Source organism: Thalassospiraceae bacterium LMO-JJ14 (genome assembly GCA_021555105.2).
In the GTDB taxonomy this organism is placed as follows: Bacteria; Pseudomonadota; Alphaproteobacteria; order Rhodospirillales; family Casp-alpha2; genus UBA4479.
The window spans coordinates 115136-345821 of sequence record CP134604.1; the positions used below are offsets into that span (position 1 = coordinate 115136).

Sequence of the window (230686 nt, forward strand, 5' to 3'; positions counted from 1 at the left end):
GAGACTGCGCTACCCTCGTCGCTTACGTCACGCGTTCGAGCTTGGAATTCTTGATACTCATCGAACTGCTCGAGGTAGGACCTGTCTATTGTGGTGCTTTCATCAGCCAGTGCGGCGCGCCCACGGTCCGTGATTATAAAGTACCCACGCCTTGTGGTCCGGACGAGACCAGCTTGCTTTAAGTAACTCTTGGCCCAGTGAACTCGGTTAGCGAACTGAGTCTGCTTCCCGCTGGGGAGTAATTTGTCTCGATCTTCTTCCGACAATGACAACTTGTCTGCCAGCGTATCGACAACGTCCCCAATCTTGACCTCGCCATGTTGAGCGCTTTCGAGTACCGGGCGCATCAGTTCTTGGAAATTGGGCACCATACACTTAACCCTAAATGTTCGATATTCGTAGCGACCTAATAAATTGATAGCCGCTTCTTTCTACCCTGAGTTATATACACCAAACATAAAGCACTATGTAGGTAGATGGCCATTCCCAAAAATCGATTCAGAGTTGTCGCGCTTGGGTCCCCTTGATGCACACGACATCGCAACTGGCTAAGAGCCCATCCCCACCCTGATATCATGCATACTCTGGCCACGTAGGGGCCGGCACTTCAAATGCCCCGTCTATCGCGGGCTTTGGTTGGCAATCCAAATTTTGAAGTGCGCAGGAAGTGCGGAACCGCCCTTCGAGCGAACAAAGAACACCCATATGCGAGGTCGTCGAGCTATCGCCCAGATGTCTATCGCAAGGCAAGGGGCAGTTCGCGGAACACCTCAGAGGGCCGTGGAGAGGCCGACTCGATGTCCCGGGCCCCGCGATAGCAGGCCACCCCGACTCGCGCATCCTCGGCCATACAAGATGCAACCGGTATCGGGAGGTCGGGATGCGATCGGAGAACGCCACGAATTGCTAAGCGTCACGTCACATGACGCGAAGCACAGCCGACGACGATGCCTGAGGGGGAGATCATCCCCCTCCCCCTGATCCGGACCACCACTACATTAAAATGTGACGTGACGTGACGATAAGCGGTTAAAAATTGTAATCACGGCCTATTGGGTCGATGCCGTCCAATATTTCCTTAGGCAGCCATATCCCCCGACTACGCGGCCCGTTAAAACGTAAAGGTTCTTGAGGTCGCGCACCATCGATACGAGCCAACGCATCGCGCCAACTACCGTTCTCCCACCGTGTATTTCGATAAATCTCCGCGAGCCCCGGATGGCGATTAGCAACCACAAATCCGTCGTCGACCACTTTCACCCCTCGATTTAGCAAGTCCGTGACACTCGGCGGCGAATTATGCCCAGCACCCGTTGCTAGTACTGTCGCCAAGATTGACCCAACCGTATATTCGTCGATTAGAGTACCAAGCAGATGATTAAGGCAGTCATCCGCATCATCGATACGGTGTGCTTCAGCATGAATTTGTATGAGGTCAAAGTATCTCTCGATCCAGAGGGCGGCTTCCGCCTGACTGGGGACACGACCTTCCAATGCCAAGAATGCCCCCGCGAACATCGTCGACATGTTGTTTAGGTGACGGCTATCTTCGGGCGGCATCTCCCCAAGAAATGTACTGACAGCCTCTGGAACCAATCCCGCCAACCGGATTGCATTCTGGCACCATGCCGGACCGAGGGCCTCGAATTCATCCATTGCCTGGTTAAACATTCGGCCGGTATTAGGATCGTTGTCGTGCCGGTCCAATTCGAACCTGATAATCCGTGACGCGTCCGCAGACGTGAGGATTGTTGGATGGATCGCAGCAAACAAAAAGGATGCGCGGATATTAAATTGTAGCGCTTTTCCTTCTGGTGTTCCTCTCGCAACCTGGCTCTCTGATGAGTAAGCGCTGCGCGCAAGTTTCATCACGCTGCTAAGGCGACCCCGACTACCGTCACTTTCAAACTCATCGAGAATTACCGGCAGGCTATCCGCTTGTAGTCGCTGCCTAATACCGGCCTCGGTGCTTTGGCCATCCAAACTGACGACCAGCGGCGACAGGAGCCTCGTTATACCGTTCAGCAGGGTCGTTTTGCCGGTGTTGCGTGCGCCGATCAGAAAACCGTGTGGTCGCGATTTAAGGACGCCACAGATCGGAGCAAGAAACATCCAACCAAGTAAAAGCAGGGGATCGTCTGTGTTCTTCCAATTCGGCAAAGAGATCGCTTCGAGAATTCTATTTGCATCGACCTCATAGTCGCCACCGTCGAAGTCTACAGGATCAAAACAAACATAAACGTTCTTCGACTCCTCCGGCACCCTTCCCGTCAAGTTGACGATGATATCACTGCCATCTCTCCAGACACCTCTCCCCCTAACCCGGTCCATGTTAAATGGCCCTCTATCGCGACACGCCTGCATTAATACATCTGCGGCCCATTGTGGCGCGAACCCGGCGGGCTCCCCTTTGGGACCAAGCTTTGGGAACCTCTCTTCCCAGAAGTCCTTATTTGCTAACCCGAGTAATCCGGCGGGTGTCGTAAGTTGTTGTGCTGACATCGCCATCACCAACCTCGACCTTGGCATAAAGAACACAAAAGTATTCTGGGGCGTGTACCCTAAGGGCTGAGGGCCAATGTCTCCCGGGTCGTATGACTGAGATAGTACCGGACTGTCGAAGTCCTTGCGCCGAGCGTCTTCGATCATACCGGGGAGTTCATCCAGAGTGTTCCCTGGATAACCGCTTGGGAACAGCGACGAGATTACTCTCAGAATTTCAGCATTATCGCCAAAGCGGACACACTGTGCCGCGAGCCTCAGGGTCGCATCGTGGGTTCCGGTCCCGCCCAAGATGGTCGGAGTATGTTCCGATTGAACTATCACCTTTAGAAGGCCCAATTGCCGCGCTGTGAATGCTGGCAGTTCTGTCCGTTCTACTTCGAGCAGAGAGCGGTCGCCCCATGTATAGCTCTCTCCTGTTGTTGGATGGATTGAGGGCGGGATCACAACTTGGCTCTTGTTGCAGAGAATATCGCCGACATGGCCGATGTGGGTAGATGCTAGTTTGCAAGTTTCGACCCCTTCTTCCGCGCGGACAAAAGCGCTAGCGCCCTTTGCCCCGTATTTGACAATCAAACCCTTGCCAAGAATTGCTTCTAGCACACCTGTAAATCGATCATCATCGATATCAACTACTGCGAGACGGTGGTCCTCTCCGATTTTGCCCCCCAATACTAGGCCGATGTTCATGCCGCCGAACTCTCGCGCCCATTCACCCATCCTCTCTTTGCTGGGACGGCTGTTTGGCGCGGAGTAACTTGGCCAGTTCGTCACACGAGGCTGTTTGCCCTCGACGGGAATTGGGGAATATCCCTGGTGCCAATAGTCAAATGCCGCATCGGCAAATGGTGTCGGGACATTGCGCAATGACCTACCCAACCCAACTTCGTTCTTCCTATCCTTGGACATACCGAGCTCCTAACTCATCATTGGCCGGTGCAGTTACGTGATTTCATGCGTGCCGCGATAACGGCGGCGATCCAGCCATGCGTTCAGGTCGTGGATGTCGTACCTGACGGTCCGACGACCTATGCGAATGAAGGGGGGCCCATCGAGTTCCGGGCGAAATCGTGATGTCTTCAGCCAATGCACGGACATCCCGAGCCATTCAGCGGCCTCAGATGTCGTCAACAGACGACGCTTTTCATTATCTCTATCGGAAGTCATCTTGGGCTCCTCTTCGGCGGAGCCCTGATATTGTCGAGGACGATCTTTGGATTCGTCCTTCTTTTATTCGGACCAAGAGTTAGGCTTTGTGTGTCCAGTATATCCGATACTTACTCTTTTTGTAGTAATGGAGAAGCTGCCCAAACGGGACGCCTGTGCGATTGGATACGTGCTCGACAACATCATTTAGGTGACGAGTAGCCCAAATCCGGATCTCTGTGTGATTGAGTTTCTTCGTCCGACTATTGTAGAGGAATGACCAAGCGAATGCGTCCCAGTCTTCTTTCAATTGGTCCGTGTCAATATTTTGGTTCCGGGCGGCAACGTCATTGATCGCATCTGCAATAGACATCTTTTGGCGAAAAATACGCGAACAGATTCTTTGGCATCGCGTCAGCCATCCAACATCCCAACACGCATCGAGGTAAGGCTTATCCAATGCCTTCTGCGTCGATACAAACTTGAGATCGGTTGAGCGACCTCGATCTCGCGGTCGCGTCAAATACTCTTCAACGATCTTCGGCATGAAGCCGTTGACGCGGGCAGCACGATCAATGTCCTGCTGTCGAGGCTTGCCGTCATCTTTGATGATCTCCTCGATCCAATACCAATCGAATGGGCTCGGTTTCTCCGCACCAACTCGGGACATCTTCCCTACCTCCGTCATAAGGGGACGTACTATATGCACAAGATATCGAAGTTTAGAACTACTGTGAGACGATATCTTGCAAACCGCACTTCACACGCACTTCAGCCCATTTTAGGCCACCGATCAAATTGACATCTAAAAAAGAAAAAAGCCCGGTTTCCCGGGCTTTTGGAATGGTGGGCGCGACAGGGATTGAACCTGTGACCCCTGCCGTGTGAAGGCAGTGCTCTCCCGCTGAGCTACGCGCCCGCCGTATGCGGCCCGGACATCCCCAGGAGGCGTGATATAATGCCCGTCCGGTGAGCCTGTCAATGCCCGCCGCGCCGGTATACACTTGCGCCTCTGCCCGTCACCCCGCCCGTCACCCCGTCCGCCGGCGCTGCCCTGAAACCTCCGGAAACAATCTTTGACTTGGCGCTACCCGTTCGATGTGGCACACGAAATGCTGTAAAACGACCATATCGGGATAAAATCTGAGCATCATGACTCCGCGTCGCACCGCCGCCATCGTCCTTGCCGCCGGCCACGGCACCCGGATGGAATCGACCCTGCCGAAGGTCCTGCATCCGCTCGGCGGGCAACCGATGATACATCACATCCTGTCGACGCTGGCCGTCGCCGGAATCGACGATATCTGCGTCGTCATCGGCCCCGACATGGATAACGTCCGTGACGCCGCCCAGCCTTTCCGCACAGCCGTGCAATCGGAACGCCTGGGCACCGCGCATGCCGCGCTGGCCGCCAGGGACAGTATTACCGAAGCGAACCCCGACGGGGTCGACGATCTGCTTATCCTCAACGCGGATAATCCGTTGATCCCGGAAAGCGCTATCAAGGCGTTACTGGAAAAGCGCGCCGGTCCTGATAATCCGGCGGTTTCCGTGCTCGGGTTTCACACCGAAAACCCCGGCCCCTATGGGCGCATGGTCACGACCGACGACGGCATCCTGCACCGGATCGTCGAGGCCAAGGATGCCGATCCCGAGGAATTCGCCATCGATTTCTGCAGTTCCGGCATGATGGCCCTGGACGGCGCCACAGCCTTCGACATGCTGTCCGCGATCGGCAACGACAATGCCCAGGGCGAGTATTACCTGCCCGATGTCATTCATGTCGCACAGCACAGCGGCCGGACGTGCACCTTTGCCGAAGGTTGTGAAGCGGATCTGCACGGCATCAATTCACGCGCCGAACTGGCCATCGCCGAAGCGCATGTTCAAAACCGGCTGCGCTCGGAAGCGATGGCCGGCGGGGCGACACTGATCGCACCGGAAACCGTCTTCTTCTGTTTCGACACCCGCGTCGGACGCGACGTGGTGATCGAACCCAACGTGGTGTTCGGCCCCGGTGTCGAGATCGCCGATAATGTCACCATCCGGGCGTTCTCACATATTGAAGGCGCGCGCATTGCCGCAGGCGCCGTCATCGGTCCTTTTGCCCGGCTTCGCCCCGGCGCCAACATTGCAGAGAACGTGCACATCGGCAATTTCGTCGAAATCAAAAATGCCAACCTGGGTGTGGGCGCCAAGGCCAATCATCTGGCCTACGTCGGCGACAGCGATGTCGGCGCGGGCGCCAACATCGGCGCCGGCACCATCACGTGCAATTACGATGGCGTCTTCAAATGGCGCACGACCATCGGCGCGGGAGCGTTCATCGGCTCCAACACCTCGCTGGTGGCGCCGGTCAATGTCGGCGCGGGCGCCGTCACCGGGGCCGGCAGCACCATCGCCAAGGATATCAGCGCCGATGCGCTGGCCGTCACCCGCGCGCCGCAACGCGAGATCAAGGATTGGGGCCGCCAGACCCGCGCGCGCAAACAGGCACTCAAGGATAAGGGGGAGAAAGGCTGATGTGCGGCATCATCGGCATCGTCGGCAACAATCCCGCCACCCCCCGCCTGCTCGAAGCGCTGAAACGGCTTGAATACCGAGGCTACGATTCCGCCGGGATCGCGACACTGGTGAACGGCGGCATCGAGCGCCGCCGCGCCGAGGGCAAGCTGGCCAATCTCGGCAAGCGCCTGCAGGAGAGCCCGCTTGAGGGCACCACCGGCATCGGCCACACCCGCTGGGCAACGCACGGCGTGCCGAACGTACAGAACGCGCATCCGCATGCCACGGATCGCGTTGCCGTCGTGCACAACGGAATCATCGAGAATTTTCGCGAGCTTCGCCAGGAAGTCGCCGCGGCCGGATGCACCCTGGCCTCCGAAACCGATACCGAGATTATCGCCCACCTGGTCACGCTTGGCCTCAAAGCCGGTCTTTCGCCGAAGGACGCGGTCTTCGAGACGCTTAAAAAACTGCAGGGCGCGTATGCGCTGGGCTTCATCTTTTCGGGTGAACACAATCTGATGGCCGCCGCCCGGCACGGCAGCCCCCTGGCGCTGGGGTTCGGCGAACATGAAATGTATCTTGGCTCGGACGCACTCGCCCTGGCGCCGCTGACCAACCGCATCCTGTATATGGAAGACGGCGATTGGGCGATGATGACGGCGTCGAGCGCCGAGATCTTCGACAGCGACGGCCATCCCGTCGAGCGGCCGATCCGCCTGACCGAGCTTTCCGGCGCCGCCATCGGCAAGGGCGGTTACCGGCACTTCATGCTCAAGGAAATTTACGAACAGCCGCAGGTCATCGGCGACACGCTGCATTCCCTCGTCAACCCGGCGGAACGGCGCATCATCATGCCCGAAGGCGATGTCGACCTGGCAAAAGCCGAAAAGATCACGCTGATCGCCTGCGGCACATCGTATTATGCCTGCATGACGGCAAAGTACTGGTTCGAGAGCCTGGCCCGGATTCCGGTCGAGGTCGATATCGCGTCGGAATACAGATACCGAGATCCGGTGCCGCCGCAAAACGGCGTCGCCATCTTCATCTCGCAGTCCGGCGAAACCATCGACACCCTGGCCGCGCTGCGCCACGCCAAGCAAGGCGGGCAGAAAATCCTGTCCATCGTCAATGCGCTGGAAAGCGCCATCGCGCGGGAATCGGATGCCGTCCTGCAGACCCTTGCCGGACCTGAAATCGGTGTCGCCTCGACCAAGGCGTTCACCACCCAGTTGACGGTGCTGGCCTGCCTCGCCATCGCCACCGCCGAAGCACGCGGCACCATCTCCGGACAGGCGGTATCCGACCTGGTCGGTGCACTGACCGAGGTCCCGGCCCGCGCTGCCGAGGTGCTCAACCACGACGACGCTATTCGCACCCTCGCCGCCACCGTCGCCGAGGCCCGCGACGTGCTGTATCTCGGCCGCGGCACCAATTATCCGATTGCCCTCGAAGGCGCGCTCAAACTGAAAGAGATTTCATATATTCATGCCGAGGGCTATGCCGCCGGCGAGATGAAGCACGGCCCGATCGCGCTGATCGACGAGGCGGTACCGATAATCTGCATCGCCCCCGAGGACAAACTGTTCGAAAAGACCGCGTCGAACATTCAGGAAGTCAAGGCGCGCGGCGGCAAGGTCATCGTGTTCACCGACCATGCCGGCGCGCGGCAACTGCAGGACTGCGCCGAGTTCATTATCGCCCTGCCCGCCGTGAATGCCTTTGTTTCGCCTATTTTGTATGCCATTCCTGTGCAATTGCTGGCGTATCACGTCGCCGTCATCAAGGGGACGGATGTCGACCAGCCACGCAATCTGGCCAAAAGTGTGACTGTGGAGTAAGCCGATGAAACTGTTAACCGCAACCGCCCTTGTTTGCATTGCCGTACTGAGCGCGCCTGCGTTCGCCGACGGCAAAAACCAAAAGCAATGCGCGGACGAATTCGACAGCTGCGTCAGGCATTGCGAAACCACCTACAAGGACGATGCCGGTGGCCGTGCGGCGTGCATGCCGCAATGCTCGGGCCGGTACGCCGCCTGCGACGCGGGGGTTGCTTATGAAAAAGCAAAGCCCTGGCTTGAAGAACAGGCCAACAAGACGAAGAAGTTCTTCGACGACATGATGAAGAGCATCGAGAAGGACACGCCCGACAGCGCGCCCAAAAAAGACCAGAGTATCTGAACGGAGCCCCTGCCGGCCCGGTCTACATCGTGAAGTTGAACGATATGCTGATGCGTTCGCCATTCGATTTGTTGGCCTGCACGCTGTGCTCGGTGAAGCTCTGGAACAGGACCAATAGACCGGCGCTTCCCTTGACGGGGAAAGTCCTTGCCGTATAAGGCGTTGTTTCCAGTGCCGGGGCCTGCAGCATCTGCAGCTTGAACGGCGAGTGCAGCAGAAAGTCGCCGCTGTTTTCCGGCTTCGCCACGTAATATACGCCGCTGATGAAGTTGTTCGGGTGCACGTGCGGTTCCTGCGAATGGCCGTGCCCGTGAATGTTGACCCAGCTGTCCGTCAGCTTCAGCGGGTGCGTCTTGGTATCGAAACGCAGAAAGTCGGCATACAGGTTGGCTTCTTGAACGATGAACGCCCTGAGATCCTCGAACCCCGGCTGATCGAGCAGACTGAATCCCGACCACAGCGTCGAGTAATGATCGTTGCTTGAGGCTTCGGGCAGACTGTTCGGCGTCTTGTCCCGGATCGCGTGGCAGGCCTGGGTCAGCTTTTCGTTGAACTTTTCCGGATTCTTGTACTGCGCGAAGTGTATCGGCAGCGGGAAGAATGCCTCGATCGATCGTTCTACATTGTCCATGGAAGTCTCTCTGTCCTTGCGCATCCCCCGGTCACAGGAAACGGCGCGGATTTGCCGGCGCCATCCCGGGCTGTCCTGGCGGCATAGCATAAAAAAGGGGAGGCATAAATGCCTCCCCTTCTTAAACGAGTCTGTTTCTAATTACAGAATTAGAAAACGACTTTGGTACCGGCGAAGACGGTGGTAACTGCGTCGTAGGAGACGCCAGCTGCCTGATCGACTTCGTCATGCTGGTAACCGACGTAAGCAGCAACGCCTTCGGCGACAGACTGCTCAGCACCAACCATGAAACCGACGATTTCATCGTTGGCTGCGGTCGCGTCTTCCGACTTCGAGTAAGCAACACGGAACGTCGTGGTGCCCATCGAGGTCAGGTCGGCGGCGTAGTTAACACCAACGCTCCAACCAACCGGCGTACGGGTAGAGCCAGCCACCAAGTCGAGCTTGGAGTAGCTGAAGTCAACAGCCAGACCGCTGTCGTGGCTCAGCTGAGCGCTACCGCCCCACTGTGAGTCCTGCGTAGTCGAGCTGGCGCCCGTGGATTTGTAACCGACACCGGCTTTAACACCGATACCACCGAACTTGCCGGAGAACTTAACGTCTGCAGCGGAGTTCTGTTCGTTGGTGTGCGAAACACCGACAACGATACCGCCCATGGACGGCGTGTTGTAGCGGATGACGCTGGAACGCGTACCGTCAGCGGAAACGCGGAAAGCGCCGAGGTCGGTACCGGCAGCACGTGCTTTGGTTGACGAGTTGACCAGCGTCACGGAACCACCGAACAGCATGTTCGAGCCGTACTGCAGGTTGCCGACGCCACCGTTTTCAGTGATGCCGTCAGTTGCTTCGGAAGTGTGACCGATGGCGACCGAACCGAACTGCTTGTGAGCGAAAGACACATAGTTGTGGCGCAGCGTGAAGAAGCTGTCCGTACCGGCTTCGGTACCGTTGGTGCCGTTGCCGTTGACGTTCGCATCAGCCGGATCCAGCGTGGATTCGTTCGAAGCCGTCATGGCCCACTCGGAGGTGCCTGAAACGCTCATGGCTTCGTTGATCTTGCCTTTGGCGACGATGCGGGCACGCGTCTGCGAACCGCCGTTGTCACCCTGGTACACGCCGGCGTCTTCGCCGTTGTTGTAGTACCACATGCCTTTGTTGAAGTGACCGGACACGGACATTTCCATGTTGGCCGCTTCGGCAACCGGAACGGCAACCACGAACAGAGCGGCAGCAGCAACGGATGCTTTGAGAGTTGTTTTGATGTTCACTTTGGTTTCTCCTTCACCAAACGAGATGGGGTATCCCCAGTTTAAAGGGAAGCCGCAATACGGCGGGCGTCCCAGCCGCGAACGGCGGCTTCCGATACGCATCTTATGCATTTCCGCCGAACGGCAAAGCGAATTCACATGCTTGTGAGGATTTTAGGCGTCACTGTGGTATAAAGAACACACCTGCTCCAACGCCCTGCGGGGCCTCGTTTTTTAACCATATCATCCGCCGCCGTGACAAAAAGGACTCAATTTGTGCGCACAGGCGGCTTTCCGGCGATATCTTGTGGCTCTTTGGTTAACGCGTTCGCGCAGAATCACGAGAAACTGTATATCCACGCAACAATTTAAAGCTTCACCGGGACACCCGCTGCAACGACAGTCCCTTTTAAAATCACGGACGATGCATTACATCATGATCCATGAAGTCCGCTTAGGGATGATGACTTCACGAATCGTATTTACCAGGCCATGCAACGTGGACACGCAGATGGACCGGCATGGCAAACCCGAGGAGACTTATTTCCTATGCAACTTTCCGATCCGAAACTTTTCCGCCAGCAATGCTATATAGACGGCGCCTGGGTTGACGCAGACAGTGGCGAAACCATTGATGTAAACAACCCTGCAACCGGCGAAAAGCTGGGCACGGTCCCGAAAGCCGGAGCCACCGAGACGAAGCGCGCCATCGACGCCGCCAACGCCGCGTGGCCCGCCTGGCGCGCCAAAACCGCCAAGGAACGCTCACAGATCCTGCGCCGCTGGTTCGAGCTGATGATGGCCAACCAGGAAGATCTCGGCATCCTGATGACCGCCGAACAAGGCAAGCCGCTGGCCGAAGCCAAGGGCGAGGTCGGTTATGCCGCGTCGTTCATCGAGTGGTTCGCCGAGGAAGGCAAGCGCATCTATGGCGACACCATCCCGCAACACGGTGCCGACAAACGGATTGTCGTGATCAAGGAACCGGTCGGCGTCGTCTGCGCCATCACGCCGTGGAATTTCCCGGCCGCCATGATCACCCGCAAGGCCGGCCCGGCACTGGCCGCCGGTTGTCCGATCGTCATCAAGCCGGCCACGGAAACCCCTTACTCGGCGTTCGCCATGGCCGAATTGGCCGAGCGCGCCGGCGTACCGAAAGGCATCATCAACGTCATCACCGGCAAATCGGGCGAGATCGGCGGCGAAATGACGTCGAACCCGATCGTCCGCAAACTGACCTTCACCGGGTCCACCGAAGTCGGCAAAATCCTGCTCGGGCAGTGCGCCGGCACGGTCAAGAAAGTGTCGATGGAACTGGGCGGCAACGCACCGTTCATCGTCTTCGATGACGCCGATCTGGATGCGGCGGTTCAGGGGGCCATGGCGTCCAAATACCGCAACACCGGCCAGACCTGCGTCTGCGCCAACCGCATCTACGTGCAGGACGGCGTCTATGACGAGTTCCTGTCGCGCTTCAGTCAGGCGATCTCGGCGATGAAAGTCGGTGATGGTCTCAAGGGTGAAACCCAGCAGGGCCCGCTGATCAACATGTCCGCCGTGGAAAAGGTCGAAGAACACCTGCAGGACGCCGTCGACAAGGGGGCGCGCGTCGTCACCGGCGGCAAGCGCCATGCACTGGGCGGTACTTTCTATGAGCCGACCTTGATCGCCGACGTGACGCAGAAGATGAAAGTCGCCAAGGAAGAAACCTTCGGGCCGCTGGCGCCGGTCTTCCGCTTCAAGTCCGACGAAGAAGTCGTGCAGTGGGCCAACGATACCGAGTTCGGTCTCGCCGCCTACTTCTATTCGCGCGATATCGGCCGCATCTGGAAAACCGCCGAGCAACTGGAATACGGCATCGTCGGCATCAACGAAGGCATTATCTCGACCGAAGTGGCGCCGTTCGGCGGCATGAAGGAATCCGGCATGGGCCGCGAAGGCTCCAAGTACGGAATCGATGACTATGTCGAAACGAAATATCTGTGTATGGGCGGTATTCAGTAGAAGCTGCACCGATCACGGTGATTTGAAAGAACGATCATCCAAAGGGGTGGCCGGATTGCCGGTCACCCCTTATTTATGGGGTCCGAACGGATAAGGACGAGACATGGCTGAGTACGATTACGACCTGATTACCATTGGCGGCGGTTCCGGCGGGGTCCGGGCATCGCGCTTTTCCGCACAGCGTTACGCAAAGAAAGTCGCCGTCATCGAAAATCTGCGCATCGGCGGCACCTGCGTCATGCGCGGCTGCGTGCCGAAGAAGCTGCTGGTTTACGGCGCACACTTCGCCGGTGACTTCGAGGACGCCGCCGGGTTCGGCTGGAACGTCGGCGAGCGGTCGCACGACTGGCCGAAGCTGATGCGCGCCAAGACCGAAGAACTGAACCGACTCGAAGATGTCTATCACCGCCTGCTGCGCGAGGCCGGCGTCGAGGAAATTACCGGCACCGGCAAGCTTGTCGATGCGCATACCGTCGAGGTCGCGGGCAAGACCTATACCGCCGAACATATCCTGATCGCCACCGGCGGCTGGCCTAAGCTGCCGGACGTGCCGGGCATCGAACACGCCATCACGTCCAATGAGGCGCTCGATCTCGAAGACCTGCCGAAACGCATCGTCATCGTCGGCGGCGGCTACATCGCCGTCGAGTTCGCCGGCATCTTCAAGGCGCTGGGCGCCGACGTGACGGTGATTATCCGCGCCGAGAACATTCTCCGCGGCTTCGATCAGACGATGCGCGATGCGCTGCGCGACGAAATGACCAAGAAGGGCATCGAGGTGCTGTCCGAATGCCAGGTCAAATCCATCGAAAAAACAGACACCGGCTATTCGCTGCGTCTCGATCATGTGGATTTCCTGGAGACCGATCTGGTCATGTACGCCACCGGGCGCGGGCCGAACACCAAGGGCATCGGCCTCGAGGATGTCGGCGTCGAGATGGACAGGAACGGCGCCATCGTCGTCGATGAATACTCGAAAACCAGTGTCGACAACATCTATGCCATCGGCGACGTCACCGACCGCATTCAATTGACGCCGGTGGCGCTGGCCGAGGGCATGGCCTTCGCGCGGACCATCTATGACGGCAAGCCGACGTCGGTCAGCTACGACAACGTGCCGTCAGCCGTCTTTTCACATCCGCCGATCGGCACGGTCGGCCTGACCGAAGAAGACGCCCGCAAGGATCACAATGTCGCCATCTATCAGTCCCGCTTCCGGCCCATGAAACACACCCTTTCGGGCCGTGACGAGCATTCCGTGATGAAGCTGATCGTCGACAGGGACACCGACAAAATCCTCGGCGCCCACATGATCGGCGACGATGCGCCGGAAATCATTCAGGGCATCGGCATTGCCGTCAAAGCGGGTGCGACCAAGGCCGACTTCGACGCCACCATCGGCATCCATCCGACGGCGGCGGAGGAGTTTGTGACCATGCGCGAGCCGCTCAGGGACGAGGACGAAGACTAATATTCGTTAGTCCCGGGCGTAGACGGCGAGGACGTTGGCCGTCCAGATTTCCGGGTGATAGCTGAGCATTTTTGCCAGCAAACCGTTCACGATACGCTCACGCCAGCGGCGGAGAACCGGGACCGGCTCCTGCGGCATCACGGAAACGCAGTTCCAGCCGGTCATCGCCGCAAGCTCGCGCAGGCGCCCGGGCCCGAGCTGCGTCACATGATCGAACGTGCCGAAGAACATTCTGAGCCCCCACGGACTCTCGATGTTCGGCACGCGGAGCAACAGCCGCCCGTCGTCCGCAAGATGCGTACGCAGCATCTTCAGCAAAGTGACGAGGTCCGGCAAGTCGATATGCTCGGCGACGTCGAACATGACGATCCGGTCGAACGACCGGCCGGCGAAATGCTCGGCCAGGACCGCCGGCGCATCGCCGATGTGAATCTCGCTCCCGGCCAGGCCGGACAACGTCTCGAGAAGGTTTTCATCCGAATCGATGCCCGCGACCTGCCGGTAACCGCCGGCTTCGAGATACCGCAGGAACAATCCCGTGCCGCAGCCGATCTCCAGAACGGACATCGAAGGATCCGCCCCGGTCAGATCGCGGAATTCCCGGTCGAACTGGCGTCGGTGCTTCTTTTTATAGGTGGTTGCCGAACGCTCGCGGTGCGATTTGTAGAATTCTGCACGATGCGTATCTGGCAGCTTGGAGTCGTCGGTCACGGTAGCGGCCTCCCGGCACGGAATTGCGTCGAACGGCCGCCATTCAGTTTCGGCGGATGACCCGGCGATGATAGGACATAATTCCTGACGGTGAAACAGCGCCATCCCGTCCGGGTCGGTTCCGCCGTCGCCATAACCCGGTTTTCGCTGGAAAACCCTGCCGGATACGACTATATCGTGAGGCTGATTTTGGGCAGAGACATTTGAGGTTCACCATGGCCAAGAACTGGACGCCGACGAGCTGGCGCGAAAAACCGATCTTACAGGTGCCGGAATATCCGGACGCCGCGAAGCTGGCCGAGGTCGAAGCCGCACTTTCGCGCGTGCCGCCGCTGGTGTTCGCCGGCGAGGCGCGGAGCCTGAAGAAATCGCTGGGCGCCGTCTCCGACGGCAAGGCGTTCGCGCTGATGGGCGGCGATTGTGCCGAGAGCTTCGCCGAGTTCCATCCCGACAACATCCGCGACACCTTCCGCGTGATCCTGCAGATGGCATTCGTTCTCACGTTCGGCGCCGCCATGCCGGTGGTCAAGATCGGCCGCATGGCCGGTCAGTTCGCCAAACCGCGCTCGGCCCCGACGGAAACGATCGATGATGTGACGCTCGACAGCTACCGCGGCGACATGGTCAACGCCATGCCGTTCACGCCGGAAGACCGGGCGCCCGACCCGGACCGGCTGATGCGCGTCTACAACCAGTCGGCAGCGACGCTGAACCTGCTGCGGGCCTTCGCCCAGGGCGGCTATGCCGACCTGCACAAGGTGCATCAGTGGACGCTCGGCTTCATTGCCGACAGCCCGGAAGCGGAGCGCTACAAGGACCTCGCCGACCGACTGGATGAGACGCTGGCGTTCATGGCGGCCTGCGGACTTACCGCCGAGAACACGCCGCAGCTTCGCGAGACGGATTTCTACACCGCGCACGAAGCCCTGCTTTTGAATTACGAGCAGGCCCTGACCCGCGTCGATTCGACGACCGGCGACTGGTACGACACGTCGGCGCATTTCGTCTGGATCGGCGATCGCACGCGTCAGCCCGACCACGCGCACGTCGAATTCATGCGCGGTATCGGCAACCCGATCGGCATGAAGTGCGGCCCAAGCACCGACCCCGACGAGCTGATCCGCCTGATCGATATGCTGAACCCGGAAAACGAGGCGGGCCGGTTGACCCTGATCGCACGGATGAGTTCGGATAAGGTCCTCGACCTGCTGCCGCCTTTGCTGCGCCGCGTGAAACAGGAAGGGCGCAACGTCGCCTGGGTCTGCGATCCGATGCACGGCAACGTCATCAAGGCAACGAGCGGTTACAAAACCCGCCCGTTCGAGCGCATCGTCGGCGAGGTCAAAGGCTTCTTCGAGGCGCACGAAGCCGAAGGCACTTATGCCGGCGGCGTGCATCTGGAAATGACCGGCCAGAACGTCACCGAATGCACGGGCGGCGCCATGGCGATTACGGATGCCGACCTTTCGGACCGTTACCACACGCATTGCGATCCGCGCCTGAATGCGCAGCAATCGCTGGAACTGGCTTTCCTGCTGGCCGAGGAACTGAAATCGGCGCGTACCGCCGTGCAGTCCGCCCGGGCCGCGGGATAAGCAACGGTCCGGACAACCCAGGGCCAACGACTGAAGGAGGGGCCGATGGCCTCCGATCAGGACAACACATCGAAGGAAACCGCGTCACGGCACGTCGTGCATGCGACGCAGAACCCTTCCGCGGCCGATGTCTCGCGCTGGAGCGATCACTATTTCACGCGCACCAAGGAAATCGTCGGGCGCTTCGGCGACCAGCGGGTGACCTATGCGGTGTTCATGCGCCGCCCGGTCATTTTCGCACCGAAGCTGATGCTGGACTGGCTGCAAAAAATCGCCGACGAGCGTGGCGTCAGTTTCGACATCAAGCTGAATTACGACGAAGGCCACTGGGTCGGCGCCGGTGAACCGCTGCTCTATATCACCGGCTCGATGTATCATCTTGTCGATCTGGAAACCCTGTATCTGCAGAAACTGGGCGCGGCCTGCGTTGCCGCCAACAACGCCTTCACCATGTGCGTCGAGTTGCCGGAAGTGGCCTTTCTCGCCATGGACGCACGCCATTCGACAGGCATCGAGATGGCCGAGACCATGGCCTATGCCGCGTCCGTCGGGTCCAGGGCGGCGCGCGATCAGGTCGGCGCCAAGGGCTTTGTCGGCAACGCCACCGAAGCGACCGCGCATTATTTCGGCGAAACGCACGGCAAGGGCACCATGCCGCATGCCCTGATCGGCTATGCCGGCTCAACGCTCAAGGCCGCCGAAATGTTCGTCGACACCTTCCCCGATCAGCCGCTGACGGCACTGGTCGACTATTTCGGGCAGGAAATCACCGACGCCCTGACCGTCTGCCGCCGCTTTCCGGCGATGGCGACGGAAGGCCGCATCGCGATCCGGCTCGACACCCACGGCGGCCGCTTTGTCGAGGGTCTGGATCCGCAGGAATCCTACAGCGTGCTCGAACGTCATGCCCCGCAGGCGATCCGCCGCTATCGCAACGATGCGGAACTGCGCTACCTGACCGGCACCGGCGTCTCGGCGGCGGCGATCTTCCATCTGCGCGAACAACTCGACAAAGGCGGCTTCGATGCCGTGAAAATCGTCGTATCCAGCGGCTTCGACGTTGAGAAATGCAAGGTCATGGCCGATGCGAAAGCGCCGATCGACATGATCGGCACCGGTTCGTTCCTGCCGAACAAATGGACGGAAACCTATGCCACGGCGGATATCGTCGATTACGGCGGGCGGCCGTCGGTCAAGGTCGGCCGGGAATTCCTGATCCGAAAATAAGAGCGGGCGTCAGCCCATCAACAGACGCTTCAGCGCCGTGTTGGCATTGTCGACGATCTCGGCGCCGTGCCGTTTGACCAGCCGTTCGCGGCCCTTCTCCGAAGACAACACTTTTCTGAGATCGGACAGCATCGCATCCATCATGCGCCGGAACCCCGGCTCGTCGAGCGACCAGCGCTGTTCGGCTTCGCCGGCGCTGTCGGGCAGGGCGCCCAGATGCGAATTCACCAGATTGATGAACCAGCCCGAGCGCTTGTCATAGTCGCTGAACTGTGCCGCCACGATGACCTGCGCATCGAGCCTGACCGTCAGCGCGTCGCGTTCGCCATAGAACGACTCCCAGTCGAAATGCTCTTCGCCGGCCTCGCTTTTCAGGCGCGCGACGATGCCGCGGCAGCGCTCGTGATAATTCGAAACGATATCGGGTCCCAACAGCATGCCGATAGCCATGAAATAGCCGGGCAGAATCCGCCGCGTCACGCCCTTGCGGCTCGGTTTCTCTGCGAACATATGCGCGAAAGGCTTCACCATCAGGCGGAAAAACGGATCGACCCGTTCCTTGCTCCATTTCTGCTGATCGCGGGCCTCGGCATAATTATCGAGCGTGGCCTCGATCTGGGCCTGCATTTCCCGGGCTTTTTGCTCGAAGCTCGACTGCATCGCGTCAATATCGTGCAAGGACAGCACGCCGCCGTTGGCCTGTGCCGCCTGCTTCATCTGATCGACGAACGAGCCGACCGCACTGCTGGCCAGCGCCTTGCTCTGTTCCTTGGCGGACGCCGGGTTTTTGATCTTCGAGGCCGGTTTTTTGGCCGGTGCCGCTGCGGGTGCCGGTGCTTTTGCGGCCACCTGGGGCTTTTGCGCGGCAGGGGCCGGTGCCGGTTTGGGTTGCGCCTGCTGCGGGGCCGGCTGCTGAGCAGATTTTGGGGACGGCTTCGGCTTTTGTTGCTGTTGGGGCGTGCTCACAATCCCGCCCTTTTCAACGATCGGCTTGCCGTCCTTCCCGACTGAAATGATCTCGGCGTGCTGCGCCGACGGCGGCGCCTTCTCGCCATACATAAGAACTTCGGAACTTTTCGGCGTTTTGACCATGATTCCAGAAGCATACTTTGTCGAAGCGAATTATGACAACGCCTGTTTCACCGTGCGCGGGGACACCTAACGGCTTGATCTTGTTGCACTCGGGTGCCAATTGACATAAGGCGTATGGCACGCCTAGGGTCCGCCTTTCCAAACGACTGCCCATGAACGGCCGCACAACAGAATGATCCGATGACCGACCGACTTTTAATTGCCGTAGCCCAGATCAACCCGACCGTCGGCGATATCGCCGGCAACACCGAACTGATCGAACAATACGCCGCCGATGCGCATGCCATGGGCGCGGATCTGGTGGTCGTGCCGGAACTGGCGATGTCCGGTTATCCGCCCGAGGATCTGGTCCTCAAGGAAGCTTTTCAGGATCGGATCGAAAGCGCCGTCACCGCCCTTGCCGGGCGCATGGGGGACAAGAATTTCCCGGCGATGCTGGTCGGTGCGCCGTGGCGGGTCGACGGCAAACTCTACAATGCCGCGCTGTTGCTCGACGCCGGCGCGGTCAAACACATCCGGCTCAAGCACGAACTGCCGAATTACGGCGTGTTCGACGAAAAACGCGTCTTTGCGCAAGGCCCGCTGCCGGGGCCGATCCCGTTCCGGGACGTGCGCCTCGGCGTCATGGTGTGCGAGGACCTGTGGTTCCCCGACGTTGCCGAATGCCTGCAGGAAAGCGGCGCCGAAATCCTGATTTCGCTGAACGGCTCGCCATTCGACGTCAACAAGGTCGATGTGCGCCTGAATACCGCTATTGAGCGGGTCACCGAAACCGGGCTTGCCTCGCTTTATGTCAATCAGGTCGGCGGTCAGGACGAACTGGCCTTCGACGGCGGTTCGTTCGTCGTCAATGCCGACTACAAGATGGTGATGCGCGCACCGTTCTGGCGCGAGGCCCTGGTGATGACGGAATGGGTACGCGGCGAAGACGGCTGGGCATGCAGCGAAACCGATACGCAGCCGAGCCTGGGCATGGAAGAGAACGTCTATCAGGCGATGACGCTGGGTTTGCGCGATTATGTCACCAAGAACGGCTTTCCGGGTGTCGTCATCGGTCTGTCGGGCGGCATCGACAGCGCGCTCAGCGCGGCCGTCGCCGTCGATGCGCTGGGCGCGGACAAGGTGCTGTCCGTGATGATGCCATCGCCCTATACGTCCGAAGAAAGCCTGGAAGATGCCACCCAATGCGCCGACTTGCTCGGCATCCGGCTCGAAAGCATCAACATCGGCCCGGCCATGCAGGCCTTCGATCAGATGCTGGCGCCGGTCTTCGAGGGCCGAGAGCCCGACATCACCGAGGAAAACATCCAGGCGCGGGCGCGCGGTCTGCTTTTGATGGGCATGTCCAACAAGCTCGGCCACATGGTGCTGACGACCGGCAACAAATCGGAAATGTCGGTCGGCTATGCGACGCTGTACGGCGACATGTGCGGCGGCTATTCGGTGCTCAAGGATGTCTACAAGACGACCGTGTTCCAGCTGTCGTACTGGCGTAACGCACACCGTCCGCCGGGCGCGATGGGGCCCGAGGGTATGGTCATCCCCGAACGCATCATCACCAAGCCGCCGTCGGCGGAGCTGCGCCCGGACCAGAAGGACGAGGATTCGCTGCCGCCCTATGACGCGCTCGACGGCATTCTCCGTGCCCTGATCGAAGAGGAAAAATCGGTCGACGAGGCCGTGCAGCGGGGCTACGACATCGACACCGTGAAGCGCATATGGAAGCTTCTCGACCGGGCCGAATACAAGCGCCGTCAGGCCCCGCCCGGCGTCAAGATCACCGAACGCGCCTTCGGCCGGGACCGCCGCTATCCGATCACCAACGGGTTTACGAAGCAGATCTGATGAACAAAGACCCCATCCAGATTCACGACACCCTGACGCGTAACAAACGTCCGTTCGTCCCCATCGACGCCGACAATGTGCGGATGTACGTGTGCGGGCCGACGGTCTACGACCTGGCGCACGTCGGCAATGCGCGGCCGATCGTCGTCTTCGACGTGATGGCGCGGCTTTTGCGTCACGTCTATGGCGCGGAACACGTGACGTACGTGCGCAACATCACGGACATCGACGACAAGATCAACGCGCGCGCGCATGAACGCGGCATCCCGATCCGCGAACTGACGGAAGAAACCGTCAAGGTCTTCCATGACGATATCGCCCTGCTCGGCGCTTTACCGCCGGACCATGAGCCGCGGGCCACCGAAACCATCGATGAGATGCAATCGATGATCGCGGACCTGATCGCGTCAGGCCACGCCTATGAGGCGGCAGGCCATGTGCTGTTCCGGGTACAATCCATGCCCGAATACGGCCGGCTTTCCAGACGCAATCAGGATGAACTGATCGCCGGTGCGCGGGTCGAGGTCGCCCCTTACAAGGAAGACCCGCGCGACTTCGTTCTGTGGAAACCGTCCGACCCGGAAAAGGGAGAGCCCGGCTGGGACAGCGACTGGGGCTTCGGGCGGCCCGGCTGGCACATCGAATGCTCGGCGATGAGCGAGAAGCATCTGGGCAAGGTGTTCGACATTCACGGCGGCGGGCTGGACCTGATCTTTCCGCACCACGAAAACGAAATCGCCCAGTCGCGCTGCGCGCACGGCACCGACGTCATGGCGAATTACTGGATGCACAACGGCTATCTGATGGCCGAAGGCGAGAAGATGTCGAAGTCGCTCGGCAACTTCTACACCGTCAACGAGCTGCTGCAGGAATTCCCCGGCGAGGCGATCCGGCTGTTATTGCTGAAAACCCACTACCGCCAGCCGCTCGACTTCACCAAGGAAGGTCTCGCCGATGCGAAACGGGAACTGGACGGCTGGTATCGGCTCAAGGCGGACGGCGGCGAAGTGCCGGCGGGCCTGATTGATGCGCTATGCGACGACTTGAATACGCCGGGCGCCATCACCGTGCTCAGAGGGGCGAGCAACGACCCGTCAACCCTGACGGCCGGCGCGAATTTCCTCGGCCTTCTGCAACAAGACCCCGAAGACTGGTTCAAGTGGCAGCCGAAATCCGCCGAGGGTGGGCTGACGGACGCCGAGATCGACGCCAAAATCGACGCCCGCACCGAAGCCCGCAAGAACAAGGACTTCGCGACCTCGGACGCGATCCGCGACGAGTTGCAGGCGGCGGGGGTCATCCTCGAAGACGGCGCCGGCGGCACCACCTGGCGGCGCGGCTGATCTGACGCCCCTCTCCCTCGGGAGAGGGTGGCGCGAAGCGCCGGGAGAGGGGTGTCCGGTTACCCGAACGCCCGGTAGCGCCGGACGATCTCTTCCTCGCTCAGATCGGCCTCGATCTCCTGTAGCCGCTCGGCTTCGGCCCGCGTGCGGGCAACGCCGGTCCACGGCTCGACGCCGCTCGGCAAGGGCTCGTCATTCGTCGCCATGTGCGGCGCATAGTCCGCAAACAGCTGCAGGACCTGCTTGAAAGCCTCGATCTCCAGTTCCTGGAATTTCGCGCCGTCCGGCACGGGAAAGCGCCGGACCTCGACGATCGGACCGGTATCCACCTTGTCCGCCATCTCATGCAGCGTGACGCCGAAAGTCCTGGCGCCGTCGTAAACCGCAAACCCGGCCACGTAGCTGCCGGGGTATTCGGGCGGGCCGGGATGAAAATTGTAAGCCGGTCCTTCGAGTGCCGCCAAAACCGCTTTGGGAACGATAACGGACGTCAGGAAGGCGATCAGGCGAACCCCGTGAAGACCGGCGTTCACGGCTGAAAGCAGGGCATCCTTATCAAACGCCGGGACCACATCGAGGGATGGGTTGTGCTGACGCAGCATCCCGCTCAAGTGCGGGGCTTCGACCTCTCCGGTCAATAAAATGATTCGTTCAGGCATGGCACAAAGCTAGCATGCACCGGGCAAACCGAGTAGAGTATTCATGTGTGAACGTCCGAAGCGGAATTAATCCGTAGTGGATGCGATAGAATTGCCCGCCTATAAGGGTTCATTGTGCCAGAGGGTGACGGAACTGTAATAACAGCACCTTAAACGCTGTCCAGTTACGTTCGTAGTCTGAATTCTGTTCAGTGAAACCGGGCCAAGAGCAACAATAGAACATAATGGCGAACGAAGCAGATATCGACGGCGGAAACGCTCCCAAGGCCTACCTGGACCTCGTACGAACCCTCACCCACGAGGTTCGGACACCCCTCAGCACCATCATCGGCTTTGCCGACATGATCGAGAACGAGATGCTGGGTCCGCTCGGCAATCACCGCTATCGCGATTATGCCGAGGACATTCACAAAGCGGCCCGGGTAATCCTCGAAACCCTGGATGACATCTCGCAGCCGGCCCACTTTGCACACTACAAGGAAGCCGAAGAAGACTTCCGCCACCTGATCGAGCTTGCCCCGGATCTGATCTGTATCTGCCGCGACGGACGCATTGAACTGATCAATCCCGCCGGTGCCGGCATGCTCGGCGTCTGGCCCATCGAAACCCTGAAAGACCGGTTGCTGTACGATTTCATCCATCCGGATTTTCAAAGCACGATCAGCCCGGACCTGAAAGACCTGGCAAAGGAAAAGCTCAGGGTGCCGATAAAACTGCGCAGGAGCGATGAGCTTTCCGTTGATGTCGAAATCGCCGCCCTGCCCTATAAAGCGACCGGCACGAACGACAGCGACGCGGTCATGGTCATTGCCCGCGATGTCACGGAACGAAACCGCGCCCTGTCCGCCGTCCAGCAACGCGAGGAAAACCTTCAGCTGGTCCTGGATGCCGTTGCCGACGGCATCGTAACCGTCGATCAAACCGGCCGCATCGAACTGGCCAACGCGGCCATCGAACGGATGTTCGGCAGCAATGCCGAGACCCTGATAGACCAGCACATCGGCGTACTTATCCCGGCGTTTGAGAACGCGACATCGCAGACATTCCTGATAAAAAGGGAACCTCACGATGACGATTTCGGTCTTGAACAAGAAAATGAAATGACCGGCCGTCATGTTGACGGTCATGACATTCCTGTCGAGGTCGTTTTCACGGAGTCGTCCAGTGCCGGCAGGCAGCGCTATATCGGCGCCATTCGCGATATTACGGCGCGCAAGAATTACGAGAACCGGCTCAGGACCATGGCGACCCGGGATGAACTGACGGGGCTAGCCAACCGCAACCTGCTGGGCGAGCGCCTGTCCGACGCCATGAAGCGAACCGATGCGAACGGCGGCAACCTGGCCTTGATCTATGTCGACCTGGATCAGTTTCAAAACATCAACGACGCCTTCGGCCACGAGGTCGGCGACCAGGTCATTCAGATGGCCAGTCACCGGCTGCAATCGTGCGCCCGTGACGGCGACACCATCGCCCGTGTCGGCGGGGACGAATTCCATATTCTGATGCCGGGTGTTTCCGGCGAAGAGGAAGCCGCCTCCCTGGCCGGTGACCTGCTGGTGGCATTATCGATCCCCTATGACATCGATGGCCGGGAAATCTTTTCATCCGCCAGTATCGGCGTCGGTACGTATCCGGCACACGCTGCGACACTGTCGGAATTGATGCGCAACGTCGATACCGCCGCCAACAATGCGAAAAGGGACGGCCGCGCGAATTACAAGATATACACGCCGCGCATGTCGGAAGAAGTGCACCGCCGCGTCGATCTTGGCCACCAGCTCAGACGCGCGCTGGAGAACGACGAGCTGACCCTGAATTATCAGGCCAAGGTCGATCTGTCGTCGCAACGGATTGTCGGCGCCGAAGCACTGCTGCGCTGGTCGAACGAGAACCTGGGCTTCGTATCGCCGGCGGAATTCATCCCCATCGCCGAGGAAACGGGGCTGATCGTGCCGATCGGCGAATGGGTCTTGCATACCGCCTGCCGGGAAGCGGCGGAGTGGAAAACCACGGACGGCTTGCGCCCGCAGGTCGCGGTTAACCTGTCGGCCTTGCAGTTTCTGCATGGCGACCTGATCTCGCGCGTCACCAGCAGTCTCGCCGATTCCGGTCTCGACCCTGAAAACCTGGACCTCGAACTGACGGAAAGTCTTCTCGTCGAACGCCCGGACGAAACCATTCACACGCTGAAAATTTTAAAGAACAAGGGGATTACGATCTCCATGGACGACTTCGGGACCGGCTACTCGTCGCTCAGTTACCTGACGCGATTCCCGCTGGATTCCCTCAAGGTTGACCGTGCCTTCGTGACAGACCTGCCTGACGACCGCGATGCCGTCGTCGTGGTCCGCGCCATCGTCGGCATGGCCAAGCAGCTGGATTTGCATATTGTCGCCGAAGGGATCGAAACCGAACGGCAGATGGAATTTTTGCACGGGCTGGGCTGTCATACCGGGCAGGGGTATTTGTTTTCGAAGCCTGTCAGCAATGCCCAGTTCAAGGAACTGTTGCTGGCCCGTGCCGCCGAATAAATCGCGCATGCCCCTAAGTGCTTGAGCATTCGGGCCATTTTGGGCATTCTCGGCGCGTTTTTCCGCTTCGCCATAAATAAAGACCGAAAATCATGACCGAGAACCGCGTCTACCTGTTCGATACCACGCTGCGCGACGGTGCGCAGACCCAGGGTGTTGATTTCAATCCCGCCGACAAGGAACTGATTGCGCGCGAACTTGATAACATCGGCCTCGATTACATCGAAGGCGGCTGGCCCGGCGCCAACCCGACCGACAACAGTTTTTTCGGCAATCCGCCGAAGCTGAAACGTGCCAAGCTGACGGCCTTCGGCATGACGCGCCGCGCCGGGCGCAGTGCCGACAATGATCCGGGTCTGACGGCGATCCTCGAGCCCGATGTGCCGTGTGTCTGCATGGTCGGGAAATCGTGGGATTTTCATGTCGACGTGGCACTCGAAATCGAGCACGCGGAAAATATCCGCATGATTGCCGATAGCGTCGCGCTTGCGAAAACCCGCAAGGATGAGGTCATGTACGACGCCGAGCACTTCTTCGACGGCTACAAGTCGAACCCGGATTTTGCCCTGGCATGCCTGAAAGCGGCATACGATAACGGCGCGCGCTGGGTCGTGCTGTGCGACACCAACGGCGGCACCTTGCCGCATGAAATATCCCGCATCGTCGGCGAAGTCACCGAGCACATTCCCGGCAGCCATGTCGGCATCCACGCACATAACGATACCGGCAACGCCATCGCCAATTCCCTGGCCGCCGTTGTCGCCGGTGCCCGTCAGGTTCAAGGCACGCTGAACGGCCTCGGCGAACGCTGCGGCAATGCCGATCTGATTGCGATCATTCCGTCGCTGACCGTGAAAATGGGGTTCGAGACCAACGTCCGCCCGGAAGACATGAAACAGCTGACGCACATTTCCCGGCTGCTCGACGAGCGGCTGAACCGCGCCCCCGCCAAGGGCGCGCCGTATGTCGGCGAGTCCGCCTTCGCGCACAAGGGCGGCCTGCACGTCTCGGCCGTCGAAAAAGACCCCAGAACGTACGAACATATCGACCCCGAACTTGTCGGCAATCATCGGCATATCGTGGTTTCGGATCAGTCGGGACGGTCCAATATCCTGGCGCGGTTCCGCGAAGTCGGCATCGAGGTCGACCCCAAGGACAAGCGCATCGGCCGCCTCGTCGAGGAGGTCAAGGAGAACGAGTTCAACGGTTATGCCTATGACGGCGCCGAGGCGAGCTTCGAGCTTCTGGCCAGGCGCGCGTTGGGTAGTGTACCGGAATATTTCAAATGTTCGAATTTCCGCGTCATCGACGAGCGCCGCTGGGATTCCAACGGCAATCTGGTGACGTTGTCGGAAGCGACCGTCAAGCTCACCGTCGGCGGCGAGGATCACATGACCGTGGCCGAGGGGAACGGCCCCGTGAACGCACTGGATGCGGCCATGCGCAAGGTGCTGACGCCGATCTATCCGACCCTCGAAGGGTTGCGCCTCGTCGACTACAAGGTGCGCATCCTGACCCCGGGTGACGGCACGCGCGCCATTACCCGCGTCATGATCGAAAGCGCGGACAGCGACGGCGAACACTGGTCGACCGTCGGCGTTTCCGCCAACATCATCGATGCCTCCTATAACGCACTCCGCGACTCGCTGGTCTATCTGCTGTACCGGGATGGCGCGGAAGAACCTTCCGCCGACTGACCCGCCCCATGAGCGGAAAAACCTTCGCGGTGGTGCTGGTCGAGCCGCAACTCGGCGAAAACATCGGCATGTGCGCACGCGCCATGTGGAACTGCGGCCTCGACGATCTGCGTCTCGTTCAGCCGCGTGACGGCTGGCCGTCCGAAAGTGCGCGCGCCGCCGCATCCGGCGCCGATACGGTCATCGACAATGCCCGCGTCTTCGAAACCACCGCGGACGCCATCGCCGATCTCGACTTCGTCCTGGCGACAACCGCCAGACCGCGCGACATGACCAAGCCGGTCTTCACACCCGAAGCCGCCGCCCGGGACATGCGGACACGCCTGGACGGCGGACAACATACCGGTGTGCTGTTCGGCAAGGAAGCCTGGGGCCTCAACAACGATGACGTGGTTCTCGCCAACGCCATCCTGACGGTGCCGCTGAACCCGGCGTTCACCTCGCTCAATCTGGCCCAGGCGGTGCTTTTGATGAGTTACGAGTTCTACAAGCTGGACGACGAGACGCCGGCACACGAGCTGCGGATGCCGTCCGACACCCGCCCGGCCAACAAGGACGAGTTGAACCATCTGTACGAACATCTTGAAAAAGAACTCGAAGGCGCCGGTTTTTTCACCTCCGCCGAGAAACGGCCGACGATGGTCCGAAGGCTGCGCAACATGCTCGGCCGTGCCGGCATGACGGAACAGGAAGTACGCATGTTCAGGGGCATCATCTCGGCGCTGACCCGGCGCAACCGGATCAAGCCGGACTGACAAGATTTTTCGCATTAACCGCAGAGGCACAGAAAAGCCTTGGCTTCCTGCCTCTCCACCGTCATTCCCGCGCAAGCGGGGATGACGTACAGGTTTCGAATGAATATCTCTGTGGTCCAGCCGCCGCTATTTCCCAATCGCAGCGTTGAGGCGCGCCAGAGACTCTTCGGGCCAGTACGCCGGGCGATCATACGCTTCAGGCACCTGCGGCTTGCCGTCGCCGAGCACGACCCACGGCTGCTTGGTCGATGTATAGATATGAATATCCGGCGGCATGGCATCCGGATTCAGCAGCGCACCGACGCGGATGAAATTCACGGCGGGCCCGAGGCGGTTGTAATTGCTCCACACCGTGACGCGGCATTCCGGGCATCGCCAGTGGGTCTGTCCATGGCCGCTCGGCGACGGCACGGTGACCGCCACCGGTTGCCCTTCGATCAGTTCGACCCGGTCCGCCTCGATGAACGCGTTGAGCGCAAAGGCCGAACCGGTTTCGCGCTGACACCAGCGGCAATGGCAGCAATGCACGAACATCGGTGCGCCGTGCACCCGGTAGCGCACATGCCCGCAGGTGCATTTGCCTTCGTGTTCGGTGTCCGCGGTCATTGTGACTAAATCCTTTTCGAGAGCCAGATCGCGATCCGCGAGCCCGTCTTGACGGCGGCTTTCAGCACCTCGTAACCGGGGGCTTCCTCGGCGCCTTTTTCAAGCGCTGTCGCGCGGTGTTCGAGTTCTTCGAGGCGGAATTTCTCGCAGGTGTCGCGCAGGTCCTGCTGATCGCCCTCGGCATCCAGCGCCGCGACCTGCTCGGCGTAATGTTCGTCGATCACTTCCTCGACGGCGACGGTGCAGGCGTGCGCCGCTTTCTCGCCCAGCAGTGCCGTGCCCGCGCCCAGCGCGAACCCGGCGGCATGCCACAGCGGCATCAGCGCCGTCGGCCGCACCTTGTTGGCGCGGATCAGCTGATTGAACTTGTCGAGATGAGCGCGTTCCTGATCGGCCATGTGTTCGATATCGGCCCGGTCGGCGCTCTTACCGAGCACCGCGAGTTGGCCCTCGTAAATCCTGACAGCACCGTATTCACCCGCATGATCGACGCGGATCATGCTTTCCAGCATGTCTTTCCTGGAAAGGTCGCCCGGCATGCGGTGCGGTTTTCGGCGCGTGCTCATCTAGACCTCGTCGGTGTTAGCCAGTCTGCGCCATGCACAAAACGATGCCACGGCAAAAGCCAGCGATGCGGCGACATTGTAGGTCGCCATGGAGACGCCGAAAAGTGTCCAGTCGATATCGCCGCACGACTTCACGGGTTTTTTCTGCAGCGCGGCGAGGAAATCCTGCGTCGTCGTGATGGTTTCGCCGCTCGAGCCGCAGGGCGCCGCCGAGGCCCACCACAGTTGCTCGACGCCGACATGATAGAAAGCGATCCCGGCCCCTGTCAGGAACGTCAGCGACGCCAGCAGAACGATCCGCCGCCTGGCACCGGCGTCATGCATGAAGAACGCGGCGATGCCCAGCACGAGGATCGCGCCATAAGGGACGCGCTGATAAAGGCACAGCACGCAGGGTTCGTAATCGAAACCGAATTCGGCGATATAGGCGGTGGCGAGCGGGCCGATGGCGGCCGCCAACAGCGCCCAGGGCAGATAACGGTTGAGGGTCTCGGCGTTCGGCATGTTCAAGATATAGGCGCGAACGCCCCTCCGGTTAAGTCAAAAACTTGAGAACGACAATACCGACGACCAGCAGGGCGCAGAAGGCAAGGGTCAGCAGCCCCAGGCGTTTTTCGATAAACGCCTGTATCGGCTTGCCGAATTTCCACAACAGCAGCGCGACGAGGAAGAACCGCGCGCCGCGCCCGACCGCGGACGCGATCACGAAGGGTGCGATGTCCATCCCCGTGACGCCGCTGGCGATGGTGAAGATTTTGTACGGGATCGGGCTGAACCCGGCGGTAAAGACGATCCATACGCCGTTTTCGTTGTAGGCCGCGCGCACCGCCTCGAACTTCGCCGAGGCATGGTACATATCGAGGATCGGCCGCCCGATCTCGTCGAACAGAAAGGCGCCGATGAAATACCCGAACAGCCCGCCCAGAACCGACGCAACGGTGCAGACAAGTGCAATCCGGAACCATTTCGTGCGCGCCGACAAGACCATCGGGATCAGTAAAACATCCGGCGGAATCAGGAAGAACGAGCTTTCGGCGAACGAAACCAGCGCCAGAATCCAGATCGCGTGCCGGTGAGCCGACCATTCAAGAGCCTTGTCATAAAGCGCGCGCAACATCAGATATAGGGTATCCTTGCAAGCCGGTGGTTGGCAGCGGTGAGACGTCTTTAGCAGCCCTGCCCGGGGCTGGCAACGGGGGCGGAAATTGCCGCCCGAAAGCACCCTCGCCGCAGTGGACAGAGACGCCCCGATACCCTATGTTCCCACCGCTCCACCGTGTGCGGGTGTGGCGGAATTGGTAGACGCGCCGGATTCAAAATCCGGTTTCTTCGGAAGTGTCGGTTCGAGTCCGACCACCCGCACCACCTCAACCAGGAGAATCCACTTTGGCATATGAAGTCGTTGAAAGGATCGGAAATGGAGGATTTGGCGTAGTCGATGAGGTAAAGGATGACGAAGGTGAATATTGGGCAAAAAAAACGTTAGACGTCGCCCTTCAGCCTCACATTGACCCGGACGAGCTTCGCGCAAGATTCGAGAGAGAAGTAAGATATCAAAGCGAAGTAGCACATCCAAATGTCGTGAAAATTCATGATTATGACTTAGATGCCGATCCGCCATGGTTCATAATGGAGCTTGCGGAAAACAGCTTAGCGGATGAGCTTGAAGATGATCACACACTTAGTGGCGATCCAAGACAACCATTGTTTGACATATTGGCAGGTTTACAGGCACTGCATGAGCGTGGGTTCAAACATCGCGACCTAACTCCCGCAAACGTGCTGAAATTTGTCGAAGAAGATGGTGGCATCAGATATGCAATCTCTGATTTTGGGCTTATTGCGCCTGAGGCTGGGCAAACGACCACGTTGACTGGCAGTAATATGGGAGGCGGCACCCCGATGTATCGCGCGCCGGAATGCGCGATAAACTTCAAGCGGGCAACCGCACAGTCAGACATATATTCTGTTGGAGCGATCCTGCATGACATATTTGGCGGGAAACAAACTCGCATACCCCACATTGAACTGACTGTTCCTGGCCCATTGGGAGAAATTGTACAACATTGTACAAAAACAAATCCACGCAGACGTTATTCAAACGTCGGGGCGTTGCGGGAACGTTTGTATGAAGTTCTCAGCGTTGAAGAGATTAGTTTTACCTCTGTTGAAGAAGAAGAAATCGTAACGTTGCTCAAAGGGTCCGATCATTTATCCGACGACGAATGGGATCGGGTTTTTAACCAAATCGATGAAAACGATGCTGGAAATCAGTCGAACCACGCAATTTTTCGTGTATTGAGTATTACTCATATAGAGCAATTGGCTGACGAGGCACCTGAGTTATTAGCTTCTCTCGGAGACGATTATGCAAAATATGCACAACTTTCTGGGTTTGATTTCGATTATTGCGATGTGATTGGGACTAGAGCGCGTGCAATCTTCGAAAGGGCCGAACTCGACCTGCAGGCAAGGATAGCTGTCTCAATGTTTATGCTCGGCACCCGTCACAATAGATGGTTTGTTGAACGCATTTTCTTGCGTATGGCAGGAAAAGAGATATCTGACACGCTCGCCGAAAGAATAAAGATTGAGCTAGAAGTCCAAAATATCAATTTTTCAAGAGGAATAGAGCACTTAGAATGGTCTATCTCGGCTTCACGTGAGGATCTTCATTCTATTTTGCAAGACTTCTTAAATGATGCAGAAAATGGAAATTGATATTGGTCATTTTTCCTGCCCAGGAAGAAATGGGGGCAATCAAGATGTCGTATTACCGCCACTATTTGAGGGCGGATACGTTTGGGCGGCGATTGCGGACGGAGTCGGGGGCCATGTCGGCGGAGAAGTCGCTGCGCGAACCGCAATTGAGACCGTAAAACAAGAAGCCACCCAAGGCTCTAAGGCTAAATTAAAGTCTATAATTAACTCTGCTCATAAAGCGTTAGTGTCAAAAGCTGAGACTGCCGCCTCATTGACCGAAATGTCGACAACACTCTCCATTGTTCGCGCATCACGCAAGCAGGCAGAAGTTGCTCACATTGGTGACTCTAGGATTTATCATCTCCGCGACAATGGCCTCATGACAAGGACTAAAGATCAAACAGAAGTAAATGAACTTATTGAAAACAGAGTTCTCACAAAAAAAGAAGCGCGAAGATACCCAAGACGTCATGTTCTTCTAAATTCACTATCGGTCAGAGAGCATTCCAACGTTTTTGAAACATCCTTTAGTGTGTGTCCTGGGGATAGAATTATTTTGCTTACCGACGGGGTATATGAAGTCCTACTTCGATCCGAGATACGAGACCTATCGTTGAAAAGTGCAACATGTAACGAACTGTGCGCACATATAAAGTCTGAAATAGAAGACCGTGGGATCGTTGATGATTATTCTGTTTGTGCATTTTCAATCAACTAAAGTTTTTTCTCCCCCGAGGCTTCTTTCAAAAAATTCATAGCCACCTCAAACGAGGACAATCCTTGAGCCAGAATCCACAGCACGCCGAACCGGAATACGCCGTCGAGATCGAAGGCCTGAGCAAGGTCTACGAAAGCTCCAACAAGCAGGCGCCGAAGCACGCCTTGAAGGACGTTTCGCTGAAGATTAAGCGCGGCTCGTTCTTCGGCCTTTTGGGGCCGAACGGGGCCGGTAAATCGACGCTGATCAACATTCTCGCGGGCCTCGTCAACCGCACGTCGGGTAGCGCGAAAATCTGGGGCCACGACATCGAAACCGACATGCGCGCGGCGCGCCGCTCGATCGGCGTGGTGCCGCAGGAGCTCAACATCGATCCGTTCTTCACGCCCAGGGAGCTGCTCGATCTGCAAGCCGGCCTCTATGGCGTGCCGGCGGCCGAGCGCCAGACCGACGACGTGCTTGCCGCCGTCGGTCTTTCCGACAAGGCCGACGCCTATACCCGTTCGCTGTCGGGCGGCATGCGGAGACGGCTACTTGTCGGCAAGGCGATGGTGCACCGCCCACCGGTTTTGGTCCTCGACGAGCCGTCGGCGGGCGTCGATGTCGATCTGCGCCGCCAGCTCTGGACCCATGTCCGCGAAATGAACGAGCAGGGAATCACCGTCCTTTTGACGACCCATTACCTGGAAGAGGCCGAGGCGATGTGCGACGAGATCGCCATCATCAACCACGGCCGCATCATCGCCTGCGAGCCGACCGAGACCATGCTGCGCCGGATCGACGCCAAGCAGATGAAGGTCGTGCTCAGCAAGCCGCTGACCAGGATCCCCGATGCGCTCAAGCCCTACAACCCGACGCTGGGCGAGGCGGATTGCCTGTCGGTCAGCTTTGCGCCGTCGGAGACCCCGGCCCGCAAGGTTCTTCAGGACATCGAGGACGCGGGGCTTGTTGTCCGGGATTTCTCGACCACGGATTCCGATCTCGAAGACATCTTCATCCGTCTGACGCACGGTGACGACGATGAAGGTTGTTGAGCGCCGCCTGCTTGCCTTTCTTTTCCTGCCACTCCTTCTTTTAGCGGTCGCCTGCACGCCCCGGCTCGTCGATACCGGCCCGGCGGCGTGGACCCCCGCGCTTTACGAGACGCACTTCTGGACCCGCGACGGCATCGCGCTTTCCTACCGGCGCTGGCTGCCGGAAACAGCGCCGAAAGCGGTGATCGTCGCACTGCACGGTTTCAACGATTACTCGGCGTTTTTCGAACAGCCGGCGGCTTATCTGATGCGGCAGGGCATCGCCAGCTATGCCTACGACCAACGCGGCTTCGGCGCCAACGGCTTTCGCGGCCGCTGGTTCGCGAACGACCGCCTGCGTATGGACGCTCTTGATTTCACCCGCGCCGTGGCCGCGAAGCACCCGGGCGTGCCCGTTTACCTGCTCGGCGAAAGCATGGGCGGCGCCGTCGCCATGACGCTGGGGGCGGAACACGCAACGCCGTGGATCGCCGGCACCATCCTGTCGGCGCCCGCCGTCTGGTCCCGCGACACCATGCCCTGGTATCAGCGCGCCTCGCTTTGGCTTGCCGCGCATACCCTGCCGGCGCTGCCGTTGAGCGGCCGGGGCTTCAAGATCAAACCGTCCGATAACATCGAAATGCTGATCCAGCTCGGCCGCGACCCGCTGGTGATCAAGGGCACCCGCGTCGATGCCATCAACGGCCTTGTCGACCTGATGGACGAAGCCATGGCGGCGGCCCCCGGCTTGCGCGGCCAGGCGCTGATCCTGTACGGCGGCAAGGATGAAATCATCCGCCGGGGACCGACACAGCAGATGCTGGAACGGCTGCCGCCGTCACCCGAAGAGACCCGGAAGCTGGCCGTCTATCCAGGCGGCTATCACATGCTGCTGCGCGATCTGGCGGCGGAAACGGTGTGGGCGGATATCGCGCACTGGCTCGATAACCCGGCCTCGGCGTTGCCGTCCGGTGCCGACAAGGACGCCCGCCGGCAGCTCAACCCGTAGCCTGTATAATTATTTTTCCTGGCCGCTTAAATCGTCTTGCACGGCGAAAAATTATATCCAATTGATATATCGTTCCGGCGAACCGCCGGTTCTTATGGAGAAACCGAAGATGTTCTCGCGTCAGCTGAGTTTAACCTTGGCAGGAGCGTTTCTGCTCGTCTCGACCGCAGCCCACGCCGTCGATGTCCGCAACGAAAATGAAAAACCGCAAGAGGTTCTGCTGAGCGTCTGGAAAGACGCCAACGGGACCGACACCGTGGACACCCTGATCACCCTCGCACCGGGCGAAAGCCGTTCGGGCGTTTGCGCAGCCTGCATCGTGTCGCTCGGGAAAAGCGAAGAAGCGGAATCCGTGTCCGCTGAACAGACCGATGTGGTGGTGATTGAAAAATCCGGCCTTTTGCGTCTGAACTGATCACGATAACAAAAGGGCGGCACCGCGTGATGCCGCCCTCTTTTGTGTCTTGATCGCGCCGGAATTCAGCTTTTCCCGGCAACGGCCAGTTTGCCGGTGACGCCGTGTTTGTCGATCAGTTCGGCGACGAACCCGCCGGCAATGGCGTCGGCGACGAATTCATTCACGAATGCCGCCAGGTTCTTGTTTTCGTGCTTGGTGCCGATGGCCTGCTGCACGGCGGTGTATTGACCCGGCATCAGCCGCGAACCCGGCAGCTCTTCCGCGTTTTCCCGGAGCGCGGGGACAAGCCCGGCCAGGGCATCGAGCTTTTCCGTCTTGAACAGCTCGAACGCGCCGGGCAGGCCGACGCCGCGGTGCAGGGTCGCGTGTTTCAGGGTCCGGCTCAGATACAGGTCATAGGCCGCGCGTTCGGAAACGGCGATCCGGATGCCCGGCTGGTCCACATCCTCGATCGTCTGCAACGGCGATCCTTCGGGGACAAGATAGGTGGCTTCGATCTCGACATACGGATCGCTGAAAAAGATCGTCTCGGCGCGCTTCGGCTCGATGGCGATCAGCGCGATGTCCCAGGCGTCTTCTTCCAGGGCGTCGGCCAGATCGCCCGGACGCGGGCGCGTGACGTAGCGGACATCGACGCCGAGCTTTTCAGCGATCGCCGCCGACATGTCCGGCGAAATCCCTTCCGGGTCGCCGTTGGCGCTTTCGCCGGTCACCAGCAGGATGTTGCCGAGATTAACGCCGACACGCAGCACGCCGGGTTCGCTCAATTCCGAAAGAATGTCTTCATACACCTGTCTTGTCTCCCCTAAGTGAATTCATTGTCCGTTGAATACCGCCGGATGGCGCCCCGTAACTGTGCGGCGGGCAGCATGCCCTTCTTTATGCAGATCGGCAATCGCGGCCCGAAATCAAGACCCAGTTGGAAGGCGCAGGGGGAAAGCTATGGGGATAATGCTCAAGGGTAAAGCTCAAGGAAGACCTTCAATCTGCACACGTCCGCATCCCCGGTTTGCGGCGCTGACGACATTCTTTGGCAATTGGCGGATATCCGCGAGTGTCAGTCCCTTGATCTTAGTCCCGCCGGGCCGGTTGTTGATATCCGCATTCACCTTGGCCGCGACACTCGCGATCATCGCATTGTCCGCATTGCGGCCGGCTTTCGTGGCCGCCCCCATATGCAACAGTACACCTTCGATGATCCACGGAGACAGCGAACATATTTTGCCGATCTTGTCTTTTTCGCCGATCTCGATCAGGGGAATGATCGAGAGCCGACGCCGCGTACCGTCGATAAGCACGTCGCTCAGAATCGGCTTCAGCACGATCCTTTCCTTCGCAGGCGTTTTACGCGTTACCTTGGGCGGCGCCTTGGCTGCTGACGGCTCGGTTTCCTGTTCCGTCTGCCTTGCTGCTTCCGTGGTTGCCGCGTCATTTCCATCCGGGGTGTCTGCGGGGAGGATTATCAAGCCCACCACGACGGCAATCAGGCCCAACACCACGGCAACGGCGCTGCCAAGAAACAACGGATTGCCGATGAAGGCCTCGAACGCACTTTCGTCGGCGCTGCTTCGGCGTTTTTCGATACTTTGCGTGGTCGCCTTGTTCTTGACATGCAAGGCCGCTTTTTCGGTCCGGAGCTGCTTTTCGGCGTTCAGGATACCGAGAATCCGGGCCTGAACGGCCTCAAATCCCTCCGTCGCTTCACTGTCCAGAGCGTTCTCGATTCTCGCGGTAAATTCCGCGCGCGGCCCGGCATCGCGTTTCCGCTTGAACAGCAGCAAGGCCACATTCTCCATCACGGCACGCAGTTGCCGTGCGGAACTTGTCGCGCTGACGGCGGCCAGAATACCTTGCTCGGTGTCCTCGAATACGACGGTCCAGTTTGTCGTACCGTCCGGATTCAGCACGCGCTGACCAACAGCGTCGCCCTGCATCGGGTTTTGCTCCTCGTTCATACACACTCCATGCCTGCGCCTATTCGTGGCGCTTTGAACGCATCCCTAGCATGTTTTATGCCGTCATACTGCGATGGCCGTCACATCATTGAAAAAAAGAGGTAATTAGTCGTTAACGCCATGCCCGAGGCTTCTCACAAAACCCACGCCTGCATCCGATGCCCGGGCATCCGCGAAACGGGTGCCCGGGCCCGATGAGCCGATCACCCCGCTTGCAGAAAGAGAAAATGCATCTCAATATATACACTATAATGAATATAATGAGCTTTATGGGAGACTCACCATGTTAAGACGCCTATTTACATCTGCTGTATTGATTCTTGTGGCAGCCTTCATGGCAATGCCCGTTTCCATCGCCAACGCCCATGACGGATCCGATCACCACCTGATCATTCATGTCGACGAAAACGATCCTTCAAAAATGAACCTCGCCATGAACAATGCGGCGAACGTCACATCCTATTACGCAGGCAAAGGCCAGAAGGTCAAAATCGAGATCGTCGCCTACGGCCCGGGCCTGATGATGCTTCGCCCTGACAAGTCACCGGTCGCTGACCGCATCAAGCATTTCGCCGGCAGTTTCGACAACATCACCTTCGACGCCTGTGGCAACACCATGCAAAAAATGTCGAAGAAAGAAGGTACGCCGGTCAAAGTCTACGATTTCGCGCAAGTCGTGCCGTCCGGGGTTATCCAGATCATGACCCGCCAGGACGAGGGCTGGCATTATCTGCGCCCCTGAGGCTGAGGCTTGAATCAACGTCGCGGCGCCGGGGATCATCTCCGGTGCCGTTTTTTTTAAGCCGGTGGAAAGACCGGCTCTTCCATACCGGTTTCCCAGGCAGGATACTTTTCCATCACGCCGAGGAAACGGTCCGATTCCAAGATAACCTGCAACCAGCGTTGCACGCCGGTGAGCGCGAGGGCATCGAACCAGGCGCGATCCGTATTGGCGAACTGGCGGACGAACGGCGCAATCGCCGCATCGGCGAGCGAGAAATCATCGCCGCACAGATACGCCGTTTTATTCAGGCGTGCGTCCAGTTTCTCGAGAAATATCAACCCCCCGGCACGATGCGCGGCGGGATCGGCGTTCTGATAACGGGTCGGATATTTGTAGCGATCCAGATCGTCCTTGAACGGGCCGTCGTTTTCTGCGATCAGCGCCTCGACCCCGGCGCGGTCATCATGTAGCGGGGTCAGCCAGCCTTCGGGATCGTTGCGGCCGAGCGCCCAATACATGATCTCCAGGCTTTCCTCGATCACCTGGCGGTCGCCCAGCGCCAGTACGGGGACCGTGCCCTTGGGCGACGCCGCGATCATTTCCGGCGGTTTGTTTGCAAGCACGACTTCGCGCAAGGCGCACCTTTGCCCGGCGGCGGCAATCGCCATGCGCGCCCGCATTGCATAGGGGCAGCGGCGGAACGAGTACAGGACGGGCATCTCGTCAATGCTGCTGTCCGTCATGCGGCTGCCTCAACCGCTCTCGGCGGATGATTTATTGAGGGGTCTATAAATTGCGCCCAGATGCGCCTCGCCGCGTTCTTCCGCCCGCTCGACCTGGGCCTGCCGCGCCGCATAGCGCGCGCGCTGTTCGTCCGTGCGTTCGTCGATGCAGTGGTCGCACGACACGCCCGGCACATAGTTCGGCGACGCGCGCCCGGCCGGATCGACGGGGCGGCGGCAGGCGTGACACAGTTCGTGCTCGCCGAGTTCAAGGCCGTGTTTCACCGACACCCGGTAATCGAAGACGAAGCATTCGCCCTGCCAGCGGCTCTCGGTTTCGGGAACCTCCTCCAGGTATTTCAGGATGCCGCCCTTGAGGTGGAACACGTCATCGATGCCCTGTGCCTTCAGATACGACGTCGCCTTTTCGCAGCGGATGCCGCCGGTGCAGAACATCGCGACCTTTTTGTTTTCCAGCTCTGCGCGGTGTTCCTGCAGCCACCCGGGAAAGTCGCGGAAGCTGGCCGTCTGCGGATTGATCGCCCCTTCGAAGCTGCCGATCCCGACTTCGTAATCGTTGCGGGTGTCGATCACGACCGTGTCCGGGTCGCAGATCAGGTCGTTCCAGTCGGCCGGCGCGACATAGGTGCCGACGCTCGACGACGGATCGATATCCGCCACGCCCATGGTGACGATTTCCTTCTTCAGGCGCACCTTGAGGCGATAGAACGGCATCTCCTCGGCGTAGGATTCCTTGTGCTCGAGCGCGCAGCACCCGGGCAAGGCCCGCAGCGCCGCCAGAGCCGCATCGATACCCGCCCGCGTGCCGGCGAGCGTGCCGTTGACGCCCTCCGGCGCGATCAGCACCGTCCCCTTCAGGCCGTGATCCGACAGCCGCGCCCGTAACGGCACGCACAATCCCGCCGGATCGTCGAAGCGGGTGAAATGGTAAAATGCGGCAACAACGATATCCGTCATGGGGGGCAATATACGCCGCCAGCAGGGGAGATCAAATCCTCACACCCGCACGCCGCCTAGGCGGTCACGACCAGAACGCATACCCTCGAACAACCCGGCGTTATATCCCAGGCGTAGCGGATCAAACGGCCGGTCTCTGTGCCGGGCCCATTCACGTCATGCTCAGGATTTCTTTTTGCCCGTCAGGGTCACCGCCGGCTTTCTGGCGCCGGAGTCCGCCGTTGCGGACACTTTCTCCTTAACTTTCTTGGGTTTCTTGGCTTCTCTGTTCCCGCGCTGATTATTACCTTTAGCCATTCTGATACCCTCGGGTTTGCAGCAGGTTCGGCGCTGAGGATCAAGGACGCTCCGCCAACTGCGTGCTGTCCGCGACGCGCATCGATGATGCGGTGCCGACCGCTTACACTAGGCGCAATTCAGCGAATAGCAACGTGAACCGCTCTCAGCATGCCCGCATCCAATCCTTGCACCGCGGCACCTTGAAAGGGTATGTTCCGCGCGTCCTTACATAAGGCACGGCACCCGTAGCTCAGCTGGATAGAGCGCTGCCCTCCGAAGGCAGAGGTCACAGGTTCGAATCCTGTCGGGTGCGCCATTTTCCATGTTAAATCAATTAGTTGCAAAGTTTACTCTCCCAACGAAGTCTTGGGTGTGACCATAGTGTGTCCATAATCGTCCAATACACTTACCGCTCGCCGAAGGTGATCGGGCGCGAGGTGAGCGTATCGCTGGACCATATCGAGCGATTTGTGCCCCATTAAGTGCATGGCGTCATAGAGAGGGATGCCGTTCTGAACGAGGCGTGATGCATAGGTATGACGAAGGTCGTGAAAACGGACATCCGGCATACCAGCGTCGTTACGAGCGCGATTGAACGCGCTTTTAATATCCGACAGCCCCCTACCTCGATACGTGAACACGCGCCCATGGTCTTGAGGATGAAGGCTCGCCAAAACAGCGAGCGCCGGGCGCGGCAAGGGTATATGTCGATCCTCCCCGTTCTTCGTTTCGCGGAACGTCACAAGCCCACGCTCCATATCAACATCTCGCCAATCGAGATTGAGTATTTCGCCCTTCCTTCCGCCCGTACTTAGCGCAAATCTGATGATGGGAACCAAGTGGGCCGGTGAGCACATGACCAGCCGTTGCTCTTCTTCCTCACTGAGGAAGCGATCTCTCCGATGATCTTTCGGCAATCTGGGGAACCGAGGCTGAACCTCCAGAAGATCGTTTCGCCAAGCTTTGTTGAGTATCGCGCGAAGGATTGATACCTCGCGCCGTACAGTCGCCGGTGCAACGCGTTGCAATCTTTCTTCCATATAGTTCGAGATCACTGAGGGCGTTATATCGCCAGCATTGTATGCCCCAAACCAAGCCGCCAAATCTCGCAAACGATACCGCGCGCTACTCATGAATGTTTTAAGGTGGTCTCTTTTTTGCTCTTGCGCGTAGCGGTTTACCGCTTCAATGAAGGGCAAAGGTGGTTTTTTATCAAAGTTCTCGGAGAGAAATTTCTGACGCGTCAGGTCTGCTAAGAGGGCCTTCGCTTCTTCAAGGTCGGAAGTTCCAGTACTTCTGCGAATTCGCTCGCCTGTCTTCTTGACCCGATAGTCAATGTAGAACTTTGACGAATTTGGCCGCTGGTAAAGGCCGTCCGGCAGACGTGACTGTTTTCTTGGCATTGCGCCTTCCCCTCTCGAAACTCCTTTGAAGAGACAAATTCATTGATGGTTTTGACATCCCAAACGTGCAGGCGGGTCGACAGCGGGCAAGATGGGATGCCGATGGCATTGAAGGTATCAATACCGATGCCAAGATATGCTGCCGCCTCACTTCGCCTCAAAAAACGGCGTGTTGGGACCCCATTAGCTGAAGTTGGAGAAACTTCCGGGTTAGAACTCTCGCGAAGCTTCTCAGGGCCTGGCTCGCGTCGATAATTGTCCGCTGGCTTTTCACGGTGTCTGAAGCCAGCGGTAATTATTTTTGAACCCCGCCGATATCTGAGGCGAACGGTCATTTGTCCAACCTTGCTTGGACCAATTCCTCCGCCTTTTCACGGCTCAACTCGACATTACCTAATTCAAGCCTTCGACCTTTCTTCTCCCGAACCTGACATCGCTCATGCCACTCGGAGATCAACTTAATGGCTTCGTTGATTTGATTTTTTTCACCACCTCTGAACACAGCCCTGAACATGACAAAGATTGAGAAATCTAAATTCAGCGCAACGAGAAAATCTGGTGCGCGCCGTCTTGCGCGAGAGCCGATTTCTTCCCAAACGCCGACAGAATGAACTTCCGAAAAATCTGAATACAGGAACGGGGCGCTGCCTTGACGCCAAATCTTGAGAATTTGGTCAGGGAACTGCTCACCACCGATTAGTTCCAACAACATAGATTGCTCAGAGAACGGGAAGCCCGAACGGCCTTTCAATTCTCTCAGCACAGCAAGGCGCATTACATCGATTGGCGAGAAGAGACGCCACTTCCCAGATTCACGGCTTTTGGGCTTTATCCCTGTGATCTCGCACCAGACATGGAGTTGCCTACCAGACAACTCAATCTCCGGGAAATGGCGCGGCTGAAGGGTCGCAAGCGCAAGCGGGGGCAAATTACTATCCATAAAAAAATGATACCAAGGTATTGATTTTTGTCAAGTGTTATTGATATGTAGGTATCAATTATTGAGGCATTCGGATTTCAACCATTTGGCTTCCGAAAACCCGAACACAGAGTATGGAGCACTTGATATGAAGAAGTTTTCGTATTGGACCCACGGCGACGGTCATTACTATCGTGTACGCAAAAGGCCAGCCAGTTTTCAGTATCAACGTTGCAATCGCGCCACCTACCGCCATCGCCAGAGGCCTATACAGCCTCTCAAGATGCCATATTCAGGACCCTTTAAAAGCGGACCAGAACATCCCCGCTGGGTTAACCGAGACGCGCTCTTGATCGAGCTAAAATCCCGAATTTATGGGTCTTGGGTCGTAATCGGCACTGAGATAGTAACGGTAGGGCGTTCGCGAAAAGTACTTTGTCGGTGCTACAAAACGGGCCAAGAGCATTTAGTAAATGTCGACAATTTACTAGCCGGCAAAACTAAGGGGCCACGTGGCGTTAAACATCAGATATCAAAAAACTCAAAGGTTCTTGGGGAGAGATACGACGCAATGATGCAGCGGTGTAAGAACCCTCGCGACCGTAACTATCCGAATTATGGCGGCCGGGGAATCGAGGTCCGTTTCGAGTCGCGCCCTGAATTCATCCTTTGGATGGAGGAGAATCTTCCTCATGAAAATTACAGAGGCGTTGAGATAGATCGCACCGACAACAATGGTCATTACGAGCCAGGAAATTTGAGACTCGTTACTCCACGAGAAAACCTCTGCAACACGCGACGAAATCGTCACGTTATTTATCGAGGGCAATCTGTCTTACAGACTCATTTTTGGCACGTGGTTAAACATGACATTCCCAATTTCAGTTACAGCAGAGAATGGACGACAAAGCTACTTGCAATGGATCTGTCGCCAGATGAAGTGATAAGACGTAGTCGAAATTGGCAGACAAAAGTAATTGAGTTTCCTTCCCCTGAGATTGTTAGAATTTACAGGGAGTGATGGCTTTGGCCCGGAACCTGAGCAGCTTCACAAAGTCCTTGAACGTGGCTGTTCGTCTGGCGTCTCCAGACAGGTTGCGGAGCCACTGGCCGATCCCCTCGAAGCGGTTGGCCTCTTCTGGATGCTCAAGAACAATGCGCTCGTCGTTCTTGTAGGATGCCAGTTGTTCTTCGGTCATACCAATGGTCGCTGCTGCCGTCGCAATGTGGATGTCACCACCGCGTCGGTAGATGTCGATCATCGTGGTTTCGTTGGCCATCCATGCAGCGATACGAAGCTCTGCCTGAGACAAGTCGGCCCCGACCATGACGAACCCGGGCGACGGAATGAATGAGGACTGGTATTGTTTCGCCCATCTGTTCCGCTTAGGGAAGTTTTGGCCGTTGGGGTCCATGCTGGCCGTACGGCCGGTGACGGCTACGTGCAGCATGTAGGACGGGTGGATGTAGCCGTTTCGGTCCGTGTAGTTGTCGTAGAAGCCCCGCAGATAAACTATCGTTCGTCCACTCAAACTCGTATTGGTCGTTTGAAACCTTGCGTACAAAAGCTTGCTTGTTCTTCCTAAGCAACCGACTAGGATATAGTCTAAGATTTTCTATCTTTTGGCGAAAGCGTGGGTGCTTGGTTTTTTAATTCTCAAATACAAACTGATGGGAAAGACGCCTCATATATTTGGGACTCTCTTAAAAGAAAGTGAAATAATCAATATTAATTTTCAATTTAAAGATGTTGGATGCTTTATTAGATTGTTCGAGACTGGTGTACTAATTTTCTGGGCATTTTTTAAATCTAATTCTAATGCTCAGCAGACACCTTAGTGACGTCACTTAAAAGAATCAGAGGGATAGAATGGGGCTTTTTGGGAAAATTTTTGGGGGTGACAAGAAGCCTTCCTCTGACCTCCCGCCAGAGGTCAGAAAGATATTCGACAAGATGGCGCGGGTTATGGAGGACGAAAAACTTCAAAACTCGATGTATCCAGACCAGATAAAAAGTCAGATTGAAAATGGTCAAGATACCGATGAAATTTCATATGCCGTTGGCGAATTCGGCCGTACTGAAGACAATCCTATCCCAGTTAATGGTCCCATCGGGGAGCTGGTTTATCTTTCTTGCCTAAAAACAAAAAGTAACGCGCGGTTACTATTCCATCGACTCGGTTCAATGGACGGGATCGATTTTTATGAGACCGTGACCATCGACGGCCGAGACTGGGATGTCCTTTTCTTTTCTATGTATCATCCACGCAAATCCAAAAAGGCTCCATCTGGCTACGTTTTAACGAGCACAAATGAGCAACCATTGCTGTTTGGGACAAACCGGCGTGTCGAAAATTTTCCGTACAGTCTGCAACAAGCCATCCGAAGTACTACATCAGAGATATTTGGTTTTCCATTGCCGCCGCCCCAGGTTCGACAAGCCGAAGAAAGCGTGAAATTTCAGAGGCCCAAGGACCACCTTCAGCGAGTTAAAAGCCTCGTCGCCCAGTCCCAAGGTTACAGGAGAGACTCATGAGCGAAGAGCCATCCAATGAGCCGACGACGGAAGCGTTAACGCAGTCACTGTTGGACATATCGGTAGAGTCTTGGCGATTTGGTAAGTTGTTTGATCGTCTTCTGGGAAAACTAGATGCTGGAGAACAGAGCCGGTACCGAGGCCAATTCAGATGGTTCCAAAAGAAAGTAGAAGAGTCACTGGTCTCGGCGCAGCTTCGAGTGGTCAATGTTGAGGGACAACAATACGACACCGGCATGGCAGCGACTCCCTTGAATATTGACGAGTTTGACCCGAATGACATCCTCGTTGTCGATCAAATGCTCGAACCCATCCTTATGGGACCAAATGGGATTATTAAGACTGGAACCGTTACGCTCAGGAAGAAGCAGCTATGAGTCATTTCGTTGGTATTGACCTCGGCACAACAAACAGCGCCATTTCATCGTTTGACGGTGAAGAAGTTCGAATTTGGAAGAGTCCCGAGCAAAACGATGTAACTCCCTCGGTGATCTACATTGATCGAAGGGGTAATAAGTACGTTGGAAAGCGAGCCTACGACTCTGCGCCAAACAGTCCTGACAACGCCGCCAGTCTTTTTAAACGGCTTATGGGAACTAGCACTCCCATTCAACTATCAGCAGTGAACGAGACAAAAACGCCTGAAGAATGCTCAGCAGAAGTTTTGAGAGTGCTTTTTGGATACCTACCCGAAGAAATCCGCAATTCCGATGAAACCGGAACCGTTATCACAGTGCCTGCGGCGTTCAACCAAATGCAAAAGGATGCAACGATGCAGGCTGCCGAATTGGCCGGCATCGGCAAGGTTGCACTCATGCAGGAGCCGGTTGCCGCAGTTATGAGCGTCATGCGCGGACGAAAAACGGACGGCATTTTTCTAATCTACGATCTTGGCGGTGGCACTCTAGACATAGCAATTGCAGAAAGTTTGGGTGGGCGAGTAAATCTACTCGCGCACGGCGGCATTGCAATGTGTGGCGGTCGTGACTGGGATCGCACACTCGTCGATAACATTATTAAGCCATGGCTTTTCGAGAACTTTGATTTACCAGAGGATCTCGCAAGCAATGCCGATTACAAAGCCCTAATGCGTTTGGCCGCTTGGTCTACAGAACGAGCAAAAATTGAACTTTCTGCCCGAGAAGATGCGGTAATTAGCCTTTCCGAAACAGAAGCGCGGGTTCGCGATAAATCAGGTGCTGAGGTTTACCTCGATATTCCAATTGATCGAGATACGCTGGACCGCCTGATTGAAGAACGCATCAACGACACAATTGAGTCTGCACGTGACACTTTGACGAAGGCCGGATTGACGGCAAGCGATGTCGAGCGCGTTGTCTTCGTGGGGGGACCAACAAATTATAAACCGCTGCGCGACAAGGTCTCTTTCGAATTAGGGATTCCTGGCAGTTCGGAAGTCAATCCAATGACAGCCGTATCTGAAGGTGCGGCATTATTTGCGGAATCAATTGACTGGAGTTCCCAAAGCCGTGGAAGGAAAAGCAACCGAGGCAAATTGTCTTCGAGCGGCCAACTCGACGTAAGCTTTAACTACATTGCACGAACGCCTGACTCACGGGCGAAGATTGCAACTCAAGTGAATGGAGAAGTGCTTGAAGGTGCTGAGTTTCAGATTGATAGCTTGGATACAGGTTGGACCTCGGGTCGTCTACCCTTGACGAATGGCGCGACTATCGATGTGACACTTGGCAAGAATGGCGACAACGCTTTTAAGGTGTTTGTATTTGATGCCTCTGGTGGTCCGCTCTCCCTTGAGCAAGATAAGATCGTCATTACGCGAACGGCAGCCACAGTCGATGCAATTCCGGCTTCATATTCGATAGGAATAGAAGTCTTGGACAAACTCGGCGGACGGCCAACGCTAGAATGGTTGGTAAGGGCGGGCGACCAACTCCCTAAAAAGGGAAATCGTGTTTTTAAGACAAGCGAGTCCATTAAGGCAGGAAGCTCAAGCGCTATTAACTTCAAACTTTGGGAAGGCGAAATTGACGACCCGGTAACGGATAATCGCTTTGTCGGAATGCTCAGGGTTTCAGGCTCTGACTTTGACGATGGTGTCATACCTGCAGGCGCTGATCTGAACTGTGATTATGAAGTCTTAGACTCTGGCAACATCGTCTTAGAAGTATCCGTCCCTAGCATTGGCGGAACTTTTCATTCAGGCCACAACTTCTATTCTCGAGTTGATGGCCAACTCGACTACTCAAATGTGGCGGCAAGGGTGGCGGAAGACTCAAGCCATACAATGGGCCGCCTTGATGAAATTAGCGATGTAGTTGACGACCCTAAATTAGAACAAGCACGAAAAAAATTGTCTCGTGCGTCTGACGTCGATCTAGAACAGCCCGACACAGAGCAGGCTCAAGAAGCGATGGAGAGCGTTCTTGAAGCGAAAAAATTGCTCGCTCAGGTTCGCAAGGATCACCTTAAGGAAATTCGACAGCTCGACCTCGACCAAGTGAAAAGCTTCTTTGACAATCATATCCGGGAGCATGCCCGCCCCAGCGAAGAAACTGCTTTCGACAACCTTGTTCGCACGGCGCAGCGTGAGATTGACAGAAACGGTAGAGGCTTTGAGAGCCACCTTGACGAATTGCAGACCAAAAATTTTGAAATTCTATGGCGGCAAGATTGGTTTGTTGTGGAGAAATTCAAGCACATGGTTCAATCGCCATTCAATTTCTCAGACAAGCAAAGATTTGAAGAGTTGGCATCTCAAGGTCTGGAGCACCTCCGATCAGACGATATAGATGCGCTCCGTCAAGTGGTCGCCTTAATGGGAATGATGCAGATTGGTTCCACGTCCGAGACGGATATGTTGGATATCGTCAATATTGTTAGGGGCTAATCAATGCCGGGCGACAGATGGCTTCCAATAAATTACGAAACCTCTGAGGGTATAGTATTCCGTAAGCTCGTCAGCTTTGGCGATCATTGGCAAATATATGATTCAGGACGCGGCGCCCGCGTTCTCGTCTGCGAAAAAATGATAGGCGAACGATGGATTTCAGAGGGCTTCCTGGATGAATCAGCGCTAACCAGCTTTTCCTTTGGGCAGAATAATTTTTTCGCAATCGAGTCGGGCCAGAATCAGCAACTGGCGGCTGTGACTGAGTTCATAACTCCCGAGACTAAAGCAGATGCCGCCGCCTTTGCCGTCAGCTTGCGTCACACTCGTCAAATTGATCATGAAGTCTCATTGCATGACGCAATATTCGTCGAACGCTTTTCCCGGTTACTTCCAACCTGGACAGTTTCAGAAAAGATTAGTGATGATCACGTTCTGGGACGTTGGCTAACAGGTGGCGTATCAGTATCAACTTCCTCGTTTCGCCGGATTTCCAATCTTCTTGGATGGCTGAAAAAAGACGAAGTTCTAGATGTTATTGCATTGGGCGGCCTCCCTTTGCCGGATGGTGGTGTTCGCACCGAGGGCAACACTAGATCGAAAGAAGCGCAACAAAATAAGGACGCTGAAACCAGAAAATCTAAAACAGACAGTGCAACGATTCTGAAAGAACCTTCTAGCAATAGTCCATCGGAGTTCAAGCTCAGTGGCCGACCATTCCTTGAAGATTTTTTCAACGAACATGTCGTAGATATCATTCTCCACGAGGACCGTTATCGAGCTCTAGGCGTGGACTTTCCCTCGGCAGTCGTTTTGCATGGTCCGCCAGGGTGCGGAAAAACATTCGCTGTTGATCGTCTCGTCGAATATTTGGATTGGCCTGTTTATCATGTGGACTCTAACAGTGTAGGCAGCCCTTATATTCACGAGACCAGTCGCAAAGTTGCAGAAATCTTTGAAACAGCGATAGAGAACGCTCCAGCGGTCATAGTTATTGACGAGATGGAATCTTTTCTGTCTGACCGCCAATTACATCAGTCCACTGGCTTGCATCACGTTGAGGAAGTAGCGGAATTCCTGCGCCGAATTCCAGAGGCCATTTCTCGCCGAGTATTAATCATCGGCATGACGAATAGACTGGAAATGATTGATCCCGCGATTCTCCGAAGAGGACGTTTCGATCATGTAATTGAAGTCGGCATGCCTACCAGATCTGAAGTTGCCGATTTGGTCTCTTCCTTGCTCGAAAAAATGCCTGTCGCAGGGGAAGTTTCTGTCGAGAAGGCAATCTCAGCACTTACCGGGCGCCCCCTATCAGACGTTGCATTCTCAATTCGTGAGGCTGGGCGCTTAGCTGCAAGATCGGGTAAGGACAAGTTGAGCCAAGACGCCTTAGACCAGGCGATTGCCAGACTTCCGAATGTCTCTGACGAAGAGAAAAGCCGCCCCATAGGGTTTATCTGGGATTGATATGGAACTTTTTGAAAATCCATTTTGGCTACTCGGCGCATCATCGCGAGATGATCGGCGGAAGATAATGGAGCTAGCAGAGGAAAAAAGCTTACTCGCAGATGATGACTCGATTTCAAATGCAAGCGGCGCTCTGACAAATCCACGCAAAAGATTGGAAGTTGAGACAGCCTGGCTTCCTGGACTAGCTCCGAAACGAGCGAGCGAAGTTATCGATCAACTAAAAACCAATCCAAGGGATATCTTGGAACAGAAGAATGTTCCAGGCTTAGCGAGGGCAAACCTTTTAGCCACTGGCCTAAAGCACGTGACTGGGAATCTGAATGAAGCAGAACTATGTGAATGGATTATCGAAATCGCCGACGTTTTCGACGACGTTGATACCGAAGAAATAATTACCATCATCAACGAGGACAGGGGCATAGCTGGTTTTCCAATTGTTTCCGATCACCATGCGCTGGAACTCGAAATTGATAACCGTAGGCAGTTTATTCGTTCCTCTATTAGAGCGGCACTCAACGAACTTCCGCCAATGAGTCTGGTGAAAGTGATCACAGACGCAGTGGAGAAAACTACCGATGTCGGTGAACGACCTGCACCTCTTCTAATTGATGAAATCGTCGACATGTACGAGGTTGAGGCGCAAGATTTTCTTGATAAGGAAGAAGCCAATATCGATGCGCTCTTGGAGCGTATCCGCGATATTGCAGATAAGAAAAAGTCGGACAAAATCCTCTCGCCGATAATCGATGAACTGATTTCTGTTGTCCAAAATTGGGATGTTGTTGCCCAGCCAATTCAAGTCAGCACAAAAAGCCGAGGGTTAGGACACGAAGCAAGTGCTCGCGTCGCTCACAATGTTCGGGACTTAGCCGTATATCTGTTTAACGAGCACGACAAATTAGAGATTTCTCAGAAGATTGCGGCAATGCTTCGTGAAGTTTTTGCAGAAGTCGTATCCGTTGCAGACAAGACTGACGAGGATATAGGTGCGCTCGACGATATCGCCGAGCAAAGAAAGCTAAGTGGGCACCTAGAACCGATAACAGAGCTTTGCTCACAAGCGTTAGAGAGGATTGAATCCCACCCATCATCTGCACATGGCGAGGCCCAAAAAATCACGAGGGTCGCGCAACGTCTTATAGCCGGGCTGGAGTCAGCAAAGTTACCGCAGAACCTAGTCGAACAAGGCAAAGATGAAATTGCGTTGACTTTGATGCAGTGCGCGATCGCATACGCAAACGAAACGAGCAAATGGAACGAATGTGTCGAAATGCTCGAAGACGCTATGAAATATGCCTCTAGCGCTGAGGCGCGAAAACATATTCGAGGGAACTTGCTGACTGCCAACCAAAACAAGGCAATGTATGGAAATTTATCTCCGATCTCTTCTGCTCCGACTCTATGGACGCTAAATGGTTTCGGATTCACTCTATACGGCAGCACAGATGTTGACCCTGTTAGCCGGTCACATATCGCTACATATTATTTCACCGCCCTGTTCATTCCAATTTTTCCAATATCTCGTTACCGGGTAATACAGGATGGGAATAACTACAGATTCCTCGGCAAAGCGCCACTTAGGCAATTTGACAAGATTCACTTATTAATTTCGGTGGTTGCAATCGTAGCTGTCTTTATTGGCGCACAATGAGATGTGTGGATTCTAAGGATAGGACTAGGATTTGAATGGGTGACGAGAACGAAAAAAAGGGGTTCGGAGCTCTCTCATCACTAACGTCTAAAGTTGGTGATCCACCTGCTGCGCCTGAGCACGAGAAAACACCCAATAACCAAGACAATCAAACTTCTAACAAGACTTCAAAACAAGGAGAGGAAAAGCGTAGCAGCGCACCACCCCCCTCTTCACCTCCTCCCAATCCTCCTCCTCCGCCATCTCCACCACCGCCATCGTCGCCGAAACCAACCAACCAGGGCAGCTCTTCAAATCTCAAATGGTTTCTGGGGCTCATAGGCGTTGTTATCGCCATAGCAATTTATAACTCTCAAGAAAGCAAAAAGCCTTCTGCGCCGACATATACTTCCTCTCCCAGCAAAAGCATCGACACTGGATCAAGCAATAGGATACTAAGTCCGCCAACAACTACACCGAAGAAATCTCCGCTATCATACCCTCAGCCTAATGAGATCACTTATGAACGGCCTCCAATTGGGAGGAATAACGTTCTCTCTGTCGCCCAAATTCGATGGTGTGTACGTGCAGGAATCCAAATAGAGGCGAAAAGACCGCTTATAAGTAGCGATGCTCAGTCACGGTCCTTTAATGAGAGCGTTGACGACTATAACTCAAGGTGTGGAAGCTACAGGTACAGAAGAAGCAATCTTGAGTTGGCAACGCAGCAGGTCAATAAGCAGCGTTCTCAAATCGAGAGGGATGCAAGACAAGAGTTGTCGTCCATACCAAAACAAAATTTATTTTCGCCAGATATAAATCAGCCAAGAATTCAGCCAGCGCCTGCCCCTCTGACAGAGTCCAAACCAAGCCCATCTAAAGGAACTGTCCGTGAGGTTCAAAAACTACTCAAGGAATTAGGGTACGATCCAGGCCCAATTGACGGGCAGATGGGGCCCAAGACCAGGACAGCTATAAAATCTTTTCAGCGCGAGGCGCTTTTACCTCCCGACGCAGAGATTGATCAGGACTTTTTGCGGGCTCTTAGAGATGCTCATTCGGAAAGGCAAAAATTCAAAAGCCAGCAAGAAAGTCGAACCGGCACCAAAAAATTTACAGTATCGGAGAAGCAATTCTTGACCATTTTTCAAGATCAAAATGGTGAGATGAAGCTCTTTGACTCGACCCGCGTCCCATTTAATACGGAAAACTCCTGCTACGGCTGGCGCATGCGAATCAACGGCATTAGCGGAAGCATCAAGATGCGTGAAATATTGAGGTTGCCGTCAAAACCACTGGGCGGATGGCCTGTTATCACTGACGGCTCAAAAAAGGTCACGCCGTCCTCTGATGGAAAAAGCGCCGTTACAGATATGATGCTCGAAATAAAGGATGACATGGTGAGCCATGTCTGGTGCATAGCGGAAGGTGATCCGATTGGCGACTACTCGATTGATGTATTTTTAGATGACGTTTTTGTTGAGACCTTCGACTTTGAAGTGGTTAAGGCGTCACAACAGGCACCTAGTAAAACTCAAGCAGAAGCGGGGAACAGCCCATCTAGCAAACAGGTTTACATCCCAGAGAACGCTAGTGTGGATTACACGGGGAAGGGTTGGACATGCGATAGAGGTTATAGGCCTGACGGTGATAGGTGTGTCAAATTCGTCGTCCCAGCACATGCCAGCGTAGATTATACAGGCCGGGATTGGACTTGTGATAGAGGTTATAACCAGCAAGGCAATCAGTGCGTCAAATTTGTTGTGCCTGATCACGCCAGCGTAGATTACACAGGCCGAGATTGGACTTGTGATAGAGGTTATAACCAGCAAGGTGACAGATGTATCAAATTCGCAGTGCCTGCAAATGCTAGCATTGATTATACAGGTCGGGATTGGACTTGTGACAGAGGCTACAAGCAGCAAGGCAACCGATGCATCAAATTCGCAGTGCCTGCAAATGCTAGAATTGATTATACAGGTCGGGATTGGACTTGTGACAGAGGCTACAAGCAGCAAGGCGAAAATTGCATTAAGTTTGCCGTTCCTAAAAATGCTAGCGTCGATTACACAGGACGCAATTGGGTCTGTAATTCCGGTTTTATGGAAGTGGGAGACCAATGCGTTAGATAGCGGAAACTCACCAAGCTAACGTTTCTTTTTTCTCCGTATTCCTCTCATCGCCATTTTTGAAACTCCTTCGCCCTCTGAATGGTGATGCTCAATCCGAGACATAACCAATCTGCAAAGTTTCCTTGTGTCGACCGAACCTGCGTATCGGCTAATGCCCTCGAGATATTCTCAACCATACCCCGATCAATTTTTGCTATTTCGCGAGTAGATTGGCTTTTTGAGCTTTAAATTCTTCCTCGGTGATCAAACCTTTTTCAAGCAGGGTCGCTAGTTTCTCAATCTCGTCAGCAATCGATTTTCCTGAAACATTTTGCAATTTGGGCATTTGACTCTCGTCATTTTCGGAAAGTCTTTTGAGGATAGTAGATAGTCGGGAATGCCACGCAGCAGCCTCCTCTATAGCTTGTTTGTAAATGATACTTTCCTTTTCAACCCCCTTGGTAGAGTCCGAAAAATCCAACATAACTATATCAAAATTTGGTTTCTGGAAATCATCCGTCACGATACGCAAAGTTATTTTTTTAGCGCGATTGCTCGTAGTCGACGAACCGCTAAGGCCTCCGATAACGGCTCCAACTCCACCTAATAAAACTCCTCCAACAGCCGCACCCACAATCTGGCTGCCTCTGTTCGTGCTAGAGATTGATACACCATCTTCTAATACCTCAGTCGCTATTAAGCTCCTGAAAGGAAATACTGATTGATGACCATGGTCCGAAAAAAGAATTTGATTATTTGTTTTGTCTATCGCCAATCCTTTTTGATTATATGGGCTCACATAATGTACGTCTGATTGGAAACCGTCTCGCTTAACAATTGCTTGTCCTGCTGCTTTCGCTTTGCTGGACTTTTCGAGACCCACCAAAACAGGAATGAAAATTGCTGCTACTATTCCAAGACCCACTAGCCAAAATATTGCTTCCATGATGTTTTGCCCCCGCTACTCATTAGATTAATAATAACATTTATATTTACCAATGATAGATTGCATTCTGTCGTTCGAAACACAGTTTCTGGCGTCAGATTATTCACCGAAGTTGCTGCAGGACTCGTTTCAAAACCCACTGTAAGCTGGGAAGCCAACGTATGACCGTTCATGACGCGGCTTGTGATTGGCCATTCCAGGCTTCGTCAGGCACCCCTTTGGCGAGATATAGCTATCTATCCTGCGAACCGGATTTTCACTCCAAGTGATGTTAAAGGCAGCTAGCTTGGGAAAGAAGAACAGGCGGCTATAGGGAAGATGGTCATGTATCCACCAAGCCAGTGAACGCCAATCAGCACCTTCTTCGTAGCGATCAGCGAACCACGGGACAACGATACAGGCTGTTGCCCCCATATATCCGAAATTATCGAGACGGTCCCAGATATGCTTGCCAGAGTTATAGTGGTTCGATCCGCAATTTAGTCTCTGTTGATGGCCAAAACCATTTACTGAACTGGAACGATAGGCCGACCTAATAGCGATACCACCAAAGGATTTTGAAATTGGCTCCAATAGCTCGTTACACAGGCGCTTTCCCGCCGCGATGGCCAGTTCGGGGTCATTTGGAATATTCGGAATACCGTAGAAGCTAGAGATTTCACTGTATAAAAAATCTCTCATATAGAAGGATTCTGACAAACGGGTACGCCCGAACTGTTCAAGCGCCGCGATATCCGACACCGGTCTCATAAGAGCCCTGACGCCTTCAACTTGATATTCGTCTCAACGGGAGAATGAGCTAATTCGTTCTTGGAGATCATAAGATTTGCAACCCGTTGCACGGCGGGCTGCCTTCACAACCTACTGTGACCGAACTGTGTCCACCTCGATCCAGATTTATCCGCGTCAATCTGTGGAAATCGGCATTGCTGGATTTTTGACACACATAACTATCTGATATTATTAGGTTTCTATTGCATAGCTGCACTCCGAAGGCAGAGGTCACAGGTTCGAATCCTGTCGGGTGCGCCAATTTCGCCAGCCAATTCAAACAGCCAATTTTAGCCAGACAATTTCAGCCAGCCAGCCCTTTACAGCCAGCCCTTGCCGAGCGCGCCGTCGTAGATCAGCTTGATTCCGGCGACGAACAGCAGCACATAGCAGACCTTGTAGAAGGTCTCTGCATCGATGATCCGGATCAGCTTCCAGCCCATCCACACCCCCAGCGGCACCGCCGGCATCAGCACCAGGCTGGTGCTCAGGTTGTCGCTCGAGAACTGCCCCAGCCACAGATACGGCCAGATCTTCACCTGATTGACGATAAAGAAGAAATACACGTTGGTGCCGACGAACACCCGCTTGTCGAGCCGCTGCGGCAGCAAAAACATCTTCACCGGGCCGCCGCCGGCATGGGCGACGAAACTGGTGAACCCGCCCAGCGCACCGCACAGCGCACCGAACCAGCGGCCCCAGCGCGTTTCCGCACTGACCGGCGCCTGCTGCACGAAATAGGTCAATGAAAAGATCAGCGAAAGCCCGCCCAGCATGAGGCGGATCGCGTCGTCATCGAGATGTCGGAAGGTCAGCGCGCCGATGCCGATGCCGACAACCGCGCCCGGCACCATCGCCACGAGGTTGCCGCGATGGAAATCCCGCCGGTAGCCCCAGATGTTGAACAGGTCGATGGTGCACAGGATCGGCAGCATGATCGCCGCCGCCGCCACGGGCGAAATGAAAACCGCCATGATCGGCACCGAAAGCTGCCCCAGCCCGCCGCCGAGACCGCTTTTCGAGATGCCGGTGATGAGCACGGCGAAAAGCGCGGCGGCAATGAATACCGGATCAAAAGTCGCTTCGAACACGGGACGGCGCTTTCAGGTTCAAGGGCTGCAAGGCGGGGTACTACCCTAATAAATGCATCCACCCGGCAAGTTACAAGTCATCCCCCGTCCGGGTCCGGTCAGATACCCGCCTAGACGTCCAGGTTGGCGACCTTGAGGGCGTTTTCCTGGATGAATTCACGGCGCGGTTCGACGACGTCGCCCATCAGCGTCGAGAACACCTCCTCGGCCTCGTCGACGTGGTTGACGCGGACCTGCAACAGGGAGCGCGCCTCGATATCGAGCGTGGTTTCCCAAAGCTGATCCGGGTTCATTTCGCCCAGCCCCTTGTAGCGCTGGATCGAGATGCCCTTGCGGCCCAGTTCGGTCACCTTGTCGACCAGCGCCACCGGACCGGTGATCGGGTAGCTCTTATCCTTGTTTTCAAGGGTGCCGTGCTTGGCATAGTTTTTCTGCAGCTTGCCGGCCATTTCGTCGAGTTGCCGGGCGTCCTTGGAGCGCATGATCGCGCCGTCGATGACGTGGGTTTCGGCAACGCCCCGAAGCATGCGCTTGAATTCGAGCCCGCCGTCATCCAGCGCCACACCTGCCCAGCCGCGTTCGTGTTCCGGCGCCAGCGCGTCCAGGCGCTTGGCGATGTATTCGGCGACCTGCGCGCCCTGTTCCGGATTGCCGAGAATTTCCGGGTTGAGCGCGCCCAGAATCGCCGCCTGCTCAAGGATCGAAACCGGCACGTGGTTCGACAGCCTTTCCAGCAGCGTCTTCACATAGCGCGCTTCCTCGGCCAGCGTGCGCAGGTCGGAACCGGCGATCTGATGGCCTTCGAAGTTGATGAACACGCCGCCTTCGTCGATGGCGGTATCGAACAGATAGTTCTCCATCTCGCGGTCGCCCTTCAGGTAGACCTGCGAATTGCCGCGCTTGGCGCGATACAGCGGCGGCTGCGCGATATACAGATAGCCGCGTTCGATCAGTTCCGGCATCTGACGGAAGAAGAACGTCAGCAACAGCGTGCGGATGTGGCTGCCGTCGACGTCGGCGTCGGTCATGATGATGATTTTATGATAGCGGCATTTGTCGACGTTGAAATCCTCGCGCCCGATCCCGGTGCCGAGCGCGGCGATCAGCGTGCCGATTTCGGCCGAGCTCAGCATCTTGTCGAAGCGCGCACGCTCGACGTTGAGGATCTTGCCGCGTAGCGGAAGAATGGCCTGGAAGGCACGCTCGCGGCCCTGCTTGGCCGACCCGCCGGCACTGTCACCCTCGACGATGAACAGTTCGGACTTGGCCGGATCCTTCTCCTGGCAATCGGCGAGCTTGCCCGGCAAGGACGAGATATCGAGCGCCCCCTTGCGCCGCGTCAGTTCACGCGCCTTGCGCGCCGCTTCGCGCGCCGTTGCGGCATCGATGATCTTGGTCAGGACTTTCTTGGCTTCCGCCGGGTTTTCCTCGAACCAGCGGTCGAGCCCCTCGGAAACCAGATTCTCGACGATCGGCCGGACTTCGCTCGAGACCAGCTTGTCCTTGGTCTGCGACGAGAACTTCGGGTCGGGGACCTTGACCGAGAGAATGCAGGTCAGGCCTTCGCGCGCATCGTCGCCGCTGACCGTCACCTTTTCCTTTTTCGGCACCAGCCCGGACGCCATGTAATTGTTGATGGTTCGCGTCAGCGCGCCCCGGAAACCCGCCAGGTGCGTACCGCCGTCGCGCTGCGGAATGTTGTTGGTGAAGCACAGCATCGTCTCGTGATAGCTGTCGTTCCACTGCATCGCGACTTCGACGGTGATGCCTTCTTTTTCCCCGGTCACGGCAACGGGGTCGGTGATAATCGAGGTCTTCGAGCGGTCGATATACTTGGCGAAGGCGATCAGCCCGCCCTCGTAATGCATGTCGATGACGACCGGGTCCGGATTGCGGTTATCGACCAGTTGCAGGGCGACGCCGGAATTCAGGAACGCCAGTTCGCGCAAGCGGTGCTCGAGCGTCGCCAGATCGTAATCGGTCTTGGTGAACGTCTCTGATGACGCATGGAACGTAATTACCGACCCGCTGAGCTTTTTACCGCTCTCGGTCAGCGGCGCATCGCCGACAACCTTCAGCGGCGCGACGGTTTCACCGTTTTCAAAACGGACATGATGCTCCTTGCCGTCGCGATAAATCTGCAACTCCAGCCAGTCCGAAAGCGCGTTGACGACGGATACGCCGACACCGTGCAGACCGCCCGAAACCTTGTACGAGTTCTGATCGAACTTACCGCCGGCATGCAGCTGCGTCATGATGACCTCGGCCGCCGAAACGCCTTCTTCGGCGTGAATGTCGACGGGAATGCCGCGGCCGTTATCGGACACGCTGACCGAGTTGTCGCCGTTGAGCGTGACCTTGACGAGATCGCAGTGCCCGGCCAGCGCCTCGTCGATCGCGTTATCGACGACCTCGTAGACCATATGATGCAGGCCCGAGCCGTCATCGGTATCGCCGATGTACATGCCGGGGCGTTTACGCACCGCGTCCAGCCCCCGCAGAACCTTGATCTGGTCGGCGCCATAGGCTGCCGGGTCGACACCCGGCGGCACCTCGATCTCAGCTTCGGGGCCTGTTTCGTTTTCGGTTTCTTCGCTCATGGTCTTTTTGCTCTCGTTTTGCCGTCTTGTCGCTCAGGCATCGAAGGCGCAAAGCGCGCCGTCTGCCACTTGAAAAAATTCGGACCGATCCCGCATGCCGTCAAACAGGCCGGGGTCGGTACCGGTCATCCATGCCTGGGTGTTCAGGCCGTCGATCAGGTCGAACAATGCCGTGCGCCGCGCCTGATCGAGATGCGCCGCAACCTCGTCCAGAAGCAGGATCGGCGATGCGCCGCGCTCAACGCCCTGCATCCGGGCATGCGCCAGAACAAGGCCGATCAGCAGCGCCTTCTGCTCGCCCGTCGAACACAGTGCCGCTTCGCGCTGCTTCGCGGCGTGGCGGACCTCCAGATCGGTCCGGTGCGGTCCGCTGCGCGTGCGCCCGTCATGCGCATCGCGGTGGCGATCTTCGGACAATTGCCGGCGCAGCCGTTCCTCGGCGGCCAATGCCGGCATTTCGTCGAGCCAGCCTTCGGGGCCGCCGGCAAGTGCCAGTTCGGCACCGGGAAACGGCCCCATGCGATGCGCCGAGCCGGTATCGATAAACGCCGCCAGCCGGCCCACCATGTCGCGCCGCGCCGCGGCCACGGCCATGCCCTTTTCCGCCATGGTCGCTTCCAGCGCATCGAGCCAGGTGGCGTCCGCCCCCGACCCGTGTTCCGACAACAGCCGCGCGCGCTCACGCATGGCCTGTTCATAGGCGCTGACGCGCCCCGCATGCGCCGGATCGGCGGCATAGACGAGGCGGTCGAGAAAACGTCTTCGCGCACCCGGCCCTTCGATAAACAAACCGTCCATCTGCGGCGTCAGCCAGACCACGGCGACATGTTCGGCCAATGCGCTTTGCGCACGTTCCGTCTGCCCGTCGACCCGGACCACCCGGCGTTCGCGGACGTTGCCCGGTTCCGGATCAAGGCCGGTGCCGATCGTTACAGGCCCGTCGGGCCCCGTGATATCCGCGGCGACGGCCCAGTAGCGGCCTTCGGCAGCGCTTTCGGCGCCTGCGTCGGTGCGGGTCACCTCGCCCAGCCTGGCACGGCGCAACCCGCGCCCGGGCGCAAGGAAGGAAACGGCTTCGAGAATATTCGTTTTTCCGGCGCCGTTGACGCCCGTCAGGATAACGCTCTGTCCGTTCGACGTCAGACGGGTCTGGGCGTGGTTCCTGAAATCCGTCAGCGTCAGCCGTGTCACGGCGACGCGCTGTCCATGGACATTTTCCTGAGCCGACAAGGGTTCGGCGCTCAAGCTTCGGGAAATCGCCGCTATACCTGTCAAAATCTTCCGTCCACGTCGTTTACCATCAAACCCGCATCGGCATCAGCACGTAGATCGTTCCGGTGTCGTCGGAACCGCGGATAATCGTCGGCGAGGCGGCATCCGCCAGCATGAAGATGGCGGTGTCGCTGTCGATCTGGCGCGCGATATCCAGCAGATAGGCAGAGTTGAAACCGATCTCGATGTTATCGAGACCGTAGCCGATTTCGATCTCTTCCTGGGCCGTGCCGTTTTCCGGGCTCGACGCCGACAGCGACAGCGTATCGCCGCCGATGGCCAGCTTCACGGCGCGGGATTTCTCCGACGAAATCGCCGACACGCGGTCGACCGCATCCGACAGCGCCTTGCGGCTTACCGTCATTTCCTTGTCGTTGCCCGTGGGGATGACGCGCTGATAATCCGGGAAGGTCCCGTCGATCAGCTTCGACGTCAGGATCGCATCGTCGAACGAGAAACGGATTTTCGCTTCGGAGAGTGAAATTTCGATGTCGTCGCCGGTTTCGTCGATCAGCTTGCGGATTTCACCGACCGTCTTGCGCGGCACGATCACGCCCGGCATGCCCTCGGCGCCAGCCGGCAGCGGCAGCTCGACGCTGGCAAGGCGATGCCCGTCCGTGGAAACGGCGCGCAGCACCTGGGTGCCGTCACGATCGAAGACATGCAGATAGATGCCGTTCAGATAATAACGGGTTTCCTCCGTCGAGATCGCAAACCGGGTACGGTCGATCAGTTCCCTGAGATCGCCGGCGGGCAGCGAAAACGTATGCCCGTATTCGCCGCCGGCCATGACCGGAAAATCCTCGGTCGGCAGGCATGAAAGGGTGAAACGCGAGCGGCCGGCACGGATCGTCAGCTTGCCGTCCCCGGGCGCTTCCAGTTCGATCTGCGCGCCGTCGGGCAGCTTGCGGACGATCTCGAAGAACGTCAGCGCCGGCGCCGTCGTTGCACCCGGCGTTGAAATATCGGCGGGAACGCTCTCGACGATATCCAGATCCATATCCGTCGCGTTGAGCGAAAGCTGTTCGCCGTCCGCTTCAATCTTCACATTCGACAAAATCGGAATTGTATTTCTGCGTTCGACAACGCTTTGCACGTGTCCGAGGGAGCGTAAAAGATTCGTCCGTTCGATCGTCAGTTTCATTACCTAAAGCCCACATTTCTATCCGGTGCGGCGCACGGCAGCGCCCATCGCAGTTCAAATTCAACGCCTTGAAATATCCGATGAAAAATCGGCAAAATGTCGCCTGAAACGCTGAAAATCAGCAAATTTTCCAGGTGCCGAAAGGCGTTCGCAAGTATAGCAGACGTTAACCATGACCCAAGCCTTTTAACGGCCGGTTAAGCCGCGAAAAGCGCCTGAATTAATGGTTTACAATCAAGGGCTTGGGCAGGCCCCGCATCTTCGGGGCCCGGGCCTGGGCCTCAGCCTTCCAGCATGCGGCGCAAAAGCTCGACATCTTCCGCGAATCCGGGATCCATCGACTTCAGCTCTTCGACCTTTTTAACGGCATGCATCACGGTCGTATGATCCCTGCCGCCGAACTTGCGGCCGATTTCCGGCAGCGAACGCGCCGTCAGCTGCTTGGCCAAATACATGGCCACCTGACGCGGACGGGCCACCGAGCGCGCACGCCGGGCGGAATGCATATCCGAAATCCGGATGTTGAAGTGGTTCGCCACCTGCTTCTGGATTTCTTCGATGGTGACGCGGCGGTCGTTGGCGCGCAGCAGATCGTGCAGCACCTCCTGTGTCGCCTCGATGGTGATGTCACGGCCGATCAGTTGCGCATGGGCAACGACCCGGTTCAGCCCGCCTTCGAGCTCGCGCACGTTGGACGTGATCTTGTGTGCCAGGAACTCCATGACCTTGGGCGGAATGTCGGCGCGGATTTGCGCCGCCTTGGACTGCAGAATGCCGAGCCGAAGCTCATACGTGGTCGCATGAATATCGGCGACAAGCCCGCAGTTGAGGCGTGAAATCAGGCGCTCTTCCATGCCGACGAGATCGGACGGGGACTTGTCCGCCGAAATGACGATCTGCCGCCCCTGATCCACCAGCGCATTGAAAGTGTGGAAGAATTCCTCTTGCGTTGATTCCTTGCCGGCAATGAACTGGACGTCGTCGATCATCAGCACGTCGACCGAGCGGAACTGATTCTTGAAGTCCATGGTCGTGCTTTCGCGGATCGCCTGCACGAAACGGTGCATGAACTTTTCCGCCGACAGGTAGAGCACGGTCCGGTCCGGATCGGTCTGGCGGATATGCCAGGCGATGGCGTGCATCAGGTGCGTCTTGCCAAGGCCGACGCCGCCGTAAAGGAACAGCGGATTGAACGGCACCCTGTCGGCTTCGGCGACACGCCGGGCGGCGGCGTAAGCGAACTCGTTGGGCTTGCCGACGACAAAATTCTCGAACACGAAACGCGGATCGATGGCGGCGCTCAGCCCCTGCCGTGCGCCGGACATGTCTGCGTGGCCGTCACCGGCGGGCGGGGTTTGGCGGCGGATCGACCCTTCGCGGGGTTGCGCCGGGGAACGGTCGCTGCGCACGGAAACCTCGAGCGAAGCCACTTCCGGCGCTTCCGATTGCCAAAGTGTCGCAATACGCTCGGCATAATGGGCAACGACCCAATCACGCATGAAACGGGTCGGCACGGTGACATGCACCACACCGTCTTCGACGGTGCGGATCTTCATCGGCTTGATCCAGCTCTGGAATGCAGCCTCACCGATCTCGTCGCGAAGTTGCGCGTTTACAGTATTCCACTGCGCAAGGACCACATCCTTATCCGCATCGTGATGCGGACCGTCCTCGGTGTTCGATGTGGCGTCGAATGACGTCGCGTCGATCATGCGTCGGCTGCCCCCCTTAAATAGGCGATTCTTTCATGACTCCGGCCGAAACCGGCGTCTTTATTTTTAATCCGGATAAATGACGAAAAGAGGATTATTTGAGCATCGCCCAAACAAGCTAATGAGACTTCACGCTTAAGTTCTTATCGAAACCTGCCGGCGCTCCCCCATAAAAGAACCGAACGGCTTCATTTTGAACACGCCACCCCTTGCCCGCCTTAACGGCCACCGGCAAAAGACCGCCCCCCTTGCAAATCCTTCCCTCATATATCCAGACAAAGTAATAAAATAAAATCTTTATATAGAACTAAATGACAAAACAAATGCACATAAAATACTTAAACAATAGAATAAAGCTTAATGCTTACTGTGATTTATCGAGTTTTCATATTGATATAATGATCTTCGGATATTACGACCACACCTCCGAGGCAGCGACGTCGCGGCGGACGTCCGCCTGCTTGTCTTGACGGCTTGGATATTACGAACCTCGGTCACGGCTGACAACATGATCGAAAGGAGAACAGGGCAAATAAACTTAAATAAAAAACTTGACTCTCGTTACCTGCTTGAAAGCGCGGCGTTTTTGTTCAAGCCCATGGTGAGCAAGGGTTTGCGCCGCTCATAGCGGGCTACTACCTACATATAAACCGTCCCCATGCGCGCACGAAAAAGCCGCAAGTCTGAAAGACTGCGGCTTATCAATACCTTGTTGGAAAAAGCGAAGAGATGGCTTAAGCGGCCATCCCTTTGATGCGGCGTGACAAGCGCGACAGCTTGCGCGATACGGCATTTCCAGCAAGTACATTTTTTTGTGCGCCACGTGCCATCAGCGGCTGGGCATTCTTGAAAGCGGCCTGGGCGGCGGCAACATCGCCACTGCCGATCGCTTCTTCGACTTTGCGGACAGCCGAACGGATCTCGCTGACACGCGTGCGGTTGATCTGGGTACGCCGAGTGTTCTGGCGGATACGTTTTTTCGCGGATGCGCTGTTAGCCATCTCTAAAACCTCTTAAATTCAAACCCTTTGCTCATGGGACCGCGAGCTTATATAGACACTACCGCCGTCCGTCAAGCGGCTCTGGTGCGTTTCCGGCCCGCCTTCATTTTCCGCTGAACGGACTCACGGAAAAACCGACCACGGCGCCCCCCGCACCGTCCGCCTCGATCGCGATCTTCAAGCGCTCGCGCTCGCGCTGATACAGCCCCTCATCGAGACGCGCCCAGCCGAGTTGCGGCAAGACATCAGCATAAAACCGGGCCGCTTCAAGCGGGCCGACATTGCCCCTGGCCTCGGCTTCGGCAATGCGCCCGCCGGCGGTATCGAACGCCACGGCGGCATTCTCGTTCTCGACCAGACCATCCATCAGCGGCAGATCCTCGATCACGGAAACGAAGCGGTCGCTGGCGGCGGCGGGTGCTGCGCCGGCGGCAAATGCCATCAGGCAAAGGATAAATGTCCGTATCACGAATGCGCGTATCATAGGTGTGCTTCTAACATCAGCGCTGGCGTTTGGCACAGAAAAATGTCGAACGCCCGCCCTGGACGATCTGCTGAATGGCATTTTCACAATCGCAATCCGGGCATTTCTCACCGCCCCGGCCATAGACCTTGAAGCGGTGCTGGAAGTATCCCAGTTCGCCGGACGTCTGGCGGTGATCGCGCAACGACGACCCCCCGGCGTCGATGGCTTCGTTCAACACATCGCGGATCGACTGCGCCAATCGGTCGGCGCGCCCGCCCTTCACCGTCCGCGCCATGCGCCTGGGCGAGATACCGGCCCGGTACAGGGCTTCCGAGGCATAGATGTTGCCGACCCCGGCCACCACACGCTGATCCAGCAACGCAACCTTGATTGCCGTCCGGCGTTCGCCCAATCCCGCCGCCAGCGCAGCGCCGTCGAACGCGTTCGACAGCGGCTCCGGGCCTAGACCGCAAAGCAGCTTGTGCGTCGCCATTTGATCCGCCGCGAACAGGTCCATGAAGCCGAAGCGGCGCGGATCGTTATACCGGATCGTCACCCCGTCAGCGGTGATCAGCTCGACATGGTCATGCTTTTCCAGTGCCGGCGGCGCGTCCTTGTAGATCCGAAACCGCCCGGACATCCCCAGATGCGCCAATAAAACGAGATCGCCACTGAGGCGGATCAACAGGTACTTTGCGCGGCGCTCGACACTGATCACCTTGCGGCCGGTCAACTGCGCGGCAAACCCGGGCGGCAGCGGAAACCGCAGATCCGGCCGGAACGCGCGGGCCCCGGCGATCACGGCACCTTCCAGAACGGGGGCAAGGCCGCGTCTGACGGTCTCGACTTCGGGCAATTCGGGCATAAACGGCTTCCCTATAAAAAGCGTCCAACAATGCGTGCAGAGCGTAGCGTCTTCGCTCCCGTTCGGCTATTGTCGCGTCCATGGAAGAGCAAAAACAATCGCCCGACGCGGCAAAAGCCAAAACCGAGAAGGTCTCGTTCGGTTTCAGGGATGTCCTGCCCGGCGAAAAAACCGAGATGGTGCACGGCGTGTTCGCCTCGGTCGCCGGCAAATACGACCTGATGAACGACCTGATGAGCCTCGGCATCCACCGTCTGTGGAAAAGCGCGATGCTGGACTGGCTCAACCCGCAACCGGGCCAGACGCTGGTCGACGTCGGCGGCGGTACCGGGGATATCACCTTCCGCTGGCTGGAGCGCGGCGGCGGCCCGGCCCAGGTCATCGACTATTCGCCGGAAATGATCGGTGTCGGCCGCGACCGTGCCATCGACAAGGGCATTCTCGACGGTATCACGTGGACCGTCGGCAACGCCGAGGAACTGCCGCTCGAGAGCGCCTCCGTCGACGTCTATACCAGTGCCTTCTGCCTCCGCAATGTGGCCCGGCTCGACCGTGCCCTGGCCGAGGCCAGGCGCGTTTTGAAGCCGGGCGGGCGGTTCCTGTGCCTCGAATTCTCGCACCTGATCGTCCCGGCGCTCGAAGAAGCTTACGATGCGTGGTCGTTCAAGGTGCTGCCGGCACTGGGCGAGCGCGTTGCCGCCGACCGGGAGTCCTATATCTATCTGGCCGAAAGCATCCGCAAGTTCCCCGATCAGGACACCTTTGCCGGCATGATCCGCGACGCCGGCCTGGAACAGGTCAAGGTCCGCAACCTGTCGGCGGGCATTGCCGCGCTGCATTCCGCCTGGCGGCTCTGAGGCCCTTCATATGTTCCGCTCGCTCAAGCATATTCGGCGTCTCCATGCGCTTGCGCGCCTGCTGGCCCGCCACGACGCGCTGTTCGCGCTCGAGCTGGCCGGTGTTTCGCCGGTTCTTTTGAAGCTCTGCGCCGTCGGTGTCAGCAAGGACCCGTCGGGCAGGCCCGGCGAGCGGCTGGCGCGCGCGCTGAACGAGGCCGGTCCCAGTTTCATCAAGCTCGGTCAGGCGATGTCGACCCGCTCCGACCTGCTCGGCGAAGAGCTGACCGAAGACCTGTCCAAGCTGCAGGACGACCTGCCGCCGTTTCCCGCCGTCGAGGCGCACGCCGCGATCGAGGAAGAACTGGGCGCACCCGTCGACGAACTGTTCAAGTCGTTCGATGACGTCCCCGTCGCCGCCGCGTCCATCGCCCAGGTGCACTTCGCCGAAACCCACGACGGGCGCGAGGTCGCCGTCAAGGTCCTGCGGCCCGGCATCGAAGCCGCCTTTGAGCGCGATGTCGATCTGTTCCGCTGGATCGCCGAAATCGCCCAGCGCACGCAGCCGCAGCTGCGCCGCCTGAAGCCGGTGGAAACCATCGAAACCCTGGCCGATACGGTCGAACTGGAAATGGATCTGCGTTTCGAGGCCGCGGCCGCCGCCGAACTGCGCGAGAATTTCGCCGGCGACCCGGACTTGAAGGTGCCGGAAGTCGACTGGCAACTGACTGCGCGCCGTGTGCTGACGACGGAACGTCTGATCGACGGCATCCCGCTCGATGACCGCGACGCCATCGTCGAAGCCGGGATGGACCCGGTCGAAATTCTCACCAAGGCGGCGTCGGCGTCGTTCCGCCAGGTTTTCCGTGACGGCTTTTTCCATGCCGACACCCATCCCGGTAACATGTTCGCACTCCCCGACGGTAAAATCGGCGTCGTCGATTTCGGCATCATGGGCCGGCTCGATCTGAAGTCACGGCGCGCCATCGCGGAAATGCTGGTTGCCTTTTTGAACCGGGATTACCGCCGCGCCGCCGAGGTCCATTTCGAGGCCGGCTGGGTGCCGCGCGACCGCTCGGTCGACAGCTTCACGCAGGCCTGCCGGTCCATCGCCGAGCCTATCCTGGACAGGCCGCAGAACGAAATATCGATTGCCCGGTTGCTGGCGCAGCTGTTCCGCATCACCGAAACCTTCCGTATGGAAACCCAGCCGCAGCTTCTGTTATTGCAGAAAACCATGCTGGTTGCCGAAGGCACCGCGCGCCGTCTGGCGCCCGACGCCAACATGTGGTTCCTGATCCGCCCGCTGATCGAAGACTGGATGTATGAAAACCTCGGCCCCGAAGCCAAGGTCCGCGATGCCATCCACAACCTGCAATCGGCGCTGGAACGGCTGCCGGAAATGGTCGAAAGCGTCGAGCACGGCTCGCGCATGCTGGCCGACGGGCAGTTGAAGCTGCACCCGGACACGATCCGCGCACTCCGGGGCGAGGACACCGGCCCGCGCCGACCGGCACGCGGGCTGTGGCTGATCGTGCTGGCGCTGCTGGTGGTGTTCGTGGCGATTATTTTCGACTAGCCGACGGTGCCTGAAACCGGGCCACGTTGAAAAATCAGGAAGTCCGACCACCAGGTCGACACACATCGGCAAGCACAACTGGAAATTCGCGAATTTCTGAAAATCTGTTGCAATGCAACTGCTATACGGGCGCTAATGTTCGGTTCCCGCTGCACTTTGAATTGCGTCTCTAAACGCCACGACAAAACTTAACTGCCATAAAATTTCGAATCGAGGCTGGCCATGACGACCTCCGTACTGAAATATTTTTTCGCATTGGTTCTGTTTTTTACCATCAACATCGTGAGTTCCGTTTCTCATGCAGGGATGATCGATGGCAAAACCGCCATGACCGTGCTGATCGGCAAGACATGGGCCGGAAAAAACGAAAGTGGCGATGATTATTGGTTCTGGCACGAGCCGGGATCTCGCTCAGGAACGTTTGGCGCGAAGTTCAAAAGCACACGCAAAGGCACGAGCGAACACCACGGCACTTGGGAAATAAAAGATGCACAAGTGTGTTGGTATTGGCCCGATTGGAAGGCAACGCACTGCTACACCAAATTTGAACATGAGGGCGACAAGCTGAGCATGACTCGTTCAGATGGCCAGGTTCATTCCGGCATGCTGATTGCTGGTAACGTCGAGGGTTTATAGTCTCCATTTTTCGACCGCGTCCGGCTGCAAACATCCCCCTTCTCACTTGCCGCCGAGCATCTGTTTTGCGCAGCACGCCGGGGTGACGAAATCTCCGAGAACGCTTCTAGAACCCGTACAGCACCGGGAGCAGCCACGCCAGAACGGCCCAGACGATGACCGTCAGCGGCACCCCGACACGAACGAAATCCGAGAACGTATAGCCGCCGGCATTCATGACCAGGAGGTTGGTCTTGTAAGCCATGGGGGTGGCGTAGCTCATGTTCGCGCCGAACAGCACCGCCAGCACGAACGGCTCCACGGGCAGGCCGAGCTGCTGCGCCATGCCGACGGCAATCGGCGTGCCGATGACCGCCGCCGCATTGTTGGAGACGATGTTCGTCAGGACCGCCATGGTGGCCATCAGAACAGCGATCAGCACCGACGGCGGCGCGCCGTCGGCGACGGCCAGGATCAACTGCGCCAGATAATCCGCACCGCCGGTCTTCAGCAAGGCGGTGCCGAGCGCCAGGCTGGCGACAACGATCATGATCACCGGAATGCTGAGGGCCTGTGCAACGTCGCTCCAGCGCAGGCAGCGGGTGACAAGCATCGCCAGAATGCCGCACGTCGCGCTTGCCGCAATCGGCATCCAGCCGACCGCCGCAAAGACGATGATCGCACCCATGATCGCCAGCGCGACCGGCGCCCGGCTGGTCTTCGGCAGGTCGGTGGTGGCGTCGAGCACCAACACCTCGCCGCCCAGCTTCAGTTCGTGAATGCGTTCGCGCGGCCCCTGTACGAGCAACACATCGCCGACGCTCAGACGCACGTCCCCGACCTCCTCGCGCCGGGTTTGCACGCTCGCGCCGGCGCGGTGCAAGGCGAGGGAAACCAGTTGATAAGCGTCCGCGAACCGCGTGCTGGACAGCGAGCGTCCGTCCAGCGGCGAGCCCTGGGTGACGACAATCTCGGCGATCTGCTGATCGGCGTCCGACAGCGGATGTTCGTCGTCGACCGGATCGTCGCCTGCGTACAGGCGGACCCCGAGCACGGTTTCATATTCCTTCAGGTTTTCCGGCGTGTCGCGCACGCTCAACCGGTCCCCGGCGCGCAGAACCGCGTCGGGCAAAGGCAACATCACCCGGCCGCTGCCCCTGAAGATATTCAGGACCCGAAGCTGTCCGCCGGCCTTTTCCATCACTTCGCCGAGCGTACGCCCGTCGCAGAAGCTTTCTTCCTCGACGTTCAGATGCCCGTCGAAAAGCCGCGGCGAGGTGTCGTTCAGCCGAGCGTCGCGCTTCGGCAGGATCCTTGGCGCCACCAGCCACAGATAGACGATCCCGATCCCCCCGGCGATCGCCGCCGGCACCAGGAAATCGAACATCGCGAAGCGCGGCACCCCCATGTCGGCGGCGACCGAGACGACCAGCAGGTTTGTCGAGGTGCCGATCGTCGTGCTCATACCGCCGACCAGCGTCGCCATGCCCATCGGCATGAGGATGCCGGACGCGGACTCGCCCGTGCGCACGGCGATACCGACCAGTATCGGCAACAAAAGCACGACGATGGGCACGTTGTTGACGAACGCGCTGAGCACCGCGCCGACCAGCAACGTGAGCAGCAGGGAGAGCGACGGGCTTATCGACCACAACTGGGCCAGCGCGCGCCCCACCGGCTCGAGCGCGCCGGTCCTGACAAGTCCCTGCCCCGCCACCATCAGGGCGCATACCGCGATCAGCGCCTCGTGGCCAAATCCATGGAAGAAATTGACGGCGTGCAGCGACGTGCCGTCGGCGGCGGCGTACGGAAACAGCTCGAAACCGGCAACCAGCAGCACCAGCACCCCGAGAGAGGAGGTTTCGAGGGGGATTTTCTCACGCGTGAACAGGAAAAGGGCGACGGCGATCAGAAGCAGAACGGCCTGGGCGTGCGGATCGGGTAAAGGCGGCAGCATGGACCCATGATTGCATCCCGGCGACCCGCGCGTCATCAAGTTTCACATGGTCAACGGCGAAGCGGGGCATGTTAAGCGATCTCGATCACCGCCTCGACGTCGATCTCCATCAGCATCTCAGGACCTGAAGCGACGTTGCAAAGTATCCAGCGAACGTCCGGGAGCGTCCCGTCAGTATAAAGATCGAATTATGCGGGAAAGAAGCGCCGGGTCCGGTTTGCCAGTGCGACAAGCGTCAGCATCACCGGGACCTCCACGAGAACACCCACAACCGTTGCAAGCGCGGCACCGGAGTGCAGACCGAAGAGGCTAACCGCGACGGCGACCGCCAATTCGAAGAAGTTTGAGGTGCCGATCAATGCGCACGGTGCTGCAATCCTGAACGGAATGCGCCACATAAAAGCGGCACCATATGCGATCACGAAGATACCGTATGTCTGGATCAGAAGCGGGACCGCAATCATGGCGATGACCATTGGCCGGTCGAGTATGACCTGACCCTGAAAAGCGAACAGCAGGACAACGGTCGCCAGCAGACCGACAATGGACCATGGCTTGGCGCGTGACATAAAAGTATGCACGCTCGCCTCGCCACCCGCAGCCATCAACTTATGGCGCGTGACAAGCCCGGCAATCAAAGGCGTCGCCACATACAATCCAACTGAAAGAAGCAGGGTCCCCCAGGGTACCGAGATATCGGTCACACCCAGAAGGAATGCGACAATGGGTGCAAAGGCGAAGATCATGACAACATCGTTCACACTGACCTGTACCAGCGTGTATGTCGGATCGCCCTTGGTCAGTTGCGACCAGACGAAAACCATCGCCGTACATGGTGCTGCACCCAGCAGGATCACACCGGCCAGGTAGGCTTGTGCGTCGGCTTTCGGAATATATGCAGCAAATACGTGCTCAAAGAACAGGACACCAAGCGCCGCCATCGTGAAGGGTTTAATCAACCAGTTGACCGCGAGGGTCACAATCAGGCCTTTGGGCCGTTCGCCGATCTTGGAAAGCGCGGAAAAATCGACCCCCACCATCATCGGATAGATCATCGCCCAGATTAGTACGGCGATCAGAAAATTGACGTTCGCATATTCCAGTTTGGCAAGGGAGGCGACCATGTCGGGCGCAATGCGGCCCAGCCCGACGCCGGCCAACATAGCGGCGGCGACCCAGAGGCTGAGCCACTTCTCGAATATACCCATCGCCGCAGCTTCATCTTTCTGGGGAACCGAATTATTCATGTCAGGTGCTATCGATCATTGATTAAAGGACGTGTCATTGCGACCCGTCACGTCAGATAAATTGCCGAGTTAACGGGCGATGTAAAGATCGGACTCGATCCGGAGAAATATCTCTCGTCATGGGCATTGCGACATTTCATGACAGTTACGACACGTCGATCACCGCCTCGACGTCGATCTCCATCAGCATCTCCGGGCGGGCCAGGCCGTTGACGATCAGCCCGGTCTGGCAGGGCCGGACCCCCTTCAGCCATTTCGCCAGCACGGAAAAGACAGGGACGCGGTATTCGCGGTCCGTCAGATAAACCGTGAGCTTGACGATATCGCTCAGCGAGGCGCCCGCTTCGCGCAACAGCGTGTCGGTGCAGCGCATGGCGGTTTCCGCCTGCGCCGCCGGGTCGCCTTCGCCGATGAAGTTGCCGTCAAGGTCGAGGCCGGTCTGGCCGCGCACCCAGACCCGGTTGCCGGCCCGCACAGCCATCGCCAGCTCATAATCGAAATCCTCGCCGTTGTGAGTGAGGCTATGCTCGTAGGGGCGGTAACGCTGATGCGGCATGTGGGTCTCCGTTGTCTGTTAAGGGTGATCGTTCACTGCGTGATCTGTTCGCAACATTGCCTGAGTGCACCGCCTACTCTTCTTGATTATCCCGGCCGTCTTTTTTATCCCGGCCATCCGGCGCTTTCACGTTCACCGCGAACGGCTTCAGGCGCAGCTTGGTGCGGTGCTCTTCGGGGGCTTTTTCGCCGTCCGGATGATAGCCCCGGTAATAGTCCTTCTGCCATTTCTGGTCGCGGGCGGCGGTGTCGGGTTTCAGCAGATCGGCGTTGAAGGTGTTGCGGCTTTCCGACCATGCCATGTGGCGGTCGTGGGTCTGCTTGTCGCTTTCGAACGCGGCGATGGACGGCTCTGCGGATTCCAGAAAACCGGGGGCGGTGGGAAAGACATGGCAGAACGGCTCGTCACGTTCGAAGCGGACCGGCGTATGCGCCCGCGTGAACATCCAGTTCATGGTGAAGGTATAGCTCGACCAGTCGGTTTCAACCATGCCCGACAGGGCGTAAATGCCGTCTTTCGGGCGGTTCACCGGGCCTTGCGCCATCAGGCCGATGCCGGGCTCGGTACGAAACAGATAGCCGACATGAAACGTCAGGATGCCGGAGCCGAAGTGCGTCGCAGGCATCAGCCCCGTGTCCTCGCTGCTGATGGTGATGTCCGATTTCGAGGCGCCGCCGTTCCAAACCGCCTCGAACGCCACCGGTGCGCAGATTTCCCAGCCGTGCGCGTTGGCCATCGTCAGCGGCAGGCAGCGATAGGCATACGCTTCGGGCAAATCGTCCATCCAGCCCCGCCCGGACGGGGCCGGACGCAGTTTCGGCGGATTGGCGACGGTCGGATAGGCGACGATCTTCACGCGGGGTCCCCTTGTTACTCGCGACGATGGTAGCCCAAGCGCGCCGGGGCTTAAACATTGCTTTCACGTTGTTTTGATTGCGAAACGGGGATTTATACATTATTTACAGTTCGGTTTCGTGATTTAACTTGCTTATACATCAACGCGGTCGAAAGCGGCTCTGAACATGCATGGCAAACGGGTTTTATTGATCGTCTCGGGCGGCATCGCCGCCATCAAGATACCGGAAACGATCCGCCGCATCCGCGAGCGGGGCGGGGCGGTCCGCTGCGTGCTGACAAAAGGCGGCGAGCAATTCGTCACGCCGCTCAGCCTTTCGGCGCTTTCCGAAGACAAGGTCTACGGCGATCTTTTCTCGCTCACCGACGAACACGAGATGGGCCACATCAACCTGTCGCGCGACGCCGACGTCATCATGGTTGCGCCCGCCAGCGCCGATCTGCTGGCGAAAATGGCCGCGGGGCTGGCCTCGGATCTGGCCTCGACGGTGCTTTTAGCGACCGACAAGCCGGTGATCTGCGCCCCGGCCATGAATGTCCGGATGTGGGAACACGCCGCGACGCAGGCCAATATCGAAACCCTCAAGGCCCGCGGCATCATCTTTGTCGGCCCGACCGAAGGCGACATGGCGTGCGGCGAATACGGCATGGGCCGGATGTCGGAACCGGCGGAGCTTGTCGGCGCGCTTGAAAATTTTTTCGAAGGCGCGCCGCGCCCCCTTGAAGGCCGGCACGCCATCGTCACCAGCGGCCCGACCTTTGAGCCGATCGACCCGGTGCGCTATATCGCCAACCGCTCGAGCGGCAAGCAGGGCCATGCCATCGCCGCCGCGCTGGCCGCACTCGGCTGCCGCACCACGCTGGTCAGCGGGCCGACGCACCTCGCCGACCCTGCGGGCTGCGCCGTCATCCATATCGAAAGCGCGCGCGACATGCTGGCCGCCGCCCTTGCCGCACTGCCCGCCGACATCGCCGTCTGCGCCGCCGCCGTCGCCGACTGGCGCACGGCCGAAGCCCCCGATCAAAAAATCAAGAAGCAGGCCGGCAGCGCACCGCCGGCGCTGAGCATGGTCGAAAATCCGGACATCCTGGCGCAGCTCGCATCGGCGGGGAACAAGCGCCCGGCACTGGTCGTCGGCTTCGCCGCGGAAACCGACGATGTCATCGCCAATGCCCATGCCAAGCGCACGCGCAAGGGCTGCGACTGGATCGTCGCCAACGATGTTTCACCCGCGACCGGCACCTTTGCCGGCGACCACAACACCGTGCACCTGATTACCGGCACTGGCGAGGAAAGCTGGCCGCGGATGAGCAAATCCGCTGTCGCCGATCAGCTCGCCTTGCGGATCGCCGGACATTTCGAGGCCGCCGAATGAACGAAATCCGCGTCGATGTCGTCCGCCTTGCACACGGCAAGGATTTGCCGCTACCGGCCTATGCCACGGCGGAAAGCGCCGGTATGGACCTGCTCTGCGCCGAGACCGGCAGCGTTACCCTTGAGCCCGGATCGCGCGCGATGATCGCCACCGGCATCGCCATCCAGTTGCCGCACGGGTTCGAGGCGCAGGTCCGCCCGCGTTCGGGTCTCGCCGCCAAGCACGGCGTCACGGTCCTCAACAGTCCCGGCACCATCGATGCCGATTACCGGGGCGAAATAAAAGTAATCCTGATCAATCTGGGCGATCAGCCGGTCATGCTGTCGCGGGCCGAACGCATTGCGCAAATGGTGATCGCGCCGGTAACGCGGACCCGTTTGCACGAAGTCGAGACGCTGGAAAACAGCGCACGGGGAAGCGGCGGGTTCGGCTCGACCGGAATTAAAAGCTAAGCAGGGGGAATGCGCGGCGATGTTACGTATCACCAAGAAAATGCTGTTCGCCATCGAGGCGGTCCTCGATATCGCCTACCACGCCGGGTCCGAACCGGTGCAGAGCCGCGAGATCACGCGCCGCCAGGGCATTCCGCAACGCTACCTTGAACAGGCGCTGCAGCATCTCGTGCGCGACGACATCCTGGTCGGCGTCAGGGGGCCGCGCGGCGGCTACCGGCTGGCCCGCGAACGCAGGCGTATCTGCCTCGGCGACATCGTCCGCTCGGTGCGCAAGATGGAAACCGCCGAAGACCCCCTGCTGAACGAAGACGGTTCCGATCTCGGCCAGAAAGTGGTGCGCCCGCTTTGGTCGCTTATACAGGACGACGTCATGAAACGCCTCGATTCGACAACCATCGACGATCTTTGTAACAGCGCGATAGACGCAGGCATTGAAAGTGAAGGCCGTAAGAACCTAGATTTCATCATATGACAAGAAAGCTCAGAGGAACGCCGAACCATGAATGACAGTACAGCGCATCCACACGAAAGCCGCGGCAAGATTTACGACAGCATCGTCGATACCATCGGCGCCACGCCGCTGGTCCGCCTGAGCCGTCTGATGAAGGACAGCAATGTCGAAGGCGTCATTCTCGGCAAATGCGAATATTTCAATCCGCTGGCCTCGGTGAAGGACCGGATCGGCCTGGCGATGATCGAGGCCGCCGAACGCGACGGCCGCATCAAGGAAGGTGCGACCCTGATCGAACCGACATCGGGCAACACCGGCATTGCGCTGGCGTTCGTCTGTGCGGCCAAGGGCTACCGCCTGATCCTGACGATGCCGGAAAGCATGTCCGTCGAACGCCGCAAGATGCTCTTGCTGTTCGGGGCCGAACTGGTGCTGACACCGGCGCCGCTCGGCATGCGGGGCGCCATCGAAAAGGCCGAGGAACTGGTTTCGGAAATTCCCGGCGCGCTGATGCTGCAGCAGTTCGAAAACCCCGCCAACCCTGAAATCCACCGCCGCACCACGGCCGAGGAAATCTGGGCCGATACCGCCGGCAAGGTCGACTGTATCGTTTCCGGCGTCGGCACCGGCGGCACCATCACCGGCTGCGCCGAAGTATTGAAAAAGCGCAATCCCGACCTGAAGGTGGTCGCGGTCGAACCGGAAGACAGCCCGATCCTGTCGGGCGGCGCGCCTGGGCCGCACAAGATCCAGGGCATCGGCGCCGGTTTTGTGCCGGGGATTCTGGATCGCGGGCTGATCGACGAGGTTCTGCAGATCGGCAATGAAACCGCCTTCACCATGGCCCGCAAAGCGGCCAAGCTGGAAGGTCTGGCCGTCGGCATTTCATCGGGCGCCGCCCTCGCCGCCGCCGTCGAGGTTGCCGAGCGGGCGGACATGGCCGGCAAGAACATTGTCGTGATCCTGCCGTCGTTTGCGGAACGTTACCTGTCCACGGCCCTGTTCGAGGGCCTTGAGTAAACATGACCGACTTCACCGACGCCCAGGTCGAGCGCTATGCGCGGCACATCCTTTTGAAGGAAGTCGGCGGCATAGGGCAGGCCAAACTGATGGATGCAAAAGTCCTGGTCGTCGGTGCCGGGGGACTTGGTTCGCCTGCCATTCTTTATCTGGCGGCGGCGGGCGTCGGGACCATTGGCATCATCGACGCCGATACGGTCGATCTGTCCAACCTGCAGCGCCAGGTCGCGCACACCACGGACCGCATCGGCATGGCCAAGGTGGAAAGCGCCGCCATGACCGCCAACGCCATCAACCCGGACGTTAGAATCGTCCCGATCGAAGCCCGCCTCGACGCAACGAACGCGCTGGATATCATTTCCGACTACGACATCGTCGCCGACGGCTCGGACAATTTCGAAACCCGCTTCCTGATCAACGATGCCTGTTATCTCGCGGGCAAGACGCTGGTGTCCGCCGCGATCCTGCGCTTCGACGGACAGATCGCCACCTACAAGGCGCACATTCATGACGAAGACGGCACACACGGCCCCTGTTATCGGTGCATTTTCCGCGAAGCCCCGCCACCGGGCCAGGTCGCGAGTTGCGCCGAAGCAGGCGTGCTGGGCGCCATGTGCGGCATGATGGGCTCGCTGCAATCGACCGAAGTGCTGAAGGAGATCATGGGGATCGGCGACAGCCTGTCGGGCTCGTTGATCGTTGTCGACGGCCTGACCTCCGATTTCCGCAAGATCAAGGTAAAGGCCGATCCGGGGTGCCCGCTATGCGGCGACAACCCGGAAATCACCGATCTTTCGGCGCACCTGGATACGGCGCCTGCCGGATGTGCCGCCCATGGTTGAGGAAAAACCGCAAATCTCGAAATTATCCCTGGTCGTCGCATCCAACACCTATGAAAAGGTGCACTATGCGTTCGTCATGGCCGCCGGCGCGGCGGCAACCGGCATTCCCGTCACCATGTTCTTCACCATGGGCGCGTGCATTGCCGTTCTCGACGGTGCCGGCTGGCACGAGCTGGTTTCGGAAGTCACCGGCATGAGCGCCAAGCACCGCGACGAGGATTTCGCCGAAAAAGGCGTCGCCACCATGGATGAACTGATCGACGCCTGCGTCGAGCTGGGCGTTAGCTTCATGGTCTGTGAAATGGGCCTGCGCGCCGAGGGTCAGGATCAGCGCGGCGCGCGCAAGGGCCTCGACCTCGGACACAACGGCGTCGTCACGTTCCTGAACGACGCAGAACCGACCGGCTCGATCGTTTATATCTGAGCTGCGTACGTCATTCCGGCGCAGGCCGGAATCCAGAGCACGGGCAAAGCCTCAATCGGCAAGTCATCATCGCGCATCCCTGGTCCCCGGCCTTCGCCGGGGTGACGGTGACAGGAACCCTACCCCTGCACCCAGGGCAGGCCGCGCACCTTCCAGCCGTTGACGGTGCCGCGATGGTTATCGGCGTTCTTGTCGCCCTCGAAACCTTCAGCGATGTTGTAGCACTGCGTATAGCCGAGCGCGGTCATCGCCTTTGCCGCCGAGGCCGAGCGGACGCCTGAGCGGCACAGGAACAGGATCGGCGTTTCCTTGCCCGGCGCGGCATCGCGGACCGCGTCCTCGAAATGCGGATTGCGTTTCATGTCCGGAAACAAAACCCACGACACCTTGTGAAACGGGTTTTTGACCGCTTTCGGATCGGGTCCGCCGACATAGGCGAACTCGGCATCGGTGCGGACATCGACCAGAACGGCGGACGGGTCGCGTTGCAAAAGCTCCCATGCATCTTCCGGTGCAAGATCGCCCGCGTATTCGCTATCGCTCATGAATCCCGCCCTTCCAGATGGTCGATCATATCGTCAATCGCCGTAAATTTGCGACGCGGCTGCGGCTGTTCGGCGCGCGCGATCTCTTCTTGCTCGATTCGCTGCCAGTCTTCGAAATGAACCACGCGCACTTTGCGTTCCTTCAGCAAAGCTTCGAGTTTTACCCGCCCCGGCTTCAGCCCGCCATCGGGAAAGTCGGCGGCAATATGCTCGGCAACCTCGACGCCGTCGGGACGGCTTGAGGATATCACCCCGCTCGGTCCCCGCTTGATCCAGCCGACGGCATACAGCCCGTCGCCGATCTTGCCCCGGTCGTTGGGAATAATACCGAGCGCGTCGTCATACGGCAGCCCCGGGATCGGATCGGCGCGATAGCCGATCGCGGCGACAACCAGCCCGCAGGGAATGTCGTACGTCTCGCCCGTGCCGCTCGCCCTGCCGTTCTCGACACGGGTTCGTTCCATCCGGATGCCGGTCACATGCGAATCACCTAGGATCTCAACGGGCTGCGCATAAAAGCCGAAATGCGCGCGCTTCGGCATCGATTGCGGATCACGTTCGGAAAACGCGCGAAGCGTTTCGAGATTCTTTTCCGCCAGTCGCCGCGCGCGGTTTTCCATGTCATCGGGCACGCTCGCGGGCAGGTCGGCGGCGTCGACGACTGGCGCGCATTCGCTCAAATCCAGCATCTCACGCAATTCGACATTGGTGAACTTGGCCTCCAGCGGGCCGCGCCGCCCCAACACGTATACATCCTTGATCGGCGATGCGTCGATCGCCGCGCGGGCATAGAGTGGCAGATCGGTTTTCGCGCGGCCCGATTTCGAACGCACGAGTACCCGCGCAATATCCAGGGCGACGTTGCCGTTGCCGATGACGACCGCCGTCTCGACGTTCAGGTCCAACTCCAGTTCAACGAAATCCGGGTGGCCGTTGTACCAGCCGACGAACGCCGCAGAGCCGTGTACGCCGATCTTGTCGGCGCCCGGGACCGTCAGCACCCGGTCCGCCGGCGCGCCGATTGCCAGAATGACGACGTCGTACATGTCGCGAAGTTCGCCGAGTGTGACGTCGCGGCCGACCTCGACATTGCCGAAATAGCGCATGCCGCCCAGAAGCGCGGTTTTTTCGAACTTCTTGGTGACTTTCTTGGTCGTCTGGTGATCCGGGGCGACGCCGCCACGGATCAGCCCATACGGCGTCGGCAGACGTTCGATGATGTCGATTTCAGCGTCATCGTTGCTTTTCTGGATGGCGTCCGCCGCATAAAAGCCAGCCGGGCCCGAGCCGATGATTGCGACTGTTATTGCCATCCTGCTCCCCTGCTTTTCATTGGCGTCGGCAATGTCATTTTAGCGGCAATTTTTCAGTCTGAAACCGTCCAGGTATGTCCGCCATGCATGATGGATTTCAAATCCGCGTCCTTTGCCCTTTTTCTGGCTTCTTCCTTCATGTGCGCCACCCCTTCGCCATAGCTGAGGCCCGGCTCACAGTAGATCACGCCGACGGCGACCGGCAAAGCATGGTCATCCATGGCGGCCAGCATACCGGCCAGGGTGCGGTTGGTTTCATCGTGCACCAGAACACCGGCGGCTTCCGGTCCGTCCTCGCCGACCGCGACGACGTCGAGCGACAATGTCGCCGGGTTCAGCTTCAGGCCCTTGTCCGCGTCCTTGCCGAAGACAAGCGGTTCGCCATGCCGGCACACCACCTGACGGTCGGCGGCAACGGCTTTTTCGGTGATGTCGGCAAACACACCGTCATTGTAGACGATGCAGTTCTGCAGGATCTCGACGAAGCTGGCACCCTTGTGTTCGTGCGCACGCTTGAGGATTCCCGGCAGGTCTTTCTGCTGCGCATCGATGCCGCGCGCGACGAATTTCGCACCGGCGCCCAGAACGAACACGCATGCCGAAACCGGATTATCGACCGATCCCAGCGGTGTCGACGGCGAGCGTGTTCCGGCGCGCGATGTCGGCGACGCCTGGCCTTTGGTCAGGCCGTAGATTTCGTTGTTGAACAGCAAGACCTGTACGTCGACGTTGCGCCGGATCACGTGCATCAGATGATTGCCGCCGATCGACAGCATGTCGCCGTCGCCGCCGATGACCCAGACGTCCAGTTCCGGATTGGCCAGCTTGATGCCGGTCGCAAACGCCGGTGCGCGACCGTGGATCGTATGGAAACCGTACGTTTCGACATAATACGGGAAGCGCGCCGCGCAGCCGATGCCGGACACGAAAACCGTGTTCGCCGGATCGGCCTCGATATCGGCAAGCGTGTTGAGGACGGCGCGCAGGATCGCATAATCGCCGCAACCGGGGCACCAGCGAACTTCCTGATCGGTTGCGAAGTCCTTGGCGGTACGTTTCGCGGGTGGGGTCAGTTCGTTCATCTCTCAACCCTCCAGAATGTCGAGGATCGCGTCCTCGATTTCGCTGATCCGGAACGGCTGGCCGGAAATCTTGTTCAATGGTTTGGCGTCGAGCAAATACTCGGCCTTCAGAAGCGTGATCAGCTGGCCATTGTTCATCTCCGGCACCAGGACCGTGTCGTAGCCCGCAAGCAGGTCGCCGAGATTCGCCGGCAGCGGCCAGATATGCGTCAGATGCACGTGCGCGACATCCTTGCCGCGGCGGATCAAGTTGTCGACGGCGCGGTTGATCGGGCCGTATGTCGACCCCCAGCCGACGACGCAAAGCTTGCCGGATGTGTTGCCGAGTTCGACATCCTGCGCCGGAATGTCCCCCGCGATGCCGTCGATCTTGGCGGCGCGGACCTTGGTCATCCGGTGGTGGTTGTCCGGGTCGTAGGAAATATGCCCGGTGTCGTAGCTGCGCTCGATGCCGCCGATGCGATGCATCATGTCGGGCGTGCCGGGCTTGGCCCAGACCCGGGCCAGCGTTTCCTCGTCGCGCAGGAACGGATGGAAGCCTTCCGGCTCGGTGTGGAACGTCACCGGGAACGCTTCGTACGCATCCAGGTCCGGCAGCTTCCACGGTTCGGCGGCGTTGGCGATATAGCCGTCGGTCAACAGCATCACCGGGGTCATGTATTTGGTCGCGAGGCGGACCGCCTCGATCCCGACCTCGAAGCAATCGGACGCCGAGCGTGTCGAAAGGACGACCAGCGGCGAATCGCCGTTGCGCCCGTAGACCGCCTGATACAGATCCGACTGTTCGGTCTTGGTCGGCAGCCCCGTCGACGGGCCGCCCCGCTGCGAATTGACGATGATCATGGGAAGCTCGGCGGACAACGCCAGACCGATGGCTTCGCCCTTCAGCGCGATGCCAGGCCCGGAACTGGATGTGATGCCGAGCGCACCGGCGTAGCTGCCGCCGATAGCGGCGCAGGCGGCGGCGATTTCGTCCTCGGCCTGAAACGTCGTCACGCCGAGATGTTGCATCTTCGCCAGCGAATGCAGAAGCGGCGACGCCGGGGTGATCGGATAGGACGCAAAGAGGATTTCCAGCGCCGCCAGCTCGGCCCCCTTGACCAGCCCCCAGGCCAGCGCCTCGGTGCCGGTGACGGTCCGGTAAAGGCCCGGCGCGATATCGGCGGGGGCAATGTGGAAACCGTGAATGCCGTCCGGCAGTTCCGCGGTTTCGCCCATGGCGTGGCCGGCGTTCATCGCCGCGATGTTGGCATTGGCGATTTCCGGACGCGCGGCGAACTTGCCGGTGAGCCAGTCCTGCGTCGTCTGACGCGAGCGCCCGAACAGCCAGTAAACGAAGCCGAGCGCCCACATGTTCTTGCAGCGTAGCGCGTCTTTCTTGGAAAGCCCGAATTCCTTCACCGCTTCCAGCGTCATGGCGGAAACGTCGATGGCGACGACCCGGTACGGATCGAGCGTGCCGTCGTCGAGCGGCGATGCATCGTATCCGGCCTTGGTCAGGTTTCGCTCGTTGAAGGTGCCGGTATCTAGGATCACCAGACCGCCCTTGCGCAACCGTGACAGTTCGACCTTGAGCGCCGCCGGGTTCATGGCAACCAGCACATCGAAATCGTCGCCCGATGTCATGATCCTGCGCGCGCCGAAATTGATCTGGAACGAACTGACGCCGAACGTGGTGCCGACCGGGGCCCTGATTTCCGCCGGGAAGTCCGGGAACGTCGCAAGATCGTTGCCGGCAAGCGCCGTCGCTTCGGTGAACTGCCCGCCCGTCAACTGCATGCCGTCGCCGCTGTCGCCGGCGAAACGGACAACGGCGGCTTCCAGCTCGTCTCTGCTTGAGGCATCGGCTGGGGCGTTCATAACCTGATCTATTTTTGTCATGTGTACTTCTATCAATGGCGTCCGCACGGGGACATTCTGACGACACGTAATTTTGCGCTGCAAAACGCAAGATCGTGAAAAACAGGGGAAATATAAGCCGGAGTTGCGATGCCGACAACCCAAGGCATCTTAGGGTTTTTCGGCATGCGGGTCTGGCAAATTTCTTCGCCAACGCCGATATTAGGCGAAGCGTTTCAAAAAGGAGTCCTCGATGTCATCCCTGCCCGCCGATCCCGCCGGAATTCTTGACGATTTACTTGCCCGCGCCAAGGCCAAGGGTGCCGATGCCGCGGACGCCTTACTGGTGGAAGGCACGTCTTCGAGCCTGTCGTGCCGGCTGGGCGAGCCCGAGGATCTGGAACGTTCGGAAGGCTTCGATCTCGGGCTCCGCGTGCTGATCGGCAAGCGCCAGGCCGTCGTCTCGTCGTCGGATCTGTCGCACCAGGCCCTGGATGAATTGCTTGAGCGCGCCGTCACCATGGCCCGCGCCGTGCCCGAAGATGCCTACGCCGGACTCGCCGACCCCGATCAGCTGGCTACCGAGATCCCCGACCTCGACGAGTTCGACCCCGCCGAGCCGAGCGCCGAACAGATGATCGACATGGCCCGCGCCTGCGAGGATGCGGCGCGCGCCGTCAAAGGTATCACCAATTCCGAAGGCGCCGGCGTCAGCTTCGGCAAATCGACGGTGTACCTCGCCGCGACCAACGGCTTCAATGGCACGCGCCAGGGCTCCAGGTTTTCCGTCAGCGTCAGCGTCGTCGCCGGCGAAGGCACGAAGATGGAACGCGATTACGAATATTCCTCGGCGGTGTGGCTCAGCGATCTCGAAGACCCGGCCCAGGTCGGCACGAAAGCGGGCGAGAACACCATCCGCCGGCTGAACCCGAAAAAGGCCGAAAGCGCGCAAGTGCCGATCGTTTACGATCCGCGCGTCGCCTCATCGCTGGTCGGTCACTTCTGCGGCGCTATTAACGGCCAGTCGGTGGCGCGCGGCACCACGTTTCTCGCCGGCAAGATGGGCGAGAAGATTTTCGCCGACGGCATCGTCATCGTCGACGATCCGCTCAGGAAACGCGGACTGCGCTCCAAGCCCTTCGACGGCGAAGGCGTGCAGACGAAAACCCGCAACGTCATCGACGACGGCGTGCTGACGACCTGGATTCTCGATCTCGCCACATCGCGGCAACTGGGGCTCGAAACCACCGGCCACGCGTCTCGCGGCACCGGCGGCCCGCCCAGCCCGTCCGTCACCAACGTGCATCTGGCGCCAGGCAGCGTCAGCAAAAAGGACCTGATCGGCGCCATCGACAACGGTTTCTACGTGACCGAGCTGATCGGCATGGGCGTCAATAACGTGACCGGCGATTACTCGCGGGGTGCCGGCGGCTTCTGGATCGAGAACGGCGAGATCGCCTATCCGGTCAACGAGATCACCATCGCCGGAAATCTCAAGGACATGTTCCTCAACATGAGCGCGGCGGATGACCTGGAATTCAAGCGCGCGACGAACGCGCCGACCGTGCGCGTCGATGGCATGACCATCGCGGGACGATAAACGCTCCCCTCTCCCGGCGCGCAGGCGCGCCACCCTCTCCCCGGGGAGAGGGGTTTGCCGGTCACCGGGCGGAAGTTCCACCCCTCTCCCTAGGGAGAGGGGACTCACCCCGGCATCAAAAGCGCCAGCGCGGCGGGGGCCAGCGTGATGCGGGCCGGCAGACTGGCGAGGATATCGCCGTCGCCCTGTACCGGTTCCGCGTCGACGCGTTCGACGACGATGTCGGTCGCCGGGACGATTTTCACGTCCGGCAATTCGTGCAGCCGCCCGAGCGCCATCCATACGGCGTAGCGCATGGTCCGGAGCGCACCCGGTTTCATGAACAGCACGACGTGCAGCGTCGGGTCCTGCAGCCGCGCATCGGGTGCGCAGACGAACGTGCCGCCGTAAAAATGACCGTTCGCAATCACCGCCGAGGCGACGTCGAAACGCGCGCCGTCGACGATGACCCGGTATTTCGGAAACTTGAAACAGACCAGCGCCTTCAGGGTCGAGATCACGTAAGCCACCTTGCCGAACAGCTTCTTGATCATCGGTTTGACCTCGGCAACGACATGCGCATCGAAGCCGAAACCGGCCATCATCACGAAGCGCCGCCCGTTGACGATGCCGACCGATATCGGCTGCGCGACGCCGTGGGCGATCGTCTCGGCGATCTCGCGGGGGGAACCGCCGAGGCCGATTTCATGGGCCAGCACATTGGCGGTGCCGAGCGGAATGATCGCCAGCGGCAGTTTCTTGTCACCGAGCCCGTTGACCGCCTCGTTGATCGTGCCGTCGCCGCCGGCCACCGCGATCACGTCGTGCTGCGTGGGATCGGCGGCGCGCGCGAAAGCTTCGGCGTCGCCGCGCCTTGTCGTCGGGCGCACGTCGACGTCGACACCCTCGGCGATCAGGGCGCTGAGGATCCGCTCGAAGCGGCGGCGCCGACGCCAGCCGGCGGTCGGGTTATGAATAACAAGGACGCGCCGGTGCGGGCGCCCAGCCAGCTCGCTTTCCGGCAGCTCGTCGGGACTGGTCACAGGAAAATCTCCGAATTACCCGGGGGCTAATACCTAACTCATAACCAACATCAAAAATATATGTAAGTCATGTGACAAAACGGTGAAGGTTTTTAATCGTCACAAAAGTAAAATATGCATCCGTTATTGTCCAACCACTAAATAACGTGGTTCTGGACAATAATACTGGGCAGAGATCTGAGACTGTGAACGAGCTCTCCAAAAAGCAACATCGTTACCGCAGCATATGGATCTCGGATGTCCATCTCGGCACGCCGGGCTGTCAGGCGGAAATGCTGCTGGACTTCCTGAAGAACACCGAAAGCAAGTACCTGTACCTGGTCGGCGACATCATCGACGGCTGGCGCATGAAGCGGTCCTGGTACTGGCGCCAGGCGCATAACGACGTGATCCAGAAAATCCTCAGAAAGGCGCGCAAGGGCACGCGGGTCATCTACATCCCCGGCAACCATGACGAAAGCTTCCGCGACTTCACCAACCATCGCTTCGGCCGCGTCGCCGTGCTGTACGAGACCGTGCACACCATGGCCGGCGGCAAGCGGTATCTGGTGCTGCACGGCGACCGCTTCGACGGCGTCATCAAGTACGCCAAATGGCTGGCATTCCTGGGTGACCATGCCTACGCCGCGGCGATCGCCGTGAACCTGTGGTTCAATCTTGTTCGCCGCAAGTTCGGCCTGCCGTACTGGTCGCTGTCGGCGTTTCTCAAGCACAAGGTCAAGAACGCCGTCGAATACATTTCCAAGTTCGAGGACGCCGTCGTCGAGGAAGCGCACCGGCGCGGCACCGACGGGGTCATCTGCGGGCACATCCATTCCGCCGAAATCCGCGACATCGACGGCATCAGATACTGCAACGACGGCGACTGGGTCGAAAGCTGCACGGCGCTGGTCGAGCACGAAGACGGCCGGCTTGAAATTCTCCACTGGGCCGAGATGCAAGGGCTCTCGCTGTTAGGGAAAGACACATGCGACTCCTCATCGTCAGCGACGCCTGGCTTCCTCAGGTCAATGGCGTTGTCCGTTCGCTCGATACTGTAAGGCAGGGCCTGTGCGAGCGCGGCCATACGCTTGAGATGGTCACGCCGGATCGCTTCAACACCATTCCGTGTCCGACCTATCCGGAAATCCGCCTCGCCGTTCTGCCGGGCGCCAAGACCGCGTCCCTGATCGAAAACTTCCGCCCCGACGCCATCCACATCGCCACCGAAGGCCCGCTCGGCCAGGCCGCACGCAAGCACTGCCTGGCGCGCGGTTATCCGTTCACCACCGCGTATCACACGCGCTTTCCGGAATACATTCATGCCCGCTGCCGGTTTCCGCTGAGCTGGAGCTATGCGCATCTCAGGAAATTTCACAATGCCGGCAAGCGGATCATGGTGGCGACGCAGACCATCGAGGACGATCTGGCGGCGCGCGGCTTCAACAACATCGTGCGCTGGACACGCGGCGTCGACACCGAGCTGTTTCACCCCCGCAGCGAACCGTTTCTGGATTTTCCACGCCCGATCAGTGTCTACGTCGGCCGTGTCGCCGTCGAAAAGAACATCGAGGCGTTTCTGAAGCTCGACATCCCCGGCACCAAGATGATCGTCGGCGACGGCCCGGCCCGCCGCGAACTCGAAACCCGATACCCCGACGCCAAATTCGTCGGTGCGCGCGAAGGTACGGATCTGGCGCGGCATTTCGCGGCCAGCGATGTGTTCGTGTTCCCGAGCCGCACCGATACCTTCGGCCTTGTGCTTCTGGAGGCACTGGCGTCGGGCCTGCCGGTCGCGGCCTATCCCGTCCCCGGGCCGCTCGACGTCATCGGCACGGCCCCGGTCGGCGTGCTCAGCGAAAACCTCGAAGCTGCCGTCAAAAAGGCGCTGGTCATCGATCCCGTGCTGTGCCGCCAACATGCGGAAGGGTTTTCATGGGATAAGTCCATCGACCAGTTTTTCACCAATCTCTATCCGTTCCGGGGTGAAGGCGCGTTCGGCAACGCCGCCGCCTGATCTCCGCAAACCCCCTCTCCCGGCGCTTCGCGCCACCCTCTCCCAAGGGAGAGGGGTTTGTCTATCACCGGGCGGTCGTTCCACCCCTCTCCCTTGGGAGAGGGTGGCGAACGAAGTGAGCCGGGAGAGGGGGCTCAGCAGGAACATAATCCTCATTCAGAAAGGCCCATTCGCATTGGCCACCGCGTTTCCGCGTGGTAATGTCCGGGCGTTCGCAACAACGGTCGCCAAGCCTTGGAAAATACAGACAAAAATAAACCCGGTGCGCATCTGTCGACGAGTGTTCTCGTGCGCCGTCTGGCACGCGAGAACCTGCGCCATTACATCAAGCAGCTGATCCTGGCGGTTCTGTGCATGGCGGTTTTCGCCGCCATGACGACGTTGTCTGCATATCTTATGAAGCCCATCGTCAACGAGGTTTTCATCGATAAAAACGAGGCCAGGCTGTGGTGGGTGGCGGGCGCGGTGGTTACGGCGTTCCTCGTCAAGGGGTTGGCCAACTACGGGCAGTCGATGCTGATGTCCTTCATCGGTTTGCGCATCATCGCCGACAACCAGACCCGGCTGTACCGCCATCTGATCGGCATGGATATCGGCTTCTTCAATTCCATGCCGACCGGGCGTCTGGTCTCGCGCTTCCTGATCGATATCAACCACATGCGGGTCGCCGTCTCGAACGCGATCACCGGCTTCGGCAAGGATCTGCTGTCCCTGATCGGGCTGGTCGGGCTGATGTTCTATAACGACTGGCAGCTCGCCTCGCTTGCCTTTTTCGTGTTCCCGGCCGCCGTTTATCCGATTTCCCGGCTTGGCCGGCGCATGCGCAAGGTCACCGCCAACACCCAGAACGAAATGGGACTGTTCACCGCCATCCTGGACCAGAGCTTCGCCGGCATCCGCGTCGTCAAGGCCTATGGGATGGAGAAGTACGAGACCTCGCGCGTTTCGGGGCTGGTCGAACGAATCTTCAAGCTGAACCTGAAATCGGCGAGTACCCGCGCCCTGTCGAGCCCGATCATGGAAACCCTCGGCGGCTTCGCCGTCGCCATCGTGATTGTTTACGGGGGCTACCGGGTGATCCATCAGAATCTCGATCCGGGCTCGTTCTTTTCGTTCATCACGGCGCTGATCATGGCCTATGAGCCGATGAAGCGGCTCGCCAACCTGAATGCCAGCCTTCAGGAAGGCCTGGCCGGCGCGCAACGCCTGTTCGATCTTCTCGACACCGCACCCGGTATCACCGACCGCGCGGACGCCAAACCGCTCGGCATGCCGGTCATCGGCGAGATCGCACTTTCGGATGTCAATTTTTCGTACGGCAGCAACCAGCCCGCGCTGAAAGACGTCAACATGTCGATCCCGGCCGGCAAGACGGTGGCGCTGGTCGGCCCGTCGGGCGCCGGCAAATCGACGATCCTCAATCTCATTCCGCGTTTCTATGACATCAACGAAGGCACCATCACCATCGACGGCATGGACGTGCGCGACGCCACGCTGGAAAGCCTGTACGCCAACATCTCGCTGGTCAGCCAGGAAGTGACCCTGTTCGACGACACGGTCCGCGCCAACATCGCTTACGGGCGGCCCGGTGCCACGGAAGCGGAAATCGAGGACGCGGCCCGGCATGCCGCGGCGCTCGAGTTTATCCGCGAACTCCCCGAAGGCTTCGAGACCCAGGTCGGCGAACGCGGCGTGAAGCTTTCCGGCGGGCAGCGTCAGCGCCTCGCCATTGCCCGCGCCATTTTGAAGAACGCGCCGATCCTGTTGCTCGACGAAGCGACGTCGTCGCTGGATACGGAAAGCGAACGGCACGTGCAAAAAGCCCTCGACCATCTGATGCAGGGCCGCACCACGCTGGTCATCGCACACCGGCTGTCGACCATCGTCGACGCCGACCTGATCTATGTGATCCAGAACGGCCGCATCGTCGAGACCGGCGCGCACAATGAGCTGGTCGCCAAGGGCGGTGCTTACGAAAAGCTCTATGCCCTGCAATTTGCCTCGGAAGCGGAACAGCTCGCCCGCGCCGGGCAAAGCTGAGTTGGCATTGTCGTGCTGAAGACGCTTTCCAAGAAAATCGTCAAGAGCACGCCGGTGCGCATGGCCGTGTGCTGGCTTACCGCGCAATACATCCGAATAGTCTGGATGACGAGCCGGTGGGAGCGGATCGGCACCGAGCATTTCGACGCGCTGTATGACAGCGGCCAGCCGGCGATCCTGTGTTTCTGGCACGGCCGTCTGCTGATGGCGCCCTATACCTGGCGGAAACCGCACCCTTTCAAGATGCTGATCAGTGCGCACCGCGACGGAGAACTGATCGCCAACACGGTGGCGCATTTCGGCATCGACTGGGTCAAGGGGTCGTCGTCAAAGGGCGGCGCCGGGGCCTTGCGCGCCATGGTCAAGGCGCTCAGGGCCGGCGAGTGGGTCGGCATCACGCCGGACGGGCCGCGCGGGCCGCGGATGCGGGTGTCCGACGGCATCATCAATCTGGCCAAGCTGTCCGGTGTGCCGATCCTGCCCGTGACCTACGGCATCAAGCGCGGCATAAACCTCGGCTCGTGGGACCGCTTTCTGGCCGCGCTGCCGTTTTCAAGCGGGGTCCTGATCTGGGGCGAGGCGCTTTCGGTGCCGCGTGATGCCGATGATGCGGCCCTCGCCGGGTTGCGCCGGGAACTTGAACAGCGGCTGAATACAATCACCGAGCAGGCCGACCGGCTGACACACAGAACGCCCGTTGAACCGGCCCAGGCGACGGACGGACTCGCGGCATGATTCTGACCCTTTACCGTGTAGTGACATCCATCGGCGCACCGTTGATTTCCGCTTATCTGAAGAAACGCCTGCGCCGCGGCAAGGAAGACCCGCAGCGTTTCAACGAGCGTCTGGGCCGACCCGACGTCCCGCGCCCGCAAGGACAGCTGATCTGGATGCATGGCGCCAGCGTCGGTGAATCCCTGTCGATGCTGCCGGTGATCGAGGAAATCGTGGCGCGCGCCAATGCGCCGACGGTCCTGATCACGACCGGCACCGTGACCTCGGCGCGGCTGATGAGCGAACGCCTGCCGGAAGGGGCGATCCATCAGTTCGTCCCGGTCGACAGGCTGCCGTACGTCAACGGCTTCCTGGATCACTGGAAACCCGATATCGCGTTGTGGTGGGAATCCGAACTGTGGCCGAACCTGATCGCGGAAACGCATTACCGCCGCATCCCGATGGTCCTCGTCAACGCCCGCATGTCGCCGCCGTCGTTCCTGCGCTGGCAGCGCTGGAAAAGCCTCGCCCGCTCGCTGCTCGGCTGCTTCGATCTGGTGCTCGCACAATCCGGGACCGACGCCGAGAGATTCCGCACACTGGGCGCGAAAAAGGTTCTGCGCATGGGCAACATGAAGTTTGCCGTCCCTGCGCTGCCGTGTGACGAAGGTACACTGGCGGAAATCCGCGCCCGTACGGGCCTGCGCCCGATGTGGCTGGCGGCGAGCACGCATGACGGCGAGGAAGAAGCCGCCTGGCACGTGCACCAAAAAGTCCGCGCCAAACACCCTGACCTGCTGACGATCATCGTTCCCCGCCATCCCGAACGCGGCGGCGACATCGCCCGCATGCTGCGCGACAGCGGCGCCGTTGTCGCCGTCCGCTCGAACAGCGAACCGGTCACGGCGGAAACCGATATCTATCTCGCCGACACGCTCGGTGAACTGGGACTGATTTTCCGTCTCGCGCCGATCGTCTTCATGGGCAAATCGCTGGTGCCGGCCGGCGGGCAGAACAGCATCGAGCCGGCACGCCTCGGCGCGGCGGTCATCACCGGTCCGCATTATTGGAACTTCGATGAAATCACCCGGGCGATGAATGCGGCCGGCGGGCTGAAGATCGTACAGGATGCCGACGAACTTGCGGCCGTCGTCGAACGGGACCTGAGCGAACCGGCCCAGGCACAGGCCCGCGCCAAGGCGGCGTACGACTATGTCGAACGTGAATCCCGGGTGCTCGAAGTTTTCATGGATCATGTGTCGCCGTTGCTGGACAGCACCGCGGAGAAAAGCCGTGCGCGCGCCTGATTTCTGGGCCGCCGCACCGGACGCCGCGCTGGATAAGTTTCTGGCCGCCGCCCTTTCTCCGCTCGGCAACATATATGGCGCCGTCACCACCGCCAGAGCAAACCGCAAGCCGTTGTGGCAGGCGCCGGTACCGGTCATCTGCGTCGGCAACGCGGTCATGGGCGGCGCCGGCAAGACCCAGGTCTGTCTCGATCTGGCCCGCCGACTATCAGACGGCAACCGCGCCGTTCATGTCCTGTCGCGGGGATACGGCGGGCGGCTCGCCGGTCCGGTTCGTGTCGATGCGGCATTTCACCGCGCCGGGGATGTCGGCGACGAAGCCCTTGTCCTGGCCCGCCATGCACCGACCTGGGTCGGCGCCGAGCGGACCCAAACCGCCCGCGCGGCAACGGATGCCGGCGCCGGTCTGCTGATCATGGATGACGGGTTTCAGAATCCGGCACTGCACAAGGACCTGAACCTTCTGGTCATCGACGGCGGATACGGCTTCGGCAACGGCCGTGTATGCCCGGCCGGGCCGCTCCGCGAACGCGCCGAAAGCGCCTTTGCGCGCAGCGACGCGGTCTGCATCATCGGCACCCCCGGTCCCGCCGTGCCGGCAATCCCCGAAGACCTGCCGGTGTTTCAGGCCCGCATCATGCCCGATCCCCGCATGGCGTCCGTGAAGGGCAAAAAGGTCATCGCTTTCGCCGGGATCGGCCGGCCGGAAAAATTCTTCGATACCCTGCTCGAGGCCGGTGCCGAGATCCGAAAGACGCTCGGCTATCCCGATCACTATCAGTTTCTTGACCGCGAACTGGATTTCCTGTTGCAGAGCGCCGAAGACAGCGGGGCTGAGGTCGTTACCACGGAAAAGGACCATGCGCGGCTCAGCGATGCCTACAAGTCCCGCATCGTCCCGTTTCCGGTGCAGCTTGAATGGGAAGACGCGCCCGCGCTGGAAAACTTTCTTCTCGAGCGCATCGGCCTAAACTGACGCCATGCTCAGGCCAGAGACCCCGTTCGAAAAATACCTCCGCCATCCGCTGGAAGCCCTGGCGGCAACCGTCGTCTGGGGCATCTTCCGCATCCTCCCCGTCGACGCGGCATCGGCCGTGGGCGGCTGGCTGGCAAGAACCATCGGCCCGTCATTGAAGCTGTCGCAGCGCGCCCGCGCCAATATCCGGCGCGCCTTTCCGGACATCGAGGACGCCGCCTGCGAACGTATCGTCATCGACATGTGGGACAATCTGGGCCGCACCGTCGCAGAGTTTCCGCACATCGGTGCGTTTCGCTTCGACGGCGACAACCCCCGCGTGCGCATCAACGGCCTGCAGCATCTGATCGATTTCCGCGACGACGGGCAGCCAGGCTTTTATCTCAGCGCGCATCTCGGCAACTGGGAACTGGCGCCGATGACCGCGCACGTGCACGGCGTGCCGTCGGCCTTCGTTTACCGCGAAGCGAATAACCGGCTGGTCGAGGGGCTCTATATGAGCGGGCGCCGGCAATACCGCGACATGATGATCCCGAAGGGTGCCGAAGGGGCGAAGCAGATGATCAAGGCGCTTCGTGAAGGCAGGCATGTCGGCATCATGGCCGATCAGAAAATGAACGACGGCATTCCGGTCGCGTTCTTCGGCACCGACGCCATGACCGCGCCGGCGCTGGCGCAACTGGCGCTCAGGTTCAACTGTCCGGTGATCCCGGCCCGGGTGATCCGCGACAAGGTCAGCAATAACCGGGGCTGCCGCTTCACCGTCGAGATATCGGCGCCGATTTATGCCGAAGACACCGGCGACAAGACACAAGATGTCGCCGCGTTCATGGCGCGGGCAAATGCGATCATCGAGGACTGGGTGAAAGAAAACCCCGGCCAGTGGTTATGGCTACACAACCGATGGCCGGGGGATTCCTGAGCGTCACGGTAACAGACGGATATCAGCTACCGGACGGTTTGGATTGTTTAAGCGTGCCGTCGGCAATTTTCGTCTGCGACGGGACCGAAGCCGTTTTTGCGTGACCGGCACATTCGGCGAGTACGGGCGACGCCGCAAACGCAACAAACGCCGTCAGGGCAAGAGCCAAAAGTCCATATTTCATGGTGGTCTCCTTTTTCAAACTGCGGAGATAATAGCACGCTTTGATATTCGGATGTATCACATTTTCACGATCGCCCGGTATGCCGCGTCTCGAAGGATGCGGCCCGGCGAGATCATTCCGGCATTTGGCCCAGAACCAGCTCCGGGTCGATGGGTGTGCGGTCCAGTGTCAGACCGAAATGCAGGTGCGGTCCCGTCGCCCGGCCGGTCGCGCCGATGGCGCCGATCTTCTGTCCGGCCGCGACCGTATCGCCGGGCTTAACCGATGTCGCCGACAAATGGATATAGACGGAGCGCAATCCCAGTCCGTGATCGACCAGCACGGTCTTGCCGTTAAAGAACATCCCCGAATGCACGAACGCAACCTTGCCCGCCGCCATCGCCGCGACGGGGGTGCCTTCGGGCGCCGCGATGTCGGTACCGTAATGCGGCCTGCGCGGTTTGCCGTTGAGGATACGCTGCGCGCCGTAAACGCCGGAGATGCGCCCCCTCGCCGGCCAGTGAAATCCCGAAAGAAAATACGCTAACGGGTCGCTTTGCCGCTTTGCCTTTTCCATCTCGGCCTTCTCGCGGGTGATTCTTTGCAGCGACTTCGGGTCCGGCGTCACCTTCTTGCCGGGCAGCCCGTTGATCTTTTCGATCTTGAAATCGCGGTCGGTGACGGCGATGTCGCGGGTGGTTTTCTCCGTCCCCCGCGAAACCGTCAGGCGTTTCGTCCCGGCATCGTCGCGGCCGAACCCGAGCAGGAAATCGCCGTCCGCTGACGTTTTTACGGGATTGCCGTCGAGCGTCACCACCGCCCCCGGCACCGTCTTGCCGATCAGCAAGCCGCCTTCGGCCGCCTGACCGCTAAGCTGCAGCGCGATATCGGCGCGCGCCGCGCATGGCAGCACCGCCAGCAACGCACAAAGCAATAGCCCCCTCTCCCAACCTCTCCCCCACAAATGGGGGAGAGGGGTACGGGTGTCATCCGAACCGAGAGTCCCTCTCCCCCCCTCAGGGGGAGAGGACAGGTGAGGGGGTGAAAGCGCGTATTTCAAAGCAAGGACCCCTGCGGATCGTCTTCACCGGGCGCCGGTTTGCGGGGCTTCGGTTTTTTCTGCGCCGCGCCGCCGCCTGCGACCCGGGCCGCCGCGACCCCGTCCTTGAGGCGGATATTCACGTCATCGCCCGGCGAAAGCGCGCCGACGGATGTGATCGCCTTGCCCGCCGGCGTGGTTATCAGAGAGAACCCCCGCTCGAGCACGCGTTCGTAGGAATAGCTTTCCAGCAGTTGCCCGAGATGCGCCAGCGAGCGGCCATGCCCGGAAAGCGCGTCGGTGTAGGCGCGCCGCAGGTTGCGCGCCGATCCGTCGAAGCGTTGCGTCGCCTGTGCGAGCGCGCGCCTTGGCGGTGTCAGGCGTACCGGCAGACGCTGGCGGCGGTGCCTGATCCCGGCCTTCAAGGCATTGCCCAGTCGTTCCGACCAGTCATCCAGCCGTTGCGCCGCCGTCTCAACCGTTCTGCGCAAATTGGGCAGGCCGCGCGCCAGTGCCGCGACCTCGCGCGCCTTGGCGTCGGTCTTGCGGCGCACGGCGCGAATCAGACGGCCCTCGCAATCGGCGACCTGCGCCATCACGTCATAGCGCACGGGGACCGCCATTTCCGCCGCCGCCGTCGGTGTCGGGGCGCGCTGATCGGACGCCAGATCGATCAATGTCCAGTCGGTTTCATGCCCGACGGCGGAAATCAGCGGAATGTCGCTTTCGGCGGCGGCCCGGACCACCGCTTCCTCGTTGAACGCCCACAGGTCTTCCAGCGATCCGCCGCCGCGCGCAACGATCAGCAAATCCGGCCTCGGCACGGTGCCTGCGCCGCCGAGCGCATTAAAGCCCCGGATCGCGGCGGCCACCTGTTCGGCCGCGCCCTCGCCCTGCACCAGCACCGGCCAGACCAGCACGTGCCGCGGAAAGCGGTCGGCCAGCCGGTGCAGGATGTCTCGGATGACGGCGCCGGTCGGCGAGGTGACGACACCGATAACGTCGGGCAAAAACGGCAGGGCCTGTTTGCGGTCTTCGTCGAAAAGCCCTTCGGCGGCGAGCTTGCGCTTGCGATCCTCGAGCAACTTGAGCAGCGCGCCCTCGCCGGCCAGTTCCATGTGTTCGATGACGATCTGGTATTTCGAGCGCCCGGGATACGTCGTGATCCGTCCGGTCGCGATAATCTCCATCCCGTCTTCCGGATTGAGGCCGAGCCGGCCCGCCGTGGTGCGCCAGCAAACGCCGTCGATAACGGCGCTTTCGTCTTTCAGGGTCAAATACATGTGCCCCGACGCGGCCCGCTTGAATCCGGAGATCTCGCCACGGATGCGGACATGACTGAAGGCGCCTTCGACCGTCGATTTCACCAGACCGGACACTTCGGTCACGGAAAAGACGGGGACGTTATCTCCGCTATCGTGGCCATTATTTTGACCACGATTATGGCTAGACGGCGCGTCGCTCATAACTAGACTGTATGTCTCAAGCAGGCGGGGATGACAACCGCCGATTGCCGGGCCATGTCCCGGCGGCGATCAGGGGAGTGACTTGATGAAGGTTTTACTTGTTGGTGGCGGCGGACGCGAACACGCCCTTGCATGGGCCATGTCGAAATCGCCCAAACTGACGAAGCTATATGCCGCACCCGGCAATGCCGGCATCGCCGATTGTGCCGAGTGTCTGGCGATCGGCGCCGAAGACCTGAACGCCATATGCGCCGCTGTTCAAGAGCTTGAAATCGAATTCGTCGTGGTCGGCCCGGAAGCCCCCCTGGTTGCAGGCCTTGCCGACAGGATCGAAGCGATGGGCGTCCCCGTGTTCGGGCCGTCCGCGGCGGCGGCCGAGATCGAAGGCTCGAAGGGGATGATGAAGGACCTGCTCGCCAAGTACGGCATCCCGACCGCCGATTACCAGCGTTTCGACGAACCGGACGCCGCCAAGGAATATATCCGCATCAAGAATCATCCGGTCGTCGTCAAAGCCGACGGACTGGCCGCCGGCAAGGGCGTGATCCTCAGCCACACGATTAACGAGGCCTATGCCGCCGTCGATCAGATCATGATCGAGGAAGCGTTCGGCGATGCCGGGACCGAAATCGTCATCGAGGAATTCCTGGTCGGCGAGGAAGCGAGTTTCTTCGCGCTTTGCGACGGCACCCGCGCCATTGCGCTCGCCGGCGCACAGGACCACAAACAGGTCCACGACGGCGACCACGGCCCCAACACCGGGGGCATGGGCGCCTATACCCCGGCGCCGGTTCTCGACGACGCCATGCAAAAGCGCATCATGGACGAAATTATCACGCCGACCGTCGAAGCCATGGCCAAGGAAGGCAAACCCTACAAGGGCGTATTGTTCGCCGGGCTGATGATCGGCGCCGACGGACCCAAGGTCATCGAGTTCAACGCCCGCTTCGGCGACCCGGAATGCCAGCCGATCATGGCGCGGCTCAAATCCGATGCGCTGGAGATGCTGCTCGCCGCCGCCAGGGGGGAGCTGGATAAAATTAAACTCGACTGGGACCCGCGCGCGGCGCTGACCGTGGTGATGGCGGCGGAGGGATATCCCGGCCAATACACCAAGGGGAGCGAAATCAAGGGCGTCGCGGATGCCGATGCGCTTGACGGCGTCACCGTGTTTCATGCCGGCACGGTGCTGGGCGACGACGGTGCCCTGCTGGCCAACGGCGGGCGCGTGCTCGGTGTCACGGCGCTCGGCAAGACGGTCGAGGACGCGCAGAAACTTGCCTATCGGGCGGTCGACGCCATCGACTGGCCGAAGGGGTTCTGCAGGCGGGATATCGGCTGGCGGGCCGTGGGACGATAAGGCTGGCGGGCCGTGGGACGATAACTTTCGGAAGCTGGCAAACAACCGGCCCGGTCCCCATATCGATATCAAGACAAACAAACTTTCGAGGAAATGGTCATGGACGAAAAGACGCTTACTGAAATTCAGGCGGATGCGTTTCGCGGGCTGATCAAGCACCTACAGAAACGCACCGACGCACAGAACATCGACATCATGAACACGGCCGGGTTCTGCCGGAACTGCCTGTCGAAATGGCTGGTCGCCGCCGCCGAAGCGCGCGGTGTGGACATGTCATCGGACGAAGCGCGTGAAATGGTCTATGGCATGCCCTACGACGTCTATAAGGACAAATATCAAGAGCCCGCAACCGACGAACAGAAAGCCAGGTTCGAAGAAACCAGGCCGCTGCACGCCGAAATTTCCGGCCACAACTGAGTCTGTGCCGGGTATGCAAAACCTTCCCCCGCCGATGGCGGCGCGCCAGCCGAACTTCTGGCAGAACAGCGGTTTTTCGCTTTTGAAGCGCGATGCGCACGGCCACCTGACGGTCACCGACGATTTCCTGCGCGCCTATCTGGCGCGTCCCGAAATCGCCCCGGTCGAGGAATCCTGCGACAAGGAACGCGCACTTCACGCCGAACTTCTGGACAACCCGAAACGCCCGGTCAGCGAAGGCGACATTGCCGCGCTCGAAGACCCGGACGGGCGCGACAATTACCGTGTGCTGATCGATTTCCGCGACCGGCTGATCGATGCGGGGACCGTCGAAGGCTGCTATCTCAATTTGTTCAGGGACGGCGATGTGCGGACCGCGCCGCTGTTTCTCGATCAGATGGCGCAGGTCATCACCCGCGCCGTCCTGCAGGGCACCGACGATCCGTTCCGCGCGCGCGCCGGGGAGCTTCTGTTCCGCGAGCAGACCGTCACCGTCCACGACGGTGCGATCCTTGCCGGCGATCTTCAGACCGTCGAAATGCTGGCGCAGACCGGCGGCATGGGCGCCATCGGCGAACTTCTGGTCGAAGGCGGCATCAAGACCCGCCAGGTCGAGCTTGACGTGATGGTGGAAGAAAACGCCCACAAATACTGGCAGCGCGACGAACGCCACGACATGGTCATTGATCTTTCCTTCACGCGCCCGGGCCTGGACGCGCTTTGCCGCGTGATGGAAGGGTGGATTTCGCACTTCACCGGCGCCGAAGTGTCGATCCAGCCGGTGCAGAAAATCACCGACGAGAAATGGGTTTGGCATATCGGCCTGGATACGGATTCCAGCGCCATCCTCAACGATCTTTATGACGGCAACGATGTCGACGAGGAGCGCATGGAGCGGCTGCTGACCCTGTTCCGCATGGACTTCAAGGACCCGAGCCTGATGGCCCCGGACATCGCCGGGCGGCCCGTCTACATGGGCCTCGCCATGAACGAGAAGAAACGCCTGCGCCTGAAACCGCAGAACCTGCTGGTCAATCTTCCTTTAGCGCCGGAATCCTGAGATAAGCGCCCCCTCACCTGTCCTCTCCCCCGTTCCGGGGGAGAGGGACCCTGTCGCGACAGATCCCGTTCTCATCCCTCTCCCCCACCTGTGGGGGAGAGGTTAGGTGAGGGGGCTAAAAAAGTTGAGGGGGCTTACCGCCGTTCCCTGAAAAAATCCTTCAGCATCGCCGACGCATCGCTTTCCATCAGGCCGCCGACAACCTCCGGGCTGTGATGGCAGGTCGGATGCGAAAAGACGCGCGCGCCGTGCTCGACGCCGCCGCCTTTCGGATCGTACGCCGCGAACACGAGCCGGCGGATACGCGCCAGCGACATCGCCTGCGCGCACATGGCGCAGGGCTCAAGCGTGACGAACAGATCGCAATCGCCGAGGCGCGGCGAGCCTGTGGCGCGGGCGGCTTCGCGGATCACCAGCATTTCCGCGTGCGCGGTCGGGTCCGCGTCCGCCTCGACCCGGTTCCCGGCCTGTGCCAGGACCCGGCCGTCGGCCGACACCAGCACGGCGCCGACCGGCACCTCGCCCCGCCCGGCGGCCTTGTTCGCCTCGTCCATGGCGATGGCCATCATTTCGCTGTCCGTTCCACTCATGCCTCATTGGTGACGCCCGATCCCGCCCTGGTCAAGCACGCTTGACTTTCCGCCCGCAGCACAGCACGACAGGCATTATGGCAAAGAAACAACAAACCGCTTCCACCGGCGAACGCATCGCCAAGGTCATGGCCCGTGCCGGGTTGTGTTCCAGGCGCGAGGCCGAACGCTGGATCGAGGAAGGCCGGGTCGAGGTCAACGGTCAGAAACTGACGACCCCGGCCTGCGTCGTCGGCGAAACCGATACCATCGTCGTCGACGGCAAGACGCTGCCCACCAAGGAACCGACGCGGCTGTGGCGCTACAACAAGCCCGCCGGTCTCGTCACCTCGCACAAGGACCCGCAGGGCCGCCCCACCGTCTTCGCCGCGCTGCCTGCGCATCTGCCCAGGGTGATTTCCGTCGGCCGGCTCGATTTCAACTCGGAAGGGCTTTTGCTTTTGACCAACGACGGCGAGCTGGCGCGCAAGCTCGAGCTGCCGGAAACCGGCTGGACGCGGCGTTATCGCATTCGCGTGCACGGCAATGCCGACACCAAGCAACTGCTGTCGCTGGGTCACGGGGTCACCGTCGACGGCGTCAAGTACGGGCCGGTAACCGCCAATTTCGATTCCCGCACCGGCGCCAACGCATGGATGACGGTGACGCTCAAGGAAGGCAAGAACCGTGAAGTGCGCAAGGTCATGGAGCACATCGGGCTGACCGTGAACCGGCTGATCCGCACCGCCTATGGTCCGTTCCAGATCGGCCATCTGCCACAGGGCGAGGTCGAGGAAATCCGGCCCAAGGCGCTGCGTGAACAGGTCGGCATGCTGCTGAAATGAGGATCGCCCGGTGAGGACCGCCAAATGAGAATAGTCGGGGGAAAGTTCAAGGGCCGCCGTCTGCTCGCGCCGGAAGGCCGCGATATCCGCCCGACGTCCGACCGGGCGCGCGAAAGCATCTTCAACATCATCGAACACGCCGCGTTCGCGCCGGACATCGAAGGCGGCTCGGCGATCGACGTCTTCGCCGGCACCGGTGCCATGGGCCTTGAAGCCATGAGCCGGGGCGCCGAGCCGGTCACCTTCGTCGACATCGACGACATGGCCAGGGCATGCGTGCTGAAGAACGCCGGCACCATGGGACAGGGCCGCAACGTCACCGTGCTGCGCCTCGATGCCACGAAAATGCCGCCGCCGCCCCGCATCGCGGCGTGCCCGGCGCGTTTCGCGTTTCTGGATGCGCCGTACGATCAGGATATTTCGGGGCCGACGCTGCTGTCGTTGCTGGCGCGCGGTTGGGTCGGCGCAGGCAGCCTGTGCGTCGTCGAAACGCCGTCCGACACCGCATTCGAAGCGCCGCGCGGCTACGCTCTGGAAGATCAGCGCAAATACGGCCGCGCCATGGTCAGTTTTCTGTCCGTCGACTAGCCCCCTCACCTGTCCTCTCCCCAGGGAGAGCGGCTTAGCGCCTGCCGAACAGTTTTTCGATGTCGGCGAGCTTCAGCTCGACATAGGTCGGGCGGCCGTGGCTGCACTGGCCGGAATGGGGCGTCGCTTCCATCTCGCGGAGCAACGCATTCATTTCTTCCGCCGTCAGCCGCCGGCCGGCGCGGATCGAGCCGTGGCAGGCCATCGTGGCGCAGACCTCGTCGATGCTTTTTTCGAGCGCGATGGCGCCGTCGAATTCGGCCAGATCGTCGGCGAGATCGCGGATCAGCCCCTGCACGTTGGTTTCGCCAAGAATGGCCGGCACTTCACGGACGGCAACGGCGCCGGTGCCGAACGGCTCGATGGCGAGCCCCATCTCGGCCAGCTCATCGGCCCTGGCCAGCACCCGTTCGCAGGCACTTTCGTCCATTTCCACCACTTCCGGGATCAACAGCATCTGCCGCGGCACCTCGCCCCCGGCCATGGCCGTCTTGATCTTTTCCTGGGTCAGGCGTTCGTGCGCCGCGTGCTGATCGACGACGACGATGCCGTCCGCCGTCTGCGCGACGATGTAGGTCTGGTGAAGCTGCGCGCGCGCGACCCCAAGCGGGTGATCGCCCGGCACGTCTTGAGCGCTATCCGTTTCCGCTTCCATGCGCGCCGACGGGGCGGCATCCAGACCGTCGAGCGGGCGATAAAAATCCCGGGTCCTGTCCGCAAGCCCGGCGGACGGGGTGTCGGGCCGGTAGGCATAGCTGCCACCGCTGCCGCCAGGGCTTCCCCGGCCCGGCGGCAATCCGCCCGGCTTGAACGCGCCCAGCGCACTGTCCGCGACCGTCGTCGACGCGCGGTGACCGGCTTCCGCCAGACCGTGACGAAGTGCACCGACGATCAGGCCCCGGACCATACCGGCATCGCGAAACCGGACCTCGGTCTTCGCCGGGTGCACGTTGACGTCGACGTGCCTGGGCGGGATTTCCAGAAACAGCGCCAGCAACGGATGCCGGTCGGACGCCAGAAATTCCCGGTACGCCCCCCTGACCGCGCCGAGCAGAAGCTTGTCGCGGACCGGGCGGCCGTTGACGAACAGAAACTGCATCTGCGCATTGCCCCGGTTCAGCGTCGGCACGCCGGCATACCCGGTGAGCCGGTAGCCTTCCCGTTCGGCATCGATGGCGAAGGCGTTCTCGCGGAAATCCCGGCCCATGATCGCGCCCAGCCGCTCAAGGCGGGCATCGAACAGATCGCCGGTTTCCGGCAGCAGCTTCATCACGTCGCGGTTGCCGTCGTTCAGCGTAAAGCCGATTTCCGGATGCGCCATGGCAAGGCGCTGCATGACCTCATTGATACGCGACTGTTCGGTACGCGGTGTTTTCAGGAACTTGAGCCGCGCCGGGGTCGCATAAAACAGATCGCGGACATCGATCCGCGTGCCCTGCGACAGCGCCGCGGGTTCCGGCGGGCGGATGCGGCCGCCTTCGATGGCCAGCGACCACGCCCCGTCCGCGTCCGCGGTGCGGCTGGTAATCGTCAAGCGGCTGACGGCGCCGATCGACGGCAGCGCTTCGCCGCGAAAACCCAGCGTCGAGATCATCGTCAGATCTTCATCGGGCAGCTTCGAGGTGGCATGCCGTTCGACCGCCAACAGCAGTTCATCCGATGTCATGCCGCGCCCGTCGTCGCTCACCGTAATCGACGTCTGCCCCCCGTCGCGGGCCGCAACGTCGATGCGCGTGGCCCCGGCATCGATGGCGTTTTCCACCAGTTCCTTGACCGCCGAGGCCGGCCGTTCCACCACCTCGCCGGCGGCGATCTGGTTGACCAGCGTCTCGGGCAGCCGGCGGATCGTCATGGCAGGCGCATCCTGCGCAAAACACCCAACAGCGGGACCAGCGACGAGGGCGCGCTGTCGATCTCGTCCAGCACATGCAGGATGCTGTCGCTCAGCGCCTTGCCGAGCTCGACGCCCCACTGATCGAACGGATTGATGCCCCAGAGCGCCCCGGCGCACACGGTCTTGTGCTCATAAAGCGCAATCAGCTTGCCGAGAATACGCGGTGTCAGGTCGTTATAGACGATCAGCGTCGACGGCCGGTTGCCCGGATAATGGCGGTGCGGCTCGGCCACGTTTTCACGCCCGAACGCCAGGGCATTGGCCTGCGCAAGGGCGCCGGAAATCAGCAGATCGTGCAGCGGCTCGTCGCCCGCCGCGGATCGCGCCGGCAACAGAATATCCACCGGCGTCGGCGTCATGCCCTGGTGCAGCTGTTGAAAAAATGCGTGCTGCGCATTGACCCCGATGCTGCCGAAGACAACCGGCTGCGTGTTGTAATCGACCGCAACGCCGCCCTGGGTCACACGCTTGCCGTTACTTTCCATCTCAAGCTGCTGCAGGTGTCCGACGAGGCGCTGCAAGCGCGTATCGTACGGCACACAGGCCTCTGCCGCGAACCCCATGAAGCTGGCATTCCAGACCGTCAGCAGGGCCATCATCAAAGGCGCGTTTTCGGACACCGGCGCGCTCAGCACGTGGCGGTCCATTTCAGCGGCGCCGGCGCGGATCTCCTGAAACGCCTCCCAACCGAAGGCCAGGGCGACCGGCAGGCCGACGGCGGAACACAGCGAATAGCGCCCGCCGACCCAGTCCCACATGGGGAAGGTGCGCGCTTTTGAAATACCGAATTTTTCCACTTCGGCGAGATTGGCGCTGACGGCGGCAAAGTTTTCCGCCCAGCGCTCGCCGACCCCCTTTTGCATCCAGGCCTGCGCGCGCTCGGCGTTGGCCTGCGTTTCCATGGTCGTGAAGGATTTGGAGATCACCAGGACCAGTGTCTCGGCCGGATCGAACGCCTCGAACGCGCGCTTGAAAGCCGTGCCGTCGATGTTGCCGCAGACCCGGACATCCAGCTTCATACCAAGACTGTCGCGAAGCGCATCGAGGGCCAGTACCGGCCCCAGTTCGGAACCGCCGATGCCGATGGCGACAACGGACCGGTAAGGCGCCCCCGACGCGGAAACAATGGTGCCGTCGTGAACGCCCTGAACGAACGTCTGCAACTGCGCATCGATTTCCCGGCATGCATCGCGCACGGACGCTTCGCCGCCGGTCCCGCGCACCGCGGTATGCAGCGCGGCGCGGCCTTCGCTGATATTGACGATCCCCCCGGCCGCCATGCGTTCGAGAAAGTCACCGACGCAGGCGCTTTCGGCCAGCCCCTTGAGCCCGACAAGCGCCTCGTCCGATACCAGCTGGCGCGAGAAATCGACATACAAATCGCCCAGATCCAGGGCATGCGTTTCCGCGCGGCGGGCATCGGCCGCGAACAGATCCACGAGCGACGTTCCCCGCATCTGCTCGCGTGCGTGCAGGAGGGTTTGCCAGACGGCGGTTTCGGAAATCAGTGACATGGGCACTTGTATCAAAAGCCTGCGCCGGGTGCCACCTTGGAAATGCGCATCGGGGCCGGAGACAATCACCCACCTCCATCCTTCGAGACGCGCGTTTCACGCGCTCCTCAGGATGCGGGCGGTACGCCCAGGATGAAATGAACGCAGTTCAGTTGACGGAGGAAATACCTTCCGGTTTCCCGGCGATCGCGAAGGTCAGTTTATCCGGCTGATACAGGCGCTGTGCCACCCGCCTGGCGTCTTCCAGCGTCACCGCTTCGATATAGCCGTTGCGCTTGTCGATATAATCGATGCCGAGGCCCTCTTCCTGCATCCCCACAAGCATCCCGGCAATCGCCGACGACGAGGTAAAGCGCATCGGGAAGGCCCCGGTGAGATACGTTTTGGCGTCTTTCAGCTCTGCCGCCGTCGGCCCTTCGGCGGCAAACCGTTTCCAGACCTCGCGCACCGTCGCGACCGTCTCGGCAACGCGGGCATTGGCGGTCCCGGCCCCGCCCATGACGGCGCCGGCCGCATCGAGCGGCATCAGATAGGTATAAACGGAGTAGGCAAGACCGCGCTTTTCACGGACTTCCTCGTATAACCGCGACACGAACCCGCCACCGCCAATGACGTAGTTCAGCACATAGGCGGTGTAAAAATCCGGATCGTTCCTGAGAATGCCGGGCTGCGCGAACTGGATCGAGCTTTGCGGCACATCGACATCGATCACCTTGACGCTGCCGCTCAGCTTGGGGGTTATTTTTTCAACCTGCCAGGGCGATGCTTTTTCCGGCAGCGATCCGAATGCACGGTCCAGATAGCCCTTCAGCGTCTCCGCATCGATGTCGCCGACGACGCCGATCAAAAGATTGTTTTTTGCCAGACGCTGGCGAACGAAGCGGCGCATGTCTTCGGGCGTAATGGCGCTGACGCTTTCGGCGGTGCCGTCATTGTCGCGCGCATAGGGATGGCCCTCGAAGGCGGTCTCGAAAATCGCCCGGCTCGCCAGATTTCCGGGATCTTCATTCTGCTGCTTGATGCCGGACAGGATCTGCGCACGCATCCGCGTCAGCGGCTCGGCATCGAAACGCGGCTCGTTGAGGGCCAGGCGCAGATATTCGAACGCATCGTCGCGGTATTTGTTCAAGGTCTTGAGCGAGCCGCGAAAGGTATCGCGCCCGGCACTGAAGCGGAGCGAGATCGACCGTTCGTCGAGCGCCTCTTGAAAGGCTGCGCTGTCCATATCGCCCGCGCCCTCGTCCAGCGTCGATGCGACGAAATTGGCAAGCCCGCCCTTGCCGTCCGGATCAAGCGCGGTGCCGCCCCTGAACGACAGTTTCATGGTCGTGATCGGGTTGGAGGGATCGCGGATCAGCCAGGCCTCGATGCCGCCCGCGGAGACCACCCGCTCGACCTCGACCGCCCGGGCCGGTGCAGACGCCAGCAGAACAACAACGCAGGCGGTGGCGATCAGGGCGGAGAAGCGGGTGAATATCCGTTTCATCGGTTCAGCTTTGCGGTTTCGAAAGCAGTTCCGCGGTCACGGAATGCTTGCCCTGCAGGACATAGCGGGCCGCCGCCGCGACATCCTCGGCCGTGACGTTGCCGATGCGCTGCAACCAGTCTTCGACTTCCTCGACACTGCCACCGCTGGTCAGCGCCGCGCCGAAGATCCGCGCCGCGGTGCCGAAATCGTCTTTCGCGAAAACGGCATTGTTGCGCATCCGCTCGAGCGCGCCGTCGACTTCGGGCTTGGTGACGCCGGTTTGTAAAACCCGCTCGACTTCCATCATCACGGCGCTGTCGATCTTTGCCATGTCGACGCCCGGTTTCGGCTGGGCATAGAACCCGAACGCAGCCGGCCCCAGGTCGTCCGCGTCATAAAACGCCCCGGCGGAAAGCGCGATGGCGTCTTCCATGACCAGTTTCCTGTGCAGCCGGCTCGACGGGCCGCCGCCGATAATTTCCGCCAGCACCTGCAGGGCATAGGCGTGCTCGGACGCGCCATAGCGGTAGCTCGGCGCCAGATAACGCCTGGACCAGCTTGGCTGCGTGACCCGTTCGCTGGCCAGGGTGACCTGACGGTCGGCACGCGCCGGCGGTTCCGTGGTCCGCTCGCGGACGATGTCCGGGCCGCGCGGAATGGCGCCGTAATACTTTTCCGCCAAGGGTTTCAGTTCCTGGGCGGTGACATCGCCCTCGACGACGAGGACGGCGTTATTGGGTGCGTAGTAACGTTTATAGAAAGCGAGGATGCGATCGACATCCAGGGCGCGGATTTCGTGTTCCCAACCGATGATCGGCCGGCGGTACGGATAATTCAGATACAGCGCCGCGCTGACCTGTTCGCGCAACTGCGCGCTCGGGTTGTTGTCGGTTCTGGAGCGGCGCTCTTCGAGCACCACGTTCCGTTCCGGCGCGACCTGCGCCTCGCTGATCAACAGATTGGTCATGCGGTCGGCTTCCATGCGCATCACCATCTCCAGCCGGTCGCGGGCGATGGTCTGGAAATAGGCCGTGTAGTCATAGGATGTGAAGGCGTTTTCCTGGCCGCCGTTGCGGGCCACCTGCGCCGAGAACACACCCGGGCCGAAGTTCTTGGTTCCCTTGAACATCAGGTGTTCCAGCAAGTGTGCGATGCCGGTTTCACCCGGGGCTTCGTCGGCGGCGCCGACCTTGTACCAGACCATGTGGCGGACAACGGGCGCGCGGTGATTGGAGATCACCACGACCTGCATGCCGTTCTTGAGGGTGAATGTGTCGGGATCGAAAATCTGCGACCAGCCGCGCGTCGGCAGGAAAACGCAGAGAACCGCCACTGCGACGAAAACGCCCGTATATGACCGTAAAATCCGCATAGCACGGATATGGACGGGTTCCGCGATCAGATCAATGGAAATCGGGCCTGATCACCGAAAGGTTACAAAGATTTAAAGAAGCGGGGGTGTGACGAACTTGCGTGTTGATCCGAAATCGTCACCCCGGCGCAGGCCGGGGTCCAGGGATACGCGCCCGATTTTTCGTGACAAGACGCCACACCGCTCTGGATTCCGGCCTGCGCCGGAATGACGGGCGGGGCAGCCGTCACTGAACAACCAAGACCGTCATCCCAAACTTGATTTGGGATCCATAGCTTGTGGGTCCTGAACCAAGTTCAGGACAATGGTGATGAAATTCGAGTGAACGGGCGGGACGCCTCGGATGAGTAATGTTAGAACTCCAGCAGGCCCTTGGTGCCGCGCGCTTTCTTCACCTGCGGCGTTACGCCTTCGGTGATCGGTTTGCCGAGCGCCTGATTTTCACGGATGCGCTGCTGTTCCTTTTCGGCATCGACGACGGTCCCCTGATAGGGCTTGTCATCGACCCAGAAGATCATCTTGTCGGCGAGGCGCTTGTCTTCCTTGGCCAGCAGCGTGGTTTCCGCATTGACGACCTCGCGGATCGCCGGATCGGCATTGCTGGCGCCGGTCTTGGCCATGATCGCATTCAGACCGTCGGACAGGTTCGGGTCTTTTTGCTGCTGGCCCCGGATCTGCGGCTTTTGCTGCAACAGCGCGGCGCGCGCCTGATCGCTCGGCGTGATCGCCTGCGGACCGTTCTCGCCGCTGCCGGGCGGGCGCAGGGAAAATTCAGGCGGCAGGCTGAGCGGCGGGCGCTGATAGACGACGAATTCGTCCGGCGCATCCTTGGGATTGCTCAGCACTTTCTTCGCCGACTCGCACGCGCTGAGCGTGATTGCCAGGGAAGCCATCATTGCGATGCCAAGCGTGCGTCGAAACATGCCGAACTGTCCGTTTCCAGTCATTGATCACCGATCTTGCGAGTCTATGACGTTTCGCCTCGGGTAAACAAGGATTCCAATACTAAAATCACCGCGCCGACGCAAACCGCACTGTCGGCAATGTTGAAAGCCGGCCAGTGATAGCCGGCGACATGAAAATCGAGAAAATCAATGACCGCGCCGTACTGAACGCGGTCGACGACATTGCCGATGGCGCCGCCGATAATCAGGCCGAGCGCGAGGACGGACGAACGTGTCGTCGCGCGCCACAGCCAGACCGCGAGCCCGATGATGATCGCCACCGCCAGGCCGGTCAGCAGATAAGGGCCATAGTCGCTCTGCTGGTTGAACATGCCGAAGCTGACGCCGCGGTTCCAGGCCAGAACGATGTTGAAGAACGGCGTGATCTCGATCACGCGCGGCGGCTGCATCACGCTTTCGAGTATCCACAGTTTCGACGCCTGGTCGAAAACCAGCGCCAGGACGGCAACCGCCGCACCGGACTTTCGGCTGAGCGCGGCGCCGCTTTTGCTCACGCCGCCGCCGGTTTGAAGTTGCGCACCGCATCGGCGCAGCGGCCGCACACGGTCGGGTGCTCGGGATCGCTGCCGACCTCTTCCAGCACCTTCCAGCAACGCTCGCACTTTTCACCGTCGGCCTTTTCAACGACGACGGCGATGTCGGCGATATCCTCGAGCCGGTGCGCATCGGCCGGCGCGTCGCCGTCTGCGAACGTAAAGCCGGACGTGATGCAGAGTTCCGCCGGATCGAGACCGTCACAGGCGGCGCGGTATGCGTCGGCGGCATAGACCCTGGGATGCGCCTGCAGGCTGGCGCCGATGATCTTGTTCGCACGCGCCACTTCAAGCGCACCGGTGACGGCCCGGCGCAGCGTGCGCAGCCGGCCCCATTTCTCGGCCAGCGCCGGATCGGACCAGCTTGCCGGGACGTCCGGGAAGGTGCGCAGGTGCACGGAATTGCCCGCGGTCTGATCGGGGTTGCGGGTCAGCCAGGCTTCTTCCGCCGTGAAACACAGCACCGGGGCCAGCCATGCCGTCAGATGATCGAACAGGGTATCGAGCACGGTGCGCACGGCACGGCGCAGGTCGCCGTCCGGCCGGTCGCAGTAAAGCGCATCCTTGCGGATGTCGAAATAGAACGCCGAAAGATCGACGGCGCAGAACGTGTGCAGCTCGGCAAAGAACGGCTGGAAATCGAAATCATGGCAGGCCTTTCTGAGCGCCGCATCCATCTCATGGATACGGTGCAGCACCCAGCGTTCCAGTTCCGGCAGCTCGGCGGTGTTTTCGATGCGCTCGGACTCAGAGAAATCCGCCAGGTTGCCGAGCATGAAGCGGAGCGTGTTCCTGAGCCGGCGATAGATATCGGCCTGCTGCTTGATGATTTCCGGGCCGATGCGCAGGTCTTCGGAGTAATCCGAGTTGACGACCCAGATGCGCAGAATGTCGGCGCCGTACTGGTCCATCACGTCCTGCGGCGCGACGATGTTACCCAGCGACTTCGACATCTTCTGGCCGTCCTCGGCCATCACGAAGCCATGCGTCAGCACCGCTTCATAAGGGGCACGGCCGCGTGTGCCGCAGCTTTCCAGAAGCGACGAATGGAACCAGCCGCGATGCTGATCGGAGCCTTCGAGGTACAGTGATGCCGGCCACTTGAGCCCTTCCCACGGCCCGTCTTCGAGCACGAAGGCATGGGTCGAGCCGCTATCGAACCAGACATCGAGAATATCGGTGACTTGTTCAAAGTCGTCGGCGTTATAGTCGTTGCCGAGGAAGCGCGACGGATCGGATGCAAACCAGGCGTCCGCGCCCTCTTCCCTGAAGGCCGCGGTGATGCGGTCGAGCACAGCCTGATCGCGGAGCGGCTCGCCGGTCTCTTTATTCACGAACACCGTGATCGGCACGCCCCACGCGCGCTGGCGCGACACCACCCAGTCCGGGCGTTCGGCGATCATGCCGCGCAAGCGGTTCTGTCCCGATGCCGGGACGAAGCGGGTCTCGTCGATGGCCTTGAGGGCCTTGTCGCGGAGCCCGGTGGTCTCCATCGAGATGAACCACTGCGGCGTGTTGCGGAAGATCAGCGGTTTCTTGGAGCGCCACGAATGCGGATAGCGGTGTTGGAGCTTGCCCTTGCCCAACAGTCCGCCGGCGTCCTTCAGAACCTCGGCGACGTGATCGTTGCATTTATAGACATGCTCGCCGGCAAAAATCGGCACATGGTCGAAGTACGTGCCGCCCTCGCCGACCGTCTGCGGCACTTCGATGCCGTTCGACATGCCGAGCACCCAGTCGTCGGCGCCGTGACCGGGCGCGATATGGACGATGCCGGTGCCTTCCTCGGTGGTGGCGAAGTCGGCGGCCAGCGCCGGGACGTCGAATTCGTAGCCCTGCCCCCTGAGCGGGTGCGCGCAGACGGTGCCTTTCAGATCGGCGCCCTTGAACTCGGCCTGAATAACGCTCTCGGTGATGCCGCACTGTTCGGAGAACGCATCGAGCCGCGCCTTGGCGACGATCAGACGTTCGCCGACGCGCGCCAGGCTTTCGTCCGCGACCGCCTTAACCTCGATCACCACGTAATCGATCTTGTCGCCGTACGCCACGGCGCGGTTGCCGGGCATGGTCCACGGCGTCGTCGTCCAGATGACGATGGCGGCACCCTCGATGTCGGGCACCGACGCGGTAACGACCGGGAACTTGACGAAGATCGTCGTCGAGGTGTGGTCGTAATATTCGACCTCGGCCTCGGCCAGCGCGGTCTTTTCGACCGGCGACCACATCACGGGTTTCGAGCCCCGGTACAGCGATCCGTCCATCAGGAACTTGCCGATCTCGCCGGCGATGGTGGCTTCGGCGGCGAAACTCATGGTGGTGTAGGGATGATCCCAGTCGCCCATCACGCCCAGGCGCTTGAACTCTTCGCGCTGCACGTCGATCCAGTGCGTCGCGAACTCGCGGCATTCCTTGCGGAACTCGACGATCGGCACGGCGTCCTTGTCGAGCTTCTGTTCGCGGTACTTTTCCTCGATCTTCCATTCGATCGGCAGGCCGTGGCAGTCCCAGCCCGGCACGTAATAGGCATCCTTGCCGAGCATCTGCTGGGTGCGGTTGATGACGTCCTTGAGGATCTTGTTCAGCGCGTGGCCGATATGCAGGTGACCGTTGGCGTACGGCGGGCCGTCATGCAGGATGAACTTCTCGCGGCCTTTGGAAATCTCGGCGCGCTTGGCTTCGAAACCGGTCTCGGCCCAGTGCTGGAGGAGTTGCGGCTCACGCGCCGGCAAACCGGCTTTCATCGGAAAATCGGTTTTCGGCAGGAAAATCGTGGATTTGTAATCAACAGTCATCGGCTCAGGCTTCACTTTATTTGAGAATGTCGCGCGCTTTAACGCAATCGCGGGCGATTTGTGCCTTTAAAGCATCCAATCCGTCAAATTTCTTTTCCGGGCGGATCATTTCAAGCAACGCCACATCGATACGCGTATCGTATATATCTGCATCGAAATCGAATAAATGCACTTCCAGTCTCGGTGCGGTGCCGTCGAAGGTCGGGCGCATCCCGAGATTGGCGACTCCGTCGACGACATCGCCGCCGGGCAATGTCGCGCGCACCGCATAAACCCCGAATGCCGGGCGTATATAGTCGCCCAGCAACAGGTTCGCCGTCGGAAATCCGATGGTGCGACCCCGTTTGTCACCACCGCTGACCCGCCCGCAGATGCTGAAGGGCCGGCCCAGCACCGCCGCCGCGGCCGGCATGTCTCCGGCGCCGACCAGGTCGCGGGTGCGGCTGGATGAATACAGCCCGCCGCCGTCGTCCGATGCCGCGGCGACGACCGTGAAACCGAAGCCGAGCTTCTGGCCTTCGGCCAAAAGCGTTTCGCAGCTGCCCTGGCGTTTGTGGCCGAATTTGAAATCATACCCGGCAACCACGTGATGCACGTTCAGCGTCCCGACCAGATAGGTCTCGACGAAATCGGCGGCGGGCTGTTTCGAGAAATCCAGATCGAATTTCTGCGCGATCAGGAAATCCACGCCCAACTCGGCGATCCGCTCGGCCTTGGCGCGAAACGGCGTCAGGCGGAACGGCTCTACGCCGGGCTGAAAAACCTTGCGCGGATGCGGTTCCAGCGTCAGCACGCCCCACGGCAGCGATGCGGACGCGGCGATGCGCCCGGCCTCGGCAATGACCGTGCGGTGGCCCTGATGCACACCGTCGAAATTACCGACGGCAATGACCGCGCCCCGATGCTGCCGCTGCAGCGATTTCGCTTGTCTGTATATATGCATTGCGTTGGAAAGTGTCGTAAGGCTCACCGAGGGTCAAGACTGTTGCTGTGTAGCCCGCTACTGTCACCCCGGCGCAGGCCGGGGTCCAGGGCGACGGCCACCTGCTTCGATGAAGCTATCGCTAATACACTGGATTCCGGCTTTCGCCGGAATGACGTTGAATAGCCCTAAAAAGAAAAAGGGCGCAGGTCATGCCCACGCCCTTCTCCGGAATTATCGGCGCGGCGTTCAGGCCAGGCGGGACGGCACCATGATCGTCGCTTCGCCATCGACGACAACGTTGCCGGCGACCTTGCACTGGGTCAGAAGCGTGATGAATTTCTTTTCCGGGACCAGCTCGGTAATCGTGCAGTGCGCCTTGACCGTGTCACCGGCCTTGACCGGCGCCTTGAATTTCAGGCTCTGCTTGACGTAGATGCACCCCGGACCGGGCAGCTTGGTGCCGATCACGGTGGAAATAAAGCTGGACGTCAACATGCCGTGCGCGATACGACCCTTGAACATGGTGCCCATGGCGAATTCCTCGTTCAGGTGCACCGGGTTGGTGTCGCCCGACAAACCGGCGAAAATGACGATGTCCGACTCGGTGATGGTTTTCGAAAAGACGTCGGTCATGCCGACTTCAAGATCCTCGAAATAATAACCATGAAGATCGTCGGAGTGATTGGTCACTTGGTCCATAAGGAATTTCCTTTTACCATTCTTGGGCGTTTCGCGTCTGCAAAATCTATTGCAACGCAATATATAGTTCTTTGAGAGCTACAGCAAGCAAGGCTTTAGGTCCATATGCAAAGCAGCAATTCCCTCCATACAGGTATGAAAAAGCGGGCTTTTTCGCCACTGCAAAAAAATCTGTTGGCGCTCATACTCGGCCTTTTCATGCATTTTCCGGCCTGGGCGGGCGCCGAGGCACCGGTGTTTTCGCTGCCGGCGGACTGTGTGCCGGGCACGTCGTGCTGGGTGGTCAATTTCGTCGATCACGATCCCGGCCCCGGTGCGCGGGATTACCGTTGCGGCAGGCTCAGCTATGACACCCACAAGGGGACCGATATCGCCATCGCCAACGATGCCGTCATGCAAAAGGGCGTCGATGTCCTGGCCGCGGCGCCGGGCCGCGTGCTCAGGGTGCGCGACGGCGTTGCCAATTCAACGAAAGCCGATCTTGAGAGCGCCACGGCGCTGCGCGGGCGGGAATGCGGCAATGGTCTGATCATCGACCATGGCGATGATTGGTCGACGCAGTATTGCCATATGAAAGCAGGGTCTATCCGCGTGCAGCCGGGCGAGCGGGTCGAACGCGGCGCCGTCCTGGGCCGGATCGGCCGTTCCGGGCGTTCGGAATTTCCGCATATCCATCTTGCCGTCCGGCAGGGAACGCGCATCATCGATCCGTTTACCGGGGAAAGCAATATCAGCGCCTGCGCCGCCGGCGCCGCGCCGGCCGGCCTATGGGCCGCGGAAATCCACGATGCGCTCGCCTATCCGGGGCCGCAGCCGTTTCACCTTGGGTTTGCCACCGAAGCACCGAACAAAGCCGATATCGAGGCCGGACGGCTTTCAGAGACACGGTTTGCGGCCCAGGTCCCGGCGCTGGTGTTCTGGAGCGAAATCTTCAGCCTTGAAAAAGGCGACCGGATCACCCTGACGCTCACCGCACCCGACGGAAAACCCGTGGCCCATAACCGGGTGACGATCGACCGACCGCTGGCCAAATGGCACGGCTTCGCCGGGCGCAAGAAGCGCGGCGCGGCATGGGACAGCGGCACCTATACGGGCCACGTGATGATTGAACGCGGCGCGGTGCGTGTCGGAAAATCGACGGTGGCGGTGGTCGAGTAAGACCCAAGTCCGCTCTCAACCCACAAACGCCGAGGATAGATACGCGGCAAAGTTTCTGAAAATAGCCAAAACCGGACTTAAGCGGCTTATCAATCAATTGGCTATTCATCGTGATTGCCGCCATGAATTATGCGAGTATTACGCTAGGCGTGCTTGACCGCATACATCATGTCATCGGCATTAGTCGGAAACGGAATGAAAATATCCGCTTCTATTAACAGTGAAAACCAGGAACTGCTTTAGGGCAGAGTTTTCGGCAGCCTCAGCCATAACCGGACTTCCAGTTCGATTATCGCCGGGAATGCATGGTTCCCCCGTGAATAAATGGGCGCATAGTCTCACAAGGGGCATTTGATAAATTAAACTTTTGATGAAGTGTAATAATGAATTTACACGCGACCGATAAAATCAAAATTCCGGTTTATTTGCTTGAAAGTTGGCAAGTAACACTTGATCTGTTGGCCGAAACTTGTGCGGTCCCGGCCGCCCTGCTCAAGCAGGTCCACGCCAATGAAATTGAAGTCCTCGTCACAAGCCAATCTCCCGGCAATGTATATGAACAAGGCGAAAGGACAGAGCTAAATACCGGGCTCTATTGCGAAACCGTCATGGCGGCCGGCAAAGAACTTCTCGTTACGAATGCCCTGACTTCCCCCGGGTGGGAGCAAAACCCCGATATTGAATTTGGCATGATTTCTTATTGCGGATTGCCGATCCGTTGGCCCAACGGGAAAATCTTCGGAACAATCTGCGTTCTCGACAAAAAAGAGAACCACTATTCAGAACTACACAGGAAGCTCTTGAAAGAGTTTCGCAATTCGATCCAGTCCGGATTGCAAATTGCCCACGACAATCATGCCTTAAAACAAACTCAGGCAGAACTGCGTCCACTCAACAAGCATATGGACCAAAAGGTTGCGGAACGCACCGCCGGTCTGGAACGTGAAATTATCGAGCAAAAAAAGGCAAACGATACCCTTAGGGAAAGCGTCGAGCAATTCCACGCACTTTACCAATCGACAAACATGTCAGCGATTATTTCCGTCGACGACAAGGGATGCCTCACTTCGTGGAACCTTGGTGCGGAAAAGACGTTCGGCTACAGTGCAGATGACATCGTCGGTCAGCCTATAATTACTTTGATCCCGGAACGCTACCGCAAAGCCCATCAAGCCGGGTTCAAGCGCGCCTTGAAGACGAAGGCCTACCGGATAATCGGTAAGTCCGTCGAATTGCACGGGCTGCACAAGGATGGCCACGAATTCCCTGTCGAACTCTCACTCGGTGTGTGGCGTTCCGAGAATCGAACATACTTCTCGGCCATCATGAACGACATTTCCGAGCGCGATCAGGCCAAAGCGGCATCGCAGAGGAACCAGGCTTTTCTGCAAGCCGTGCTCAACACCGTGCCGGGCATGATCAGCGCCAAAGACCTGACCTCGCGTTATGTATTCATGAACAACTATCAGGCAACTCTCTACGGCACCCGCCCTGAACTGGTCTCGGGCAAGAAGGCAGGGCAACTGCTTAACCTGGAATACGGCGGAAAAACCGAAGGGTTTGACAAAGAGGTTATCAGGACGGGGGAAACCCTGGGGCCATATGAAGAAACCTATGCCGATACTAAGGGGGTCGAACATACCTGGTTAACAACCAAGTCACCTGTAAAAAATGAACATGGTCAGGTTACATATATTGTGTCTTCCGCCATCGACATCACGAGTCTCAAACAGGCGGAGGAGGCACTTAAATCTGCGCTGGAGGATGCCGAGAAAGCCAGTCGGTCCAAGTCGGCCTTTTTGGCCTCAATGAGCCATGATCTGAGGACCCCGCTCAATTCAATCCTTGGGTTCATACAGCTAATGGAGGAAGAAATTCACGGCCCGGTCGGGAACGAGAAGTACCGCGAATATCATGAAATAATTCATGGCAGCGCCACGCATTTGTTGTGGCTGGTTAATGAAATTCTCGATCTGAGCCAGCTTGAGGCAAACAAGTTCGAAGTGAACCTGGAAATCTATGATCCACTTGAGCATACGGCGAGTTTGATCAAGACGTTCGATCCGATCGTTCGGGAAAACGACATTTCAATTGAATTTTCTTATTCTGAAAACATGCCCTCGGTTATTCGAGCGGATAAGAAAGTGGCAATGCAAATCCAAAGCAATCTGATTTCCAACGCAATACGCTTTTCCCCCGAAGGAACTGTCATAAAGGTCCGGTGGTCGCTTACAGATGAGGATCGTTTTGTTTTTGAGGTGAGGGATTGTGGCGAAGGTTTTTCCGATTCCATTCTCGAAAATTATGGACAACCCTTTCTCGTTTCAGACCCTGTGCATTCATCAGGCGCCAAGAAAAGCTTTGGTCTCGGGTTATACATTTGCAAGCGCTACATCGAGGCCAGAGGCGGCACCTTAACCCTGACGAACATTCCGGGGGGCGGGGCTTCGGTTGTTGCTTCATGGCCGGCAGATCTCTTGAGAGCACCGGCCGTCGATCTCTGATTTCACCGGCATGCCGGCTTGCGTCAAACGGAGACGAATTTCCAACACGTCAAACACGGCTGCTGTCAGCCAAAGTGGACGCGGCAGTATCCAAAAAGTGAAGTACGACACATAACATTTGGCGGTTAGTTTTCTAAGCTAAGGTATTTGGAGGCTAATAAACATGAAGCGGCAACTTGTGTTGAACGGCAACCCTATGGAAGAAATTGTCGGATTTGCGAGAGCTGTTCGGGTTGGTCCCTATATTACAATTGGTGGAACGGCACCTGTTGATCACGAGGGCAAAACAGTCGGTATCGGTGATGCCGGACGCCAGGCGGAGCGAATATTCGAAATCATCGGGGATGCTTTGGAACGCGCTGGGTCAAGTTGGAAGGATGTTGTACGGACACGCATTATCCTTACGGATATTGACGACTGGAAATCCGTGATTGATGTTCGAGCAAAGTTTTGCCGTGAACCAAAACCAGTCGATACAATCATGCAAATAACCCGGTTCGTGAACCCGGAATGGCTGGTGGAAGTTGAAGCCGACGCCGTCGTAGCGGACGATTGAGTGGTCTCAGTTAGCCCCGATGAAATCGATTTCCTCTCGTCACCGATTGAGCAACTCAGTTTTAAACCAGATGTGCCGATGTATGAATTATCGGTTCAATCGGGGTTCCGTCGTTCTCGGCAGCATGGCGATTGAAGGTCTTAAAATCAGGAGGAAGGATCGTTCCAGGACGCGCTTCGGAGACAAAGATGTGTTTACTGTTTTCGGGCGTAGCCGAAATTGATGTCGGATCATTAAGAGTGCCGATATAAATGCCAAGGCGATCCGGCCAACGTTCGAAAGTCAAAGCGAGCTTGGTTCCACATCTAGAACAAAAATGAACGTGTACGTCTTTTCCACTTCCTTCCGAGGGCGTTGTGAACTTAGCTGGATCGCCCTGGGTGAACGTAAAGGTCTCGCTTTCGAATATGGGCTCTATCATTCGATCCGAACCGGTAGCTCGCTGGCAGAACCGGCAGTAACACACCGTCACCCAAAGTGGTTCGCTCCCAGTATCGTACTCGACGTCTCCGCATAGACAGCGGCCTTTATGCCCAACTGACATAAACTATTTCCCATCTTAATTGTTACGAGAAGCCTAGCATGGTCCAACTTAACTTTTGGATCAATGAGAATGGCGACAACGACGAAGAGATGATTTACGCCTGTCTTGTGTCATATGCGGACGGCCGCAGGGCCCGAAGCGGACGTCTGCTTCCGGTTGAATGGCAATCCTCATGCTGAGGAGGCCGCAAGGCCGTCTCGAAGCATCGGACCGGATAAACCTAAACCCGTTTCCGCCTGACCAGTTTCGGCGTCACCCGCAACGCGCGGCTTTTCGCTTTGGTTTTGCCGGTCGCCCGGGTGCGGGGTTTTTTCGGCGGTTTGTCGTCGAGGAAATCTTCCGCCTGGAACAGCGGCGGCACGGGCGGCTTTTTCTTAGCCTTTTCCTGGGCGCGTTTTTTCGCCTCGGCGCGGCGGCGAACGGCATCGAGCATGCGCTGTACCGAGGGTTCGCGGTCGGGCCGCGTGCGGCGCTTTTCGAAATGCATCTGGCCGATCTGATCGATGTGACGCTTGAGCGCGTCGAACCGCATCGAGCCTTCGAGCACGCGGATGTAAGCGGCCAGCGTCCACGGGTTGGCGGGCGCGGATGTCAGGCCGCGGTCGTCACACCACGCGCTGAAGGCTTCCCAGCTTCGGATTTTGCCCAGTGCGGCCACGTAATCCACCCTTTCAAAGCGGCGCCCGGCCCCATATTAAAGAGGTCCGTATTTGCACAACCGCCGTCACGACAAGGAACGAGAATACCATGAGCAAGCGCGTCATCAACATCGCCGCCATTCCGGGTGACGGCATCGGCCCCGAAGTCATCGATGCCGGGATGGAAGTCCTGCATGCCGTCGCCAAGCGTGACGGCGGTTTCGAGATCAAATCCGAACGCTTTGACTGGGGGTCCGAACGCTACCTGAAAAAAGGCGATTTCATGCCCGACAACGGGCTTGAGACGCTGCGCGCCTTCGACGCCATTCTGTTCGGCTCGGCCGGCGACCCGCGCGTGCCCGACCACATCACGCTGTGGGGGCTGCGCCTGAAAATCTGCCAGACGCTGGACCAGTACGCCAACGTGCGGCCGTCCAGGCTTTTGCCCGGCATCGAAGGGCCGCTCAAGGGCGTCACCGCCAAGGAGCTGGACTGGGTCATCGTCCGCGAAAATTCCGAGGGCGAGTACGCCGGGGTCGGCGGCCGCGTGCACCAGAGCCTGGCGGAAGAAGTCGGCATGGACGTTGCCGTGTTCACCCGCACCGGCGTCGAGCGCATCCAGCGCTTCGCCTTCGAGTTGGCCCGCTCGCGCCCGCGCAAGCTGTTGACGCTGGTCACGAAATCGAATGCGCAACGTCACGGCATGGTGTTCTGGGATGCGGTGTTCGAAGAGATCAAGGGCGATTATCCCGACGTTACCACCGACAAGATGCTGGTCGATGCCATGACGACGCGCATGGTCCTGAAACCTGAAACCATCGACACCGTGGTCGCCACCAACCTGCACGCCGACGTGCTGTCCGATCTGGCGGCCGCGCTTTCCGGTTCGCTCGGCATCGCACCGACCGGCAACCTGCGCCCCGAAGGCGATGCGCCGTCGATGTTCGAGCCGATCCACGGCTCGGCCTTCGACATCATGGGCAAGGGCATCGCCAACCCGCTCGGCACGTTCTGGTCCGGCGCCATGTTGCTTGAACAGCAGGGCGAGGTCGCCGCCGCACAGCGTCTGATGAAAGCCATCGAACGGGTCACCGGCGAAGGCACCCACCTGCCCCGCGATCTCGGCGGCACGGCAACGTCGCGCGAGGTCACCGATGCGATCCTTGAAGCGATCAAACAGGACAACGCGTGATCCTCACCGGCGTGTGATTTGCGCCGGCAACGAAAACCGATCTCACAAAACCGACGGCGACGACCGTACCCTGTCGATCTACGTCGCCTTCCCGGACGGCTCTATGGCGTCGCACCTCAAGGCCATGGTGTCGACGCTGGCCGCCGATTGCCGCCGCGCCTTCGGCACCGCGCCGCCGGGCGTGGCCTATATCGGCCTGTCCGGTGACTCGGATGATCTGGGGATGACGTCCAGAGGATTGATCCGGAACATCGTTCTGCGGTAACGGCCGGCGTCATTTATGCGCGACGCCGTTCAGCGACCAGTCGTAATCGTAATCATCAATGTACGTCGCCGATTCCAGCGCCGCTTTTCTGTCCCCCGTCACGTACTGCATCAGATGTGCGATGACGCCTTCTTCGCTGCCGCCGAAGTCTTCTTGAAACCAGTCATAGATTTTCGAAACCGTGATGCCGCCGTCGGCGATCTTCACGCCGCGCGGACTGTTCACATAGGTGACGGCGTTCGCGCTCAAAAGCCTGTCCATGTCGGCCGCCGTATAGGCGCGCGCGATCAGATCGGGACACCCGACCGAGGCGCAGTTGACGGCATAGTGCAGACGCGGGTCGTTCCAGATCGGTCGCAGGATGCGGTGTTCGATGTCATCCAGACTGACCTCTTCGCCCTCGATCTTTATCAGCTTCTTCGCCCATGGCCCGTCGCTGAACAGCCCCGGCGAGATGTCGATGTCGCGGATCGATTTGACCGGATAATGATCGACGATCACCTGCACCGTCAGCGCATTGTAGAGGTTGATCCAGTAGGCCTGCTGCTCGCCCCGGTTCAGGGTGGAGACCGGCGTCGCAGCCAGCCCGTCCAGATACGATGACAGGGCCCGTTTGTCCTCAGCCGTCACCCCCGCATAGTCGACCCTGTTCAGTCCCGCCGGATCGTCTTTGACGTACGTCTTTAAAAACCGCTGCCAGATGCCGTGATCCAGCGAAATCGCGGAATCGGGGTTGTTTTGCCTCCATTTCGGCCAAAGTTCCTTAACGGGCGCGGCGGAAACCGGAAATGCTGCACACAGAAACAGAAAAATGCAGACCCGGACGTATAGACGATTCAAGCGGGCAATCCTTCACAAGGGCTTCACCGGGCCGGCGATCGGCAACGCGGTACGATACACGACCTGCTTCAGCGCAAAGCTCGACTTGATGGAACTGACCCCCGGAAACTTGGTCAGCTGATGCATCAGAAACCGCTCATACGCTTGCAGGTCGCGGGTTACGACGCGCAGTAAATAGTCGCTGTCGCCGGTCATCAAATAACACTCCATCACTTCCGGGAGAGCGCGCACCCGCTCTTCGAATATCTCCAGCGCTTGTTCCACCTGACGCTCCAGACTGACCATGACGAAGACACTGACCGGCAAGCCCACCGCCTCCTGATCGACCAGCGCCGCGTATCCCTTGATGACGCCCTCGTCTTCCAGCGCCCTTACCCGGCGGAGGCATGGCGATGGCGACAATCCGGCACTGTTCGCCAGCTCGACATTACTCAGCCGGGCGTTTGCCTGCAGTGCGGCGAGTATTTTCTGATCAATCTCATCCAAGGCATTTTGTGGCATATTCTGTCCTGTTATGGTGGTTATATTCCCGAATATTGCTAAAAATACCGTAAAACAGCTACACATCGCAATGACCTGTTTTCACGTTTGAGCTATATTGCCGTCATAGGAGAACATCAATGGCACCCTTTGACGAACCGGCAATAGACGACCCTGCACACAAATTGCAGTGCATGGAGGATCTGGCGCAGAAAATCCTCTGGCTTTCGACATGGACCATTCACCATGCGAATGCCATCCGCGAGAAAAAGGACGGCTTGAAGGTCGGTGGTCATCAGGCATCGTGCGCCTCGTCGGTGGCGATTTTGAGTGCGCTGTATCTGTCGGCGTTGCGGCCCGAGGACAGGGTTGCCGTCAAGCCGCATGCCAGCCCGGTATTCCATGCCATCCAGTATCTGCTGGGGCATCAGACGCGCGAGAATCTGGAAAATTTCCGCGCCTACGGCGGCGCGCAGAGCTATCCGTCGCGCACCAAGGACGCCGACGATGTCGATATCTCGACCGGGTCCGTCGGCATGGGTCCCGCCATGACGTCATTTCTGTCGATGACGCAGGACTATGTGCGGCGCCATTTCGACAGCGTCGCCGAGAAAGAGCCCGGCCGCATGGTGGCGCTGGTCGGCGACGCCGAAATGGACGAAGGCAACATGTACGAGGCGCTGTGGGAGGGCTGGAAACACGGCCTTCGCAATTGCTGGTGGGTTGTCGATTACAATCGTCAAAGCCTTGACGGCGTCGTCCCCGATCAGATGTTCCGCCTGATCGACCGCGTTTTCCGCACCACGGGCTGGAACGTCATCACCATCAAATACGGAAAACGCATGATGGAAGCGTTCGAGCGCCCGGGCGGCAAAACGCTCAGGCGCTGGATCAACGACTGTCCCAACGATCTTTATGCGGCCCTCACCTTCCGGGGCGGCGCCGCGTGGCGCGTTCAGCTGAATAAGGACTTCAACGGCAATAACGATGCGCTCAGGCTGATCGAAAGCTATGACGACGACGCGCTGCAGAACCTGATGACCAACCTGGGCGGTCATTGCCTGGAAACCCTGATGGAAGCATTTGACGAAGCCTCCAAAGATGAGACGCCGACCTGCTTCATCGCCTATACCATCAAGGGCTGGGGACTGCCGCTGGCGGGCCACAAGGATAACCATGCCGGAATCCTGAACGCCGAACAGGTCGAGGGATTCCGTGCCAAGCTTGGCATCAAAGAAGGCGATGAGTGGGAACCGTTCGCCGGTATCGAGGACCGCGCCGATGATTTACAGGATTTCCTGGGCCAGGTGCCGTTCAACCGTGACGGACGCCGGCGCTTCGAGGCCGACAGGATCGCGGTGCCGAAAACCCTCGCCTGCCCGGTAAAGGATACCGCTTCGACCCAGGAAGCCTTCGGCAAGATCCTCTACGAACTGGCCGGCGACAAGAACTCGAAGCTGGCGTCCAGGATCGTCACCACCTCGCCCGATGTCACGCAATCCACCAACCTCGGCGGCTGGGTTAACCGGCGCGGTTTGTTTGCACGTGAGGACCGGGCCGATACCTTCCGCGCCCAGCAGGTGCCTTCGGCGCAAAAATGGGAATTCAATTCGGCGGGCCAGCATATCGAACTCGGCATCGCCGAAAACAACCTGTTCGTGATGCTGGCCGCCCTCGGTCTGTCGCATTCGATTTTCGGCGAGCGGCTTCTGCCCATCGGCACGCTCTATGATCCGTTCATCGCACGCGGTCTCGATGCGCTGAATTACGCCTGCTATCAGGATGCCCGCTTCATGGTCGTGGCAACCCCGGCCGGGATCACGCTGGCCCCCGAGGGCGGCGCGCACCAGAGCATCTCAACACCGCTGATCGGCATGGGCCAGCCGGGCCTGACATCGTTCGAGCCGGCCTATGCCGACGAGTTGGCCGAGATCATGGCCTGGGGTTTCGAGCACATGCAGGCCGACGATGGCGGATCGGTGTATCTGCGGCTATCGACCCGGCCTTTGGGCCAGCCGAAACGCAAGATGACACCGGATCTGAGCGCAGCGATCCGCAAAGGCGCCTATTGGCGGCAAAAACCGGCGGGCAAAAACGCCCCCGTGATCGTCTATGCCGGCGCCATCGCCCCCGAAGCGGAAACCGCGGCTGCGGCCATCAAGGGCGCCGGGCTGCTTGCCATCACGTCGGCCGATCGCCTGTTCGCTGACTGGCGCACGCACGGGGACAAGGCGTGGATTGCCGAGCTTCTGGCCGATGCGCCGAAGGGCGAGCCGTTGGTCACGGTGCTGGACGGACACCCCGCCACGCTGGCTTGGCTGGGCTCGGTCGACGGCCGCCGTGTCGAGCCGCTCGGTGTCGACGCGTTCGGGCAATGCGGCGATCTGCCGGCACTTTACGAACGCTATGGCATCGATGCGAAAACCATTTCACAAGCGGCAAAATAACCTACGGCGGCGGTACGGCGGTCACTTCGATCCGCTCTTTACCGCCGCCGATGTTCTTGCGCTTCAGTGATATCGTGCCGATCTCGCCGGTGCGCTTCAGGTGTGTGCCGCCGCACGGCACCTCGCCAAAACCTGGAATTTTCCAGTACCGGCGTCCGGAATCCTTATCGCTGAAGGCGCTTTCAATGGGCAAGTCTGCGCAAACAATCGCATTGGCTTCGCGGGTAAGAACATCGAAGTGCGTCGAGATATTCTCATCGAGGGCAAAATCGATGCGGGCTTTGTCCTCGGCGATGTGCGCACCGATCCGCTCGATTTGACCCAAATTTTTGTAGACCAGCTCGAGCACGACTTCGGCCGCAAAGTGCAGCCGCATCAAACGGTAGCGGCGAGGCCAGTCAATTTCGACATGCACACCTTGCCCCGCTTGAAGGCCATGTCCATGCGCCAAGGTATAGACGATATCGGCGTCACGGACCGATGCATCGACAACCGCGCACCCGCCGATACGCCCGGTGTCGCTTTCCTGACCGCCGGAGAATGCGAAAAAAATTGTTTCTGAAAGGGTGACGCAATCACCATCAACGCCGGCAATGTGCGTATCCAGTTCCGTCAGATATGGGTCGTCCCAGAAAACCTTACGGAGCATCGCACCTCCGATGCGCTCAGCCGTCCCAGTCGAGCGACGTTTCGAGCCGTGCGTGCAGCGTCTGCCAGATTTCGACTTCGTCAGGATCGGCGTCAGGGTCGTTGTCTTCGATCAGCCCCTGTTCGTGGGCGATATGATCGCTGACGAGGACGAGAACTTCCTGAATGTGTTCTTTCGGCACATCCTCGATCTTTACCTTGCCGTCAAAAAGCATGTCGGCGCGGTCCATCATGTCGAGCTTTTCCAGTTCCTTATCCAGGTCCTGGTAACGCTTCTTCCACTTGTGCCAGACCGAGGTATCGGGCACGCCGTCACCGTCGCGGACGCGCTCGTTCAAAATCCCCATCAGGGTGACGAATTCGTGGACGGTAAACTGAATGGTATCCATGATCGCGCTCGCTCTCGGTTCGAATTGCCGCCCTTATAAAAGAATAGTCCGGCCGGATCAAACGCTGGCGCGGTCACGGACATAAGCGGCAATGACGTCATCCAGATCCGCGACAACCGCCGCTGTTTCCGGATAAAGACCATTTTTGGTGATCGCCTTTTCATCCATATATAGACGCCGGTTGATTTCGATCTGCAAACTGTGCCGGTTTTCCGCAGGGCGGCCGTGCTTGCGTACCAGTTCAACCCCCTTCATGGGCCAGTTGACGGCAACACTATAACCGCGCCCGGCCAGGAAATCGCGAACGATCTCGGTATAGGCAGCTTCGCAAGTCGTACCGTCACGATCCCCCAGCACGAAATCCGCACGGACTTCTGGGCCGTCTTCGGTATGCACGTTGCCGCGCTCGGGCATGGAATGGCAGTTGATATGCCAGACGCCGCCGAAGTCGCCATGCAACCGGTCCAGTTCGATCCGCAGCGTATCGTGATACGGCCGCCAATAGTCCTCAATGCGCGTGCGTACTTCGGCAACAGTCAGCTTGCGGTCATAGATGCTCTCTTCACCGTGGACCTTGGTGTAAATCAGGCCCGCGCCACGTTTGGTCTTGATCGAATTGTTGACCGGGTCAGGCCACTCGCCGTCGATCGCTGCGGTTTCGACATCCTCGGTCGAGCGGTTCGGGTCGATGTATGTACGCGGGAATGTCGCCTTGATCAGGACTGCGCCCAACACCGTCACATGCCCGAACAGGGCATCGACGAATGCATCTTCGTTCTGGCGCAGGATATCGAGCGAGATCGCCGGCTTCATGTCGGCGGGGAATTCATACCCGCTGTGCGGGCTGTCGAAGACCAGCGGCAGGGGCGTCGTGCCGACTGCAGGCCGGGCGACGATAACAGGTTCGCTCATTCTCAGGTTCCGTCGTTAAGGTGGCAGGCCGACCAGCGTTTCGGCGCAATCTCGCGCAGCACGGGCCGTTCCTGCATGCAACGATCCGTCGCATGCGGACAACGCGGATGAAAATGACATCCGCCGGGCGGATCGAGCGGCGAGGGAATCTCACCCTCGACCGGTTTGTAATCCAGTCCGCGCTGATCGACGCGCGGGACTTCGTTCAACAGCGCAAATGTATAGGGGTGGTTCGGCGCATCGAACAATTCGTCGGTTTCGGCAATTTCGACGATCCGGCCCAGATACATGATCACGACGCGATCAGAAATATGCTCAACCACCGACAAGTCGTGACTGATGAACAGATACGTCAGGTCCAGATCTTCACGCAGGTCCATGAACAGATTGATCACCTGCGCCTGAATGGAAACATCGAGCGCGGCAATCGCCTCGTCGCATACAAGAAACTCCGGCTTTACAGCGAGCGCGCGGGCGATGCCGATACGTTGCCGCTGACCGCCGGAAAACTGATGCGGGAAGCGGCGGCGGTATTCCGGGTCCAGCCCGACCCGCTGCATCACGTCCGAGACGTATTCTTGGATTTCGGAAGCCTTGCAGAACCCGTGCGCGACCGGCGCCTCGCCGATGATGTCGACAACGCGCATGCGCGGGTTGAGGCTGGCGAACGGATCCTGAAAGATCATCTGGATTTCCAGCGCCGCGCGCTTCGCTTCGGCGATGTTCATATCGGTGAGCGCTACATCCTTGTAAACGATCCGCCCCGACGTCGGCGGCAGGATACCGGCAATCATCCGGCCCAGCGTCGACTTCCCGCATCCCGACTCGCCGACGAGACCGACCACACCGCCCTTTTCGATGGAGAACGTCACCCCGTCAACGGCATGCACGACTTCCTCGCGAATATCTGCGCCGAGCTTTTGCGCCAACCGTCCGGCGAGATCGAGCTTCTTGACGAAGTTCCGCGTCAGGTTGTCGATTTGAAGCATGCTGCCGCTCATGCGCCGATTTCCTCGCCCTGTTGGAGATGCGGATGGAAACAACGTACGGCACGATTTGGCACCGGCGCCGTTATTTCGGGCTCAACATGGCAGGCTTCATCGGCGCGCGGACAACGGCTCTGGAAAGCACAGCCTTTGGGCAGACTGAGCAGCGACGGCGCCATACCAGGAATCTGATACAATCGGTGGCCGCGCGTGTTATGCCCGGGCACGGACCCCAGAAGCCCGCGAGTGTAAGGGTGCACGGGATGATCAAGAACATCGTCGATAGTCCCCTGCTCGACGATGCGCCCGCCGTACATGACGCAGATTTTATCGGCCAGTCCGGCAACAACCGCCAGATCGTGGGTGATCCAGATCATCGACGTGCCGGTTTCACGGCAGAGCTTTTGTGCTTCATAGAGGATCTGTCCCTGGATCGTCACGTCCAACGCCGTCGTCGGCTCGTCGGCGATAATCAGGTCCGGCTTGTTCAAAAGCGCGATGGCAATCGCGACGCGCTGGCGCATCCCCCCGGAAAACTGGTGCGGATAGGACCGCAGCCGTTCGTCCGGCGCCGGGATACCGACCTGACCCAAGGCATCGCGCGCACGGGCCAGGGCATCACGTTTGCTGACCGATGCGTCATGCGCCCGGATGGTCTCAACCATTTGCGTATCGACGCGCAACACGGGATTGAGCGTCATCATCGGGTCCTGGAAGATCATCGCGATGCGGTTTCCGCGCAATTTACGCATTTCCTCCGCATCAAGGCCGATCAGGTTCTGCCCCTTGAACATCACCTCGCCCGACACCACCCGGCCCGGCGGATCGACCAGACCGATAATTGAAAATCCGGTCACCGACTTGCCCGATCCGGATTCCCCGACTAGGCCCACGACCTCGCCCTTGCCGACGGTGAAATCGACGCCATCCACCGCGCGCGCCACACCGGCCTTGGTGAAGAAGTGCGTCTTCAGCCCACGCACATCGAGCGTTGGTGTGCCGCCGGTCATTTCTGCAACCTCGGATTCAGGACATCGCGAAGCTGATCGCCGACAAGGTTGATCGAGACAATGGTGATCAGCAGCGCAATCCCGGGGAAGAAACTGACCCAGTACAAACCGCTCAGCATGACCTCGAATCCGTTGGCAATCAGGAGCCCCAGGGACGGCTCGGTGATCGGCAGCCCGACACCGAGAAAGCTCAGGGTCGCTTCAAGTGAAATCGCGTGCGCCGTCTGCACGGTGCCGACGACGATCAGCGGCGGCAGACAGTTCGGCAAAAGATGGCGGAAGACGATCCGGTTGTTGCTCAAGGCAAGGCAACTTGCGGCTTCGATGTATTCCTTGTTGCGCTCGACAAGGGCCGAGCCGCGCACGGTGCGTGCGTAATACGCCCACTGCACGAGAACCAGGGCGATGATGACCTTGTCGACGCCCTTGCCCAGAACCGAAATCAAGATCAAGGCCACCAGGATCGCCGGAAAGGAGAGTTGGATGTCGACGATCCTCATGATCAGCGTGTCGACCTTGCCCCCGTAGAAAGCCGCGGTCAGACCAATGGCGCTACCGATGCACAGCGCGATGACGCCGGACATGACGCCGACACCGAGACTGATGCGCAGCCCATAGAAGATCGAGCTGAGCAGATCGCGGCCGGCGCTGTCCGTGCCGAGCCAAAAGGTCACGCCGTCCAGGCTTTTGGTGCCGGGTTCGAGGCGGCTGTCGAAAATACTGACCTTGGCGAGATCGTAGGGATTCGTCGGTGAGATCCAGTGCGCGAAAACCGCGATGAAAATGATGGCGACCAGCATCACGAAGGCGCCGACAGCGATCTTGTTCTCGCAATAATCGGAGATAAAGCGCTGTAGCGGCGTTTCGACCTTCAGCGGCGCATCTGTGATTTGTTCCATGGCTTCGCTCATTGTCCGGCATCCTTGAGACGCACCCGGGGATCGAGCACGGAATAGAGAACATCGACGAGAAGATTGATGATCACGAAGACCAGCACGATGATCATCAGGTAGGCGACGATAATCGGCCGGTCGAGATTATGCAGCGAGTCGATCAAAAGCTTGCCCATGCCGGGCCAGGCAAAAACCGTCTCGGTGACCACCGAAAACGCGATCAGGCTGCCGAACTCCAGACCGAGAACCGTGACCACCGGAATCATGATATTCTTCAAAACATGCACCATGATCACGCGCGTTTCGGTCAAGCCTTTGGCGCGGGCGAATTTGACATAATCCTGATGCATGGCTTCGCGCGTGCCGGCGCGCGCCAAACGGATGACCAGTGAAATTTTAAGCAGCGCCAGATTGAGTGCCGGCATCAGCAGGTGCGACAGGCCGTCGGCGGTCAGGAAACTGAGTTCGACACCGAAGACCGCAACCGTATCGCCTCGCCCGGTGGACGGCAGCCAGCCGAGCATCACGGCGAAGACCATGATCATCATCAAGCCGACCCAGAACGTCGGCAGCGAGAAGCCGAGGATCGACCCGGCCATGATGGTTCTGGACGAAAGCGCGTTCGGCCGCATACCGGCATACACACCAAAAGGCACACCGATAAAAACCGCCATAACAAGCGCTGTCAATGCCAGCTCGAAGGTCGCCGGAATGCGCTGGACAATCAGTTTCAGCGCCGATTCCCCGAAAATAAACGACTTTCCGAGGTCGCCCTGAAAGGCATTTTTGACAAAAAACAGATATTGCTCGTGCAACGGACGATCGAGACCCAGATCGCGGATGACACGGGCGATTTCCGCCTGGTCCGCTTCCGGGTTGATCAGCATGTCAACGGGATCGCCGACCACGTTGACACCGACGAAAACAATCAACGACATGACCGCAACCACGATCACGCTCTGAAGCAAGCGCCGAATGATGAATACGGACACTGCGGTCCTCCTACACGTCAGAGATACTGCCGGGACGGTGTTGCCGCCCCGGCAGCTTCATGAACAGACGTTATCTGGAGACAATGCCCATTGCGTAGGTGCGTTCATCCGTACGGGCGTTGTACTTAAGCCCTTTTTTCGCCGCCCAGGTGTTGACCTGGTAATGCAGCGGGATGATGCCCTGGTCCTGGCCGATGCCGATATCGGTCGCTTTGGCGAGCAAAGCGGCACGCTTTTCGTCATCGACGGTCGCCAGCGCTTCATCCAAGACCTTGTCCATTTCCGGGTTGGAATGGCGGCCACGGTTGGATGCGCCCATACCCCTGTCCTTGTTGTAGGTTGCAAGCAGGGATTTGAGCGGCGAAGACGCTTCACCGGTCCCCGAGCCCCAACCGACCAGCACGAAGCTGAATTCCGGGGACTTGTCCGGACCGCCGCGCGATGCGCGTTTGAAGAACACGGACTTGGTCATGGTCTCAACGGAGGTTTCGATCCCGATACGCGAGAACATCTGCGCCACGGCTTCGAGGATCTTGGCGTCGTTGATGTAGCGGTCGTTCGGGCCGTGAACCTTCATCTTGAAGCCATCCGGATAGCCGGCGTCGGCGAGCATCTTCTTGGCGCCTTCGGGGTCGTATGCTTCCGGCTTCAGGTTCGGGCTGACGCCGAAGAAACCTTCGGGCAGCAACTGACCGGCGGGGATCGCAACGCCTTCCATCACACGTTCGACGATCAGATCGCGGCTGATCGCTTTCGACAACGCCTTGCGGACGTTCGCATCAAGAAGCGGGTTTTTGATTTTCGAGCCATCCTTTGCGGTGATGTCCGGGCTGTCTTCGCGGAACTGATCCATGTGCAGATAAATCACGCGGTTGGAAATACCCTGGCTGAGCGACAGGTTGGGTTCTTTCTCAAGACGCTTGATGTCGATCGTCGGCACGTTATCGATAAAGTCGACGTCACCCGCCAACAGCGCCGCGACGCGAGACGGACCGGACTTGATCGGCTTGTAGATCACTTTGTCCCATTCCGGCTTGGCACCGTAAAATGCTTCGTTCCGTTCCAACACCAGGCGGTCGCCCGGCACCCACTCAACGAACTTGTACGGCCCCGTACCGGCCGTTGCCTTGCCGGAATTGAACTCTTCGGTCGTCGCGTCGACGGCTTTGTCCGAGATGATGTGAATGGTCGACACGTCAACCGGCATCAGCGGATAGGGATTCTCGGTTTTGATGTGAATTGTGTAGTCGTCGATTTTTTCGAACGTCTTGCCCTTGATATAGAGTGCGAAGCTCGACGGTGAGTTCGGCACGTTCGGCGCCCGCTTGACACTGGCCATGACATCATCGGCGTTGAAATCGGAACCGTCATGGAACTTCACGCCCTTGCGGAGCTTGAATTCCCACGTCAGATCGTCGATCGCTTTCCAGGACGTCGCCAGCCCCGGAGTCAGGCGCTGCTTTTCATCCTGTTCGATCAGACGTGAAAAGATGTGCGCAGCCAGCGAGTTGTTCGGCGTCAAATTGTGATAGTGCGGGTCAATGGCCGACGGCTCCGAACCGGAACCGATGGTCAACGATTCAGCATGCGCCGCCAAGGGCATGCTGAGCAGGGCAGAAACCGCGCCTGCGACAAGTGCTTTTCTAAAATGCATAATTTGTAGCTCCCTGAATTGATGTCGTGAGGGCATGCGGACCTATCCAGCGCACCCCCGGTATCCCGTCTCGGCTTGTTGCCGATTTCACCGGGGATGATGACACGTTCATCAAAGATGACAAATAGTGATCCGCATGCACAATTAGTATAATAGTATACGTATTATAAATATTGAGACCAGCATGCTTGAACTACCATCTTTACGAGAGCTTGAAGTTTTCCGCGCAACGATATCCGCCGGGTCCGCGACGTCGGCCGCGCAAAGGCTCGGTATCTCGCAGCCCTCCGTCAGCCGTGCCCTGGCACAAATCGAGCAGCGCATGGGCATGATATTGTTTTTGCGCCAGAACGGGCGTCTGGTCCCGACCGCGGAAGCGCTCGCCCTCAATAACGAGTTGGAGGACGTCTTTGAAAGCCTGGACCGGGTCCGGCATTTTGCCGACGAGGCCGATGCCTTGCGTGGCGGCCGGCTGCGTGTGCTGGCGCCGCCGAGCTTCTGCAGTTATTTCGTCACACCGACAATCGTTGAATTCAAGCGCGCGCATCCGCAGGTCCTGATTGAGTTCCGCGTCGTCTCCAGTCAGGAAGCGGTGAACAAAATCACCTCGTTCGAAGCCGACATTGCCGTAACGACCAACCGCATCGCACAACCCGGTGTGCGTATGGAGGCCATCCTTCAAACCCAATCCGTATGCGTCATGCCCGTCGGTCACCGTCTGGCGTCGCAGCAAACCGTCTATGCAAAGGACCTGGAAGGTGAGGCGTTCATCGCCTTGACGAGCAATCTCAAGGCCCGGCGCGGTGTCGACCGTATTTTCGAAAAGGGCGGCATTTCCAGAGATATTATAGTCGAGACCACGACCAATCACGCCGCCTGTGAATGCGTCGCTTCCGGCCTTGGGGTCACGGTTATCAATCCGTTCCCGGTGATATCGAACTTCAAGGGACAGGTCGTTGTACGCCCGTTCCTGCCGAAGTTCGAGCATAGTGTATATGCGGTTTTCCCGTCAGAAACTGCACCCAACTGGCTTGGCCGTGCCTTTATGTCTTATCTGAAACGAAATGCCGCCACATGGCGCGCCGAATGAGCGTCGAGGCGTCGTCATATGTAACGGGAGGAAGTGACGTGCTTGACTTGCCGCAATGCAGAGTCAAATTTCCCTGTCATTATTTTTTAGGAGTGCGCCGTGACCGAACGCGTTGAGAACGAATATCCGATCGAGCTATCTGCCCCCGATATTTCTGCCTACAAGGCAGGAAACACGGGACTCGACTACGTTACGACTTTCGATTCCGGCGCGCCCGGGCCGCATGCGATGGTCACAGCCGTTGTGCACGGCAACGAAATCTGCGGCGCCCTGGCGCTGGATTACTTTTTCAAGACCGACCTGCGCCCCAGAGCCGGCAAGCTGACGCTGGCATTCTGCAACGTCGAAGCCTATCTGAGCTTCGATCCGGCCGATCCGACCGTGTCCAGGTTTATCGACGAGGATTTCAACCGCGTATGGTCCGAGGACGTTCTGGACGGCCCGCGTCAGTCACGGGAATTGACGCGTGCACGCGCTTTCCGTCCGTTCGTCGCCGCCGCCGACTTCCTGCTCGACATTCACTCGATGCAAAAGAAAACCGAAGCCCTCGTCCTGTCCGGGCCACTCGCCAAAGGCCGCGTTCTCGCCCGCGGCACCGGCGTTCCCAAGATCGTGGTTTCGGATCACGGTCACGCGGCGGGGAAACGCATGCGCGACTATGGCGATTTCATCAACCCGGACAGTCCGAAAAACTCATTGCTGGTGGAATGCGGCCAGCACTGGGAAAAGGCTAGCGAAACCGTCGCCCGGGAATCGCTTTTCCGGTTCCTGCTGCATACCGGCACACTCAGCGCCGACGATGTCGCTGCGCACATCGGCCCGGACCCCGAACCGCAACAGTTTATCGAAGTCTCCGGACCGGTCACCATCAAGACCGACAATTTCCGCTTCGTTGAGGAATTTCAGGGCTTTGAGGTCATCGAGAAAGCCGGCTCCGTGCTTGGCTATGACGGCGACGAAGCGGTCGTCACGCCTTATGACAACTGTGTTCTGATCATGCCGTCGAAACGCCTCGGCCCCGGCGGCTCGGCGGTCCGGCTGGGACGCTTCATCGATGGCTGATCGGGTCCCGCCGGCCCGCAAAAGACCGCTTATTGGCATTGGCATCGATTGGCGCGGCCCTGTATGATGCCCGGCAAATCGCAGGGCATCGCAGACGGAGTACACGATGGACGACGAAACAATCGAAGTTGAGGCCATGACGGTGGCATGTGACGGCGGCAACGGACCGCTCGGACATCCGAACGTCTATCTCCATCTCGACGAGGATACGCTCGATGTGGTCTGCCCGTATTGCTCGAAGCGTTTCGTTCTGAAAGAAGGCGCCGATGTCGCCGCCGGCCATTGATCGGTAACGGCTGACGTGGCGGAACCTGATCGCGAGCACGTATTCCTGATCGATGGATCCGGCTTTATCTTCCGCGCCTATTTTGCCGGGATGGCGAACCGCCGCGGACAGATGACCCGTTCCGACGGCACCCCGACCAATGCCGTCTACATCTACACCCGCATGATGCTGAAACTCATCGACGATACCGAGGCTGATTACGTCGCGGTCATTTTCGACAAGGCCCGCAAGACGTTCCGCAACGATATCTATCCCGAATACAAGGCGCACCGCCCCGACCCGCCGGAGGACCTGATCCCGCAATTCGCGCTGGTCCGCGAAGCCACGGAAGCGATGAACGTGCCCGCCGTGCAGATGGAAAACTACGAAGCCGACGACCTGATCGCGACCTATGCCGAACAGGCCGCCGAACAGGGCATGGACGTTACCATCGTTTCTTCCGACAAAGACCTGATGCAGTTGGTCAATGACCGGGTCACGCTGTGGGACGGCATGAAGGACAAGTCCATCGGCGCCGCCGAGGTGGTCGAGAAATTCGGCGTCGGGCCAGACAAGGTGATCGAGGTTCAGGCGCTGGCCGGCGACAGCACCGACAACGTGCCCGGCGTGCAGGGCATCGGCATCAAGACCGCAGCCGAACTGATCAACCAGTACGGCGATCTGGAAACGCTGCTGGCGAAAGCCGACGAAATCAAACAGCCGAAACGCCGCGAAAAACTGATCGAACAGGCCGATCTGGCACGCATTTCGAAACAGCTTGTGACGCTTAAAACCGATGTCCCCATCGACATTACCCTTGCCGACTTCAGAAAGCGCCAGCCCGATCCGGAAAAGCTGCTGGCGTTCCTGAAGGAACAGGAATTCAAGACCCTTGTCTCCTCGATCTCCGCCAAGCACGGAATCTCCGCCGACGACCCGGGGGTGCTGGAAGAGGAAAAACAGGCGCAGGACACCGAATACACGCTGGTCCAGAAGATCGATGACCTGAAGCCGTGGATAACCGCCGCCATGAAGGCCGGGATCGTCGCCGTCGACACTGAAACGGACGCGCTATCCAGCATGCAGGCGGGGCTGGTCGGTGTCTCGCTCAGTATCGAGCCGGGCAAGGCCTGTTATATCCCGCTGGCACATGTCGGTGCCGGCGCGCAGGGCGCTTTCGATCTTGGCGACAGCGACGGCACGCACGAGGCCGATGCGCCGGAACAGATTCCCATGCGCGAAGCTCTCGACGCGCTGAAACCGCTCCTCGAAGACCCGTCTATCCTGAAAGTCGGCCAGAACATCAAGTACGACATGCAGGTGCTGGCGCGATACGGCATCGATGTCGGCCCGGTCGACGACACGATGCTGCTGTCCTATGTGCTCGAAGGCGGCCTGCACGGTCACGGCATGGACGAACTTGCACTGCGGTTCCTGGAGATCGAAACCATCAAGTTCAAGGACGTGGCGGGCTCGGGCAAAAGCGCCATCAGCTTCGATAAGGTGCCACTGGATACCGCCGGCCCCTATGCCGCCGAGGATGCCGACGTGACGCTCAGGCTGCACCGGATGATGAAGCCGCGCCTGACCCGCGAACACATGGTCGGCGTCTATGAGCGCCTTGAGCGTCCGTTGATATACATTCTCGAGCGCATGGAGCGGACCGGCATCAAGGTCGATGCCCAGAAACTCAAGGCATTCTCCGCCGACTTCGAGAAACGCATGGGCGAGCTTGAAATCCATGCGCACAAGCTGGCAGGGCGCGAATTCAACGTCGGCTCGCCGAAGCAGGTCGGCGAAATCCTGTTCGATGAAATGTCGCTGGAAGGCGGCAAGAAGGGCAAGACCGGCGCCTATTCGACCAGCGCCGATGTCCTTGAGGACCTCGTCATTCAGGGTCATGAACTGCCCAGGACGATCCTCGACTGGCGGCAACTGCAGAAGCTGAAAAGCACCTACACCGACGCACTTGTCGAAACCATCAACCCCGATACGGGGCGCGTGCATACCTCGTTCAGCCAGGCCGTGACATCGACCGGGCGGTTGTCGTCGAACGATCCGAACCTGCAGAACATTCCGATCCGGTCCGATGAAGGCCGGAAAATCCGCCAGGCCTTCATCGCCGACAAGGGCCATGTGCTGATGTCGGCCGACTATTCGCAGATCGAACTCAGGCTGCTGGCCCACGTCGCCGATATCGATGTCCTGAAACAGGCCTTCGCGGACGGGCAGGATATCCATGCCATTACCGCGTCCCAGGTCTTCGGCGTGCCGATCGACGGCATGGACCCGATGGTCCGCCGCCAGGCCAAGGCCATCAACTTCGGCATCATCTACGGCATTTCCGGGTTCGGCCTGGCGCGCCAGCTCGGCATTCCCAGGGGCGAGGCGCAGCGCTACATCGATGCCTATTTCGAGCGTTATCCGGGCATCAAGGACTACATGGATAAGACCAAGCAACTGGCGCACGATCAGGGTTATGTCGAAACGCCGTTCGGGCGCAAATGCCATATGCGGGGCATCAATGAAAAGAACCAGGCACTCAGGGGCAACGCTGAACGCGCCGCCATCAACGCCCCGATTCAGGGCGGGGCGGCCGATATCATCAAGCTCGCCATGACCCGCGTACCGGCCGCTCTTGAAGACGCAAAGCTAAGCGCGCGCATGCTTTTGCAGGTGCACGATGAACTGATCTTCGAAGTGCCGGAAGGCGAAGTCGAAAAAACCCGCGCGCTGGTCAAGGACGTGATGGAAAGCGCCGCGCAACTCAACGTGCCGCTGGAAGTCGACATCGGCACCGGCGACAACTGGGACGAGGCGCACTAGGCCGCGCGGAGCTTCCGCTTCAACGGCTCTACGGCGCGCATCATCATCAGCGAAGCGAAGATCGCACCATAGACCAGCGGTTCATACTGCAAGCCCTTGCGCATCATGAAGAAATGCAGGCACGCCGCCGCACCGGCGACATAGACGGCCTTGTGCAGTTTGTTCCAGTTCCTGCCGCCGATCCGCTTGATCCAGCCCTTGGTCGAGGTAACGGCAAGCGGGATCAGGCACACAAGCGCCAGCATGCCGACCGTGATGTACCAGCGCTTGACGATATCTTCCCAGATCGCCGTCCAATTGAAGAACTGGTCAAGCACGACATAGTTGGATACATGCAGCACCACATAAAAGAACGCGAACAGACCTAGAAGCCGGCGCAGACGCACGACCTGCTTCCAGCCGCTGAGAATGCGCAGCGGCGTCACCGCAAGCCCGATCAGCAAGAAGCGGAGCGCCCAGTCACCGAGATAGCGGTTGATGAATTCGACCGGGTTCGCCGTCAGGCCACGGCCGCCGAGAAGGACCGCGTCGGCGACCAGCCAGCCGAGCCACGCCAGCGGTGCCAGACACAAAACCCAGACCGCAGGCTTGATGACCCAGACCATCGGATCGCGGCGCTTTGCATGTGCGCGATGGACTGTTTCAGCGGAAGCACCGGCATTCATCATTGTGTCGGATGTCGTCATGCGCCAGGGCGGTACTTTGGGGCGGCTCTTAATGCCATTTGCGCAAATCCATGTCCGTGTACAGACCGGCGACCTCTTCTTCATAGCCGTTGAACATCAGCGTCTTGCGTTTGAAGATTTCACCGATCCTGCGTTCCGAAGCCTGTGACCAGCGCGGGTGACTGACGGCCGGATTGACGTTGGAGTAAAATCCGTATTCCCGCGCCGCCGCTTCGTTCCAGCTGGTCGGCGGCATGGCGCTCTGGAACTTGATTTTAACGATCGACTTGATCGATTTGTAGCCGTACTTCCACGGCACAACGAGCCGCACCGGCGCCCCGTTCTGGTTCGGCAGAACTTCGCCGTACAGACCGACCGACAGAAAAGACAACGGGTTCATCGCCTCGTCGATCCTGAGCCCTTCCTTATAAGGCCATTTCAGAACCGGATAGCGCTGCCCCGGCATTTGTTCCGGATCGAGCAGTGTTTCGAAGTAAACATACTTGGCGTCGGACGTCGGCTCGAAGCGCTTGAGGACATCCGCGAGCGGAATACCGACCCACGGCACCACCATCGACCACGCTTCGACGCAACGGAAACGATAAACCCGCTCTTCCAGCGTATGCGGTTTGATCAGGTCTTCGAACGAGATTTTGCCGGGCTTGGCGCATGCCCCTTCGACGGCGATGGACCAGGGCTCCGGCTTGAAGTCCTGGGCGTTCGCCTTGGGGTCGCGCTTGCCTGTGCCGAATTCATAAAAATTGTTGTAGCCCGTGATGTCTTCGTAATCGTTAACCGGATCGTTTTCCGGCAGGCTATCCGCCGACCATCTGGTTTTCTTCACGCCCGAAAGCGGCGTGCGTGCCGCCAATGCCGGCAAGGACGGCAGCGCACCCGCCGCCAGTCCGACACCCGCCAGTGCCGCCGTTTTGAGAAAGGCGCGGCGGTTGTCGAAGACGGATTTCGGCGTTATTTCCGAGCCGAGTACGTCCGAGGCCTTGCGGTTTTTGATTAGCATTGAACTCTCCTGTTCACGCGAATTTCCAGTATTGTCATGCCCGCCGGTATAAACGGCAAGCAGCGGACGGTTGCCATCTGTCCCTTAGATAGCGTATTCGATGGTTTGGGCGCCACTAACGACCGTTCACAATTTCGCCAGCAGGCGTTATCAGTAACACGTTCCCCGGGCGCCGGTCGTCGGAAGTATCATATGCGCGTTCTTTATCACCTCTGGCTTTCGCCCTTTTCCAGAAAAGTCCGTATCGTTCTGGGCGAGAAGCGGATCGACTTCGAGATGAAAGCCGAGAATGTCTGGCGCCGACGCGAGGAGTTCCTGGCGATCAATCCGATGGGCGAAGTCCCGGTCCTGGTCGAACCGGACGGCACAGCGCTTTCCGGCTCGCAGGTGATTTCTGAATTCCTCGACGAAATGCATCCCGACCCGCCGCTGCTGGGCCGCCAGCCTTTTCAGCGTGCCGAGGTGCGGCGCCTCGTCGACTGGTTCGACCGTAAATTCAATACCGAGGTCACCGAGAAACTCGTCGGTGAAAAATTCATGAAACGGTTTCTCGGCCTGGGTGAGCCGGACTCGGCACAGGTCCGCGCCGGTCACAGCAACGTCCACACGCACATGGAATACATTTCCTATCTGGTCGAGCGCCGTAAATGGCTGGCCGGTGATGAACTGTCACTGGCCGACATCACCGCCGCCGCGCATCTCTCGACCCTGGATTACATCGGCGACGTGCCGTGGAGCGCGCATGAAAGCGCCAAGGACTGGTATGCGCGGATCAAGTCACGGCCGAGCTTCCGGCCGTTGCTGTCGGACCGCATTCCGAGCGCCCCGCCGCCCAAGCATTACGCCGATCTGGATTTCTGAGATCGTCCACGCATGCTTCGAGACGGCGTCTCGAAGGATGGGGCAGTTCAGTCGGTCTTAACGTCCATCTTTTCGATGTTGATGCGGGCCAGTCGCCCGGCCTCGCCGTCGGGATCAAGTTCAAGCACCCTGAGCCAGTCGGCGCGCGCGGCCTCATCGTTACCGCCAAGCCGGAACAGGATACCGCGTTCCAGCAACGCCGGCGGATCGTCCGGCGTCAAAAGCAGGGCCGTCTCTATATCCGCTTTGGCCTTCCCGAGTTCATCCAGATACCTGTAGGCGCTGGCGCGGAAGGTATAGGCCTCGGCGAATTTCGGATCCGCGGAAATTGCGTTGGTCAGATCCTCGACCGCGCCTTTGTAGTCCGCCATGGCGGCACGGGCCTGGGCCCGGTCAGCCAATACCTCCGGGCGGCCCCGAAGCAGCTTGACCGCTTCGCTGAGCGCCGCTTCGGCACGCGGCGCATCGCCCTCTAAAAGCCAGGCCTGCCCGGCCTGGGCAAGAATCTGCCCCTTGAATTCAGGCTCGGCGACAATGGTTTCAGCCAGCACTTCGAGCCTGCGGGCGGCATACTCCGGCTGCCCCGAATACAACAACGCGACCGCGGCGCAGTGCTCGGCGGCAGCCCCACCCCCCAGGGCTTTCCAAGCCGTCGCCATCTCGAACGCGCCATTCGGCTTGGACGGTGCAAGCGCCATGCACTTGGCGTATTCCCGGGCATGATCGATTTCGTCCGCACGGGCGGATAGCGGCACACACAAGGCCGCCATGCAAATAATCACCTGCAGACGAAGACTGGTCATCGCCCTGCCCTGCCTTTGAGGTTATAATTCCGATAAAGCATATCCAGGCTTCTACGGCGCTCCGCCGGCTCCGGCAAGTCCGCAGAAGAAACCCTGAGAAATATGTGCAAGGAGTGTATCGGTGACAAGACGCGGCGGCCCCCGGCTATTCTGTTTCGGCATCGGCTATTCCGCCGAGGCCCTGATCCGGCAGCTTTCGGTTGCCGACTGGACCGTGTGCGGGACCGCCCGCGACCCGGACAAGGTGCGGCGCCTGATCGCCAGCGGCGTTGATACGCATCTTTGGAGTGGGGAAGTTCTCAGCAGCACCATCCGGGACAGGTTGAATGCATCGAGCCATGTTCTTGTTTCCGTCCCGCCGGATGAAAAAGGCGACCCGGTCCTGAACGCCGCCCAGGAAGCCATTCAGGCCATGCCATCGCTGAATTGGCTCGGCTATCTTTCAACGACAGGGGTTTACGGCGACACGGGCGGTGCCTGGGTCAAGGAAGACGCCGCGGTGAATCCGTCCAGTGCGCGTTCGATACGGCGGGTCGATGCGGAACAGGGCTGGCTTGCCCTGCAGCGCGATCATGGTGTCCCTGTGCATGTTTTCCGTCTGGCGGGGATTTACGGGCCGGGCCGCTCCGTCTTCGACCAGATCCGTGCCGGACGCGCCAAAAGAATAAACAAACCCGGCCATGCTTTTTCACGTATTCACGTCGATGATATTGCCCGTGTCCTGGCCGCATCCATCGCCAAGCCCAATCCGGGCGCAATCTACAATGTCTGCGACAACGAACCGGCCCCACCCGCCGAGGTAACGGCATATGCCGCGCACCTGCTCGGAAAAGACCCGCCGCCGCTGGAGGAATTCGACACCGTCAAGGAACGCATGAGCCCGATGGCGCTCAGTTTCTGGAACGACAACCGGCGTGTCGACAACGCCCGTATCCGCAAAGAACTGGGCGTGCGGCTTAAATATCCCGATTACCGCTCAGGTCTGCAGCATATCCTGATTGAGGAAGGCTGATCAGTGAACCGGCTCGAAACCGCCGCTTTTTGAATCGTAGATTTCCAGCTGTGCGGTTTCGATGTCGAAGAACCAGCCATGCAGTTTTAACGATTTTTCCGCGATGCGCTCGCGTATCCAGGGGAAAGTGGTCAGGTTTTCAAGCGACACCAGAACCGAATTTCGTTCGCACGCACGCTGCGTTTCCTCAGGCGTCGCATCCGGCATGGTCGCCAGCACGCGGCGATGTGCAGATGACAGCATGGAAACCCATGCCGGGACGAAATGATAACCGTCCTTGACGATTTCCTTACCCCGGATCATGGCTTCGATGCCGCCGCAATGTGCATGGCCGAGAACGATGATGTTCGGCACGTCGAGACCCAGAACGGCGAATTCCAGGGCCGCGCTGGTGCCGTGAAAAGTGCCTTCCTCTTCCATCGGGGGTACCAGATTGGCGACGTTGCGGATCATGAAGATGTCGCCGGGCTCGGCACGGAACACCAAGGCCGGGTCGACCCGGGAATCCGAGCATGCAATGACGGCGGCCTGCGGCTTCTGACCGGCCTCGACCAACTGGCGCAGGCGGATTTCGTGATCTTCGGGCATGCCGTTGCGAAATGCGCGATACCCGCTCAGCATCCGTTCGATTGCATCCATAGTTATGCTTTCTCCAACAGTGTCGCGACCGTCCGTGTCAGGCGATCCAGATCCTGCGGTTCTGATAGTCTGTGATCACCGGCTTTGACAAACTGAATTTCCACATCCGCGCTTTTGATCTGCTGCATGATCTTCAAAGCCGTCTGCCAGGGGACATCGGCATCTTCGATCCCGTGGATCAGGCGCACGGGCATGTCGAGGTCGATTTCACGGTTGAGCAGCAGATGGTTATCCCCCTCATCCAGCAAGGATTTGCGGATTCTGTAAGGTTCCTGATCGTCATAGCAGTTGGGAATATCGCAATACCCCTGACGATCCATTTGTGACAGTTGATCCGGGGTCAGCGCCGGCGGGATCAGATCTCGGGTAAAATCCGGCGCCGCGGCGATCCCGACAAGACCGGCGACCCGATCCGGCCGTTCAAGCGCACACAGCAGCATGATCCAGCCGCCCATCGACGAGCCGACAAGGATCTGCGGCCCTTCGGCAACGTTATCAAGGACATGCACCGCATCGTCGGCCCAACGGCCGATGGTCCCGTCCTCGAACGCGCCGGAAGATTCACCGTGACCGAAATAGTCGAAGCGTGTAAAGGCATGCCCCCGGGATATACAGAATTTCTCTAGAGCAATTGCCTTACCGCCCTGCATATCGGATTTGAACCCGGTCAGGAACATCACACCCGGCGACTTGCCAGCGGTGTGGCGGTAGGCAATCATCGAACCATCCTCACGGGTAAGGATTTCTGGGGCTTTTGTTTGATCGGACATGCAGGCTCCCGTATTAAACTGTAATGGTCATGAAAGACAGCGCACACCTTAACATCGACGACGACGAGATGGCACGTCCTGAAGGCCGGCCGCCGACGGTTCTGCAGATTCTGCCCGCCCTGGGCGGTAGCGGCGGCGTCGAGCGCGGCACCGTCGAAATCGCCGGCGCAATCAACGCCGCGGGCGGGCGGGCGATTGTCGCATCGGAGGGCGGATTGCTGGTGCACGACCTGTCGCGCGTCAACGCCGAACACGTTATCCTGCCGGTTGCCTCAAAAAATCCCGTTGTCATGTACCGCAACGTCCAGCGCCTCATCGACCTGATCCGCCAAGAGCACGTCGACGTGGTACATGTGCGATCGCGCGCCCCGGCATGGAGTGCGTATTTCGCCTGCCAACGGACGAAAGTGCCGCTGGTGACCACGTTTCACGGCACCTATTCGATCGGCAACTGGATCAAACGCAAATATAACGCGGTGATGACGTTCGGCGACCGGGTCATTGCCATTTCCTCATTTATCGGCGGCCATGTGCGCCGCCACTATGGCGTGCCTGTAGATAAAATCCGCGTCATTCACCGCGGCGTCGATCTGGAACGATTCGATCCGGAAAAAATATCCGCCGAACGGGTCATCAAGCTGTCGACGGACTGGCGGCTGCCGGACGGTGTGCCCATCATCATGCTGCCGGGCCGACTGACACGCTGGAAAGGCCAGTTGGTCGTCATCGACGCCATCGCCAGGATGGCGCGCAAGGATATCCGCTGCCTTTTGGTCGGCAGCGATCAGGGGCGCGAGGAATACCGCCGTGAACTGGAAAACCGCATCGTGCAGCACGGCCTTGAGGAAGTGGTACGGATCGTCGATCACTGCGATGACATGCCGGCAGCCTATAAACTGACCGATCTCGTTATTTCTGCCTCGACCGATCCGGAAGCCTTCGGGCGCATCGTCTGCGAGGCCCAGGCCATGGGCCGGCCCGTCATCGCCACGGATCATGGCGGCGCCAGGGAAACCGTTATACCCGAGGTCACGGGCTGGCTGACGCCGCCCGGCGATTCCGACGCCCTGGCCAAGGCCATCGAAACCGGTCTGTCGCTGGACAGCGCCGCGCGCAACAAGCTCGCCGACACGGCCATTGCTCACGTCCGCAAAAACTTCTCGAAAACCCAGATGTGCGACAAAACGCTCGATGTCTATAACGAGGTGCTGGCGGACCGGGGCCGCGCCTGATCGCGATGACGGACAACGGATCAGCGCGCAAAAACATCCTCGTCATTAAATTGGGCGCGCTCGGCGACGTTATTCAGGCATTGGGGCCTATGGCGGCGATTCGCCGCCGGCATGGCGCCGATCATATTACAGTGCTGACGACCGAGCCCTATGGCGAGCTCATCAAGGCCGCCGGTGTCTGCGATGAGGTGATCATCGATACGCGGCCGAAGTTCGCGGACATCTGCAAATGGCTGTCGCTCAGGAAAACCCTGCGTTCAGGGGATTTTTCGCGGGTCTACGATCTGCAGACCTCGGATCGCTCCAGCAGTTATTTCAGGTTGTTCTGGCCCGGACCGCGCCCGGCGTGGTCCGGCATCGCCGCCGGATGCGCGTTCCGCCACGACAATCCAAAGCGCGATTTCATGCATACCGTCGAACGCCAGGCCGAGCAGCTTGCCAAGGCAGGTATAGAAGACGTTGCGCTCACCGATCTGGGGCCTGTCGTCAGTGATATATCGCACCTCAAACTGCCGGAAAAATATTGCCTGATCGTGCCCGGCGGGGCCGAACACCGCCCCGCCAAACGCTGGCCCCGGGAGAGTTATCGTGCCCTTATCCAAAAGCTGGACGGCGCAGACATCACCCCCGTGCTCTGCGGCACGGCATCCGAACGGCCGCTCTGCGCTGCCGTGATCGAAGGCTCGATCACGGCCCGGAACATTGCCGGAGAGACATCGCTGGTCGACCTTGTCACGGTTGCCAAGCGCGCCGCCTTTGCCGTCGGCAATGACAACGGCACGATGCACATTACAGCGTTTGCCGGCATCCCGTCGGTCGTTCTTTATTCGCATGCCTCCGACCCGGCGCTCTGTGCGCAGCGGGGCGCCAATGTGACGATCCTGCGCCGTCAGCCGCTCAGCGCAATCGGTGTCGAAGAAGTTTACGCGGCACTGCCTGTTGAAGGCGGTTCTTGACGCCTTGCGCGGCGCGCTTTAACTACGCCCTGAAACTTGTTGCTACGTTTGAATTTTAAGGCATTCGATCCATGGTTGCGATCACCCTCCCGGACGGTTCCGTCCGCAATTACGACAACCCGGTCTCCGGTGCGGAAGTTGCCGCGTCGATCGGCCCCGGCCTTGCCAAGGCGGCGATGGTCGTCAAGGTCGACGGTGAATTGTGGGATCTCGACCGCACCATCGAACGCGATGCCAACGTCGCCATCATCACCGACAAGCAGGAAGACGACGCCCTTGAAGTGCTGCGCCACGACTGCGCGCACCTGTTGGCCATGGCCGTGCAGGAGCTTTACCCGGGAACGCAGATCACCTTCGGTCCGGCGACCGATGAAGGCTTCTATTACGATTTCTTTCGTGACGAGCCGTTCTCGACCGAGGACTTCGAGGCCATCGAAGAGCGTATGGGCGAGATCGTCGACCGCGACATTCCGATTGTCCGCGAGGTCTGGGACCGCGATGCTGTCGCCGCCTTCTTCAAGGAAAAGGGCGAAACGTTCAAAGCAGAGTGGGTCATGGAACTGCCCGAGGGCGAAGACATCACCATGTACCGCCAGGGTGAGTGGGTCGATCTCTGCCGCGGACCGCATCTGGCAACGACGGGACGGATCGGCAAGGCCTTCAAGCTGATGAAGCTGGCCGGCGCATACTGGCGCGGCGACGCCAGAAACCCGCAGTTACAGCGTATCTACGGCACCTGCTGGCGCAACGACAAGGAACTGAAGGCGTACCTGACGCGGATCGAGGAAGCCGAAAAGCGCGACCACCGCAGGCTCGGCAAGGAAATGGACCTGTTCCATATCCAGGAAGAAGCGCGCGGTTCCGTATTCTGGCATCCGAAGGGCTGGTCACTTTACCGGACCTGCGAAAAATACATGCGCCAGCGTCTCGATGAAGCCGGCTATGTCGAGGTGAAAACGCCGCAACTGGTGGACCGCGCACTCTGGGAGCGTTCCGGCCACTGGGAGAAATTCCGCGAACATATGTTCATCGCCGAGGTGGACGAAGGCGCTGATCATGCGCACGACCATGATCACGAAGCACCGCTTTCAGACGATGCCGCCGCTTCGGTGCATCATCTGGCGCTGAAACCGATGAACTGCCCGTGTCACGTGCAGATTTTTCGCCAGGGCATCAAAAGCTACCGCGATCTGCCGCTGCGCATGGCCGAGTTCGGTTCGTGTCACCGCTATGAGCCGTCCGGCGCCTTGCACGGGCTGATGCGGGTACGTGCCTTTACCCAGGACGATGCGCATATTTTCTGCACCGAGGACCAGATCGAAAGTGAAACGAAAATTTTCATCGATCTGCTGGCCTCAATCTACAAGGACTTCGGATTCGATGAATTCGTCGTCAAGTTTTCCGACCGCCCGGATGTCCGCGCCGGTTCCGACGAAACATGGGACAAGGCCGAGGCGGCGCTGCTCGACGCCACGAAAGCCGCCGGCACCGATCTGATCATGAACCCCGGCGAAGGGGCGTTCTATGGTCCCAAACTCGAGTTCGTGCTCAGGGACGCCATCGGCCGCGACTGGCAGTGCGGCACCCTGCAGGTCGATTTCGTGCTCCCCGAACGCCTTGATGCGGAATATGTCGGGGAAGACGGCAACAAGCACCGTCCGGTTATGCTGCATCGGGCTATTCTGGGCTCATTCGAGCGTTTCATCGGCATCCTGATCGAAAACTTCGCCGGTCGTCTGCCGATGTGGCTGTCGCCGGTACAAGCCGTGGTCGCGCCGATCACCAATGATGTCGACGGCTACGCCGAAGAGGTCGTCGCCACGCTCAGGGCCGCCGGTGTCAGGGTTGAAGCCGACCTCAGGAATGAAAAAATCAATTACAAGATTCGCGAACATTCCCATGCCAAGGTCCCGGCCATCATCGTCGTTGGCGCCCGCGAGGCGGAAAGCCGCGCCGTGGCGCTGCGTACCCTCGGCGGCAAGGATCAAGAAATTCTTGCGCTGCAAGAGGCAGTCGATAGACTTAGCCTGGAAGCGCTTGGTCCACTTGGTGGATAAGCCTTTTACGTTTCATTTTGAAATCATGCCCGCCCATGCGGGTCTTTGGTGTAACTGATACAGGAGATATTTCCATAGCTCGTAGACCCGGCCTACCGGCGCCGCCGTCCAAGGATGGACCCCGCGCCAACGAAGAAATTCAAGCTGACCCCGTTCGTCTCGTAGACGCTGACGGAGAAATGGTCGGCGTTATTGGTCTCCAGGAAGCAATCGACATGGCGGTTGAGGTCGGATTGGACCTCGTCGAAGTTTCGCCGAATGCCGATCCGCCCGTCTGTAAAATTCTCGATTACGGGAAATACAAGTACGAGGCGCAGAAAAAGGCCAACGAAGCCCGTAAAAAACAGAAAATCATCGAAGTTAAGGAAATCAAGATGCGCCCCGGCATCGACGACCACGATTACGAGGTCAAGATGAAGGCTGTGCGCCGGTTCCTCGATGACGGCGACAAGGTCAAGATGACGATCCGTTTCCGCGGCCGTGAAATGGCGCACCAGGAACTGGGTCTGAAGGTCCTGGAGCGCGTTCGCGAGGAAGTCGGCGAGATCGCCAAGGTCGAACAGCATCCGCGCCCCGAAGGCCGGCTCATGACCATGGTCATCGCACCGCGCTGAGAAATTCTCATTTCGCACGGCAAAAGCCATTCCCGGTCCCCCGGGAGTGGCTTTTTTCCTATATGGGCCGTCACCCGGCAGCGGATCACCCCCCTTGCAAAGCAGAACCGGGAAGGCTATAACCCGCGCGCCGTCACACGTTGACGGACGAGCGGTATGGCTAAAAGGGCATGCCTCGCCGCTTGAACCCCCAAGCCTGCAGCGCCGGATCGTTCAAGGCGCTCAGCGTTTGAGAGAGCAATAACTTGGCGCACCGCGCCACAGAGATGAAGGAAGAGGGAAATGCCCAAACTGAAGACCAAGTCGAGCGCCAAAAAGCGCTTCAAGCTGACGGGTACCGGCAAGGTGCGCGCGGCCGCCGCATTCAAGCGGCACAATCTCCGCAAACGATCCAATAAGATGAAGCGTAACTCCCGCGGGTTAATGACCCTGTCGGCGCCAGACGCACGGATCGTTAAATCCTACATGCCGAACGCCTGAGCGGAGGAGATTAGTCATGGCACGTGTATCACGCGGCAAAACGTCGCACGCCCGTCACAAAAAGGTCCTGAAACTCGCCAAGGGTTATCGGGGTCGTAACAGCACCAATTTCCGCATCGCCATTGAACGCGTCGAGAAGGGCCTGCAGTACGCCTATCGCGACCGCCGCCAGAAGAAACGGCAGTTCCGTCGCCTCTGGATCCAGCGTATCAATGCCGGTGCACGCGAAAACGGCGTCACCTATTCGGTGTTCATGAACGGCCTGATGAAGGCCGGGGTCGAGCTTGACCGCAAGGTCCTCGCCGATCTCGCCATGAACGAGCCGGAAACGTTTAAAGCGTTGGTGGAACAGGCCCAGGCCGCTCTCAGCCAGAACGCTTAATTCCCGAGTATCGGGAGCATCCGAGTTTTGGAACGGGAGTAGCGCCCAGGGCTTATACTGGGCCGTTGCTCCCGTTCTTTTGTTTAGAAGGCAGTGCAACGATGGAAAATCCGGACCAGCTTCGCGACGCCATCATGAAGGACGTCGACGCCGCAAACAGTGTCGATGCGCTGGAAGATATCCGTGTTTCGGTTCTCGGCAAGAAGGGCCGTATCACCGACATGATGAAGGGCCTCGGGCAGATGGCGCCGGAAGAGCGGAAAGCCGCAGGTCAGGCGCTGAACGCACTGAAGGACGAAATCGCCGCCGCGCTGGACCACAAGAAGACCGCGCTTGCCGACGCCGATCTCGACCGCCGCCTGATGACGGAAAAAATCGACGTCACCCTGCCCCCCGCACCCGAAGCGCAGGGCGCCGTCCACCCCATCAGCCAGACCATCGACGAGATCACCGCGATATTCGGCGAAATGGGCTTCACCGTTGCCGAAGGCCCGGATATCGAGGACGACTGGCACAACTTCACGGCATTGAACATTCCCGCCGATCACCCGGCCCGCCAGGAGCATGACACGTTCTATCTGCCGGGCGAGCATGGCGAGCGCAAGGTGCTGCGCACCCACACCAGTCCGGTACAGATCCGCACCATGACGGCCGGCACGCCACCGATCCGCATCATCACGCCCGGCCGCACGTATCGCTCGGATTACGACGCCACGCATTCGCCGATGTTCCATCAGGTCGAAGGCCTGGTGATCGACAAGACCTCGCACATGGGTCACCTGAAGGGCTGCCTGATCGAATTTTGCAGCGCGTTCTTTGAAGTCGACGACCTGCCCGTCCGCTTTCGCCCCAGCTATTTCCCGTTCACCGAACCGAGCGCCGAAGTCGATATCGGCTGCACGCGCGAAGGTGGCGAATTCCGCATCGGTCACGGTGACGACTGGTTGGAAATTCTCGGCTCCGGCATGGTCAATCCGAACGTGCTTTCCAACTGCGGGATCGACCCGAGCGAATATCAGGGCTTTGCCTTCGGCATTGGCATCGAACGGCTGGCGATGCTGAAATACGGCATTCCCGATCTCAGGACATTCTTCGAGAGCGACCTGCGCTGGCTCCGTCACTACGGATTCCGCTCGCTCGAAGTGCCCGGTATGGTGGGGGGGCTGGTCCGATGAAATTCACCCTGGGATGGCTCAAGGAACACCTGGACACCACAGCCTCGCTGAAGGAAATAACCGATGGCCTGACGATGGTCGGCCTCGAACTTGAAGGCGTCGAGGATCGCGCCAAGGGGCTCGAGACATTCGTCACCGCACGCGTTGTCGAAGCCAGGCAGCACCCCGATGCGGACCGGCTTCGTGTCTGCACCGTCGACCCGGGCAACGGTGAGACGGTCGAGCTCGTGTGCGGCGCACCGAACGCGCGCACCGGCATGATTGGTGTCTTTGCGCCCGGCGGATCGTATATTCCCGGCATCGACGTGACCCTGAAGCCGACGGAAATCCGCGGTGTCATGTCGAACGGCATGCTGCTGTCGGAACGCGAAATGGGCATTTCCGACGAGCATGACGGGATTGTCGATCTACCCGAAGACACCCCGGTCGGGCAGGCGGCCATCGACGTCATGGGCCTGAACGATCCGATCATCGACATTGCCATCACGCCGAACCGGGGCGATTGCCTGGGCGTGCGCGGCGTTGCCCGCGATCTGGCCGCCGCCGGTCTGGGCTCGCTGAAACCGCTGGCCAACGGCCCGGTGCCCGGCAGTTTCGAAAGCCCGATCAAGGTGCATCTGGAATTCGAAGACGCGGACAACAAGCCGTGCCCGTATTTCGTCGGCCGTTACGTCAAGGGCATCACCAACGGCGAAAGTCCGGCATGGCTCAAGGAACGCCTTCTTGCCATCGGGCTTCGGCCGATTTCGGCGCTGGTCGACATCACCAACCTGATGACGTTCGATCTGAACCGTCCCCTGCACGTTTTCGATGCCGACAAGGTCAAGGGCGACATTCGCGTCCGTCTCTCGAAGCCGGGCGAAACGCTGCTGGCGCTGAACGACAAGGAATACACGCTCGACGGTGAGATGACGGCGATCTGTGACGACAACGGGCCGGAAGGGCTCGGCGGCGTCATGGGCGGCGAGGTTTCCGGAGTAACGGCCGAAACCGTCAACGTCTTCATCGAAAGCGCATATTTCGATCCTGTGCGGACCGCCATGACCGGACGTAAGCTCAACCTGCAATCCGATGCGCGCTATCGGTTCGAACGCGGGATCGATCCGGCGTTCCTGGAAACCGGCATGGAAATCGCGACCCGCCTGGTGATGGATCTATGCGGCGGCGAGCCGTCCGAAGTCGTCGTGGCCGGCGCCAATCCGGACCCCGGCCGCAGTCTCGATTTCCGCCCCAACCGCGTCAGGGAACTGACCGGCGTCGAGGTCACGCGCGATGAAATCCAACGCATCCTTGCCGTGCTCGGCTTCGACATCTCCGGTGACGGCGATACGTGGCAGGTAAAAATACCGACCTGGCGCAGCGATATCGTTCATGAGGCATGCCTGGTCGAGGAAGTCATCCGCATCAACGGCTTCGATTCAATCCCCGCCACGCCTTTGCCGCGCGAAAGCTCGCTGCCGAAACCGGCATTGAGTGCAGAACAAAAACGCCGCGTCATTGCCCGCCGGACCCTCGCTGCGCGTGGGCTGACGGAAGCGGTCACATATTCGTTCATGGGCGAAAAGGAAGCGGCGCTGTTCGCCGATATTCCCGACAGCATCAAGATCGGCAACCCGATCAGTTCCGAACTGTCGGTGATGCGCCCGAGCGCGCTCGCCAACCTGATCCAGGCCGCCGGGCGAAACGCCGCACGCGGCTTCGCCAATGCCGACCTGTTCGAGGTTGGACCGGAATACCACGGTGACGGCCCTGACGATCAGCGCATCGCCGCCAGCGGCATCCGCACCGGTCTGACGGGTACCAAGCATTGGTCGGTGCCGGCGCAGGCGGTCGACGCCTATATGGCAAAAGCGGATGCCATGGCCGTGTTGGGCGCACTCGGTGCACCGGTCGACAAGTTGCAGGTCTTCACCGACGTCGCGTCCTACTATCATCCGGGCCGCGCCGGGGAACTGCGCCTCGGCCCGAAGAACACGCTGGCCCGCTTCGGTGAAATCAATCCGAAGGTGCTCCGTGAACTGGACGTCAAAGGCCCGGTCGTTGCTTTCGAGATTTATCCGGATGCCGTGCCGTACCCGAAATCGAAATCGGCGGCACGGCCGTTGCTGACGCTGTCGGCTTTCCAGCCGATCGAGCGCGATTTTGCTTTCGTTGTCGATACAGATGTCGAGGCGGCGAAAGTCGTACAAGCGGCACGCAGCGCGGAGAAAAACCTGATCAACGACGTTCGCGTGTTCGACGTGTTCGAAGGGGCGTCATTAGGCGAAGGCAAAAAATCGCTGGCCATTACGGTCGTGCTGCAACCGACCGAAAACACCCTGACCGACGAAGAGATCGAGGCGATCTCGCAGAAGATCGTACAGGCGGTCGAGAAGGTGACGGGCGGGACACTCAGGGCCTGAGGCAATAGCGACGTCGTCTCCCCGCGGCGAAGGCCGGGGCCCAGGGCATCAGATTCGATTTCACCGATGATCGTTTACATTGAAATACCGGATTCCGGCCTTTGCCGGAATGACGGCGGCATGTCCTTTACGCCGGCGCATACACCTTCACCGGCTGTGTCCGTCCCTTGACCGGCGTTTCGCAGATCAGTTTGCACGGGTAATCCGTGTGCACCGCCATATGCATCGCCTCGTCCATCATGGCGCTGGTGTTATGCTATACTTAATCACTGGTTTTTCAGGCCCCTGCAACACAGATGAGGGACCACGAACCAAGACGTTGCATTGCAACAACCCCTACAAGCTTACCCGTTTAAGGAGACAAATAAAGAATCGATGGTTATTATGACGTGTTCGACCGGTCATAATCTTGGAGGCAGGGCAAATGGCGAATTTTTGGCGCGACGGCAGACACAAAATAGCGTGGGCAACTACCATCATTGCCGTCATCCTTTTTCAACTTACTTTGACCACGATCCAAACCATCGATAGAGGCGAGTTCCGTACGTTAAATCTCGAAGATTTTTTTATTTCAACCGTTATACTTATGCCGTCGGTGTTTGTAATTATTGCTATTTTCCAATGGCTTGGAAACCGCTTCGGGGAGTCAAAGTCATATGAGACCCCAGGGCTGTCGCTTAAAGAGACGACCAATATCGAAGGGCTTACAAATAACGGCATTGTCGCGCTCGGCGAGTTCAAGCAACGTTCTCAACGGTTAATGCGCTCTGCCAACGGTGTTCTCATCATTATCGTGTTAGTACTCGTCCTGTCGGCTTTGTTTATCGTATTCGCCGGTTATATCTCCCGGCTCGGCGCGCAAGGCCTGACCACGATCAACAACCTGACTAACGAGCGTTCGAATATAGAAACAGAGCTGACCCGCCTTGATGAAGACATGGAACTCGCAGCCGGCGATATTAAGCGCATTGAGGGAATCTTGGCACGAACTTCAGAACGTAATACCGATCGTTTGGATTCCACATTGAATTCCAGAGATGACGACATCCTGCGAGAAATCCTTTCACGGCATAGGTCAAACCGCTTTGGCGCTGTGGGCCGTGAGCCAGGGACAGAGCGACCTCTCACATCGATTGATGCCATCGCACTGAAAGAAAGGCTGGCCACGCGACTGGACAATTTTAAGTCACTAAAGAAACGCAAAGAAACGGATTTAACCGGCGTCAATGCGCTTTTGACCGCGCATCGCTCGGTTGGTGCAGAAGATGGGGATGCGGGAAACGGAAATGGCCAGCAAGGAGACTCCGGGACCGGCGTGACGGTGAATGGGCTAACGTCTATTCTCGTTGCCGAGGGGATTACACGGTTCGGCGTGCTCGCCATCGCGATTTACTTGGTGCAAATCCTGATCAACCTATACCGCTACAACACACGGTTATCGGCCTACTACCTTGCCCATTATGATTCGCTGCTACTCGACGGCGCGGAACCTGATAAAATCGAAAACATTCATGCAGTCCTGTGGCCCGACCTTCATTTTGGCAAGCAACCAACCACGATCCCGAACAAGATTGTCGATGCCTTCAGTACACATTTGTCAAAATTAGGAGAAATTCTGTCTCGCCGAGGGAAAGACAATTCTCCGGGCGAAGTTACTTCGGAAGACACAACCGGCGACAGGCCCGACAAATCGAAAACAAAGACACAAAAATAAATCAAGCCCGTTCAGCAGGAGCATACACCTTCACCGGCTGTGTCCTTCCCTTGACCGGCGCCTCGCAGATCAGCTTGCACGGGTAATCCGTGTGCACCGCCAGATGCGTCGCTTCGCCCATCATGATGTAGGTGCCGTACTGCTTGTTCAGTTGCTCGAGACGGGCGGCGATGTTGACGTTGTCGCCATGCACCGTGAACACAAGCCTGTCCTGCGCACCGACGGCGCCGACATTGATTTCACCGGTGTTGATGCCGCAGCGGGTTTTCAGAACCGCCCCGTTAAAGGTTCGCGTGCGGGCGACCTCTTCTATTTCCAGCGCCGTGCGGATGGCATTCAGTGCATGATCCGGATCGTCCTTAATGGCGTTGAACGTGATCAGCATCAGATCGCCCTCGAACAGAGTGATCACGCCGCCGTGGCGATCGATCACTTCGCCCATGGCGCCGAAATATTCATTCAGGGTCTTGGCCAGTTCCGGCGCCGTCATGTTTTCGGAAACACCCGAGAACCCCTCGATATCGGTGAAGATGATCGTCGCTTCGCGGCACTCGCCGTCGCCGGGCTGGATTTGGCGATCCGATGACGTGATACGCGCCGCGACTTCCTTTGAGACGAAGCGCGACAGATCTTCCGCCGCGGTCTGCTCAAGTACGGCCCGGAAAAATGCGCGCCGGGCGCGGACGACGACAATGCAAAGGACGACCGTGACCAGAAAAATCGACACCATCTTGTCTATTTCGGCACCGACCAGGATCGCGTTGGATGTCAGATAGGTGATGTAGTTGCGCGTGATCATCGGATTGCCCGCTTCGGCGACCATGACATACCCCACCAGCACGCCCCATCCGGCAATCGCCGCGAGACCGGTGATCATGATGTATCTCGGCTCGAAGCGGAGTGCGCGAAGGGCAATGAAGATGAAAACATACATGATCGTCGGCGCCTTCAGATAGAAGCTTGCCGGCTGCTCGTACTGGATATGGAAACTCCAGATCAAAAGCATCAACAGCGCGATATCCATCAACACCGATAGCGTCAGCAACCAATGCGGCAATGCGATCCGGTATGAAAGGACAAGACGTGTCATCGTGAAAACGAAATATGCGGCCAAGGCGAACGGCACGACCTGAAACGCGGTGTCGTTCATATTCACCTGCTGCGAGGCAACCCAGAGTGCGCCGAACAGCACGATCAGGATGAACTGAACCCACGAGATCAGCCGTTCGCTGACACATTGACGCGTCTCGATTTGCTGAATGACCCGGGCCGGCATTTCCTGACGGACCGGCTCACCAAAAATGAAATCGGATAGTTTCTGCCACATGGCAGGCATCTTAGCCGCAACCGCCTATCAGGCCAGTCACTAAATGGAGAGGGATGCGTGACTTCAGCGCGCCGATGGCGGAATACGGAAAACGACCGGGCGGGAATGACGCCTGAACCCCAAAAGCCGGGCAACGCCACGGAAAAAGATCACGGTGTTTTGGTGGCTCTGTTTGAAATCGATCTGCGTTAACATCGTCGTGGTCCCAGGCTTGGTGTTCATCATTCATTACTAAGCCCAGTTCAGCCTGTTGGCTGTGATCGTGATCACGTGTAAATGGTTAATATCCCTTTTAGTCGTAAGCGACCCCAGGGCCATGCGCCTCTCCGGCGCCTTCGCGGATCGCCTGCTTGACGGTTTCGCGCTTGTTCTCCAGATGGCGGCTCAACACTTCGGAAAGTTTCCGGCCATCGCGCGCTTCGAGCGCGGCGAGCATTTCCTCGTGCTCGCGCATCGCCTGATCCCAACGGGCATCTGTCATGTTCGCGCGGAACCGCGCCAAACGGATGCGCCCGGCGAGCGCAGTATACTGGGCTTCCAGCGTCGGGTTCTTCGCCGCTTTCAGGATCGTTTCGTGGATCTGCTGATTGACGCGAAAATAATCGCGCAGCTCACGACGCGTATGGTGCAACGCCATCTGGTAATGCAGGGCCTTGATCTCGGCCAGCTCGTCGTCGCCGAGGCGCGCACAAGCCAATTCGCCGGACAACGCTTCAAGCGCGCCCATCACCGGAAAGATTTCGTCGATGTCGTCTTCGCTGAGCGTTGCCACGCGCGCGCCCCGGTTCGGGAGGAGTTCGAGCAGCCCTTCATTGCCGAGCACCTTGAGCGCTTCGCGAAGCGGGGTGCGGGAAATGCCCAGCATGTCGCAAAGGCGCTGTTCAGGCACCCGGTCGCCGCCTTTCAGTTCGCCGGAAAAAATCATGCCCCGAAGCCGCTCCACCAGTTCTTCGTGCAACGTTGTGCGGGGGGCGGGCTCGGCGATCTGGTTCATGATACGCCTTCTCGTTCGCCCAGGGCTATCTCGAGGACCCGCGCGACATGCATCGCATTGCGGGCCGCGCCGTCGGCAATCTGGTGGCGGCAGCTCGTACCGTCGGCAACGATGATGGTCCCCGCATCGGCTTCGCGGACTTTCGGCAGCAGGCTCAACTCGGCCATCTTGATCGACGTCTCATAGTTCGCCGCCTCGTATCCGAACGCGCCGGCCATGCCGCAGCAACTGCTCTCGATGGTCTCAACGTTGAGACCGGGGACAAACCGCAGGGTTTTCTCGACCGCCCCCATGGCGGCAAAGGCCTTCTGGTGGCAATGCCCGTGCAGCAACGCCTTGCTCTCTTTGATGGGCTGCAGATCAAGCTTGAACGTCCCCGCATCGATCTCGTGGGCGATAAACTCCTCAAACAGCATGGCATGTGCGGCGATCGTCTCGGCCTCGTCTTTTGCCAGCAAAGAGCTGAATTCGTCCTTCAGGGTAAACAGGCACGACGGCTCCAGCCCGATGATCGGCACACCGGCGCGGACGAACGGCAGTACCGCATCTGCCATCCGCCGGGCTTCGGCGCGCGCTTGGTCGACCAGTCCCGCCGCCAGGAATGTCCTGCCGCAACAAAGCGGGCGCTCGCCTTTCGGTGGCCGGGCAACGACGACACGGTAGCCGGCGGCGTCCAGTACACGTTTGGCGGCATGCAGATTTTCCGGCTCGAAGTATGTCGAGAATGTATCGGCGAACAGCACCACCGCCTGGCCCACAGGGCAGCTATTCGGATGCACGCCGGCAGCGCCTGTATCGAAAACATCCCAGCGCCATTGCGGCAACGTGCGTTTCGCCGAGAACCCGAGCAGCCACTCCGACAGCAGCGCCAGCCCCGGTACCTTGTCGCGAAGATTGAGCAGACCCGCCATTTTCGATGCCATCGGCGCATAGCGCGGCAGATAGGCGATCAGTTTGTCCTTCAGTGAAACCCCGTGGCGCTTGTTGTAGTGATACAGAAACTCCGTCTTCATTTTCGCCATGTCGACGCCGGTCGGACACTCGCGTTTGCAGCCCTTGCAGCCGACGCAGAGCTGCATGGTGTCCTTCATGGCATCCGAGGTGAAGGCATCCATGCCAAGCTGGCCGGAAATCGCCAGGCGCAGGGTATTGGCGCGGCCCCGCGTCAAATGTTGTTCTTCGCCGGTAACCCTGAACGACGGGCACATCACGCCCGGATCGGATTTGCGGCATGCGCCGTTGTTGTTGCACATCTCGATGGCGCCCGAAAACCCGCCCCAATCCGACCAGTCCATCGCCGTTTCGATTTCGAGCGGCTTGTAGCCCGGCTTGAAACGAAACAGCGATCGGTCGTCCATTTTCGGCGGATCGACGATCTTGCCCGGATTGAACAAACCATCTGCGTCGAAGGCCTGTTTGACGTTACGGAACGCCTGCGTCATTTCCGGCCCGAACATGGCTTCGTGGAATTCGGAGCGCACCAGCCCGTCGCCGTGCTCGCCGGAGTGTGAGCCTTTGTATTCACGCACCATCTCGAACGCTTCCTCGGCGATGGCGCGCATTTGTTGGGCACCCAGTTCCTGCTTCAGGTTGATCACCGGGCGCACATGCAGCGTGCCGACCGAGGCGTGGGCATACCAGGTGCCTTCGGTGTTGCGTTTGTGAAACACCTGCGTCAAGCGGTCGGTGTATTCGGCAAGGTCTTCCAGCCGTACCGCGCAATCCTCAACAAAGGAAATCGGTTTCCCGTCCCCCTTCATCGACATCATGATGTTGAGGCCGGATTTGCGAACTTCCCACACCGCTTTCTGGAATTCCGGATCGACGGCCTCGACCACGGCGTCGGGAAAGCCGAGATCCCCCATCATTTCGCCGAGTTGCTTCAGGCGTTTGAGATTTTCTTCCGGGTCCGGCTCGGCGAACTCGACCAAAAGGATCGCGTCCGGCTCGCCCTTGACGAACCGGTTCACGGTATCGGTAAACATCGGGATCGCGCGGCTCAGGCCGATCATCGTGCGGTCGACCAGTTCGACGGCAACCGGGCCAAGCTTGACGAGATGCTGCGCCGCGTCCATGGCGTCATAAAATTTCGGGAAATGACAGACGCCGAGGGCCTTGTTGGTCGGCAGCGGCTGCAGATCGACATCGACGGAGGTCGTGAAGGCCAGCGTGCCTTCCGAGCCGATCAAAAGGTGTGCAAGGTTCGGATGCGCAGGCGTGTTGTGCACCGTCTGGTTGTCCCAGCCGCCACGCGCCGGACCGGCGGGCATCAGGGCATCGATGTTGTAGCCGCCGACACGGCGCATCAGATCCGGAAACTTCGCCTTGATCAGTTCTTCGTTATCGCGGCCGATCCCCAGCAGCCCGGCGACCAGATCGCGTTGCGTGTCGTTCAGGTGCGCCATGGTCATGTTGTCGCTGACCTCGCCGAAATGCATGGCGGATCCGTCCGCCAGGATGGCGTCCACGGCGCGCACATTATCGCGCATGGTGCCGTAACGGATCGATCGCGATCCGCATGAGTTATTGCCGGTCATGCCGCCGATGGTGGCGCGGCTGGACGTCGACACGTCGACCGGAAACCACAGGCCGTGCGGCTTGAGGAAGGCATTCAGATGATCGAGCACAATCCCCGGCTCGACACGCGCCGTCCGCGACCCGGCGTCGAACTCAAGCACTTTGTTCATGTACTTGGAAACGTCGACGACAATGGCCTCGCCGACCGTCTGGCCGCATTGCGACGTGCCGCCGCCACGGGGCAGAACGGGCATGCCTTCATCGCGGGCGATATCGATGACGGCGTGCACGTCATCAGCGCTTTGCGGGACGACAACGCCGACAGGCTCGATCTGATAAATCGACGCGTCCGTGGAATACCGGCCGCGCGTGAACGGATCGAACATGACGTTGCCGCCGGTGGCATTTGCGATGCGCTTTGCCAGTTTTTCGTCACCAATCCGCCCGGTCGGGCGCAGGCCAAAGTTCTCACGCGGCATCGTCTTCTCCTGTTGTGCCATGCGATGCTACTATATTGTATGCAAAATGCAATAATGAAAAACAATTGGCGGAAATTAGGGCTTGCGTGCCGATTAAATTGTATTCATTATCGGCACAATCAAAAACTCACGGACTATTCTGCCGCCGACGGAGGACCATCATGGCTTATAAAAGCGGACGACATTTCTTGCAGATTCCGGGCCCGAGCCCGGTCCCCGACCGCATTCTCAGGGCCATGGACATGCCGGTGATCGATCATCGAGGCCCAGAATTCGGCGAGATGGGCGTGCGCGTCCTGGAAAAACTGAAGGGCGTGTTCAAGACCGAAAGCCCGGTCATCGTCTTCCCGGCGTCGGGCACCGGCGCATGGGAAGCGGCGCTGGTCAACGTGCTCAGCCCCGGCGACAAGGTTCTGATGTATGAAACAGGGCAGTTCGCGACACTGTGGCACGAACTGGCGACGCGCATTGGTCTCGAGCCGGAATTCATTGCCGGCGACTGGCGTCACGGCGTCGATCCGGAGAAAGTTGCGGCGCGACTGAAGGAAGACACCGATCACGAAATCAAGGCGGTCTGCTGTGTCCACAACGAAACGTCGACCGGCGTCACGTCCAGGATCGGCGAAGTGCGTAAGGCCATCGACGCGACCGGGCATCCGGCACTGTTCATGGTCGACACCATTTCCGGGCTGGCCTCCGCCGATTATCGCCATGATGAATGGGGTGTCGACGTGACGATTTCCGGCTCGCAGAAAGGCCTGATGCTGCCGCCGGGGATCAGCTTCAACTGTGTGTCGCGCAAGGCGCTCGATGCCCACGAGAACAGCGGCTTCAAGAAATCCTACTGGGACTGGGGCCCGATGCTCGGCAACAACGCCAGCGGCTTCTTCCCCTACACGCCGGCAACAAACATTTTGTACGGCCTCGAAGAGGCGCTCAAAATGCTGCTCGACGAGGAAGGCCTGGAGCACGTATTCACCCGCCACCAGCGCCATGCCAAGGCCTGCCGCATCGCCGTCGAGGCCTGGGGCCTTGAAACCCTGTGTCAGGTGGAGGAGGAACATTCCCCGGTGCTGACAGGCGTCCTTCTGCCCGACGGCCATGATGCCGATGCGGTCCGCGCGCTGATCCTTGACAAGTTCGACATGTCGCTCGGCACCGGTCTCGGCAAGGTCAAAGGCAAGGTCTTCCGTATCGGACATCTGGGCCACTTCAACGATCTGACGTTGATGGGGACGCTCAGCGGCGTCGAGATGGGCCTCGCGCTTGCCGGTGTGCCGATCAAGAAGGGCGGCTGTCAGGCGGCCATGGATTTCCTCGCCGAGACCGCGGACTGACCCATGAGCGATGATCATATTCTGGTTAGCCGTGACGACGCCGATATCGTCACGATCACGCTCAACCGCCCGGAAAAACTCAATGCCCTGACCAAGACCATGTGGGGCGCACTTGGCGATACCTTCACCGCGCTTGCCAAGGACGACACCGTTCGGTGCATCGTGCTGAGCGGTGCCGGCGGCAAGGCGTTCAGTCCCGGCAACGATATTTCCGAGTTTGAGACCGATCGTTCGAACTCGGAACAGGCCGCCGCTTACGGTGCATTGATGGCAAAGAACATCGATGCCATGCGCGCCTGCCCACATCCGACGGTCGCCGCCATTCGCGGCATCTGCGTCGGCGGCGGCATGGAAATCGCCGGCCTTTGCGATGTCCGCATCTGCGGCGAAAGCGCACGCTTCGGCGCGCCGATCTCGAAGCTCGGTCTTGTCATGGGCTATCACGAAATCGGCGCTTTGAAATCTCTGGTCGGCGCCGGACCGGCACTGGAAATCCTGCTCGAGGGCCGCATCTTCGACGCCGAAGAGGCGCTTCGCCTAGGTGTCGTCTCGCGCGTCATGCCCGATGACGGCGTCATGGATGAAGCAATGGCCGCAGCCGCTCGCATCGCCGCCGGCGCACCGTTGGTGCACCGCTGGCATCGGAAATTCCTGCAGCGCCTTGAAGATCCTACACCCCTGAGCGACGATGAAATCGCCGAAGGTTTCGCCTGCTACGACACCGAGGATTTTCAAACCGGCTACAAAGCCTTTCTGGAAAAAAAGACGCCGAAATTCAATGGGCGCTGAGACGAAGAGGAAACACCGATGACAAAACCGTTCGGCCCGCTCGCCGGCATGAAAGTAATCGAACTGGCGCACATCATGGCCGGACCCGTATGCGGGCTGATGCTCGCCGATCTTGGCGCAGACGTCATCAAGGTCGAAAAGATACCAGGCGGCGACGATTCCCGGCGTTTTCTGCCGCCCGACATAGACGGCGAGTCCGCGGCCTACATGATGATGAACCGCAATAAGCGCGGCATCGCCCTCGACCTCAAGACCGAAAACGGCAAGAACGTGCTGCGCAAGCTTTTAGCCGATGCGGATGTAGTCACGGAGAATTACCGTCATGACACTATGCAAAAACTGGGGTTCGGGTATGAAGACCTGAAGAAGGTCAATCCGGGTCTGATCTATTGTGCCATTTCCGGCTTCGGGCGCTCGGGCCCGTATGCGGAACGCGGCGGTTTCGACCTGATTGCCCAAGGCATGAGCGGGTTGATGTCGTTCACCGGCGAAGGCCCGGGGCGGCCGCCGTGCAAGGTCGGCGCACCGGTCACGGACATCACGGCCGGCATCCTGGCCGCGCTCGGCGTTGTCTCTGCCTATGTTCACAAGCTCAAAACCGGTGAAGGTCAGGTCGTCGACACCTCGCTGTTCGAAGCCGGCATCGTGCAAACCTATTGGCAAAGCGCGATTGCGCTTGCAACCGGCATTGCCCCCGGCCCGATGGGATCGGCGCATCCATTGAATGGACCATATCAGGCATTCGAAACCAAGGACGGATGGATCACCATCGGCGCCGCCAACCAGCGCAACTGGGAACGCTTGCTGGATGTGATGGAAGTGCCGGAGATCGCCGCCGATCCGCGCTTTGCGACAAATTCCGATCGTATGTCACATCTGAAAGAACTCGAAGCGGTTCTGACCCCCGTATTCAAGAGCCGCAGTAAATCCGAGTGGCTGTCCAGACTGGAAGCCGCCGGTGTCCCGGCCGGGCCGGTGATGGACGTCTGTGAAATGTTCGAAGACCCGCACGCCCAGGCCCGCGACATGATCCCGACGGTCGAGCATGCACGGCTGGGACCGGTACGCACCCTCGGCCTGCCGATCAAGCTTTCCGAAACACCGGGCAAGGTCGCCAGCGCCGCACCCGTTTTCGGACAGCACACCGAAGAAATTCTCAAGGAATACGGTTTTACCGGCGACGACGTGGCGGCATTTGCCGAAGAGGGCGCCGTCAGCGTTTCCTAGGCGGTCGATCCGTCAGGCCAGCGCCGCTTCGACGGCGTCGAGCTGTGAGCGCACATCGATATCAACAATCGATACGACTTCAAGCGAACGGTCATCATGCACGTGCGTGCCGGCGTCTGAAGGCTGATGGGATTTCAGGATATCGTCCCGGGCATGCAGCAAGGCCTCGATGGTCGGACGATAAAGCACCAGCAGATGGCTGATCCATTCGTTCACGGTCTCCGACGGCGCATCGTGGCCGATATGAAAATGCGGCAATAGCTGGCACACGACAGATGCGTCGAACCAGGCCTCGCCGGTAACCCAGCGGTTCGTGGTGAACAGCCGTGTTGCCCGGGCGTTGTAATCCATCGAAACCGCGACAAGATGCGCCGGTGCATCATCGCCAGAAGTACCTTCGATATTTTCCGGGAAACCGTAAGGGCGCAAAAAAGTATGAAAATGACCATGCTCGTCGCCCCACGCATTGCCGCGTTCGGTGGGCGGGTGCGCGTGATAGTAATACTGCGCATGGCTGTTGGTGCAGTAAACATCGCCATCCGGATAATGATCCCACTCGTAGAACGACTTTGTGGGGCGCAATATTTCACTCACAACATTGCTGCCGGCTTCGGTCAGTTCATGCTCGGATGCCAGGACACGTCGACCGGCGGCCCGCATCTCTTCGAGCGTTGCTTTTGGCAGCGCTGAAATGAGCGGAATGTCCGCAGGGCAGAGCGTGCGCATTACGATGCCGTGAGCGGTAACTTTATTTCTCGCAACCCGCTTCCCCTGCGTACCCTGAGTGTGAGCGTATCCCCCGGCCGCTTCATAAACATCGTCAACTCGAGCATATGCATTGTGGCGATCGCTTTGCCGTCGATATGCGTCACCACATCCCCGGCATCCAGGCCCGCCTTGAACGCCGGGCCGTCAATGGCAACGCTCTCGATCAACGCTCCGCTTTCAACTGCGGCCTTAGCCTGGGGCAATGGCCCTGCCCTGAAACCCGCAACGCCACGAACCACACGGCCATGTGCTTTCAGATCCGTCACGACGCGCATCAGTAAAGGTACGGAAGTGGCGAAATTGACGCCGATATCAGCGTCACTCTGTTTGGTGAAAATCGCCGACACCATGCCGACGAGACGGGCCTTGGCGTCGATCAGCGCGCCGCCTGACCCGCCGGGGTTCACCGCTGCATCCGTTTGAATGAAGTCCTCGACAGGGTTGAAGCCCACGCCCGAGCGATGCACAGCGGACACGACTCCGCAGGTCACCGAAAGACCAAGACCGAACTGATTGCCGATAGCGCACACAGGTGCGGCCAATTGCGGTTGCGGGGCCATCTCAAGGACCGGAATTTCAACCGGGATTTTCAACAAGGCAATATCGGTCATTGTATCGCGGCCGATGATCTCGGCTTTCAGTGCCCTGCCATCCTCAAGCAAAACGTCGACATTTTCCGCCTGACCGAGAACGTGAACGTTAGTGGCGACATAGCCCCCCGGCAGCACGGCAACGCCGGTGCCTTGCGGGTCGCGCGGTGCGTTGGCGGCATCACGCCCTCTTGCAACCAAGGGCCAGTCCGGTTTAACCCGGACAACGGACTGCAGGACCGCCGGGTCCAACGCAAAAGCCGGCAGGGGTGCTGTCATCAGCACGCCAACCGCAATCATCAGCAGGACTTTCCCAAGTGCCTTCATAAGAAACAGGATGACGCGTCGGCACAGGTCAGTAAACTGAAACCGGGGAGAACACGAATGTCACGATTAACCGATGATCCTGTAAACGCGTTCGCGCGGGCAGAGCTCGCGTTTGCGCCGACGCCATTACTCGCACTTGATAATATCGCGCGCCAATCCGGACATCCCCGGCTTTTTGTCAAACGTGACGATGCAACCGGGCTTGCCATGGGCGGCAACAAGGCCCGCCAGCTTGAGTATTACTTCGGCGAAGCGCTCGCCAAGGGTGCCGATACGGTGCTGATCACCGGCGCTGTTCAGTCCAATTTCGTCCGCCAATGCGCGGCGGCGGCTCGGAAGCTGAATCTCAATTGCGAAATCCAGCTCGAGGATCGGGTGCAAGGCATGCCGCCAGGACAGGAACAGACCGGTAATTTGCTCCTCGATCGCATTCTCGGCATTCCCATTCACCGCTTTCCCGTCGGTGAAGACGAGAGCGCGGCAGATAACAACCTGGAAAAAATCGCCGATGACGTCCGCGCGCGGGGCGGCAAGCCTTACGTTATTCATTTAGGCGCGGATCACCCGCCGCTGGGCGCGCTCGGGTATGTCGATTGCGCACGCGAAATCCTCGAACAAATCGATGCACTTGGACTGACGCTCGGCGCGGTCGTTGTCGCCAGCGGCAGCGCCGCATCGCATGCCGGCGTTATCACCGGGCTTCGCCACTACGGATCGGCCGCGAAAGTTCACGGCATCTGCGTTCGCCGTACGGCCGATCTTCAACATACCCGCGTCCTTAAGCGAAGCTGCGATCTGGGCCGCATGCTCGGTAAACCGGACCTGGTTTCAGAGGCAGACATCATCACCACCGACGCCTTTCTGGGCGAAGGATACGGCAAACCGACACCGGGTACGATGGCCGCCATTGAGCGCGGTGCACGCGAAGAAACGCTCTTACTGGATCCTGTCTACAGCGGCAAGGCATTCGATGGGTTCCTGAGCCTGTTGCAAGATGGGCAGTTGTCTCCGGACAGCGCGTCAGTATTCATTCATACCGGCGGCACGCCCGGCATTTTCGCCTATGCGCATCTTTGGCAAACAGCGCGGGCTTCATGAAACTGCCCCGCACCATACGCCTTGATCCTTCCGACACGCATGTTTTCCAGATCGCGGCGGAACCCGGCGAGTGGGCGGTTACCGGGACTTTCGCCTTCGTCGATTGTCAACCCGCCGAGATGGACAACAAGTCCCAGCTCGCGTTCAAATCTGGCTGGCTCGGCCTCTCCAGCTTCGGCTTCTCGACCCTTGTGCAGGTTTCGGTTGTCCCCGAAGGAGAGGACGAAGCTGCCGCCCGCGCACTGGCGTCGCATCTTTTCGAGACATACGGCGCCCCGGATATGTTGATGGCGCTGACTGCGGCAAAAAGCGAAATCGCCTATTCTGCATCTCTTTGCGATCAGCCTGCCGGCACTCTGCTGGCCATCGAACGCGACATGACCGAAGACGGTATCGCAGAGAAAATACGCGTCATGCCGCGCCCGGACGACGAAGGCGGGCATGCTCAGATATGGTCGATTTCCGAAGAGAGCTGAGCCGGGTTCTCGCGCCGAAACCTCCCGAGATAACACCTTAATTGCCATGGCGTCAGAATGTGACGTGCGCGGATTCCAAGTGTCCGTTTCACGGCCTCAACGCAGGTATAAGGCGCAATCGGCATTTCCCGCAACACCGGCGCCATGCGCTGCACGGCAATCGCGTCCAGGCCTTTGCTATTAAAGGATGCGATGAGTTCCGAGGGCGTCAATTCGCCCAGCAGGGTGATTTCGGTGCCATTGGACAAGGGGTCGAGCAGGTGCCATTGCCCGCCACCCTGTGTCGCGACCAGGCAATGCTGATATCCCGGCTTCAGGACCTGCAGATATTTCAGCGTGGAAGGACCGAAGATCACGACCGCCAGGGATTGACCGCGCGGGCGCATGCCTGCCGGGGCGCTCATTCTACGATCCCCTTGGCAATCAGGTAAGGCTCCAGCGTATCGAACGCATCGACCCAGATGACCCAATCCACCGCCTCCTCATCATCGTCGGTATAAGGATATCGATCCAGAAATCCATATTCTCCCATAACTTCCAGATGCAGATCGAACAACACGCCGTTGCGATATAACCTGGAGACGATGCTGTAGATATCATCCGGCAGACAGGGCCGCTCGTTGATCGGCTCGCGCTGTTCGGCCTTTGCCCTTTCCGCACGAGCCTTTTCACTGCGCATGAACCAGAACCATGCCTCTTCGGCAGCAAAAAATTTAAGGACCGGCTTTAAAGGGACATCCCTACGAGTGAGTACTTTTTGGTTACGCAGCATTTTTGACTTCCTTTCAGATAAGCAATCGTTTGCTGTTTTGTTAATCAAACCCAAGCACGACGGGATGCCCATGTCGGACATCCTTTTTATATATGCGTTTACTTAATTTCTATTTTAACGAGATTTTAAATCCGGCTGCTTCTTTTGACTCTTGCGCTTGAGGGTATAAAAAAGGTGCTCGGAGGATGCGCCATGGCACACAACCAAACGGGTAAAGTCTGGACCTATGCTGACGGTGAGTGGTTCGAGGGCGACAAGGCCGTGCTTGCCCCCCGCCATCAGGCATTCTGGCTGGCATCGACCGTCTTTGACGGTGCGCGCTATATGTCGGGCCGTGCCCCGGACCTCGACCGGCACGTCGAACGGCTGATGAATTCGGCCCGCATTCTGGGCCTTGCCCCGACGTTGACGCAGACGGAAATCGAAACCCTCGCCTGGGAGGGGATCCGCAAATTCGACAAGGATGCGGATCTGTATATCTGCCCCATCTTTTATGCCGAGGAAGGTGCCGTGGTGTTGCCCGACCCTGACAGCACACAGTTTACAATGGTCGTGCGTGAGGCCGCGATGCCGCCTTTCGAAGGTTTCAGCGCATGCCTCAGCAGCTTTCGCCGGCCGGCCCGCGATATGGCGCCGACGGAAGCCAAGGCTTCATGCCTGTACCCTAATGTGGCGCGCAGCGTTGGCGAAGCGCAGCAGAAAGGCTTCGATCTCGGTGTGGTGCTGGACCCGAACGGGAACGTCGCGGAATTTTCCTACGCCAATCTGTTCATGGTCTCGGATGGTGTCGTCGCCACGCCCGAGATCAACGGCACGTTTCTGAACGGCATAACGCGCCAGCGCATCATTCAATTGTTGCGTGACGACGGGCATCAGGTTGTCGAGCGAGCCATCGACTTTAATGAGGTCCTTGCAGCCGACGAGCTGTTCGCCACAGGCAACTACGCCAAGGTCAAACCGTGCACGAAAATCGAGGACCGGGAACTGCAGCCGGGTCCGGTGGCGACGCGTGCGCGGGAGCTGTATTTCGAGTTTGCAAAAACGGCATAGCCGCCGCCATCAACCGAGCAGTGTCCCGAGAAAAATTATCAACCCCACATCACGGTTCGATTTGAAGCGCGCCAGGCAGTTCACCGGGTCGTCGATGTCCAGCGTCGCCACCTGCCAGGTGAGCTGCAGGGCGGCGAGCGCAAGCATCAGAAAATAAAACCATCCCATACCGGCAGAAACTCCGGCAGCAGACAGCAGGACGACGGCGATTGTATAAAAAATACTGACGACCGGGCGGGTGTTGCGGCCCAGCTTGATGGAGGACGATTTCACGCCGACAAGAATGTCGTCCGCCTTGTCCTGATGGCCGTAGACCGTGTCATAGCCCAGCGTCCAGAAGAAGCCTGCCGCGTACAATATGACCGCCGGCCAACCGACGGCGCCTTGCACGGCACACCAGGCAAGCAAGGCCCCCCAATTGAACGTCAAGCCGAGAAACGCCTGCGGCCAGTAGGTGATACGTTTCATCAACGGATACACGACAACAAGGCCGAGCGAGGCAACCCCCAGCATGATCGTCGCCGTATTGAACTGCACCAGCACGAGAAGCCCGCTCAGCAACAACCCGGCGAGAAACATAAAAGCGGCCCTGAGCGGAATTTCTCCGGACGCGATCGGCCGGTCGGCTGTGCGGGCGACTTTTGCATCGATGTCCCTGTCCCACAGATCGTTCACGACACAACCGGCACTGCGCATGACGAAAGCGCCGACGGCAAACAGCAATATGAACCATGGAGACGGATCGGCGCCAAGAACGGCATGGCTCGCGATGGTCACAGACCACAGGCACGGCAAAAGCAGGAGCCAGGTGCCGATAGGACGGTCGGCACGCATCAGCCGCATATACGGTTTCGCGAACCCGGGCGACAGGCGGATCATCCAAGCATCCTGCCGAATGTCGCTTGCGTGGTGGGTGGATGTTCCCCGATAAGACATTCGGCGTTTATAGCTGAACCTGGGGGCAAGGTGAAAGTCCCCATCAGCACAGTTCCTGTTGTTTACGCCACTCATCGGGCGAACGATAATCCGCGTGGGGAGAAACATATGGCCGCGACACCATCCATCCGTCTGTTTGTCGACATGCCGCTGCAGAACGATGCAGCGCTGCAGCTTTCCCGTGCGCAAAGCCATTATCTGGTGAATGTGATGCGCAAGGGGGCCGGCACCGCGTTGTTGCTTTTCAACGGCACCGACGGCGAGTGGGCGGCTGAGCTTTCCGCACCGGACAAGAAGTCCGCCGGCGTGAGCGTTCTCAACCAAACCCGTCCACAGGTCGAAGAGCCCGATGTCTGGCTGCTGTTTGCGCCGCTTAAAAAAGACCGCACGGATTTCCTCGTCGAAAAGGCGACCGAGCTTGGCGCCTCGCGCATACAGCCGGTCATGACAAAATTTACCCAGGCGTCGAGACTGAACACGGAGCGCCTGCAGGCAACCGCGACGGAAGCGGCTGAACAATCGAGACGGCTATCCGTCCCGGTGGTTTCGGAACCCGGATCGCTCGACAGCATCCTTGCCGCCTGGCCGCATGACCGGCCGCTGATCTATCTTGACGAGACCGGCCACGGACAGCCGCTGGCCAATATTCTGGCAGGTAAACCGAACGGCCTGGCTTTCCTGATCGGGCCGGAAGGAGGCTTTGCCGCCGAGGAGCTTGACGCACTCGGCAAACTGACCTTTTCTGTCGCCGCCGATTTGGGTCCCAGAATATTACGGGCCGAAACGGCGGCAACGGCAGCCCTGGCAATTCGCCAGTCCGTTGCCGACATTTCAGATTCCACTTCCTAGATCGGAGAGACCCATGTCCGGCGCTTCAGCGAAAAACGACACCCCCATCGACAGCAAGGATGTGCTGGTCCGGTATATGGAGAGCGGCTGCAAACCGCCCGAGCAATGGCGTATCGGCACCGAACATGAAAAATTTGCGTTTCGGCTGTCGGACCTGAAGCCTTTGACCTATGACGGCGATCAGGGAATCCGTGAACTGCTGATGCGCCTGACCCGCTTCGGCTGGGAACCGGTCTATGAAGGCGAAAACGTGATCGCCCTGTCATCCAAGGACGGCGGCTCCGTCTCGCTGGAACCTGCCGGTCAGGTTGAGCTTTCCGGCGCCGCGGTGGAAAACATTCACCAGACCTGCGATGAAGTATCGAGCCACCTGCAACAGGTTAAGGCGATCGCCAAGGAAATGGGTATCGGCTTCGTCGGTCTCGGCTACAGGCCCAAATGGCCGGTCGACGATATTCCGTGGATGCCCAAGGGCCGCTACAAGATCATGCGCGAGTACATGCCGAAGAAAGGCAGCCTCGGCCTCGAGATGATGAAGTCGACTTGCACCGTGCAGGTGAACCTGGATTTCTGCTCCGAGCAATCGATGGTGGAAATGTTCCGTATCTCCCTCGCCCTGCAGCCGATCGCCACCGCGCTGTGGGCCAATTCGCCGTTCCGAAACGGCAAGCCGAGCGACTATCTGTCGTTCAGAAGTCAAATCTGGACCGACGTCGACCCGGACCGCAGCGGCATGCTGCCGTTCGTGTTCGAAGACGGCATGGGCTTCGAGCGCTATGTCGATTACGCACTCGATGTGCCGATGTACTTTGTCTATCGCGACGGCAACTATATCGATGCCTCCGGGCAATCGTTCCGTGATTTCATGGAAGGCAAGCTACCCGCCTATCCCGGTCACAAGCCTGTTCTGTCCGACTGGGTCGATCATCTGTCGACGATTTTCCCCGAAGTGCGGCTGAAAACGTTCCTCGAAATGCGCGGCGCCGACGGCGGCCCCTGGAACCGGCTGTGCGCCCTGTCGGCATTCTGGGTCGGTCTGCTCTATGACAACGAGGCCCGTGCAGCGGCGTGGGATCTGGTAAAGGACTGGACCGCTGAAGAACGCCAGACACTGCGCGACGAAGTACCCAAGACCGCGCTGAAGACACCGTTTCGCGACAAGACGGTGCGTGACATCGCCTGCGAAGCCTTGTGCATTTCCCATCGCGGGCTGAAGAACCGTAAGCGGCTGGATAGTGTTGGCATGGATGAAAGCCACTTCCTGCAGCCGATCTTCCAGACCGCCGAAAGCGGCCTGACGCCTGCCGATGAGCTGGTTGCTGCCTATGAGAGGCTGTGGAACGGCAACGTCGACCCGGTGTTCACCGAGTACGCTTACTGAGCCGGCAAGGCGTATTGGCGTGCCCGGTTCGGACCAGGCAGAACCTCACATCCATAAAAGGGCGCACATTGAAAATGGTGCACCCGGCAGGATTCGAACCTGCGGCCCCAGGATCAGGAATTTTGATGAACGGGCTAGCGGCGAGACGGGAGGAACACGGAAGACAAGGGTGAGGTTAGGCCTGCGACTTCACGTCTATCCTGCTCTATCGCCCGTTAACCTGCTTTTTCCGCTTCATTTGTGCCATGAGTGTGCCACGGGATAATTTGTGCGTGGCGGCTATAAAAATCCCATAGCCTTTGCATATACTCAGGAATGGGACGCAAGCAGGATTACGCGATGCATCTGATTTTTATAGCGCTCGTTGGCTTCGCCGCGTTGATGTGGTCACCGCTCGCCACAAGTTCGAACGAGCGGAAAACCATCGACGGGGTCCCCTGTGCCGTGGTCGCAACATATTCGAATGACCCGAGTGACATGACCCGCGAACAATTATTCTACGCCGCCCATGCCTATGACAGTGGTGACTGTGGTGCAGAAGACGACGCCCGCGCATTCCCATTTTACAAGGAAAGCGCTGAACGAGGCGATGGTTTGGCCATGATCCGCGTAGGATATTCTTACCTGAACGGAACCGGCGTCGAGCGAAACGCAGAAAAAGCAAAGTACTGGTTCCGAAGTTACGCATTGGCGCACCCTGACGAGAACGTCAACGAGTGGACGGGCATGGTCGATACGTTTTTCTACGGTGAACCATTGCCCGACCTGTTTCTTGAAGTAATGAAACAGGCTACCCAAGACTATAACAGCGAGGCTGATGTGTTATTGCGCAACTACCACGACCTTTCGTCCGGCAATGGTGTTAAAGCCGATCCGTCTCGTGCGAGAACCTGGTTGTTTCAAGCCGTCGAATTAAATGACCCTCGCGCGCATTTTGAATACGCTGAATTGCAACGTGATAGAGGGAACCCGAGCGGATACGTTGTTCACATTCGAATTGCCGCCGAGTTCAATTCTTCGAAAGCGCAGGCGGAAATTGGGAAGCTATATCTCACCGGAAACGGCGTTATGCATTGGCCATACAAAGCATTGGTTTGGTTCCTTTGTGCGAAAGCAGGCGGGCAGGATGTCGATGCATTGATCGCCAAAGCTGAAGCTCAGCTAGATGCCCTTAACATTAAACTAGCACAAGAAGAGGCAACGAAATTCATAGAGAAGAACACTCACTGATTATATCTTTTCGCCACATTTCGCTTCGTACTGTTTGCGCAGGTTCATCAGCTTAGTTTGCGATTCTGCCAGTTTCCTTTCGAGAAATTTTAATCCTTTTTGGGATTTTTCGACCGCGCTCTCCCCCCATCACCGGCAGCTTGACGCTTCACCGGGGTGACCACCTTCGGGTGGGTTGTCCCACTCGAAGACTTTTCCGTCCCGTTCCGCATGTTCGGATCGAACTTTGCTGTCGCCCCGCGTGCGCCAGATGTATTTTCCGGATTTCTTTCCGCTTTCCGCCAATGCGACCCGGATCGCTTTTTCGGTTTGGCTTCATTTTAGCATGAGCATGCCGCGGCATAATTTGTGTGTGGCTGCTATATAAAGCCCATGGCCTTTGCATATACACAGGAATGGGACGCATCCAGGATTGCTCGATGCATCTGATTTTTAACGACTAATCCTTACATAGAGCTTTTCATGCAGGTATTACTGATACAAATGCTCAAGAAACATGCCATGCGACATATCATTCTGATTTTCTGTATTATGACATTATTCCCCACACCCGTTCTGGCAACAATGTGGGGCGCTGATTGCGAGCGTGACCTTTCGTTCGCTGCAGAAATCAGTATTTCAGACTTTAATCGCCAATTCGCCACAAATGGCTCGTTCGATGAGAGCTATCCTCGATACCTTGCCATCAGATATGCACCCTGCGTAGACGCCGTCGCTATAGAGGCGGAAAGATACGATTGGGTTAGGCATCCCAATAGTCGCGTGCCATTCATGACAGAGTTCTACAAAACCCGGGATCTACTGAAAGGCGACCCCGCCGATATTTATGCACTTGCAAAGACATATCAAACGGACGGACCGGAGTTAGACCGGTTGTTACGTTCGCTGTTTCTTCATTGGGCTGCGGAAAGGGAATATGCGCCCGCTCAGTTTGAGGTGTTAAAAGATCTTATTGAGCAAGACTCGATCACCAATGATACGACAATTAACCGAATTGCGCTTGTTGCGGCAGAGGGGTACATCCCGGCCATGCTGTTTGTTGCTCAAAACTTCTTAACCGGTGAGCATGTGCAAGAAAATTTAGGCCTAGCGTATTATTGGCTGAGGCGCGCCAAAAACGCGAACGCCGACATTGCTAACATTACAAAAGAACCACTTGAGCAACTTTGGATAAGACTCTCCGCGCAAGATAAGAAATTCTTCTCCCGAGCCGAACGGGCCTATGGCGCAGTTACGCCATAGGCCTCAGCACGTTTTCATTTCCCGGATTCACAACGCTTAAGAGCAGCTTACGCATCTTCATACGCCGTTTTGAGATTCAACCATTTTGACTGTAGCTCTTTAAGTTGCTGCTCTAACTTCCTCAATCCCGTTTCACTTTGCTTTAGGTCTGCTTCGATTTCCTGCAGCACCCTCGACGATATTCTTTCTCCGGCTTGGAAAATCCATCCTGCGAAACGACCCAGTGGATGTGGCGCCATTGTCAGAATACCGCCAGCCTGGGCAACTTTATTGACGTGATAATAGAAGTCTTTGTCCGCACGGTGTTTCTCGACATCCAACCGAGCATTATGAACCTTGGCGCGGGCTGTAAAGAGTTCCCCGTCGACAAGGAAATATGCTTTCCGTATTTGCTCCAACGCCAACTCTTCACGATTACAGTTGATCTCCATCGCCCGGCAGCGGCAGTTAGGCGCTTCGCCCGGGTGACCACCTTCGGGTGGGTTGTCCCACTCGAAGACCTTGCCGTCCCGCTCTGCGTGCGCGGAGCGCACCTTGCTGTCGCCCCGCGTGCGCCAGATGTATTTTCCGGATTTCTTGCCGCTTTCCGCCAATGCGACCCGGATCGCTTTTTCAGTGTCGTCGCCGGGACGCCTTGCTTGCTTGGCTTCATTTGAGCCATGAGCATGCCACGGGATAATTTGTGCGTGACTGCTATAAAAATCCCATGGCCCTGCCATATCTCTAACATGGTCGATCAACGTTTTCGTATTTAGAGTGTTCCCATGTTTCGCATCCTTGCAATCCTCTGCCTTTTGCTTTCTTCCTCGGCTTTTGCCGAGGATACGGACGATCCTGTCGCGATCTTGCTTAAAGGTAATAATCTGCAAGAGAGTGATTGCCCGGAACTCGTACGCTTCCTTAATAATCAATCTGTGTCCAAACAGGAAAGGCATGAAGACGCCCCGATTACGGTCGCGCTTTCATACCGTATTCTGGTTCTTGGCTGTCCGATGCGGTTCATGACAACACCGATCAATGCACTCCTTCGATCGGAAATACCGGCAACCCGCGAAGACGTCTCCGTCTCTCTCGGCGCGGCATATGAATACGGAGTGCGCGTAGACCGTGATCTCGACGAGGCGCGCTATTGGTACCGCAAACTTGCGTACAGGCTTATCGGTCAACCTGAATTTTATTTGAAATTTACCCGCCAACGTATCGCACGAATCAACCCCGTTCACCGGCTCATGAGTTCGGAAGACTGGTCTGCGGCAATGGACAAGGGCGCGTTGGCGTCCGTGATTTTCGAGGAAGAACTTCTAGCCGTTCAAGAACTCATGAACGGGCCTGTCAGCGGCATCGTCCGGGCGAGCGAGCATCTTTATCGCGGCACCGGCGGTTTTCCGCGCGACAAGAAAATCGCCAAAAAAATTCTCTATGATGCCGCGCGGGATGGCAAACCGGAAGCTCAGTACGCCTTCGCCATCGCTCTATTGGATCGTCGTTTTTCCATTCTAGGCCAAGAGCGTCAATTCCAACGAATGCAGGCAGAACGTTATCTAACGATGGCTGTGAATCAAAATCATCTTCCGGCTATCCTCAAACTTGCGGAGATATGTGAAAGCACAACCAATTGGCACAATGATGTCGCAGCCTATGCGCTTTATCGAAAGGCGGCGCACGAAGGCGCAACAGGCTTTGAAAAGCAACTGGAACGACTTCGCGCACGTAATCAACTATACTTGGACAGCGAACTTGAACGGATCGAAAGATGGATTAATGACGGGATAGGTCCCGCCTGCTATTGATCCGAACATTCTAGCAATTCAAACTTTCGCCAAGTATTCCGCAATATAGCTAGTGCTTCGTTGACGTCTTTGAGAGCGTATTCGCGGTCTTTCTCGATCAGTTTGAACTCTTCGGCCAATCGAGCATATTCCAGTTCCAGTTCCCCATACGCAACCAGTATCCTGACGAGATCGGCCGGCGCACCCGGGTCCAGCCGCCGCCGTAAGAGCGACTCAATTGAAGCACCGCTATAGTACACGCGAGCCTCAGTCGCGAGCTTCGCCTTCTGCGCCCGGTTTGCTTTAAGTTTCATGGATTGCTCGTTCACACGATTATCTTGGATGTTGAAACGCGTCTTAGCAGCGTCAAGGTTATTTCCATCAACTTCGAGTTGAAGCTTAAGCCGCGCACATGCAGCTTTGTTGTCTTTCACATCCTCCGCCAAGCACCGGCAGTTGGGCGCTTCACCGGGATGACCGCCCTCGGGCGGGTTATCCCAGTCGAAGACCTTTCCGTCCCGCTCTGCGTGCGCGGAGCGCACCTTGCTGTCGCCCCGCGTGCGCCAGATGTATTTTCCGGATTTCTTTCCGCTTTCCGCCAACGCGACCCGGATCGCTTTCTCAGTGTCGTCGCCGGGACGCACCTCGCCCGTCCGGCGGAGGCCTTTGTCGCGCTGCAGGTCGGTAACGGCATCGAACAATTGGTCATCGGGATAAGGTGTCATGCCGTAGCCGGGCGTCTTGTAATACCCGAGCCGTCTGAGCGCGATCTTGGTCTCCATTGCATCATCAAGATCGACGTTCGCATTCGATGCCAGCGGCGCTTTGAGAGAGAAACGTTTGGTCATGGATCAGGTCCTTTCAGACATAAAAAAAGCCCCGCCGGAATTGGCGAGGCTTCGGTTGCAATTAGGTATTGAGCGCAGGGGTGCCCCCACGCCGTCATTCCGGCTTATACCGGAATTCAGGTGTCCGTCGTTATGGACCCCGGCCGGAGCCCGTGCCCGCGTAAGCGGGGGCCGGGGTGACGGATTTTAGTTTAAAGTGAATGGTGCGCCCGGTTCGAGCAATGCTCGAACCTTTCATTCATAACAGGGCGCACATTGGAAATGGTGCGCCCGGCAGGATTCGAACCTGCGGCCCCAGGATTAGGAATCCTGTGCTCTATCCTACTGAGCTACGGGCGCACGGGTTTTGACTACACCAGCCGTTGCCTGATGGCAATCACGCGGCACGGATGCCGATTGCCCAATTCAGACTGGAACGTGCAGGGAGCTGAAAAAGATTAGCGGCCAATCATCGTGGTCGGTACGGAGACGCTAAGCATCACAGATTCCGTGCCGGGATTGGTATCGCCGAGACTGGCATTCGAACTGTGCGAGAAGGATATCCCTAGGCGGGATTTGTCACGGAACCGGTAAGCGATTTCGAGCCGCGAGCGGAATTCAAGGGCATGGCCCAAATCAAGGTCGTCGGTTTTGCCGCGCCACCACGTCGGTGCGAATGAGGGTTGGATGATCCAGTTATCACCGAGTTGCAGATCGATCAGGACACCGGCGCCGACAAAACTCATGCCATTGGTGACGTAGGCCGCGTGTGCAAAAGGCTTGAAAATCCAGAGTTCCTTGTCGGAGCGGTATTCCAGAGAAAACTCGCCGCCCTCGTCCTTCTGGCGATTGATATCGAAATAACCGCCGGAAAAGGTGATATAGGCCGGGTCTTTGGCGAGCTTGAAACCGTCGGCCAGTGCTGGCTGGACTGCGCATATCAATACTGCCAAAAACACTCCCCGCAACATTACCTTCATGACGGTTCCCCCTGTCAAACCAAGGGGGCACTGTACTTCCAGCCATACCCACGGTCAATTACCGCTTCATTCAGCCCTGGGTCAGATTCGCTCCTTCATGCTTTCGGTCGCGCGCACAAGCTGAGAGCGGATTCCCGGTTCCATTGCCGAATGTCCGGCATCCGGTACGATCCGGTAATCGATTTCCGGCCACATACGCACCAGTGCGTCGGCTGTGCGGATCGGGCACACCATATCGTAGCGGCCCTGCACGACGACGCAGGGCAGATGGCGCAGATTCGGGACTCCATCAAGGATTTCCGTATCCCCGATAAAGACGTCATTGATGAAATAATGCGCCTCGATCCTGGCCAGTGACAGCGCGCCGCTGGACGCCTGCGGGGGCGCCTCACTTGGCGACGCCAGCAGGTTGGAGCATGAAGTCTCATACCCGGCCCAATATGCCGCGGCTTGCATGTGCACCTCCGGCGACTGGTCCATCAGACGCTTGTGGTACGCCGCCATCAGATCGCCCTGCTCATCGTCGGGGATATATTCAGAAAACCGCCGCCAGGCTTCCGGAAAAACCGTGTGCATCCCATAAAGGAACCAGTCCAGTTCGGCGGTGCTGCCCAGGAATATACCACGCAGAACAAGCCCCAGACAGTGCGACTTGTGGCGAAGCGCATAGACCAGCGCCAGCGTTGAGCCCCATGATCCGCCGAAAACCAGCCAACTGTGTATATTCAAGTGCGCCCGTAGCCGTTCGATGTCATCGACAAGATGATCCGTTGTATTGCATTCGGTCGACGCAAATGGGCGCGAACGCCCGGCACCGCGCTGATCGAAAATAACGATGCGATAATGGTCCGGGTCAAAAAAGCGCCGGTGTGCCGGATTGGACCCCGCACCCGGCCCGCCATGCAGAAAGACCACCGGGACCCCCTGCGGATTGCCCGACTGCTCGAAATAAAGCCGGTGACCGTCGCTGACATCAAGCATGCCCCGGTCATAGGGTTCGATCTTCGGGTAGAGGTCCATGTGGCGGGGGGCTGTATCCATATCGACACCTTAGCAATCGTTGGCGCGTCAAGAAAAGGTCTCAACGCACTTTCATCGGGGCGAAGCGGCCGGCACGTATCGCTTCAGTTATTTCTATATAATCCTGATCGTCCGGTTTCAGTACCCCATGGCGGACGGCAAAATCGATAATGACCAGGGCCGCATTAAATTTGAAATCGTCGGTTTCGCGAATACGCGCGATCACGTCATCCATCGGCCAAAGGAAAAAGGCATCGACTTCGCCGTCCGTCGGCACCGGTTCGAAAGTCTCGGGCAGTTCGACGTCATAGTTGAACAGCACGTCGTGGCGCAACCCTTCGGCACGTTCGGTCAGATACGAGACAGTACCGATCGGCACGGCCGTTTCCGCAAGCACCGCCGGCATTCCGGCTTCCTCGGCACATTCCTTCATCAGATTATCGCGAACCGACAGGCCAACGGGCTGTCCGCCGGCAACGATCTGATCGAGTTTCCCGGGCCCGGTCTGCTTTTGCATCGATCGCTTGCCGATCCACATGTGCAGCAAGCCGCCTTTACGGACATAGCCGTTCAGGTGCACGCCGTAGCCCATGGTACCGAACCGGGGCACAGTGGCGCGCTCGATCGTCAGCAACGGCGGCGCGTAAAAATTCTCGGACACGGGGTAATGCTCACCGCGCCAACCGGGAAACATACCCTGCGCGCGGAGTTGTTCGAGCAACGCCGCTACGGCTTCGGTGCGGTCTTCCGCCGTGGGAAGCCCCGGCGACAAGGTGACCACATCGTCGCTGACTTCGAAAACTCCCGGATATCCAGCCAGCGCTTCGGCGAAAGCATGATCGACACGCCCCAGCGCCTGCCCGCAAACCATCAGCGGGCGATAATTTTCCGGTGTAAATCGGGCGCAGATATCTAGCCGTTCGATCAGACTCAAATAACGTCTCCCGGCAAGATCAGATGGCTCCGGCCAGACTTTTCTGCGATGTCAGCACGGTTCGCACCAAATGTAATCCACGCAGGTCGTTGGCCAATCGCCAGTTTGTCTCCGCATCGGCGTCTGCAAGCTGCAGATCGACATGCATGGCATCGCCGGTCTCGCCGGTTCGCATGGCATAGACATGTGATGGTGTCAGACCGCGCTTGGTAAACGGCTCCAGGATACGACTCAACGTATTCGGATCGCACTGGGCGACGACGGAAAAGCAGGCGGTGAAAGTTTTCGGTGTCTGGGCCGGTTCGGCGCGGCCCGCATTGGTGCTCATGATACATTCTTTCAGATGAGTGATCGGTATATACGCGCGCATAAAAATCAAGCGCGTGTCCCGGCGACCTCAGAGGGTCACCGGGTCCGTAATTCGTCCGATCACACATAGCGAAAAGAATGTTTTCATGTGGCCAAGCATACGCCGCACAGAAAAGGCGTCAAGACCAAGAAGGCTTGGCTCAGCCGTTGGCGGCGCGTCTGCGGCGGTCTTCCTTCGACGGTTTCACATAAGCCCGCTCGCAATGGGTCGCACAATACGGGCGTCCTTCGGCGACCTTGTCACCGCAGAAGTGAAAGTCATCGGTCGCCGGATCGCCGGTCGGCCAGACGCACATGCCGGGACGCAGTTGCGCCATCGAAACCACGTTGGTTTTCTTTTCCGGTTTCGGCTTGATCGGCGAGCCCCGCTTCGGTAATCCAAGTCTGTGCACTTTGCCGACCACCGCGTTTTTGGTGATCCCCATCCGCGAACCGATTTCGCTGGTTGTATGCCCTTCGTTCCAGAGCGCGATCAGCGTTTTAATATGGTCCGGTGTCCACTCGAAGGTCATTACGGTCTCCTCGGCCTGCCTGATGCGGCAAATGATTGAATCCCCTGTTCGCGGCCGATTCTTACGTAAAACCGCGAGCCCAGACACCATATTTTGTTTCTTATTACCATGCAATCGCACGATGTGGATAACTGCACAATATTTTGCGTTGACGCGCTAAAATAGCCATTTTCCATTTCGCACGTGCAAAAAACATGGAAGCGGGACCAGCGCCTCGTCTATAATCGCCAGCCTTGGGAGAAGAGATCGGAGGATTACATGGCGGGTACCGATAAGCCGGGACTTGAAGATTGGCGTGCGGCTGCTGAAAAAGACCTCAAAGGAAAAAGCGCCGACGCGCTAAACTGGGAAACGCCGGAAGGCATTACCGTCAAGCCGCTGTATACCGCTGCCGATCTTGAAGGCCTCGAGCACATCGACACGCTGCCGGGCTTTGCGCCGTTCCTGCGTGGACCGCGTGCCACCATGTACGCGAACCGGCCGTGGACGATCCGCCAGTACGCCGGGTTCTCGACCGCCGAGGATTCCAACAAGTTTTACCGCGAAAATCTTGCCGCCGGACAAAAGGGCCTCAGCGTTGCTTTCGATCTGGCGACGCACCGCGGCTACGACAGCGATCATGCGCGGGTCATCGGCGATGTCGGCAAGGCCGGCGTCGCCATCGACAGCGTCGAGGACATGAAGATCCTGTTCGACGGCATCCCCCTGGACGAAATGTCCGTGTCCATGACCATGAACGGCGCCGTGCTGCCGGTGCTGGCCGGCTATATCGTCGCCGCCGAGGAACAGGGTGTTTCCGCCGACAAATTGTCGGGCACCATCCAGAACGACATTCTGAAAGAATTCATGGTGCGGAACACTTATATATATCCGCCCGAACCGTCGATGCGCATCGTCGCCGATATCATCGGCTACACTGCCGAGTACATGCCACGTTTCAATTCGATTTCGATTTCCGGCTATCACATGCAGGAAGCGGGCGCGACCTGCGTGCAGGAGCTCGCGTATACATTGGCCGACGGGGTTGAGTATGTGCGCGCTGCCCGCGCCAAGGGCCTCGACGTGGACAAGTTCGCGCCGCGCCTGAGCTTCTTCTTCTGCATCGGCATGAACTTCTTCATGGAAGTCGCCAAGCTCCGCGCCGCACGCATTTTGTGGGCCGAACTGATGACGGAGTTCGAGCCGAAGGACCCGCGCTCAAGCATGCTGCGCACCCACTGCCAGACGTCGGGCGTGTCGCTGACGGAAAAAGACGCCAACAACAATGTCATCCGCACAACGATTGAGGCGATGGCCGCGGTGTTGGGTGGCACCCAGTCGCTGCACACCAATGCGCTCGACGAAGCCGTCGGCCTGCCGACCCGCAACTCGGCCCGGATCGCGCGCAACACGCAATTGATCATCGCCGAGGAAACCGGCATCCCCAACGTCATCGATCCGCTCGGCGGCAGCTACTATGTCGAAAGCCTGACCAACGCGATGGTCGTTGAGGCGAAGAAGCTGATCGACGAGGTCGAGGACATGGGCGGCATGACCAAGGCCGTCGACGCCGGGCTTCCGAAGCTCCGCATCGAGGAAGCGGCTGCGCGCCGTCAGGCCCGCATCGACCGCGGCGAGGAAGTCGTCGTCGGCGTCAACAAGTATCAGCGCGCCGAAGAAGAGAACATCGATATCCTCGACATCGACAACGCCAAGGTGCGTGAGTCCCAGGTGACGCGTCTGCAGACGATCCGCAATACCCGCGATCAGGCGGCCTGCGACGCGGCGCTCAAAGCGCTGAGCGATGCGGCGGAATCCGGCGAAGGCAACCTGCTTGCGCTCGCCGTCGAAGCGACCCGCAAGCGCGCCACCGTCGGCGAAATCTCCGACGCGCTGGAAAGTGTCTATACCCGCTACCGGGCCGAAATCCGCTCGATCTCCGGCGTCTATGGCGGTGCATACGACGCCGACGAGAGCTTCGGCAAGATTCGCGCCGACGTCGCCCGGTTCGCCGAAGCCGAAGGCCGCCGCCCGCGCATGCTGGTCGTCAAGATGGGCCAGGACGGCCACGACCGGGGCGCCAAGGTGATCGCCACCGCGTTTGCCGATATCGGCTTCGATGTCGACGTCGGCCCACTGTTCCAGACGCCGGAGGAATCGGCGCGCGAAGCCATCGAAAACGATGTCCATGTGATCGGCGTCTCATCTCAGGCCGCCGGCCACAAGACGCTGGTCCCGGAGCTGATCGACGAGTTGAAGAAACAGGGCGCCGACGACATCATGGTGGTGTGCGGCGGCGTCATCCCGCCGCAGGATTACGACTTCCTGTATGGCAAGGGGGTCGCCGCGATCTACGGACCCGGCACCAACATCCCGACGGCGGCGGCGGAAATTCTGGCACGGCTTTCCGGCAAGGCAGAAGCGGCGGAGTAAACCCGCTTCAATCCACCCGGCACCTGATACAACGAATTGAGCCCCGCATCATGAGCGATAAACCGATCAGCCGCTTCCCGGTCCCCGACCTGCAGGACTTGCCCCCGGACCTCCGCGACAAGATCCTCGCCGTACAGGAAAAAGCCGGCTTCGTGCCGAACGTTTTCCTGGCACTGGCGCACAGACCGGACGAGTGTCGCGCCTTCTTTGCCTATCACGATGCGCTGATGGAAAAGAACGAGGGACTGAGCAAGGCGGAACGCGAGATGATCGTCGTCGCCACCTCCAGCGCCAACGGTTGCCAGTATTGCGTGGTGGCGCACGGCGCGATCCTGCGTATCCGCGCCAAGGACCCTCTCGTCGCCGATCAGGTCGCCGTCAATTACCGCAAGGCCGACATCACCGAACGGCAAAAGGCGATGCTCGATTACGCGTTGAAGGTCTGCCTGCACGCCGAGACGGTCAGCGACGAAGATTTCGACACGCTACGAAGCCACGGCTTCGACGATGACGACATCTGGGATATCGGCGCCATTACCGCCTTCTTCGGCATGAGCAACCGCCTCGCCAACATGACCGCCATGCGCCCCAACGATGAGTTTTACACTCTCGGGCGCGGCTGAGCCGGCACGGCAAACGACCCCGCGCCGACCCCCGGTCGTGCCGCAATAAACTTACTAAATGGACACCGGGTCGTTGGACAGAAACAACGCGCCGCCGTAACCGGCCTCGGCCGGGATACGCACCATCCTGCCCTCGGGCGTCTCGACGCTTTCCGGGCGCACGGTAACGACCGGCGTGTTGCGTGTCGTCTCGATCGCCTCGTCGACCGAAGCGAAAGCGCAAAGCCGCTCGACATTCAGCCGTGTCGCAAAAACGAGCTTATATTTATTATCTCTGGCCGCCGCGAGCAGCACCGGGGGCGCAATCCACATGGCTTTCGTCACCTCGCCATCGTCATGTGCGACGTGCTGATCTTCCGCATAAGGCGCCACAAAAAAATGTGTGTCGAAGCGTTTGCTTCGCGACGGCGGCGTGATCCAGTGCGCGAACGGAACAAGCCGGTCGACAGCACAGGCAAGACCCTCGGCGCGCAGCATATCGGCGAAGGCCAGTTCACCCTTGCACACCGCATCCCGGTACTGTTGCTGCAGACGTCCGGCGGTTGATTTCGAAACCATATCGCCTGTCGAACTGCGGCGCGCCAGCAGGATGCCGCTTTCTTCGAAGGTTTCCCGGATCGCGGCGATTTTAAAGGCATCACCGGCCTCCTCGCCGGCGTGCGCATGATCCGAGGCATCGACCCGCCCACCCGGAAAGACAATGGCCCCGCCGGCAAAGGCGATCGCTTTCTGGCGCACGACCATCAACGTTTGCAGCGGATGGTTTTGCACCTTGCGTAACAGAATAAGCGTCGATGCCGGGCGTGCCTCGGCCGGACCATCCGTCATGAAACTTTCCTGCATAATTGTCGGATCCGTTGACTGGCGCCGGACAAGATTAAAACGCCGACACAGCGGATACAAATCCTCCGGCGGAAGAGCCGATGACCCTTCCGCCCGGCGTTCGTCATTTCGGGCATAACCGTTCAGCCGAAGCCGAATCCGAGATCGTCCGAATATCGCTTTGTCACCTTGTCCGCACCGTGATCCGCAAGGGCAGACGCGAATGCGCCTTCTGTTTTCGGCCCGATATCGCCATCGACCTTCAAAGGTTCGGGCTTCGGCGCCCGGCGCTTCTCAGCTGCCTCGGCATCGAGATCGTTGAGGCTCGACTGCAGCGTCTCTGCCGCGACCTTCGGTTTCCGTGCGCCGAACAACGGCTGCACATCTTTCTCGACCGTATCGCGAAGACCCGGCTTAGCCCGAACGGGCGTCTGTCCAGCATCGGCCATATGTTTAAAGCCGCCCATGGCAACGGCTTCCTCGGTTTTCGCCGCGCCCCGCTTGGCAACCGTGGCCGCCAGCCCAGCCCGCGTTTTCTGCCCCGGATCGCCGTCGACTTTCAACGCCTGACCCGCCAGATTGAGACCCACCTGCAGCACCTTCGCGGCGTTGGCGAGACCGTCCTTCCCGGCGCGTTTCGCCACCGCCCCCGCGATACGGCGGATGCCGTCGGCGAGCGGGCTACCGTCCGCCGATTTGGCAGGTGTCGCTTTTTCCGGTACCTGGCGGATTGGCTGCACCGGCTTCATGCGCCCGGTTTCGTCATGCGGTGCCGGATCGTTGCCATAGTTGAGCACATAGAAATCGCGTCGCCTTTTCTCCAGTTCCGTCCGTAACGGATCGTTCGATTGCAAATCGTGATACCAGCGCCCGAGATCGAGCGCCTCGGCCTCGGTCAACTGATCGGCGGACTTGAACAGCAGTTCGTCGCGCCCGCCGTCTTTCTCGGACGGCATCAGCGCCGCCTTCATCTTCGCCGCGTCGGGCGAGGATGCGTCGGATACTTCATTGGGTTCAGGCTTGCCCCTTTCCGGTTTAGCCGTGTCGCCTTTATCGGCATGCGGGCCGAAACCCTGGGCTTCGTCGTTCGGGTCCAGATCGTTCTGGTCCGGCACCCCGCTTTTCGGCGGATCGGCCTCATGCTCACCCGATTTCAGCTTTGCCCGGCGGGCTTTCTCGGCCTTGATCTTCTGCGCCAACGCCATTCCTTCAAGAATATCCTTAGCGCTGACGGCCGTGTCCACCGTACCGATGATTTTCTTACTGGCCTTGGTCAACGCGGACATTTCGCTGGGCGCCGCGCGCCTCTTCAAACCGGCATCGACAGCGGCCTGAACGCCTTTGTCCGCGTGGCCGGACGATGCCCGCTCATCCGGACCACTCAATGAGCCGGCGCCGAAGAAATCCAGCTTCTTATTTTCCTCACGCAGACGTTCCTCAAGATTGGCAAGCCCCTCGTCGGAGACATCTTCGATATTCAACAGCCCCCGCTTCACCATCGCCGCATCGCCGGTGTAGCCGCGATCACGGACGTCGAAGACCAGTAAGTTGTATTCCGCGCGCTCGTGATACTTCCCAGCGCCAGGAAAAGCTTCTCTCACTTTAGCGATTGCATTTTCGAAATCTGAATCGCTGCTATTCGGCTTCAACTGCCTGAAATACTCGGGGACGCTCCCGGGTTTTCTTTCTATATCCATTTTTATTCTCCTGAATGAGACGCCAAACCGTCTCTCGACATCATTCTGGCGTAACAAGTTGAGCGATAGCCTCGCTCGTGGCATGCTTGCCGACATGGCAAGAATTCTATTTTTGCGGAAGTCCAAGGTGCTGTTTTGGCTTCCCTTGGTCGCGCTATGTTCTACTTCACCAGCGGCAGCTGATGGGACGTTGGAACTTGATAAAGCGCTCAATCAAAAAAATTATCTATCGGCGCTTCGCATCGGCGAAGAACTGGCGAGTAACGGCAATGCACGCGCCCAATACGTGCTGGGAACCATGTACGTGCAAGGCAACGGAGTTCCGAAAGACATTCCGGGCGGCGTCGCGTGGCTTGAGAAGTCAGCGCAGCAAAACAACCCCGACGCGCTCGGCCTGTTGTCATTGCTTCATTACTGGGGTGTCGCGCCCAACTCCGAGAAGGTCAAAGCTTGGGTGTACGCTTACAAAGCCTTTGCACTTGGGGAAGAAAAAATTTCTGAACTCGAAGCTCGGACACTTTCTGAACTGACCAAGGACGAAATTGATGCCGGCGCTCTACAGATTAAAGAATGGGGAAAGAAGTGGAACATCGAACTCCCTTGATACCTCGCACCTCTTTGGAATCCCGTGATCTTTGAAAAGATCCTGAGCCGGACATGCTTGCCGACATGGCAAGAGCACTGTCTTTCCCGAAGCTCAGAAGCCGAATTAGGCGCCAATAAAAAGCGGCCCCAGTGGGGCCGCCGGTTCGGACAAAGGTCCTAAAAAATAAAATGTCTAATTGGATGATAGAATCGGCACCACGATCAAAATGCCGTACTTGCTGAAGTGCTCCTGTCCACCCAGCATTAATGCCATATCCAATTTAGTCTCACTTAGAATTATATCCATATTGCATACGTCGCGATTATGTTTTGCACCATATGTAATCGTGACGAAATTGTACGCGCTCCCGGTTTTAGCCAATCCAACCAATTCCTTCTCAAACTTCAAAAGGTAACCCGAGTATTCCGGCTTTAAATCTTCCGGCCTCACCGGTAGCGCCAGCGGTTCCTTTGACCAATCGATACCGTCCAGTAACGGCCCCGCAGAGCTGAGCTTGAAACGCCCGATTTTTCCGAACTCGATGGCGTCCGGCGTGATCGTCACGTCGCCGTATATATCCTGATACCCTTCGTATATCATTTGCCACACCCCCAGCATGTTCGGCGGGCAGCCCGCCTTGGGCGGGAACAGGTTCGGCGCCGGCGGTTGCGGCCCATCATCGGCGGCTACACCAGCCGCCCCCGCGATCATCCAAACCGCAAAAATCAATATCGCAAACTTTCTCATACGATCCTCCGTCGCCAAGACTACGCCCATGCTATGCACAGATTAACGAATAAACTTGTCATTGCCGTCGAAATGAAAGCCGCGTTGCGTCCCTTCAAAATCGCGCAGCCGGGCATAGGCATGGTCGGTTGTCGTCAGCGCGTCCTGTCCTCGGCCTCAAAGCCGGGCGGGTCGATGTCCGCCGGGACTGGTTCCGCCAGCGTTAAGAAAAACACCAACGCCAATCCCGTGCCGACGGCAATTGGCACGCCGAGAACGGCGCCGATCCAAAGACGCCACTGTAACAGCTCTTGCAGTCGCTGAATTTCGAGCTCGCGTGGATCCATGTGCTTCTACCTCCTCTGGTTGCACTTCCCGTTATGAACGGGCCAGCGGGACTTTTTCACACCCCCGGCATTAAACGTCGAAATCGGTTTCTATGCGGACTGGTGCCTTGCCGGTCCGCCATGCCGTCATGGCACGGGCGCGGGGATCACGGGTTCTTGTCGTCTCGCCGAAGCGGACCGGCTCGGCAAGCAGGCACCCGGCGACGGCGTCCAGCCCGTCATCCGGCCCCGTGCCGCCCGGTTGCCATTCCCGCATTTCCCGAATGAACGGACTGTCCCAGACACGGCCGGCGACATTCAATCGCCCGGCGGCAAGGACGGCATCGAAGGCTTCAAGGATGCGTGCCGTCTTGTTGCGGCTCGAGGCGTGCTCGATCACGGATGCGCTAATCCCGGCCCGGTGCAGTTCACGGCGGAAAAGTCCCGGCAGAAACTTGCCGATGCCGTTGGTCTCGATCGTCACAGCCGGCACAAAATGGCGGCGCACGAACGAAACCGCCTGACGGCATAATTGCGTCGCTTCGTCGATTTCGTGGGCAAGTTCCGGGACGTGGGTCAGGTACTCGACGCCATGCAGCCAGTAGCCGCCATCCTGATCCGTGAACACGACGGCGATGACACTGGCGTCGCCGCGTCCAGGTCGCCCGAAGCTCGGATCCCAGAAGCACGACGCCGATAGGAGCCGGCGTTTGCCCAGGTTCAACAGAGGCTCGCCGTTTCCCTCGCGGTATTCAAGCTCCTCACCGTAGGTTTGCAGCCGGTCCGGATCGAGCCTCGAATCGACGACATTCGACGGTGACAGCATCATCTGGCTCATGAACTTGGCGGGGCCGGACCGGCTGCGCATAGCTTCGATCCGCTCAACCGAAAACCGCTCCGGCCAGCGCGACCTGCCGGCATCGTCATAAACCGGCAAGCTCAGTCGGTGAAAGCCGTCAAGATACGGCCTGTCCTCGCCGGCATCCGGTCGGGCCTCTTCGGCATAGACCGAATAGTAGGTATGCGGCGTGCCGACGAACAACCTGAGCCCGCCCGGCACCAGGATAAAATCGACCTCGTCCAGACGCTCGCGCAGTTCATCACGCTTCAACGGCGTATCGCAGGTGTTCGGCACCTCGACGTCATCGCAGATCACGATATCGGCACGTGACCCCGTAATGTTCGCGCCGATCCCCTTCGCCAACATCGACGGATCGCGATGCTCGCGCGCTCGATTGACGGTAAACCGGTCGGATGCCCATTCCTCGCTCGCCGCCGGGCGCAGGCCCTGCGCCAGCGGATGGCGTTCGAGAATACGCCGGACATTCCGGACCATCTTTTGCGCAAGCTGGTGATCGGCCGCCAGGACCATGATCCGAAGCTCGGGGTCCATCAGCAAAAGCCAGGCCGCGAACAACCCGACCAGCGTTGACTTGCCCGAGTTCCTGAATGCCATGAGAAGCAACTCGCGATCCCCGCCAAGCCAGCGGGCTGCCAGCCAGCAAGAAACATCGAAATGCAACTTCGGTGTGCCGAGCCCCTGCACGTCATTCCAGGCAGCAACAAAAACGGGCAGGGTCGGCTTTTGCATGTTCGTCACTCCCTGGTTTGTTGGTTGTCATCTGTTTTGGCATAGGCATCGACGGTCGCTTCGGCACGGGCCAGAAGTGACGCAGTGTCATGTCCTGCCGCCGGCACTTTGCCAGCCGGTGCATCGACAATCCCCGCCAGCTTCAACAGTGCTTCGATATGCTGCAGCGCTGCTTTGCAGGCCGCCTGATGCTGCTGAAATTCCTTCGCATCGCTTGGCGGATCGGCGAAAGCAACACCCCTGTAATTTTGCAAGGCATGGCGGATCGAGACCGGCAGCGATTTCCCCAAAACGTCGCGCGCGGTCTCTAGCGGCGGTTTCCTTGCCGCTCGCCGCACACGCACTTCAGGTTCGGATTTCATAGAAGTCTCCTAACGTCAGGTTAAATGCAGACGACCGATATCGGTCAGCGTTCTCCGGGGTGGAAGCCTGTTCCGAACGCCCCCGAGTTCGATGACATCTGGCCCGATGAAATAATCTTTCCACCTGTGCCAACAATCGTGTTGAGAATGCTGTTGCGTGATTGGAGCAGGCTCTGACGCTGCTGAGCGCGCTGGTTTTCACGCAGGCTTTCTATGCCGAAGTCCACCATTCGCCTGTCATCTGCGATGCTCTCTTCTGTCTGCGAGGATATGCCCTGCAGCAAGGCGTTCGCTGAGCCCCCGGCGGATGACACGCCGCGCGCGCCGAACGATGCGCGGGCCGTTGCCTGTTCGCGCTTGGCCTGCTCGCGCATGTCCTTTTCGCGCCGTTCCTGCTGCATGCGCTGCGCCTCGATCTGGCGATTGGCGGCCGCCTGCTGAGCGCGTTGCTGCGCGCGTGCCTGTCCTTGTGCTTGTACCGTATTTACCGCTGTCGACAACGCCGCGACAATTGCTGCTTCACCCATAATCTTCTCCTAAGCTGTTTGTTGATTATCCGTTTGCGGAAATTTTTGTCGCCACCGACAGAAGCGTGAACGGCAACGGCACGTCCTGGCGGATCGACCACAGAGCATCCGGGCCGACAGTCCGCCAGCCGAGCGCGCGCACCGTCTTGTCACCGGTGAACGATGGCCGCGGCTGATCGAGAAGCCCCGGACCCAGTGACTGGAACGGCACTTCCGCATACCCGCGTCCGACATCGAGCGTCAGCGCGGACGTATCCTGCAGCCGCAATGTGACCGAGATCGGGCGCACCTTTGTGCCGAGACCGCTATTCGACCCGGACAGGATCGGCGGCATCGGCTCGACGATATGCTCATACGCAAGTCCCGCCTCGACGGAGGATGCCTCATAAGCAAGCGAGATTGCCCCCGATGCAGCCGTCGCATCATCGCGTGGCGCGCCATCGGCGAGTACGGCGAGTGCCCGTCCTTCAAGGTGGTCGAAGCCGCTCCATGTATCCGTCGGCGTTTCCGATGCGGCCGTGACGCCGCTATCGGTGGAAAGCGACGCATCGAATTGTTCGATCAGATAGGCGCCGCCCCTGACGATCAGCAGATACGTATCCATGCCGACGACGGCAACGGAAATGAAAGCGCCGTCGGTCGACTGCACAGACCACGCATTGACGTTCTCGGCACGGTAGACGGTGAGCGTCCCCAGGGTCCCGTCCCCCATGACTACATGCAGCAAGCGCTCGGCATTGTCATAATCCTGATCCAGCGGCGTCTTGATGAGATGTTGTGCCGTGGTTGCCAGATCCGTTGCCTGATAGGCCTGTTCCACATCGGCGAACAAAAATTCGCGGATGCCGGAGCCGTCCCGCGGCACGAAGATCGTCGCGCCGTCGACATCCCTGGGCGGTACCGAACGGTCGACCGGCGAGCCGATGCGGGTTTGCCGCTTGAGCTGCAGGTTCTGCGGCGTCAGCGGCTCACCCGTCACCATCCATTCCGCGCCCGAGGTAAACACCTGCAGGTGCCGGCCGGAAAACACGGCGCGAATGGCGTTGACCTGATCGGACAGGATGGCGAATTCAATCGCCTCGTCATCCAGCCCCTCGCCGAGATCGAAATTGAACAGGTCGGCTGACTTGGAAATCCACAGCCTGTTCGGCAGATCGCGCGACCCACCGATGACCAACCGGTCCTGATGGAAGCAAACCGAAGTCGGCCAGCCGCGAATCGCGGAAAACGCCTGCTCCTCCCAGTCCTTGGTCGCTGCCGTGTTGGCCAGCGTTTCCTTGACCGTTGCGGTAGCGGATGTCGCCGAGGCCACCGCCGTGATCAAAACTTCCTTGTTGCCGATCCGTATACGTCCGTTCACATGAGCAGCGTCGAACACGTTTGCCGACGCCGTCAGCGTAACCGAGCCCGAGGTCGCGCTCGGCGTCAGGGTCACTTCATCATCGGCGTACTTGTGGTGCGGCTGCTGGATACGGTCGACGGACGCACCCGTATCCTGTTCATCGAGAAACGACCACGTCGAGATACTCCACGATGTATGCGACGATCGGGTGATTTTTCTCGGTTCCACATCCGGATGCACGACGAACAGAGTATCGGCGCTTTGCACCCAGCTTATCTGCGAGACCTGCGCCGATGTCCATGGCGTCCCGAAATCGCATACCTGGACACCGTCCTTGTAAACATCGACGTGTTCGTCGGTGAAGACCAGCAGGTAGACCTGTTCGGTATTGAACTCGAATGCCAACAGCCGCCCGGACCCACGGGCCGTATCGATATAGCGAAGACCGGGCCGGCGCGTGACGCCGCCGGTCGGATGAACGATGACATTTCGGAGCTTTCCGGCACCGTTCCCATAGGAGCGGAGATCCCCGCGCCCGAGCAGACGCGGTGAGATCTCGCCCCCGGTGAAGTTGGATTTATCGATATTGATCTGAACCATTACGAACGCACCTCCACCAGCGAGAAGTCTTCAAGGTAAACGGAGGATTCCTGTTGCCCGTCGATCAGCTTGGCTTGCTGAAATGCGCTTTCGGCAAGCCGGGTGAGCACTTCGGAACGGGACGTGGAATCCGTCAGCGGAATACAAAATTCTGCCGCCAGACGCACGATCAGCGCCTGATCGAAGAAGGCCGGAAAGGTTTCTTCTTCGGGCCGAAAGATATAGGTCAGTGTCACTTCGGACGCGTCCGTGTGCAGCCGGCGTTCGGCGATGCGGTATTGTATGCCGCGGCCGCGACCGCTGATCCCCGCCGACAGCACGCGCAGAAAATCGCTCGGAAGCTGGTACGCATACGCATAGTCGGCGACCGGTTCGGCGGCGAGCCTGGCGAGGCCGATCTGCCCCGTGGCAAAACTCCACGGATACGCGGATAAAAGCGCGTCGCGAACAGGGCCGTAAAGGCTGGCCGCGACTTCCGCCTCGGCGGTGCCGTCCTCGAACGACGTGATACCGTCCGCGCCCAGTTTCATGAGTGCGCGCGAACAGATTGCGATGCCGGATAAAGCCATCGTCTTGTCTCCTTCAATGATGTGTGGACATAAAAAAAGCGGCCGGAGCCGCAGTGGTCGAATATCGGCGACGCGCGCCTAGTCGGAGAATCCGAGCATCGACGTATAGGACTTCGTCAGTTTCTCAGGCCCGTTTTCGGCGAGCGCCGAACGGAATGCATCCGTGGTCTTAGGCCCGATATCACCGTCGACCTTGAGCGGTTCCGGTGCGGGCTTGTTCCGCTCTTGGGCCGCCTTTGCGCCCAGATCGTTCAGGCTCTCCTGCAACGTCTCGGCCGCGACTTTCGGCTTCCCAGCCCCGAACAGAGGCTGCACCTCTTTCTCGACGGTCCGTTTGAGACCCGACGCCGAGCCGCCGGTGTTACGCTCGGTCTCGGCGAAGTTTCTGAATCGTCCGATACCGAACGCTTCCTCGGCCCTGCCGGCGCCGTGACGCGCAACGGTGCGTTTCAGCGCCGCCTTGGTCTTCGGCCCGGAGACCCCATCGACCTTGAGCACGTCGCCAAACATCGACAGGCCCGACTGCAACGCCTTCACCACGTTTGTCTCGCCGTCATCATGCACGGGCTTGGCGATCCGCGCCGCGAACCGTTGCAGTGCGTCCGCCACCGGCTCACCGTTCGGTGACGCCAAAGCCTTCGGTTTCTCAGGCATCTTGCGCACCGGTTCGGGTGCGATCATGCGCCCGGTGGCATCGTTATCAACGGGTTTGTCGCCGTAGTTGAGAACATAGAAACCACGGCGCAGGTTTTCGATCTCAAGGCGTCTGGGATCGTTGGATTTAAGTTTCCATGACCATTGACCGAGCGCCTTGGCCTCGTCCTCGGTCAGATCGTCGACGGGTTTGAGCATCAGATCGTCGAGGTCACTTTCGAATCCGCCCGCGCCCAGGTCTGTGCCCTGGTCCGTGCCTTGATCCGTACCACGGCCATTCTTGCCGCTGGCGACAATCGCCATTGCCTTGGCCCGCGCGGACTCCGGCACGCTGTCAGAAGTCGCATCACCGTCGTCAGTTTGCGGCGCGTTCGTTTCGGCATCCTCGGCAGCATTCCGCGCCGCCTCGGCCCCAAGTCCCACGCCCACAGGCGCTTTGGAAACTTCGTCCGGTTCGGCTCTCGGTTTTTCGACATCGTCCGGGACCAGTTCACCACCTCGTTTCCAGTACTCACGGATCGCTTTGCGGCGCTCTGCACCCGGCTTTGTCTGGGAGATAATCTTTTCCATATCGCGGAGATGACCCCGGCGTTGCGCCAGATCACCTGCGCCATAGCCAAAATCACCCATTTCATCGAGTTCCTGTTCGGTGAACATCTTGTCGATGCGTGCGTCCGCACCGGATGCATCCAGCGCGCCCTGCGCAAGTTCAACGCAGTTTTTACCGAATAGCTCATATTCGCCCGGATTGGCCCGCGCATTGGCAATGTATTCCGCTGCCTTCTGCGCTTGCTCCTTCGTCATGGGGATTGATCGCTCAATAACGGTCGACTTGCCTTTGCGCTCGGAATCATCCCGCACTACCCCCGGCGCACCACCGATGACGGCGCCGACTTTCCCGGCAATTGTTTTATCTCGAAGATGCTTTCCGATGATCGGCTCATCGATGCCCGGACCGGTCACGCCAACCGAAAAATGTCCGAATTCGTCGCTTTTGTCGGCATAAATTGTCAGTTTGTAATCGCTCATAACCCTTACTCCTGTTCAAAGTTGGATGATTTCCAGGACACGCCCGGACCGTTTGGCGCAAACGCACCGTAAGAACCCGCAAACACGGGATTGGGAAAACTCATAAATTTTCAGGAAGTCTTCGAATTTACGTTCTGGCCCGTTCATAATCGAAACTGACAACCACCTGGAGAACACACATGCCAATGCAAGAGCTATTCATGCGCAGCCGAAACGGCATCGTGGCGACACTGATCGTTATAACTGTCGTGATGTACCTTTTGCCGCAGGCCTACATCTTGGTGCAGGTCGTGAAGACAAATGAATCGGTTTCCACACTTATCAGTATCGCGTCGATTGAAATTCTCTGGATATATTACTGGTACCCACTGGCAGGACTTTCCGCAGTAAACGCGTTGATAATTTTTCGCACAGAGCGATTGAGAAAACGTGTCGCCTTTTGCCTCGTGGCAGCAGCTATGTGGCTCTTTTTTATCGTAAATCTTATAACAGTAATCCAATTCGCAATACCAGGGTGGCTTACATTTGTGCTCGGCATTTCAATACTCGCGTACCCCCCCTACTTTTTGCTCCGATGGATACTTCGAGATGAATGCCGGTTTTCCGGTTCGGTTCTTGAACACCTTGCCTTCTATGCCGCTTTCGCGCTGCCCCAGATGTATATTGTTTTTCGCGGCATGCTGGACCCCAAATTCTTTGAGTTCTTTTTCTGATGCCGACGCAAGAGCGATTCATGATTTTGCACGTGCACTCCAATCGAAAAGTGGCCTACGCGGCCGTCCTGATCAGCATAAACCGTCAGTTTGTAATCGCTCATTTGATATACTCCTTTGTTGGATAAGCTTCTGGTTTACCTACCTCATAAAAGGCAGGTTCATGTTTGCCACTTGGCAATGGCCCACACATACAAATGCGCCAAACTATTAGGCGCCTAATAGCTGGTGTAAGTGCGGAAATTTATGTGCCTTAGGAATGAAAAAACCGTCCGAACCTTACATAGTCCGGGTGCATGATATCGGAGGGCGAAATGCAGCACCGCAACGGCACCGAGGTGCTTCGGATAATCGTCGTATTCAGCACGCTGGCGAGCGCCTTGGCGCTAACACTTTGGTTGCCTTATTCGATCGTTTATGAAGCCGCCGCGGGGAACAGCGATGTCCATACACACATCCGTTTAAACCGTTTTTATGGGGATATTCCGGGACTTATTGGCATTGCCCTCGCAACGTCGTTTTTTACTTTCAGGGCTCGTTCGATCAGCAGGCATATTTTAATACCCGTGACGTGTTACGGCATTTACGTTTTCCCGATGAGTTATCTGGCATCGTCGCTGACGATCATTCTGCGCACGTGGTATTCGCTGGCGATTGCAGTGCTTGTGCTGGGCGTGCCTCTATATCTATTCATAAGATGGCTTATGCGCCGCACTCAGTTTCCTGTACTATCGCTATATGAGCGGGGAACTCTTTTTCGCTGATCGTGTTACCACTCGCATTGGGGAGCCTGCTGTCCCACATATTTGTCATCACATCCAATTATTTCATGTGACTGACGCTGTTGTACCTCTACCCACAAGTTTGGCAGCATGCAGAAATGGTGTGAATTGCCATGGATAGAACGTTATTTGATTTGTGCGGTCTTTATCGCTTCTGAAGCCATACATCTCTTTGGGTACTGGGTTGAGAACGACTGGTATTACACCGTGATATAGCACCGCCTAGGCACTTGGCTTCCGTCGAATCCATTTTTTCTTTCGCCGCTCCGTTCATAATCGGAACTGACAACCACTTGGAGAACACACATGCCAATGCAAGAGTTATCCATGCGCAGCCGTAACGGCATCGTGCGCCAGGGATCGATGGACGACGGAGCCGGCATTACGCCGGCCCCTTCCATACCTTGACGCCTTTCTCGACCGAGCGGCCGACGACGTAGCCGCCAACACCGATCTTGAGCAGATCCCACATGTCGTCCGGGATCTCGGCGCTTGCCGTACCGAAAATCGGCACCAGGATGTAGTTGTTGGCGACGATCACACCGAACAGGCACATCAGCATCGGCCGCCAGTTACGCTGCAGCCAGCTGTCGCCGTTGGCCTCGGCGACGATGATACTCGCCGCGGCCTCGATTTCCTTCATTTGCCCGTCCAGCACTTTCTGCTGCAGGACGGACTTGATCTTCGCCGCCTGGTCCTTGTCCTCGACACTCTGGTCGATGATGTCGAACATCCCCTTCAACAGGGGCCCGGCGACACTTGCGATTAATCCGATCATGATACCTCTCCTCAGTTCCGGTTATCGCCGCTGTTCGAGTGCGGTGTCTGTTTGAGCAGAATGTCGACGATCCGGTCGGTTTGACGGGCGATGCCCCGGGTTCGCTCATCAAGGCCGGAAAGCTGTGAGTCGAGCAGCTTTTGCTGCTGCTCGATCAACTCGATCCGGTCCCACTGCTTGCGGCGCAACGCGACATTGTCGTCAACCGCAATTTCCAGCGCGTTGATGCGGCTGCCGGTTTCTGCACGCCATGCCGCTTCCGTATAGAGAAGCGCCACGGTCTGCACGACGAGCGCGGCGATGATGCCGATCGGCACGCGCTTATCCATGTGCCAGGCCTGGTTATCCTCGCTCATGCGCCACCCCCCTCGGGGTGCGCCGCCTGTGCCGCGCGGACCTCCTCAAGTAACGCCGTCATCACCGTTGAGCGCTGACCGGGTGCCGTCGCTTCGATGATATCGGCAAGCACGACCATCAGGTCATATTCGCGTTCCGTCGCCGGTGCGTTCCTGCCAAGGGTTTCGCGCTGATTGCGTTTCCAGGATTTACTCATGTCTCACCTCAATAAGTTGCGATCAGGCCGACACAGTCGTGCAGCCGGATCTGTTTGCTGTTGGCTGTCGTAATTTCATAGACAAGCGAGGCGCCGCTTTCCGCCGACACATCGGCTTCGAGCCGCCACAGTTCCTGACTGTCCGCCGATATATCCCCGACCTTTGTCCAGGTGCCGGTGACCTTGGTGGTGCCGCCATCGATGGATATTTTGCCGACGATATCCGTACCGAAGGTGACACTGTCGACCGGCTCAAGAGTGAAGTAGCCGATGACATCCAGCGGGTCGGCGGTGCTCAGTGTCACCGCCGACGGCGTCAGCGTCATGTCGCCCGGCGATGCCGTTTCATAGAACTCGACCCCGGCGATACAGGCCTCGCCATGCGGTGAGTTCACGTCGATTTCAATGCGGTGGTAACGATAAGCGCTAGACGTCGTGATCCCGCTGTCAACCGTCAGGATGGCGCTGTTGGCATCGGCAATGGTGTTGCTCGCCAGCAGTACGTTGGAGGATGAAAAATTATCCGTAGAACCATACAACTTGAATGTCTGAGTCCCGTCACCATCACGGTCATAACCGACATCGTTGGTCGCATAGACGACATACTTCGAAATCGTCTTGGTGTTGCCGCTTCCCCAATCCTTGCCGATGTAGGCCAGGGCGCCGCTGGTCACGGTTTTATAAGCACCGGCAGCATACCCCTTATCCGTTGTCCCGTCGAAAGCCGCCGCAAGCCCGCCGCCCAACGTCATATCGCCGATCACTGTTCCTGTTCCACCCGCAACGAGGGCTTGTGACGGGTTGTGATAATAATCCCCGGCGGCGTCATACGTGGCATTTAGCGATGTTGCCAGACTGTCGCTCTCGAAGTCGTCCGACAGCCAGAACTTGCCGACGCTTCCGGTGATGACGGTGGCGTCGTTTGCCGCCATGGCATAAGCGAGCGCGCTGACCGCCATGTCACGGGCAAGCTGATCGGTTCCCGCGAAAAGTTTGGCAATGGCCTGGGCAGTCCGCAATGGTGTCATCGCCTTGGTGTTGTCGCCGCCGATTTCGGCCTCGCTTTGCGTTGCGATTCCAATATCCGCCAATGCCGGAAAGGGATGACGGTGATCTGCGGCGCTTAGTTGCCCCGATGATCCGGCGCTTCCCCCGCTGCTCCCAGCAGACGGCACTGCCTGAGAAATAACCGCGACATCGCCCAGGTCGGCAACGGCAGTGATGGTCACATCGCCTTCGGCATCGAAGGTCAATGCACCGTCCGCACGCGCGGCCGCACCCGGAAGTTCCAGCACGGCTGCAGCGTCGGTGCGCTGCAATCTGACAGTCCGCCCAAGATCGTCATTGATCTGCTGCAGGACGGCAGTTTGAAAATCCAGCTCGTCATTGATGACCTTGGCGCGGAATTCACCCGACGCCTGAAAGTCGGATGTCCGGGCGATGGTCAGGCGCCGTAATATCAGAATTACAGAACCGTCATCCGGAGGCATCGCAAAAATCACGGTGCCGCCGGTACTTTGGCCTGCACCCGTAACCGTATATGCGGTGCTCAGTATCTGCAGAACTCCGTCGACATAAACTTCTAGATCGGGTCCTGCAAAGACAGGGAAGGGATACGCATAGGTCGTCGTGACGCCGTCGCCGGTATAATTTATACGCGGCGCAACATCACCGATCTGAATATGATCCGTCATAACTTTACTCCTGGTTCATTGAATTGAAGAGACGCATACGCACTGAGGAAGCGCGGTTCGCTTGCCTACGCGTACGCCGTCAGTACATCGCAATCAGGCCGACGCAGTCGTGACAGCGGACCTGCTTATTGTTGGCCGATTTCAGCCGATAACTCAGCGATGCCCCGGCCTGCGACGAAACATCCGTCTCGATCCGATATAGTTCCTTACCCACCGCGCCGAGATTGCCGACCTTGGTCCACGTCCCCATCGTAAACGTGACGCCGCCATCGATGCTGATCTCCATCGTCAGGTCGGTTCCCGGTGTAATGCTCTCCTGCGGTTCAAGAACCACATATGCCATCACGTCCGAAGGATTGGCGGTATCAAGTGTCACCGCTGAGGGCGCCAGCGTCATGTTCGCCGGCGCGCCAAGGTCAAAACCGAAATTATCGATCCTGTCGTATGAACCCGGCGCATTGACGCCGACGGCGATATACACGTCTGCGCTCGAGGCCGCCGTCATGGTCCGCAGCAGAACATCGTTCTTGTAGACCTTGAACGTCGAGCCTTCCCGGTTGATCCGGAACGCATCGCCGCCGGCAACGGAAATCGTCGCTTCGGAGCTATTGTCGCCCATCAGATAAAACGTGTTTGATGCATGCATGATGCCAAACGGAATGTTGGCGCCTGACAGTCCGAAATCGACGCCCACAGTCGAATTGAATGACCCGATTGCCGAGGCCAGCAGGCAGGCGACTTTTAAACCTGTCGTGCCGCTGGTGCTACCCACCGTCGTCCAGGTAAAGGACAGGTCAAAATCTCCGCTGACCACGGCTGTCCGATAGATGCCCAAGTTGTACGTCGTCGGCATGACGCTGCCGTCCGGTGTCAGCGTGAAACTGCCGACAGCGCCGGCATAATCGGCCGACGCAAACGTCACAAATGGCGGATTATGATAATAGTCACCGTTGGCATCATAGAGTGCGCCGGTAGCCACACCGAGACTGTCGATCGCAAAGTCGTCAGCAAGCAAGAACGGACCAACGTTTCCCGTAATGCCTGCGGCATCGTTCGACGCCATGACATAGGCGAGTGCGCTCGCCGCCAGATCTCGTGCCGTCTGATCCAGGGGAACGCCCAGTGCGGCAAAAGCCTGCCCCGCGCGGAGCGGCGTCATGGCCTTGGTGTCGTCCGTACCTGCCACCGCATCGGCCTCGGACGCGATACCGAAATCCGTCAGTTCCGGCAAGGGATGCGCATGGTCGGCGGCGCTTACCTGCCCGGATGATCCGGCCGCTCCTGAACCGCTGTCCGCAAGCGGCAAGGCCGTTGAAACGGACAGGCCCGTGACGGTGTCGATAAAACTGCTGATTCCGGCGTTCCCGTCCGCATCGAATACGACGGCCCGCCCGGACCTCGAAGCCGTATCCGGCAGCGTCAGTGCCGCCTGTGTATCCGTTTTCGAAAGCCGGAGCGAGCGGACAAGGTCGTCGTTGACCTGCTGCAGCCCTGCCGACAGGAAATCCAGTTCGCCGTTGATAATCCCGGCTTTGAAATCGCCGGATGTGACGAAGTCCGACGTGCGCCGAATGCTCAGGCGACGGACAAGCGTCACCGCAGCATTGGCAGGCGGGGGCGAAACGAAATCGACAACACCCCCGGCGCGTTCGCCCGCGCCTGCGACCGTATAGTCGGCATTTAACGTCTGCATAACGCCGCCAACAAAAACTTCGAGATCCCGTTCGGAGAAAATGGCAAACGGATAGCTGTAGTGCGATATCGTACCGTCCGCCGTGTAGCGGACACGGGGGGCAACATCGCCGATCTGGATTTGATCACTCACGATCATTCTCCTTTCCTGGAAGCGATAGAACGGGTCACGCCCTATTCCACGTTGTTGTAGAAGACATGCCGTCCGATGGTGGCGGCGATCTCGCGGCCCTTGGCCCAGGGCGGCTCGACACCGATGGCGTGATAATGCGTGGCGCCGTCGGTCGGATCCTTGAGCGCACCGCCCAGCGCGCGTCGGGCGACGCGCTTGCAGGTCTTGAACACACTGTTGCCGCCGTCGACCTTGAGCAGTTTTTCCAGGTTTGGATCCTCGTCGTTCCAGCACGAGAATTGCCACGGCTTGTGACATACTTCGATCAGGTCGTTGCCCCACCAATATCCGCCGCGGCGTCTCGCACGGCGCACCCGGTTGAGGATCACACACGCCACGGCCTCCTTGCCGCGCACCGGCTCGCCTCGTGCTTCGCCATAGATCGTGCGGGCCAGCACATCGATTTCCCGATCGCGGCGCGCGCAATCGTTCGCTGTCTGTTCAGACATCGGTCTTCTCCTTCTTCGGTTTTGAAAACAAAAAAGCCGCCGGCGGGATGCCGGCGGCGGATGAACCTTCGATTTATCGTACGAACGTATTTATGTCATTCAGTCGACGACAATCTCGTGCCAGTGCGCATCGAACTTGCGCCGCACGGTCGCTTCATCGTCACCCGGTTCTAAGTACTTGTAGAGGAAGACCAGAACCTTCTTGTCGATGGGCGCCAGCGTTATTCGGTGAATTCGGTCAGCGCCGTCATAGGTTAGGCTTTCGCGGTAAATCCGATGGTCATTCCTAACGCCGAAGGACTGATAAATTTCTTCAAGTAACGCACTCGCCTGCGCGTACTCGTCCTGATCCTCATCTATCAAAATAAGGACAGAATCAATTGTATCTGTTTCAGCATCAACGTGAATACAGGTGGCCCCGTCCACCTCATGCTTGAAAAATTCGCCACACCCCGCAGCGGCCCAAATTCTCTGCATCTCGGATTGGGCAATCACACTGATCAATGCGTCGTATTTTACTGATCTCTTTGAGACCAAGGTTACGCGGATATCGTCCAGCACTGCATCTATTTCGTCGATTGCACGGCGAACGGCACCATTTTGGGACGGGTGTTTCAGAAAAGCGTAGTATTTCGGTGATTTTAACCAACGATAGATATTGCCGCTCCCCTTCTTGAACTCGTAGGTCAGCAGAACCTGACGCACAAACGCCCAGTCCCGCTCGGCGCCTTGCGCGTCTGCACCAAACGCCGCGTGCGGCAACATGGCAACGAGCCCGGCACTTGCCATAGCTCGCCACCATCCGCCATTCGTCAGCACATCGATGATTGTTCGCTTCACTATCTGACCTACATGTCCAGCCACTCGTAGGGATCATAACTGCCGCGGCCGTATGGAGAATAGCGTTTTGGATTGATTCCCATCCCACCGCCACTGCCGCCACGGAAGGGGCGCGCGTTCTTGGGTGATGTTTTCGCTCTTCGCACGGCATCCTTCCTCTGCGAATCCTTTGTTACTTCGTCGATGTATTTTTTCTTTGCATCGTCTTCCAGCTTTTCTCTGGATGCCTTTTCCAATGTATCTAGGAACGGAGAGTCTTCGTCCGAAGTCTTCTGTCGCCGTTCGCGTTGAAGCGCATCGCGCCGTTCCTTCCGGCGGGCCGTGGCCCCATGCCGTTCCCGCTCGGCGGCCTGTGCTTCGGCAACCCGTTCGTTCATGGACTGCTCGGTCTCGCCACCCGGCTTCATCACGCCGTCGATCTTGAGCTTATTAGCCTTCTGATACGCCTTGATGCCGTCAAACATCGGCTCGTCCGGGTACGGCGTCATGCCGTATGAAGGTGTCTTGTAATGGCCGAGCGCCTTGAGCGTGGCCTTGGTCTGCAGCGTGTCGTCTTCGTGGACCTGTGCGGCACGGTCGACACGGCTCGCAAGTTTCAACGGATAAAACATTTGGTACTCCTTCGGTTTAAACATATGAAAGGGCCACGCCGGTTTTTCGGCGTGGCCCCACCCATACGGGCGCCAGGAAGCCCCGGCAGGCTGCGGACAGTTTTCTCTGTCCAGTGCGCGATCAGTCGGTGTCGCTACCGCCGATCTGCGTCATGTCGGCGATGTCGACGGTGCCGGATGCGTTGGCATTCACATAGAAAATGCCCCCCGCCGGCGTGCCGTCGGTATCGACGTTGGCGAACAGCATGTCCCCGACACGGAGCATGTCCGCCGCATCGTTGAAGTAGCCTGCCGTATCGACAGCCGCGGCGGTATCCACCGTCGTGTAGTGCCAGAGCGTGAAGCCGTTGGCATAGGCCAGCACGCTCAGATCCTTCGATTTGAAGGCCATGGTCGGTCTCCTTTCAGTTACTGATGATCAGGATTCGAGGCAGCGCATGGAAACCACGCCGGCCGTATCGACCAGCACCGCGCCCTGGCTCATCGAGTTGTTGATGAAGTTGGCGGCGCGGTCACCGTGCCACGTGATGTCGGTCTTCACTTCGGAACCGACGGCATGGCCGATCGCGGTCTTGTGGTACCAGTAGCAGTACCGGACGTTCGACGTCTTCGTCAGGCCCGAATGCGGCATCCACAAAGCGCCCAGCCAACGCTTGGCCTGGGTGCCTTTCCACGGCAGATCGTCATCGCCGATATAATCGGCATGCGCGAACTCCGAGATCGCCAGCAGGTCCGACCACTGTTTCCAGCCGACGATGGCATAACGCTCACCGTCATCCGGCACGTCGGCATCGCCGAGCATCTCGAACGCGCTCAGCACCTTGGCCTTGGTCAGGCCGTCGGCGCCGGTACCGGCATAGTTGGTCGAGGTGTCGAGCTGTTCGATGACCAGCTCATCGGTTTTACGCCCCAGTGCATAAGCACCGGCGCGCGCGATCACACCGCGCTCGTCGTGCGCGGTCTTGAGCTCGTCCAGACTGTCGACCCAGTCACCGGCGTAGTAGTCGTAGAGCGTACACTCCACCGGGTCGTGATCGACGTTCATCACCGGCACCTTGCCGTGACGCGCCTTGGTCGACGCCGTGCCCTTGCCGATCTTCTGGAAAGTGGTCGACGAGCCTTTGATGTCGTTCTTGGTCCGAACGGTGTTCCGAAGCTTCGAGCCCATCCGCTGGTAAGCAAGATGGACATCCGCCTGGAAATGTTTGACGAACGATTGTTCGACGGAAGTGGACATAGGTCCTTCTCCATTTCAGTTGATGTTAAGTTTGAGTGAAAACCGGCCGGCGCGGGTTGTGGCATGACGCCGTGTCATGCCGCCCACGCTGCCGGGACGCGCAATCAAGGCCGGGCGACACGAACATGTCCGCGCCCGGTTATCCTGATGCAAAAGTGAAAAATCGAATATTGTGATCTATAAATAGATCATTTATACTATACATGACTTGTTAATGGATCATAGTGACGAAATGGCGAAGCCTGCAAACAGAAGCTTTTCCCGCTATGCCCGCGAAGCTGCAGAGCTTCTGGGGATACAAATTCACAATGCCCGCATCGAACGCAGACTGAGTGTTAAGGAACTCGCGGAACGCGCAGGCGTATCGCGCGGTCTCGTTCAGCGCGTCGAACGGGGTGATCCGGGAAGTTCCATCGGGGCCGCTTTCGAACTGGCGGCGATCGTCGGCGTGCGCCTGTTCGATAACGACCCGTCAGCGTTGCCGCGCCACCTGTCCCAGGCGCGCGACAAACTTTCCCTGCTGCCGAAATCGGTCCGGCCTGCAAAAACAGAGGTGAATGATGACTTCTGATCCAAGCGCCGATGAAGCTTTTGTTTGGATTTGGCTGCCGGATGCTGCCGAACCTGTCGTCGCCGGGCGCGTTGCCCGCGACGCAGAGCGCCTGATCTTCAATTACGGTCAAAGCTATCTCGACCGCCCTGAAGCGATACCGATCTTTCTGCCGGAATTACCTCTGCGCAGCGGCGCCATCATGCCGGAGCCCGGACTGAACATGGCCGGGTGTCTGCGCGACGGCGCGCCGGACGCCTGGGGGCGGCGCGTGATCCTCAACCGGGTCTTCGGCCGGGAGGGTACAAATATCGAAATCGATGCGCTAGACGAGCTTGCATATCTTCTGCAATCGGGTTCCGACCGGATCGGCGCTCTGGACTTTCAGTTGTCTGCGCAAGAATACATACCCCGCGCTCCCCGGAGCGCAACACTCAAGGAACTTCAGAGCGCCGCTGAAATGGTCGAACAGGGCATCCCCTTGACGCCCGAACTGGAACTGGCGCTCAACCACGGGACGTCACTGGGCGGCGCTCGGCCAAAGGCGATGCTGATCGACGGCACCCGCAAGCTGATCGCCAAGTTCTCGTCCTCTTCCGATACGTATAATGTCGTCAAGGGTGAGTACGTCGCGATGCGTCTCGCGGCAATGGCGGGGCTCGACGTGGCCCCTGTCGTGCTGGAACGCGTACAGGGAAAAGAAGTGCTTCTGGTCGAACGCTTTGACCGAACCCCAACGGCGGGCGGCTGGCACCGCAAGGCGCTGGTGTCGGCCCTAACCATATTGGGTCTCGACGAGATGATGGCGCGCTATGCCAGTTACGAAGATCTGGCGGAGGTCATCCGCCACCGCTTTACGTCTCCGAAGGCAACGCTGCATGAGTTGTTCGGGCGCATCGTCTTCAATATCCTGTGCGGCAATACCGATGATCATGCCCGCAACCATGCGGCATTCTGGGACGGCACGTACCTGACCCTGACCCCGGCATACGACATTTGCCCGCAAGGCCGCGCCGGCAACGAAGCGAGTCAGGCAATGCTGATCACAGGCAACAACCGCATGAGTACGCTTGAAAACTGTCTGACGGCGACGCCGAACTTCCTGCTGGACGACAACGATGCGAAGGACATTATCGCCAAACAGATCGATGTCATTCGCGACAACTGGAATGCCGTGTGCGACGAGGCCTCAATGAACGACGTCGAGCGCACCCTGTTCCGTCAGCGCATGTTCCTGAACCCGTTTGCATTCGAAGGCGCACCAGAGTTCGGATAATCCTGCGGCGTCGGCGACCGCGTGCTCGTAGCGGGCGTACGGATCCTCGGGGTCGCAAGACTTAGCCTTTCAACCGGAACGTGCTAAAAAACCGCACCGGTCCTTGCATAACGGATGCAGGAACGGGACGACGGAGCATGTGATGAGCAACGGCAGCAAACCATCGATGAACACAAGAAAAAAACTGGTGTTTCTTGCCGCAGGCATCGGTGCATTTTTCCTCCTGATCAATCTGCTGCCGCAGCGGTGGCCGCTGTTCCCGGCGGAGGATTCCATCTTCCGTGCCGACCGCCTTCTCCGTGACGGAAAGTGTACGGAAGGGTACGCCATTTACGAAAAGTTGGCGGCGAAATCTCCCTCGGGTGCCGACTACCTCAGCATCGGCGACGACAAATATGAGGGCTTCTGCGGCGGGCAGGATATTAAAGGCGCCATCGAAGCCTATCGAAAGGCGGCATTTAAAGGCACGTGCTCCGCCAATTTCTATTTAGCCGCCGTCGCCCTCAAGCACCAGAACATCGACGGCGTCGATCAGGCCCCGCCCGCGAACAATCTACTTGCTGCAGCAATCTGTTCGAACGGGATTACTGATCAAGAACTGATCCATCGATATTTCAACAAGTTGACGAGGCATCGTGATGCGCTGGGTATCCAAGATAACGCCAACCTCAGGGATGCATTCCGAACGGCATTAGAAGGAAGAAAGTTCTACCTCTCTCTCCCTTATGAGCACAAACGACCTATCGCCGAGAATATGCGTGACGGTATCGGCTATGACGCCAATCCAGAGCCCCTCAGCAGGACCGCAGCCCGCAAACCATTGAAGTGAAAGATGGCAAGGTTTGGGACCAAGACACACCGTTACTCTCGCTGGCATTTCGCAAGGTCCGCCCTGGCTTGCGCGAGCATTCTGTTCGCTTCCGCCAAATCGGCAATCGTTTCCCTGTGTGCATCGTTTCTTTGCGTCATTTTGAGCCGAAGGTCACTCACTTCTTCCCGAAGTTCAGCCAGCTTGTTCAATAGCTTTCTTCGTTCGCGCAGATAATCGCCCTTGCGCGATCCGATCAGCGCATCGACGCCGGTGATGACGAGCGACGGATGCAGCCCGGCGCCGAGGTAGTAGGTCCGCATGCCGCGCAAAATGTCGAGGATCTGCTGCTTCTCACGTTCCAGTTCCATGACCTGGTTGGCGAGGTCGTTGATCTCGCGTTCCAGCTCGTCGGCGCGGGCTTCCAACGCTTCGACCTCGTCCTCGGCGTCGGCGACCGCGTGCTCGTAGCGGGCGCACGGATCCTCGGGGTCGCAAGACTTAGCTATTCAACCGGAACGTGCTAAAAAATCGCACCGGTCCTTGCATAACAAATGCAGGATCGGAACGATGGAGCACATCATGGACGATTTAAGTAGCTCGCCGCTGGTCGTACGCATGAAGACGTCAGCTATTATCGCTGTCTTACTGACGATACTAGGGCTGATATTCTTGTTGCCAATCGAGAAACCATTTTTTCTGGCAGACGACTCCGCCATCAGAGCCGACCGATTGCTTGCCGAAGGCAAATGCAAGGAAGGCTATGCCATTTACGAGAAGCGGGCCGCCGACGGCCGTTACGACGTTTCGTGGCAAACGGTCGGCAGATTGAAATACCGCGGCGCATGCGGTGGCCAGGACCTGCCCGGCGCTATCGCCGCTTACCGACAGGCCGCACGAGAAGGCGCTTGCGGTGCTAACTTCCGGCTCGCCGGAATCGCACTGCTTCATCCAGACGTGCCGGGCGTTACACAGGTATCACCAGCGAATAATCTATTCGCTTCTACGATGTGTGCCTTCAACACCAGTGATGACAAGATCGTTCCACTGTTTTTCGAGAGCAGGTCCTTGCCACCTGCTTTCGAACAGTTGAAGCCGCTGTTCCTGGAAGCCCTGGAACGACGCCGCAATTTCAAAACTTTAGCAGCGGACGAAAAGAAGAGGATCGTGACGGCACTCGTCAACGGTCATGGCTACGATGCCAATCCCAAAACCGACCGGTGAGGTGCAGACACACAATCGTCTAACTTCATTCGCCCGTCAGGAATCCTGTTCACAAGGTTCATTAACCTTCACAGCGCCGAAGATCGGCCTCAGCGCGGGCGAGCTGTCCACGTGCGTGTGCTAATTTTGCGCTCATATCTTGCCTTTCATGTAAAAAATCACGCATATCGTCGCGAACAGGATCGAGCACCCGTTGTATACGATCCAATTCGTCCAAAAGCTCTTCCCTCTGACGATAGAACTCTTCATCGCTCATCCCCAAGGCTCGGTTGAACTCTCCGACCCCGGCGTCCGGGTGTAGCTTGGCCCCGACGTAAACGGCCGTCATGCCCTGAAGCCGCTCAAGCACCTGCTGCTTCTCACGTTCCAGTTCCATGACCTGGTTGGCGAGGTCGTTGATCTCGCGTTCCAGCTCGTCGGTGCGGGCTTCCAACGCTTCGACCTCGTCCTCGGCGTCGGCAACCGCCTGTTCGTAGCGGGCGCACGGATCCTCGGGATCGCAAGACTTAGCCTTTCAACCGGAACGTGCTAAAAAACCGCACCGGTCCTTGCATAACGGATGTAGGATCGGAACAACGGAGCATGTGATGGGCAACGGCAGCAAACCACCGATGAACACAAGAAAAAAACTGGTGTTTCTTGCCGCAGGCATTGCCGTGTTTTTCGTGCTGATCAATTTGCTGCCGCAGCGGTGGCCGCTGTTCCCGGCGGAGGATTCCATCTTCCGTGCCGACCGCCTTCTCCGTGACGGCAAGTGCGAGGAAGGGTATGCCATTTTCGAGAAACTGGCCGCGAAAGAAGCGGCACCTGTGACATACCTCCGCATCGGCGATGACAAGTATGAAGGCCTCTGTGGCGGCAAGGATCCAGCAGGTGCCGTCAAAGCCTACCGAAAAGCGGCATTGAAAGGCATGTGCTCCGCAAATTTTTATCTGGCAGCTGTTGCTCTCATGCATCCGCAGATCGTCGGCGTCGAGCAAGCTCCGCCCGAGAACAATTTATTCGCGGCCACGATATGTTCACGCGGATTATCGGACGAGGAACTAATGCAACAGTATTTTATCGACTTTACTAGGCATCGTGATGCCCTAGGTGTTCTAGATAATGCTGGCCTACGGGATGCTTTTCGTGACGCATTACTGAAAAGGCAGGCGTACCTCCACCTGCCGGGCGAAAAGAGACGGTCCATCGCCAAAGATATTCGCGATGGCATCAATTATGACGCCAACCCGAATCCTCTGCGGTGGACCGAAACCCGAAAATCGTTGAAATGATTCTGGCACTATGCTCACAGGCTCAGCTAGCTTCTACGTGCGTTGACATTTCGCAAGGTCCGCCCTGGCTTGCGCGAGCATCCTGTTCGCTTCTGCCAGATCAGCAATCGACTCCCGATACGCATCCACCTTTAGCTGCATGATTGATCGAATATTGGCAACCTCGCCGCGAAGCTTGGTTAAATCGGCAAGAAGTTGATTCCTATCACGTAGATATTCCTTCTTGTCCGGTCCGAAAAACGCGTCGATCCCGGTAATGACGAGCGACGGATGCATCCCCGCGCCGAAGTAGTAGGTCCGCATGCCGCGCAAAATGTCGAGAATCTGCTGCTTCTGACGTTCCAGTTCCATGACCTGGTTAGCGAGGTCGTTGATCTCGCGTTCCAGCTCGTCGGCGCGGGCTTCCAACGCTTCGACCTCGTCCTCGGCGTCGGCAACCGCCTGTTCGTAGCGGGCGCACGGATCCTCGGGATCGTCCTGTCCATGATCGTTCTGGCCCGGATCGTCCGGTGTTTCGTTCGGTTCGTCCGGATCGTCCTGGCTGGGATCGTCGGGCACCGGCTTTTCATCTTCGCTGCCGGGATCGGTGGCCGCGCGGATTGAGCCCGGACGGGACGCAAGGCTCGGCGCGTCGGCTTGTGCCATTTCCGGATTCCGCTCTGCACCGTAATCACGGGTCATCTCACCCAGCGCGGATTCAAGCACGTCGCCCGCCTTTTCAACGAGAAGCGTGAGGCCGCGTTGGGCACGCTGGCGGTATTCAGCACTGGCCTGTTTAGCATCCGCTGCGGCTTTGCGGGCACCGGCGGCGCGTTTTTCCTCGAGCCTGCGCGCACGCTCGGCCTGTTCGTGGCGAGCGCGGGCGTCGGCACGCCGGGCGTCCTCGCGGGCTTTTTCAAGCCGGTCGCGGTCCTGCGCCTTGCGGTAGTCGGAGCGGGTTTCGTCGCTCAGGTTCGCCTTGATGCGTGCCTCGGCGGCGGCGACCGCGTCGTGCTTCGCATCGGCACGCAGTTTGGCGTTCAGCGCCGCGTCCCCGGTGGCAGGGGGCGGTGTGGATGGCTGTTTGACAAAGCCCTGCCCGGCAAGGCGCGAGAACGCCCGCTCCGTCGGCCCGCCCGGGTTGACGACACCGTCCCGCTTGAGGGTGCTGTCCATACGTTCCTGGGCACCGATGATGCCCTTGAACAGCGTTGCGTCGGCATGCGCCTGTGGTGCATCCATCAAACCGTTGGCGGCCAGTGCGCTTGAGACTTTCGTCACGTCCTTGGGTGCATTCTCACCCCCGATCCCGACGGACCCGGCAAGGTTTGTGCCCGATGCGCGTTCAGCCCGCGCGGCGGATGCGGTTTGAAGATTCCGTACGGCGGTATCTGCGGCTGCATTGTCGGTCGTACCCATAAATTGTCTCCTTCTTGATAAAAGGACGGGGGTGCCGCCGGAAGAGAACGGCACCCCCGCCAGTCACGGGGGAGCTGCGAATACCCCAAACGCGCTCGACCCCGAAGACCGGGTCCAACCCGGCCCCGGCCTCATACCCGGGCCGTGTGTCAGCCCGGGTAGAGCTTCTCGAAGCCGGCGCGGACTTTCTCGACCAGCGCCGGGTCCTGGTCGCGCCAGTAGCGCGGATCGGCCATCATGGCGCGAAGTTTCTTTTCGTCGAGATCGCCGGCTTGGCGATTGCCGTCCCGCGCGATGCCCGGTTCGTCCGCCTCCATCATGCGATGAAGTGCCAGCACGCCTTCGAACGAGGAGCCGAGCGCCTGCGTCACTTCTTCGGGCAGATGCGCTCTTGCCCAGTCACCAAGCTGTCGCGAGACCGTGTTCCAGCGTTCCTTGCCGCCGAAATACTCCTCAAGCCGGCCCTGAACGCCCGCCGTTTCGGCACCGCGGCGCGCGTCCTGCAGGTGCGGCTCGACGTATTTTTGCGCCAGGTCATAGACGAGTTGCGCCTGTTCGTTGGTGAACCCTGCCTGATGCAGAATTCTGTCGACATCGGGATCGCTCTGTTTGTCGCCGCAGTCGATGCAGTAATCTTCATGGGTCTCCGGGACAATTCCGGTGCCGCGCGAAAACCGTTGTTCCAGCGCCTGATACGAACGCCACAACGAGCCGGTACGAACCTGGCCCTTTTCCTCGTCCCAGAACTTGTCGGGCAGGCCCTTCGGACGCGCGCGCTTTGCCGGTGGCTCGCCGGTCATCTGCGACGGTTCGGTTTCGCTTGCGGAATTCGGTTGATGGTTTTCTTTCATAGTCTCAATCATGGTCGTCTCCTGTCAGTCGTTTATGTGATTTGAATTTGACTCGGACATAGGTCCGTTTCGGCCACGTTCGATCAGCACCTGAAGGTGGCTGACCAATTGACGTTGCCCTTCGAGATGACGCAGATGCGCATCCCCGCTGTCCGGCCCGAGCGCCCGCTCCAGCGTGATCGTGCGCAGATACGCCAGCAGCCTGCGCCCGTCCGCGCCCTGGAAACACCGCGCGGCAATTAACGCGAGTTCCGTCGGGTCCGGCCTGGGATCATCTGCAACCGCGTCACCCACACGGATCGGATTACTGGACATGCGTCACCTCCGGCGTTTCGGCGCCGGTTGGCTCGGCGCCTGCACCCGCTACGTCGGCACCTGGCGCCCCGGAGCCGAGCACATCGCCCAGCGCTCCCAGGAAATTGCCGTCGCCGAGACCCGGCAGCTGCGGCAGGTCGGCCGCGCCCCCCATCGGCAGGTCGGCCATTTCGTCATCGCTGCGCAGGATGTCTTCCGGCACGCCGTAAGCGGCGGCCAGATAACGCGACGTCTTGATCGGATCCATCAGCTTCATGGCTTCAGGGCCCAGCGCATTGACGGCGGTGATCCATTCACGGACCAACCCGGCATCGCGTTGGCGCCGGTGATTGGCGAGCGGCGAAGTGTAGGTCATCTCGACGACACGGCTGTCGATTTCAAAACGCGTGATCTCGCCCCGGCGCTGCAGGATACCGACGGCCCGGAGCGCCAGCGGCGTCAGCAGTTCCGATTGCAGCCGCCCGTAGGTCGCCCCCAGAAGCCGTGCCATTTCCAGCGAACGTTCGACGACTTCCGTCGCCGACATGTCCGGCTTGTCGGGCTGGCCCAGCATGTCGACCATCAATGCATGACGGATGCGGCTGCGCATCTGTTCAAGAACGTCGGTCGACAGCGTCATGTCGTTGGCCGGCTTCAAAGGCGTCAGGCCGGCGGACCCGACCGCCTTCGGAATGATGGTGCCCGGCTCAAGCTTGATCGTCGCCGGGTTCAACACCCCGTCGTCGTCGGCCTGCCAGATCCCGGTAACGGCGATAGACGCGTTCTTAAGGATCAGCTCGACCACCTTGTTCGCGGTCTTGATGTCGGGCAGCGCCTTCATCACCGGCGAGCGGCCGTAGATCTCACCGGGCGCCTTGACCCAGCGGAAGTTGATGAACGGCGAGGATCGGAACGTGCCGGACCGCAGCACCCGGGCCTCATTGCCGGCACCTTCACCGGCTTCACGGACGGCGACATAGTCATAGCCGCGCTTCCCCGGATAGACGGCTTCGATCACGGCAACTTTCATGTCGGCGTTTTCGTCTTCGGCTTCCTTGTCGCCCTGCACCGCCTCGGGATAGCGCTCGGCAAATTGCATCATCGTCAGTTCGCTGCGCCGGAACGTGCCATCGAGCCGCCCCGACAGGCTTTCCTCGAACACCACCTCGGCAAGCGGCACGGCGGTGAACCGGAACGCCGAGGCTTCTCCGATAGGCGCCTCCTCGAACATCAGGCACGCGGTGCCCGCCGTCACCAGATCGAGATAGCACTGGTGCATTTCGACAGCGAAGTTTGAACGGTCGAAATGCCCTTGCAGCGCCGCCGCCGTATGGCCGAGAAGGTCGGCCATGGCATCGTGCTGCGCCTCGGGTGCCTCGCGGCCGGGCTTGAAGTCGAACCAGCGGCCCCATGGGGGGGTCAGTTCCGACAGCAGGCTGGCGGCTAGCTGATCCACGGCATCGGTCGCCGTCGCATCGTAAAGTCGTGTGCCCTTCTTGGCCCCGGGCGAAGCCCCGGCAATCACGGCGTCGCGTTGCGGCAAAGCGAATTCATAACATTCACGCCAATGCCCTTCCCAAGGCTGGCGGCGTTCCTTGGCACGGGTATAGCGCTGGATCAATTTTTCCGGATCGAGTGTCGTTTCTTTCTCGCTCATGATCAGTCTCCAAGCTTGTCTTTAAGCCCGCTGCCCGCCGCCTGAGCGGGAGCGCTGCTTTGTTCAAGTACGCCACGCTCCGACGTGGCGATGGTCCCTGCACGTCCGCGGCGGCGGCGCTCGATAGCCTCGAGCCTGCGTTTACGTTCGTCCTCGGCCGGGTCCGTCACCGGTGTCGGCGGCGGCAGTGGCGGTGCGGACGGTGCGGAAAAGAATCCACCCATGTTCATTCTCCTTATCTAAGGTTCAGGCACAAAAAAGGGCGCCCGAATGGACGCCCTGCGAAAAAAGTTCATTATTTCTGAAGTTATTGAGCGTTTGGCCGCCAATTCATGCCAAAGCCCGGCCAATATACAAAAGCCCCGGATTGCGGACACACTTGTCCCCGGGACTTGAGGTAACTATAAAAAATACCTATCCGTGTGTCAATAAAATTTTTTCATTTATACAGTGTGTCGCAAATCTGTCCTTCATGACGGCATACGACACCATGACATCGTCGCGCGGGTCGCCCTCATGCGCCGGGAATTCCTCCCGGTCGGGCATCGGCTCGGCGATGTCGGTGCGTGGTGAAGCACCGTTACCATCGAGCACGTCCTTGAACATTCCCTGCATGATCATCGCCTTGCCGAGCGGTGTTTTCAGGAATGCAGGATCGCGGGCGAGTTTTTCGAGATCCTCGCCTGCGCTCTTCAACGCCTTGTCGATATCCTCGGGCGAGGCCGGTGCGGCGCCGCCCGGAAACGGCGCGGCCCCCGGCATCGGTGGTGCGAGCAGAACTATTTCAGGGTTAGGTCGGTGACTGCCTTGATGAGATCGCAGTGCATTCGTTCCGCCGCAGTTTCCTCCGGCGAGCCGCTATCGAATTTTTTCAGCGCACTATAGCTTGCATATAGCTCTGCAATTTCCGAGTTCGGATGATCCTGTGCATAGTAAAACGGCATCAGGTCCTCGACCTTGCCGTTCGCTTGACGCCAATTCGACGCACGAGAACTCAGCGCACCATCTAACAAGAGCCCGAAAAACCCTCTTGGACCGTCGTAGCCTTTCTCGACCAGCGGCACGATAATCATTTCGCCAATTTCGACGTAGAACGTATCCGTAGATTCCAGGTAATAGCGGAGCCGTTTCCGGTGCCAGTCATTCAAATGCGCGCCATAGAATTCGACAGGGGTGTTAAGGGAATTGGCATCACAAAATGGCCGATAGGGCCGCATCGGCAGATACGCGATCGCGCAAAGAAGTATACCGACGATAGCATATCCAATTATCCATTTCTGCCACTCGGGCATGGGCTTGCGGCTTCGCCTTGGTTCGTTGGTATTTCGATCTTGTGTCATTCTTCCGTCCCGCTTGCATCGTATGCCTGCGTTTACCATCGTATGTCTGCGTTTACCTATGTCAGGTCCAAAGCGCTTTTGTCACACCGCCATCCTAAAATGGCGGTGTGACTGAAAAGCGGCGGTTTATGGCTTAGCCTGATTGGGCTTTGTGTCGTGCCAATTAAAGCGGGGATTGGTCCCAGACCCGGTTGATCTTGTAGTTGTGGGCGATGCCGGCGTCCGCCAACTCCTTCGCCCCCATCACATCGCCGAGATCACCGGATTCGAAGTCATAGTTCTCGTTCCCGTCATGAACGACGCGACCTTTGATGTGGATTTTATTTGCTGCGGAATGCTATTTCAGGTTCGGATCGGTGATGGCTTGATACAGGTCGCACTTCAATTCGGATTTCTGCAATCGGTCGAGTTTTTTTGGATTGTCGCCAAATACAGCCTCGGAATAGGCGCGGTCCAGTTTGGCAATCTCGGAATCGGGGTGTGCATTGACATAACGCTGCACAGACCAGGATGCGATCTTGGCGTTGGTTTGTCCCCAAATAAAATCAAGTGGATCTATAAGTAGAAGCAAGACCCGCCCTAACGGATCAACGGGATTTGCCTCGTCACCATTTTCGATAAATGGCACCAACACCATATCATTTATTTCCAGATACAGCGTGTTGGACCCAGAAAAATAATTTTTCAGGGTTTCGCGATAAATTTTCGACAATTTTGGGCCGTAGACTTCATTCGGCAGTTTAACGGACTCGGTTTCGCAAAACGGTCGGTGTAACTGTACCGGCATGTAGCTTATCCAAAGAACCACGATTGCCGACAGCCCCCAAATGAACCAGCGTCTGTTCGACTTCCGGCGACGCCGCTTTTCTCCACCAGTTGCTTTATCAAATAAGTCGTTATTTTTTTCCAAAATTCACTCCTACCTTTAACTGCTTGTTTCTATTGCCACTTATGCAAGGACCATAGGGAAAATTCACACCGCCACTCGAAAGTGACGGTGTGAATCTTTTCAAGCCCCACTTACTTGCCCGGCACCTTGTCGAACCACTTGATGTTCGGATTCGAAAGAATATTGCCATGCGAGCCGGACGTTACATCTACAGTCCCCTCGAAGGTCTGACTCCACTTGCGAATTGTGCGGAAATTATGGGCGAGACCGGCATCGGCTAATCCCTTCGCACCCATCACATCGCCGAGATCACCGGATTCGAAGTCATAGTTCTCGTTCCCCTCATGAACGACGCGACCTTTGATGTGGACCTTGTTGTCGCAATGGGAAAGTTGGCTATTCCAAGCTCGGATCAACAATGCGCTTGGTGAGTTCGCAAAACCGAACATCCTTATCCAAATACGAACCCCGCTCACCGCTCCCCAATTGGGTATCCCACGTCACATACATCTTCGATATCTCTGAATTCGGGTGTTTTTTCTTAAAATTGGAAAGAGCGTTATAAGCCACTTTCCAATGCGTCGAATCCCATGATCTGTCTGTGTCGTTGAAGACAATATCGAAGAACCGCTCTACTCTGCTATTGCGAGAATCAGACAATCCCGGATGGACGAGCGGCACCAATACACGGTCGCCGATTTCGAAAAAAGGGACGCCACTGTTTGCCAGCGCACGGGTGAGAGTTTCCCGATAGTACGTGGAGAGATGCGTCCCGTAATGTTCACCCCGCCACCCCTCATTCCCGGCGCCGCAATAGGGGTTGTAAAACGTCATGGGCATCGTTGTTACCCACCAAACGGCAATGCCCATAACGGTAAGGACGGCCAGCCTCTGTCGCCATTTGGCCCGAACTCGGCGTTTGCGTTCGTTTTCATCGTTGCTTTGGTCGTCGGTCATGCTGAAATCCTGTCCGTATCTTGTGCTTGCTTTCGCTCATGATAGGTCTAGAGCGCTTTTGTCACACCGCCATCCTAAAATGACGGTGTGACTGAAAAGCGGCGGTTTATCGTTTAGGACGAGCCTCCGGCAGATTGCTCCAAGTGAAGCGCGGATTGGCCAATTCCTCTCCGTTAGGTGTCTGCACGATATCGACCGTCCCTTCGAAGGATTGGTCCCAGACCCGGTTGATCTTGTAGTTGTGGGCGATGCCGGCGTCCGCCAACTCCTTCGCCCCCATCACATCGCCGAGATCACCAGGTTCGAAATCATATGTCTCCGAGCCATCTTGATCGACGCGGCCTTGATGTGGATATTGTTGCTGCAACGGAGAGCAGAACTATTTCAGGGTCGGGTTGACGACGGCCTTAATAAGGTCGCATTTCAGCTTATCCTTTGCGGCATCACCACGTGCATCCGGGTTGGCGCCAATTTCGGCGTCCGCAACAGCCCTGTTCAATATAGCTACCTCGGAATCGGGATGGTCGTCGGCATAAACCATTGCTGCATCTAAAGCCGTCTTATCGTTCAACGATCTAGTTAAAATATTTCCAAAATTCAGCGGAACGAGTACTCGCTCGCCCAATTGAAAATATGGAATTTCCGAATAGGACAGGGCGTAGAGAAGCGATTTTTGATATGTGTGGGACAATCGTGAATCCAAGACGGTCACAACATCTCCATAACGATTTTCGCAGGTCGGCTGGTAAAAACGAACTGGCATGAAGAGAACCCAAAAAATTACAAAAACCAGCCCTGCCACTATTACGTTGTGCCTGACTGTAGTTCTGCGGTGGATCGCAATTTTTTTTTCTTCTGCCGATTTTTCATTTCTTGGGTAGGTCATTGTTACTATCCTGTTATTTCTGGATTTCTTACTCTCTCGAATATGTATGGAAGGGCCGGAAGAAAATTTGCGCCGCCACACGCCGGAGACGGCGCAAAATTTCTTGCAGACTAGTAACTCCGATTTTTCGGATTTTTATCCTTCCACGTGTCCTGCCATTTGAACCGCGGATTAGTAAGAGCATTACCGTTCTTGGCGGGCGATACATCCACTGTGCCTTCGAATGTCTGACCCCACTCCCGGATTGTGGTGAATTCGTGAGCAATATCAGCATCTGAAAGACTCTTCGCGCCCATCATGTCCCCAATCCCGCCAGACTCGAAGTCGTACCGCTCGCTACCGTCGTGATCTACATTTCCTTGTATGTAAATTTTATCGCCACGACGTGTCGCCGTGAACCTAGCCTTCGATGTGAAATCCTTGCGGCCTTCCGCCAACGCGTCATCTCGCTTCGAGCGGTCAAGAGAGGCAAGATCGTCGATCGCGCCACCGGCTTTCCGCTCGACGTCCCAATAGTCATCCAGATAAGTTGTTTCACCATCCTTGAGGGACCGCAGTTTACGGTTGTTGACCTCTTTGCCTGAGATTCCGAGGAACGTCTGCGTCTCGAACCGCTTCCGGTTTTCGGTCTCGGCGTCCCGGATAAACGGATCCTTGCGCGCTTCGTCGCGCGGGATCGTCTTCGCCGCGCCCTTGCCGTTAAGGAAATGATCCAGGTTGTCGGCGGCCTTGGTGTAGCCCTTGGCCCGGTATTCCTTCGAGAGATTGGACAGGTTGTCCTTCACCTCCTGCGGGCTGCCGGTGGCGTTGATCCATGCCGACTTGGCAACGTCGGCAGCGGCACCGCCGATGTCACCCGCCGTCTCGCCGAGCTTACCCGTCCATTCATCCGGATCGCGGTACTTGGCGCCCGGTTCCAGCATCAGGTCATCCGGCGATTTGAGATCATCCGTTTTATCCTTCGGCGCGGACGGACTCCGGGCGTCCTGAGACTCGGGCGTCTGTTGGGCGGGCGCGTCCCGCCGAGCCGGTTCCGTCACTTGATCGGCTCCTTCGGCGGCGGCAATTTGCGCCAGCAGCCGCACGTTGGCGGGCGCGATACCCTGACGGGTCTTTTCCAGCAGCTCATCGGCCTGTTGGGGGTCGTTGTCGCGGACCTGCTTGATCAGATCGCCGATCTCGTACACCGCCTTGGCACCGTCGGTGTTGATAGCGTCCGTGGTGAAGCGGTCGAAGTCGCCGATGCCACGGCGTTTCGCCAAAGCACGTGCCATGCGCCGGTTTTCCGAAACCACGTCATCGGACAGCGCGTAGGGTGGGTGTTCCGCAGGCGGCTTGTCGATAGTTGGCCCGGCCAGGCCGGAAACCAGGCTGTCCGAACGCTCTGGACCCCGGCCTGCGCCGGGGTGACGTGACGGGGTGTCGGAATGACGAGGGGCGGGCTGTGCCGCATCGGCCTTCTCAGCCGTGTTTCCGGCGAGCGTCTTGATCAACCCCCCGGCGACCTTGGCCAGCGTGCGGATGGTCTCGCCGCCCGGATTGATCTGGCCATCGACCTTCAGCCTGTTCTGTTTCTGGAACGCGCGCGTCGCCTCGCGGGTGCGCTCGCCCCAATAGCCGGTCGGGCCGTCGGTCTTTTTCAAATCCAGCGCGCCGCTGCGGCCCAGCATGGTTTCGACCTTGGCGACATCGCGGCGATCGTTCTTGCCCTGCTCACCGACCGGACGCGACAATTTCGACGCATCGCCCAGGTTCGTCAGCTCCGGTTCCGGCTTCGGTTTCGGCGGCACCCGGCCGAACGGGTCCCTGTCTTCGTTTTTCTTCAGATCGTCGCGCAGTTCAAGCGGATTATACATCGTGCAGGTCTCCTGTATTTGCATATGAAAGAACCCCGCCGGTTTTTCGGCGGGGCGCATCGGTTCAGGCACAAAAAAAGGCGCCCGGATGGACGCCTTCGCGGCAATAAACATTGTTTTGGAGAAGCCCCGTCACCGGGGCCTGAAACGAAAAATCACGGGATGCGGACACACCTGTCCCCCGTGACTTGAATGCACTTTAATTTTTCAAAGGCGGGGTGTCAATAAAAAAATCGGGCAATGAGTGTATTTTCTCTTCGGTCCCGCCACATTATCCCACGGCGGTCCCGCCACATCATCCCACGGCGGTCCCGCCGACCGTCAGCCCGTCAATCCTGAGCGTCGGCTGGCCGACGCCGACCGGCACGCCCTGGCCGTTCTTGCCGCAGGTGCCGATACCGGGATCCATTTCCAGATCGTTGCCGATCATGGTGACCTTGGTCAGCACATCCGGACCTGAACCGATCAGGGTCGCGCCCTTGACCGGGGTGGTCGCCTTGCCGTTTTCGATCCTGTAGGCCTCGGTACACGTAAACACGAACTTGCCGTTGGTGATGTCGACCTGGCCGCCGCCGAACGACGTCGCATACAGACCTTTGTCCACCGAAGCGATGATCTCATCGGGGTCCTTGTCGCCGGGCAGCATATACGTGTTGGTCATGCGCGGCATCGGCATGTGGGCATAGGATTGCCGGCGGCCGTTGCCGGTTGAGCCCTCGCCCATCAGGCGCGCGTTCATGCGGTCCTGCATGTAGCCGGTGAGAATACCGTCCTCGATCAAAGTCGTGCAGTTGGACGGCGTGCCTTCGTCATCTACCGTCAGCGAGCCACGGCGGTCCTGCAACGTGCCGTCATCGACGACCGTGACACCCGGCGATGCCACGCGCTCACCCCTGAGGCCGGCAAACGCCGACGTTTTCTTGCGGTTGAAATCGCCTTCGAGCCCATGGCCGATGGCCTCGTGTAACAGGATGCCCGGCCAGCCGGCACCCAGCACGACGACCATCTCGCCGGCCGGCGCAGGCTCGGCCTGCATGTTGACGCGCGCCTGGCGCAGTGCTTCGTCGACGGCGGGCTTCCAGGCTTCGGGCTGCATATACGTATCGAAGTTGATCCGCCCGCCCATGCCGTGCGAGCCCATTTCCATGCGGCCATCCTTTTCAAGGATCACCTGTACATTCAGGCGCACCAGCGGACGGACATCAGCGACGCGCATGCCATCTGCGCGAATGATCTGCACCGCCTGCCACGAGCCGAGCACCGAAGCGGTAACCTGCTTGACGCTGTCATCAAGCGAACGCGCATAAGCATCCATGTCGGCGAGCAAAGCGACCTTGTCCTCGAACGGGACCAGCGCCAGGGGATTGTCGTCGCCGTATAACGCACGGTTGGTCTGCGCCAGGGGGACGGCAGCAGCCCCCGTGTGGCCGCGCGTCACGGCCTGGACCGTGTCGGATGCGCGCAGCAAAGCCTGTTCGGACAATTCGGACGCGTGCGCATACCCCGTCGCTTCGTCGGCAACCGCCCGCAGGCCGAAGCCCTGCGCGGTATCGAAGCTGGCGCTTTTCACGCGGCCGTCATCGAACATGATGGATTCCGACTGGCGATATTCCAAAAACAGCTCCCCGTCATCGGCATGCCTGAGAGCGTCGCTTGTGATCGCTTCGGCTTTGTCGCGGCTGAGCGCGGTATCCGTAAAAAACAATGCGTCGGTGGTCGAAAGATCGGTCATTGGCTTGCCTCTGGGTTTCCGCTATGACGTTGCAGCGTTTTAAGAGCCTTCGTGTAATATAGTGATGGCAGAACGTGTTGACGAGGCGGAGTTCCGAAAATGGCTTTCGAAGAACATCCATTGCGCGCCGAGCTGACGGCGGAAATGAACGCCCGGCCCCATGCCGTGATCTCCGCGCCGGCGCAAATCTCGCATATCGCCTGCGTCACCGGTGAAGCCGCCGGCGAAGACGACCGTGAACACCTGATCGAGCTGTGCCGCACCTTCAAGATTTCCGCGCCTGCCGCATCGGCGTCGCAGTTCGATGCCGACTTCGGACCGTTCCGCCTCAAATGGGAACGTCATACGGAGTTTTCCACCTATACGCTGATCAAGGAAGCCCGCTTCGAGCAGCCTTTCAAGGACTGCCCCATCAGTGAAGTGCCTTCGGACTGGCTGGACAAAATGCCCGGCAAAGTTCTGACCGCGATGCATATCGCCATCGAAACGGGCGCCACGCCTGAGCGCGAAGGTACGGAGCTTGCAGGGCTGTTCGACAACAACTCGATTGTCGGCGGTTCGATCTCCGAAAACCGCGCTTCCGTTTGGACGGATTACCAACTCCACGCGGACGGATTTCTCCGCTTCCTTGTCCGCGATTGCGAGATGAGCGCATCATCGCTCGGGCGCTATGTCAAACGGCTTTGCGAGCTGGAAACCTATCGCATGATGGCGTTGCTGGCGTTGCCGCCGGCCCGCGAAGCGCGCCCGGTCATCGCCAAGCTCGAACAGGATCTTTCCGACATTCTGCAGACGCTGGCTTTCAGCGACGGCACCGACGACGAACAGCGGCTGCTTGAACTGCTGTCCAAGGTCGCGGCGGAAACGGAACGCACATCGGCATCGCTGAATTACCGCTTCAGCGCTTCACGCGCTTATCAGGAACTCGTCGCGCAGCGTGTTTCCGGCATACGGATCGGCCGCATCAACGGGGTTCAGCCGTTCACCGACTATGTCATGACCCGCTTTGCTCCGGCCATGGAAACCCGCGACAATCTGTCGCGGCGCATCGAAACGCTGAGCCGACGGGTCGCACGCGCCAGCGACCTGTTGCGGACCCGCGTCGATGTGGCACTGGAAGCGCAGAACCGCGATCTTCTGCAATCCATGGACCGACGCGCCAAGCTGCAACTGCGCCTGCAACAAACGGTCGAGGGCCTGTCCGTCGTTGCCATCAGCTACTACCTGCTCGGTCTGCTCGGCTACATCGTAAAGGGCGTGCACGAAACCGCGCCCGTCGAGTTCGAGACCGATGTCGTCATCATGGCCTTGATGGTTCCGGTCATCGCCGCCGTCTGGTGGGGCGTTCACCGGATACGCGATGCCGTCCTGAACGCGTCCAACCGCCAGGACTGAAGCTGGCGATAATCCTTGCCATGGCAAGGGCCGTTTCTTATAAAACGTCACGTGGTGATTTGTCCGACCGGCTTGCGGCCACGTTAAATAAACCCGCTAAAAGGTCTCGGTTCGACGAGACCCCTGGCGTGGACGTCAGGGTTTTTTATTGGACCGGGGCCCCAGAATTGGAGGCTCCTGATGAGCAACGATACATCTTCAAAATCATGGCGTCCGGCGACACAACTTGTGCGCGGCGGCACCTCTCGCTCACCTTTCGAGGAAACCTCGGAAGCCATCTTCATGACGTCGGGGTACGTCTATCCATCGGCGGAAGAAGCCGAGTTGGCGTTCAAGGGCGATAAAAAGCGCTACATCTATTCCCGCTATGCCAACCCGACCCTGTCGGTGTTCGAGGAGCGCTTGGCACTTCTTGAAGGCACGCAACACTGCGTCGCCACGGCGAGCGGCATGTCCGCCGTGTTTGCCGCCCTGGCTTCACAGCTGAAAACGGGCGACCGGGTCGTCGCATCGCGCGCCCTGTTCGGATCATGCCTGTATATTATTGCCGATCAACTGCCGAAATACGGCATCGAGACCGAGCTGGTCGACGGCACCGATTACGATGCCTGGGAAAAAGCCCTGTCGAAACCGGCCGACGTGGTTTTTCTGGAAACCCCGTCCAATCCGTGCCTTGAAGTGATTGACATCGCCAGGGTATCCGAACTGGCGCATACGGCAGGGGCCAAGGTCGTCGTCGACAACGTTTTCGCGACCCCCGTCCTGCAAAGGCCGATCGCTCTGGGTGCGGATATCGCCGTTTATTCCGCAACCAAGCATATCGACGGTCAGGGCCGCACACTGGGCGGCGCCATTCTCAGCAATGACGAAGAATTCATTACCGATCATCTGACGCCATGGATGCGCCATACCGGTCCTGCGCTTTCGCCGTTCAACGCCTGGATACTATTAAAGGGGCTTGAGACGCTTGCCGTTCGGGTCCGCCAACATTGCGATAATGCAGGCAAGGTGGCGGCATTTCTGGAGGCCCATCCAAAAATCATCAAGGCCACTTATCCCGGCCTGCAGAGCCATCCGCAGCACAATCTGGCGTTGGCCCAGATGGACGGCAGCGGATCCAGCCTTGTCGCCTTCGAGATCAAGGACGGCAAAGCCGGCAGTTTCAAGGCCCTCAATGCGCTCAACATCGTCGATATCTCGAACAATCTGGGGGATGCCAAAAGCCTCATCACGCATCCGTCGACGACAACGCACCAGCGCCTGAGCGCCGATGAAAAAGCAGCGCTTGGCATCACCGAAGGTCTGGTTCGCCTGTCGGTCGGCCTTGAGGATGCGGATGACCTGATCGAAGATCTGGATCAGGCACTTTCGCGCGTCTGATCGATTAAACGGCGTGGCGCGGCAAATCACATAGCCGCGCCGCCACCGGTCCGGGCTTGCCGCCACCGACGGGCTCGCCGTCGACGGCGATGACCGGGCGGATCGCGAGGCTCGAGGTCAGGAAAATTTCATCCGCGCGGCAGACCTCTTCAGCCGCAAGCGATCGTTCCGTCACGGTTTCTCTGTCCATCACGCAGGCCCGCATGATCCCCGGCAAAACCCCGTCCGAGACGGGCGGCGTGACCAGCGTGTCGCCATACCGACAAAAAAGATTGGCCGCCGTCGCTTCGCAGACTTGTCCGCGGGTGTTCAAAAGCAGCGCATCGTCTGCCCCGGTGGCGCGGGCTTCGCGGGCGGCAATGATGGCATCCAGATAATTCGTACTCTTGATCGAGGCCAAGGGGGAGTATTCGTTGCGCCGCGTTGATTTTGCGATGATCACGCTGAGCGGCACCTGCCCGCCGACTGTCCCCGGCGCGACGGATATCATAAGTGTCGGTGACGGGTTTTCCGGCGGCAGCACCCCGCGCGGCGCAGGACCGCGCAGCAAGGTAATCCGGGCCGAGCCTTCAATGACATTTTCAATGTCACAAAGCGCGGACATCGCGTCAGCAATTGCGGCGGCATTTTCCATCATGGGAATACCGAGAACCTTTGCCCCTGCCCCGATGCGCTGTATGTGCCGTTGTAGCCGGAGCGGTGCAGCGTCGATCAACGCCAGCGTCTCGAACACGCCGTCGCCCAGCAAAACCCCCCGCTCTCGCGCGTCAATTGCCCCCCCTGCATCGACGATATTTCCATTCAGCCAGATATTCACGACAACGCCTCACCCGTGACGCTGGCCAGCAGCGGACCGGCCTTGGTGCGCATTTCCTCATACTCGGCCGACGGGTCGCTGTCGGCGACAATGCCGCCACCGGCATGTGCCGCAACCGTTCCGTCCGAGACCATCAGCGAGCGTATCACGATATTGGAATCCATGGCCCCGTCCATACCGGCCCAGAACACACTACCGCAATAGGCTGCGCGCCTGGACGGCTCCAACTCATGAATGATTTCCATGGCGCGTATTTTTGGTGCGCCGGTGATCGAACCGCCAGGAAAGGTTGCCCGGAACAAATCGACGGCATCGAAACCAGGGCGGAGCTTACCAACCACTTCCGACACGAGATGATGCACTCGGGCAAACGTTTCCAGTTCACACAGGGCCGTCACCGCGACACTGCCGATCAGGGCGACGCGGGAAATATCATTTCTCAGCAGATCGACGATCATCAAATTCTCCGCACGGTCCTTGATGCTCTCGGTCAACTCGAGCGCAAATTCGACATCGGTTTCAGGGACGTCGCCGCGAGGCCGTGTGCCTTTGATGGGCCGGGTCGAAATTTTACCCGCTGTATCTAGACGCAGGAATCGTTCGGGCGACGCACACAACAACTTATGATCCCTACCACACGAAACATAGGCGGCAAAAGGCGCCGGGGTTGCCCAGCGCAAACGCCGGTAAAGCATGAACGGGCTCAGACCTGCGGGCAGATCGGCGATGGCCCGCGTCGTGATGTTGGCCTGAAAGATATCGCCGGCATAGATATAGTCGATGGCGCGCTGCACGGCAGCTTCGTAAGCCGACCGGTCCATCTCCCAGCGCCACGCGGCGACGAGCGCACGGTCGAGTTGCGGCAAGGGCCCTGCGGCGCCAACCCGCGATGCCAGGGCTTCGAGCCGGCGTGCCGCCGACGGCCGGCCGGGAGCAATATCCGAAGCAATGACCCATGACCGATGTTCGAAGAGATCGAATGCCAGTACGGTGTCATAAAGGCCGACAGAAATAGCCGGGAAACTGCTGCCGCCCTTGTCTGTGGGCAGCCGTTCGATCAGACCGCCCAATTCGTATCCAAGTAGGCCGCACAGGCCCGTCTGGAAAGGCGGCAGGGACGGGTCGGTATCGAGCCGCGCGAGATGCAGTATGCCACGCAGCTTGTCGAAAGGGTCCGCCGCACGCAGACAGTCGACGTCCTGGTGGACGACCTCTGCCGGATCGACGCATATGTAAGCATAACGGCCACGACCGCCGCCTTCATCGGCACTGTCGAGAAACACCGCCACAGGATCATCGGCAAACGGCAAGAATGCCGAAACCGGATCCTTGTAGGGTATTTCCTTGGAGACGGGCTTGGCCATGGCTTACACCGCCACCCGGGTGGCGGTCCCGATCAGAAGCTGTCGCCGAGAACCCGATCCGGCGGCGCATGGCCGTCGACGAACGTCTTGATATTGATGAGAACCTTTTCTCCCATATCGAGACGGCCTTCGTGGGTCGCGGAGCCCATGTGCGGTAACAGAACGACATTGTCCAAAGCAAGCAGCTTCGGATTGACCGCCGGCTCGTGCTCGAAAACGTCAAGACCGGCGCCGGCGATGTCGCCGTTGGACAGCAAACGCGTCAGTGCATTTTCATCGATGATCTCACCACGCGCGGTGTTGATGATAACAGCATTTTCCCGGAGCAGCTTCAGCCGACGCGCTGACAACAAGTGATATGTCGCCGGCGTATGCGGACAGTTCACGGAAACGAAATCCATACGCGCCAGCATCTGATCCAGGCTTTCCCAATAGGTTGCTTCCAGTTCGTTTTCGACGGCTTCAGGCACCTGGCGGCGGTTATGGTAATGGATCGACAGACCGAACCCGCGCGCGCGTCGCGCCACGGCCTGGCCAATGCGGCCCATCCCGATAATACCGAGCCGCTTGCCATAAATACGGTGACCCAGCATCCACGTCGGCGACCAACCGGGCCATTCCCCGGAACGGAGCTGGCGCACGCCTTCGGTCAGACGTCTCGGCACGGCAAGCAGCAATGCCATCGTCATATCCGCGGTATCTTCGGTCAGGACATCCGGCGTGTTGGTAATCGTAATCCCGCGCTGTCGCGAGGTCGCCAGATCGATATGGTCGACCCCGGCGCCATAGTTGGCAATCAGTCTGAGTTTTGGGCCGGACTGGCTGAGAATTTTCGCATCGATACGATCCGTCACCGTCGGGACAAGAACATCGGCGGTCTTTACGGCCTCAACCAGTTCGGATGCAGGCATCGGCTTGTCATCAAGATTGAGACGGACATCGAACAGTTCCATCATCCGGGTTTCGATCGCATCCGGAAGTTTCCGGGTTACAACGACGATTGGCTTGTTTCGCGGCATTTTCGGGCCCTTTCAACGCGCTTTGGTAGCCGTGGCCATAGCAATCCGCCGCTGGCTTGTCCAGTAACTTGACCATTGGCGCCACGATGGCGATAAACAGGTGATGAATATCAAAACCGCGCGCCAAATCCCCACCCTGCTGACGATACTCTTTATCGCCGGAATTACCATGTCCGTAATTCAGAGCGCACAGGCACAGACGCAGGGGACAGGGTTACCCCTGCCCAGGTATGTCAGCTTACGTGCCGCAGAGGTTAATCTCCGCACCGGACCCGGCGTGCAATATCCCGTTGAGTGGATCTTCCAACGGGAATCCCTGCCGGTGGAAATCATCAAGGAATACCGGACCTGGCGCCTGGTTCGCGACTGGGAAGGCACGCAGGGCTGGATGCATCAGAGCATGCTGTCGGGCAAAAGGACGTTTCTCGTCACCGGCAAGGAGCGCACCATCCGCAGCGAACCCGATGCGAAAAGCCGGGCCGTTGCCATCGTTGAATCCAGCACCATCGGCGAAATAACGTCCTGCCCGTCGGGTATCGGCTGGTGCAAGGTCCGCATCAAGGGGATCGAAGGCTGGCTCCGGCGAGTGGATTTCTGGGGCGTCTACCGCAACGAGGTCTTCGAATAATCCGAGGAATTAAGCCAAATCGCCTGTGAGCGCTTTGTGCGTGGCAGCGCTCAGAACCGCCATATGGCCGTATTTCGGATGCCCGATCCCGAGAACGGCACGGGCCGCAGATTTAAATTTTTCGACCTGCGCATCGGTGAACGGGAAATGGATGAACTGCACCGATGACGCCTTGCCGGCGGCGGTCGTGCGGTCGATATCGTCCTCGGGAACGCCTTTGACGGTTTCCCCATCGAATTCAAGCGTAATGGTTTCCTCGACTCCGCCAAGACCGGCCAAAAATTCGTGGCGGCGGTTTTCGTCATCGATCTCGAACATCAGCGTTGCAACCAGCTCCCGGCCATTCGGAATGAGCGGATTATACGCCGTCAGCTCGTCGGCGATCTGTTCTTCGCCGCCCTTCTCGATATACAGCATCTCATGAACCTGATGCCACATGGTATCGAAGTTTTCGAAATAAAATGTCGCATCCGGACCGCAGGAAACACGACGGTCACGCTTCATCACCGTGACGGCGGCACGGCGTTCCTTGCGGGTCTTCGCATATTCATCAATGGGGATGATGTCCGCGCGAGTGATTTCAGTCCTGGGCATCAAACGATCTCCATTCCGTCTTGTTACAGTTCATACGCCCGGGCGAGCAGTTCGACCGGATGCTGCATGCTTTCAATATTGTCGGTCGGCTTGTCGAGCATCTCTATGCCCTGCACGATGTGATCGCGCGCCAACGGGCATTCAGACAGCACGTACTTACTGCCCGCATCTGCAGCCTTGCGCGCCACCGGCTTGCCGACCTTGAGGCCCACTTCGAAGTTTTCCTTCATGATCCCCCAGGACCCGCCGTGTCCCGAGCAACGCTCGATCACGTTCAGGTCGAGATCGGGAATCAGGCGCAGCATTTCGGCGGCCTTCTGCCCCATGTTCTGGGCCCGCGAATGGCAGGAAATATGGACCGTCACGCCGCCGTCGAGCGCCTTCAAACCATCGGCCATGCCCTCTTTCTTGGCAATCGAGACGATGTATTCCGTGATATCGGAAGTCGCGGCGCTGAGCTTGGTGACGTTTTCATCATCGCTCACGATCAGCGGCCATTCGAATTTCAGCATCAATGCGCATGACGGCACCAGGGCGATCACGTCGTAGCCCTTTTCGATCCACGGCAGCAGATCGGCGGCGGTCGCCTTGGCGCTTTCGGCAACGGCAGCAATATCGCCCTGTTCGAGTTGCGGCATACCGCAGCAGCGCGGATAAACGACTTCGGTTTCAACACCGTTCCGGGCAAGGATGGCACGGGCGGCAGCCCCTATATCTGGGTTGTTGTAGTTGGCGAAACAGGTTGCATATAAAACCGCTTTGCGACCGAAAGCCGGAGCATCCTTATTGATTTCAGGCGCATCGGTCCGTTCGCTAAACGGCAGGGATGTAAAAGGCGGCAGCTTGGCCTTGCGGTCGACTCCCAGCGTCATTTCCATAGCTGGTCGCGTCAGCGCATTGCCGCATTTACCGGCCCAGTTGGCCAGTCCCGAAACCTTGCTCGCGATCTGGCCGTTACGGTCGGTTTTCGTCAATTGTTCGGCGGCAAACGGGACCTTGCCTTTTTTCTGTTCAACGGCCCGGTAGCGAAGCATCAAATGCGGAAAATCAAGATTGAACTCATGCGGTGGCACATACGGACATTTCGTCAGGAAGCACATATCGCAGAGCGTGCAGGCATCGACGATCGGTTTGAAATCCTTGCTGTCGACAGCATCAAGCTCACCCGTCTCGGATTCATCTACCAGATCGAAAAGTCTGGGAAAGCTGTCACAGAGGTTAAAACAGCGGCGGCACCCGTGGCAGATATCGAAAACCCGCCGCAGTTCTTCGTCGAGTTTTGCCTCATCGTAAAAATCCGCATCCTGCCAGGGAATGGGATGACGTTCCGGGGCTTCAAGACTGCCTTCGCTCATGTCGGCTTCCTCAATCTACAATACCAATTCAACTCAACGAGTAGACGATGAAGGGGGGCATAAGCCCCCCTCCACAAACGCATCAGATAACCGATGCAATCAGTCCATCGTGTCGAGGGCTTTCTGGAAACGTCCGGCATGCGACTTTTCCGCCTTCGCCAGCGTTTCGAACCAATCGGCGATTTCGTCGAAACCTTCATCGCGGGCGGTTTTCGCCATGCCCGGATACATATCCGTGTATTCGTGAGTTTCGCCGGCAATCGCTGCTTTCAGGTTGGCGTCGGTCGGGCCGATCGGCTCGCCGGTTGCCGGATCACCGGTCTCTTCGAGGAACTCAAGGTGGCCGTGCGCGTGACCCGTTTCACCTTCGGCGGTCGAGCGGAAAACCGCGGCGACATCGTTGTAACCTTCAACGTCAGCCTTCTGCGCGAAATACAGATAACGGCGGTTGGCCTGGGATTCCCCGGCAAATGCTTCTTTGAGATTGTCTTCGGTTTTCGTTCCCTTGAGGGACATGTGATCCTCCTTCTGTGTAGATCGATCTGAATGACTTAAGAATCTTTTTTGGGCGATAAGGCCCGTGCACGCAGGTAATATGGCGCGCACCCGACAATGAGTCAACAGTTTAGAACTGTTCTAAAATACAATTTCGGCTTTTTGCTGAAGCTCAGTCTTCGCTGACGCGAATGACGACATCGACGCGGGAAATTTTCGCGCCGCGGGGCGGTGTCGGGAGGCTGGAAACAACAACCTCGTTGGACGCGACGTCTTCAAGATGGCCATCGTTTTCGAAATAAAAATGATGGTGGTCCGAGGTGTTGGTATCGAAGTAGGAGCGCCCGGACTCGACCGCGATTTCGCGCAAAAGACCCGCCTGCGTGAACTGGTGCAGGGTATTATAGACGGTCGCCAGCGAGACGGAGACACGCGCCTCGGCCGCTTCGGTATGCAGCATTTCGGCACTGATATGGCGGTCGTCGCCACGGAACATCAGTTCAGCCAATGCAATACGCTGGCGTGTCGGGCGTAACCCGGCATCGCGCAGTTTACCGATGATCGGTGCGTATCGTTTTTGCTTGCTCATATAGCCTACTTAATGATTCCACTCCGAAATGGCAATGCTTCAGAGACTAACCCTCGTCCTTGTGAGGGTACGGCACGCCGACGATGTTATAGCCGCTGTCGACATATTGCACCGATCCAGTGACGCTGAGGGACAGGTCGGAAAGCAGATAAAGCGCAGAGCCGCCGATGTCGTCCAGTTGAACGTTACGGCGCAGGGGAGAGTGCTGCTCATTCCACTTGAAGATATGCCGGGCCCCGGCAATTGCACTGCCGGCGAGGGTTCGCATCGGCCCTGCTGAAATCGCATTGACGCGAATGTTCTCTGGTCCGAGATCGGATGCCAGATAACGAATGCTCGCTTCCAGCGCGGCCTTGGCGACACCCATGACGTTATAATTCGGCACAACTTTTTCGGCACCATAGAACGACAGGGCGATCATGCTGCCGCCATCTTTCATGTGCGGTGCGGCATGGCGGGCAAGCGACGTGAACGAATAACACGATACATCCATGGTACGCTGAAAATTCTCACGCGTTGTCGCTACGTACTTGCCCTTGAGTTCCTGTTTGTCGGAATAGGCAATGGCGTGAACCACGAAATCGATCGACCCCCATGCATCGGCACACGCACCGACGGCAGCGGCAATCGAGCCTTCGTCTTCGACATCGCAAGGCACGATGACCTTTGAACCTACACCCTCGGCAAGCGGGCGCACGCGGCGTTCAATAGCATCGTTCTGATACGTGAACCCCATCTCGGCGCCATGCGCTGCAAGCGTGTTGGCAATCCCCCAGGCGATGGAATGGTCGTTGGCGACCCCCATGATCAGACCACGCTTGCCTTTCATGAGATTGGACTTCATGGCGAGGCGGCTCGCGGCGTCGGATAATTTTTGTTCGTTCACTGGTTCATGCCTCGTAACGCTTGAATGCCAGCGTTGCGTTGGTGCCGCCGAAACCGAAACTGTTGGAAATGACGCAATTCAGATTGGCGTTATCGATGCGCTGGCGGACGATGTCGGCCTCGCCAGCGTCGGGGTCGAGATTTTCGACGTTCGCCGAGGCCGCGACGAAATCGTTGTTCAACATGATCAGCGAATAAATCGCTTCATGTGCGCCGGTGGCACCCTGCGAATGGCCGGTCAGCGATTTGGTCGATGAAATCTTCGGCTTGTGTGCGCCGAACACTTCCTGGATCGCCCCGATCTCGGTCATGTCGCCGGCCGGCGTCGAGGTGCCGTGCGCATTGATGTAATCGACCTTGGTGTTGCCGAGACCGGCGGTCGCCAACTGCATGCAGCGGCGCGCGCCTTCGCCCGACGGCGCGACCATGTCGACACCGTCCGACGTCGCACCGTAACCGACGATCTCGCCGTAAATCTTCGCGCCGCGCGCCTTGGCATGCTCCAGCTCCTCAAGCACCACGACCCCGGCACCACCGGCGATCACGAAACCGTCGCGATCGACGTCGAACGGCCGCGACGCACGCGTCGGCGTGTCGTTGTACTTGGACGACAAGGCACCCATGGCATCGAACAGCACCGTCAGCGTCCAGTGCAGTTCCTCGGCACCGCCGGCGAACACGACGTCTTGCTTGCCCCACTGGATCAGTTCGGCGCCGTTGCCGATGCAATGCGCGCTGGTCGAGCATGCCGACGATATGGAATAGCTGAGCCCGCGCATGTGAAATGCCGTCGACAGGTTGGCCGACACGGTCGAGCACATGGCCTTCGGCACGGCGTAAGGGCCGATCCGTTTAGCCCCCTTTTCACGCGCTGTGTCCGCCGCTTCGACCTGGGCCGATGTGGACGGCCCGCCGGACCCCATGACAAGCCCGCTGCGTTCGCTGCACACCACGGTTTCGTCCAATCCGGAATCGGCGATCGCTTCCTGCATGGCAATATAGCCATACGCAGCGCCATCACCCATAAAGCGGCGCAGCTTGCGGTCGATCCTGTCTTCGAGATCGACCGTCGGTGCGCCATGGACATGGGAGCGGAAACCACGCTCGGCATACTCTTCACAGAAAACAATACCGGACTTTCCGTCCCTCAGGTTCTGCGTCACCTGGCCAACGTCGTCGCCGATCGGCGATACGATGCCCATGCCCGTTACGACCACACGTCTCATTTAGCCCTCTCTTCGTTGTCAGTTATAGCCGCAATCAATCGTCGGCCGTGAACAACGTTACCTTCAAATCGGATGCCTCGTAGGCGACATTTCCGTCCACTTTCATGACGCCATCGGCAATCCCGAGCGTAATCTTGCGGCTCATGACCCGCTTGATATCGACACGGTACTCGACCAGCGATTTGTCCGGCGTTACCTGATCGGTAAACTTGACCTGCCCGACGCCCAGCGCGCGGCCGCGCCCTGGCGCCCCGCTCCAACCGAGATAGAAGCCGACCATCTGCCAAAGCGCGTCCAGCCCCAGACATCCCGGCATCACCGGGTCGCCCTGAAAGTGGCAATCGAAAAACCACAGGTCTTTTTTGACTTCGAGCTGCGCCTCAACAACACCCTTGTCATAGGTCCCGCCGGTATCCGCAATATGCGTAATCCGATCGAACATCAGCATCGGCGGCAGCGGCAATTGTGCATTGCCGGGACCGAACAGTTCGCCACGGCCGCAGCTCAATAAATCTTCGTAGGAATAGCTCGCTTGTTTCGTCAAAAATAAGCCCCTCACCATCTGAAACCGGCTCTCGGGTTCTTCAGATTTCCCGAGTTACCCTTATAGCGCATCAATAAGCGAAATCCGAGGGTGGTGCACGAAAAAAACCCTCCACAAACAAGGCTTATTGACGCCGCCCCAACAGCAAAACGGGGCGGCTGATCGAAAAATCTGCCACCCCGTCCTATCTTTTCAGGCCTAGCCAGTACCGGTTAGTCCCGTTTTTTGCGTTCGCCAACCTGCTCGGTGATATCCTCGCCGGTTTCCTGATTAACAACACGCATTGAAAGCTTCACTTTGCCGCGATCATCGATCCCGATCAGCTTGACCTTGACCTGGTCGCCTTCGTTGACCACATCCGTCACTTTCTCGACACGGCCTTCAGCCATTTCCGAGATGTGCACGAGGCCATCACGCGGGCCGAGGAAGTTCACGAAAGCGCCGAAATCGACGACTTTCACGACTTTCCCGTCATAGATCGCACCGACTTCCGGTTCGGCGACAATGTCACGAATCCAGGCAGCGGCACGATCGCCGGCTTCGGCGTCAACTGCCGCAATACGCACCGAACCGTCATCTTCGACGTCGATCTTGGCGCCCGTGGTTTCACAAATTTCACGGATAATCTTGCCGCCCGGGCCGATGATGTCGCGGATCTTCTCCGGATTGATCTTCATCGACGTGATGCGCGGGGCGTTGCCGCTGACCTGCTCGCGGGCATTCGTCAGCGCCTTGGCCATTTCATCAAGGATGTGCAGACGGCCTTCTCTTGCCTGATCGAGCGCGATCTGCATGATTTCCTCGGTAATCGAGGTGATCTTGATGTCCATCTGCAAAGAGGTCACACCGTTTTCCGTACCGGCGACCTTGAAGTCCATGTCACCAAGGTGATCCTCGTCACCCAGGATATCGGAAAGAACCGCATAACGATCGCCTTCCTTGATCAGACCCATGGCGATACCGGCAACCGGGCGCGGCAGCGGCACACCGGCGTCCATCAGCGACAGCGACGTGCCGCAGACCGTCGCCATCGACGACGAGCCGTTGGATTCGGTGATGTCGGAGACCACGCGGATCGTGTACGGGAACTCTTCCTTCGACGGCATGATCGGGTGCATGGCGCGCCAGGCAAGCTTGCCGTGGCCGACTTCGCGACGGCCCGTGAAGCCGAAGCGACCAGCTTCACCGACCGAGAACGGCGG

The 230686-nt window shown here is 58.9% G+C and carries 222 protein-coding genes, 5 tRNA genes and 1 riboswitch (2 of these 228 cut by a window edge); of the genes, 93 read left to right on the forward strand and 134 right to left on the reverse strand.

The window, feature by feature from the left end; all coding sequences use genetic code 11:
* The 5 genes from L2D14_00540 to L2D14_00560 form a co-directional block, all read right to left on the reverse strand.
* On the reverse strand, positions 1-371 hold the start of the coding sequence (locus L2D14_00540) for a restriction endonuclease (protein WNJ99930.1). It extends 538 nt beyond the left edge of the window; only the first 371 of its 909 coding nucleotides appear in the window; its start codon is at positions 369-371; its stop codon lies off the left edge, out of view.
* 658 nt (positions 372-1029) lie between these two features.
* Positions 1030-3411 carry a bifunctional DNA primase/polymerase gene (locus tag L2D14_00545; protein WNJ99931.1) on the reverse strand — a complete coding sequence of 794 codons (2382 nt, stop codon included), beginning with the start codon at positions 3409-3411 and terminating at the stop codon, positions 1030-1032.
* Between the two features lie 33 nt (positions 3412-3444).
* Positions 3445-3669 carry a helix-turn-helix domain-containing protein gene (locus L2D14_00550; protein WNJ99932.1) on the reverse strand — a complete coding sequence of 75 codons (225 nt, stop codon included), beginning with the start codon at positions 3667-3669 and terminating at the stop codon, positions 3445-3447.
* A gap of 79 nt (positions 3670-3748) precedes the next feature.
* Complete coding sequence (locus L2D14_00555) at positions 3749-4318, reverse strand: hypothetical protein (GenBank protein WNJ99933.1); 570 nt, start codon at positions 4316-4318, stop codon at positions 3749-3751.
* A gap of 174 nt (positions 4319-4492) precedes the next feature.
* Positions 4493-4567: transfer RNA gene (locus L2D14_00560), tRNA-Val, on the reverse strand.
* A gap of 233 nt (positions 4568-4800) precedes the next feature.
* Between L2D14_00560 and glmU the strand changes: the two genes are divergently transcribed.
* From glmU to L2D14_00575, 3 genes are read left to right on the forward strand one after another with little or no spacing between them, the layout of a single operon-like run.
* Positions 4801-6171: a bifunctional UDP-N-acetylglucosamine diphosphorylase/glucosamine-1-phosphate N-acetyltransferase GlmU gene (glmU, locus tag L2D14_00565; protein ID WNJ99934.1), complete on the forward strand. Its 1371-nt coding sequence runs from the start codon at positions 4801-4803 to the stop codon at positions 6169-6171.
* The gene (glmS, locus tag L2D14_00570) at positions 6171-7994 is read left to right on the forward strand and encodes a glutamine--fructose-6-phosphate transaminase (isomerizing) (protein WNJ99935.1); all 1824 of its coding nucleotides are present in this window, start codon (positions 6171-6173) and stop codon (positions 7992-7994) included. The genes glmU and glmS overlap by 1 nt, the downstream gene beginning before the upstream one ends.
* A gap of 4 nt (positions 7995-7998) precedes the next feature.
* Positions 7999-8334, forward strand: a complete 336-nt coding sequence (locus tag L2D14_00575; protein ID WNJ99936.1) for a hypothetical protein — start codon at positions 7999-8001, stop codon at positions 8332-8334.
* A 22-nt stretch (positions 8335-8356) separates the two neighbouring features.
* Here the strand turns inward: L2D14_00575 and L2D14_00580 are convergent, their stop codons facing one another.
* Together L2D14_00580 and L2D14_00585 are read right to left on the reverse strand one after the other, a co-directional pair.
* Positions 8357-8965 carry a TIGR02466 family protein gene (locus L2D14_00580; GenBank protein WNJ99937.1) on the reverse strand — a complete coding sequence of 203 codons (609 nt, stop codon included), beginning with the start codon at positions 8963-8965 and terminating at the stop codon, positions 8357-8359.
* Between the two features lie 149 nt (positions 8966-9114).
* Positions 9115-10233, reverse strand: a complete 1119-nt coding sequence (locus L2D14_00585; GenBank protein WNJ99938.1) for a porin — start codon at positions 10231-10233, stop codon at positions 9115-9117.
* 528 nt (positions 10234-10761) lie between these two features.
* Between L2D14_00585 and gabD the strand changes: the two genes are divergently transcribed.
* Positions 10762-12216, forward strand: a complete 1455-nt coding sequence (gene gabD / locus L2D14_00590) for an NADP-dependent succinate-semialdehyde dehydrogenase (protein ID WNJ99939.1) — start codon at positions 10762-10764, stop codon at positions 12214-12216.
* 103 nt (positions 12217-12319) lie between these two features.
* Positions 12320-13687, forward strand: a complete 1368-nt coding sequence (gene gor, locus L2D14_00595; GenBank protein WNJ99940.1) for a glutathione-disulfide reductase — start codon at positions 12320-12322, stop codon at positions 13685-13687.
* A gap of 6 nt (positions 13688-13693) precedes the next feature.
* Here gor and L2D14_00600 read toward each other — a convergent pair whose 3' ends face one another.
* Complete coding sequence (locus L2D14_00600) at positions 13694-14398, reverse strand: class I SAM-dependent methyltransferase (GenBank protein ID WNJ99941.1); 705 nt, start codon at positions 14396-14398, stop codon at positions 13694-13696.
* 215 nt (positions 14399-14613) lie between these two features.
* On the opposite strand from L2D14_00600, the gene L2D14_00605 reads away from it, so the two are divergent.
* Together L2D14_00605 and L2D14_00610 are read left to right on the forward strand one after the other, a co-directional pair.
* A complete protein-coding gene (locus L2D14_00605; GenBank protein ID WNJ99942.1) occupies positions 14614-15993 on the forward strand; it encodes a 3-deoxy-7-phosphoheptulonate synthase class II in 1380 nt (459 codons plus the stop codon).
* 45 nt (positions 15994-16038) lie between these two features.
* A complete protein-coding gene (locus L2D14_00610; GenBank protein WNJ99943.1) occupies positions 16039-17220 on the forward strand; it encodes a nicotinate phosphoribosyltransferase in 1182 nt (393 codons plus the stop codon).
* Positions 17221-17229: 9 nt separating this feature from the next.
* On the opposite strand, the gene L2D14_00615 is transcribed toward L2D14_00610, so the two are convergent.
* Positions 17230-18312, reverse strand: coding sequence for a hypothetical protein (locus L2D14_00615; protein ID WNJ99944.1), 1083 nt, complete (start codon positions 18310-18312; stop codon positions 17230-17232).
* 180 nt (positions 18313-18492) lie between these two features.
* Between L2D14_00615 and L2D14_00620 the strand changes: the two genes are divergently transcribed.
* Together L2D14_00620 and cysS are read left to right on the forward strand one after the other, a co-directional pair.
* Positions 18493-20157, forward strand: coding sequence for an NAD+ synthase (locus L2D14_00620; GenBank protein ID WNJ99945.1), 1665 nt, complete (start codon positions 18493-18495; stop codon positions 20155-20157).
* On the forward strand, positions 20157-21500 hold the full coding sequence (cysS, locus tag L2D14_00625) for a cysteine--tRNA ligase (GenBank protein ID WNJ99946.1): 1344 nt from the start codon (positions 20157-20159) through the stop codon (positions 21498-21500). Before L2D14_00620 ends, cysS begins: the two co-directional genes overlap by 1 nt.
* Positions 21501-21559: 59 nt before the next feature.
* Here cysS and L2D14_00630 read toward each other — a convergent pair whose 3' ends face one another.
* On the reverse strand, positions 21560-22159 hold the full coding sequence (locus L2D14_00630; protein WNJ99947.1) for a formyltransferase family protein: 600 nt from the start codon (positions 22157-22159) through the stop codon (positions 21560-21562).
* A gap of 224 nt (positions 22160-22383) precedes the next feature.
* Between L2D14_00630 and L2D14_00635 the strand changes: the two genes are divergently transcribed.
* The 3 genes from L2D14_00635 (at position 22384) to L2D14_00645 (ending at position 27145) form a co-directional block, all read left to right on the forward strand.
* Positions 22384-24693: an EAL domain-containing protein gene (locus L2D14_00635; GenBank protein WNJ99948.1), complete on the forward strand. Its 2310-nt coding sequence runs from the start codon at positions 22384-22386 to the stop codon at positions 24691-24693.
* Between the two features lie 92 nt (positions 24694-24785).
* A complete protein-coding gene (gene cimA / locus L2D14_00640; GenBank protein WNJ99949.1) occupies positions 24786-26390 on the forward strand; it encodes a citramalate synthase in 1605 nt (534 codons plus the stop codon).
* An 8-nt stretch (positions 26391-26398) separates the two neighbouring features.
* Entirely contained in the window at positions 26399-27145 is a 747-nt protein-coding gene (locus tag L2D14_00645; protein ID WNJ99950.1) for an RNA methyltransferase, read from the forward strand.
* A 126-nt stretch (positions 27146-27271) separates the two neighbouring features.
* On the opposite strand, the gene L2D14_00650 is transcribed toward L2D14_00645, so the two are convergent.
* The 4 genes from L2D14_00650 to L2D14_00665 are packed head-to-tail and all read right to left on the reverse strand — an operon-like array spanning position 27272 to position 29434.
* Positions 27272-27751 (reverse strand): GFA family protein, encoded by a 480-nt coding sequence (locus L2D14_00650; protein ID WNJ99951.1) that lies wholly within the window; start codon positions 27749-27751, stop codon positions 27272-27274.
* A 5-nt stretch (positions 27752-27756) separates the two neighbouring features.
* Positions 27757-28317 (reverse strand): demethoxyubiquinone hydroxylase family protein, encoded by a 561-nt coding sequence (locus tag L2D14_00655; GenBank protein WNJ99952.1) that lies wholly within the window; start codon positions 28315-28317, stop codon positions 27757-27759.
* Positions 28318-28821 carry a disulfide bond formation protein B gene (locus L2D14_00660; GenBank protein ID WNK01710.1) on the reverse strand — a complete coding sequence of 168 codons (504 nt, stop codon included), beginning with the start codon at positions 28819-28821 and terminating at the stop codon, positions 28318-28320.
* Positions 28822-28852: 31 nt separating this feature from the next.
* Positions 28853-29434 carry a YqaA family protein gene (locus L2D14_00665; protein ID WNJ99953.1) on the reverse strand — a complete coding sequence of 194 codons (582 nt, stop codon included), beginning with the start codon at positions 29432-29434 and terminating at the stop codon, positions 28853-28855.
* Between the two features lie 163 nt (positions 29435-29597).
* Between L2D14_00665 and L2D14_00670 the strand changes: the two genes are divergently transcribed.
* The 6 genes from L2D14_00670 to L2D14_00695 all read left to right on the forward strand — a co-directional run bounded on the left by L2D14_00670 (position 29598) and on the right by L2D14_00695 (position 34175).
* A tRNA-Leu gene (locus L2D14_00670) sits at positions 29598-29682 on the forward strand.
* Positions 29683-29703: 21 nt separating this feature from the next.
* Positions 29704-31038 (forward strand): serine/threonine-protein kinase, encoded by a 1335-nt coding sequence (locus tag L2D14_00675; GenBank protein ID WNJ99954.1) that lies wholly within the window; start codon positions 29704-29706, stop codon positions 31036-31038.
* Positions 31028-31738 (forward strand): serine/threonine-protein phosphatase, encoded by a 711-nt coding sequence (locus tag L2D14_00680; protein ID WNJ99955.1) that lies wholly within the window; start codon positions 31028-31030, stop codon positions 31736-31738. Before L2D14_00675 ends, L2D14_00680 begins: the two co-directional genes overlap by 11 nt.
* A gap of 62 nt (positions 31739-31800) precedes the next feature.
* Complete coding sequence (locus tag L2D14_00685; protein ID WNJ99956.1) at positions 31801-32772, forward strand: ABC transporter ATP-binding protein; 972 nt, start codon at positions 31801-31803, stop codon at positions 32770-32772.
* A complete protein-coding gene (locus tag L2D14_00690) occupies positions 32759-33760 on the forward strand; it encodes an alpha/beta hydrolase (protein ID WNJ99957.1) in 1002 nt (333 codons plus the stop codon). The genes L2D14_00685 and L2D14_00690 overlap by 14 nt, the downstream gene beginning before the upstream one ends.
* A 109-nt stretch (positions 33761-33869) precedes the next feature.
* Positions 33870-34175 carry a hypothetical protein gene (locus L2D14_00695; GenBank protein ID WNJ99958.1) on the forward strand — a complete coding sequence of 102 codons (306 nt, stop codon included), beginning with the start codon at positions 33870-33872 and terminating at the stop codon, positions 34173-34175.
* Between the two features lie 65 nt (positions 34176-34240).
* Here the strand turns inward: L2D14_00695 and L2D14_00700 are convergent, their stop codons facing one another.
* On the reverse strand, positions 34241-34969 hold the full coding sequence (locus L2D14_00700) for a transporter substrate-binding domain-containing protein (GenBank protein WNJ99959.1): 729 nt from the start codon (positions 34967-34969) through the stop codon (positions 34241-34243).
* Between the two features lie 177 nt (positions 34970-35146).
* Entirely contained in the window at positions 35147-36133 is a 987-nt protein-coding gene (locus L2D14_00705; GenBank protein ID WNJ99960.1) for a hypothetical protein, read from the reverse strand.
* A 334-nt stretch (positions 36134-36467) separates the two neighbouring features.
* Between L2D14_00705 and L2D14_00710 the strand changes: the two genes are divergently transcribed.
* Entirely contained in the window at positions 36468-36875 is a 408-nt protein-coding gene (locus tag L2D14_00710) for a DsrE family protein (GenBank protein ID WNJ99961.1), read from the forward strand.
* 56 nt (positions 36876-36931) lie between these two features.
* Here the strand turns inward: L2D14_00710 and L2D14_00715 are convergent, their stop codons facing one another.
* The 3 genes from L2D14_00715 to L2D14_00725 form a co-directional block, all read right to left on the reverse strand.
* Positions 36932-37600 carry a glutathione S-transferase gene (locus tag L2D14_00715; GenBank protein ID WNJ99962.1) on the reverse strand — a complete coding sequence of 223 codons (669 nt, stop codon included), beginning with the start codon at positions 37598-37600 and terminating at the stop codon, positions 36932-36934.
* Between the two features lie 9 nt (positions 37601-37609).
* Complete coding sequence (locus L2D14_00720) at positions 37610-38557, reverse strand: rhodanese-related sulfurtransferase (GenBank protein ID WNJ99963.1); 948 nt, start codon at positions 38555-38557, stop codon at positions 37610-37612.
* 162 nt (positions 38558-38719) lie between these two features.
* Positions 38720-38854: a hypothetical protein gene (locus L2D14_00725; GenBank protein ID WNJ99964.1), complete on the reverse strand. Its 135-nt coding sequence runs from the start codon at positions 38852-38854 to the stop codon at positions 38720-38722.
* A 221-nt stretch (positions 38855-39075) separates the two neighbouring features.
* Between L2D14_00725 and L2D14_00730 the strand changes: the two genes are divergently transcribed.
* Positions 39076-39152: transfer RNA gene (locus tag L2D14_00730), tRNA-Arg, on the forward strand.
* A gap of 31 nt (positions 39153-39183) precedes the next feature.
* On the opposite strand, the gene L2D14_00735 is transcribed toward L2D14_00730, so the two are convergent.
* The 3 genes from L2D14_00735 to L2D14_00745 form a co-directional block, all read right to left on the reverse strand.
* Positions 39184-40239, reverse strand: a complete 1056-nt coding sequence (locus tag L2D14_00735; GenBank protein ID WNJ99965.1) for a site-specific integrase — start codon at positions 40237-40239, stop codon at positions 39184-39186.
* 331 nt (positions 40240-40570) lie between these two features.
* Entirely contained in the window at positions 40571-41179 is a 609-nt protein-coding gene (locus tag L2D14_00740; GenBank protein ID WNJ99966.1) for a MerR family transcriptional regulator, read from the reverse strand.
* Positions 41180-42159: 980 nt separating this feature from the next.
* Entirely contained in the window at positions 42160-42690 is a 531-nt protein-coding gene (locus tag L2D14_00745; GenBank protein ID WNJ99967.1) for a DNA polymerase, read from the reverse strand.
* 338 nt (positions 42691-43028) lie between these two features.
* On the opposite strand from L2D14_00745, the gene L2D14_00750 reads away from it, so the two are divergent.
* From L2D14_00750 to L2D14_00775, 6 genes are all read left to right on the forward strand, one after another.
* Positions 43029-43694 carry a hypothetical protein gene (locus L2D14_00750; protein WNJ99968.1) on the forward strand — a complete coding sequence of 222 codons (666 nt, stop codon included), beginning with the start codon at positions 43029-43031 and terminating at the stop codon, positions 43692-43694.
* A complete protein-coding gene (locus tag L2D14_00755) occupies positions 43691-44071 on the forward strand; it encodes a hypothetical protein (GenBank protein WNJ99969.1) in 381 nt (126 codons plus the stop codon). The genes L2D14_00750 and L2D14_00755 overlap by 4 nt, the downstream gene beginning before the upstream one ends.
* Positions 44068-46563 (forward strand): Hsp70 family protein, encoded by a 2496-nt coding sequence (locus tag L2D14_00760; GenBank protein WNJ99970.1) that lies wholly within the window; start codon positions 44068-44070, stop codon positions 46561-46563. The genes L2D14_00755 and L2D14_00760 overlap by 4 nt, the downstream gene beginning before the upstream one ends.
* A 3-nt stretch (positions 46564-46566) precedes the next feature.
* Positions 46567-48033 carry an ATP-binding protein gene (locus tag L2D14_00765; GenBank protein WNJ99971.1) on the forward strand — a complete coding sequence of 489 codons (1467 nt, stop codon included), beginning with the start codon at positions 46567-46569 and terminating at the stop codon, positions 48031-48033.
* Position 48034: 1 nt separating this feature from the next.
* Positions 48035-49687, forward strand: a complete 1653-nt coding sequence (locus L2D14_00770) for a hypothetical protein (protein ID WNJ99972.1) — start codon at positions 48035-48037, stop codon at positions 49685-49687.
* 695 nt (positions 49688-50382) lie between these two features.
* Positions 50383-51798: a peptidoglycan-binding domain-containing protein gene (locus tag L2D14_00775; GenBank protein WNJ99973.1), complete on the forward strand. Its 1416-nt coding sequence runs from the start codon at positions 50383-50385 to the stop codon at positions 51796-51798.
* Between the two features lie 193 nt (positions 51799-51991).
* Here L2D14_00775 and L2D14_00780 read toward each other — a convergent pair whose 3' ends face one another.
* The 10 genes from L2D14_00780 to mutM form a co-directional block, all read right to left on the reverse strand.
* Complete coding sequence (locus L2D14_00780; GenBank protein ID WNJ99974.1) at positions 51992-52723, reverse strand: SHOCT domain-containing protein; 732 nt, start codon at positions 52721-52723, stop codon at positions 51992-51994.
* 129 nt (positions 52724-52852) lie between these two features.
* Positions 52853-53473, reverse strand: coding sequence for a hypothetical protein (locus tag L2D14_00785; GenBank protein ID WNJ99975.1), 621 nt, complete (start codon positions 53471-53473; stop codon positions 52853-52855).
* A 341-nt stretch (positions 53474-53814) separates the two neighbouring features.
* Entirely contained in the window at positions 53815-54585 is a 771-nt protein-coding gene (locus L2D14_00790) for a sulfite exporter TauE/SafE family protein (GenBank protein ID WNJ99976.1), read from the reverse strand.
* Between the two features lie 110 nt (positions 54586-54695).
* Positions 54696-57185 carry a DNA topoisomerase (ATP-hydrolyzing) subunit B gene (gene gyrB, locus L2D14_00795; protein WNJ99977.1) on the reverse strand — a complete coding sequence of 830 codons (2490 nt, stop codon included), beginning with the start codon at positions 57183-57185 and terminating at the stop codon, positions 54696-54698.
* A 33-nt stretch (positions 57186-57218) separates the two neighbouring features.
* A complete protein-coding gene (gene recF, locus L2D14_00800; protein WNJ99978.1) occupies positions 57219-58430 on the reverse strand; it encodes a DNA replication/repair protein RecF in 1212 nt (403 codons plus the stop codon).
* Between the two features lie 55 nt (positions 58431-58485).
* Positions 58486-59601, reverse strand: a complete 1116-nt coding sequence (gene dnaN / locus L2D14_00805) for a DNA polymerase III subunit beta (protein ID WNJ99979.1) — start codon at positions 59599-59601, stop codon at positions 58486-58488.
* A 281-nt stretch (positions 59602-59882) separates the two neighbouring features.
* Positions 59883-61313, reverse strand: a complete 1431-nt coding sequence (dnaA, locus tag L2D14_00810; GenBank protein WNJ99980.1) for a chromosomal replication initiator protein DnaA — start codon at positions 61311-61313, stop codon at positions 59883-59885.
* A 734-nt stretch (positions 61314-62047) separates the two neighbouring features.
* The gene (gene rpsT / locus L2D14_00815) at positions 62048-62314 is read right to left on the reverse strand and encodes a 30S ribosomal protein S20 (GenBank protein ID WNJ99981.1); all 267 of its coding nucleotides are present in this window, start codon (positions 62312-62314) and stop codon (positions 62048-62050) included.
* Between the two features lie 103 nt (positions 62315-62417).
* The gene (locus L2D14_00820) at positions 62418-62783 is read right to left on the reverse strand and encodes a hypothetical protein (protein ID WNJ99982.1); all 366 of its coding nucleotides are present in this window, start codon (positions 62781-62783) and stop codon (positions 62418-62420) included.
* A gap of 31 nt (positions 62784-62814) precedes the next feature.
* Positions 62815-63645 carry a bifunctional DNA-formamidopyrimidine glycosylase/DNA-(apurinic or apyrimidinic site) lyase gene (gene mutM, locus L2D14_00825; GenBank protein WNJ99983.1) on the reverse strand — a complete coding sequence of 277 codons (831 nt, stop codon included), beginning with the start codon at positions 63643-63645 and terminating at the stop codon, positions 62815-62817.
* An 80-nt stretch (positions 63646-63725) separates the two neighbouring features.
* On the opposite strand from mutM, the gene L2D14_00830 reads away from it, so the two are divergent.
* From L2D14_00830 to L2D14_00840, 3 genes are all read left to right on the forward strand, one after another.
* Complete coding sequence (locus L2D14_00830; protein WNJ99984.1) at positions 63726-64502, forward strand: class I SAM-dependent methyltransferase; 777 nt, start codon at positions 63726-63728, stop codon at positions 64500-64502.
* A 10-nt stretch (positions 64503-64512) separates the two neighbouring features.
* Positions 64513-66060 (forward strand): 2-polyprenylphenol 6-hydroxylase, encoded by a 1548-nt coding sequence (gene ubiB, locus L2D14_00835; protein ID WNJ99985.1) that lies wholly within the window; start codon positions 64513-64515, stop codon positions 66058-66060.
* Between the two features lie 222 nt (positions 66061-66282).
* Complete coding sequence (locus tag L2D14_00840) at positions 66283-66696, forward strand: hypothetical protein (GenBank protein WNJ99986.1); 414 nt, start codon at positions 66283-66285, stop codon at positions 66694-66696.
* 106 nt (positions 66697-66802) lie between these two features.
* Here the strand turns inward: L2D14_00840 and L2D14_00845 are convergent, their stop codons facing one another.
* The 4 genes from L2D14_00845 to L2D14_00860 all read right to left on the reverse strand — a co-directional run bounded on the left by L2D14_00845 (position 66803) and on the right by L2D14_00860 (position 71291).
* A complete protein-coding gene (locus L2D14_00845) occupies positions 66803-68668 on the reverse strand; it encodes an SLC13 family permease (protein ID WNJ99987.1) in 1866 nt (621 codons plus the stop codon).
* A 152-nt stretch (positions 68669-68820) separates the two neighbouring features.
* On the reverse strand, positions 68821-69879 hold the full coding sequence (gene arsB, locus L2D14_00850) for an ACR3 family arsenite efflux transporter (GenBank protein WNJ99988.1): 1059 nt from the start codon (positions 69877-69879) through the stop codon (positions 68821-68823).
* A 145-nt stretch (positions 69880-70024) separates the two neighbouring features.
* Positions 70025-70435, reverse strand: a complete 411-nt coding sequence (locus L2D14_00855; GenBank protein ID WNJ99989.1) for a Rid family hydrolase — start codon at positions 70433-70435, stop codon at positions 70025-70027.
* A 73-nt stretch (positions 70436-70508) separates the two neighbouring features.
* A complete protein-coding gene (locus L2D14_00860; protein ID WNJ99990.1) occupies positions 70509-71291 on the reverse strand; it encodes a DUF6065 family protein in 783 nt (260 codons plus the stop codon).
* Positions 71292-71457: 166 nt separating this feature from the next.
* Here L2D14_00860 and coaBC point away from each other — a divergent pair, with 166 nt between their 5' ends.
* Genes coaBC through L2D14_00890 form a run of 6 tightly spaced genes read left to right on the forward strand, consistent with a single transcriptional unit; the run spans position 71458 to position 75858 of the window.
* Complete coding sequence (gene coaBC, locus L2D14_00865; protein WNJ99991.1) at positions 71458-72666, forward strand: bifunctional phosphopantothenoylcysteine decarboxylase/phosphopantothenate--cysteine ligase CoaBC; 1209 nt, start codon at positions 71458-71460, stop codon at positions 72664-72666.
* Positions 72663-73118, forward strand: coding sequence for a dUTP diphosphatase (gene dut / locus L2D14_00870; protein WNJ99992.1), 456 nt, complete (start codon positions 72663-72665; stop codon positions 73116-73118). The genes coaBC and dut overlap by 4 nt, the downstream gene beginning before the upstream one ends.
* Before the next feature lie 19 nt (positions 73119-73137).
* Entirely contained in the window at positions 73138-73593 is a 456-nt protein-coding gene (locus L2D14_00875; protein WNJ99993.1) for an Rrf2 family transcriptional regulator, read from the forward strand.
* 27 nt (positions 73594-73620) lie between these two features.
* A complete protein-coding gene (gene cysK / locus L2D14_00880) occupies positions 73621-74592 on the forward strand; it encodes a cysteine synthase A (protein ID WNJ99994.1) in 972 nt (323 codons plus the stop codon).
* 2 nt (positions 74593-74594) lie between these two features.
* Positions 74595-75434 (forward strand): molybdopterin-synthase adenylyltransferase MoeB, encoded by an 840-nt coding sequence (moeB, locus tag L2D14_00885; GenBank protein ID WNJ99995.1) that lies wholly within the window; start codon positions 74595-74597, stop codon positions 75432-75434.
* Complete coding sequence (locus tag L2D14_00890) at positions 75427-75858, forward strand: DsrE family protein (protein WNJ99996.1); 432 nt, start codon at positions 75427-75429, stop codon at positions 75856-75858. Before moeB ends, L2D14_00890 begins: the two co-directional genes overlap by 8 nt.
* 119 nt (positions 75859-75977) lie before the next feature.
* Here L2D14_00890 and L2D14_00895 read toward each other — a convergent pair whose 3' ends face one another.
* Genes L2D14_00895 through L2D14_00910 form a run of 4 tightly spaced genes read right to left on the reverse strand, consistent with a single transcriptional unit; the run spans position 75978 to position 80679 of the window.
* On the reverse strand, positions 75978-76403 hold the full coding sequence (locus L2D14_00895; GenBank protein ID WNJ99997.1) for a rhodanese-like domain-containing protein: 426 nt from the start codon (positions 76401-76403) through the stop codon (positions 75978-75980).
* Positions 76400-77716, reverse strand: a complete 1317-nt coding sequence (locus L2D14_00900; protein ID WNJ99998.1) for an FAD-dependent oxidoreductase — start codon at positions 77714-77716, stop codon at positions 76400-76402. The genes L2D14_00895 and L2D14_00900 overlap by 4 nt, the downstream gene beginning before the upstream one ends.
* 53 nt (positions 77717-77769) lie before the next feature.
* Positions 77770-78798 carry a 2-oxoacid:ferredoxin oxidoreductase subunit beta gene (locus L2D14_00905; GenBank protein ID WNJ99999.1) on the reverse strand — a complete coding sequence of 343 codons (1029 nt, stop codon included), beginning with the start codon at positions 78796-78798 and terminating at the stop codon, positions 77770-77772.
* A 3-nt stretch (positions 78799-78801) separates the two neighbouring features.
* A complete protein-coding gene (locus L2D14_00910) occupies positions 78802-80679 on the reverse strand; it encodes a 2-oxoacid:acceptor oxidoreductase subunit alpha (protein ID WNK00001.1) in 1878 nt (625 codons plus the stop codon).
* Between the two features lie 211 nt (positions 80680-80890).
* Here L2D14_00910 and L2D14_00915 point away from each other — a divergent pair, with 211 nt between their 5' ends.
* On the forward strand, positions 80891-82237 hold the full coding sequence (locus L2D14_00915; protein WNK00002.1) for a metallopeptidase TldD-related protein: 1347 nt from the start codon (positions 80891-80893) through the stop codon (positions 82235-82237).
* A gap of 104 nt (positions 82238-82341) precedes the next feature.
* On the opposite strand, the gene L2D14_00920 is transcribed toward L2D14_00915, so the two are convergent.
* The gene (locus tag L2D14_00920) at positions 82342-83259 is read right to left on the reverse strand and encodes a diacylglycerol kinase family lipid kinase (protein ID WNK00003.1); all 918 of its coding nucleotides are present in this window, start codon (positions 83257-83259) and stop codon (positions 82342-82344) included.
* Between the two features lie 185 nt (positions 83260-83444).
* Here L2D14_00920 and L2D14_00925 point away from each other — a divergent pair, with 185 nt between their 5' ends.
* The 7 genes from L2D14_00925 (at position 83445) to L2D14_00955 (ending at position 91214) form a co-directional block, all read left to right on the forward strand.
* Complete coding sequence (locus L2D14_00925; GenBank protein WNK00004.1) at positions 83445-84299, forward strand: UDP-2,3-diacylglucosamine diphosphatase; 855 nt, start codon at positions 83445-83447, stop codon at positions 84297-84299.
* On the forward strand, positions 84227-85255 hold the full coding sequence (locus L2D14_00930) for a glycosyltransferase family 1 protein (protein WNK00005.1): 1029 nt from the start codon (positions 84227-84229) through the stop codon (positions 85253-85255). The genes L2D14_00925 and L2D14_00930 overlap by 73 nt, the downstream gene beginning before the upstream one ends.
* 234 nt (positions 85256-85489) lie before the next feature.
* The gene (locus L2D14_00935) at positions 85490-87295 is read left to right on the forward strand and encodes an ABC transporter transmembrane domain-containing protein (protein WNK00006.1); all 1806 of its coding nucleotides are present in this window, start codon (positions 85490-85492) and stop codon (positions 87293-87295) included.
* A gap of 12 nt (positions 87296-87307) precedes the next feature.
* Positions 87308-88030, forward strand: coding sequence for a lysophospholipid acyltransferase family protein (locus L2D14_00940; GenBank protein ID WNK00007.1), 723 nt, complete (start codon positions 87308-87310; stop codon positions 88028-88030).
* Entirely contained in the window at positions 88027-89316 is a 1290-nt protein-coding gene (locus tag L2D14_00945) for a 3-deoxy-D-manno-octulosonic acid transferase (protein WNK00008.1), read from the forward strand. The genes L2D14_00940 and L2D14_00945 overlap by 4 nt, the downstream gene beginning before the upstream one ends.
* Positions 89303-90292: a tetraacyldisaccharide 4'-kinase gene (gene lpxK / locus L2D14_00950; GenBank protein WNK00009.1), complete on the forward strand. Its 990-nt coding sequence runs from the start codon at positions 89303-89305 to the stop codon at positions 90290-90292. The genes L2D14_00945 and lpxK overlap by 14 nt, the downstream gene beginning before the upstream one ends.
* A 4-nt stretch (positions 90293-90296) precedes the next feature.
* Positions 90297-91214 carry a lauroyl acyltransferase gene (locus L2D14_00955; protein ID WNK00010.1) on the forward strand — a complete coding sequence of 306 codons (918 nt, stop codon included), beginning with the start codon at positions 90297-90299 and terminating at the stop codon, positions 91212-91214.
* 22 nt (positions 91215-91236) lie between these two features.
* Here L2D14_00955 and L2D14_00960 read toward each other — a convergent pair whose 3' ends face one another.
* The 3 genes from L2D14_00960 to xseA all read right to left on the reverse strand — a co-directional run bounded on the left by L2D14_00960 (position 91237) and on the right by xseA (position 93882).
* A complete protein-coding gene (locus L2D14_00960; GenBank protein WNK00011.1) occupies positions 91237-91398 on the reverse strand; it encodes a hypothetical protein in 162 nt (53 codons plus the stop codon).
* A 112-nt stretch (positions 91399-91510) separates the two neighbouring features.
* Entirely contained in the window at positions 91511-92311 is an 801-nt protein-coding gene (locus L2D14_00965; GenBank protein WNK00012.1) for a peptidoglycan DD-metalloendopeptidase family protein, read from the reverse strand.
* Between the two features lie 122 nt (positions 92312-92433).
* Positions 92434-93882 (reverse strand): exodeoxyribonuclease VII large subunit, encoded by a 1449-nt coding sequence (gene xseA / locus L2D14_00970; protein ID WNK00013.1) that lies wholly within the window; start codon positions 93880-93882, stop codon positions 92434-92436.
* A gap of 85 nt (positions 93883-93967) precedes the next feature.
* On the opposite strand from xseA, the gene purD reads away from it, so the two are divergent.
* From purD to L2D14_00985, 3 genes are all read left to right on the forward strand, one after another.
* Complete coding sequence (gene purD, locus L2D14_00975) at positions 93968-95242, forward strand: phosphoribosylamine--glycine ligase (protein ID WNK00014.1); 1275 nt, start codon at positions 93968-93970, stop codon at positions 95240-95242.
* Positions 95243-95341: 99 nt separating this feature from the next.
* Complete coding sequence (locus L2D14_00980) at positions 95342-95659, forward strand: DUF1244 domain-containing protein (GenBank protein WNK00015.1); 318 nt, start codon at positions 95342-95344, stop codon at positions 95657-95659.
* A 13-nt stretch (positions 95660-95672) separates the two neighbouring features.
* The gene (locus tag L2D14_00985; GenBank protein ID WNK00016.1) at positions 95673-96719 is read left to right on the forward strand and encodes a DUF6352 family protein; all 1047 of its coding nucleotides are present in this window, start codon (positions 95673-95675) and stop codon (positions 96717-96719) included.
* A 134-nt stretch (positions 96720-96853) separates the two neighbouring features.
* Here the strand turns inward: L2D14_00985 and L2D14_00990 are convergent, their stop codons facing one another.
* Complete coding sequence (locus tag L2D14_00990; GenBank protein ID WNK00017.1) at positions 96854-97309, reverse strand: nucleoside deaminase; 456 nt, start codon at positions 97307-97309, stop codon at positions 96854-96856.
* A 77-nt stretch (positions 97310-97386) separates the two neighbouring features.
* Here L2D14_00990 and L2D14_00995 point away from each other — a divergent pair, with 77 nt between their 5' ends.
* On the forward strand, positions 97387-98133 hold the full coding sequence (locus tag L2D14_00995) for a pseudouridine synthase (protein ID WNK00018.1): 747 nt from the start codon (positions 97387-97389) through the stop codon (positions 98131-98133).
* A 24-nt stretch (positions 98134-98157) separates the two neighbouring features.
* A complete protein-coding gene (rsmD, locus tag L2D14_01000; GenBank protein ID WNK00019.1) occupies positions 98158-98721 on the forward strand; it encodes a 16S rRNA (guanine(966)-N(2))-methyltransferase RsmD in 564 nt (187 codons plus the stop codon).
* A gap of 34 nt (positions 98722-98755) precedes the next feature.
* Here rsmD and mutL read toward each other — a convergent pair whose 3' ends face one another.
* The 9 genes from mutL to L2D14_01045 form a co-directional block, all read right to left on the reverse strand.
* Complete coding sequence (gene mutL / locus L2D14_01005; GenBank protein ID WNK00020.1) at positions 98756-100573, reverse strand: DNA mismatch repair endonuclease MutL; 1818 nt, start codon at positions 100571-100573, stop codon at positions 98756-98758.
* Positions 100570-102129 carry a glucose-6-phosphate isomerase gene (pgi, locus tag L2D14_01010; protein ID WNK00021.1) on the reverse strand — a complete coding sequence of 520 codons (1560 nt, stop codon included), beginning with the start codon at positions 102127-102129 and terminating at the stop codon, positions 100570-100572. Before pgi ends, mutL begins: the two co-directional genes overlap by 4 nt.
* A gap of 148 nt (positions 102130-102277) precedes the next feature.
* Positions 102278-103615 carry a pitrilysin family protein gene (locus L2D14_01015; GenBank protein WNK00022.1) on the reverse strand — a complete coding sequence of 446 codons (1338 nt, stop codon included), beginning with the start codon at positions 103613-103615 and terminating at the stop codon, positions 102278-102280.
* Positions 103616-103619: 4 nt separating this feature from the next.
* Entirely contained in the window at positions 103620-104930 is a 1311-nt protein-coding gene (locus L2D14_01020; protein WNK00023.1) for a pitrilysin family protein, read from the reverse strand.
* A gap of 392 nt (positions 104931-105322) precedes the next feature.
* Positions 105323-105892: a DUF3035 domain-containing protein gene (locus L2D14_01025; GenBank protein ID WNK00024.1), complete on the reverse strand. Its 570-nt coding sequence runs from the start codon at positions 105890-105892 to the stop codon at positions 105323-105325.
* A gap of 44 nt (positions 105893-105936) precedes the next feature.
* Positions 105937-106428, reverse strand: a complete 492-nt coding sequence (lspA, locus tag L2D14_01030) for a signal peptidase II (GenBank protein ID WNK00025.1) — start codon at positions 106426-106428, stop codon at positions 105937-105939.
* Positions 106425-109259 carry an isoleucine--tRNA ligase gene (gene ileS, locus L2D14_01035; GenBank protein ID WNK00026.1) on the reverse strand — a complete coding sequence of 945 codons (2835 nt, stop codon included), beginning with the start codon at positions 109257-109259 and terminating at the stop codon, positions 106425-106427. The genes lspA and ileS overlap by 4 nt, the downstream gene beginning before the upstream one ends.
* Before the next feature lie 16 nt (positions 109260-109275).
* Positions 109276-110202, reverse strand: coding sequence for a bifunctional riboflavin kinase/FAD synthetase (locus L2D14_01040; GenBank protein WNK00027.1), 927 nt, complete (start codon positions 110200-110202; stop codon positions 109276-109278).
* A 228-nt stretch (positions 110203-110430) separates the two neighbouring features.
* Complete coding sequence (locus L2D14_01045) at positions 110431-110883, reverse strand: MaoC family dehydratase (protein WNK00028.1); 453 nt, start codon at positions 110881-110883, stop codon at positions 110431-110433.
* 174 nt (positions 110884-111057) lie between these two features.
* Here L2D14_01045 and L2D14_01050 point away from each other — a divergent pair, with 174 nt between their 5' ends.
* The 3 genes from L2D14_01050 (at position 111058) to L2D14_01060 (ending at position 115101) form a co-directional block, all read left to right on the forward strand.
* A complete protein-coding gene (locus tag L2D14_01050; GenBank protein ID WNK00029.1) occupies positions 111058-112041 on the forward strand; it encodes a M23 family metallopeptidase in 984 nt (327 codons plus the stop codon).
* 383 nt (positions 112042-112424) lie between these two features.
* Positions 112425-114545 carry a PAS domain S-box protein gene (locus L2D14_01055; protein ID WNK00030.1) on the forward strand — a complete coding sequence of 707 codons (2121 nt, stop codon included), beginning with the start codon at positions 112425-112427 and terminating at the stop codon, positions 114543-114545.
* A 163-nt stretch (positions 114546-114708) separates the two neighbouring features.
* The gene (locus tag L2D14_01060; protein WNK00031.1) at positions 114709-115101 is read left to right on the forward strand and encodes a Rid family hydrolase; all 393 of its coding nucleotides are present in this window, start codon (positions 114709-114711) and stop codon (positions 115099-115101) included.
* Positions 115102-115865: 764 nt separating this feature from the next.
* On the opposite strand, the gene L2D14_01065 is transcribed toward L2D14_01060, so the two are convergent.
* Entirely contained in the window at positions 115866-116303 is a 438-nt protein-coding gene (locus L2D14_01065) for a hypothetical protein (GenBank protein ID WNK00032.1), read from the reverse strand.
* Positions 116304-116392: 89 nt separating this feature from the next.
* On the opposite strand from L2D14_01065, the gene L2D14_01070 reads away from it, so the two are divergent.
* Together L2D14_01070 and L2D14_01075 are read left to right on the forward strand one after the other, a co-directional pair.
* A complete protein-coding gene (locus L2D14_01070; GenBank protein WNK00033.1) occupies positions 116393-117475 on the forward strand; it encodes a tartrate dehydrogenase in 1083 nt (360 codons plus the stop codon).
* A 13-nt stretch (positions 117476-117488) separates the two neighbouring features.
* Positions 117489-117740 carry a hypothetical protein gene (locus L2D14_01075; GenBank protein WNK00034.1) on the forward strand — a complete coding sequence of 84 codons (252 nt, stop codon included), beginning with the start codon at positions 117489-117491 and terminating at the stop codon, positions 117738-117740.
* Between the two features lie 9 nt (positions 117741-117749).
* On the opposite strand, the gene L2D14_01080 is transcribed toward L2D14_01075, so the two are convergent.
* Both L2D14_01080 and L2D14_01085 read right to left on the reverse strand, forming a co-directional pair.
* Positions 117750-118580, reverse strand: coding sequence for a DUF547 domain-containing protein (locus tag L2D14_01080; protein WNK00035.1), 831 nt, complete (start codon positions 118578-118580; stop codon positions 117750-117752).
* Between the two features lie 12 nt (positions 118581-118592).
* Entirely contained in the window at positions 118593-119081 is a 489-nt protein-coding gene (locus L2D14_01085) for an Lrp/AsnC family transcriptional regulator (protein WNK00036.1), read from the reverse strand.
* Between the two features lie 119 nt (positions 119082-119200).
* Here L2D14_01085 and L2D14_01090 point away from each other — a divergent pair, with 119 nt between their 5' ends.
* On the forward strand, positions 119201-121507 hold the full coding sequence (locus L2D14_01090; GenBank protein WNK00037.1) for a transketolase: 2307 nt from the start codon (positions 119201-119203) through the stop codon (positions 121505-121507).
* A gap of 1 nt (position 121508) precedes the next feature.
* On the opposite strand, the gene L2D14_01095 is transcribed toward L2D14_01090, so the two are convergent.
* The 8 genes from L2D14_01095 to L2D14_01130 form a co-directional block, all read right to left on the reverse strand.
* Entirely contained in the window at positions 121509-122156 is a 648-nt protein-coding gene (locus tag L2D14_01095) for an alanyl-tRNA editing protein (GenBank protein ID WNK00038.1), read from the reverse strand.
* 16 nt (positions 122157-122172) lie between these two features.
* Positions 122173-122544 carry a hypothetical protein gene (locus L2D14_01100; protein WNK00039.1) on the reverse strand — a complete coding sequence of 124 codons (372 nt, stop codon included), beginning with the start codon at positions 122542-122544 and terminating at the stop codon, positions 122173-122175.
* Between the two features lie 57 nt (positions 122545-122601).
* The gene (locus tag L2D14_01105) at positions 122602-123456 is read right to left on the reverse strand and encodes an N-formylglutamate amidohydrolase (protein WNK00040.1); all 855 of its coding nucleotides are present in this window, start codon (positions 123454-123456) and stop codon (positions 122602-122604) included.
* A gap of 2 nt (positions 123457-123458) precedes the next feature.
* On the reverse strand, positions 123459-124457 hold the full coding sequence (locus tag L2D14_01110) for an ATP-binding cassette domain-containing protein (protein WNK00041.1): 999 nt from the start codon (positions 124455-124457) through the stop codon (positions 123459-123461).
* Positions 124454-125452, reverse strand: coding sequence for an ABC transporter ATP-binding protein (locus tag L2D14_01115; protein WNK00042.1), 999 nt, complete (start codon positions 125450-125452; stop codon positions 124454-124456). Before L2D14_01115 ends, L2D14_01110 begins: the two co-directional genes overlap by 4 nt.
* Positions 125449-126363, reverse strand: coding sequence for an ABC transporter permease (locus tag L2D14_01120; GenBank protein WNK00043.1), 915 nt, complete (start codon positions 126361-126363; stop codon positions 125449-125451). The genes L2D14_01115 and L2D14_01120 overlap by 4 nt, the downstream gene beginning before the upstream one ends.
* Positions 126360-127337 (reverse strand): ABC transporter permease, encoded by a 978-nt coding sequence (locus L2D14_01125; GenBank protein ID WNK00044.1) that lies wholly within the window; start codon positions 127335-127337, stop codon positions 126360-126362. Before L2D14_01125 ends, L2D14_01120 begins: the two co-directional genes overlap by 4 nt.
* 70 nt (positions 127338-127407) lie before the next feature.
* Entirely contained in the window at positions 127408-128991 is a 1584-nt protein-coding gene (locus L2D14_01130; GenBank protein WNK00045.1) for an ABC transporter substrate-binding protein, read from the reverse strand.
* Positions 128992-129175: 184 nt separating this feature from the next.
* Between L2D14_01130 and L2D14_01135 the strand changes: the two genes are divergently transcribed.
* The 4 genes from L2D14_01135 (at position 129176) to polA (ending at position 134234) form a co-directional block, all read left to right on the forward strand.
* Complete coding sequence (locus L2D14_01135; GenBank protein ID WNK00046.1) at positions 129176-130081, forward strand: LysR substrate-binding domain-containing protein; 906 nt, start codon at positions 129176-129178, stop codon at positions 130079-130081.
* Between the two features lie 99 nt (positions 130082-130180).
* On the forward strand, positions 130181-131143 hold the full coding sequence (locus tag L2D14_01140) for a M14 family metallopeptidase (GenBank protein WNK00047.1): 963 nt from the start codon (positions 130181-130183) through the stop codon (positions 131141-131143).
* A 106-nt stretch (positions 131144-131249) separates the two neighbouring features.
* The gene (locus tag L2D14_01145) at positions 131250-131429 is read left to right on the forward strand and encodes a zinc-finger domain-containing protein (protein WNK00048.1); all 180 of its coding nucleotides are present in this window, start codon (positions 131250-131252) and stop codon (positions 131427-131429) included.
* A gap of 15 nt (positions 131430-131444) precedes the next feature.
* Entirely contained in the window at positions 131445-134234 is a 2790-nt protein-coding gene (gene polA, locus L2D14_01150) for a DNA polymerase I (protein ID WNK00049.1), read from the forward strand.
* Here the strand turns inward: polA and L2D14_01155 are convergent.
* Both L2D14_01155 and msrP read right to left on the reverse strand, forming a co-directional pair.
* A complete protein-coding gene (locus tag L2D14_01155; protein ID WNK01711.1) occupies positions 134231-134839 on the reverse strand; it encodes a protein-methionine-sulfoxide reductase heme-binding subunit MsrQ in 609 nt (202 codons plus the stop codon). The genes polA and L2D14_01155 overlap by 4 nt on opposite strands.
* Positions 134840-134948: 109 nt before the next feature.
* Positions 134949-135917, reverse strand: coding sequence for a protein-methionine-sulfoxide reductase catalytic subunit MsrP (msrP, locus tag L2D14_01160; GenBank protein ID WNK00050.1), 969 nt, complete (start codon positions 135915-135917; stop codon positions 134949-134951).
* A 192-nt stretch (positions 135918-136109) separates the two neighbouring features.
* Between msrP and L2D14_01165 the strand changes: the two genes are divergently transcribed.
* Positions 136110-136778, forward strand: a complete 669-nt coding sequence (locus L2D14_01165; protein WNK00051.1) for a glutathione S-transferase family protein — start codon at positions 136110-136112, stop codon at positions 136776-136778.
* A gap of 47 nt (positions 136779-136825) precedes the next feature.
* Here L2D14_01165 and L2D14_01170 read toward each other — a convergent pair whose 3' ends face one another.
* Positions 136826-137581, reverse strand: a complete 756-nt coding sequence (locus L2D14_01170; GenBank protein ID WNK00052.1) for a hypothetical protein — start codon at positions 137579-137581, stop codon at positions 136826-136828.
* A gap of 121 nt (positions 137582-137702) precedes the next feature.
* Here L2D14_01170 and L2D14_01175 point away from each other — a divergent pair, with 121 nt between their 5' ends.
* Positions 137703-138593, forward strand: a complete 891-nt coding sequence (locus L2D14_01175) for an SDR family oxidoreductase (GenBank protein WNK00053.1) — start codon at positions 137703-137705, stop codon at positions 138591-138593.
* On the opposite strand, the gene L2D14_01180 is transcribed toward L2D14_01175, so the two are convergent.
* A complete protein-coding gene (locus L2D14_01180; protein WNK00054.1) occupies positions 138594-139232 on the reverse strand; it encodes a carbonic anhydrase in 639 nt (212 codons plus the stop codon).
* Between the two features lie 2 nt (positions 139233-139234).
* On the reverse strand, positions 139235-140002 hold the full coding sequence (locus L2D14_01185; GenBank protein ID WNK00055.1) for an alpha/beta hydrolase: 768 nt from the start codon (positions 140000-140002) through the stop codon (positions 139235-139237).
* A gap of 29 nt (positions 140003-140031) precedes the next feature.
* Here L2D14_01185 and L2D14_01190 point away from each other — a divergent pair, with 29 nt between their 5' ends.
* The 9 genes from L2D14_01190 to L2D14_01230 all read left to right on the forward strand — a co-directional run bounded on the left by L2D14_01190 (position 140032) and on the right by L2D14_01230 (position 151014).
* Positions 140032-141234 (forward strand): glycosyltransferase family 4 protein, encoded by a 1203-nt coding sequence (locus L2D14_01190; protein ID WNK00056.1) that lies wholly within the window; start codon positions 140032-140034, stop codon positions 141232-141234.
* A gap of 5 nt (positions 141235-141239) precedes the next feature.
* The gene (locus tag L2D14_01195) at positions 141240-142190 is read left to right on the forward strand and encodes a glycosyltransferase family 9 protein (GenBank protein ID WNK00057.1); all 951 of its coding nucleotides are present in this window, start codon (positions 141240-141242) and stop codon (positions 142188-142190) included.
* A 71-nt stretch (positions 142191-142261) separates the two neighbouring features.
* Positions 142262-144247 (forward strand): threonine--tRNA ligase, encoded by a 1986-nt coding sequence (thrS, locus tag L2D14_01200; protein ID WNK00058.1) that lies wholly within the window; start codon positions 142262-142264, stop codon positions 144245-144247.
* A gap of 35 nt (positions 144248-144282) precedes the next feature.
* Positions 144283-144861, forward strand: a complete 579-nt coding sequence (infC, locus tag L2D14_01205; protein WNK00059.1) for a translation initiation factor IF-3 — start codon at positions 144283-144285, stop codon at positions 144859-144861.
* A gap of 282 nt (positions 144862-145143) precedes the next feature.
* Positions 145144-145341 carry a 50S ribosomal protein L35 gene (rpmI, locus tag L2D14_01210; protein WNK00060.1) on the forward strand — a complete coding sequence of 66 codons (198 nt, stop codon included), beginning with the start codon at positions 145144-145146 and terminating at the stop codon, positions 145339-145341.
* Positions 145342-145357: 16 nt separating this feature from the next.
* Positions 145358-145723 carry a 50S ribosomal protein L20 gene (gene rplT, locus L2D14_01215; protein WNK00061.1) on the forward strand — a complete coding sequence of 122 codons (366 nt, stop codon included), beginning with the start codon at positions 145358-145360 and terminating at the stop codon, positions 145721-145723.
* 101 nt (positions 145724-145824) lie between these two features.
* Entirely contained in the window at positions 145825-146898 is a 1074-nt protein-coding gene (gene pheS / locus L2D14_01220; protein ID WNK00062.1) for a phenylalanine--tRNA ligase subunit alpha, read from the forward strand.
* Positions 146895-149300: a phenylalanine--tRNA ligase subunit beta gene (gene pheT, locus L2D14_01225; GenBank protein WNK00063.1), complete on the forward strand. Its 2406-nt coding sequence runs from the start codon at positions 146895-146897 to the stop codon at positions 149298-149300. Before pheS ends, pheT begins: the two co-directional genes overlap by 4 nt.
* Before the next feature lie 424 nt (positions 149301-149724).
* Positions 149725-151014 (forward strand): hypothetical protein, encoded by a 1290-nt coding sequence (locus tag L2D14_01230; protein ID WNK00064.1) that lies wholly within the window; start codon positions 149725-149727, stop codon positions 151012-151014.
* 1 nt (position 151015) lies between these two features.
* On the opposite strand, the gene L2D14_01235 is transcribed toward L2D14_01230, so the two are convergent.
* From L2D14_01235 to L2D14_01245, 3 genes are all read right to left on the reverse strand, one after another.
* A complete protein-coding gene (locus L2D14_01235) occupies positions 151016-152341 on the reverse strand; it encodes an adenylate/guanylate cyclase domain-containing protein (protein WNK00065.1) in 1326 nt (441 codons plus the stop codon).
* A gap of 292 nt (positions 152342-152633) precedes the next feature.
* Entirely contained in the window at positions 152634-153335 is a 702-nt protein-coding gene (locus L2D14_01240; protein WNK00066.1) for a GntR family transcriptional regulator, read from the reverse strand.
* Positions 153332-156331, reverse strand: a complete 3000-nt coding sequence (locus L2D14_01245) for an FAD-linked oxidase C-terminal domain-containing protein (protein ID WNK00067.1) — start codon at positions 156329-156331, stop codon at positions 153332-153334. Before L2D14_01245 ends, L2D14_01240 begins: the two co-directional genes overlap by 4 nt.
* Before the next feature lie 161 nt (positions 156332-156492).
* On the opposite strand from L2D14_01245, the gene L2D14_01250 reads away from it, so the two are divergent.
* Genes L2D14_01250 through L2D14_01260 form a run of 3 tightly spaced genes read left to right on the forward strand, consistent with a single transcriptional unit; the run spans position 156493 to position 159684 of the window.
* Positions 156493-157668, forward strand: a complete 1176-nt coding sequence (locus tag L2D14_01250) for an aminotransferase class V-fold PLP-dependent enzyme (protein ID WNK00068.1) — start codon at positions 156493-156495, stop codon at positions 157666-157668.
* Between the two features lie 3 nt (positions 157669-157671).
* On the forward strand, positions 157672-158457 hold the full coding sequence (locus L2D14_01255) for an enoyl-CoA hydratase-related protein (protein ID WNK00069.1): 786 nt from the start codon (positions 157672-157674) through the stop codon (positions 158455-158457).
* An 18-nt stretch (positions 158458-158475) separates the two neighbouring features.
* On the forward strand, positions 158476-159684 hold the full coding sequence (locus L2D14_01260; GenBank protein WNK00070.1) for a CoA transferase: 1209 nt from the start codon (positions 158476-158478) through the stop codon (positions 159682-159684).
* 12 nt (positions 159685-159696) lie between these two features.
* Here the strand turns inward: L2D14_01260 and L2D14_01265 are convergent, their stop codons facing one another.
* Positions 159697-160410, reverse strand: coding sequence for a hypothetical protein (locus L2D14_01265; GenBank protein ID WNK00071.1), 714 nt, complete (start codon positions 160408-160410; stop codon positions 159697-159699).
* Positions 160410-161342 (reverse strand): trypsin-like peptidase domain-containing protein, encoded by a 933-nt coding sequence (locus tag L2D14_01270; protein WNK00072.1) that lies wholly within the window; start codon positions 161340-161342, stop codon positions 160410-160412. The genes L2D14_01265 and L2D14_01270 overlap by 1 nt, the downstream gene beginning before the upstream one ends.
* A gap of 84 nt (positions 161343-161426) precedes the next feature.
* On the opposite strand from L2D14_01270, the gene L2D14_01275 reads away from it, so the two are divergent.
* Positions 161427-162467 (forward strand): D-cysteine desulfhydrase family protein, encoded by a 1041-nt coding sequence (locus L2D14_01275; protein ID WNK00073.1) that lies wholly within the window; start codon positions 161427-161429, stop codon positions 162465-162467.
* Positions 162464-162943, forward strand: a complete 480-nt coding sequence (locus tag L2D14_01280; GenBank protein WNK00074.1) for a DUF6505 family protein — start codon at positions 162464-162466, stop codon at positions 162941-162943. The genes L2D14_01275 and L2D14_01280 overlap by 4 nt, the downstream gene beginning before the upstream one ends.
* Here the strand turns inward: L2D14_01280 and L2D14_01285 are convergent.
* Both L2D14_01285 and L2D14_01290 read right to left on the reverse strand, forming a co-directional pair.
* Positions 162913-163347 carry a hypothetical protein gene (locus L2D14_01285; GenBank protein WNK00075.1) on the reverse strand — a complete coding sequence of 145 codons (435 nt, stop codon included), beginning with the start codon at positions 163345-163347 and terminating at the stop codon, positions 162913-162915. The two genes, L2D14_01280 and L2D14_01285, sit on opposite strands and share 31 nt — an antisense overlap.
* Positions 163344-163787 (reverse strand): hypothetical protein, encoded by a 444-nt coding sequence (locus tag L2D14_01290; GenBank protein WNK00076.1) that lies wholly within the window; start codon positions 163785-163787, stop codon positions 163344-163346. Before L2D14_01290 ends, L2D14_01285 begins: the two co-directional genes overlap by 4 nt.
* 120 nt (positions 163788-163907) lie before the next feature.
* Here L2D14_01290 and L2D14_01295 point away from each other — a divergent pair, with 120 nt between their 5' ends.
* Positions 163908-164765: a branched-chain amino acid aminotransferase gene (locus tag L2D14_01295; protein ID WNK00077.1), complete on the forward strand. Its 858-nt coding sequence runs from the start codon at positions 163908-163910 to the stop codon at positions 164763-164765.
* Between the two features lie 9 nt (positions 164766-164774).
* Here L2D14_01295 and ubiA read toward each other — a convergent pair whose 3' ends face one another.
* Positions 164775-165644 (reverse strand): 4-hydroxybenzoate octaprenyltransferase, encoded by an 870-nt coding sequence (ubiA, locus tag L2D14_01300; protein ID WNK00078.1) that lies wholly within the window; start codon positions 165642-165644, stop codon positions 164775-164777.
* 165 nt (positions 165645-165809) lie between these two features.
* Here ubiA and L2D14_01305 point away from each other — a divergent pair, with 165 nt between their 5' ends.
* Positions 165810-166550 (forward strand): 16S rRNA (uracil(1498)-N(3))-methyltransferase, encoded by a 741-nt coding sequence (locus tag L2D14_01305; GenBank protein WNK00079.1) that lies wholly within the window; start codon positions 165810-165812, stop codon positions 166548-166550.
* A gap of 13 nt (positions 166551-166563) precedes the next feature.
* Positions 166564-167931 (forward strand): glutamate--cysteine ligase, encoded by a 1368-nt coding sequence (locus L2D14_01310; protein ID WNK00080.1) that lies wholly within the window; start codon positions 166564-166566, stop codon positions 167929-167931.
* Positions 167932-168006: 75 nt separating this feature from the next.
* Here L2D14_01310 and L2D14_01315 read toward each other — a convergent pair.
* Positions 168007-168135, reverse strand: a tRNA-OTHER gene (locus tag L2D14_01315).
* Between the two features lie 135 nt (positions 168136-168270).
* Between L2D14_01315 and L2D14_01320 the strand changes: the two genes are divergently transcribed.
* Positions 168271-169161, forward strand: coding sequence for a hypothetical protein (locus L2D14_01320; protein WNK00081.1), 891 nt, complete (start codon positions 168271-168273; stop codon positions 169159-169161).
* 462 nt (positions 169162-169623) lie between these two features.
* Positions 169624-170403: a hypothetical protein gene (locus tag L2D14_01325; GenBank protein ID WNK00082.1), complete on the forward strand. Its 780-nt coding sequence runs from the start codon at positions 169624-169626 to the stop codon at positions 170401-170403.
* Between the two features lie 47 nt (positions 170404-170450).
* Here the strand turns inward: L2D14_01325 and L2D14_01330 are convergent, their stop codons facing one another.
* The gene (locus L2D14_01330; GenBank protein ID WNK00083.1) at positions 170451-171338 is read right to left on the reverse strand and encodes a phage minor head protein; all 888 of its coding nucleotides are present in this window, start codon (positions 171336-171338) and stop codon (positions 170451-170453) included.
* A gap of 66 nt (positions 171339-171404) precedes the next feature.
* Between L2D14_01330 and L2D14_01335 the strand changes: the two genes are divergently transcribed.
* Positions 171405-172193 carry a hypothetical protein gene (locus L2D14_01335; protein ID WNK00084.1) on the forward strand — a complete coding sequence of 263 codons (789 nt, stop codon included), beginning with the start codon at positions 171405-171407 and terminating at the stop codon, positions 172191-172193.
* Here the strand turns inward: L2D14_01335 and L2D14_01340 are convergent.
* The 7 genes from L2D14_01340 to L2D14_01370 all read right to left on the reverse strand — a co-directional run bounded on the left by L2D14_01340 (position 172187) and on the right by L2D14_01370 (position 176814).
* On the reverse strand, positions 172187-173020 hold the full coding sequence (locus L2D14_01340) for a phage minor head protein (GenBank protein ID WNK00085.1): 834 nt from the start codon (positions 173018-173020) through the stop codon (positions 172187-172189). The two genes, L2D14_01335 and L2D14_01340, sit on opposite strands and share 7 nt — an antisense overlap.
* 262 nt (positions 173021-173282) lie before the next feature.
* Positions 173283-173359: transfer RNA gene (locus tag L2D14_01345), tRNA-Arg, on the reverse strand.
* 98 nt (positions 173360-173457) lie between these two features.
* Positions 173458-173952 carry an acyloxyacyl hydrolase gene (locus tag L2D14_01350; GenBank protein ID WNK00086.1) on the reverse strand — a complete coding sequence of 165 codons (495 nt, stop codon included), beginning with the start codon at positions 173950-173952 and terminating at the stop codon, positions 173458-173460.
* 108 nt (positions 173953-174060) lie between these two features.
* Positions 174061-175020, reverse strand: a complete 960-nt coding sequence (gene pip / locus L2D14_01355) for a prolyl aminopeptidase (protein WNK00087.1) — start codon at positions 175018-175020, stop codon at positions 174061-174063.
* Between the two features lie 40 nt (positions 175021-175060).
* Positions 175061-175933, reverse strand: a complete 873-nt coding sequence (locus tag L2D14_01360; protein ID WNK00088.1) for a DUF4743 domain-containing protein — start codon at positions 175931-175933, stop codon at positions 175061-175063.
* A gap of 19 nt (positions 175934-175952) precedes the next feature.
* Complete coding sequence (locus L2D14_01365; GenBank protein WNK00089.1) at positions 175953-176261, reverse strand: hypothetical protein; 309 nt, start codon at positions 176259-176261, stop codon at positions 175953-175955.
* Between the two features lie 181 nt (positions 176262-176442).
* Positions 176443-176814 carry a GcrA family cell cycle regulator gene (locus L2D14_01370; GenBank protein WNK00090.1) on the reverse strand — a complete coding sequence of 124 codons (372 nt, stop codon included), beginning with the start codon at positions 176812-176814 and terminating at the stop codon, positions 176443-176445.
* 258 nt (positions 176815-177072) lie between these two features.
* On the opposite strand from L2D14_01370, the gene scpA reads away from it, so the two are divergent.
* On the forward strand, positions 177073-179226 hold the full coding sequence (gene scpA, locus L2D14_01375) for a methylmalonyl-CoA mutase (protein ID WNK00091.1): 2154 nt from the start codon (positions 177073-177075) through the stop codon (positions 179224-179226).
* Between the two features lie 50 nt (positions 179227-179276).
* Entirely contained in the window at positions 179277-179849 is a 573-nt protein-coding gene (locus L2D14_01380) for a peroxidase-related enzyme (protein WNK00092.1), read from the forward strand.
* 54 nt (positions 179850-179903) lie between these two features.
* Here the strand turns inward: L2D14_01380 and L2D14_01385 are convergent, their stop codons facing one another.
* Together L2D14_01385 and L2D14_01390 are read right to left on the reverse strand one after the other, a co-directional pair.
* Positions 179904-180677 (reverse strand): NUDIX domain-containing protein, encoded by a 774-nt coding sequence (locus L2D14_01385; GenBank protein ID WNK00093.1) that lies wholly within the window; start codon positions 180675-180677, stop codon positions 179904-179906.
* A 137-nt stretch (positions 180678-180814) separates the two neighbouring features.
* Positions 180815-182368 (reverse strand): hypothetical protein, encoded by a 1554-nt coding sequence (locus tag L2D14_01390; GenBank protein WNK00094.1) that lies wholly within the window; start codon positions 182366-182368, stop codon positions 180815-180817.
* Positions 182369-182426: 58 nt separating this feature from the next.
* Between L2D14_01390 and L2D14_01395 the strand changes: the two genes are divergently transcribed.
* Positions 182427-182972, forward strand: a complete 546-nt coding sequence (locus L2D14_01395) for a hypothetical protein (GenBank protein ID WNK00095.1) — start codon at positions 182427-182429, stop codon at positions 182970-182972.
* Positions 182973-183146: 174 nt separating this feature from the next.
* Here L2D14_01395 and L2D14_01400 read toward each other — a convergent pair whose 3' ends face one another.
* From L2D14_01400 to L2D14_01435, 8 genes are all read right to left on the reverse strand, one after another.
* Positions 183147-183701 carry a hypothetical protein gene (locus L2D14_01400; protein WNK00096.1) on the reverse strand — a complete coding sequence of 185 codons (555 nt, stop codon included), beginning with the start codon at positions 183699-183701 and terminating at the stop codon, positions 183147-183149.
* 134 nt (positions 183702-183835) lie between these two features.
* Complete coding sequence (locus tag L2D14_01405) at positions 183836-184027, reverse strand: hypothetical protein (protein WNK00097.1); 192 nt, start codon at positions 184025-184027, stop codon at positions 183836-183838.
* 70 nt (positions 184028-184097) lie between these two features.
* The gene (gene terL, locus L2D14_01410; GenBank protein ID WNK00098.1) at positions 184098-185597 is read right to left on the reverse strand and encodes a phage terminase large subunit; all 1500 of its coding nucleotides are present in this window, start codon (positions 185595-185597) and stop codon (positions 184098-184100) included.
* Positions 185598-185602: 5 nt separating this feature from the next.
* Positions 185603-185959, reverse strand: a complete 357-nt coding sequence (locus L2D14_01415; GenBank protein ID WNK00099.1) for a hypothetical protein — start codon at positions 185957-185959, stop codon at positions 185603-185605.
* Positions 185960-186003: 44 nt separating this feature from the next.
* Positions 186004-186486: a hypothetical protein gene (locus tag L2D14_01420; protein WNK00100.1), complete on the reverse strand. Its 483-nt coding sequence runs from the start codon at positions 186484-186486 to the stop codon at positions 186004-186006.
* Between the two features lie 25 nt (positions 186487-186511).
* Positions 186512-188428: a hypothetical protein gene (locus L2D14_01425; protein WNK00101.1), complete on the reverse strand. Its 1917-nt coding sequence runs from the start codon at positions 188426-188428 to the stop codon at positions 186512-186514.
* Positions 188428-188997, reverse strand: a complete 570-nt coding sequence (locus L2D14_01430; GenBank protein ID WNK00102.1) for a hypothetical protein — start codon at positions 188995-188997, stop codon at positions 188428-188430. The genes L2D14_01425 and L2D14_01430 overlap by 1 nt, the downstream gene beginning before the upstream one ends.
* Before the next feature lie 78 nt (positions 188998-189075).
* Positions 189076-190680 (reverse strand): hypothetical protein, encoded by a 1605-nt coding sequence (locus tag L2D14_01435; GenBank protein WNK00103.1) that lies wholly within the window; start codon positions 190678-190680, stop codon positions 189076-189078.
* A 179-nt stretch (positions 190681-190859) separates the two neighbouring features.
* Between L2D14_01435 and L2D14_01440 the strand changes: the two genes are divergently transcribed.
* Positions 190860-191393 carry a hypothetical protein gene (locus L2D14_01440; GenBank protein WNK00104.1) on the forward strand — a complete coding sequence of 178 codons (534 nt, stop codon included), beginning with the start codon at positions 190860-190862 and terminating at the stop codon, positions 191391-191393.
* A 314-nt stretch (positions 191394-191707) separates the two neighbouring features.
* Positions 191708-192157 carry a hypothetical protein gene (locus L2D14_01445; GenBank protein ID WNK00105.1) on the forward strand — a complete coding sequence of 150 codons (450 nt, stop codon included), beginning with the start codon at positions 191708-191710 and terminating at the stop codon, positions 192155-192157.
* Positions 192158-192557: 400 nt separating this feature from the next.
* Here the strand turns inward: L2D14_01445 and L2D14_01450 are convergent, their stop codons facing one another.
* The 10 genes from L2D14_01450 to L2D14_01495 form a co-directional block, all read right to left on the reverse strand.
* The gene (locus L2D14_01450) at positions 192558-192953 is read right to left on the reverse strand and encodes a 3TM-type holin (protein ID WNK00106.1); all 396 of its coding nucleotides are present in this window, start codon (positions 192951-192953) and stop codon (positions 192558-192560) included.
* Between the two features lie 11 nt (positions 192954-192964).
* Positions 192965-193309 (reverse strand): hypothetical protein, encoded by a 345-nt coding sequence (locus tag L2D14_01455; protein WNK00107.1) that lies wholly within the window; start codon positions 193307-193309, stop codon positions 192965-192967.
* Complete coding sequence (locus L2D14_01460; protein ID WNK00108.1) at positions 193306-193506, reverse strand: hypothetical protein; 201 nt, start codon at positions 193504-193506, stop codon at positions 193306-193308. The genes L2D14_01455 and L2D14_01460 overlap by 4 nt, the downstream gene beginning before the upstream one ends.
* A gap of 8 nt (positions 193507-193514) precedes the next feature.
* Positions 193515-195200, reverse strand: coding sequence for a hypothetical protein (locus L2D14_01465; protein ID WNK00109.1), 1686 nt, complete (start codon positions 195198-195200; stop codon positions 193515-193517).
* Positions 195201-195279: 79 nt separating this feature from the next.
* Positions 195280-197025 (reverse strand): hypothetical protein, encoded by a 1746-nt coding sequence (locus L2D14_01470; GenBank protein WNK00110.1) that lies wholly within the window; start codon positions 197023-197025, stop codon positions 195280-195282.
* Between the two features lie 41 nt (positions 197026-197066).
* Positions 197067-197513, reverse strand: a complete 447-nt coding sequence (locus L2D14_01475) for a cell wall hydrolase (GenBank protein ID WNK00111.1) — start codon at positions 197511-197513, stop codon at positions 197067-197069.
* A gap of 99 nt (positions 197514-197612) precedes the next feature.
* Positions 197613-198353, reverse strand: coding sequence for a DUF2927 domain-containing protein (locus L2D14_01480; protein ID WNK00112.1), 741 nt, complete (start codon positions 198351-198353; stop codon positions 197613-197615).
* Between the two features lie 8 nt (positions 198354-198361).
* The gene (locus L2D14_01485; GenBank protein ID WNK00113.1) at positions 198362-198964 is read right to left on the reverse strand and encodes a hypothetical protein; all 603 of its coding nucleotides are present in this window, start codon (positions 198962-198964) and stop codon (positions 198362-198364) included.
* Positions 198965-199085: 121 nt separating this feature from the next.
* Positions 199086-199355: a hypothetical protein gene (locus tag L2D14_01490; GenBank protein WNK00114.1), complete on the reverse strand. Its 270-nt coding sequence runs from the start codon at positions 199353-199355 to the stop codon at positions 199086-199088.
* A gap of 27 nt (positions 199356-199382) precedes the next feature.
* Complete coding sequence (locus tag L2D14_01495) at positions 199383-200201, reverse strand: phage capsid protein (GenBank protein WNK00115.1); 819 nt, start codon at positions 200199-200201, stop codon at positions 199383-199385.
* 214 nt (positions 200202-200415) lie between these two features.
* On the opposite strand from L2D14_01495, the gene L2D14_01500 reads away from it, so the two are divergent.
* The 3 genes from L2D14_01500 (at position 200416) to L2D14_01510 (ending at position 202856) form a co-directional block, all read left to right on the forward strand.
* The gene (locus L2D14_01500) at positions 200416-200772 is read left to right on the forward strand and encodes a helix-turn-helix transcriptional regulator (GenBank protein ID WNK00116.1); all 357 of its coding nucleotides are present in this window, start codon (positions 200416-200418) and stop codon (positions 200770-200772) included.
* On the forward strand, positions 200759-202027 hold the full coding sequence (locus L2D14_01505) for a type II toxin-antitoxin system HipA family toxin (GenBank protein WNK00117.1): 1269 nt from the start codon (positions 200759-200761) through the stop codon (positions 202025-202027). The genes L2D14_01500 and L2D14_01505 overlap by 14 nt, the downstream gene beginning before the upstream one ends.
* A 142-nt stretch (positions 202028-202169) precedes the next feature.
* A complete protein-coding gene (locus L2D14_01510; GenBank protein WNK00118.1) occupies positions 202170-202856 on the forward strand; it encodes a hypothetical protein in 687 nt (228 codons plus the stop codon).
* A gap of 32 nt (positions 202857-202888) precedes the next feature.
* Here L2D14_01510 and L2D14_01515 read toward each other — a convergent pair whose 3' ends face one another.
* Positions 202889-203263 carry a hypothetical protein gene (locus tag L2D14_01515; protein ID WNK00119.1) on the reverse strand — a complete coding sequence of 125 codons (375 nt, stop codon included), beginning with the start codon at positions 203261-203263 and terminating at the stop codon, positions 202889-202891.
* Between the two features lie 154 nt (positions 203264-203417).
* Between L2D14_01515 and L2D14_01520 the strand changes: the two genes are divergently transcribed.
* Positions 203418-204059 (forward strand): hypothetical protein, encoded by a 642-nt coding sequence (locus tag L2D14_01520; protein ID WNK00120.1) that lies wholly within the window; start codon positions 203418-203420, stop codon positions 204057-204059.
* 61 nt (positions 204060-204120) lie between these two features.
* Here L2D14_01520 and L2D14_01525 read toward each other — a convergent pair whose 3' ends face one another.
* On the reverse strand, positions 204121-204492 hold the full coding sequence (locus L2D14_01525; protein WNK00121.1) for a hypothetical protein: 372 nt from the start codon (positions 204490-204492) through the stop codon (positions 204121-204123).
* 154 nt (positions 204493-204646) lie between these two features.
* Between L2D14_01525 and L2D14_01530 the strand changes: the two genes are divergently transcribed.
* Positions 204647-205333: a hypothetical protein gene (locus tag L2D14_01530; GenBank protein WNK00122.1), complete on the forward strand. Its 687-nt coding sequence runs from the start codon at positions 204647-204649 to the stop codon at positions 205331-205333.
* Positions 205334-205366: 33 nt separating this feature from the next.
* Here the strand turns inward: L2D14_01530 and L2D14_01535 are convergent, their stop codons facing one another.
* The 14 genes from L2D14_01535 to tldD form a co-directional block, all read right to left on the reverse strand.
* Complete coding sequence (locus L2D14_01535) at positions 205367-206731, reverse strand: hypothetical protein (protein WNK00123.1); 1365 nt, start codon at positions 206729-206731, stop codon at positions 205367-205369.
* 149 nt (positions 206732-206880) lie between these two features.
* Entirely contained in the window at positions 206881-207594 is a 714-nt protein-coding gene (locus L2D14_01540; protein WNK00124.1) for a hypothetical protein, read from the reverse strand.
* A gap of 12 nt (positions 207595-207606) precedes the next feature.
* Positions 207607-207897 (reverse strand): hypothetical protein, encoded by a 291-nt coding sequence (locus L2D14_01545; protein ID WNK00125.1) that lies wholly within the window; start codon positions 207895-207897, stop codon positions 207607-207609.
* Entirely contained in the window at positions 207887-209533 is a 1647-nt protein-coding gene (locus tag L2D14_01550; GenBank protein WNK00126.1) for a portal protein, read from the reverse strand. The genes L2D14_01545 and L2D14_01550 overlap by 11 nt, the downstream gene beginning before the upstream one ends.
* A 2-nt stretch (positions 209534-209535) precedes the next feature.
* The gene (locus tag L2D14_01555) at positions 209536-209757 is read right to left on the reverse strand and encodes a hypothetical protein (GenBank protein WNK00127.1); all 222 of its coding nucleotides are present in this window, start codon (positions 209755-209757) and stop codon (positions 209536-209538) included.
* A gap of 190 nt (positions 209758-209947) precedes the next feature.
* Positions 209948-210295, reverse strand: coding sequence for a hypothetical protein (locus L2D14_01560; GenBank protein ID WNK00128.1), 348 nt, complete (start codon positions 210293-210295; stop codon positions 209948-209950).
* 17 nt (positions 210296-210312) lie between these two features.
* Positions 210313-210873, reverse strand: a complete 561-nt coding sequence (locus L2D14_01565) for a hypothetical protein (protein ID WNK00129.1) — start codon at positions 210871-210873, stop codon at positions 210313-210315.
* Between the two features lie 337 nt (positions 210874-211210).
* Positions 211211-211783, reverse strand: a complete 573-nt coding sequence (locus tag L2D14_01570) for a hypothetical protein (protein ID WNK00130.1) — start codon at positions 211781-211783, stop codon at positions 211211-211213.
* Positions 211784-211893: 110 nt separating this feature from the next.
* Positions 211894-212178, reverse strand: coding sequence for a hypothetical protein (locus L2D14_01575; protein ID WNK00131.1), 285 nt, complete (start codon positions 212176-212178; stop codon positions 211894-211896).
* The gene (locus L2D14_01580; protein WNK00132.1) at positions 212159-212719 is read right to left on the reverse strand and encodes a hypothetical protein; all 561 of its coding nucleotides are present in this window, start codon (positions 212717-212719) and stop codon (positions 212159-212161) included. Before L2D14_01580 ends, L2D14_01575 begins: the two co-directional genes overlap by 20 nt.
* Positions 212720-212825: 106 nt before the next feature.
* Positions 212826-213086 carry a hypothetical protein gene (locus L2D14_01585; protein ID WNK00133.1) on the reverse strand — a complete coding sequence of 87 codons (261 nt, stop codon included), beginning with the start codon at positions 213084-213086 and terminating at the stop codon, positions 212826-212828.
* Between the two features lie 12 nt (positions 213087-213098).
* Entirely contained in the window at positions 213099-213605 is a 507-nt protein-coding gene (locus L2D14_01590) for a hypothetical protein (GenBank protein ID WNK00134.1), read from the reverse strand.
* 110 nt (positions 213606-213715) lie between these two features.
* Positions 213716-215461 (reverse strand): peptidoglycan-binding domain-containing protein, encoded by a 1746-nt coding sequence (locus tag L2D14_01595; GenBank protein ID WNK00135.1) that lies wholly within the window; start codon positions 215459-215461, stop codon positions 213716-213718.
* A 295-nt stretch (positions 215462-215756) separates the two neighbouring features.
* Positions 215757-217193, reverse strand: coding sequence for a metalloprotease TldD (tldD, locus tag L2D14_01600; protein WNK00136.1), 1437 nt, complete (start codon positions 217191-217193; stop codon positions 215757-215759).
* A gap of 99 nt (positions 217194-217292) precedes the next feature.
* Between tldD and L2D14_01605 the strand changes: the two genes are divergently transcribed.
* Entirely contained in the window at positions 217293-218588 is a 1296-nt protein-coding gene (locus L2D14_01605; protein ID WNK00137.1) for a DUF3422 domain-containing protein, read from the forward strand.
* 41 nt (positions 218589-218629) lie between these two features.
* Positions 218630-218708: riboswitch (SAM riboswitch) on the forward strand.
* Positions 218709-218768: 60 nt separating this feature from the next.
* Positions 218769-219968 carry an O-succinylhomoserine sulfhydrylase gene (gene metZ / locus L2D14_01610; GenBank protein ID WNK00138.1) on the forward strand — a complete coding sequence of 400 codons (1200 nt, stop codon included), beginning with the start codon at positions 218769-218771 and terminating at the stop codon, positions 219966-219968.
* Positions 219969-219972: 4 nt separating this feature from the next.
* Here metZ and L2D14_01615 read toward each other — a convergent pair whose 3' ends face one another.
* Genes L2D14_01615 through L2D14_01625 form a run of 3 tightly spaced genes read right to left on the reverse strand, consistent with a single transcriptional unit; the run spans position 219973 to position 223168 of the window.
* Positions 219973-220785 carry an aminotransferase class IV gene (locus tag L2D14_01615; GenBank protein ID WNK00139.1) on the reverse strand — a complete coding sequence of 271 codons (813 nt, stop codon included), beginning with the start codon at positions 220783-220785 and terminating at the stop codon, positions 219973-219975.
* Positions 220782-222149: an aminodeoxychorismate synthase component I gene (gene pabB, locus L2D14_01620; GenBank protein ID WNK00140.1), complete on the reverse strand. Its 1368-nt coding sequence runs from the start codon at positions 222147-222149 to the stop codon at positions 220782-220784. The genes L2D14_01615 and pabB overlap by 4 nt, the downstream gene beginning before the upstream one ends.
* A gap of 32 nt (positions 222150-222181) precedes the next feature.
* Positions 222182-223168 (reverse strand): D-glycerate dehydrogenase, encoded by a 987-nt coding sequence (locus tag L2D14_01625; GenBank protein WNK00141.1) that lies wholly within the window; start codon positions 223166-223168, stop codon positions 222182-222184.
* Positions 223169-223271: 103 nt separating this feature from the next.
* On the opposite strand from L2D14_01625, the gene L2D14_01630 reads away from it, so the two are divergent.
* On the forward strand, positions 223272-223796 hold the full coding sequence (locus tag L2D14_01630) for an SH3 domain-containing protein (GenBank protein ID WNK00142.1): 525 nt from the start codon (positions 223272-223274) through the stop codon (positions 223794-223796).
* Positions 223797-223805: 9 nt separating this feature from the next.
* Here the strand turns inward: L2D14_01630 and L2D14_01635 are convergent, their stop codons facing one another.
* The 8 genes from L2D14_01635 to pnp form a co-directional block, all read right to left on the reverse strand.
* Positions 223806-224390, reverse strand: coding sequence for a DUF3501 family protein (locus tag L2D14_01635; GenBank protein WNK00143.1), 585 nt, complete (start codon positions 224388-224390; stop codon positions 223806-223808).
* Positions 224391-224413: 23 nt separating this feature from the next.
* The gene (locus L2D14_01640; protein WNK00144.1) at positions 224414-225745 is read right to left on the reverse strand and encodes a heterodisulfide reductase-related iron-sulfur binding cluster; all 1332 of its coding nucleotides are present in this window, start codon (positions 225743-225745) and stop codon (positions 224414-224416) included.
* Between the two features lie 99 nt (positions 225746-225844).
* A complete protein-coding gene (locus tag L2D14_01645; GenBank protein ID WNK00145.1) occupies positions 225845-226261 on the reverse strand; it encodes a rubrerythrin family protein in 417 nt (138 codons plus the stop codon).
* A 151-nt stretch (positions 226262-226412) separates the two neighbouring features.
* Positions 226413-226829 (reverse strand): Fur family transcriptional regulator, encoded by a 417-nt coding sequence (locus tag L2D14_01650; protein WNK00146.1) that lies wholly within the window; start codon positions 226827-226829, stop codon positions 226413-226415.
* Positions 226830-226875: 46 nt separating this feature from the next.
* Entirely contained in the window at positions 226876-227673 is a 798-nt protein-coding gene (locus L2D14_01655) for an SDR family oxidoreductase (GenBank protein WNK01627.1), read from the reverse strand.
* Between the two features lie 46 nt (positions 227674-227719).
* On the reverse strand, positions 227720-228940 hold the full coding sequence (fabB, locus tag L2D14_01660; protein WNK00147.1) for a beta-ketoacyl-ACP synthase I: 1221 nt from the start codon (positions 228938-228940) through the stop codon (positions 227720-227722).
* A gap of 34 nt (positions 228941-228974) precedes the next feature.
* Entirely contained in the window at positions 228975-229484 is a 510-nt protein-coding gene (gene fabA, locus L2D14_01665) for a 3-hydroxyacyl-[acyl-carrier-protein] dehydratase FabA (protein WNK00148.1), read from the reverse strand.
* Positions 229485-229696: 212 nt separating this feature from the next.
* A protein-coding gene (pnp, locus tag L2D14_01670) for a polyribonucleotide nucleotidyltransferase (protein ID WNK01628.1) crosses the window boundary here: on the reverse strand, positions 229697-230686 show its 3' portion. Its footprint extends 1158 nt past the window's final position; 990 of the gene's 2148 nt are visible here — the last part of the coding sequence; its start codon lies beyond the right edge, outside the window; it ends in the stop codon at positions 229697-229699.

Bases quoted from the DNA above. Each gene is read 5' to 3' on its own strand.
- L2D14_00945 (WNK00008.1), top strand. From the start codon at position 88,027: ATGATTCTGACCCTTTACCGTGTAGTGACATCCATCGGCGCACCGTTG.
- L2D14_01595 (WNK00135.1), bottom strand. From the start codon at position 215,461: ATGTATAATCCGCTTGAACTGCGCGACGATCTGAAGAAAAACGAAGAC.
- L2D14_00690 (WNJ99957.1), top strand. From the start codon at position 32,759: ATGAAGGTTGTTGAGCGCCGCCTGCTTGCCTTTCTTTTCCTGCCACTC.
- L2D14_00830 (WNJ99984.1), top strand. From the start codon at position 63,726: ATGGAAGAGCAAAAACAATCGCCCGACGCGGCAAAAGCCAAAACCGAG.
- L2D14_01465 (WNK00109.1), bottom strand. From the start codon at position 195,200: ATGACGGATCATATTCAGATCGGTGATGTTGCGCCGCGTATAAATTAT.
- L2D14_01645 (WNK00145.1), bottom strand. From the start codon at position 226,261: ATGTCCCTCAAGGGAACGAAAACCGAAGACAATCTCAAAGAAGCATTT.
- L2D14_01540 (WNK00124.1), bottom strand. From the start codon at position 207,594: ATGATTGAGACTATGAAAGAAAACCATCAACCGAATTCCGCAAGCGAA.
- gyrB (WNJ99977.1), bottom strand. From the start codon at position 57,185: ATGAGCGAAGAAACCGAAAACGAAACAGGCCCCGAAGCTGAGATCGAG.
- L2D14_01085 (WNK00036.1), bottom strand. From the start codon at position 119,081: ATGCCACAAAATGCCTTGGATGAGATTGATCAGAAAATACTCGCCGCA.
- L2D14_01510 (WNK00118.1), top strand. From the start codon at position 202,170: ATGAGCAACGGCAGCAAACCATCGATGAACACAAGAAAAAAACTGGTG.
- L2D14_00620 (WNJ99945.1), top strand. From the start codon at position 18,493: ATGACCGACCGACTTTTAATTGCCGTAGCCCAGATCAACCCGACCGTC.
- L2D14_01335 (WNK00084.1), top strand. From the start codon at position 171,405: ATGACAACACCGATCAATGCACTCCTTCGATCGGAAATACCGGCAACC.
- L2D14_00725 (WNJ99964.1), bottom strand. From the start codon at position 38,854: ATGGCTAAAGGTAATAATCAGCGCGGGAACAGAGAAGCCAAGAAACCC.
- gabD (WNJ99939.1), top strand. From the start codon at position 10,762: ATGCAACTTTCCGATCCGAAACTTTTCCGCCAGCAATGCTATATAGAC.
- L2D14_01565 (WNK00129.1), bottom strand. From the start codon at position 210,873: ATGACACAAGATCGAAATACCAACGAACCAAGGCGAAGCCGCAAGCCC.
- L2D14_00985 (WNK00016.1), top strand. From the start codon at position 95,673: ATGCAAAACCTTCCCCCGCCGATGGCGGCGCGCCAGCCGAACTTCTGG.
- L2D14_01090 (WNK00037.1), top strand. From the start codon at position 119,201: ATGGCACCCTTTGACGAACCGGCAATAGACGACCCTGCACACAAATTG.
- L2D14_00915 (WNK00002.1), top strand. From the start codon at position 80,891: ATGTCATCCCTGCCCGCCGATCCCGCCGGAATTCTTGACGATTTACTT.
- L2D14_01425 (WNK00101.1), bottom strand. From the start codon at position 188,428: ATGGTTCAGATCAATATCGATAAATCCAACTTCACCGGGGGCGAGATC.
- L2D14_00705 (WNJ99960.1), bottom strand. From the start codon at position 36,133: ATGAACGAGGAGCAAAACCCGATGCAGGGCGACGCTGTTGGTCAGCGC.
- L2D14_01305 (WNK00079.1), top strand. From the start codon at position 165,810: ATGGCCGCGACACCATCCATCCGTCTGTTTGTCGACATGCCGCTGCAG.
- L2D14_00545 (WNJ99931.1), bottom strand. From the start codon at position 3,411: ATGTCCAAGGATAGGAAGAACGAAGTTGGGTTGGGTAGGTCATTGCGC.
- L2D14_01145 (WNK00048.1), top strand. From the start codon at position 131,250: ATGGACGACGAAACAATCGAAGTTGAGGCCATGACGGTGGCATGTGAC.
- pheS (WNK00062.1), top strand. From the start codon at position 145,825: ATGGAAAATCCGGACCAGCTTCGCGACGCCATCATGAAGGACGTCGAC.
- L2D14_01655 (WNK01627.1), bottom strand. From the start codon at position 227,673: ATGAAGTCCAATCTCATGAAAGGCAAGCGTGGTCTGATCATGGGGGTC.
- L2D14_00770 (WNJ99972.1), top strand. From the start codon at position 48,035: ATGGAACTTTTTGAAAATCCATTTTGGCTACTCGGCGCATCATCGCGA.
- L2D14_00695 (WNJ99958.1), top strand. From the start codon at position 33,870: ATGTTCTCGCGTCAGCTGAGTTTAACCTTGGCAGGAGCGTTTCTGCTC.
- rpsT (WNJ99981.1), bottom strand. From the start codon at position 62,314: ATGGCTAACAGCGCATCCGCGAAAAAACGTATCCGCCAGAACACTCGG.
- L2D14_00855 (WNJ99989.1), bottom strand. From the start codon at position 70,435: ATGCCGCATCAGCGTTACCGCCCCTACGAGCATAGCCTCACTCACAAC.
- purD (WNK00014.1), top strand. From the start codon at position 93,968: ATGAAGGTTTTACTTGTTGGTGGCGGCGGACGCGAACACGCCCTTGCA.
- L2D14_01040 (WNK00027.1), bottom strand. From the start codon at position 110,202: ATGCATATATACAGACAAGCGAAATCGCTGCAGCGGCAGCATCGGGGC.
- pabB (WNK00140.1), bottom strand. From the start codon at position 222,149: ATGGCCAAGCCCGTCTCCAAGGAAATACCCTACAAGGATCCGGTTTCG.
- mutL (WNK00020.1), bottom strand. From the start codon at position 100,573: ATGACGATCCGCCGGCTGCCCGAGACGCTGGTCAACCAGATCGCCGCC.
- L2D14_01190 (WNK00056.1), top strand. From the start codon at position 140,032: ATGAAAGACAGCGCACACCTTAACATCGACGACGACGAGATGGCACGT.
- L2D14_00785 (WNJ99975.1), bottom strand. From the start codon at position 53,473: ATGAGACCGGTGTCGGATATCGCGGCGCTTGAACAGTTCGGGCGTACC.
- L2D14_00645 (WNJ99950.1), top strand. From the start codon at position 26,399: ATGAGCGGAAAAACCTTCGCGGTGGTGCTGGTCGAGCCGCAACTCGGC.
- L2D14_01240 (WNK00066.1), bottom strand. From the start codon at position 153,335: ATGAACCAGATCGCCGAGCCCGCCCCCCGCACAACGTTGCACGAAGAA.
- L2D14_01340 (WNK00085.1), bottom strand. From the start codon at position 173,020: ATGACCAAACGTTTCTCTCTCAAAGCGCCGCTGGCATCGAATGCGAAC.
- L2D14_01025 (WNK00024.1), bottom strand. From the start codon at position 105,892: ATGTTTCGACGCACGCTTGGCATCGCAATGATGGCTTCCCTGGCAATC.
- L2D14_01405 (WNK00097.1), bottom strand. From the start codon at position 184,027: ATGGATCCACGCGAGCTCGAAATTCAGCGACTGCAAGAGCTGTTACAG.
- glmU (WNJ99934.1), top strand. From the start codon at position 4,801: ATGACTCCGCGTCGCACCGCCGCCATCGTCCTTGCCGCCGGCCACGGC.
- arsB (WNJ99988.1), bottom strand. From the start codon at position 69,879: ATGAATAATTCGGTTCCCCAGAAAGATGAAGCTGCGGCGATGGGTATA.
- msrP (WNK00050.1), bottom strand. From the start codon at position 135,917: ATGCTAATCAAAAACCGCAAGGCCTCGGACGTACTCGGCTCGGAAATA.
- L2D14_01320 (WNK00081.1), top strand. From the start codon at position 168,271: ATGCATCTGATTTTTATAGCGCTCGTTGGCTTCGCCGCGTTGATGTGG.
- L2D14_01545 (WNK00125.1), bottom strand. From the start codon at position 207,897: ATGTCCAGTAATCCGATCCGTGTGGGTGACGCGGTTGCAGATGATCCC.
- glmS (WNJ99935.1), top strand. From the start codon at position 6,171: ATGTGCGGCATCATCGGCATCGTCGGCAACAATCCCGCCACCCCCCGC.
- gor (WNJ99940.1), top strand. From the start codon at position 12,320: ATGGCTGAGTACGATTACGACCTGATTACCATTGGCGGCGGTTCCGGC.
- L2D14_00740 (WNJ99966.1), bottom strand. From the start codon at position 41,179: ATGGATAGTAATTTGCCCCCGCTTGCGCTTGCGACCCTTCAGCCGCGC.
- ubiB (WNJ99985.1), top strand. From the start codon at position 64,513: ATGTTCCGCTCGCTCAAGCATATTCGGCGTCTCCATGCGCTTGCGCGC.
- L2D14_01055 (WNK00030.1), top strand. From the start codon at position 112,425: ATGAATTTACACGCGACCGATAAAATCAAAATTCCGGTTTATTTGCTT.
- rplT (WNK00061.1), top strand. From the start codon at position 145,358: ATGGCACGTGTATCACGCGGCAAAACGTCGCACGCCCGTCACAAAAAG.
- cimA (WNJ99949.1), top strand. From the start codon at position 24,786: ATGACCGAGAACCGCGTCTACCTGTTCGATACCACGCTGCGCGACGGT.
- L2D14_00610 (WNJ99943.1), top strand. From the start codon at position 16,039: ATGGCCTCCGATCAGGACAACACATCGAAGGAAACCGCGTCACGGCAC.
- L2D14_01605 (WNK00137.1), top strand. From the start codon at position 217,293: ATGGCTTTCGAAGAACATCCATTGCGCGCCGAGCTGACGGCGGAAATG.
- L2D14_00990 (WNK00017.1), bottom strand. From the start codon at position 97,309: ATGAGTGGAACGGACAGCGAAATGATGGCCATCGCCATGGACGAGGCG.
- L2D14_01045 (WNK00028.1), bottom strand. From the start codon at position 110,883: ATGGACCAAGTGACCAATCACTCCGACGATCTTCATGGTTATTATTTC.
- cysS (WNJ99946.1), top strand. From the start codon at position 20,157: ATGAACAAAGACCCCATCCAGATTCACGACACCCTGACGCGTAACAAA.
- L2D14_01290 (WNK00076.1), bottom strand. From the start codon at position 163,787: ATGGGCATCCCGTCGTGCTTGGGTTTGATTAACAAAACAGCAAACGAT.
- pheT (WNK00063.1), top strand. From the start codon at position 146,895: ATGAAATTCACCCTGGGATGGCTCAAGGAACACCTGGACACCACAGCC.
- L2D14_00960 (WNK00011.1), bottom strand. From the start codon at position 91,398: ATGAAATATGGACTTTTGGCTCTTGCCCTGACGGCGTTTGTTGCGTTT.
- L2D14_01095 (WNK00038.1), bottom strand. From the start codon at position 122,156: ATGCTCCGTAAGGTTTTCTGGGACGACCCATATCTGACGGAACTGGAT.
- L2D14_00780 (WNJ99974.1), bottom strand. From the start codon at position 52,723: ATGGAAGCAATATTTTGGCTAGTGGGTCTTGGAATAGTAGCAGCAATT.
- L2D14_01260 (WNK00070.1), top strand. From the start codon at position 158,476: ATGACAAAACCGTTCGGCCCGCTCGCCGGCATGAAAGTAATCGAACTG.
- dut (WNJ99992.1), top strand. From the start codon at position 72,663: ATGAACGAAATCCGCGTCGATGTCGTCCGCCTTGCACACGGCAAGGAT.
- L2D14_01630 (WNK00142.1), top strand. From the start codon at position 223,272: ATGAATATCAAAACCGCGCGCCAAATCCCCACCCTGCTGACGATACTC.
- L2D14_01060 (WNK00031.1), top strand. From the start codon at position 114,709: ATGAAGCGGCAACTTGTGTTGAACGGCAACCCTATGGAAGAAATTGTC.
- L2D14_01520 (WNK00120.1), top strand. From the start codon at position 203,418: ATGGACGATTTAAGTAGCTCGCCGCTGGTCGTACGCATGAAGACGTCA.
- L2D14_01420 (WNK00100.1), bottom strand. From the start codon at position 186,486: ATGGGTGAAGCAGCAATTGTCGCGGCGTTGTCGACAGCGGTAAATACG.
- L2D14_00715 (WNJ99962.1), bottom strand. From the start codon at position 37,600: ATGACGGACAGCAGCATTGACGAGATGCCCGTCCTGTACTCGTTCCGC.
- L2D14_00995 (WNK00018.1), top strand. From the start codon at position 97,387: ATGGCAAAGAAACAACAAACCGCTTCCACCGGCGAACGCATCGCCAAG.
- pgi (WNK00021.1), bottom strand. From the start codon at position 102,129: ATGTCACTGATTTCCGAAACCGCCGTCTGGCAAACCCTCCTGCACGCA.
- L2D14_00720 (WNJ99963.1), bottom strand. From the start codon at position 38,557: ATGACGGATATCGTTGTTGCCGCATTTTACCATTTCACCCGCTTCGAC.
- L2D14_01325 (WNK00082.1), top strand. From the start codon at position 169,624: ATGCAGGTATTACTGATACAAATGCTCAAGAAACATGCCATGCGACAT.
- L2D14_01230 (WNK00064.1), top strand. From the start codon at position 149,725: ATGGCGAATTTTTGGCGCGACGGCAGACACAAAATAGCGTGGGCAACT.
- terL (WNK00098.1), bottom strand. From the start codon at position 185,597: ATGCAAAAGCCGACCCTGCCCGTTTTTGTTGCTGCCTGGAATGACGTG.
- L2D14_00755 (WNJ99969.1), top strand. From the start codon at position 43,691: ATGAGCGAAGAGCCATCCAATGAGCCGACGACGGAAGCGTTAACGCAG.
- L2D14_01495 (WNK00115.1), bottom strand. From the start codon at position 200,201: ATGTCCACTTCCGTCGAACAATCGTTCGTCAAACATTTCCAGGCGGAT.
- L2D14_01015 (WNK00022.1), bottom strand. From the start codon at position 103,615: ATGAAACGGATATTCACCCGCTTCTCCGCCCTGATCGCCACCGCCTGC.
- L2D14_00615 (WNJ99944.1), bottom strand. From the start codon at position 18,312: ATGGTCAAAACGCCGAAAAGTTCCGAAGTTCTTATGTATGGCGAGAAG.
- L2D14_01250 (WNK00068.1), top strand. From the start codon at position 156,493: ATGGCTTATAAAAGCGGACGACATTTCTTGCAGATTCCGGGCCCGAGC.
- L2D14_00910 (WNK00001.1), bottom strand. From the start codon at position 80,679: ATGACAAAAATAGATCAGGTTATGAACGCCCCAGCCGATGCCTCAAGC.
- L2D14_01235 (WNK00065.1), bottom strand. From the start codon at position 152,341: ATGTGGCAGAAACTATCCGATTTCATTTTTGGTGAGCCGGTCCGTCAG.
- L2D14_00665 (WNJ99953.1), bottom strand. From the start codon at position 29,434: ATGTTGCGCGCGCTTTATGACAAGGCTCTTGAATGGTCGGCTCACCGG.
- L2D14_00635 (WNJ99948.1), top strand. From the start codon at position 22,384: ATGGCGAACGAAGCAGATATCGACGGCGGAAACGCTCCCAAGGCCTAC.
- infC (WNK00059.1), top strand. From the start codon at position 144,283: ATGCGGGTCTTTGGTGTAACTGATACAGGAGATATTTCCATAGCTCGT.
- L2D14_00955 (WNK00010.1), top strand. From the start codon at position 90,297: ATGCTCAGGCCAGAGACCCCGTTCGAAAAATACCTCCGCCATCCGCTG.
- coaBC (WNJ99991.1), top strand. From the start codon at position 71,458: ATGCATGGCAAACGGGTTTTATTGATCGTCTCGGGCGGCATCGCCGCC.
- rpmI (WNK00060.1), top strand. From the start codon at position 145,144: ATGCCCAAACTGAAGACCAAGTCGAGCGCCAAAAAGCGCTTCAAGCTG.
- ileS (WNK00026.1), bottom strand. From the start codon at position 109,259: ATGACTGTTGATTACAAATCCACGATTTTCCTGCCGAAAACCGATTTT.
- L2D14_00765 (WNJ99971.1), top strand. From the start codon at position 46,567: ATGCCGGGCGACAGATGGCTTCCAATAAATTACGAAACCTCTGAGGGT.
- L2D14_01195 (WNK00057.1), top strand. From the start codon at position 141,240: ATGACGGACAACGGATCAGCGCGCAAAAACATCCTCGTCATTAAATTG.
- L2D14_01105 (WNK00040.1), bottom strand. From the start codon at position 123,456: ATGAGCGAACCTGTTATCGTCGCCCGGCCTGCAGTCGGCACGACGCCC.
- L2D14_00890 (WNJ99996.1), top strand. From the start codon at position 75,427: ATGGTTGAGGAAAAACCGCAAATCTCGAAATTATCCCTGGTCGTCGCA.
- xseA (WNK00013.1), bottom strand. From the start codon at position 93,882: ATGAGCGACGCGCCGTCTAGCCATAATCGTGGTCAAAATAATGGCCAC.
- L2D14_00555 (WNJ99933.1), bottom strand. From the start codon at position 4,318: ATGTCCCGAGTTGGTGCGGAGAAACCGAGCCCATTCGATTGGTATTGG.
- L2D14_01100 (WNK00039.1), bottom strand. From the start codon at position 122,544: ATGGATACCATTCAGTTTACCGTCCACGAATTCGTCACCCTGATGGGG.
- L2D14_00710 (WNJ99961.1), top strand. From the start codon at position 36,468: ATGGCAATGCCCGTTTCCATCGCCAACGCCCATGACGGATCCGATCAC.
- L2D14_01450 (WNK00106.1), bottom strand. From the start codon at position 192,953: ATGATCGGATTAATCGCAAGTGTCGCCGGGCCCCTGTTGAAGGGGATG.
- L2D14_00575 (WNJ99936.1), top strand. From the start codon at position 7,999: ATGAAACTGTTAACCGCAACCGCCCTTGTTTGCATTGCCGTACTGAGC.
- L2D14_01550 (WNK00126.1), bottom strand. From the start codon at position 209,533: ATGAGCGAGAAAGAAACGACACTCGATCCGGAAAAATTGATCCAGCGC.
- L2D14_01640 (WNK00144.1), bottom strand. From the start codon at position 225,745: ATGAGCGAAGGCAGTCTTGAAGCCCCGGAACGTCATCCCATTCCCTGG.
- L2D14_01370 (WNK00090.1), bottom strand. From the start codon at position 176,814: ATGACCTTCGAGTGGACACCGGACCATATTAAAACGCTGATCGCGCTC.
- L2D14_00875 (WNJ99993.1), top strand. From the start codon at position 73,138: ATGTTACGTATCACCAAGAAAATGCTGTTCGCCATCGAGGCGGTCCTC.
- L2D14_01500 (WNK00116.1), top strand. From the start codon at position 200,416: ATGGATCATAGTGACGAAATGGCGAAGCCTGCAAACAGAAGCTTTTCC.
- L2D14_01560 (WNK00128.1), bottom strand. From the start codon at position 210,295: ATGCCGGGGGCCGCGCCGTTTCCGGGCGGCGCCGCACCGGCCTCGCCC.
- ubiA (WNK00078.1), bottom strand. From the start codon at position 165,644: ATGATCCGCCTGTCGCCCGGGTTCGCGAAACCGTATATGCGGCTGATG.
- L2D14_01400 (WNK00096.1), bottom strand. From the start codon at position 183,701: ATGAGAAAGTTTGCGATATTGATTTTTGCGGTTTGGATGATCGCGGGG.
- L2D14_00980 (WNK00015.1), top strand. From the start codon at position 95,342: ATGGACGAAAAGACGCTTACTGAAATTCAGGCGGATGCGTTTCGCGGG.
- L2D14_01530 (WNK00122.1), top strand. From the start codon at position 204,647: ATGGGCAACGGCAGCAAACCACCGATGAACACAAGAAAAAAACTGGTG.
- L2D14_01505 (WNK00117.1), top strand. From the start codon at position 200,759: ATGATGACTTCTGATCCAAGCGCCGATGAAGCTTTTGTTTGGATTTGG.
- L2D14_01110 (WNK00041.1), bottom strand. From the start codon at position 124,457: ATGAGCGGCAGCATGCTTCAAATCGACAACCTGACGCGGAACTTCGTC.
- L2D14_01365 (WNK00089.1), bottom strand. From the start codon at position 176,261: ATGAGCACCAATGCGGGCCGCGCCGAACCGGCCCAGACACCGAAAACT.
- L2D14_01295 (WNK00077.1), top strand. From the start codon at position 163,908: ATGGCACACAACCAAACGGGTAAAGTCTGGACCTATGCTGACGGTGAG.
- L2D14_01275 (WNK00073.1), top strand. From the start codon at position 161,427: ATGTCACGATTAACCGATGATCCTGTAAACGCGTTCGCGCGGGCAGAG.
- fabB (WNK00147.1), bottom strand. From the start codon at position 228,940: ATGAGACGTGTGGTCGTAACGGGCATGGGCATCGTATCGCCGATCGGC.
- L2D14_01625 (WNK00141.1), bottom strand. From the start codon at position 223,168: ATGCCGCGAAACAAGCCAATCGTCGTTGTAACCCGGAAACTTCCGGAT.
- moeB (WNJ99995.1), top strand. From the start codon at position 74,595: ATGACCGACTTCACCGACGCCCAGGTCGAGCGCTATGCGCGGCACATC.
- L2D14_01580 (WNK00132.1), bottom strand. From the start codon at position 212,719: ATGACCGACGACCAAAGCAACGATGAAAACGAACGCAAACGCCGAGTT.
- L2D14_01120 (WNK00043.1), bottom strand. From the start codon at position 126,363: ATGAGCGAAGCCATGGAACAAATCACAGATGCGCCGCTGAAGGTCGAA.
- cysK (WNJ99994.1), top strand. From the start codon at position 73,621: ATGAATGACAGTACAGCGCATCCACACGAAAGCCGCGGCAAGATTTAC.
- L2D14_01245 (WNK00067.1), bottom strand. From the start codon at position 156,331: ATGCCGCGTGAGAACTTTGGCCTGCGCCCGACCGGGCGGATTGGTGAC.
- L2D14_00580 (WNJ99937.1), bottom strand. From the start codon at position 8,965: ATGGACAATGTAGAACGATCGATCGAGGCATTCTTCCCGCTGCCGATA.
- L2D14_01430 (WNK00102.1), bottom strand. From the start codon at position 188,997: ATGGCTTTATCCGGCATCGCAATCTGTTCGCGCGCACTCATGAAACTG.
- L2D14_00760 (WNJ99970.1), top strand. From the start codon at position 44,068: ATGAGTCATTTCGTTGGTATTGACCTCGGCACAACAAACAGCGCCATT.
- L2D14_00900 (WNJ99998.1), bottom strand. From the start codon at position 77,716: ATGGCAATAACAGTCGCAATCATCGGCTCGGGCCCGGCTGGCTTTTAT.
- L2D14_00650 (WNJ99951.1), bottom strand. From the start codon at position 27,751: ATGACCGCGGACACCGAACACGAAGGCAAATGCACCTGCGGGCATGTG.
- L2D14_01445 (WNK00105.1), top strand. From the start codon at position 191,708: ATGCAGCACCGCAACGGCACCGAGGTGCTTCGGATAATCGTCGTATTC.
- L2D14_01475 (WNK00111.1), bottom strand. From the start codon at position 197,513: ATGTCTGAACAGACAGCGAACGATTGCGCGCGCCGCGATCGGGAAATC.
- L2D14_00845 (WNJ99987.1), bottom strand. From the start codon at position 68,668: ATGACGCGCGGGTCGCCGGGATGCAATCATGGGTCCATGCTGCCGCCT.
- L2D14_01265 (WNK00071.1), bottom strand. From the start codon at position 160,410: ATGCGCACGCTCTGCCCTGCGGACATTCCGCTCATTTCAGCGCTGCCA.
- L2D14_01650 (WNK00146.1), bottom strand. From the start codon at position 226,829: ATGAGCAAGCAAAAACGATACGCACCGATCATCGGTAAACTGCGCGAT.
- L2D14_00840 (WNJ99986.1), top strand. From the start codon at position 66,283: ATGACGACCTCCGTACTGAAATATTTTTTCGCATTGGTTCTGTTTTTT.
- L2D14_01285 (WNK00075.1), bottom strand. From the start codon at position 163,347: ATGAGCGCCCCGGCAGGCATGCGCCCGCGCGGTCAATCCCTGGCGGTC.
- L2D14_00750 (WNJ99968.1), top strand. From the start codon at position 43,029: ATGGGGCTTTTTGGGAAAATTTTTGGGGGTGACAAGAAGCCTTCCTCT.
- L2D14_01385 (WNK00093.1), bottom strand. From the start codon at position 180,677: ATGACGGATGGTCCGGCCGAGGCACGCCCGGCATCGACGCTTATTCTG.
- L2D14_01635 (WNK00143.1), bottom strand. From the start codon at position 224,390: ATGCCCAGGACTGAAATCACTCGCGCGGACATCATCCCCATTGATGAA.
- rsmD (WNK00019.1), top strand. From the start codon at position 98,158: ATGAGAATAGTCGGGGGAAAGTTCAAGGGCCGCCGTCTGCTCGCGCCG.
- L2D14_01270 (WNK00072.1), bottom strand. From the start codon at position 161,342: ATGATTGCGGTTGGCGTGCTGATGACAGCACCCCTGCCGGCTTTTGCG.
- L2D14_00680 (WNJ99955.1), top strand. From the start codon at position 31,028: ATGGAAATTGATATTGGTCATTTTTCCTGCCCAGGAAGAAATGGGGGC.
- L2D14_00660 (WNK01710.1), bottom strand. From the start codon at position 28,821: ATGCCGAACGCCGAGACCCTCAACCGTTATCTGCCCTGGGCGCTGTTG.
- L2D14_01415 (WNK00099.1), bottom strand. From the start codon at position 185,959: ATGAAATCCGAACCTGAAGTGCGTGTGCGGCGAGCGGCAAGGAAACCG.
- L2D14_00895 (WNJ99997.1), bottom strand. From the start codon at position 76,403: ATGAGCGATAGCGAATACGCGGGCGATCTTGCACCGGAAGATGCATGG.
- L2D14_00930 (WNK00005.1), top strand. From the start codon at position 84,227: ATGCGACTCCTCATCGTCAGCGACGCCTGGCTTCCTCAGGTCAATGGC.
- L2D14_01115 (WNK00042.1), bottom strand. From the start codon at position 125,452: ATGACCGGCGGCACACCAACGCTCGATGTGCGTGGGCTGAAGACGCAC.
- L2D14_01590 (WNK00134.1), bottom strand. From the start codon at position 213,605: ATGACCTACCCAAGAAATGAAAAATCGGCAGAAGAAAAAAAAATTGCG.
- dnaA (WNJ99980.1), bottom strand. From the start codon at position 61,313: ATGATCGACGCGACGTCATTCGACGCCACATCGAACACCGAGGACGGT.
- L2D14_01455 (WNK00107.1), bottom strand. From the start codon at position 193,309: ATGAGCGAGGATAACCAGGCCTGGCACATGGATAAGCGCGTGCCGATC.
- pip (WNK00087.1), bottom strand. From the start codon at position 175,020: ATGGATACAGCCCCCCGCCACATGGACCTCTACCCGAAGATCGAACCC.
- L2D14_01310 (WNK00080.1), top strand. From the start codon at position 166,564: ATGTCCGGCGCTTCAGCGAAAAACGACACCCCCATCGACAGCAAGGAT.
- L2D14_01255 (WNK00069.1), top strand. From the start codon at position 157,672: ATGAGCGATGATCATATTCTGGTTAGCCGTGACGACGCCGATATCGTC.
- L2D14_01070 (WNK00033.1), top strand. From the start codon at position 116,393: ATGAGCAAGCGCGTCATCAACATCGCCGCCATTCCGGGTGACGGCATC.
- L2D14_01170 (WNK00052.1), bottom strand. From the start codon at position 137,581: ATGACCAGTCTTCGTCTGCAGGTGATTATTTGCATGGCGGCCTTGTGT.
- L2D14_01380 (WNK00092.1), top strand. From the start codon at position 179,277: ATGAGCGATAAACCGATCAGCCGCTTCCCGGTCCCCGACCTGCAGGAC.
- L2D14_01460 (WNK00108.1), bottom strand. From the start codon at position 193,506: ATGAGTAAATCCTGGAAACGCAATCAGCGCGAAACCCTTGGCAGGAAC.
- L2D14_01185 (WNK00055.1), bottom strand. From the start codon at position 140,002: ATGTCCGATCAAACAAAAGCCCCAGAAATCCTTACCCGTGAGGATGGT.
- L2D14_01130 (WNK00045.1), bottom strand. From the start codon at position 128,991: ATGCATTTTAGAAAAGCACTTGTCGCAGGCGCGGTTTCTGCCCTGCTC.
- scpA (WNK00091.1), top strand. From the start codon at position 177,073: ATGGCGGGTACCGATAAGCCGGGACTTGAAGATTGGCGTGCGGCTGCT.
- L2D14_01535 (WNK00123.1), bottom strand. From the start codon at position 206,731: ATGGGTACGACCGACAATGCAGCCGCAGATACCGCCGTACGGAATCTT.
- L2D14_00905 (WNJ99999.1), bottom strand. From the start codon at position 78,798: ATGAACGAACTGACCCCACCCGCGAAACGTACCGCCAAGGACTTCGCA.
- tldD (WNK00136.1), bottom strand. From the start codon at position 217,193: ATGACCGATCTTTCGACCACCGACGCATTGTTTTTTACGGATACCGCG.
- metZ (WNK00138.1), top strand. From the start codon at position 218,769: ATGAGCAACGATACATCTTCAAAATCATGGCGTCCGGCGACACAACTT.
- L2D14_01135 (WNK00046.1), top strand. From the start codon at position 129,176: ATGCTTGAACTACCATCTTTACGAGAGCTTGAAGTTTTCCGCGCAACG.
- L2D14_01155 (WNK01711.1), bottom strand. From the start codon at position 134,839: ATGGTCTGGGTCATCAAGCCTGCGGTCTGGGTTTTGTGTCTGGCACCG.
- L2D14_00735 (WNJ99965.1), bottom strand. From the start codon at position 40,239: ATGCCAAGAAAACAGTCACGTCTGCCGGACGGCCTTTACCAGCGGCCA.
- L2D14_01440 (WNK00104.1), top strand. From the start codon at position 190,860: ATGCCAATGCAAGAGCTATTCATGCGCAGCCGAAACGGCATCGTGGCG.
- L2D14_01165 (WNK00051.1), top strand. From the start codon at position 136,110: ATGCGCGTTCTTTATCACCTCTGGCTTTCGCCCTTTTCCAGAAAAGTC.
- thrS (WNK00058.1), top strand. From the start codon at position 142,262: ATGGTTGCGATCACCCTCCCGGACGGTTCCGTCCGCAATTACGACAAC.
- L2D14_00630 (WNJ99947.1), bottom strand. From the start codon at position 22,159: ATGCCTGAACGAATCATTTTATTGACCGGAGAGGTCGAAGCCCCGCAC.
- L2D14_01180 (WNK00054.1), bottom strand. From the start codon at position 139,232: ATGGATGCAATCGAACGGATGCTGAGCGGGTATCGCGCATTTCGCAAC.
- L2D14_01485 (WNK00113.1), bottom strand. From the start codon at position 198,964: ATGTTTTATCCGTTGAAACTTGCGAGCCGTGTCGACCGTGCCGCACAG.
- L2D14_01330 (WNK00083.1), bottom strand. From the start codon at position 171,338: ATGCCTTTCCTGTTTGGACACAGATTGATTATTAAGGAAGCGTACGAG.
- mutM (WNJ99983.1), bottom strand. From the start codon at position 63,645: ATGCCCGAATTGCCCGAAGTCGAGACCGTCAGACGCGGCCTTGCCCCC.
- L2D14_01390 (WNK00094.1), bottom strand. From the start codon at position 182,368: ATGGATATAGAAAGAAAACCCGGGAGCGTCCCCGAGTATTTCAGGCAG.
- L2D14_00655 (WNJ99952.1), bottom strand. From the start codon at position 28,317: ATGAGCACGCGCCGAAAACCGCACCGCATGCCGGGCGACCTTTCCAGG.
- L2D14_00550 (WNJ99932.1), bottom strand. From the start codon at position 3,669: ATGACTTCCGATAGAGATAATGAAAAGCGTCGTCTGTTGACGACATCT.
- L2D14_01555 (WNK00127.1), bottom strand. From the start codon at position 209,757: ATGGGTGGATTCTTTTCCGCACCGTCCGCACCGCCACTGCCGCCGCCG.
- dnaN (WNJ99979.1), bottom strand. From the start codon at position 59,601: ATGAAACTGACGATCGAACGGACGAATCTTTTACGCTCCCTCGGACAC.
- L2D14_01435 (WNK00103.1), bottom strand. From the start codon at position 190,680: ATGAGCGATTACAAACTGACAATTTATGCCGACAAAAGCGACGAATTC.
- L2D14_01280 (WNK00074.1), top strand. From the start codon at position 162,464: ATGAAACTGCCCCGCACCATACGCCTTGATCCTTCCGACACGCATGTT.
- L2D14_01490 (WNK00114.1), bottom strand. From the start codon at position 199,355: ATGGCCTTCAAATCGAAGGATCTGAGCGTGCTGGCCTATGCCAACGGC.
- L2D14_00605 (WNJ99942.1), top strand. From the start codon at position 14,614: ATGGCCAAGAACTGGACGCCGACGAGCTGGCGCGAAAAACCGATCTTA.